General features: G+C 57.5%; 193 protein-coding genes, 2 tRNA genes, 1 other RNA gene and 1 pseudogene (1 of these 197 cut by a window edge). 111 read left to right on the top strand and 86 right to left on the bottom strand.

Going from position 1 to position 230,686, the window contains the following annotated elements; all coding sequences use genetic code 11:
* A protein-coding gene (locus DSL70_RS19155; RefSeq protein ID WP_119309573.1) for a LysR family transcriptional regulator crosses the window boundary here: on the bottom strand, window positions 1-544 show its 5' portion. Its footprint begins 380 nt before the window's first position; the window shows 544 of its 924 coding nt (coding positions 1-544); the start codon lies at window positions 542-544; the stop codon falls past the left edge of the window.
* A gap of 112 nt (window positions 545-656) precedes the next feature.
* Here DSL70_RS19155 and DSL70_RS22785 point away from each other — a divergent pair, with 112 nt between their 5' ends.
* Window positions 657-791, top strand: a complete 135-nt coding sequence (locus tag DSL70_RS22785; RefSeq protein WP_280955362.1) for a hypothetical protein — start codon at window positions 657-659, stop codon at window positions 789-791.
* Between the two features lie 145 nt (window positions 792-936).
* On the opposite strand, the gene DSL70_RS19150 is transcribed toward DSL70_RS22785, so the two are convergent.
* Window positions 937-2,115, bottom strand: coding sequence for a pyridoxal phosphate-dependent aminotransferase (locus DSL70_RS19150; RefSeq protein ID WP_119309572.1), 1,179 nt, complete (start codon window positions 2,113-2,115; stop codon window positions 937-939).
* A 153-nt stretch (window positions 2,116-2,268) separates the two neighbouring features.
* Here DSL70_RS19150 and DSL70_RS19145 point away from each other — a divergent pair, with 153 nt between their 5' ends.
* The 4 genes from DSL70_RS19145 (at window position 2,269) to DSL70_RS19130 (ending at window position 7,373) form a co-directional block, all read left to right on the top strand.
* Window positions 2,269-3,054 carry a creatininase family protein gene (locus DSL70_RS19145; protein ID WP_205563354.1) on the top strand — a complete coding sequence of 262 codons (786 nt, stop codon included), beginning with the start codon at window positions 2,269-2,271 and terminating at the stop codon, window positions 3,052-3,054.
* Window positions 3,055-3,125: 71 nt separating this feature from the next.
* Window positions 3,126-5,381, top strand: a complete 2,256-nt coding sequence (locus DSL70_RS19140; protein ID WP_119309571.1) for a heavy metal translocating P-type ATPase — start codon at window positions 3,126-3,128, stop codon at window positions 5,379-5,381.
* A gap of 154 nt (window positions 5,382-5,535) precedes the next feature.
* A complete protein-coding gene (locus DSL70_RS19135; protein WP_119309570.1) occupies window positions 5,536-6,258 on the top strand; it encodes a DUF1007 family protein in 723 nt (240 codons plus the stop codon).
* Entirely contained in the window at window positions 6,249-7,373 is a 1,125-nt protein-coding gene (locus DSL70_RS19130) for a nickel/cobalt transporter (protein ID WP_205563345.1), read from the top strand. The genes DSL70_RS19135 and DSL70_RS19130 overlap by 10 nt, the downstream gene beginning before the upstream one ends.
* Window positions 7,374-7,415: 42 nt before the next feature.
* On the opposite strand, the gene DSL70_RS19125 is transcribed toward DSL70_RS19130, so the two are convergent.
* Window positions 7,416-8,078: a response regulator transcription factor gene (locus tag DSL70_RS19125; protein ID WP_119309569.1), complete on the bottom strand. Its 663-nt coding sequence runs from the start codon at window positions 8,076-8,078 to the stop codon at window positions 7,416-7,418.
* Between the two features lie 121 nt (window positions 8,079-8,199).
* Entirely contained in the window at window positions 8,200-9,549 is a 1,350-nt protein-coding gene (locus DSL70_RS19120; protein ID WP_162916912.1) for a cache domain-containing protein, read from the bottom strand.
* 226 nt (window positions 9,550-9,775) lie between these two features.
* Between DSL70_RS19120 and DSL70_RS19115 the strand changes: the two genes are divergently transcribed.
* From DSL70_RS19115 to DSL70_RS19105, 3 genes are all read left to right on the top strand, one after another.
* Entirely contained in the window at window positions 9,776-10,864 is a 1,089-nt protein-coding gene (locus DSL70_RS19115; RefSeq protein ID WP_119309567.1) for a TRAP transporter substrate-binding protein, read from the top strand.
* Between the two features lie 242 nt (window positions 10,865-11,106).
* Window positions 11,107-11,643, top strand: coding sequence for a TRAP transporter small permease subunit (locus DSL70_RS19110; protein ID WP_119309566.1), 537 nt, complete (start codon window positions 11,107-11,109; stop codon window positions 11,641-11,643).
* Window positions 11,643-13,229 carry a TRAP transporter large permease gene (locus DSL70_RS19105; protein WP_119309565.1) on the top strand — a complete coding sequence of 529 codons (1,587 nt, stop codon included), beginning with the start codon at window positions 11,643-11,645 and terminating at the stop codon, window positions 13,227-13,229. The genes DSL70_RS19110 and DSL70_RS19105 overlap by 1 nt, the downstream gene beginning before the upstream one ends.
* Window positions 13,230-13,311: 82 nt before the next feature.
* On the opposite strand, the gene arsH is transcribed toward DSL70_RS19105, so the two are convergent.
* The 4 genes from arsH to DSL70_RS19085 are packed head-to-tail and all read right to left on the bottom strand — an operon-like array spanning window position 13,312 to window position 15,573.
* Window positions 13,312-14,061, bottom strand: coding sequence for an arsenical resistance protein ArsH (gene arsH / locus DSL70_RS19100; protein WP_119309564.1), 750 nt, complete (start codon window positions 14,059-14,061; stop codon window positions 13,312-13,314).
* Window positions 14,062-14,066: 5 nt separating this feature from the next.
* Entirely contained in the window at window positions 14,067-14,477 is a 411-nt protein-coding gene (arsC, locus tag DSL70_RS19095; RefSeq protein ID WP_119309563.1) for an arsenate reductase (glutaredoxin), read from the bottom strand.
* Window positions 14,478-14,499: 22 nt separating this feature from the next.
* Window positions 14,500-14,850 carry an ArsR/SmtB family transcription factor gene (locus tag DSL70_RS19090; protein WP_119309562.1) on the bottom strand — a complete coding sequence of 117 codons (351 nt, stop codon included), beginning with the start codon at window positions 14,848-14,850 and terminating at the stop codon, window positions 14,500-14,502.
* A gap of 60 nt (window positions 14,851-14,910) precedes the next feature.
* On the bottom strand, window positions 14,911-15,573 hold the full coding sequence (locus DSL70_RS19085; protein ID WP_162916911.1) for a PleD family two-component system response regulator: 663 nt from the start codon (window positions 15,571-15,573) through the stop codon (window positions 14,911-14,913).
* Between the two features lie 341 nt (window positions 15,574-15,914).
* Here DSL70_RS19085 and DSL70_RS19080 point away from each other — a divergent pair, with 341 nt between their 5' ends.
* Window positions 15,915-16,880 (top strand): SPFH domain-containing protein, encoded by a 966-nt coding sequence (locus DSL70_RS19080; protein ID WP_245418289.1) that lies wholly within the window; start codon window positions 15,915-15,917, stop codon window positions 16,878-16,880.
* A gap of 54 nt (window positions 16,881-16,934) precedes the next feature.
* On the top strand, window positions 16,935-17,387 hold the full coding sequence (locus tag DSL70_RS19075) for an NfeD family protein (protein ID WP_245418286.1): 453 nt from the start codon (window positions 16,935-16,937) through the stop codon (window positions 17,385-17,387).
* 80 nt (window positions 17,388-17,467) lie between these two features.
* On the opposite strand, the gene dmeF is transcribed toward DSL70_RS19075, so the two are convergent.
* The 4 genes from dmeF to DSL70_RS19055 form a co-directional block, all read right to left on the bottom strand.
* Window positions 17,468-18,547: a CDF family Co(II)/Ni(II) efflux transporter DmeF gene (gene dmeF, locus DSL70_RS19070; protein ID WP_119309558.1), complete on the bottom strand. Its 1,080-nt coding sequence runs from the start codon at window positions 18,545-18,547 to the stop codon at window positions 17,468-17,470.
* Window positions 18,548-18,633: 86 nt separating this feature from the next.
* Window positions 18,634-19,485, bottom strand: coding sequence for an OmpA/MotB family protein (locus tag DSL70_RS19065; RefSeq protein WP_119309557.1), 852 nt, complete (start codon window positions 19,483-19,485; stop codon window positions 18,634-18,636).
* A 38-nt stretch (window positions 19,486-19,523) separates the two neighbouring features.
* Window positions 19,524-20,294, bottom strand: coding sequence for a motility protein A (locus DSL70_RS19060; RefSeq protein WP_119309556.1), 771 nt, complete (start codon window positions 20,292-20,294; stop codon window positions 19,524-19,526).
* Between the two features lie 222 nt (window positions 20,295-20,516).
* Complete coding sequence (locus DSL70_RS19055) at window positions 20,517-21,506, bottom strand: KpsF/GutQ family sugar-phosphate isomerase (RefSeq protein ID WP_119309555.1); 990 nt, start codon at window positions 21,504-21,506, stop codon at window positions 20,517-20,519.
* A 336-nt stretch (window positions 21,507-21,842) separates the two neighbouring features.
* Here DSL70_RS19055 and DSL70_RS19050 point away from each other — a divergent pair, with 336 nt between their 5' ends.
* Window positions 21,843-23,186: an outer membrane beta-barrel protein gene (locus DSL70_RS19050; protein WP_162916910.1), complete on the top strand. Its 1,344-nt coding sequence runs from the start codon at window positions 21,843-21,845 to the stop codon at window positions 23,184-23,186.
* Window positions 23,187-23,389: 203 nt separating this feature from the next.
* On the opposite strand, the gene mepK is transcribed toward DSL70_RS19050, so the two are convergent.
* The 3 genes from mepK to DSL70_RS19035 all read right to left on the bottom strand — a co-directional run bounded on the left by mepK (window position 23,390) and on the right by DSL70_RS19035 (window position 29,303).
* A complete protein-coding gene (gene mepK / locus DSL70_RS19045; RefSeq protein ID WP_119309553.1) occupies window positions 23,390-25,426 on the bottom strand; it encodes a peptidoglycan L,D-endopeptidase MepK in 2,037 nt (678 codons plus the stop codon).
* A 381-nt stretch (window positions 25,427-25,807) separates the two neighbouring features.
* Window positions 25,808-27,553, bottom strand: a complete 1,746-nt coding sequence (locus DSL70_RS19040; RefSeq protein WP_162916909.1) for a L,D-transpeptidase family protein — start codon at window positions 27,551-27,553, stop codon at window positions 25,808-25,810.
* A 154-nt stretch (window positions 27,554-27,707) separates the two neighbouring features.
* Window positions 27,708-29,303: a sigma 54-interacting transcriptional regulator gene (locus DSL70_RS19035; RefSeq protein WP_119309595.1), complete on the bottom strand. Its 1,596-nt coding sequence runs from the start codon at window positions 29,301-29,303 to the stop codon at window positions 27,708-27,710.
* Window positions 29,304-29,626: 323 nt separating this feature from the next.
* Here DSL70_RS19035 and DSL70_RS19030 point away from each other — a divergent pair, with 323 nt between their 5' ends.
* Entirely contained in the window at window positions 29,627-31,495 is a 1,869-nt protein-coding gene (locus tag DSL70_RS19030) for a M3 family oligoendopeptidase (protein WP_119309551.1), read from the top strand.
* Between the two features lie 45 nt (window positions 31,496-31,540).
* On the top strand, window positions 31,541-32,962 hold the full coding sequence (locus tag DSL70_RS19025) for an ABC1 kinase family protein (protein ID WP_119309550.1): 1,422 nt from the start codon (window positions 31,541-31,543) through the stop codon (window positions 32,960-32,962).
* Between the two features lie 120 nt (window positions 32,963-33,082).
* On the opposite strand, the gene DSL70_RS19020 is transcribed toward DSL70_RS19025, so the two are convergent.
* Complete coding sequence (locus tag DSL70_RS19020; protein ID WP_119309549.1) at window positions 33,083-35,029, bottom strand: methyl-accepting chemotaxis protein; 1,947 nt, start codon at window positions 35,027-35,029, stop codon at window positions 33,083-33,085.
* Window positions 35,030-35,361: 332 nt separating this feature from the next.
* Here DSL70_RS19020 and DSL70_RS19015 point away from each other — a divergent pair, with 332 nt between their 5' ends.
* Complete coding sequence (locus tag DSL70_RS19015) at window positions 35,362-35,496, top strand: aa3-type cytochrome c oxidase subunit IV (RefSeq protein WP_245418284.1); 135 nt, start codon at window positions 35,362-35,364, stop codon at window positions 35,494-35,496.
* Window positions 35,497-35,667: 171 nt separating this feature from the next.
* On the opposite strand, the gene DSL70_RS19010 is transcribed toward DSL70_RS19015, so the two are convergent.
* The 5 genes from DSL70_RS19010 to DSL70_RS18990 all read right to left on the bottom strand — a co-directional run bounded on the left by DSL70_RS19010 (window position 35,668) and on the right by DSL70_RS18990 (window position 39,427).
* On the bottom strand, window positions 35,668-36,504 hold the full coding sequence (locus tag DSL70_RS19010; protein ID WP_119309547.1) for a tetratricopeptide repeat protein: 837 nt from the start codon (window positions 36,502-36,504) through the stop codon (window positions 35,668-35,670).
* A 378-nt stretch (window positions 36,505-36,882) separates the two neighbouring features.
* Window positions 36,883-37,110: a 30S ribosomal protein S21 gene (rpsU, locus tag DSL70_RS19005; protein WP_090073227.1), complete on the bottom strand. Its 228-nt coding sequence runs from the start codon at window positions 37,108-37,110 to the stop codon at window positions 36,883-36,885.
* 157 nt (window positions 37,111-37,267) lie between these two features.
* The gene (locus tag DSL70_RS19000) at window positions 37,268-38,350 is read right to left on the bottom strand and encodes a 5-(carboxyamino)imidazole ribonucleotide synthase (RefSeq protein WP_119309546.1); all 1,083 of its coding nucleotides are present in this window, start codon (window positions 38,348-38,350) and stop codon (window positions 37,268-37,270) included.
* Window positions 38,351-38,395: 45 nt separating this feature from the next.
* Window positions 38,396-38,896 carry a 5-(carboxyamino)imidazole ribonucleotide mutase gene (purE, locus tag DSL70_RS18995; protein WP_119309545.1) on the bottom strand — a complete coding sequence of 167 codons (501 nt, stop codon included), beginning with the start codon at window positions 38,894-38,896 and terminating at the stop codon, window positions 38,396-38,398.
* A gap of 324 nt (window positions 38,897-39,220) precedes the next feature.
* Window positions 39,221-39,427: a YdcH family protein gene (locus DSL70_RS18990; protein ID WP_119309544.1), complete on the bottom strand. Its 207-nt coding sequence runs from the start codon at window positions 39,425-39,427 to the stop codon at window positions 39,221-39,223.
* 202 nt (window positions 39,428-39,629) lie between these two features.
* On the opposite strand from DSL70_RS18990, the gene DSL70_RS18985 reads away from it, so the two are divergent.
* Entirely contained in the window at window positions 39,630-39,800 is a 171-nt protein-coding gene (locus DSL70_RS18985) for a YdcH family protein (protein WP_119309543.1), read from the top strand.
* A 228-nt stretch (window positions 39,801-40,028) separates the two neighbouring features.
* Here the strand turns inward: DSL70_RS18985 and DSL70_RS18980 are convergent, their stop codons facing one another.
* Window positions 40,029-41,657, bottom strand: a complete 1,629-nt coding sequence (locus DSL70_RS18980; RefSeq protein WP_119309542.1) for an acyl-CoA synthetase — start codon at window positions 41,655-41,657, stop codon at window positions 40,029-40,031.
* A 285-nt stretch (window positions 41,658-41,942) separates the two neighbouring features.
* Entirely contained in the window at window positions 41,943-42,698 is a 756-nt protein-coding gene (locus DSL70_RS18975) for a sulfite exporter TauE/SafE family protein (RefSeq protein ID WP_119309541.1), read from the bottom strand.
* A 184-nt stretch (window positions 42,699-42,882) separates the two neighbouring features.
* Here DSL70_RS18975 and DSL70_RS18970 point away from each other — a divergent pair, with 184 nt between their 5' ends.
* On the top strand, window positions 42,883-44,784 hold the full coding sequence (locus tag DSL70_RS18970) for a propionyl-CoA synthetase (protein WP_119309540.1): 1,902 nt from the start codon (window positions 42,883-42,885) through the stop codon (window positions 44,782-44,784).
* Window positions 44,785-44,878: 94 nt separating this feature from the next.
* Here DSL70_RS18970 and DSL70_RS18965 read toward each other — a convergent pair whose 3' ends face one another.
* The 3 genes from DSL70_RS18965 to DSL70_RS18955 all read right to left on the bottom strand — a co-directional run bounded on the left by DSL70_RS18965 (window position 44,879) and on the right by DSL70_RS18955 (window position 48,603).
* Window positions 44,879-45,598 (bottom strand): DUF1013 domain-containing protein, encoded by a 720-nt coding sequence (locus tag DSL70_RS18965; RefSeq protein WP_119309539.1) that lies wholly within the window; start codon window positions 45,596-45,598, stop codon window positions 44,879-44,881.
* Window positions 45,599-45,774: 176 nt separating this feature from the next.
* Window positions 45,775-47,382 carry a TadE/TadG family type IV pilus assembly protein gene (locus tag DSL70_RS18960; RefSeq protein ID WP_119309538.1) on the bottom strand — a complete coding sequence of 536 codons (1,608 nt, stop codon included), beginning with the start codon at window positions 47,380-47,382 and terminating at the stop codon, window positions 45,775-45,777.
* A 192-nt stretch (window positions 47,383-47,574) separates the two neighbouring features.
* A complete protein-coding gene (locus DSL70_RS18955; RefSeq protein ID WP_245418283.1) occupies window positions 47,575-48,603 on the bottom strand; it encodes an NAD(P)H-quinone oxidoreductase in 1,029 nt (342 codons plus the stop codon).
* Window positions 48,604-49,435: 832 nt separating this feature from the next.
* Here DSL70_RS18955 and rcdA point away from each other — a divergent pair.
* Window positions 49,436-49,984 (top strand): protease adaptor protein RcdA, encoded by a 549-nt coding sequence (gene rcdA / locus DSL70_RS18950; RefSeq protein ID WP_119309537.1) that lies wholly within the window; start codon window positions 49,436-49,438, stop codon window positions 49,982-49,984.
* A gap of 194 nt (window positions 49,985-50,178) precedes the next feature.
* On the opposite strand, the gene rpmE is transcribed toward rcdA, so the two are convergent.
* The gene (rpmE, locus tag DSL70_RS18945; protein WP_119309536.1) at window positions 50,179-50,403 is read right to left on the bottom strand and encodes a 50S ribosomal protein L31; all 225 of its coding nucleotides are present in this window, start codon (window positions 50,401-50,403) and stop codon (window positions 50,179-50,181) included.
* Between the two features lie 330 nt (window positions 50,404-50,733).
* Here rpmE and DSL70_RS18940 point away from each other — a divergent pair, with 330 nt between their 5' ends.
* Window positions 50,734-52,554, top strand: a complete 1,821-nt coding sequence (locus DSL70_RS18940) for an ABC transporter transmembrane domain-containing protein (RefSeq protein WP_119309535.1) — start codon at window positions 50,734-50,736, stop codon at window positions 52,552-52,554.
* On the opposite strand, the gene DSL70_RS18935 is transcribed toward DSL70_RS18940, so the two are convergent.
* The 5 genes from DSL70_RS18935 to DSL70_RS18910 form a co-directional block, all read right to left on the bottom strand.
* Window positions 52,541-53,569 (bottom strand): peptidoglycan -binding protein, encoded by a 1,029-nt coding sequence (locus DSL70_RS18935; RefSeq protein WP_119309534.1) that lies wholly within the window; start codon window positions 53,567-53,569, stop codon window positions 52,541-52,543. The genes DSL70_RS18940 and DSL70_RS18935 overlap by 14 nt on opposite strands.
* A 111-nt stretch (window positions 53,570-53,680) precedes the next feature.
* Window positions 53,681-54,715, bottom strand: a complete 1,035-nt coding sequence (locus DSL70_RS18930) for a flagellar motor protein MotA (RefSeq protein ID WP_119309593.1) — start codon at window positions 54,713-54,715, stop codon at window positions 53,681-53,683.
* Window positions 54,716-54,866: 151 nt separating this feature from the next.
* Entirely contained in the window at window positions 54,867-55,358 is a 492-nt protein-coding gene (locus DSL70_RS18925; RefSeq protein ID WP_245418282.1) for a DUF6691 family protein, read from the bottom strand.
* An 11-nt stretch (window positions 55,359-55,369) separates the two neighbouring features.
* On the bottom strand, window positions 55,370-55,852 hold the full coding sequence (locus DSL70_RS18920; protein WP_245418281.1) for a YeeE/YedE family protein: 483 nt from the start codon (window positions 55,850-55,852) through the stop codon (window positions 55,370-55,372).
* A 295-nt stretch (window positions 55,853-56,147) separates the two neighbouring features.
* On the bottom strand, window positions 56,148-56,933 hold the full coding sequence (locus DSL70_RS18910; RefSeq protein WP_119309532.1) for an inositol monophosphatase family protein: 786 nt from the start codon (window positions 56,931-56,933) through the stop codon (window positions 56,148-56,150).
* Between the two features lie 76 nt (window positions 56,934-57,009).
* On the opposite strand from DSL70_RS18910, the gene DSL70_RS22780 reads away from it, so the two are divergent.
* The gene (locus tag DSL70_RS22780) at window positions 57,010-57,135 is read left to right on the top strand and encodes a hypothetical protein (protein ID WP_280955361.1); all 126 of its coding nucleotides are present in this window, start codon (window positions 57,010-57,012) and stop codon (window positions 57,133-57,135) included.
* Here the strand turns inward: DSL70_RS22780 and efp are convergent.
* The 6 genes from efp to tkt all read right to left on the bottom strand — a co-directional run bounded on the left by efp (window position 57,132) and on the right by tkt (window position 64,772).
* Window positions 57,132-57,695 (bottom strand): elongation factor P, encoded by a 564-nt coding sequence (gene efp / locus DSL70_RS18905; RefSeq protein WP_119309531.1) that lies wholly within the window; start codon window positions 57,693-57,695, stop codon window positions 57,132-57,134. The two genes, DSL70_RS22780 and efp, sit on opposite strands and share 4 nt — an antisense overlap.
* Window positions 57,696-57,936: 241 nt before the next feature.
* Window positions 57,937-59,097, bottom strand: a complete 1,161-nt coding sequence (locus DSL70_RS18900; protein ID WP_119309530.1) for a tetratricopeptide repeat protein — start codon at window positions 59,095-59,097, stop codon at window positions 57,937-57,939.
* Between the two features lie 168 nt (window positions 59,098-59,265).
* On the bottom strand, window positions 59,266-59,904 hold the full coding sequence (locus DSL70_RS18895; protein ID WP_119309529.1) for a thiamine phosphate synthase: 639 nt from the start codon (window positions 59,902-59,904) through the stop codon (window positions 59,266-59,268).
* 163 nt (window positions 59,905-60,067) lie between these two features.
* The gene (locus DSL70_RS18890) at window positions 60,068-61,261 is read right to left on the bottom strand and encodes a phosphoglycerate kinase (protein WP_119309528.1); all 1,194 of its coding nucleotides are present in this window, start codon (window positions 61,259-61,261) and stop codon (window positions 60,068-60,070) included.
* A 286-nt stretch (window positions 61,262-61,547) separates the two neighbouring features.
* Window positions 61,548-62,558 (bottom strand): type I glyceraldehyde-3-phosphate dehydrogenase, encoded by a 1,011-nt coding sequence (gap, locus tag DSL70_RS18885; protein ID WP_119309527.1) that lies wholly within the window; start codon window positions 62,556-62,558, stop codon window positions 61,548-61,550.
* A 228-nt stretch (window positions 62,559-62,786) separates the two neighbouring features.
* Window positions 62,787-64,772 (bottom strand): transketolase, encoded by a 1,986-nt coding sequence (tkt, locus tag DSL70_RS18880; RefSeq protein WP_119309526.1) that lies wholly within the window; start codon window positions 64,770-64,772, stop codon window positions 62,787-62,789.
* 632 nt (window positions 64,773-65,404) lie between these two features.
* On the opposite strand from tkt, the gene DSL70_RS18875 reads away from it, so the two are divergent.
* The 6 genes from DSL70_RS18875 (at window position 65,405) to DSL70_RS18850 (ending at window position 68,688) form a co-directional block, all read left to right on the top strand.
* A complete protein-coding gene (locus tag DSL70_RS18875) occupies window positions 65,405-65,686 on the top strand; it encodes a DUF4164 family protein (protein WP_119309525.1) in 282 nt (93 codons plus the stop codon).
* Window positions 65,687-65,723: 37 nt separating this feature from the next.
* Complete coding sequence (locus DSL70_RS18870) at window positions 65,724-66,083, top strand: cell division protein ZapA (RefSeq protein WP_119309524.1); 360 nt, start codon at window positions 65,724-65,726, stop codon at window positions 66,081-66,083.
* Between the two features lie 50 nt (window positions 66,084-66,133).
* Window positions 66,134-66,294: non-coding RNA, 6S RNA (gene ssrS / locus DSL70_RS18865), on the top strand.
* A 61-nt stretch (window positions 66,295-66,355) separates the two neighbouring features.
* The gene (locus tag DSL70_RS18860) at window positions 66,356-66,949 is read left to right on the top strand and encodes a 5-formyltetrahydrofolate cyclo-ligase (RefSeq protein WP_119309523.1); all 594 of its coding nucleotides are present in this window, start codon (window positions 66,356-66,358) and stop codon (window positions 66,947-66,949) included.
* A 36-nt stretch (window positions 66,950-66,985) separates the two neighbouring features.
* Entirely contained in the window at window positions 66,986-67,813 is an 828-nt protein-coding gene (locus DSL70_RS18855) for a TIGR00282 family metallophosphoesterase (RefSeq protein ID WP_119309522.1), read from the top strand.
* Window positions 67,814-67,938: 125 nt separating this feature from the next.
* Window positions 67,939-68,688, top strand: a complete 750-nt coding sequence (locus DSL70_RS18850; RefSeq protein WP_119309521.1) for a YebC/PmpR family DNA-binding transcriptional regulator — start codon at window positions 67,939-67,941, stop codon at window positions 68,686-68,688.
* A 76-nt stretch (window positions 68,689-68,764) separates the two neighbouring features.
* On the opposite strand, the gene DSL70_RS18845 is transcribed toward DSL70_RS18850, so the two are convergent.
* The gene (locus DSL70_RS18845) at window positions 68,765-69,397 is read right to left on the bottom strand and encodes a LysE family translocator (protein ID WP_119309520.1); all 633 of its coding nucleotides are present in this window, start codon (window positions 69,395-69,397) and stop codon (window positions 68,765-68,767) included.
* Between the two features lie 145 nt (window positions 69,398-69,542).
* On the opposite strand from DSL70_RS18845, the gene ruvC reads away from it, so the two are divergent.
* The 13 genes from ruvC to glmM all read left to right on the top strand — a co-directional run bounded on the left by ruvC (window position 69,543) and on the right by glmM (window position 83,734).
* The gene (gene ruvC / locus DSL70_RS18840) at window positions 69,543-70,043 is read left to right on the top strand and encodes a crossover junction endodeoxyribonuclease RuvC (protein WP_119309591.1); all 501 of its coding nucleotides are present in this window, start codon (window positions 69,543-69,545) and stop codon (window positions 70,041-70,043) included.
* A 22-nt stretch (window positions 70,044-70,065) separates the two neighbouring features.
* Window positions 70,066-70,683 (top strand): Holliday junction branch migration protein RuvA, encoded by a 618-nt coding sequence (gene ruvA, locus DSL70_RS18835; protein WP_119309519.1) that lies wholly within the window; start codon window positions 70,066-70,068, stop codon window positions 70,681-70,683.
* Window positions 70,680-71,732 (top strand): Holliday junction branch migration DNA helicase RuvB, encoded by a 1,053-nt coding sequence (gene ruvB / locus DSL70_RS18830; protein ID WP_119309518.1) that lies wholly within the window; start codon window positions 70,680-70,682, stop codon window positions 71,730-71,732. Before ruvA ends, ruvB begins: the two co-directional genes overlap by 4 nt.
* Window positions 71,725-72,183: a tol-pal system-associated acyl-CoA thioesterase gene (ybgC, locus tag DSL70_RS18825; protein WP_119309590.1), complete on the top strand. Its 459-nt coding sequence runs from the start codon at window positions 71,725-71,727 to the stop codon at window positions 72,181-72,183. The genes ruvB and ybgC overlap by 8 nt, the downstream gene beginning before the upstream one ends.
* Before the next feature lie 326 nt (window positions 72,184-72,509).
* The gene (tolQ, locus tag DSL70_RS18820; RefSeq protein WP_119309517.1) at window positions 72,510-73,220 is read left to right on the top strand and encodes a protein TolQ; all 711 of its coding nucleotides are present in this window, start codon (window positions 72,510-72,512) and stop codon (window positions 73,218-73,220) included.
* A gap of 3 nt (window positions 73,221-73,223) precedes the next feature.
* The gene (gene tolR / locus DSL70_RS18815) at window positions 73,224-73,676 is read left to right on the top strand and encodes a protein TolR (protein WP_119309516.1); all 453 of its coding nucleotides are present in this window, start codon (window positions 73,224-73,226) and stop codon (window positions 73,674-73,676) included.
* A gap of 2 nt (window positions 73,677-73,678) precedes the next feature.
* Window positions 73,679-74,704 carry a cell envelope biogenesis protein TolA gene (locus DSL70_RS18810; protein WP_119309515.1) on the top strand — a complete coding sequence of 342 codons (1,026 nt, stop codon included), beginning with the start codon at window positions 73,679-73,681 and terminating at the stop codon, window positions 74,702-74,704.
* Between the two features lie 155 nt (window positions 74,705-74,859).
* Window positions 74,860-76,170, top strand: coding sequence for a Tol-Pal system beta propeller repeat protein TolB (gene tolB / locus DSL70_RS18805; RefSeq protein ID WP_119309514.1), 1,311 nt, complete (start codon window positions 74,860-74,862; stop codon window positions 76,168-76,170).
* Between the two features lie 402 nt (window positions 76,171-76,572).
* A complete protein-coding gene (pal, locus tag DSL70_RS18800) occupies window positions 76,573-77,052 on the top strand; it encodes a peptidoglycan-associated lipoprotein Pal (protein ID WP_119309513.1) in 480 nt (159 codons plus the stop codon).
* A 355-nt stretch (window positions 77,053-77,407) separates the two neighbouring features.
* Window positions 77,408-78,433 (top strand): tol-pal system protein YbgF, encoded by a 1,026-nt coding sequence (ybgF, locus tag DSL70_RS18795; RefSeq protein ID WP_162916907.1) that lies wholly within the window; start codon window positions 77,408-77,410, stop codon window positions 78,431-78,433.
* The gene (gene tilS, locus DSL70_RS18790; RefSeq protein WP_162916906.1) at window positions 78,420-79,871 is read left to right on the top strand and encodes a tRNA lysidine(34) synthetase TilS; all 1,452 of its coding nucleotides are present in this window, start codon (window positions 78,420-78,422) and stop codon (window positions 79,869-79,871) included. The genes ybgF and tilS overlap by 14 nt, the downstream gene beginning before the upstream one ends.
* A 254-nt stretch (window positions 79,872-80,125) precedes the next feature.
* A complete protein-coding gene (gene ftsH, locus DSL70_RS18785) occupies window positions 80,126-82,054 on the top strand; it encodes an ATP-dependent zinc metalloprotease FtsH (protein ID WP_119309510.1) in 1,929 nt (642 codons plus the stop codon).
* Window positions 82,055-82,384: 330 nt separating this feature from the next.
* Window positions 82,385-83,734, top strand: a complete 1,350-nt coding sequence (glmM, locus tag DSL70_RS18780) for a phosphoglucosamine mutase (RefSeq protein WP_119309589.1) — start codon at window positions 82,385-82,387, stop codon at window positions 83,732-83,734.
* 170 nt (window positions 83,735-83,904) lie between these two features.
* Here the strand turns inward: glmM and DSL70_RS18775 are convergent, their stop codons facing one another.
* The gene (locus DSL70_RS18775; RefSeq protein ID WP_162916905.1) at window positions 83,905-84,819 is read right to left on the bottom strand and encodes a DMT family transporter; all 915 of its coding nucleotides are present in this window, start codon (window positions 84,817-84,819) and stop codon (window positions 83,905-83,907) included.
* A 339-nt stretch (window positions 84,820-85,158) separates the two neighbouring features.
* On the opposite strand from DSL70_RS18775, the gene DSL70_RS18770 reads away from it, so the two are divergent.
* The 5 genes from DSL70_RS18770 (at window position 85,159) to DSL70_RS18750 (ending at window position 92,599) form a co-directional block, all read left to right on the top strand.
* Window positions 85,159-85,920, top strand: coding sequence for an outer membrane protein (locus tag DSL70_RS18770; RefSeq protein ID WP_119309508.1), 762 nt, complete (start codon window positions 85,159-85,161; stop codon window positions 85,918-85,920).
* Window positions 85,921-86,255: 335 nt separating this feature from the next.
* On the top strand, window positions 86,256-87,419 hold the full coding sequence (locus tag DSL70_RS18765) for a phosphoserine transaminase (protein ID WP_119309507.1): 1,164 nt from the start codon (window positions 86,256-86,258) through the stop codon (window positions 87,417-87,419).
* A 144-nt stretch (window positions 87,420-87,563) separates the two neighbouring features.
* Window positions 87,564-89,153 (top strand): phosphoglycerate dehydrogenase, encoded by a 1,590-nt coding sequence (gene serA / locus DSL70_RS18760; protein ID WP_119309506.1) that lies wholly within the window; start codon window positions 87,564-87,566, stop codon window positions 89,151-89,153.
* A 481-nt stretch (window positions 89,154-89,634) separates the two neighbouring features.
* Window positions 89,635-90,930: an adenylosuccinate synthase gene (locus tag DSL70_RS18755; protein WP_119309505.1), complete on the top strand. Its 1,296-nt coding sequence runs from the start codon at window positions 89,635-89,637 to the stop codon at window positions 90,928-90,930.
* Window positions 90,931-91,009: 79 nt separating this feature from the next.
* Complete coding sequence (locus DSL70_RS18750; RefSeq protein ID WP_119309504.1) at window positions 91,010-92,599, top strand: hypothetical protein; 1,590 nt, start codon at window positions 91,010-91,012, stop codon at window positions 92,597-92,599.
* Between the two features lie 179 nt (window positions 92,600-92,778).
* Here the strand turns inward: DSL70_RS18750 and rpoH are convergent, their stop codons facing one another.
* The gene (rpoH, locus tag DSL70_RS18745; protein ID WP_119309503.1) at window positions 92,779-93,669 is read right to left on the bottom strand and encodes an RNA polymerase sigma factor RpoH; all 891 of its coding nucleotides are present in this window, start codon (window positions 93,667-93,669) and stop codon (window positions 92,779-92,781) included.
* A 111-nt stretch (window positions 93,670-93,780) separates the two neighbouring features.
* Window positions 93,781-94,815: an RluA family pseudouridine synthase gene (locus tag DSL70_RS18740; RefSeq protein ID WP_119309502.1), complete on the bottom strand. Its 1,035-nt coding sequence runs from the start codon at window positions 94,813-94,815 to the stop codon at window positions 93,781-93,783.
* Between DSL70_RS18740 and DSL70_RS18735 the strand changes: the two genes are divergently transcribed.
* Together DSL70_RS18735 and DSL70_RS18730 are read left to right on the top strand one after the other, a co-directional pair.
* Window positions 94,814-95,188 (top strand): hypothetical protein, encoded by a 375-nt coding sequence (locus DSL70_RS18735; RefSeq protein WP_119309501.1) that lies wholly within the window; start codon window positions 94,814-94,816, stop codon window positions 95,186-95,188. The two genes, DSL70_RS18740 and DSL70_RS18735, sit on opposite strands and share 2 nt — an antisense overlap.
* A gap of 76 nt (window positions 95,189-95,264) precedes the next feature.
* A tRNA-Glu gene (locus tag DSL70_RS18730) sits at window positions 95,265-95,339 on the top strand.
* A gap of 546 nt (window positions 95,340-95,885) precedes the next feature.
* Here DSL70_RS18730 and DSL70_RS18725 read toward each other — a convergent pair.
* Both DSL70_RS18725 and DSL70_RS18720 read right to left on the bottom strand, forming a co-directional pair.
* Window positions 95,886-96,380 (bottom strand): gluconokinase, encoded by a 495-nt coding sequence (locus DSL70_RS18725; RefSeq protein ID WP_245418280.1) that lies wholly within the window; start codon window positions 96,378-96,380, stop codon window positions 95,886-95,888.
* 22 nt (window positions 96,381-96,402) lie between these two features.
* Entirely contained in the window at window positions 96,403-97,131 is a 729-nt protein-coding gene (locus DSL70_RS18720; RefSeq protein ID WP_245418279.1) for an SDR family oxidoreductase, read from the bottom strand.
* Between the two features lie 297 nt (window positions 97,132-97,428).
* Between DSL70_RS18720 and DSL70_RS18715 the strand changes: the two genes are divergently transcribed.
* Window positions 97,429-98,463 (top strand): L-idonate 5-dehydrogenase, encoded by a 1,035-nt coding sequence (locus DSL70_RS18715; protein WP_119309499.1) that lies wholly within the window; start codon window positions 97,429-97,431, stop codon window positions 98,461-98,463.
* 174 nt (window positions 98,464-98,637) lie between these two features.
* The gene (locus tag DSL70_RS18710; RefSeq protein ID WP_119309498.1) at window positions 98,638-99,675 is read left to right on the top strand and encodes a LacI family DNA-binding transcriptional regulator; all 1,038 of its coding nucleotides are present in this window, start codon (window positions 98,638-98,640) and stop codon (window positions 99,673-99,675) included.
* Window positions 99,676-99,827: 152 nt separating this feature from the next.
* On the opposite strand, the gene DSL70_RS18705 is transcribed toward DSL70_RS18710, so the two are convergent.
* Genes DSL70_RS18705 through dctP form a run of 3 tightly spaced genes read right to left on the bottom strand, consistent with a single transcriptional unit; the run spans window position 99,828 to window position 102,791 of the window.
* Window positions 99,828-101,150, bottom strand: coding sequence for a TRAP transporter large permease (locus DSL70_RS18705; protein WP_119309497.1), 1,323 nt, complete (start codon window positions 101,148-101,150; stop codon window positions 99,828-99,830).
* Window positions 101,150-101,728 (bottom strand): TRAP transporter small permease subunit, encoded by a 579-nt coding sequence (locus DSL70_RS18700; protein WP_205563341.1) that lies wholly within the window; start codon window positions 101,726-101,728, stop codon window positions 101,150-101,152. The genes DSL70_RS18705 and DSL70_RS18700 overlap by 1 nt, the downstream gene beginning before the upstream one ends.
* A gap of 49 nt (window positions 101,729-101,777) precedes the next feature.
* Window positions 101,778-102,791 (bottom strand): TRAP transporter substrate-binding protein DctP, encoded by a 1,014-nt coding sequence (dctP, locus tag DSL70_RS18695; RefSeq protein ID WP_205563340.1) that lies wholly within the window; start codon window positions 102,789-102,791, stop codon window positions 101,778-101,780.
* A gap of 350 nt (window positions 102,792-103,141) precedes the next feature.
* Here dctP and DSL70_RS18690 point away from each other — a divergent pair, with 350 nt between their 5' ends.
* Together DSL70_RS18690 and edd are read left to right on the top strand one after the other, a co-directional pair.
* Window positions 103,142-103,846, top strand: a complete 705-nt coding sequence (locus DSL70_RS18690; protein WP_119309494.1) for a FadR/GntR family transcriptional regulator — start codon at window positions 103,142-103,144, stop codon at window positions 103,844-103,846.
* 346 nt (window positions 103,847-104,192) lie between these two features.
* Window positions 104,193-106,004 carry a phosphogluconate dehydratase gene (gene edd / locus DSL70_RS18685; protein ID WP_119309493.1) on the top strand — a complete coding sequence of 604 codons (1,812 nt, stop codon included), beginning with the start codon at window positions 104,193-104,195 and terminating at the stop codon, window positions 106,002-106,004.
* A 488-nt stretch (window positions 106,005-106,492) separates the two neighbouring features.
* Here the strand turns inward: edd and hpaR are convergent, their stop codons facing one another.
* Complete coding sequence (hpaR, locus tag DSL70_RS18680; RefSeq protein ID WP_119309587.1) at window positions 106,493-106,957, bottom strand: homoprotocatechuate degradation operon regulator HpaR; 465 nt, start codon at window positions 106,955-106,957, stop codon at window positions 106,493-106,495.
* 167 nt (window positions 106,958-107,124) lie between these two features.
* Between hpaR and DSL70_RS18675 the strand changes: the two genes are divergently transcribed.
* The 14 genes from DSL70_RS18675 to DSL70_RS18610 all read left to right on the top strand — a co-directional run bounded on the left by DSL70_RS18675 (window position 107,125) and on the right by DSL70_RS18610 (window position 123,408).
* Entirely contained in the window at window positions 107,125-107,514 is a 390-nt protein-coding gene (locus DSL70_RS18675; RefSeq protein ID WP_119309586.1) for a 5-carboxymethyl-2-hydroxymuconate Delta-isomerase, read from the top strand.
* Window positions 107,515-107,524: 10 nt separating this feature from the next.
* Window positions 107,525-109,033 (top strand): 5-carboxymethyl-2-hydroxymuconate semialdehyde dehydrogenase, encoded by a 1,509-nt coding sequence (hpaE, locus tag DSL70_RS18670; protein WP_119309492.1) that lies wholly within the window; start codon window positions 107,525-107,527, stop codon window positions 109,031-109,033.
* 123 nt (window positions 109,034-109,156) lie between these two features.
* On the top strand, window positions 109,157-110,137 hold the full coding sequence (gene hpaD, locus DSL70_RS18665; RefSeq protein ID WP_119309585.1) for a 3,4-dihydroxyphenylacetate 2,3-dioxygenase: 981 nt from the start codon (window positions 109,157-109,159) through the stop codon (window positions 110,135-110,137).
* 59 nt (window positions 110,138-110,196) lie between these two features.
* The gene (locus tag DSL70_RS18660) at window positions 110,197-111,648 is read left to right on the top strand and encodes an NAD-dependent succinate-semialdehyde dehydrogenase (RefSeq protein WP_119309584.1); all 1,452 of its coding nucleotides are present in this window, start codon (window positions 110,197-110,199) and stop codon (window positions 111,646-111,648) included.
* Between the two features lie 11 nt (window positions 111,649-111,659).
* On the top strand, window positions 111,660-112,538 hold the full coding sequence (locus DSL70_RS18655) for a fumarylacetoacetate hydrolase family protein (protein ID WP_119309491.1): 879 nt from the start codon (window positions 111,660-111,662) through the stop codon (window positions 112,536-112,538).
* A complete protein-coding gene (hpaH, locus tag DSL70_RS18650) occupies window positions 112,532-113,332 on the top strand; it encodes a 2-oxo-hept-4-ene-1,7-dioate hydratase (RefSeq protein WP_119309490.1) in 801 nt (266 codons plus the stop codon). The genes DSL70_RS18655 and hpaH overlap by 7 nt, the downstream gene beginning before the upstream one ends.
* A gap of 10 nt (window positions 113,333-113,342) precedes the next feature.
* Window positions 113,343-114,104, top strand: coding sequence for an aldolase/citrate lyase family protein (locus DSL70_RS18645; protein ID WP_119309489.1), 762 nt, complete (start codon window positions 113,343-113,345; stop codon window positions 114,102-114,104).
* A 165-nt stretch (window positions 114,105-114,269) separates the two neighbouring features.
* A complete protein-coding gene (locus DSL70_RS18640) occupies window positions 114,270-115,295 on the top strand; it encodes a TRAP transporter substrate-binding protein (RefSeq protein WP_205563339.1) in 1,026 nt (341 codons plus the stop codon).
* Complete coding sequence (locus tag DSL70_RS18635) at window positions 115,292-115,792, top strand: TRAP transporter small permease (RefSeq protein WP_119309487.1); 501 nt, start codon at window positions 115,292-115,294, stop codon at window positions 115,790-115,792. Before DSL70_RS18640 ends, DSL70_RS18635 begins: the two co-directional genes overlap by 4 nt.
* 1 nt (window position 115,793) lies before the next feature.
* Window positions 115,794-117,107, top strand: coding sequence for a TRAP transporter large permease (locus DSL70_RS18630; protein WP_119309486.1), 1,314 nt, complete (start codon window positions 115,794-115,796; stop codon window positions 117,105-117,107).
* A gap of 63 nt (window positions 117,108-117,170) precedes the next feature.
* Complete coding sequence (gene hpaD / locus DSL70_RS18625; RefSeq protein WP_119309485.1) at window positions 117,171-118,025, top strand: 3,4-dihydroxyphenylacetate 2,3-dioxygenase; 855 nt, start codon at window positions 117,171-117,173, stop codon at window positions 118,023-118,025.
* A gap of 400 nt (window positions 118,026-118,425) precedes the next feature.
* A complete protein-coding gene (locus DSL70_RS18620; RefSeq protein ID WP_119309484.1) occupies window positions 118,426-120,366 on the top strand; it encodes an FAD-dependent monooxygenase in 1,941 nt (646 codons plus the stop codon).
* A 374-nt stretch (window positions 120,367-120,740) separates the two neighbouring features.
* Window positions 120,741-121,763 carry a TRAP transporter substrate-binding protein gene (locus tag DSL70_RS18615; RefSeq protein WP_119309483.1) on the top strand — a complete coding sequence of 341 codons (1,023 nt, stop codon included), beginning with the start codon at window positions 120,741-120,743 and terminating at the stop codon, window positions 121,761-121,763.
* Between the two features lie 433 nt (window positions 121,764-122,196).
* Window positions 122,197-123,408, top strand: coding sequence for a M20/M25/M40 family metallo-hydrolase (locus DSL70_RS18610; protein WP_119309482.1), 1,212 nt, complete (start codon window positions 122,197-122,199; stop codon window positions 123,406-123,408).
* 93 nt (window positions 123,409-123,501) lie between these two features.
* Here DSL70_RS18610 and DSL70_RS22905 read toward each other — a convergent pair.
* A pseudogene (locus tag DSL70_RS22905) lies at window positions 123,502-123,744 on the bottom strand (FAD-linked oxidase C-terminal domain-containing protein); the annotation flags it as partial.
* 61 nt (window positions 123,745-123,805) lie between these two features.
* The gene (locus DSL70_RS18600) at window positions 123,806-124,297 is read right to left on the bottom strand and encodes a TRAP transporter substrate-binding protein (protein ID WP_162916903.1); all 492 of its coding nucleotides are present in this window, start codon (window positions 124,295-124,297) and stop codon (window positions 123,806-123,808) included.
* Between the two features lie 121 nt (window positions 124,298-124,418).
* Between DSL70_RS18600 and DSL70_RS22330 the strand changes: the two genes are divergently transcribed.
* Together DSL70_RS22330 and DSL70_RS18590 are read left to right on the top strand one after the other, a co-directional pair.
* The gene (locus tag DSL70_RS22330) at window positions 124,419-124,658 is read left to right on the top strand and encodes a cupin domain-containing protein (protein WP_162916902.1); all 240 of its coding nucleotides are present in this window, start codon (window positions 124,419-124,421) and stop codon (window positions 124,656-124,658) included.
* A 3-nt stretch (window positions 124,659-124,661) separates the two neighbouring features.
* Window positions 124,662-125,303: an alpha-hydroxy-acid oxidizing protein gene (locus tag DSL70_RS18590; RefSeq protein ID WP_119309478.1), complete on the top strand. Its 642-nt coding sequence runs from the start codon at window positions 124,662-124,664 to the stop codon at window positions 125,301-125,303.
* A 276-nt stretch (window positions 125,304-125,579) separates the two neighbouring features.
* On the opposite strand, the gene DSL70_RS18585 is transcribed toward DSL70_RS18590, so the two are convergent.
* Window positions 125,580-129,164 (bottom strand): hydantoinase B/oxoprolinase family protein, encoded by a 3,585-nt coding sequence (locus DSL70_RS18585; protein WP_119309477.1) that lies wholly within the window; start codon window positions 129,162-129,164, stop codon window positions 125,580-125,582.
* A gap of 222 nt (window positions 129,165-129,386) precedes the next feature.
* On the opposite strand from DSL70_RS18585, the gene DSL70_RS18580 reads away from it, so the two are divergent.
* The 4 genes from DSL70_RS18580 (at window position 129,387) to ybaK (ending at window position 131,512) form a co-directional block, all read left to right on the top strand.
* Window positions 129,387-129,929: a winged helix DNA-binding protein gene (locus DSL70_RS18580; protein WP_245418278.1), complete on the top strand. Its 543-nt coding sequence runs from the start codon at window positions 129,387-129,389 to the stop codon at window positions 129,927-129,929.
* A gap of 324 nt (window positions 129,930-130,253) precedes the next feature.
* Window positions 130,254-130,329: transfer RNA gene (locus tag DSL70_RS18575), tRNA-Glu, on the top strand.
* A 177-nt stretch (window positions 130,330-130,506) separates the two neighbouring features.
* Window positions 130,507-130,938, top strand: coding sequence for a deoxycytidylate deaminase (locus DSL70_RS18570; RefSeq protein WP_119309476.1), 432 nt, complete (start codon window positions 130,507-130,509; stop codon window positions 130,936-130,938).
* Between the two features lie 100 nt (window positions 130,939-131,038).
* Window positions 131,039-131,512: a Cys-tRNA(Pro) deacylase gene (gene ybaK / locus DSL70_RS18565; protein WP_119309475.1), complete on the top strand. Its 474-nt coding sequence runs from the start codon at window positions 131,039-131,041 to the stop codon at window positions 131,510-131,512.
* Between the two features lie 31 nt (window positions 131,513-131,543).
* Here the strand turns inward: ybaK and DSL70_RS18560 are convergent, their stop codons facing one another.
* Window positions 131,544-131,960 carry a GNAT family N-acetyltransferase gene (locus DSL70_RS18560; protein ID WP_119309474.1) on the bottom strand — a complete coding sequence of 139 codons (417 nt, stop codon included), beginning with the start codon at window positions 131,958-131,960 and terminating at the stop codon, window positions 131,544-131,546.
* A 252-nt stretch (window positions 131,961-132,212) separates the two neighbouring features.
* On the opposite strand from DSL70_RS18560, the gene DSL70_RS18555 reads away from it, so the two are divergent.
* A complete protein-coding gene (locus DSL70_RS18555; RefSeq protein ID WP_162916900.1) occupies window positions 132,213-132,863 on the top strand; it encodes a hypothetical protein in 651 nt (216 codons plus the stop codon).
* A 107-nt stretch (window positions 132,864-132,970) separates the two neighbouring features.
* Here the strand turns inward: DSL70_RS18555 and speB are convergent, their stop codons facing one another.
* The 4 genes from speB to speA form a co-directional block, all read right to left on the bottom strand.
* Window positions 132,971-133,849, bottom strand: a complete 879-nt coding sequence (speB, locus tag DSL70_RS18550) for an agmatinase (protein ID WP_119309472.1) — start codon at window positions 133,847-133,849, stop codon at window positions 132,971-132,973.
* 29 nt (window positions 133,850-133,878) lie between these two features.
* Window positions 133,879-135,072: a carboxynorspermidine decarboxylase gene (nspC, locus tag DSL70_RS18545; protein WP_205563338.1), complete on the bottom strand. Its 1,194-nt coding sequence runs from the start codon at window positions 135,070-135,072 to the stop codon at window positions 133,879-133,881.
* Window positions 135,073-135,158: 86 nt separating this feature from the next.
* The gene (locus DSL70_RS18540; RefSeq protein ID WP_119309471.1) at window positions 135,159-136,364 is read right to left on the bottom strand and encodes a saccharopine dehydrogenase family protein; all 1,206 of its coding nucleotides are present in this window, start codon (window positions 136,362-136,364) and stop codon (window positions 135,159-135,161) included.
* Between the two features lie 247 nt (window positions 136,365-136,611).
* On the bottom strand, window positions 136,612-138,516 hold the full coding sequence (gene speA, locus DSL70_RS18535; RefSeq protein ID WP_119309470.1) for a biosynthetic arginine decarboxylase: 1,905 nt from the start codon (window positions 138,514-138,516) through the stop codon (window positions 136,612-136,614).
* 547 nt (window positions 138,517-139,063) lie between these two features.
* Between speA and ilvD the strand changes: the two genes are divergently transcribed.
* Window positions 139,064-140,917, top strand: a complete 1,854-nt coding sequence (gene ilvD / locus DSL70_RS18530) for a dihydroxy-acid dehydratase (RefSeq protein WP_119309469.1) — start codon at window positions 139,064-139,066, stop codon at window positions 140,915-140,917.
* A gap of 227 nt (window positions 140,918-141,144) precedes the next feature.
* On the top strand, window positions 141,145-142,338 hold the full coding sequence (locus DSL70_RS18525; RefSeq protein WP_119309468.1) for a peptidoglycan-binding domain-containing protein: 1,194 nt from the start codon (window positions 141,145-141,147) through the stop codon (window positions 142,336-142,338).
* A gap of 111 nt (window positions 142,339-142,449) precedes the next feature.
* On the opposite strand, the gene DSL70_RS18520 is transcribed toward DSL70_RS18525, so the two are convergent.
* The 4 genes from DSL70_RS18520 to DSL70_RS18505 form a co-directional block, all read right to left on the bottom strand.
* The gene (locus DSL70_RS18520; RefSeq protein ID WP_119309467.1) at window positions 142,450-144,036 is read right to left on the bottom strand and encodes a peptide chain release factor 3; all 1,587 of its coding nucleotides are present in this window, start codon (window positions 144,034-144,036) and stop codon (window positions 142,450-142,452) included.
* Window positions 144,037-144,198: 162 nt separating this feature from the next.
* Window positions 144,199-146,022 carry an ABC-F family ATP-binding cassette domain-containing protein gene (locus DSL70_RS18515; protein ID WP_119309466.1) on the bottom strand — a complete coding sequence of 608 codons (1,824 nt, stop codon included), beginning with the start codon at window positions 146,020-146,022 and terminating at the stop codon, window positions 144,199-144,201.
* Window positions 146,023-146,180: 158 nt separating this feature from the next.
* Entirely contained in the window at window positions 146,181-147,626 is a 1,446-nt protein-coding gene (locus DSL70_RS18510) for a coiled-coil domain-containing protein (RefSeq protein ID WP_162916899.1), read from the bottom strand.
* A 217-nt stretch (window positions 147,627-147,843) separates the two neighbouring features.
* Window positions 147,844-148,362: a DUF1134 domain-containing protein gene (locus tag DSL70_RS18505; protein WP_245418277.1), complete on the bottom strand. Its 519-nt coding sequence runs from the start codon at window positions 148,360-148,362 to the stop codon at window positions 147,844-147,846.
* Window positions 148,363-148,803: 441 nt separating this feature from the next.
* Between DSL70_RS18505 and DSL70_RS18500 the strand changes: the two genes are divergently transcribed.
* The 7 genes from DSL70_RS18500 to DSL70_RS18470 all read left to right on the top strand — a co-directional run bounded on the left by DSL70_RS18500 (window position 148,804) and on the right by DSL70_RS18470 (window position 156,420).
* On the top strand, window positions 148,804-149,250 hold the full coding sequence (locus DSL70_RS18500) for a YHS domain-containing (seleno)protein (RefSeq protein ID WP_162916898.1): 447 nt from the start codon (window positions 148,804-148,806) through the stop codon (window positions 149,248-149,250).
* A 242-nt stretch (window positions 149,251-149,492) separates the two neighbouring features.
* Window positions 149,493-150,203: a histidine phosphotransferase ChpT gene (chpT, locus tag DSL70_RS18495; RefSeq protein WP_119309462.1), complete on the top strand. Its 711-nt coding sequence runs from the start codon at window positions 149,493-149,495 to the stop codon at window positions 150,201-150,203.
* 260 nt (window positions 150,204-150,463) lie between these two features.
* Window positions 150,464-153,286 carry a hybrid sensor histidine kinase/response regulator gene (locus tag DSL70_RS18490; protein WP_119309461.1) on the top strand — a complete coding sequence of 941 codons (2,823 nt, stop codon included), beginning with the start codon at window positions 150,464-150,466 and terminating at the stop codon, window positions 153,284-153,286.
* On the top strand, window positions 153,283-153,771 hold the full coding sequence (locus tag DSL70_RS18485) for a chemotaxis protein CheW (protein WP_119309460.1): 489 nt from the start codon (window positions 153,283-153,285) through the stop codon (window positions 153,769-153,771). Before DSL70_RS18490 ends, DSL70_RS18485 begins: the two co-directional genes overlap by 4 nt.
* 36 nt (window positions 153,772-153,807) lie before the next feature.
* The gene (locus DSL70_RS18480) at window positions 153,808-154,173 is read left to right on the top strand and encodes a response regulator (RefSeq protein WP_119309459.1); all 366 of its coding nucleotides are present in this window, start codon (window positions 153,808-153,810) and stop codon (window positions 154,171-154,173) included.
* A 43-nt stretch (window positions 154,174-154,216) separates the two neighbouring features.
* The gene (locus DSL70_RS18475; RefSeq protein WP_425359367.1) at window positions 154,217-155,455 is read left to right on the top strand and encodes a protein-glutamate methylesterase/protein-glutamine glutaminase; all 1,239 of its coding nucleotides are present in this window, start codon (window positions 154,217-154,219) and stop codon (window positions 155,453-155,455) included.
* Window positions 155,452-156,420 (top strand): CheR family methyltransferase, encoded by a 969-nt coding sequence (locus DSL70_RS18470; RefSeq protein ID WP_119309457.1) that lies wholly within the window; start codon window positions 155,452-155,454, stop codon window positions 156,418-156,420. The genes DSL70_RS18475 and DSL70_RS18470 overlap by 4 nt, the downstream gene beginning before the upstream one ends.
* A 252-nt stretch (window positions 156,421-156,672) precedes the next feature.
* On the opposite strand, the gene ctrA is transcribed toward DSL70_RS18470, so the two are convergent.
* The gene (gene ctrA, locus DSL70_RS18465; RefSeq protein ID WP_119309456.1) at window positions 156,673-157,374 is read right to left on the bottom strand and encodes a response regulator transcription factor CtrA; all 702 of its coding nucleotides are present in this window, start codon (window positions 157,372-157,374) and stop codon (window positions 156,673-156,675) included.
* A 367-nt stretch (window positions 157,375-157,741) separates the two neighbouring features.
* Here ctrA and fliI point away from each other — a divergent pair, with 367 nt between their 5' ends.
* The 4 genes from fliI to DSL70_RS18445 all read left to right on the top strand — a co-directional run bounded on the left by fliI (window position 157,742) and on the right by DSL70_RS18445 (window position 160,759).
* Window positions 157,742-159,082 (top strand): flagellar protein export ATPase FliI, encoded by a 1,341-nt coding sequence (gene fliI, locus DSL70_RS18460; protein WP_119309455.1) that lies wholly within the window; start codon window positions 157,742-157,744, stop codon window positions 159,080-159,082.
* Between the two features lie 13 nt (window positions 159,083-159,095).
* Window positions 159,096-159,509 carry a flagellar export protein FliJ gene (gene fliJ / locus DSL70_RS18455; RefSeq protein WP_119309454.1) on the top strand — a complete coding sequence of 138 codons (414 nt, stop codon included), beginning with the start codon at window positions 159,096-159,098 and terminating at the stop codon, window positions 159,507-159,509.
* Window positions 159,510-159,722: 213 nt separating this feature from the next.
* Complete coding sequence (hemG, locus tag DSL70_RS18450; protein WP_119309453.1) at window positions 159,723-160,268, top strand: menaquinone-dependent protoporphyrinogen IX dehydrogenase; 546 nt, start codon at window positions 159,723-159,725, stop codon at window positions 160,266-160,268.
* Window positions 160,269-160,324: 56 nt separating this feature from the next.
* Entirely contained in the window at window positions 160,325-160,759 is a 435-nt protein-coding gene (locus DSL70_RS18445; RefSeq protein ID WP_245418275.1) for a paraquat-inducible protein A, read from the top strand.
* Between the two features lie 97 nt (window positions 160,760-160,856).
* On the opposite strand, the gene flhA is transcribed toward DSL70_RS18445, so the two are convergent.
* The 9 genes from flhA to DSL70_RS18400 all read right to left on the bottom strand — a co-directional run bounded on the left by flhA (window position 160,857) and on the right by DSL70_RS18400 (window position 172,577).
* The gene (gene flhA / locus DSL70_RS18440) at window positions 160,857-163,016 is read right to left on the bottom strand and encodes a flagellar biosynthesis protein FlhA (protein ID WP_119309452.1); all 2,160 of its coding nucleotides are present in this window, start codon (window positions 163,014-163,016) and stop codon (window positions 160,857-160,859) included.
* A 78-nt stretch (window positions 163,017-163,094) separates the two neighbouring features.
* Window positions 163,095-164,468, bottom strand: coding sequence for a sigma-54-dependent transcriptional regulator FlbD (flbD, locus tag DSL70_RS18435; protein WP_119309451.1), 1,374 nt, complete (start codon window positions 164,466-164,468; stop codon window positions 163,095-163,097).
* A gap of 14 nt (window positions 164,469-164,482) precedes the next feature.
* Window positions 164,483-164,824 (bottom strand): flagellar motor switch protein FliN, encoded by a 342-nt coding sequence (gene fliN, locus DSL70_RS18430; RefSeq protein ID WP_119309450.1) that lies wholly within the window; start codon window positions 164,822-164,824, stop codon window positions 164,483-164,485.
* Window positions 164,821-165,726: a FliH/SctL family protein gene (locus tag DSL70_RS18425; protein ID WP_119309449.1), complete on the bottom strand. Its 906-nt coding sequence runs from the start codon at window positions 165,724-165,726 to the stop codon at window positions 164,821-164,823. Before DSL70_RS18425 ends, fliN begins: the two co-directional genes overlap by 4 nt.
* Before the next feature lie 111 nt (window positions 165,727-165,837).
* Window positions 165,838-166,875 (bottom strand): flagellar motor switch protein FliG, encoded by a 1,038-nt coding sequence (gene fliG / locus DSL70_RS18420; RefSeq protein ID WP_245418288.1) that lies wholly within the window; start codon window positions 166,873-166,875, stop codon window positions 165,838-165,840.
* 32 nt (window positions 166,876-166,907) lie between these two features.
* Entirely contained in the window at window positions 166,908-168,548 is a 1,641-nt protein-coding gene (gene fliF, locus DSL70_RS18415; RefSeq protein ID WP_119309447.1) for a flagellar basal-body MS-ring/collar protein FliF, read from the bottom strand.
* 359 nt (window positions 168,549-168,907) lie between these two features.
* Entirely contained in the window at window positions 168,908-169,180 is a 273-nt protein-coding gene (gene sciP, locus DSL70_RS18410; protein WP_090073395.1) for a CtrA inhibitor SciP, read from the bottom strand.
* A gap of 336 nt (window positions 169,181-169,516) precedes the next feature.
* A complete protein-coding gene (locus tag DSL70_RS18405; RefSeq protein WP_162916897.1) occupies window positions 169,517-170,188 on the bottom strand; it encodes a flagellar hook assembly protein FlgD in 672 nt (223 codons plus the stop codon).
* 22 nt (window positions 170,189-170,210) lie between these two features.
* Window positions 170,211-172,577, bottom strand: a complete 2,367-nt coding sequence (locus tag DSL70_RS18400) for a flagellar hook-length control protein FliK (protein WP_162916895.1) — start codon at window positions 172,575-172,577, stop codon at window positions 170,211-170,213.
* Window positions 172,578-172,911: 334 nt separating this feature from the next.
* On the opposite strand from DSL70_RS18400, the gene mnmA reads away from it, so the two are divergent.
* A complete protein-coding gene (mnmA, locus tag DSL70_RS18395; RefSeq protein WP_205563336.1) occupies window positions 172,912-174,084 on the top strand; it encodes a tRNA 2-thiouridine(34) synthase MnmA in 1,173 nt (390 codons plus the stop codon).
* Window positions 174,085-174,206: 122 nt separating this feature from the next.
* On the opposite strand, the gene DSL70_RS18390 is transcribed toward mnmA, so the two are convergent.
* Window positions 174,207-175,322 (bottom strand): NADH:flavin oxidoreductase, encoded by a 1,116-nt coding sequence (locus DSL70_RS18390; RefSeq protein WP_119309443.1) that lies wholly within the window; start codon window positions 175,320-175,322, stop codon window positions 174,207-174,209.
* A gap of 145 nt (window positions 175,323-175,467) precedes the next feature.
* Here DSL70_RS18390 and DSL70_RS18385 point away from each other — a divergent pair, with 145 nt between their 5' ends.
* Together DSL70_RS18385 and DSL70_RS18380 are read left to right on the top strand one after the other, a co-directional pair.
* Window positions 175,468-175,830 (top strand): winged helix-turn-helix transcriptional regulator, encoded by a 363-nt coding sequence (locus tag DSL70_RS18385; RefSeq protein WP_119309442.1) that lies wholly within the window; start codon window positions 175,468-175,470, stop codon window positions 175,828-175,830.
* Between the two features lie 405 nt (window positions 175,831-176,235).
* Window positions 176,236-176,775: an RNHCP domain-containing protein gene (locus tag DSL70_RS18380; protein WP_119309441.1), complete on the top strand. Its 540-nt coding sequence runs from the start codon at window positions 176,236-176,238 to the stop codon at window positions 176,773-176,775.
* A 57-nt stretch (window positions 176,776-176,832) separates the two neighbouring features.
* Here DSL70_RS18380 and DSL70_RS18375 read toward each other — a convergent pair whose 3' ends face one another.
* On the bottom strand, window positions 176,833-178,317 hold the full coding sequence (locus tag DSL70_RS18375; protein WP_119309440.1) for a helicase HerA domain-containing protein: 1,485 nt from the start codon (window positions 178,315-178,317) through the stop codon (window positions 176,833-176,835).
* Window positions 178,318-178,505: 188 nt separating this feature from the next.
* Between DSL70_RS18375 and DSL70_RS18370 the strand changes: the two genes are divergently transcribed.
* Window positions 178,506-179,420 carry a DMT family transporter gene (locus DSL70_RS18370; protein ID WP_245418274.1) on the top strand — a complete coding sequence of 305 codons (915 nt, stop codon included), beginning with the start codon at window positions 178,506-178,508 and terminating at the stop codon, window positions 179,418-179,420.
* Here DSL70_RS18370 and DSL70_RS18365 read toward each other — a convergent pair.
* From DSL70_RS18365 to DSL70_RS18340, 6 genes are all read right to left on the bottom strand, one after another.
* Window positions 179,414-181,573, bottom strand: a complete 2,160-nt coding sequence (locus tag DSL70_RS18365; RefSeq protein ID WP_119309438.1) for a 3'-5' exonuclease — start codon at window positions 181,571-181,573, stop codon at window positions 179,414-179,416. The genes DSL70_RS18370 and DSL70_RS18365 overlap by 7 nt on opposite strands.
* Before the next feature lie 9 nt (window positions 181,574-181,582).
* Window positions 181,583-181,948, bottom strand: a complete 366-nt coding sequence (locus tag DSL70_RS18360) for a response regulator transcription factor (protein ID WP_119309437.1) — start codon at window positions 181,946-181,948, stop codon at window positions 181,583-181,585.
* Between the two features lie 109 nt (window positions 181,949-182,057).
* Window positions 182,058-182,579 (bottom strand): hypothetical protein, encoded by a 522-nt coding sequence (locus DSL70_RS18355; RefSeq protein ID WP_119309436.1) that lies wholly within the window; start codon window positions 182,577-182,579, stop codon window positions 182,058-182,060.
* 117 nt (window positions 182,580-182,696) lie between these two features.
* Window positions 182,697-184,550: a DUF294 nucleotidyltransferase-like domain-containing protein gene (locus DSL70_RS18350; RefSeq protein ID WP_119309435.1), complete on the bottom strand. Its 1,854-nt coding sequence runs from the start codon at window positions 184,548-184,550 to the stop codon at window positions 182,697-182,699.
* A gap of 117 nt (window positions 184,551-184,667) precedes the next feature.
* On the bottom strand, window positions 184,668-186,440 hold the full coding sequence (locus tag DSL70_RS18345; protein WP_119309434.1) for a sodium:solute symporter family protein: 1,773 nt from the start codon (window positions 186,438-186,440) through the stop codon (window positions 184,668-184,670).
* 20 nt (window positions 186,441-186,460) lie between these two features.
* Complete coding sequence (locus DSL70_RS18340) at window positions 186,461-186,721, bottom strand: DUF4212 domain-containing protein (protein WP_119309580.1); 261 nt, start codon at window positions 186,719-186,721, stop codon at window positions 186,461-186,463.
* A 523-nt stretch (window positions 186,722-187,244) separates the two neighbouring features.
* Here DSL70_RS18340 and DSL70_RS18335 point away from each other — a divergent pair.
* Window positions 187,245-187,928, top strand: coding sequence for an RluA family pseudouridine synthase (locus tag DSL70_RS18335; RefSeq protein WP_119309433.1), 684 nt, complete (start codon window positions 187,245-187,247; stop codon window positions 187,926-187,928).
* 75 nt (window positions 187,929-188,003) lie between these two features.
* Here the strand turns inward: DSL70_RS18335 and DSL70_RS18330 are convergent, their stop codons facing one another.
* The 3 genes from DSL70_RS18330 to DSL70_RS22775 all read right to left on the bottom strand — a co-directional run bounded on the left by DSL70_RS18330 (window position 188,004) and on the right by DSL70_RS22775 (window position 190,424).
* On the bottom strand, window positions 188,004-188,522 hold the full coding sequence (locus DSL70_RS18330) for a YaiI/YqxD family protein (protein ID WP_245418273.1): 519 nt from the start codon (window positions 188,520-188,522) through the stop codon (window positions 188,004-188,006).
* Window positions 188,519-189,814 carry a glycerate kinase type-2 family protein gene (locus tag DSL70_RS18325; RefSeq protein WP_205563335.1) on the bottom strand — a complete coding sequence of 432 codons (1,296 nt, stop codon included), beginning with the start codon at window positions 189,812-189,814 and terminating at the stop codon, window positions 188,519-188,521. Before DSL70_RS18325 ends, DSL70_RS18330 begins: the two co-directional genes overlap by 4 nt.
* 475 nt (window positions 189,815-190,289) lie before the next feature.
* Window positions 190,290-190,424: a hypothetical protein gene (locus DSL70_RS22775; RefSeq protein WP_280955360.1), complete on the bottom strand. Its 135-nt coding sequence runs from the start codon at window positions 190,422-190,424 to the stop codon at window positions 190,290-190,292.
* Between the two features lie 230 nt (window positions 190,425-190,654).
* On the opposite strand from DSL70_RS22775, the gene DSL70_RS18320 reads away from it, so the two are divergent.
* The 10 genes from DSL70_RS18320 (at window position 190,655) to DSL70_RS18275 (ending at window position 206,022) form a co-directional block, all read left to right on the top strand.
* A complete protein-coding gene (locus tag DSL70_RS18320; RefSeq protein ID WP_119309577.1) occupies window positions 190,655-191,323 on the top strand; it encodes an ImuA family protein in 669 nt (222 codons plus the stop codon).
* The gene (locus tag DSL70_RS18315) at window positions 191,286-192,902 is read left to right on the top strand and encodes a Y-family DNA polymerase (RefSeq protein WP_245418272.1); all 1,617 of its coding nucleotides are present in this window, start codon (window positions 191,286-191,288) and stop codon (window positions 192,900-192,902) included. The genes DSL70_RS18320 and DSL70_RS18315 overlap by 38 nt, the downstream gene beginning before the upstream one ends.
* A 122-nt stretch (window positions 192,903-193,024) precedes the next feature.
* The gene (locus tag DSL70_RS18310; protein ID WP_119309431.1) at window positions 193,025-196,393 is read left to right on the top strand and encodes an error-prone DNA polymerase; all 3,369 of its coding nucleotides are present in this window, start codon (window positions 193,025-193,027) and stop codon (window positions 196,391-196,393) included.
* Between the two features lie 308 nt (window positions 196,394-196,701).
* Window positions 196,702-197,769: a LacI family DNA-binding transcriptional regulator gene (locus DSL70_RS18305; protein ID WP_119309576.1), complete on the top strand. Its 1,068-nt coding sequence runs from the start codon at window positions 196,702-196,704 to the stop codon at window positions 197,767-197,769.
* A gap of 44 nt (window positions 197,770-197,813) precedes the next feature.
* Window positions 197,814-199,178 (top strand): ABC transporter substrate-binding protein, encoded by a 1,365-nt coding sequence (locus tag DSL70_RS18300; RefSeq protein ID WP_119309430.1) that lies wholly within the window; start codon window positions 197,814-197,816, stop codon window positions 199,176-199,178.
* Between the two features lie 67 nt (window positions 199,179-199,245).
* Window positions 199,246-200,535, top strand: a complete 1,290-nt coding sequence (locus DSL70_RS18295) for a carbohydrate ABC transporter permease (protein ID WP_119309429.1) — start codon at window positions 199,246-199,248, stop codon at window positions 200,533-200,535.
* A complete protein-coding gene (locus DSL70_RS18290; RefSeq protein WP_119309428.1) occupies window positions 200,532-201,731 on the top strand; it encodes a carbohydrate ABC transporter permease in 1,200 nt (399 codons plus the stop codon). The genes DSL70_RS18295 and DSL70_RS18290 overlap by 4 nt, the downstream gene beginning before the upstream one ends.
* Before the next feature lie 7 nt (window positions 201,732-201,738).
* Window positions 201,739-202,998, top strand: a complete 1,260-nt coding sequence (locus DSL70_RS18285; protein ID WP_119309427.1) for an MGH1-like glycoside hydrolase domain-containing protein — start codon at window positions 201,739-201,741, stop codon at window positions 202,996-202,998.
* 1 nt (window position 202,999) lies between these two features.
* The gene (locus tag DSL70_RS18280; protein ID WP_119309426.1) at window positions 203,000-204,070 is read left to right on the top strand and encodes an ABC transporter ATP-binding protein; all 1,071 of its coding nucleotides are present in this window, start codon (window positions 203,000-203,002) and stop codon (window positions 204,068-204,070) included.
* 176 nt (window positions 204,071-204,246) lie between these two features.
* Complete coding sequence (locus DSL70_RS18275) at window positions 204,247-206,022, top strand: SLC13 family permease (RefSeq protein WP_119309425.1); 1,776 nt, start codon at window positions 204,247-204,249, stop codon at window positions 206,020-206,022.
* Between the two features lie 76 nt (window positions 206,023-206,098).
* Here DSL70_RS18275 and xylA read toward each other — a convergent pair whose 3' ends face one another.
* The 3 genes from xylA to DSL70_RS18260 all read right to left on the bottom strand — a co-directional run bounded on the left by xylA (window position 206,099) and on the right by DSL70_RS18260 (window position 210,211).
* Complete coding sequence (xylA, locus tag DSL70_RS18270) at window positions 206,099-207,406, bottom strand: xylose isomerase (protein ID WP_119309424.1); 1,308 nt, start codon at window positions 207,404-207,406, stop codon at window positions 206,099-206,101.
* Window positions 207,406-208,854, bottom strand: a complete 1,449-nt coding sequence (xylB, locus tag DSL70_RS18265; RefSeq protein ID WP_119309423.1) for a xylulokinase — start codon at window positions 208,852-208,854, stop codon at window positions 207,406-207,408. Before xylB ends, xylA begins: the two co-directional genes overlap by 1 nt.
* A 211-nt stretch (window positions 208,855-209,065) precedes the next feature.
* The gene (locus tag DSL70_RS18260; RefSeq protein WP_205563334.1) at window positions 209,066-210,211 is read right to left on the bottom strand and encodes an ROK family transcriptional regulator; all 1,146 of its coding nucleotides are present in this window, start codon (window positions 210,209-210,211) and stop codon (window positions 209,066-209,068) included.
* A gap of 755 nt (window positions 210,212-210,966) precedes the next feature.
* On the opposite strand from DSL70_RS18260, the gene DSL70_RS18255 reads away from it, so the two are divergent.
* Window positions 210,967-214,362 (top strand): acyl-[ACP]--phospholipid O-acyltransferase, encoded by a 3,396-nt coding sequence (locus DSL70_RS18255; protein ID WP_119309421.1) that lies wholly within the window; start codon window positions 210,967-210,969, stop codon window positions 214,360-214,362.
* A 205-nt stretch (window positions 214,363-214,567) separates the two neighbouring features.
* Window positions 214,568-215,572 (top strand): aldose epimerase family protein, encoded by a 1,005-nt coding sequence (locus tag DSL70_RS18250; RefSeq protein WP_119309420.1) that lies wholly within the window; start codon window positions 214,568-214,570, stop codon window positions 215,570-215,572.
* Window positions 215,573-215,686: 114 nt separating this feature from the next.
* Here the strand turns inward: DSL70_RS18250 and DSL70_RS18245 are convergent, their stop codons facing one another.
* Window positions 215,687-217,747: a methyl-accepting chemotaxis protein gene (locus tag DSL70_RS18245; RefSeq protein ID WP_119309419.1), complete on the bottom strand. Its 2,061-nt coding sequence runs from the start codon at window positions 217,745-217,747 to the stop codon at window positions 215,687-215,689.
* Window positions 217,748-218,392: 645 nt separating this feature from the next.
* Here DSL70_RS18245 and DSL70_RS18235 point away from each other — a divergent pair.
* Genes DSL70_RS18235 through DSL70_RS18225 form a run of 3 tightly spaced genes read left to right on the top strand, consistent with a single transcriptional unit; the run spans window position 218,393 to window position 220,919 of the window.
* Window positions 218,393-219,172, top strand: a complete 780-nt coding sequence (locus DSL70_RS18235) for a LamB/YcsF family protein (protein ID WP_119309417.1) — start codon at window positions 218,393-218,395, stop codon at window positions 219,170-219,172.
* Window positions 219,172-219,891, top strand: coding sequence for a 5-oxoprolinase subunit B family protein (locus tag DSL70_RS18230; RefSeq protein ID WP_119309416.1), 720 nt, complete (start codon window positions 219,172-219,174; stop codon window positions 219,889-219,891). Before DSL70_RS18235 ends, DSL70_RS18230 begins: the two co-directional genes overlap by 1 nt.
* Window positions 219,891-220,919 carry a 5-oxoprolinase subunit C family protein gene (locus tag DSL70_RS18225; protein WP_119309415.1) on the top strand — a complete coding sequence of 343 codons (1,029 nt, stop codon included), beginning with the start codon at window positions 219,891-219,893 and terminating at the stop codon, window positions 220,917-220,919. Before DSL70_RS18230 ends, DSL70_RS18225 begins: the two co-directional genes overlap by 1 nt.
* A 152-nt stretch (window positions 220,920-221,071) precedes the next feature.
* Here DSL70_RS18225 and DSL70_RS18220 read toward each other — a convergent pair whose 3' ends face one another.
* Complete coding sequence (locus tag DSL70_RS18220) at window positions 221,072-221,773, bottom strand: GntR family transcriptional regulator (RefSeq protein WP_119309414.1); 702 nt, start codon at window positions 221,771-221,773, stop codon at window positions 221,072-221,074.
* A gap of 117 nt (window positions 221,774-221,890) precedes the next feature.
* On the opposite strand from DSL70_RS18220, the gene uxaC reads away from it, so the two are divergent.
* From uxaC to DSL70_RS18180, 8 genes are all read left to right on the top strand, one after another.
* Window positions 221,891-223,291, top strand: coding sequence for a glucuronate isomerase (gene uxaC / locus DSL70_RS18215; protein WP_119309413.1), 1,401 nt, complete (start codon window positions 221,891-221,893; stop codon window positions 223,289-223,291).
* Window positions 223,292-223,320: 29 nt separating this feature from the next.
* The gene (locus tag DSL70_RS18210) at window positions 223,321-224,295 is read left to right on the top strand and encodes a TRAP transporter substrate-binding protein (protein WP_119309412.1); all 975 of its coding nucleotides are present in this window, start codon (window positions 223,321-223,323) and stop codon (window positions 224,293-224,295) included.
* A 56-nt stretch (window positions 224,296-224,351) separates the two neighbouring features.
* A complete protein-coding gene (locus DSL70_RS18205; protein ID WP_162916893.1) occupies window positions 224,352-224,873 on the top strand; it encodes a TRAP transporter small permease in 522 nt (173 codons plus the stop codon).
* Window positions 224,874-224,877: 4 nt separating this feature from the next.
* On the top strand, window positions 224,878-226,158 hold the full coding sequence (locus tag DSL70_RS18200; protein ID WP_119309410.1) for a TRAP transporter large permease: 1,281 nt from the start codon (window positions 224,878-224,880) through the stop codon (window positions 226,156-226,158).
* A gap of 9 nt (window positions 226,159-226,167) precedes the next feature.
* Window positions 226,168-226,485, top strand: a complete 318-nt coding sequence (locus DSL70_RS18195) for a cupin domain-containing protein (RefSeq protein WP_119309409.1) — start codon at window positions 226,168-226,170, stop codon at window positions 226,483-226,485.
* A 122-nt stretch (window positions 226,486-226,607) separates the two neighbouring features.
* Window positions 226,608-227,432, top strand: coding sequence for a 5-dehydro-4-deoxy-D-glucuronate isomerase (gene kduI / locus DSL70_RS18190; RefSeq protein WP_119309408.1), 825 nt, complete (start codon window positions 226,608-226,610; stop codon window positions 227,430-227,432).
* A 350-nt stretch (window positions 227,433-227,782) separates the two neighbouring features.
* Complete coding sequence (uxuA, locus tag DSL70_RS18185) at window positions 227,783-228,967, top strand: mannonate dehydratase (RefSeq protein ID WP_119309407.1); 1,185 nt, start codon at window positions 227,783-227,785, stop codon at window positions 228,965-228,967.
* Window positions 228,964-230,499, top strand: a complete 1,536-nt coding sequence (locus tag DSL70_RS18180; RefSeq protein ID WP_119309406.1) for a UxaA family hydrolase — start codon at window positions 228,964-228,966, stop codon at window positions 230,497-230,499. The genes uxuA and DSL70_RS18180 overlap by 4 nt, the downstream gene beginning before the upstream one ends.
* Window positions 230,500-230,686: the final 187 nt, after the last annotated feature.

The following is a 230,686-nucleotide window of genomic DNA, read 5'->3' as shown; positions in this document are numbered from 1 at the left end:
GCTGATTGCAATATTGTTCAGAGCCAAAGATCCGATAGGTGAGATAGCCGAGCTTGACCGAAATGAGATTGCCCTGCTTGGGCACCCGGTTGCGGATGGCCAGATCGGCTTCCAGACGGGAAATGCTGAGATACTCATCCTGTGACAGGAAGGTGAAATTGATCGGGGGAGCGCCTCGTTCCTGTTCGCTCACCGGAGCCAGCCTGTCGATGTTGCGGGACGCAAGGCGCAGGGACCATGGCCGCACCTCGATGGTCAGCCGCACCGATTCCCGAACCGGATTGGCGGCCTTGGCGCGGCGCTGGACATCGGCGGCCGACAGGGCCATGTGGTTGGCTGCCTCCAGCAGTTGCTCGCCAGCCTCGGTCAACTCGAAACCGGACTGGTTGTGATCAAACAGCCGCAGCCCGAGGCTTTCCTCAAGGCGGGAGATGTGCCGCCCCACGGTCGGCTGGGAGAGGCCGAGGTCAGCAGCCGCTGCGCTCAGGGTTCCCGTCTTGGCGACGCGCAGAAAGGAACGGATGGCATTCCAGTCAAAATCCATCTTGCTTACCTTTCTTATTCATTTTTGAATAACAGGATAGGATATTATCGGATTATTTTTACGGTGCAAGGGTGTAGAAATGCTGCTGTTCCACCAAAGACAGGAGGTTTTCATGCTTGTTTGGATTGGCACGAAGCTCGGGCTTCACTGGTTTGAAAAGGTCCGCCCCGCTGATGAGACATGGAAAGCAGATCGTCTGCCCAGTTGCGAAAACCTGCGCGATCTCATTCGGGGGCTCTATTTCTGATCCAGACGTGAGACGTCCTTTGCTGACCGGGCCATGAATTCACTGTGATGGCCTGATCACTTCAAAATAACTCAGGATATATCTTCTGGCCAAATCGGCAATGCGCGCTGGCGCTCCGGTTTGGCCAGATCTGTTTTCAAGCCCCTTATGGGCGATTGCTTTCAAGGAAATCGCCCATGCGCTCGACGGCCTTCAGAATATTCTCAAGGCTGTTGGCATAGGACAGCCGGATATAGCCTTCGCCATAGACACCGAAATCCGGGCCGCCGATGGTGGCGACGCCAGCCTCTTCCAGAAGCCGCGAGGAAAGCTCCTTGGCCTTGAAACCTGTCCGGGACACGTTGGGGAAAGCGTAGAAGGCGCCCTTCGGCATGACGCAGGAGACATTGGGCAGTTTGTTGAGGGCGACGACGACGGCTTTGCGGCGGGTGTCAAACTCGGCCATCATCGCGTGGGCAGCGTCCTGCGGGCCGGTAATGGCGGCAATCCCGGCGAATTGGGTGGCCGAGTTGACACAGGAATAGGAATTGACCGCCAGCTTGCGGACATGGTCATAGAGGCTTTTCGGCCAGACCGAGAAGCCAAGGCGCCAGCCGGTCATGGCATAGGTCTTGGACCAGCCGTTCAACAGGATCAGCCTGTCTTCCAGTTCCGGATAGGAGGTAAGGCTCTGGTGCTCAAGACCATCGAAGGTCATGCGCGAATAGATCTCGTCGGACATGATGGCGACATCGGGAAAGTTGGCCAGTCCCTTGACCAGCTTGTCGATCTCGCTTTTGGGCGTAACGCCACCGGTCGGGTTGGACGGGCTGTTGACGATGATGAGGCGCGTGTCCCTGGTGATCAGCGACAGCAATTCATCGGCCGAGAAGGCAAAGCCGTTTTTCTCGCGCAGTGGCACCGGAACCGGGCGGGCACCGGTGAATTCGATCATCGAGCGGTAGATGGGAAAGCCCGGATCGGGATAGAGGATATCGACGCCGGGTTTGCCGAATAGCGTGATGGCCATATACATGGTGACCTTGCCGCCGGGCATGATCATGATGCGGTCTGGCGAGATGGTCGCACCGTGCCGCGCCTTGAGGTCAGCAGCGACTACCTCTCTCAATTGAGGGATACCCACTGCCGAGGTGTAGCCATGCTCTCCGGCTTTCAGCGCGGCGATGGCGGCTTCGACAATATGGTCCGGTGTCTTGAAATCCGGCTGTCCGATGCCGAGGTTGATGATATCCTTGCCTTCGCTGGCCAACTGGTTGGCGCGGGCGAGCACGGCAAAGGCGTTTTCGTCGCCAAGGCGGAGGAAATTGTCGACGGGGTGGAGCATGGGTCTCTCCCTGAGGCTGATTTGCTTTCTCTTTGGCATTACGATAGGGGTTGTGTTCGAGGTCGTAAAGTCCGTTGAGACACTGGCATTTGCCGTTTCAAACAGGTAACTTGACGAGCTAGCGATTATGGCTGTTGGCCGGGAGTGTTCAGAATGATCAAGGCTGTCTGGAGCGAGATGGGGCGGGACGATTTCGCCGATCCAAGGCTTGCCGATGCCGTTGCGGTGCTTCCCATTGCTGCGGTCGAGCAGCATGGGCCGCATCTGCCCACCGGAACAGATGCCTTTCTGGCCGAGGGCTATATCGAGGCGGTTCTCAGGCAGAAGCCGGAGGATCTGCCGATCCTCTTTCTCCCCGTGCAACAGGTCGGCTGGTCGGAAGAGCATCTCGATGGCTCCGGCACCCTGACGTCGAACTGGCAGCACCTTCTGCCGCTCTGGATCGACATCTGCCTGTCAGTGAAGCGCAGCGGCATCCGGCGGCTCATCATCATCAACAGCCACGGCGGCAATGTTCCCCTGATGGACATTCTCATGCAGGACCTCAGGGTGCATCACGGCATGATTGCCTCTGCCACCAACTGGTTGCGGCTCGGATATCCCGAAGGCCTGTTTGAGGCCGACGAAATCGCCTATGGCATCCACGGTGGCGACGTCGAGACCTCGATGATGCTGGCGTTGCGGCCTGATCTGGTGAGGATGGACAAGGCTGCCAGCTTTGCATCGCATCAGAAGGACATGGTCGAAAGCAATGTTCACCTGCGCTACTATGGCCGCAAGCCGATGGGCTGGATGGCGACGGACCTCAATGACGAAGGCGTTGTCGGGGCTGCGTCGGGTGCCAATGCACAGAAGGGGCGGCAGTTGATTGACCATATCGCAGAGCAGTTCATCGTCTATGCCCGCGAAGTTGCAAAAGTTGTTCTTCCTGCCTCTTGACCTTCCAGTTGCTGGAAGCCTTATATTTTTCTTGACTTTGGAACTCCTATTAAACACCGGTCAAGATCATCATGTCTGAAACAGCTCTTTCTTCTCCTGGCGGCGCCACGGGCGCGGCTTCCGATTCCGCCCAATCCGTCTTTGTCTTTGATGTCAGCGGTATGCATTGTGCAGCCTGTTCGGCACGCGTTGAGCGTGTTCTGAACGCCAAGCCCGGCGTTGCGGCTCAGGTCAATCTGGCGCTGGAGCGAGCGGATGTGACCGTCAGTGGCGGACAGAGCGCCGATGACATCAAGGCAATGATCGAGAAGACCGGATTTGGAGCCAGCCTGCGGCAGGGGAGCCTCTCCGAGCGGCAGGCTCAGGCCGAGCGGGTGGATGAGGACCGAGCAGAGGAAGAGCGGCATTCCTTCTATCTGTTCCTGTTTTCCGCTGTTCTGACGGTGCCTCTGGTTGCGCCGATGATCACCCACTGGTTCGGCTTTGGCTGGCACATGCCACCTCTGATCCAACTGGCACTGGCGGCCGTGGTGCAGGTGATCGTCGGGGCCCGCTTCTATCGCGGTGCGGCCAAGGCTCTGGCTGGCGGTGCGGCCAACATGGACGTGCTCGTTGCCATGGGCACCAGCGCGGCCTTTCTGTTCTCTCTCTATCAGGTCATCGCCTTGGGCTCCGCTTCGGTCGGGCATCTCTATTTTGAAGCCTCTGCGGCCATTCTGACGCTGATCGTTTTTGGCAAGTGGCTTGAGGGTCGGGCGCGGCGCAGCGCCGCCGATGCTCTCCGGGCGCTGATGGGCTTGCGCCCGCGGGAAGCCCGCCTTGTTGCCGATGGTGGAACCGGTGACCGGATGGTGCCGATCGAGGAGGTCAAGGCCGGAGACCGGGTGCGGGTGCTGCCCGGTGAGGTAGTGCCTGTTGACGGGACGATCCTTGAAGGCCGCAGCGAATTTGATGAAGCCTTGCTGTCTGGCGAAAGCGAACCGGTGCTGCGCGAGGCTGGCGACAAGGTGATCTCCGGCGCGGTCAATGGCGCCGGGTCGGTGGTGCTCGACGTGGTTGCGATGGGTGACGACACTGTTCTTGCCCGGATTATCCGTCTTGTCGATCAGGCCCAGACGGGCAAGGCCAAGATGCAGAATCTGGCAGACCGGATCTCGGCGGTGTTCGTTCCGGTGGTCATCGGTCTGGCGTTGCTGACCTTTGTGGCCTGGCTGGCCCTTGGCGGAAACTTTGAGGCGGCCGTTGTCGCTGCGGTTTCCGTTCTGGTGATTGCCTGCCCGTGTGCCCTTGGCCTGGCGACGCCGACGGCTTTGGTGGCCGGAACCGGCGCGGCGGCAAAAAGCGGTGTGCTGATCCGTGACATCGACGTGCTCGAAGTTGCGGGCAAGGTTACCCATGTGGTGTTTGACAAGACAGGCACCCTGACCGAAGGTAAGCCGAGCCTTGTCAGCCTGCATCAGGTTGAGAGTGCCATGACGGAGGCCGATTTGGTCGGCGCGGTTGCTGCTGTTCAGTCAGGCAGTGAACATCCGCTGGCGAAAGCCTGTGTTGATGCCGCCAGGGAACGGGGCGCGTCCATTCCTGCAGCGCAAGGCGTTACTGCTCATGTGGGCGAGGGCGTCGAGGGCACTGTCGACGGTGCCGCGATGCTCATCGGGACGCGGGCCTTTCTTGAGCGCCACGGGGTGGATCTATCCTCCGCCGGTGATGCTTTCCAGATGATGGAACAGGAAGGACTTTCGGTTTCCGCTGTTGCCAGGGGTGGACAGTTGATGGCGCTGCTCGGCTTCCGCGACGAAGTGCGGGCCGAATCCAAAGCTGCGGTCGCAAGCCTCAAGGCGCGCGGTCTGAAGACGATCCTGCTCTCCGGCGATGCACCTGAAACCGTGCGTCGGGTGGGAGAAATCCTGGGCCTTGATGAAGCCCGGGGTGGGGTTTCGCCCAAGGACAAGCTCGATATGCTCACCGAATTGCAGGGGCAGGGGCATGTCGTTGCCATGGTCGGCGACGGGCTCAACGATGCCCCGGCGTTGGCGCAGGCCGATGTGGGCATTGCCATGGGGTCTGGCACCGATGTAGCCATCGGCGCGGCTGCGATCACCCTTATGCGCATTGACGTGGGGCTGGTCGGGTCGGCATTCGATATCGCCCGGCACACCTATTCCAAGATCTGGCAGAATCTGTTCTGGGCCTTTTTCTACAATGTGATCGGCATCCCGCTGGCGGCGTTCGGGTTGCTCAATCCGGCCATGGCTGGTGCGGCGATGGCCTTCAGCTCGGTGTCGGTGGTCAGCAACGCGCTGTTGCTGCGGCGCTGGAAAGCCTGACGTACATTGTTTTCCAGCCTGAGGGCTGTATGAGAAATTTGAGGGCCTTGCTCCGTTTTGTGTGGGGCAGGGCCCTCAATGTCTTTTGATTGATCAATTTGTCATCTTCCGGCCTCACTCGCTTTCTACTAGGGTGTGAAGCTCGAAGCTGACGGTGCAGGCGGACGCTCTGGCACCGGTCATCCAACTGTTGATCGATGAGGACGCCATCATGCCTTTCCGTTCCATGATAATGCCCGCCATTTTCCTTCTGGCCAGTGGTGCCTATTCATCCGCGCAGGCACATCCGCATGTCTGGGTTTCGGTTCAGAGCGAGCTGGTGATGGATGGCCAGAAGGTCAAGGAAATCAACCATCACTGGACCTTCGATGAAGCCTTCAGTGCCTTTGCCAGTCAGGGGCTCGACGAAAATGACGATGGCAAGCTGTCGCGCGAAGAGCTGCAGCCGCTGGCGCAGGTGAATGTCGAATCTCTGGCTGAATTCGACTATTTTTCCGATCTCTATGAGAAGGGCATGCCACACACAAATGGCACTGTCTTTGGCGAGCCTTACAATTATTGGCTGACGCTTGAGGGCGACAAGCTCGTGCTGCATTTCACCTTGCCGGTGGTTGGTGAGGTCGACACCCACAAGGAAGCGGTGTTGGATGTTTATGATCCCACCTTCTTTGTCGATTTCTCCTTTGCCGACAAGGACCCGGCCAAACTGGTCAATGCTCCGGCCAATTGTCAGGCCCATGTCGAGCGGCCCAAGGGGCTGGATGATGACGTGGCCAGCCAGCTGGCTGCCATTCCTGCCGACCAGCGCGAGATTCCCTCGGATCTGATGCAGTTCACGGTGGCCATGGCCAATCAGGTGTTTCTCAAATGCAATTGACTTTCGGTGCGTTGACGGGCGCAGGCGAAGGGAGCCGTTGTCGCGGACGACCTGCTGTGAGCGTCGTTGTCATTGCCTTGTTGGCGCTCTTCATGTGGTCGGCCGACAGCTCGATCGCGCATGCCACGCCGTCGCCGTTTGGCGTGGCGCTGCCCGATACCACCGGGCCGATGGCCACGGGTGGGCTTTGGGGTGACATCCAGCACTGGATTCTGGCGCGCCAGTCCGAATTCTACATGGCGCTCAAGGACTCGGTGAAGCTCGTGCGCACCAGCCAACCGGCCCTGTTTCTGCTGTTGGGGCTGTCGATGGCCTATGGTTTGTTCCATGCCGCCGGGCCGGGGCACGGCAAGGTCATTCTGACAACCTATCTGTTTGCCAGTGGGGCATCTGCGCGCAAGGGGGCTTTCCTTGCGTTGCTGGCCGCGATGGTTCAGGCGACGGTTGCTGTGCTGCTGATCGGCATTGCCGCTGTGTTGCTCAATCTCACTTCGATGGTCATTACGCAGACCGCGCAACTGCTCGAACTGGCTTCCTATGCGATGTTCGTGGTCCTTGGCGGTTGGCTTCTCTGGCGAGCGCTCAAGGCGTTTCAGCGCGAGTGGCGGCGGGCCGGGGGCGGTTTTGAGGTGCCCAGCCATCATGCCCACGAACATCATGTCCACCACCATCATGACCATGGCCACCACCATCATGATCACGACCATCACGACCATCCTGACCATGAGCATGACGAAGCCTGTGGCTGCAGTCATGAGCATACAGCTTCGCTGGAAACCATCGAAAGCGCAAGAGGCTTTCGGGGCATGGCGCTGGCGGTGATCTCAATGGGGTTGCGCCCCTGTTCGGGAGCCTTGATCGTTCTGGTCTTTGCCCTGTCGCAGAAGGTTTTCTGGGCGGGGGTGCTGTCTGCCTATGCCATGGGGCTTGGCACTGGTTTGACTGTCGCAGCTCTGGCGCTGGTTGCCGTCTATGCGCGGTCCTTCTCGCAGGCGCTGGTGTCGCGTGGCCTGTCCGGGCGTGCCATTGGCTGGTTCGGCGCGGTGGTGCTGTTGCTTGCCGGTCTGGTCGTGCTTTCCTTTGGCGGCGTGCTGCTGCTTGCCAATCTTATCTGATCCGGCGGCTTTCCGATGGGGCTCGCCCTTTTTCGTGAGGGACTAGGGCATCAGGTTGGAGGATCCGGTCTTGTCGACCAGTCCAAGTTCCATGGCGATGTGGGTCAATTGAGCCGCATTGCCGCCGCCAAGCTTCTCTCGCATTCTCTGCCGGTGGCTTTCTACCGTTCTGACGCCAATGCCGAGTTCAGCAGCGATTTCCTTGTTGGCCTTGCCCAATGCAATGCCCTTGAGAACATCGATTTCGCGGTCCGTCAGATTGAACGGATTGGCAGGTTTGCTGCTGGCTGGCTTGAGGGCGTCGACAGAAATATTCTTGGAGAAATAATAGCCGCCCTCGGCAATCGTGTGGATGGCGCTGATCATGTCCGCCGCGCCGATATCCTTGAGCAGGAAGCCAGCTGCCCCCACCTTGACAGCAGCGCGGACATATTCCGGATTGTCATGCATCGACAGGAACAGAATGCGGCTGGCGGGGGCGAGCGTGCGGATCTGTTCGGCAGCTTCCAGCCCGTTACAGTTGGGCATGGAGATATCGAGGATCATAATGTGCGGTTGCAGGGTTCGCGCCATTTCGATTGCTTCAAACCCGTCCTCGGCTTCAGCAACGATTTCAAGATCTTCTTCCAGCTCAAGACGCGCACGGATGCCGTCTCTTACCAGAGCATGATCATCGGCGATAACAATTCGAGTTGTTTCTTTCATTGTTCTTACGCTGTTGAGAGATGCTGCTTGTTCGAGGGCCGAATCCAAACGGCCTTGCGATCGCGGGAGAATAGTGGTGATTTGCAACGATTGGAAGCGACCCGGAATCTATTTTGTCCCGCTATGTCCATTTAAGGTTTATATTCTCCGACTGAGGTATCTTAATCGATAATTTCAAACCTCCCAACTCTCCTTTTTCAAAAGTAAGCGTACCGCCGTGACTTTCGACACGTTCGAACATGTTCCTGAGGCCCAGACCGGACTCTGTTGTCAAGCCGCCTGCCTCGCGGGTGCCGACGCCATTGTCGGCGATGCTCAGGTGTATGGACTTTGGGCCGTTGGGGGGCTCGCAGATTTTCAGCTCGATCTGGACGAGGCTGGCGGAGGCATGGCGGCTGACATTGGTCAGCGCTTCCTGCACCACCCGGAACAGGGCGATTTTGGCTGATTCCGAGAGCAGGTGATCAACCCGCATGGTTGATACCTCTGTCCTGATGGTGGTGCTGTCCTGAAAGTCCTGTCCCAGCTCCCGCACCGCTTCGCTAAGGCCGATATTGGCAAGGGCTGAGGGGTGAAGTGCCTTCGAGAGGCGACGTACATCGGCAATGGACGTGTCGAGGATCGAGAGGCTTTTGCGCAGCAGGGGTTCTGCGACCTCTGGCTTGGCGATCTGGTCAATGGCCAGTTCCAGCCGATGACGGATGCTGACCAACAGCTGGTTGATGCCATCGTGGAGGTCGTTGGAGACGCGCTTTCTTTCCTCTTCCTGTACGTCGATGATGCGCTGGGTGAGGGCCTTTAACTTCTGGTCGGCCAGTTTGTGCTCATTGAAATGCAGGGCAGCAACCGACAGGGCAGTGATGCCGATGACCACCAGCGAGATCATCAGGAATGTCAGCTCGGTGTGACGCGTGATGGTGCGCATGTCTTTCTCAAAAGAACCGATCTGCTTCTGGATATCGTCGATGTAGGTGCCTGTCCCGATCATCCAGCTCCACTGTGGCAGAAAGGTTGCGTAGCCCAGTTTGAGGGTATCCTGCCCGGTTGAAGGCTTGGGCCATTTGAAGGTGTAGAAGCCTCCGCCTTCGATGGCTCTCTTCATCAGTTCCTGAACGAAGAAATGACCCTGTTCGTCCTTTCGGTACCAGAGGTTCTTGCCCTTGAGTTCCGGGCTGGGCGCACTGACGAGATTGGTGCCTGCGCGGTCATAGGCATAGAAGTAGCCATCCTGGCCGTAGGTGAGATTGTTGAGGATCTGCTGTACCGCTTGCTGAGCCTCTGCGGTGCTTCTGCCCGGATGGTCAAATTCGTGGCTGATGGCCGTCATGGCGAGGGAAATATAGTTTTTCAGCTCCTCTCTTCTGGCTGTGAGGATGCGTGTTTCTACGAGCTGAATTTCCTTCGTAATGAGACGATTTGCCTCAATATGGATCATCCAGCCTGTCAGGCCCGAGACCAAAATGATGGGCAAGATAGCAATCAGCAAAATTTTGAGCTTAAATGATAATTTTCCGTTGGCATGTGGGCTGTTTTGTGGTTGTTTCTTGCTCATGTTCCGACCCCGGACTGTTGTCTTGCATAGTGATACAGTATCTGGCTATCCGATGCTACAGCCGCTCGTTTTCGTTTATTCATATTCGAACAAAATTGGCCAAGCAGTCTGAAAAATTAGAAAACAGCTCAAGGAGGAATCCTCTATGGATCGTCGCGATTTCTTGAAAAAAGCCAGCCTCGCGTCTGGCGCCGCAGCAGCAAGCACTCTTGCTGCCCCTGCTTACGCTCAGGGCAAACGTACTTTGAAGATGGTTACCAGCTGGCCGAAAAACTTTCCTGGTCTTGGCACTGGCGCCCAGCGCCTGGCTGACAATCTGACCGCAATGACCGATGGTCGTCTGACCGTGAAGGTTTACAGCGCCGGTGAACTGGTGCCTGCCTTTGAAGCCTATGATGCCGTGATGACGGGGACTGCAGACCTGTACCATGCTTCCGAATATAACTTCGTTGGCAAAAGCAAGTCTCTCGCCTTCTTTACCACCGTGCCGATGGGCATGACCGCTACCGAATTCGACGCCTGGATCCATCATCAGGGCGGACAGGAACTGTGGGACGAACTGGCAGCCAAATTCAATGTCAAATCCTTCCCGGCTGGCAACACGGGCGCCCAGATGGGTGGCTGGTTCAACAAGGAAATCAATACGCTTGATGATATCAAGGGTCTGAAAATGCGTATCCCTGGCATGGGCGGTGAAGTGCTGCGTCGTCTTGGTGCGTCTGCCGTATCCCTGCCGGGTGGCGAAATCTTCCAGGCTCTGCAGTCCGGCGCGATCGACGCGACCGAATTCGTCGGTCCATGGAACGATCTGGCACTTGGCTTCTACAAGACCACCAAATTCTACTACTATCCAGGCTTCCATGAGCCAAGCGGTGGCATTTCCTGTGGCGTCAACCTTGATGTCTACAACAGCTTCTCCAAAGCTGACCAGGCCATCCTGAGAACCGCCTGCATCGCAGAAAACAATATCCTGTCTTCCGAATACAACGCTCGCAACGGTGCTGCGCTTGACCAGCTGGTCAACAAGCATGGCGTTGTGCTGCGGAAATTCCCGGACGAGGTTTTTGTTGCAATCGGCAAGGTCTGCGAAGAAGTCGTTGCAGAGTTCGGTGCAGAAGACGATCTGTCCAAACGCATCTATGAAAGCTATCTCGCTGCACGCAAGAATGTTGGCGACTGGATGCGCATTACCGAGCGTCCGTTCCTCGATGGTCGCGATCGCGTTCTTAGCTAAAATTTGCGAAATGCTTGTTCAGCTCTCCCCAATTCTGGGGAGAGCATCTTTATGCCTGAAATTTGTTCTGGTTTATGCCAGAAAATTCGGGCTCTTACACAAAAGGCAACCGCAGCCGGGTTGATGCGCTCAATCAGGTTGTGTAAGCCATCCAACAAAAGCCTCGACCATCCCGCGGCGAACAAAATGACTTGTTCGCCGATATCGTTGTTTCTGTTTCGGGTCGTGGCAGGAGTTACACAATGCGCGCTCTGGCTGACCTGATCGATCGGGTCAATGTTGCAACAGGCAAGGGTCTTGCCTGGTTCGCTCTTATCGTGGTTCTTATTCAGTTCGTTGTCGTGTTGATGCGCTACATCTTTGGTGTTGGCTCCATTTGGGCTCAGGAACTGATCGTTTACGTCCACGCATTCCTTTTCATGCAGGCGTCCGCCTTTACGCTTTCACGCGATGGCCATGTGCGCGTCGATATCTTCTATCGTGAAGTTCACCCGCGCACCAAGGCCAAGGTCAATATCTTCGGATCGATCGTTCTGCTCATTCCCGTGTGCGTGCTGCTGGTGTTCGTTTCCTGGGACTATGTTTACAACAGCTGGGCCATCCTTGAAGGCAGCGCCGAAACCTCCGGTATTCAGGCCCGCTTCCTGCTCAAGAGCGCCATCATAGTGTTCGCCATCCAGATGGCCCTTCAGGGCTTCGTGATGTTCGTCAGATCCTGGTGCGCCCTGCAGGGAGACGAAGTTGAATTGCAGCGCCTGCAGCAGATGGGAGAGAACTGATGGAAGCGATTGCGCATTCTCTTGACCTGCTGATGTTTGCGGTGGCCTGTGTCGTGCTCATGCTCGGCTTTCCGGTGGCCTTCAGCCTTGCCGGTGTTGCCCTGATCTTCGCCGTGATCGGCTGGTTCTTTGGTGCCTTTGAAATGTCGTTCCTGTCGGCTCTGCCGCAGCGCATTTTCGGCACCATGACCAATGAGACGCTGGTTGCCGTGCCGCTGTTTGTCTTCATGGGTGTTGTTCTCGAACGCTCAAAGGTGGCCGAGGAACTGCTTGACACCATGGGGCGCATGCTCGGATCGGTCAATGGCGGTCTCGGTATTGCCGTGTCCATTGTTGGTGCCCTTCTGGCGGCTTCCACCGGCATCGTCGGTGCGACGGTGGTTACCATGGGGCTTCTGTCCCTGCCCAGCATGCTCAAGCGCGGCTATTCGCCTGAACTGGCCTGTGGCTCGATTGCGGCGGCCGGTACATTGGGACAGATCATTCCGCCGTCCATCGTGCTCGTCATTCTGGGTGACCAGCTATCGAACGCCTACCAAAAGGCACAGCTGGACATGGGCATCTTCTCTCCGGATCCGATTTCGGTGGGCGACCTGTTCGCCGGTGCCCTGATTCCGGGCCTGATGCTCGTCGGCTTCTACATCATCTACCAGATCGTCATTGCAACGGTGAAACCAAGTGTTGCACCTTCCATTCCCGAGGATGAGCGTGAACCGGTTACCGTAACGGAAGTGTTCCATGCCCTGTTGCCGCCGCTTGTTCTGATCCTTGCCGTGCTCGGCTCCATTCTCGGTGGCGTTGCCACACCAACAGAAGCGGCTGCCGTTGGTGCCGTTGGTGCCATTCTATTGGCGGGTTATCGCCTTGATGAGTCTCACGGTCGGACCATTATTGCGGCAGCGATAGCGCTGGTCATTGCACTGATCCTCTCGGAATTCATGGATTTGCGCATTGCACGTGATGACATTCCGACGATCGACATGGCGGCGATCATTCTGGCTGCCATCTGTGTGGTCGTGCTGGGGCTGGGGATCCTCTCGGCTCTCATCCGTACCTATCGCAACGGCATTCTGCGCACGGTCATGGTTGGCACCACGGAAGTGACCACCATGGTGTTCCTCATCCTGATCGGCGCTTCGCTGTTCTCGCTGGTTTTCCGCGGGCTGGGTGGCGAAGAGATGATTCAGGAAGCCCTGTCCGGCATGCCGGGTGGTGCGATTGGTGCCATGCTTGCCGTCATGCTGCTGATGTTCTTCCTCGGCTTCTTCCTCGATTTCCTCGAAATCGTGTTTGTTGTCGTGCCGATGGTTGCTCCGGTGCTGTTGCAGATGGAAATGCCGAATGGCGAGACCATGAGCCCGATCTGGCTCGGTATCATGATGGCAGTGAACCTGCAGACATCGTTCCTGACACCACCGTTCGGTTTTGCGCTGTTCTATCTTCGTGGTGTGGCGCCGGCGTCGGTGCGCACCGGTCAGATTTATCGCGGGATCATTCCTTTTGTGTTCATCCAGATCTTCTCTCTGCTGATCCTCTGGTATTTCCCGGAACTGACCACCTGGTTGCCGCATCTGATCTATCGCTGATCGGCTGCAAGGAAATGAAAAGGCCCGCCAGACTTGTCCGGCGGGCCTTTTCATTTTGGACCTCTGGGCTGACCGTGTCGGCTCAGATCTTTTTGAGATTGACCCGATCAATGAGCTGTTGCCCAGTCTCCACGCGTTCCGAATAGCGGTCGACCAGATAGTCCGAGCGCCTGCGGGTCATCCAGGTGAATTTCATCAGCTCTTCGCAGACATCGATGATGCGGTCGTAATAGGGTGAAGGCTTGATCCGGTCGTCATCGCCGAATTCGGTGAAGGCCTTGGCGATTGAGGACTGGTTGGGGATGGTGATCATCCGCATCCAGCGCCCCAGAATGCGCATCTGGTTGACGGCGTTGAAGCTTTGGGAGCCACCTTCCACCTGCATCAGGGCAAGGGTTTTTCCCTGCGTCGGGCGGACGGCACCGAGCGACAGCGGAATCCAGTCGATCTGCGCCTTCATGATGCCGGTCATGGCACCGTGGCGTTCAGGTGATACCCAGACCATGCCTTCAGCCCAGGCCGACAGGTCTCTGAGTTCCTGAACCTTGGGATGGCTCGGGTCATCATCGTCGGGCAGGGGAAGACCCGACGGATCGAACAGGCGGCATTCCGCGCCAAAGGCGGTGAGAAGTCTTGCAGCTTCCAGCGCCACTAGGCGGGAAAAGGAGCGCTTGCGCAAGGAGCCATAGAGCAGGAGGATGCGCGGCGGGTGGCCATCATCTTCCGGGTGAGCAAGGCCTTGAACGTCAATCGGCAGGAAGGCGTCCGGATGGGCAAGATGGTCTGTTGCATTGAGCGCGATGCCGAAAGGCTTTGGGGTTTCTTCAGTCATGCCGCTCAGCTTTTCCCCGAAGAGGAGACGATCTCGCCATCTTCCTTCTGGAAGAAGCCGATGTCGACGGGCAACAGATCCATGACCTTCTCTGATGGGCGGCAAAGATTGGTGCCCTTGTCGCTGACCACGATGGGACGGTTGATCAGGATGGGGTGCTCCATCATCGCATTGATCAGTTCGTCATCGCTGAGTGCGGGATTGTCGAGCCCCAGTTCCTCGTAAGGGGTGCCATTCTTGCGCAGCAGTTCGCGCGCCGTGATCGGCATGGCCTTGATCAGTGCAACCAGCTCTTCCCTTGATGGCGGGGTCTTGAGATATTCGATGATGGTTGGTTCGATGCCAGCCTTCCTGATCATCTCGAGCGTGTTGCGCGAGGTTCCGCAGGCGGGGTTGTGATAGATCGTGATGGGCATGTCTTGGGCTCGCTATGGCTGCTTATGATTTGGGGATACATTCATTGGTGCAAAGGGCTGCTTGAAGAATTGGCGCGCATTGCTCGTCATCCCCGCCGCAACAATCGCGCAGCAGGAAGTTGATAAGGTCTGCGATGCCGTCCATGTCCGCAAAATAGCGAACCGCCCGACCTTCCCGTTCATTGCGGATGAGGCCGGCCCGCAACAGGATGTTGAGGTTGGTCGACATTGTGTTCTGTCTTATGCCGAGAAGCTGACCCATTTCGCCCGAAAGATGGCCTGTTTTGCCTGCCTTGATCAGCAGGCGGAAAACATCCAGTCGGGTTGGCTGGCTGAGGGCGGCGAATGCTGTGGTTGCGTCTGTTTTATCCATACATCATGAATATTTGATATATTTGGCGCTGTCAAGCGTTCCTGGCGATCTGAAATGAGGTCAGATGAGGAAGTGTTCGTCGTCCGATGTCTGGCCAGCGCTTTCATCCGGACGAGAGGCTTTTTGGCTCTTGCGCTGGAAAATGGCGTCATAGTCATCGAACATGTCGTTATAGATGTCGTCGCCCATGAAATCCTCCTGGCGCGCGCGAGACGGTGTGCTGGCGATGGTCATCAGGGAAACGGGGTCGAGCTCGGGACCAACCATGCGCGAGGACTGGCGCACCAGATTGTCCTCAAGGGTGCGTGCCATGAGGGCGCTTGCCTCCAGACTGTCGGGATCCATCATGGCGGTGATTCTGCGTGTGATGGCCGCAGTGGAGAAGGGCCGGGAAATGACCCAGTGGGCACCATTGGCGATGGCGCTGGTCACCCGGAACCGGGTTGCGTTTTCCATCAGGATGATGAGGCGGGTTGCCTCGGTCAAATAGGACTTGCTGATATCGGGGCGTCCTCGGAACAACTCGGAATAAGCTGCCGTGTCATAATCCAGGAAGAGGAAATTGGGGAAAGTGCGCTTGGCTTCATCGAGCCCGAACTCGAACTTGTCGAATTCGGCAACGCGACTGAAGCCGGATGTGCGCAGGATAGAGCGTAGCAGTTTTCGCTGGAACGTGTTCATATCCACGATCACAGCGGAAGCGTGCTCGATTGACGCTGGCATCTGATGTCCCCAAAGGTTCGTTCTGTGCAGACCCCCATCTGCACTCTCCGTATATTTATCAAGTGCAACTAAAAATCGGTAAACTTTGAAAGATCTACGAGAAATAAATTTCAAAGATGGAATGTGTTTTTGCAATAAATGATCCCTGTCTGGATTTTCAAGGCAGTTTGTCCAAGGCCAATTCTGTTGTCCGGGCTTGTTGAAAATGTACCAATGATAGCAACCTGGTGGCATGATACATATTCTTTCCTGTATCGCTTGTAATTCAGGCGTAAGATACGATCTGCTAAGAATGGATATATCGGGACGGCTTTTTTAGAATCGGAGACAACCCAATGGAAATCATGGGATTTGACATTTTTGTTATCGCCCTGGTGCTTTTGTTCATCCTCATTCTGCTTGCGGGGGTCAAAACCGTACCTCAGGGATACAATTTCACCGTCGAAAGGTTTGGCGCCTACAAGAGAACGCTGAAGCCGGGGCTTTCCCTGATCGTGCCGTTCATCGATCGCATCGGTGCCCGGATGAACATGATGGAGCAGGTGCTGGATGTTCCCAGTCAGGAAGTGATCACCCGTGACAACGCCAGCATCACATCCGATGGCGTTGCCTTCTATCAGGTGATGGATGCCGCAGATGCCGCCTACGAGGTTGCCAATCTGGAACTGGCGCTGCTCAATCTGACCATGACCAACATCCGTACCGTCATGGGGTCGATGGATCTGGACGAGCTATTATCCAATCGCGATGAAATCAACTCGCGCCTGTTGCATGTGGTCGATGCGGCCGCTTCCCCCTGGGGGGTCAAGATTTCCCGTATCGAGATCAAGGACATCAATCCGCCTCGGGATCTGGTGGAATCCATGGGCCGTCAGATGAAGGCCGAGCGTGAGAAACGGGCGTCCATTCTGGAGGCGGAAGGCGCTCGCCAGTCTGCCATTCTCAGGGCCGAGGGTGAAAAGCAGAGCAAGATTCTTCAGGCGGAAGGCGAGCGACAGGCTCAGTTTCTGGCTGCCGAGGCACGGGAACGGGTCGCCACGGCCGATGCGATGGCAACCGAAGTGGTTAGCAAGGCCATTGCCGAGGGGGACATTCAGGCGATCAACTATTTTGTCGCCAGTAAATATGTTGAAACCCTCGGTGAGGTTGTCAAGGCACCGAACCAGAAGGTGGTCATGCTGCCGATCGAAGCCACGTCCATTCTGGGCGCGTTGGGCGGTATCGGCGAGCTGAGCAAACAGGTGTTCGGCAAGGATGGCGGACAGTCTGCCCGGGCCGGGCGTGTGCCAACCATCAAGGATGAATAGTCCTTTCATGACAATGGTTTTGCCATCACGGTTTCAGCAAGCAAGGAGTGAGACATGATACAGCAATGGATGATGATGCTTGGTCCCTGGTTCTGGGTAATTCTGGGCGTTGCTCTGCTTGTTCTGGAAATCATCGCTCCGGGAACCATGTTCCTCTGGTTCGGGGTTGCCGCCCTTGTGGTCGGCGGCCTCTCCTTCTTCATCGCGTTCAGTTGGCAGAGCGCCCTTATCCTGTTCGCGATCCTGTCGTTGATCTCCGTGGTCATCGGCAGGATGATCATGAGCCGCACCGCCAAAAGCGGCACTGACAAGCCGATGCTCAACGAACGGGCCCAGTCGCTTGTCGGCATGGTCTGTCAGATTGATGAGCCGATTATCAATGGTCAGGGGCGTGTCAAGGTGCGCGACAGCTACTGGCGTGTCAGTGGGCCTGATTGTCCGGAAGGGACGCGGGTCAGGGTCGTCGGCGGTGAGGGCACAAGGCTCGACGTGGAATTGGCAGACTAGACGCCTCGCGTGATATTACCCCAAAACGAAAAATCCCCGCAGGCAAAGGCGTGCGGGGATTTTTTCTATAGTGTTTGGGGTCAGGCCGATGTTTTCTGCGGCGGGATGACCATGCAAGGCTCGCCCTTGCAGTGATTGACTTCGATGGTGATGTGGGCAAGCTCGTCGAGCGGTTCGAGCAGCGCCTTGTAGTGGTCCACATCGCGCGGGTAGTGGGTGACCAGCGACACGATGGTGCCATAGCGATTGTCGCCCAGATACCAGACATGAAGATCGGCCACCATATTGTCGGCATGCCCTTCTATGAGGGTTCTGATCTTGCCCGGCAGTGCCTTGTCTTCCACGCGATCCAGCAGGATGCCCCCCGTTTCCCTGAGCAGCAGGAATGACCAGTGGGCGATCAACACGGAGCCGACAAGCCCCATGAGCGCATCTGTCCATGTCCAGCCGAAGAATTTACCCAGCAGCAGTGCAGCGATCGCCAGAATCGAGGTGAGGGCGTCGGCCAGAACATGCAGATAGGCGCCCTTGAGGTTGCGGTCCTGCCCCTTGGCCTTCAGCGCTTCGTCATGGTGGTGATGGGCCGAGGCGTGATCATGGTGATCATGATCGTGGTCGTCATGATCGTGGCTGGGACCGTGGGCATGGTCGTGATGATGATCATCATGGTGATGGTGGGCGTGTCCGGGGCCGTGGTGATGATCGGCACCCAGCAGCCAGACGCTTGCCAGATTGACCAGCAGCCCCAGAAAGGCCACCAGCATCGCTTCATTGAAGGCGATGGCCTGCGGGTTGATCATGCGATCAATGGATTCATAGGCAACGAACAGGGCGACTATGCCCAGAAGAATTGCATTCGTATAGCCCCCGAGAATTTCGACCTTGCCCACCCCGAAGGTGAAGTGCTGATCTTGCGCATGCCTGCGGGCGTAGCGATAGGCGAAGACCGTCAGTCCTAGGGCTCCGGCGTGGGTGGCCATGTGCCAGCCATCGGCCAGAAGGGCCATGGAGTTGAAGAGAATGCCTGCTGAAATCTCCAGCAGCATCATGAAGAAGGTCAACAGGACGACAAAGAACACACGCTTTTCATTGGCGGTGCTGGCCTTGTCATCCAGGAACACATGGTTGTGCTGCCATTGGTCGAGATGATGAATATGCATGGTGCCGGATTGCCAGTCATTTCCAGATTATCGGTATCGGATAATATTTGTATCTAATACTCAGGATAAAAGCAATCCGGACTTCGTCAAGGCTGATAGGTTGGTGGAAGAGGCGGAGCCTCGGACATCAGCAGGATCGATATCCGGCGGTTGGCTGCCAAATAGGGATCGTTGGGAAAGAGCGGTTCGGAATCCGCCTTGCCGACGACGCTGAACACCTGATCGGCGGGCAGGCCATGTTCCATGAGAATGGATCGAACGGCATTGGCGCGGTCAGCAGAAAGCTCCCAACCGGTGTAGCCGGTGTTGACCGGAACATTCGATGCGGTGGTGTGGCCAGTGATCTTGATGCGGTTTGGCATGTTGGCCAGAACGGGCGCCATGGTAACAATCAGCCGGCGCGTGAAGTCGTAGGGAAACTTGGAGCCCTCGGCAAACATCGAGCGGCCATCCTGATCCACCAGCTGGATATTCAGACCATCCTTGTCCTCTTCGATGATGATATGCTTGGAAAGCTCGGCAATCTCGGGCAGCTCCTGCCAGGCCTGACGCAGCGAGGCGGCTGCCGTGGCAAACATGCGCGGCTTCTCGATTTCGGTTTTCTCGATGTCGTGGGTGTTGGCTTCGGGACCCTGCTTGGTGCGCTGGTCGTGGCGCTCTTCCGAATAGTCGGAATCGTTCTCCTGCGGAACGGCCGCAACTTCCTTGATATACTGGCGCACCGGCATGCCTTCGATTTCGATCATGCCCGCCTTGCGCATGACGGGTTTCACGCCAAAAGCATCCTTCATCGAGCCTGCGACTACCTGAAGTTTCTGGTTGTCCTGAATCGAAAAGGAAATGATCAGCACGAAAAAGCAGACGAGCAGGGACATCAGATCGGCAAAGGTCACCAGCCAATCCGGCGCGCCGCCACCCTGTGGTTTTTTCTTGCCCATCTCGTTTCCTTTTTCTCGTCAGATCGGCTGTTGCCGGATCAGGCCGCTTCGTCCTGCAGTTCGTTCCGCACTTTTTCAGGCAGATAGGCGAGCAGCATTTCGCGGATCAGGTTCGGGCTTTTGTTCTCACGGATCTGCATGATGCCGTCGATGATCAGGGTCTGGTTGAGGTCCTCGCCATCAAGCTTGGAATCGAGCTTGTCGACGATGGGGATGCAAATGACGTTGGAGATCAGCGCTCCGTAGAGCGTCGTAAGCAACGCGACAGCCATGGCGGGGCCAATGGCGGAAGGGTCATCCATGGCCGCAAGCATCTGCACAAGGCCGACCAGCGTGCCGATCATGCCGAAGGCGGGGGCTGCGTCGCCGAGTTGCTTGTAGAAGCGTTTGCCCTCCTGCAGGCGCTCGATGTAGAGATCGCGTTCGCGCTCCATGCTTTCACGGATGAAGTTTGGTTCGTAGCCATCGGCGATGAACTGGATGCCTTTGGCCAGCACCGGGTCATCAACTTCGACACCTTCAAGACCAAGCGGGCCGCTCTTGCGTGCCACGTCGGCCAGTTCGGTGATCTTCTCGATGGTGTCGCGGGCATTCTTGGATTTACCGCCGAATGCAACCTTGCCACCGGTTATGATGGCGCCTGCGATGCCGCCGAGAGTGAAACGGATGAGAGTGGCCGACAGACCGCCACCAACCACGATGAGAACAGACGGAATGTCGATGAACTGACCAAGGGTGCCGCCCATCATGATCGCCGTCAAGACGATGCCGAATGCAGCGACCATGCCGAGTAGGGTTGCGATATCCATTCCTGTTTCCTGATCTGCTATAGGACCACGCGGTCCTCTGCCGTTCTTCTTTTCTGGCAGTTTATGGAAACAGCTCTAATGGATTGCTAATGGAACCGTGAAAAAAGCGAGAAACAGGACTAATTTCCATTAAGGTTACCAAAGGGATAACACGGAAATAGGCTGCCCGGTTTTAGCCCATTTCTCAATGGCTTGACCGGGCAGTTCGAGCGTCTTTTTCGGTCAGGCGACGCCGACGCGCAGGAAGTCATGCATATGCAGGAGCCCGATCGGGCGTCGGTTTTCAACAACAAAAATGGACGTGATCGAGGCGCTGTTGAGCATTTCGATCGCCGTTGGAACCAGAATGTCCGGCGACAGGGTTTTCGGATCCTTCGTCATAACCTGATCGACGGACCGGGTGAGCAGGTCGTCGCTGAGATTACGACGCAAGTCACCGTCGGTCACCATCCCGGTCAACAGACCATCTTCATTGAGCACACCGACGCAGCCGAATCCCTTCTGCGACATGATCAGAATGACCTCGCTCATGCGGGTATTGGCCTTGATCAGTGGCAGGGAATCTCCCGTGTGCATGAGATCGCGGACATATTGCAGGCTGGCGCCAAGGCTGCCGCCGGGATGGAAGATCTTGAAGTCATGGGCGGTAAAGCCGTGGCCTTCCAGAAGGGCAATCGACAGGGTGTCTCCCATTGCCAGCTGCAGGATGCAGGAGGTGGTCGGCGCCAGACCGTGCGGGCAGGCTTCCTCTACCTTGGGCAGGCAGAGATGGATATCGGACTGCTTGGCCAGTGTGCTGTTGGCATTGGCCGACATGCCGATGAGCGGCACCTTGAAGCGGCGGGTGTAGGAGATGATGCTGGCCAGCTCTGCCGTCTCGCCGGACCAGGACATGGCCAGAACCACGTCAACATCGCGAATCATGCCAAGGTCACCATGGCTTGCCTCGCCCGGGTGGACGAAGAAGGAAGGGGTGCCGGTCGAGGCCATCGTGGCTGAAATCTTGCGTGCAATGTGGCCACTCTTGCCCATTCCCGTCACAATGACCCGGCCCTTGGCGGCCTGAATGATGGAAATCGCTTTCTCGAATGGTTCTTTCAGGGAACCGTTCAGGGCTTCGCGCAATGCGTTCAGGCCTTCGATTTCGTTGTTTATTGTGTTGTGGGCTGAAGTGATTGGCGAAATGGTGTCGCCAGACAACTGGGTAAACATGAATTGTCCTGATGGTTCGGCAAGGAATGGTGGAGTTCTATACCATAGGATGGCCGATGAAAAGTGAGTCTATGGTTCGGAAACTTCATGAGTTCCGTTTAATTTGGTCCTTTTATGGCGAGGTCCTTGGCAAGGACTTGTTAACCAAATTTCTTTACCATCTGGAAAGGAACGTGGATCGCGCGGGCATTTGGTGCCAGCTCGCGAAGGAATCCGCGCATGCCGCTGGCCGGGCCTTGTGTGGCCTGCTTTTTCTTCAAGGGCACGATGGTACCAGGGCGCTACGGCATGCGGCAGCTTTTATATTCCGGCCTATTCGTTTCAGCATGCCTGCCGATGTCCTATGCCCTTGCTCAGAGTGCCACCACTTCCACCTCCTCGACCGATGTGGCATTGCTTGCGAGCTCATCGCTGACAACCGGCTCAGGCCTGCGCTCCGGGTATGACGCAAACGCGGCTGCTTCTTCCGGTTACGGGGCGACTGGTTTGCCCGGTACCAGAGAGAATGTGGCGGCCGGTACATCGTCCATCGGGCCAAGCGAGGAACAGGGGCGCGTTCAGCAGGGCGGGAGCGCGACGGCAGAAGCCGTTGGCCCTTATGATCCGCTGGGCATGCGTCTTGGTCGGTTTCTGTTCTATCCGTCCCTGACGCTGTGGGGCGAGGCGACCGACAATGTCGATACGACTGCCAACGGCAGGAATGGTGTCGGCGTGTCTCCCGAGATAGCGGCCAAGCTTCAGTCTGACTGGAGCCGTCATTCGCTGACCCTTAACGGCAGTGCAGCGATCAAGGGCTATCAGACGCCGAACCGCAAGCCCGAGAACGATGAGCATCTGAGCGGCGAATTGCGGCTGGACATGGCCGATGACACACAACTGACCATCACCGGGTCCTTTGACCGCAGTCAGGAAGACAAGGGTAGCGTCGAGTTGAACGCCAGCGGCCAGTCCGCGACCTACGAGACCAGCATGAATGGCGGATTGACGCTCGACCACCGGGCGGGACTGGTTGATCTGCAGCTGCGCGGTTCCGTCGGGGCGATGCGCTATGAGGACGAAGAGAGCCGTGATTATGACACCTACCGCGTGGGAACGCGGGTCGGGGTGGCGCTCACCGACCAGATCATGCCGTTTGTTGACGCTGAACTGACGCAGCGGCAATACAAGGATGCCAATCATCGGCAGAATGGGGAAAGCCTGCGCGGGGCGATCGGGATCGAGGTATCCAATCGCGAGAAGCTGTCGGGCGAAGTGTCCGCCGGTGTGATTTCCTGGGACCCGGATCTGGCAGGGCAGTCGGGCGATACGGCCTTCTTTGTCGACGCCAGCCTTGCCTGGTCACCCAATGCGCTGTGGACCATTCGTGGTGGCCTTGAAACCGACCTGACCTCGACCTCGACGGCGGCGCGCAGCGTGGCGACCCATCGGGTCAGCCTGTCGGCTGACTATGCCATTCTGCGCAATCTGGACCTGACCGCCTCTGGAGCGATTGCGCAAGAGACCTATAATGGCATCGGGCGGCACGACTGGGTGTTTGACGCTACGCTCAACGCCACCTATTCCTTCAACCGGAATGTTCAGTTGATCGCCAGCCTTGAGCGGTCACAGCGCGACAGCAATCTGGCCGGTGAGGATACCACGACTCACACCGTGCGCCTTGGACTGCGCCTGCAGCGCTAGTGCGTTAACTGGCAAAACGCTGACCCCGGGTATCTCATTTTTTCTCGAACAAGGTTCTGAGGCTGGATAGCATCCGCCACGGATGATTGCAGCAGCACCTCGGGCGCAGCTTTGCCATCTCAGTTACGGTCAGGCTGGGGATTTCACGGCGATGCCGCGCAGGCTGGCCGAAAGAGCTTCAGCCAGCGGCGAGGTATCTACAATCAGTTGAAATTCCTGACTGCGAGCCGGGCAATGGCCGGGCCTTCGAAATGGGCCGTATCGAGCCTCTGGATAAGCAGCGGGGCAAAGCCCTGATTGATCATGCTGTGCGGCTTGTAGACCAGCCCCTTGAGATTGTTGGGGGCAGGACGGGAAAGCCGCGCAAAGGTGGCCGTGCTGGCCCGTTGCTTCATATGAGCGAAATGGGCCATGCCCGAGGGGCCGTAGGCGAAGGTCAGGCGGGCGAGCTGGTCATAGTCTTCCTGCTCGGCTGTTGCGGCTCTTGCGGGCTTCTGTGCGCGTGGCGCAGGCTGGGCAAGAGAGGGATTGTTGCGCGGCAGGCTGGCCACTTGCCGCTCGGGTGCCGAGGCTGCACCGTTGCCAACTCTCGGGCGAGGTCCATCAGAGGGAAGCGCTGCGAGGAAGGTGTTGCCAGCAGAGGCATAGGCAAAGCGGTTGGGGGTGGCCCCGTCCTGTTTGCCAACCATCTGGGCCAGCATGTCGCCGGTGCTTGCTGGCTGCTTCTGGGCTGGGGTTGCCTGAGCTGGGGCTGCTGCGGTGGCTCCCGTTGCCAGACGTGCGCGCGGCAGGGATGCCATCTGTACAGGCTCTCCGACAGCCGGAGGTGTGTCTATGCCCATGCCGTCATCGGTTGCCCGGGCGAACGGCATGGTTTCAGGGACCGGCTGTACATCTGGCTGACCGTTGGTGCCTGTTGCCATGGCAAGCTGCCGGGCTTCAGCTCCGGTTTCTGCGGTCGCAGAGGCTGGCAGCGGCTTTGTCTCGGCGCTTGCCAGCTGGAAGCGGGCGCCGCCGCCAAGGCTTTCAGGACGGGATCGTGGCAGGGACGCAAAGGCAACGACAGTTGGTGCCTGAACCGGCCCGGCCGCCGGTTCGGCACTGGCGACCGTTTCCGGGGCGACTGCTGCCAGTGTATCCTGCGTTTCCTGCTTGAACGGGATGTTCGATGGGGTGTCTGCCGTTTGCTCGGCCAGTGTGATGGTCGTGCTCTGAACCGTGCGATTGGCCGGAGCCTTCGGCAGGGCGGCAAGGGTCTGCGGCAGGAGCAGGGTTTGCGCTGATGGGCCCTCTTCGATCACCTCGTCGGCTTCGGCTTCCGGATCGCTGTTGCTGTCAGGTTGGGTCGCTGCAAATCGCGGCTGCGGTGGCTCCTTTGGCGTCTGCCGCAAGAGCGTCTGCAGCAAGCTGCCATCCTTCTGCTCCTGGCTTCTGGCAAGGGTTGCAACCTGGGTATTGGTCAGCTTTCTGGCGGGTTCTGCCGGTGCGGCGGAAGCATATTGCGTGAAGCGGCCAACCGATCGCGTCGATCGGGCCATTTCGGCTTTTCGCTGGGCGACCTGTGCCTTGGCGATCTGGTAGCCGGATAAGGGCTTGCCATCGGTGGGCACATGCACGGTCACGCCATCCGGGAACACCTTGGCCAGCTGCTGGCGCGTCATGCGCGGCCAGTGGCGCACGTTGCCGGTGTCGATATGGATGAAGCGGGAGCCGGGATAATAGCCAACGCCGCCTGCCTGCATGCGCAGGCCGACTTCGCGGATTTTGGCCAAGGGCACACCGGGCAGATAGAAGTCCATCGCCTGCCCCATGGTGTGGCGGCTGTTCTTGGCAACGCCGCTGCTCCGGTCGCGCAGCATGCCGTTGGTTGCTGGAGACCGGTAACCCGAGAAGACGGTGATTGGCTCTTTGGCTCCGGTTTTCTGGTAGACTTCCCAGATCAGGTCGAACAGCGCCGGATCCATTTGGGTCTTTTCGTTGCGGCGCCAGTCGCGCAGAAACTGATTGAGCTTGCGCAGGCCGTCAGCATCGAACTTGCCATTGCGCTTGTAGGTGATGGTGGCTGTTTCTTTGGTGTGGGCGTTGGACAGCCTCAGAGAGCGGGAGGAAGCCTGAGCCTGAGCGGTCAGCAGCAACAGGGACACGAACAGCAGCGCAAGGAGCCTCGATAGTCCCTCGCGGAAACGGCGCTGAGGTGATTGGCTGGCCGCGCGTTCGGGCCTGCTACTGGACAGGATCATTCTTTGTCTGGCCACTGGACATCCAATATCTGGCAATATCTGGCAATCTCTGGTCGACCTGGCTCTGCCTTCGGATGGATCATCGTGGGCGGTATCCATGTCGAGAACACTTCAGAAGACGCGCAGCCTTGTCTGAGTGCTGCCTTTGAGAGCGCTCGATTCTTGCTTCTGCCAACAATGGGTTATCCTTAGCAGAAAACAGGCTTCACTTCGACTATATTATGCTTAGCAATTGGTAAACGAAACCGAAATGAAAGCAAATATGGTGTGAAGAGCTTCAGCCTTTGATCAGATTTTCGTCAAATATGAAATGGAAATGCGGCAAAACAAAGCAAAGGCGCAAATAAAATTTGCGCCTTACTTGTCATGTTTAACAAAAACTTAAAGGCCAAGAGCCTGTTTGACCGTCTTGTTGTGGCCGTAGATATCGGGCCGCAACTGCAGGGTACCCGCATCGGACATCCATGTCGTGAAATAGGCCAGATGAACCGGGATCTTCCTGTCGAGATTGACCCGGCGCTCGCTTGAGCCGATCAGCGCCTTGATGCGCTTGGCATCCCATGCCGCCGTCTGCGAGAGCACCACGTCGGCAAATTCCATCGGGTTGTTGACCCGGACACAGCCATGACTGAAAGCGCGGTAGTCGCGGTTGAACAGGCTGCGGGACGGGGTGTCATGCAGATAGACCGCATGCTGGTTGGGGAACATGAACTTGATGTCGCCCAGCGCGTTGTAGTCACCGGGCGTCTGGCGCAGGCGCACCATGTTGGCTTCGACTCGATCCCAATCGAGCTTGGCCGGGTCAATAACCTGGGTCTTGCCCTTGACGCTTGCCAGTACCTGATAGTTCGTGTTCGAGAAGAAGGCAGCCGGGTCGGCCTTGATCTTGGGCAGCAGTTCCTTTGAGGCGATGGAACTGGGGACGTTCCAGTATGGATTGACCACCAGATATTCCATCTCATCGGAGAAGAGAGGGGTCTTGTGGGCCTTCTGACCGACCACGACGCGGGTCTCGTGGATGGTCTTGCCATTCTTGACCACTTCGAGGGTATAGGTCGGAATGTTGACCAGAACATGGAAATCACCCAGATCGCGCGGCAGCCAGCGCCAGCGTTCCATGTTGGCGACAAGATCGGCGACCAGGTCCTTTCGGTTGTCGTTGAGCACGGCAAGGGTGGCGTTGCCGGTGATGCCATCGGCGATCAGCCCGTTATCCGCCTGAAATTTCTCGACAGTCTTGGCAAGGTCCTTGCTGTAAAGGTTCGCTTCGGCTTCATCCTCTACTGCGGGCAGACCGAGCTTGCGACGGATTAGTGGCACACGTTCATCCCGCATGCCGATTTTCAGGCTCTTGCCCTCGGCAACGGGTGGCGTTGTGTCCGTGGTGGAGGCGGCGCGCAAGCGATTGTATTCCGCACGCAGGGCAAGGAAGCCCTTGTGCTGCGGGTTGTAGCTGCGCATCGTCGTAACCGGGTCAGAGGCCTTGGCAATCTGGTCGAGCGCCCCGATGGAATCGGGATAGTGCGGTTTGATTGTCACTTCCTTCTTGGAAAAAATCCGCGGGTCGACACGGCCTGCATAGGCATGGCGGGTATAGCGTGTGATGGCAAGCGACAGGGCAATGTCTGCCTCGGCAATGGTGTCAGCACTGGCCCCTCTGGCCCGGACGATGCCTAGGGAAGGGGTCTTGTAATCGGCAGGGTCCAGTCCGTCGCGGTCGGCCCGCGCCAGATTGAAAATCAACTGCCGGGCACTGGCGGTCCATTTGCCATCTTCGAACCATGCCGGTCTGAAGCTGCGCTCCTGATAGAAGGCCACGAGCGCGGCGTTGTCCCGCTTGGTCAGGAAATCGGCAGACTGCGGGATGCTGTTGACAGCGATCTCGATGGAGTCGGCAATGTCGCGGTCAGCCTGCTGGTCCATCGCACCAAGGGTTACCCGATGCAGATTGTCAAGAACCTTCCGGACACGGAGCTGGTCTTCGATCTGCACTGCCGCCGCATTGGACGCATGCTCCCCGAACAGGACGAGGGATTGGTCTGCCGTCTCTTCGGCAGCTTTGGCCGCGATGGTCGCCGCTGTTGAACAAAGCGTTGCTGCCAACAGAGCTGCAAGGGTCCGTTTCATTATCATTTCCTGCGAGTAAGTGAATCACCAGTGCGAGGCATTTGGAACCAATATACGGGTGATGCAATCATTTTCTCTTCACAATTACGACATGAACATCATCGCATTGTCATGTGTAGCGTTCCTGCAACGATCAGCTCTCTGGCCTTGTCGTCTAGGCGTCTTCGCTATCCGCTTCGATGCCGTATTCCTTCAGCTTGCGATAAAGGGTCGAGCGGCCGATGGCCAGCCGTCGGGCCACATCGGACATGCGGTGGTCATGGTGTTCGAGCGCCCGTTTGATGATTTCTGCTTCCAGTTCGGCCAGCGGGCGGATGTTACCCTGTTCATCCAGCAGGCGCAGGAAGCCCCATGGATCCTGCTGCGGTTTGGCCCCTGCCTGCGGCTGTGGCTGTGATTCAGGGGCCGGTTCAGGCTGCGTCCATTGTGGCGGAGCGGATGTGATCGCCTCGGTGCCGGTGGGGCGTGGCTCATCGGTGAACACCGGCTCGGCGGCCTGTTCGGTGTAGGCGGGCTCGGAGGGGTGAGGCGCACGAGCCTTGACGATGGACGCACTGAAGGCGCTGAGCTGGCTGGCGATCTGGGGGAATTCCTCCACGGTCAGCCGGTCGCTGTCGCTCAGCACCACGGCGCGGAACACGGTGTTTTCCAACTGGCGGATGTTGCCCGGCCAATCATAGCTCTGCAACAGGGTCAGCGCCTCGGGTGTGATGTGCGTCAGATTCTTGCGGCCTTCCTCGGCAGCAAAGCGGGCCAGAAAGTTTCTCGTCAGGGCCGGGATGTCGTCCCGCCGATCGCGCAGGGGCGGCACGCGGATGGGGAAGACATTGAGCCGGTAGTAGAGGTCTTCGCGGAACTTGCCGTCCTTGACGAGCTGGATGAGGTCCTTGTTGGTGGCCGAGATCAGGCGGAAATCGACTTTTACGGGCTTGGAGGCTCCAATCGGGTCGATCTCGCCTTCCTGCAGGGCGCGCAGCAGCTTGACCTGCGTGTCGAGGGGCAGCTCTCCCACTTCATCCAGGAACAATGTGCCGCCGTTGGCCTCGACGAATTTGCCTGTGTGTTTGTCATTGGCGCCGGTGAAGGCGCCCTTCTCGTGCCCGAACAGGATGCTCTCGACGAGGTTTTCCGGAATGGCACCGCAGTTGACCGTAACGAAGGCCTTGCTGGAGCGGTCGGAGGCGTTCTGGATGGCCTTGGCGATCAGTTCCTTGCCGACGCCCGACTCGCCTTCAATGAGAATGGGAATGTGCGACTTGGCGGCGCGCTGGCCCAGATTGATGACCCGGGCCATGGTTTCGCTTGAGGAGATGATGCTCTTGAAGCTGAGGTTGCCGTCTCGCTTGGAGCGGATGCGCGAAATCTCGTCTTCCAGCGCATTGACCTTGAGGGCATTGCGCATGGCGACCTGCAGCCGCTCTGGTGCGACCGGCTTGATGACGAAGTCGAAGGCTCCGGCGCGCATGGCGTTGACAGCGGTGTCAATGCCTGCGTGGGCGGTCTGGACGATGATCGGCGCCTTGATGTCGGTCTTCTGCAAGGCCTGAAGAACGCCCATGCCATCAAGGTTCGGCATGACGAGGTCAAGGATGATCAGATCGAAATGGGTCGCCGGATTGTCCTTGAGAATCGCCAGGGCTTCCTCGCCATTTTCAGCAGAGGCCGCTTGGAAACCACTCTTTTCAACGACTGCTTCGAGCAGTCGCCGCTGTACCGGGTCATCGTCAACAATCAGAATGCGTTCGTTCATCTTGTCCTCAGCCGTGGGGAAACGCTGATTTCCGGCCCATTCGCCGCGATCTGTTTCATTTTGAACCAAGATGACGCCAATGAGTTAAAGGCGCGTTAATTTCACCGCTGCAACCTTCTATTACGAGGGACTTTATTCATGTTTGATTAATTGTTGTTGGCCCGCCTCAGGCCCCCATCACGCAGGGGCTTGTGGTGATTGCGACTTCTTACGATTTAGGTATTTGACCTTGGCCGAGGAATTCCTATCTTAGTGGGGTCGTCAAAGCGACAGCCGGGGCTTTTCCCGGTCATAACAAATTTCTTTTATTGCTGGATGCCCCTATGATCACTGAACGCCTGTTTCGCTCTTCTCTTGATGCCTTTCTTGCCACCTCAGATGCCGCCGCCGCCGACAAGTCGGTCGGAGATCTGCCTGAATGGAACCTTGATGATCTGTACAAGGGGATGACAGATCCGGCCGTCGAGGAGGACTACAAGCTCTGCCGGAGCGATGCGGAGGCCTTTGCTGCCGACTATCAGGGCAAGCTGGCCGCAGGGCTGGAAAAGGGCGGTGATGATCTGGCTGGGGCGCTCAAGCGCTATGAGGCGATGCAAGAGCGGATGGGCAAGCTCATTTCCTTCGCCGGGCTGCTTTACAACGGCAATACGACCGATCCGAAGATCACCAAATTCTATGGTGATGCGCAGGAACGCCTGACGACGATTTCGACCCTGCTGCTGTTTTTCGAGCTTGAGCTCAACTGTGTCGATGATGCGTTGCTCGACAAGGCAATTGCTTCGAGTGAGGCGCTGGCGCACTACAAGCCATGGCTTGATGATTTGCGCATGGAAAAGCCCTATCAGTTGTCCGACGAGCTGGAAAAGCTCTTTTACGAAAAGTCTGTCACCGGTGCGATGGCCTGGAACCGGCTGTTCAACGAGACAATGGCAAGCCTGCGCTTCAGCGTTGAAACCGACGGCGAGAGCAAGGAACTGGCAATCGAGCAGACCTTGAACCTGATGACTGACAGCGATGAGTCCAAGCGCAAGGCTGCCGCTGAAGCGTTGGCCGTGACCTTCAAGAAGAATATCTCCACCTTTGCCCTGATCACCAACACGCTGTCCAAGGACAAGGCCATTTCCGACAACTGGCGCGGTTTTGAAGATGTCGCAGACAGCCGCCATCTTGCCAACCGGGTCGAGCGCGAGGTGGTCGATGCGCTGGTGGCTGCCGTAGAGGATGCCTATCCACGTCTGTCCCATCGTTATTATGCCCTCAAGGCCAAGTGGTTCGGCAAGGACAAGCTTGAGCACTGGGATCGCAATGCGCCGCTGCCGAAGGTTCCGATGCGGACGATCGACTGGCCGGAAGCCAAGACCATCGTGCAGGATGCCTATGCCGGGTTCGCGCCTGAAATGGCCGACATTTCAGAGAAATTCTTTGCCAACGGCTGGATTGATGCCGCCATTCGCGATGGCAAGTCGCCGGGGGCCTTTGCCCATCCGACCGTGCCGAGCGTTCACCCCTATGTGCTGCTCAACTATATGGGCAAGCCGCGCGACGTGATGACCCTTGCCCATGAACTGGGTCACGGGGTGCATCAGGTTCTGGCGGGCAAGCAGGGCGCGCTGATGGCGCCGACGCCGCTGACGCTGGCTGAAACCGCCAGTGTGTTCGGCGAAATGCTGACCTTCCGCTCGCTGCTGGCAAAAACCACGACCACCGAGGAACGTCGCTCGATGCTGGCCAGCAAGGTCGAGGACATGCTCAATACGGTGGTGCGCCAGATTGCCTTCTATCTCTATGAGCGCAAGCTGCACACCGCCCGCAAGGAGGGAGAATTGACCTCCGATGAGATCTGCGACATCTGGATGAGCGTACAAGCAGACAGTTTGGGGCCGTCCATTCGGCTGGGTGAAGGCTATGAGACCTATTGGGCCTATATTCCGCATTTCATCCATTCCCCATTCTATGTCTATGCCTATGCCTTCGGGGATTGCCTGGTCAACTCGCTCTATTCTGTCTATCAGGACAGCAATGAGGGCTTCGCTGAAAAGTATTTCGATATGCTCAAGGCGGGTGGCACCAAGCATCATTCGGAGCTTCTGGCGCCGTTCGGTCTTGATGCCCGTGATCCGGATTTCTGGTCCAGAGGACTGGCGGTGGTCGAAGGCCTGATTGACGAACTGGAATCGTTGGAACAGGCCTGACCCCTTCTCAGCCTCTCCGGGCTCTTGTTGGAGTGTGTATGATTCATGGTTGATGACCCCGTTTTCGATGCCGAGGATGACGACGCTTCCTATGATGACCAGAATCGCTTTGGTCGTCGGCTGAAGCGTTATGCCCGCGTCAATGCTGGCGTGGGCGGCTTTGTGGCCCGCGCTGCCGGGGCACGCCTGTTTGGCGGCAGTTCCAGCGACATCGAGCGGGAAGCGGCAGATCTTGCGCGGGTGCTGGGCACCCTCAAGGGGCCGTTGATGAAGGTGGCGCAGATGATTGCCACTGTTCCCGACGTGGTGCCGCCTGAATATGCCGCCGAACTGGCTCAGCTGCAGTCCGACGCGCCGCCGATGGGGTGGGCCTTTACCAAGCGCCGGATGCGGTCCGAGCTTGGAGCTGGCTGGCGCACGCGGTTTGCCGAGTTCGATCACGAGCCCTCTGCTGCCGCGTCGCTGGGGCAGGTGCACAAGGCGCTGCATTTGGACGGAACCGTGCTGGCCTGCAAACTGCAATATCCAGACATGGAAAGCGCTGTCGAGGCTGACCTCAAGCAGCTCAATATGGTGTTTGCTCTTCATCGCTCCATGCAGTCGGCGGTCGACACGCGGGAAATGGCTGCGGAAATCGCCGAACGGGTGCGCGAGGAACTCGACTATGTGCGCGAAGCCTGGCACATGCGTCTCTATGGCGAGATCTTCCGCGGCAAGGACAGCATCCGTGTTCCCACGCTCTATCAGGATCTCTCGACGCCGCGCCTTCTGACCATGAGCTGGCTTTCTGGCAACAAACTGCTGGACTACAAGAAGCATAGCCAGGAGGTGCGTAACCTGCTGACCGAGCGGCTGTTTCATGCCTGGTGGTATCCCTTCGCCCATTATGGCGTGATCCATGGTGATCCGCATCTGGGTAACTACTCCGCCTTTGAAGAGGGCGGCGAGGTCGGCGGGCTCAACCTGTTCGACTTCGGCTGCATCCGCATCTTCACGCCTAGGTTCGTCAAAGGGGTGGTCGATCTCTACCACGGCCTTGAAAAGGACGACCGGGATCAGATCGTGCATGCCTATGAATGCTGGGGCTTCTCCAATCTCAGTGATGAGCTGATTGACGCGCTCAACCTTTGGGCCCGCTTCATCTACGGCCCTATGCTGGACGACAGGGTTCGCTCCGTTGCTGATGGTGTGAGCCCGGCTGAATATGGCCGCAAGCAAGCCTTCAAGGTGCATCAGGAATTCCGGCGGCTCGGGCCGATCACGGTGCCGCGCGAGTTCGTCTTCATGGACCGGGCGGCGATCGGGCTTGGTGGCGTCTTCCTGCATCTTGGGGCGGAGCTCAATTTCTATCGGCTGTTCAACGAACAGATCGAGGACTTCAGTGAAGAGCGGGTGAGCATTGCGCGCCGGTCGCTACCGGCGGCTCCCCAACAGTTCGATCCGTCCTTCGGCCCTGCAGCCGCCTGAGGTAGGCCGTTTGGTCTGTGCACTCGGTGGATTGTGATAGGGCAAAGCCAGATGCAAAGGCCCCCGCAGAGTTTCGGTTCTGCGGGGGCCTTTTATTTGTCTGATACCTTGCGGGCCTTGCTATGCCGTCAATGACTTGACGAAGCCGTCGACCTCGACGGTGAGGTGACGGGCCTCGGCGAGAAGGTCGCTTGCCGACCGTCTGACATCGCTCGCCACCTGTGTGGACTGCTCGGCAGCCTTGGAGACACCTTCGATATTGTTGGTCACCGAGAAGACACCGTCGGCAGCGCTGTTGACACCATCGGCAATGACGCGGGTTGCGTCGGCCTGCTCGGCGATGCCTGCTGATATCTGTGTGACGATCTCGTCGAGAGCCCGGTTGGTCTGGGCGATGGCATCAATGGCCTCGGCGCTCTGCTCGGTGGCGCTCTGGATGTCGGCGATCTGGGTGCTGATCTCCGTGGTTGCCTTGGCCGTCTGGGTGGCGAGGTTCTTCACCTCGGAGGCCACCACGGCAAAGCCCTTGCCGGATTCGCCTGCCCGGGCAGCTTCAATGGTTGCGTTGAGGGCGAGCAGATTGGTCTGGTCAGCGATCTCCTGAATGAGCACGACAATCGCGCCTATGCGTTCGGCTGCCTCGGTCAGGGCCTTGATCCGGATGATCGTGCTATCCGCGGCGGAAACGGCTTCCCGCGCCTTTTGTGCCGACAGGTCGATCTGGTGGCTGATGGCGCCGATGGACTGGCTGAGGCTTTCGCTCGCGTTGGCGACCGAGCGGACCGAGATGTTCGTTTCCTCAGAAGCCCTGGTTACCGCCGTTGCCTGAACACAGGTTTCTTCCGAGCTTCCCGTGACAACCACAGCGGCGTCTTCCATGGCCTGTGCGCGCTGGATCAGGGTTTCGGAAATGCCGCCAATGACCTTGCGGAAGCGTTCGGCAATCTCGGCTGCTTCTCTGGCCTTGATGTCACGCTCGCGTGCTTCGTGCTGCTTCTGGTTCTGTTCATACTCAGCCTTCTGCACGGCATTGCTCTTGAAGACGACAAGAGCTCTGGCCACTTCGCCGATCTCATCCTTTCTGTCCTCTCCGCTCACCGTGATGTCAAGGTGTCCGGATGCCAGTTCCTTCATTTCGCCAACCGAGCGATGAATGGCCCGAGAAATGCTGCGGCCCAAGTAGATTGCGAGGGCAAGAGCCGACAGGGCAAAGAAGGCGGCAATGGAAGACAGGCGCCAGAGCCTGCTTTCAAATCCGCCAATCCGGATCTGGAGCATGTCATCAAGCTCAACAACTGTTTTCTGCCAGAGGGCATCGGAAGCGGCGACGAAATCTGCTCTTGCCTTGGAGACAAGGGGAACGGATTCTGTCGGGACACCATCGGAATAGTCGAGGCTTTTGTTGGCAAGGGAGAGATACCGGTCGGTGGCGTCTTTCAGGCCAGAAGCAGAGGCAGACAGGGCTGCGCGGCGATCGGTTGTGCCCTGATGCTCATAGATTGTCTCAAGCGAGGCAAAGGTGCCGTCAACGATGTCCTGCAATGCGCCCAGATTGGCGGCGAGCTTACGGCGGTTTTGTTCGCTGTAATCCGCTTCCAGCGCCGTGTTGCTGAGATAGAGCTCGGTTGACAGCTTGAGCAGGCTGGGCAATTTGACCACGATCACATCCATGGCGTAGTAGCTGTCGAGATCGGGGTCGAGAATGAGGTTGGATTCGTTACCGACCCGGGTGATCAGATCGACGGTCGATGCAAGAAGGGCCGTCGGGTCGGAGCCTCTTTCAATATCCGTCGCCAGGTCCGAGGCTTGCTGTTCGGAACTCATCTGTGTTCCGTAAGCCAGCGTTGCTTCCTTCAGGGCTGTCGTTGCAACCTGCTTGTTGTCGGCGATCTTGTGCGTCAGGCCTTCGAGCACTGGCCAGATTGATTTCAAATATTGATCGCCGTCGAATTCCTTCGAAGCAAAGGCAATTTCCTTGTTGCTCTGATTGACGAACATATAGGCCAGCATGATCGTCGGGATCATGAGCAGGGCAACGATAAAGGCAATTTTTGAAGAAATTTTCATTGGGGTTCTCTGAAAGGCAATCCTATCTCTTTGATAAAGACATGCTTTTCAGGGGCAGATTAATTTTGTCCTAACCCTGTTTCGGAGCTGAATCTGCGAAATTGCCTAAAAAATGACCTTGGTAAAATTAACCTAAGTTAAAATACTTATATATTGCGATTTGACTCTATATGTAACGATCACCAAAAACGAGTTTTTGTTGCGTAAGACCAAAAAACGAACAGGGTCGCCAATAAAACAGGCATTCAATATGCGACAATTTTTCAGTGGATAGTAAAATCCCGTATCCTGTGTTAGCCTGCAGAAGTTGCTTGATGAAGAGGAGGATATCAATGGCCAACAAGGAAAACCCTGTGATGGACTATGCGGAACACTATCACACCTACGATCTCTTCACCGGTCTGGTGAAATATGGCGCGATCTCGAGCATTGTCATCGTTGCTCTGATGACGATTTTTCTGCTCTAGGAGTCCCCTGCCTCGGGTGATGCGGTACAGCCATACTGGCCGCGCCGTTGGCGGGCCGTTGTCTGTGTGGGAAAGCGCCGATTGATTTTTCAATTTTGGAAAAGACAGCATTACTGAAGGCGAGTGCCGAAGCGCCTGCCTTCACACCCAGTCATTTGAATTTTGAATTGATCAAGCCCGGTTTCTGAGCTTGCGAGTACGGTTCATGCCGTTGACCGCTGGCTCGTAATTGGGATTGATGAATTTCGCACGGGAGAAGGAATCATAGGCCTTCTCGTAGTCACCGGCTTTTTCAAGTGCGATGCCCTGATTGGCCCAGGCGCGATAGTTCTTGCGATCCATCCTCACTGCGTTGGAGAAGTCTCCGAGTGCACCGCGCATGTCCCCTTGTGCGAGATAGCTGACGCCGCGTGAGTTGAACGCATCCGGGTTGGACGCATCAAGGCTGAGGGCAAAGGTGAAATCTTCAATGGCCTGCGCATGATTGCGCTGCTGCTGGAAGATCAGGCCGCGGTGATAATAGGCACGCGGATCGCGTGTCTTGGCGATGATCGCCTGATTGTAATCCGAAACTGCCTGAGACAGCTGGTTGGCAACCCGGTAGATGTCGCCACGCCCGATCAGCGCGACGTCATAGGTCGGGTCAAGGGCGATCGCCTGATTATAGTCAGCCAGTGCGGCCTGCATGTTGCCCATCTTCTTGTAGATGAGGGCTCGGTTTGCATAGGCCTGATGGAAGTTCGGATTGAGCTGGATGGCGCGGGTGTAGTCCTGCAGGGCAAGATCAAACTGCCCGGACCGGCCATAAGCCGTGCCACGAATGTTATAGGCATTCGGATCGCTCGGGCTCTTGGCAACCACCTGATTGAGAGAGGCGATGTTGTCGGCCGTGCCGGCGTTGCGATCGAAATCGGCACCGCTTTGCATCCCGGCGGTCTGACAGGCTGCGAGTGCAAAACAGAGGCTTGTGACGGCAAGGAACGACTTGGTTTGTTGCTTGCTAATCATATTGAGACCTCATTCAGTGTTCGCAAATCAGACAATTGTCGCTTCAGCTCTGTGTCTCGCAGGCCAGTCTGTCCAAATTGCGGCAGACTTTTCGGAAAATTGTGTCATCGACAAGAAATCAACGACAAATGGCCATTTTTCGAGATATGGGTCGAATGGGCTGAGCCTTGATCATCAAGCCTTGTTCCATTCCAGCAGTCAACACAACAAAACGAGATCAGGCCCCTGCGGGGACCTGATTTCGATTCATCAAACCTGTGACTGGCAAGAATGCACAAGTCAGGCTGAGACAGCTCTGCGGGCGCTCCTGAAGAGGGACGCCTATCCGATGAAGACTGGGTCTATCGCATTGCGCAGAGAAGTCTCCGCGCAAGGATATCAGTGACCACGGCCTTTGGACGGAAGCAAACCTTCGCGCTGAAGGCGTTTGCGAGCCAGCTTGCGTGCGCGACGCACAGCTTCAGCTTTTTCACGGGCCTTCTTCTCGGATGGTTTTTCATAGAAATTCCGCATTTTCATTTCGCGGAATACGCCTTCACGCTGGAGTTTCTTTTTCAGCGCCTTCAAGGCTTGATCAACATTGTTATCGCGGACGAGTACCTGCACGCGTCAATCCCTAAGTTCGTGATGTCTGGATTATTTGAAAAAAAATCGGTCACCGCCTTGGCAGCGCCCGAACTTTGGTCGGCGTTCTACCAGACCCTTGAATGCTTGTCCATAGCAAGTGGTCTGTTTTGAGGAAAAAACACCGAAAAGTCTGGCATTAGCTGCTCTTAATGGGGGTTATGTGGTTGGCATGACCCATTTTGCGACCGTCCCGCGTCTCTGCCTTGCCATAGGAATGGAAAGAGGTTGCGGGGCTGGAAAGCAGCTCCTGGCGCCTTTCGATGTCGTTGCCGATGAGATTGGTCATGACCACGTCGCTGTGGCGAGTCGTATCGCCCAGCGGCCACCCCGCGACGGCGCGGATGTGCTGCTCGAACTGGGACACCAGACAGGCGCTTTCGGTCCAGTGACCGGAGTTGTGAACGCGCGGGGCCATCTCGTTAGCAATCAGACGCTTTTCGAAGGTTTCTGGCAGCAGGAACAGCTCGACGGCGAGAACGCCGACATAATTGAGTTTCTCGGCTACCAGCTCGCCGATCTTGCGTGCTTCGGCAGCGATTCCCTCGCTGATGTCGGCAGGCACCGTGGTGGTGTTGAGGATCTGGTTCTTGTGAACATTCTCGGCGATGTCATAGGAAACAATCTGGCCCTGGGCATTGCGCGCCGCGATCACCGAGATTTCGCGCTCGAAGGGAACGAAGGCTTCAAGAATCGCTGGCTGGGCACCGATGGCCTCGAATGCGCCGTCAAGATCCTCGATCTTTTTAAGGAAGACCTGCCCCTTGCCATCATAGCCGAATCTGCGGGTCTTGAGCAGGCCCGGCAGCCCGACGGCCTCAACGGCTTCCATCAGTTCTTCCTGAGAGGAAACTTCCTTGAAGTTGGCTGTCTGGATGCCGATCGACCGGAAGAAGGTCTTTTCGACGAGACGGTCCTGAGAGGTTCTGAGGACGGTTTCGTCCGGCAGCACCGGCAGGCGCTTCTTGAGGAAGTCGACGGTCGGGGCAGGGATATTCTCGAATTCGTAGGTGACACACTGCACGGCTTCGGCAAAGGCGGTGAGGGCTTCTTCGTCCTCATAGTCGGCGCAGGTATGGAAGGCTGTGACATCAAACGCCGGGCTGTCCGGATCCGGGCAGAAGATATACGTCTTGAGCCCCAGTCTGCTGGCTGCCAGAGCCATCATGCGGCCCAACTGTCCGCCGCCGAGAATGCCGATTGTATCACCTGGGTTGAGCATGTTGTTTGCCTTCCGATTGAACCTGTTGCACCTGACCTCTGGGCCTTACTTGTCTTCGTCGACCGGGGCGAGAGCGATGGAGCCTGTCTGCTCCTGCCGCCATGCATCAAGCCGACTGGCAAGGGCGTCGTCGTGGGTTGCCAGAATGGCCACAGCCATCAGGCCGGCGTTGACGGCTCCGGCGCGGCCAATGGCCAGCGTGCCGACGGGGATGCCAGCGGGCATCTGGACGATGGAGAGAAGGGAATCCTGACCGCTGAGCGCCTTGGACTGCACGGGGACGCCAAGGACGGGCAGGGAGGTCATGGCAGCTGTCATGCCGGGCAGATGCGCAGCACCTCCGGCGCCAGCGATGATGACTTTGAAACCGTTTGCGCGGGCGGATTTTGCGAAATCAGCCATGCGATCGGGCGTCCGGTGTGCGGAAATGATCCTGGCCTCATAGCCGACCCCGAGGGTGTCGAGAATGTCGGCTGCGTTCTTCATGGTCGACCAGTCCGATTGACTGCCCATGATGATGGCGACGGGTTTGTCAGAGTTTGCCATGAAAGGGCCTCCCCAAAGCGATTGCACGGTCTGTTCTGGTGTGCCGCTGGCCGGATCAGGGCTGCATCATCGGCGGGAAATGCCGGATGAGCGAAGGGTTGTCCGGTTGTGCACACTCGAAAGTGTCTGCGTCTGTCTGGATCCGGAACCGGTTCGGGAGATTTGCCCGTGTCTGGCTCAAGCACAGTGGATTATTGACCCATGTGGATCAGAAGTGGCGCAGTATAGACAAATTCATTTGCGGAACAAGTCGAAATATGTGCACAAAAAGCTGTGGAATGATGCTCTGCTGATAGCAGCGCAAGCGCGATCCGCCCTTTGCGATCAGGCGATGATATCGGGGAAAAGTTCGTTCTCCAGGCGCTCGATTTCGTCCTTCAAAAGGAGTTTTTTCTTCTTCATCCGCTGTATGGGCAATGCATTTCCGCCGGGCCGTGCTTCAAGGGCCTGAATGGCCAGATCCAGGTCGCCATGCTCTGTTCTCAGGTGGGTGATCTTGGTGCGGATCTGAGCTTCTTTTTCAGGGGTCATCGTTTCGCGCCGGTTTGATAAAATTCAGTCATTTCAATAAATTAATTGAATAGAAAATGCAAGCGAGACGATATGCTACATCTAAAGATGTAATCAATCGTAAAAATTAATTTTGGCCTATCTGTTTAAAAAATAGAGAGTCGACAGTATGTAATATGTATGACACAATCGAAGTGTCTCAACCGAACCCATGGAGGTGTTAATGTCGTTAGATTCTCGGATCCAAGAATTGCAGCGCAAGCATGATGAATTGGATAAGGAAATTGAGGAAGCTATTGCCCACCCTTCTATTGACGACCTTGAGATAGCGGAGATGAAACGGCGAAAATTGAGTATGAAAGACGAGATCGCGCAGCTCAGGACTGCCAGCTGATCCTGTTGTTCCTCTAGATTGATCAAGCCGCGGACAGTTGCCGCGGCTTTTTTGTTGCCTTGTTGCTTGCTCTTGTTGGAAAATTGCCCACCATGCGCGCATTTGGCGCAGCTTGCCAGCAGTAAGACTTGTCTCCGGGCAGCGCAGAGCGGTTGAATGCTTGCCAAGGCAAGGGAAAGCATCCGGCACGGGCTGTTCTATTTTCCTTCGGTGCAGAGCGCCCGTCTTTTACAGGGTCTTTGCCTTCTTGCGCAGGACATATTTCTTGATTTTGCCCGTTGTTGTCTTGGGCAGCTCTCCAAACACGATCCGTTCCGGCACCTTGTAGTGGGCCAGATGCTCGCGGCACCAGGCGATCAGATCGGCCTCGCTGGCCTCGTGTCCCTCGGTCAGTTCGACAAAGGCGCAGGGGCGTTCCCCCCACTTCCCGTCTGCCATGGCAACGACCGCTGCCGCTTCCACATCGGGATGCTTGTAGAGCGCATCCTCGACCTCGGTGGAGGAAATATTCTCGCCCCCGGAAATGATGATTTCCTTTGAGCGGTCGCGCAGTTCCAGATAGCCGTCCGGATGCATGACTGCCAGATCGCCGGAGTGGAACCAGCCGTCATAAAAGGCCTGGTGGGTAGCGCCTTCATTCTGAAGGTAGCCCTTCATGATGGTGTTGCCCCTGAACATGACCTCGCCGGGGGTTTCGCCATCGGCGGGCACCGGCTGCATCGTGTGTGGCAGCATCACGGCCATGTCTTCAAGAACCGGATACCGTACACCCTGCAGCATCATCCTGTTGGCGCGTTCCGGGGCGGGCAGGGCATCCCAGTCTTCGCTCCATTCGTTGATCACGGACGGGCCGTAGGTCTCTGTCAGGCCATAGACATGGGACAGCCTGAAGCCGAGCGCCTGCATCCCTTCCTGAATCTCTCTTGGTGGAGGGGCGGCGGAGGTGATGAATTGGATCGGTTGTGGCAATGGCCGCTTCTCGGTTTCATCGGCGGCAAGAAGAATGGTCATGACCACCGGCGCACCGCACAGGTGGGTGACCTTCTCCTTCACGATGGCATCGAAGATCTGTCCGGCCCGTACCTGCCTGAGGCAAATGTGGGTGCCCGCGACCAGCGATAGCGCCCACGGGAAGGACCAGCCGTTGCAGTGGAACATGGGCAGGGTCCACAGGTAGACCGGATGTCGCCCGAGCTCGGCGGTCAGGGCGTTGGACATGCCCATCAGATAGGCGCCGCGATGATGATAGACCACGCCCTTTGGGTCGCCTGTCGTGCCGGATGTGTAATTGAGGGCGATAGCGTCCCATTCATCCGGAACGCCCGGCCATTTGAACGCCGGATCGCCTTCGCTCAGCAGGTTCTCATAGTCCAGCTCGCCAATGAAAGGGCCCTCGACAGGGTATTGCGTATCCTGATATTGCACGATGATCGGGTCGATTTCGGCGATCTCGATGGCTGTTCGCAGCACCTCGGCAAATTCTGTGTCGACGATGACGAGCTTTGTGCCTGCATGGTCCAGCTGGAAGGCGATCAGCGCCGCATCAAGCCGGGTGTTGACCGTGTGCAGCACAGCCCCCACCATGGGGACGCCATAGTGGACTTCCAGCATCGGCGGGACATTGGGGAGCATGACGGAGATGACGTCGCCCTGCTCGATACCCCGCGCAGCAAGGGCCGAAGCCAGTTGTCGGCAGCGGCTGAAAAAGTCACGATAGCTCTTTCGCTCTTCGCCGTGCACCCACGCCGTGCGATCGGGATGGACGAGGGCGGCCCGCTCCAGAAACGAGATTGGAGAAAGCGGCACATAGTTGGCTGCAGTCTGGTCAAGATGCGTTGAAAAGCGTTTGCCCGTCATGGCCTCGTTTCTCCTGTTTGCTGGCTCCCTGAGGTCGTTCACTGAAGTCGTTCTCTGAAGTCGCTCTCTGGCAACTATCAAAGCGGAGGAATGCAATAGTTTCAATTGGCCATTGGGATTTGTTGGTAGGCTCCTTGCCCTGCGCCGGTCGCTTGCGTCGCTCAAACCGGCACGATGCCCTGCAGGCCGGGATGGGGGTGAAACGGGCGCAACAGCCCCTCCTGCGCGCCCTCAGGATCAAGGGCGCTATCGGGATCGGGGCGGAGGTGAACGCTCTTAAAAGGCTCAGAAAAGCTTGCTGAAGCTGTCAAGGCACAGCTTGAGGGCAATGAGGAACATCGCCGCATAGGAAATGCGGTAGAAAGCCCCCTGACTGATGCGCTTGATCAGAAAAATACCGATCATCGTGCCGACCGGAGCAAACGGGACGAGCGCGAGAGTGGTCCACAGATTCTGCGTCGAGAACTGGCCGAGGGCGAAATAGGGGATCAGTTTGACCGAGTTTATGGCGGTGAAAAAATAGACCGAGGTCCCGGCAAAGACCAGCGACTTCATGCCCAGCGGCAAGGTGTGGATCTGGTAGGGAGGGCCACCGGCATGGGCAATGAAACTGGTCAGCCCGGTTATCGTGCCCCATACGGCAGCGGAGATCGGCCCTCGGGTGGCAATGGCCCTTTTTCGCAATGTGCGCCATGTGTAGTCGGCGACAAAGGCAAGAGCGGTGAGACCGACAAGAAACTTGATGATCTGCTCGTTGAGATACCCCGCCAGGAGCCAGCCAAGGCCGATGCCGATCAGGGCATAGGGCAGCATGCTTTTGAGGACGCTCCAGTTGGCCTTGCCGCGATAGGCGATGAGGCCGACAAAATCCATGCAGATGAGAATGGGCAGCAGGATGGCTGCGGCCTGAATCGGTGAAATGACGAGGGACAGGATCGGAACCCCGAGCATTGCAAGCGGCGCACAAAAGCCACCTTTGGCAATGCCCACCAGAATGATGGCCGGTATCGCCGCGAAATAGAAGGATGGATCAGTGATCATGGTGGACTGTGTGTGATGGCTTCGGGTTTGTTTTGGTCACTATGCGGTGCAATTGTATCAATTTAGCGCGGGTACATCAAAAAGTCGAACGAAATTAAAGACTAAACCCTTCTTTCGCCGAATAGACCCAACTCTTGGCCGCAGGTAATCATAGGCGAAATGGTTTAACCGCTGGGAGGCGTGAATGGCAGCAGCTTACAAGGAAGTCTATGAGGGATGGAAGAGCAATCCGGAAGAATTTTGGGCTAATGCAGCCAAAAAAATCGACTGGGTGAAGCCTGCAAGCAAGATTTTTGATCCTGATGCTGGGACTTACGGTCGCTGGTTTGCCGGTGCGGAATGCAACACCTGCTACAATGCGGTGGATCGCCACGTTGATGCCGGACACGGGCAGCGTGATGCGCTCATTTATGACAGCCCAATTACCGGGCACAAGGAAACCTACACCTATCTCGATGTCAAGCTGCAGGTGCAGGCGCTGGCGGCGGTGCTGCTGGACAGCGGTGTCGAGAAGGGCGACCGGGTGATCGTCTATATGCCGATGATTCCGCAGGCGGTGTTTGCCATGCTCGCCTGTGCCCGTATCGGCGCGGTGCACTCGGTGGTGTTCGGTGGATTTGCGGCCAACGAGCTGGCCACGCGCCTCAATGATGCCAAGCCCAAGGTGATCATTTCCGCATCCTGCGGTGTCGAGCCCAATCGCATTGTCGCCTACAAGCCACTGCTTGACGAGGCAATCGAGCTGGCAACCCACAAGCCCGAGAAGTGCATCGTGTTCCAGCGCAAGGAACTGGTGTGCGATCTCAAAGCCGGACGCGATATCAACTATCACGCCGCCATTGTCGACGAGATCGAGCGCAAGCGCGTTGTCGACTGTGTGCCGGTGATGGCAACCGACCCGCTGTATATCCTCTACACTTCAGGCACCACCGGCCAGCCCAAGGGTGTTGTGCGCGACAACGGTGGCCACATGGTGGCGCTGCACTGGAGCATGGAGCATCTCTATGGCATCAAGCCCGGAGAGGTCTTCTGGGCCGCGTCCGACGTGGGCTGGGTGGTTGGTCACTCCTACATTGTCTATGCGCCACTGTTGTTCGGTGCAACCACCGTGGTGTTTGAAGGCAAGCCGGTGGGCACACCCGATGCGGGCACCTTCTGGCGGGTGATCAACGAGCACAAGGTTGTTGCACTGTTCACGGCGCCAACCGCTTTCCGTGCCATCAAGAAGGAAGATCCGAACGGCACCTTCATTGGCAAATATGATCTTTCGTCGCTGCGGACCCTGTTCCTTGCCGGTGAACGAGCCGACCCGGACACCGTGAAGTGGGCCGAGGACATGTTGAAGGTTCCTGTCATCGACCACTGGTGGCAGACGGAGACCGGCTGGGCGATTGCCGCCAATCCGGTGGGGATCGAATTGTTGCCGGTGGTGCATGGTTCGCCGACCGTCGCCATGCCCGGCTATGACGTGCAGATCGTCGGGGCGGACGGGCATCCGGTGGCCGCCAACGAGATGGGCAATATCGTGATCAAGCTGCCGCTGGCGCCGGGCAACCTGCCGGGGCTGTGGCAAAATGATGCGCGCTTCAAGTCCAGCTATCTTGAAGAGTTCCCGGGCTACTACCAGACCGGCGATGCGGGCTATATGGACGAGAACGGCTATCTCTATATCATGTCGCGCACCGATGACATCATCAATGTCGCCGGTCACCGTCTGTCAACGGGTGCCATGGAAGAAGTTTTGGCAGGGCATCCCGATGTTGCCGAGTGTGCCGTGATCGGCATTGCGGACAAGCTCAAGGGGCAGTTGCCTGCCGGCTTTGTGGTGTTGAAATCCGGGGTTGACCGGGCACCGATGGAGATCGAAAAGGAGCTGATCAAGCTGGTGCGCGACAAGATCGGCCCAGTGGCGGCCTTCAAGATCGCGGTTACGGTGGATCGCCTGCCCAAGACCCGCTCGGGCAAGATCCTGCGTGGCACCATGCGGGCCATTGCCGACCACGAAGAATACAAGATGCCTGCAACGATCGACGATCCGGCCATCCTCAGTGAAATCGAGGATGCGCTGCGCGAGCATGGTATCTGAGCGGGAATTGATGGCCGTGGGCCTGTAGCAAGAAACAAAAAGGCCGGGTTGAAAAACCCGGCCTTTTTTGATCGGTGGATGCGCCGTCAGGTCATCAATCCTCGTCGTCATCATCCTTGGACGATGACTGGAAGTTGGCGAAGACCGAGGCGGCATCCGGAATGATGTCGTCGTCGTCAATCGGCTTCTGGGTCGGCTTGAAGTTGCCAAACGGATCGGCCGGGGTCGTTGCCAGGGATTCTTCCGGCGACAGCAAGGTCGGATCTTCCTGATACTCCTGCTGAGCGGGAGCGTCGGCGGCGGATTTCTTGACTTCAAAGTCAAGGTCGATCTGCTTGCAGATACCCAGCGTGACGGGATCCATTGGGGTCAACTGTCCCGAATTCCAGTGTGTACGGTTGCGGATGGCCTCAATGGTCGGCTTGGTGGTGCCAACCAGACGAACGATCTGCTGGTCTTTCAATTCGGGATGATTGCGCACCAGCCACAGAATGGCGTTCGGGCGATCCTGCCGCTTGGAAACCGGTGTGTAGCGCGGGCCACGACGTTTTGCCTCGGGCACGGTCACCTTTGGCGGTGCCAGCTTCAGGCGGTATTTCGGGTCTTTCTGTGCCTTCTCGATTTCTTCGCGGGTCAACTGACCGGTCATGACGGGGTCCTGGCCCTTGATACCCTGGGCGGCCTCTCCGTCTGCAATCGCTTTGATTTCCAATGGATGCAATTTGCAGAAAGCAGCAATCTGGTCGAAAGACAACGCAGTGTTATCGACCAGCCAGACTGCGGTTGCTTTCGGCATCAATGGTGCATTCGACATGGTACATCCTCATTGTAGCTTGACCTGGGTTTCTTCCAGATCAGCCTCTCAAGACTCGTTTGAATTGACAGGGAATAGCCGGACTATACTTGCATTGGGCGCAATGCGCAAACAAGAAAACGCCCCATTTGTTGATTTGGGGGCGTTTTTGACTGTTTATGCGCTTGTTCTTTGGCCTATTCCACGAGGCGGAGATTGCTCAGCTCGGATGCAATGCTCTGGAATACCTCGGACAACTCGTTGGCATTGCTGACACTCTTGTACCATTCTTCCTTGCTGGCACAGCTCTTGAGCATGTTGGCCGAGGATACGGACGGATAGCCAAAGAAGATCGTGAAAATCTTGATTTTCCGGCTGCTGTCAGAGATGGCATTCTTGGCGGCCTCGCAGGCTTCAACGGTGCGCTTGTTCATTTCGCCGACAATCGAGGAGGAGCCCGAAATGCGACCGTCATCAGACCAGCCATAGGCATGGTAACTGTCGTTGTAATAGGTGTTGTCACCATCGGTCATGATGATGAGGGCCTTGATATTCTCCTCGTCATCATAGCCTCGGCCCTCGGTGAAGGGGGCTTGTGGCGAGAGCAGGCGCAAGCCCCAGATGGTGCCCATGTGAATGTTGGTGGCACCATTGGCTCGCATGGTCGAGATATGGGTCTTGATGGCGGTGGTGTCGTGGGTCAGAGGCATGATACGCGGCATGTCGCACAAATAATTGGGGCTATAACCGCTGGTGTTGATGGTCTGTTTGTAATAGTAACCAAAGGCATCCTGATCAGCCTTGGTCTGATTTCTGGCAAAGCCGGCACGTGGCAGATAGTAGTCCCAGCTCCAGTAATTGTAATGGTGGTTGTTTTGTTCCCGCCTGTCCGGATGGAAGAAGGGAACGAAATAGCTGTCCGGTCTTGCTGACCCCGGTGTGGTGTCTTCGATGTCAAACGGATGCGGGCGCGCTTCGACGCAGCCAGCCCATTTCACTGCACGGCGGGTATAGGGATCTGTCAATGTGTTGAAGAGATCGAAGCGTTTGGCTTTGGGAGGCAAGTTTTCCTGATGAATGGAAGAAACGCCCTCCTGATCGAGCCATTGGGAGTCTTCAAGGCCTTCTGGCAATCGCACCAACTGGGTAAAGGGCACGATGCCAAAGCTGAGGGCATCGTCGTCCTGCTTTTTCTCGTCCAGAGTTTCAACCAGTTCGGTGGCTGCATCTCTGAGGGCCTGAATTCTGGTCTTGGTTCCCGCAGAGGAGGCCATGGAGCCGGAGTTGTCGAGGACCATGACGACTTCCAGCGTCTTGTTGCCGGCGACAGTCTTGGACACGATGGAGAAATCGGACGACTGGATGTCCGCCAGCTGCATGAAGGTTGTTGGGGTTGAGCCGGATGCCCAGACCTTCAGGGATATGGGGTTTTGCTCGATTTGCACGAGGTCGATTTTGACAGTGCTGCCGCTCGGGCCATTCGCGCCCACATAGGCTTCAATCATGCTGCGGATTTCGCCGTCGGTCAGTTTGCCAACCTGTTTGACAGCGGCCAGCGTTGCCGCATCAAGGGCATCCTGTGCTTCGGAACGGGCAAGCGAGATGCGGGCATAGTCAACCGCAGCACCCAGCATGAGGATGATGGGAATGAGGGCCACGGCAAGGATAATGGCAATTGCTCCGCTTTCATCGTGCAGAAAGGAGCGTTTTTCTGCTTTGGCACCATCGCCGATATGGTCCGGTTGAGCGGCAGAAGGCGACTTGCGTGAGCGAAAGCTTGAAAAGAGATGCGAGACAATGCGCATGGCAGATCCTGTATGGACATCGCAGGATGTCCTTTGGGCAAATAACTTTCCCTATTCAACAGGATTTGCCTTACTAATTCATTTCGCCTCTCCGGGTTTTCACGAGGGCGGCCGCCTTCCTTAATTTGGTGTAAACAAACAATTAAGATGAACTTTGTCTGACCAGAAAAACGAAAAGTGAGGGCAGTGCCCTCACAGTTCCAGCATGATCTTGCCGATGTGATTTGAGCTTTCCATCAGCTCATGCGCTTTTACGGCTTCCTCGAACGGAAAGACTTTGTAGATCTGCGGTTTGATCAGGCCGCAGGAGAGAAGCTGCCAGACTTCCTTTCTCAGATCTGCTGCGATTTCGGCCTTTACCTCGTAGGAGCGGGCGCGCAGGGTTGATCCGGTGTGGATCAGGCGTTTCATCATCAGGCGACGGAAGTCGACTTCGGCAACGCCGCCGTTGAGGAAGGCGATCTGGACGATGCGACCGTCTTCGGCAGCAATGACATAGTTCTTGGAGATATAGTCACCGCCAACCATGTCCAGAATGACATTGACGCCCTTCTTGTTGGTCCAGTTCTTGATCTCGGTAACGAAGTCCTGGGTCTTGTAATTGATGGCGAGGTCGGCGCCCAGATCGAGGCAGGCCTTGCATTTTTCCTCGCTGCCTGCGGTCACTGCAACCTTGGCGCCAAAGGCCTTGCCCAGCTGCACGGCGGTGAGGCCGATGCCTGACGAGCCGCCATGGACCAGCAGTGTTTCCTCGGGGCGCAGCTTGCCGCGCTGGAAGACGTTGTGCCAGACCGTGAAGATGTTTTCCGGTACGCTGGCGGCTTCCGTGAAGCTCCAGTTCTTGGGGATTTCGAGAACACTGCCGGCATGGGCGACGCAATATTCGGCATAGCCACCGCCGGACACCAGAGCCGTTGCCTTGTCGCCAACATTCCAGGTCTTGACGTTGGCACCAACCTTTACGATCTCGCCTGCGACTTCCAGTCCCAGAATGTCCGATGCACCCGGAGGAGGCGGGTAGTTGCCTGCGCGCTGGATGCAATCGGGACGATTGACGCCCGCGGCCTTGACCTTGATCAGCACTTCATCGTCCGAAGGTGTGGGAACAGGGCGCGTGATGATTTGAAGCTTTTCCGGTCCTCCCGGCTCGGGGGCCACGATTGCTCTCATTTCCGTTGCTATCTGCATGATCATACCTGTCTGGCTGGAGTTTTCTGACATTGCGTCATTTCTAGCCGAAAAACCCGGTTAAGGGAATGCGCTCAATGGCTTAATGATATTCTGTCCATCAGTGGGATTGGGTGGTTGGTGGTGAGTTCAAGTATATATAGGTAAATTTTTTGTTGTTCCGTGTAAATTGTAATCAAAATTTTGTATATTTATGTTTAAATTTCGGATGTATTCTGAATATTTAAATTGTTTTTTGGTATTTAACGAAAAATTAATTATTATTTGCGTTAATTAGACTATCCAATATTTTGGATTTCGAGTGGCTCCTGTCACTCTGTTTGACGCCTCCCTGTTAACTCCTGAGAGCCGCTGGTGCGGCTCTTTTTTTGTGCGAGGAGACAGGAGTAAACGAGGCCGGATAGCCCCCCCGTTCTTACGATGCTCGACGGTCGAACCTCTGATGGTGTCTGTCGCGCCAGATGTACCCCGCTGTTAGAGAATTGTTAACCAACTGGATGGTTCCTGCCGTTTCGGAGCGGGAATTCCTTTGCCGAAGCAGGTGGCAATTTGTATCAAAATGGGGCTCTCTTGCATTGGTCATTTTACTGGTTTGGGGCGCTGGTTCGTTCACCTCAACATATTTGCTTCACATGTTTTGGCAAGCCTGCCCGGAAATGTTGGCTCTTGGCCTCCGATTCTGATAATGTCTCGCATTAACCTGACCAATCTGGCGCTTTTTAAGCTGCAGGAGCATCTGTCAATATTGCATTTCGTCAATGGCATGGTTTGTGCTTGTTATTCTCCGAAATGACAATTTGGTGCAATGTCTGTTTGAATTTGACACATCGGACATGGTAGGCATGGCCAGGCATTTGGAGGTCACATGAACGACAAGCGAAAGCATACCCACAGCTCCACCCCGGTATCCTTCGGGGCAAAGCTTGCAGATTCCGATAGTTTCAAGACCCTCTTCAGGGACGGTATGGCGCTGGTTGAAGAAGCTGCCGACTATCTTGATGGAGAAGGGCGCGCCGAGGCGAAGAGTTTGCCACGGGTGGCCTCGCTTGCCTATGCGACCGAATCCATGCGCCTCACAACACGACTGATGCAGATGGCTTCCTGGCTGTTGCTGCAACGGGCTGTCAATGAAGGCGAAATGACGCTGGAACAGGCCGGGCAGGAAAAGAACAAGGTGCGTCTGCATGGGCTGTCTTCCTCCAAGGAGAGCCCAGGGTGGGACGAATTGCCGGTTCGCCTGCGTGACCTCATCGAACAGTCCATGCACATGCAGAAGCGCATCCGTCATCTCGATGAAGTGATCTATTCCAAGCGGGCTACCGATGACAGTCGGGACATCCCCTTGCAGGCCAACCCGGTTGGCGATCAGATAGGCATGATTGCCAACGCCTTTGCGGCAAGGGCCGCCGACTGAGCCTTCAGAGCCATCAAGATAGAAGCGCGAGGGGTGTCATTTTGGCACCCCTTTTGTTTTGCAGGGCACCGTTTTGAACTCAACGGTCTTCTGGCCTGTTGTGGACTTGAGCAGGCACAAAAAGGAGCAGGCACAAAAAAAACCCGATGTCGACGACACCGGGTTTTTGAAACAGCAAGCTGTGGTCGCAGGGCTTAGGCGCCCAGGAAGCCAGCAAACTTATCCTTGAAGCGGGATACGCGACCGCCACGGTCCAGCAGCTGGTTGGTAGAACCAGTCCATGCCGGATGGGAAGTCGGGTCGATATCCAGGTTCAGGGTTTCGCCCTCGGAACCATAGGTGGAGCGGGTCATGAATTCGGTGCCATCGGTCATGACAACTTTGATCATGTGATAGTCAGGATGGAGTTCTTTTTTCATCGTCAGGACGTCCTTAGCGGTCAATCAACCAGTGACAAGGTGAGCCTCGAGCACTTGGTCGATCAAAAGTGGGTTTCGGAATATGCCTGGCTGAAACCGGCCACCATATTCAATGGAACCACAATGAACGAGGCGATTGCCTGTCGGTCACCGGGGTCCAAAAAGCGTGGCTGCGGGCGGGCTAGCCACACAGCCATCAAAATAATTTGCGTCCGTATACCGCAGTGCGTAGAGATATACAAGCCTGTTCCCCATCTTGGGGCGTAAAAAAGCCTATTCGCCTTACGATTTTCTGCATGTCGAGTGCATTTCTCTCACTGGAGCGTCTTTATGGCCGAATCCAATTCTCCCTCCAGGGTCCGTTTTCAACCGCTGTTACGGTTGGCACCCTATGCCTTGAACTATCGGGGGCTGGTTCTGGCGGCGTTCGTCTCGCTGGTCCTTGCCTCGCTGGCGACCCTGTCGCTGCCGATTCTCGTCAGGGGATTCGTTGATCAGGGCATCTCGGGCAACGATGTTGCATCCGTGAACCACTTCACGGGGCTACTCATCGTGGCCGTGGTCCTGTTGGCGCTGATGTCGGCGAGCCGCTACTATTTCGTCATCATCCTGGGGGAGCGCGTGGTCAATGACCTGCGCACGGATGTCTTTGCCAAGCTGACCCTGCTGTCGCCGGAATTCTATGACCGGGTACGCAGCGGCGAGATCGTTTCGCGCCTGACGGCAGATGCCACCCAGATCCGCTCGGCAGTGGGGGCCTCGGCGTCGTTGGCCCTGCGCAACTTCCTGCTGTTCGCCGGGGCCGCGGTGATGATGGTGGTGACCAGTCCGCGCATGTCGCTTCTGGTGCTCGGGGCCATTCCCTTCATCGTGTTGCCGCTGGTCTTTCTGGGACGCTGGGTGCGCCGGAAGCAGCGCTTTGCCCAAGACCGGCTGGCAGACAGCTCGGCCTTTGCGACAGAAGCGATTGGGGCGATGCGGATCCTGCAGGCCTTCACGCAGGAAGAGCGTGCCCGCTCCGTGTTCAGCGGCAGCATCGAGTCCGCTTTCGGCGCCGCGAGGGCCTCGGTGCGGGCCAGAGCCGTGTTGACGGCCTTTGCCTTCTTCGTGATCTTTGCCTCGATCGTCGGTGTGCTGTGGTATGCGGCGCAGGATGTGACGGCCGGGCGGCTCAGCGCCGGGGCTCTCAGCCAGTTCGTGATCTATTCGACCATGGCAGCCGCCGGTCTTGGAGGCATGAGCGAGGTCTGGGGCGAAATTTCGCAAGCCTCCGGTTCTGCCGAACGCCTGTTCGAGCTGCTTGAAGAGCCGGTTTTGGTGAAAAGTGCCGAGCAGGTGTCGCGCCTTGGCAGCGCGACCAGTCTGTCGGTGCAGTTCAGAGATGTGGACTTCCATTATCCGTCCTCCACCCGGAGCCCGGTGCTCACCGCCCTTTCCTTTGCGATCAAGGCTGGCGAGACCGTGGCTATCGTCGGGCCGTCGGGGGCGGGCAAGACGACCGTGTTCCAGCTGCTGATGCGCTTCTATGATCCAGAGAACGGGCAGATCCTGCTCGGCGGGCAACCGGTTGACCTGCTTGCCCTTGCCGAGCTGCGCAAGGCCATTGCACTGGTGCCGCAGGAGCCGGTGATCTTTGCCATGTCAATCGCTGACAATATCGCGATGGGACGGGAAGGGGCGAGCCGGGACGAGGTCATGGCAGCAGCCAAAGCGGCCCATGCTCATGACTTTATCGCAGCGATGTCCGAGGGTTACGACACCATGGTCGGGGAACGCGGCGTGACGCTTTCCGGCGGCCAGCGGCAACGGCTGGCGATTGCCCGGGCCATTCTCAAGGATGCGCCGATTCTGTTGCTTGACGAGGCGACCAGCGCCCTTGATGCCGAGAGCGAGCGCTTTGTGCAGCTGGCGCTGGCCGACCTGATGAAGGGGCGGACGACGATCGTCATCGCCCATCGTCTGGCAACCGTCAAAAAGGCCGACCGGTTGCTGGTGCTGGACAAGGGAGCGCTGGTGGAGCAGGGCAGTCACGAAAGTCTCGTGGCCGAGGGCGGGCTTTATGCGCGGCTGGCCCGGCTACAATTCAGCATGGATGCGCTGGATGATGAGGCCGGGTCCGATGAAGGGTTGCCCCATCCTAGCGCTGGGTGAGCTTGAACTCGATGCGGCGGTTCTTGCGCAGGGCCTCTTCGCTGTCGCCTTCTTCCAGCGGCTGGAATTCGCCGAACCCGGCGGCGACCAGACGCTTGGGCGGCACGCCCTTGGAGATCAGATATTTGACCACCGAAATGGCGCGGGCCGATGACAGCTCCCAGTTGGAAGGGAAGCGGGCGCTGTTGATCGGCCGGTTGTCCGTATGGCCGTCGACGCGCAGCACCCAGTCGATTTCTTCGGGAATGTCCTGAATGAGCTCCATGATGGCGTCTGCCACATGGTCGAGCTCCTGCTCGCCCTCCGCCTTCATGCGATCTTCACCCGATGAGAACAGCACTTCGGACTGGAACACGAAGCGGTCGCCAACCACGCGGATATCGGAGCGCTGCGAGAGGATTTCCCTCAGACGGCCGAAGAAGTCCGAGCGATAGCGAGACAGCTCCTGCACGCGCTGGGCAAGGGCAATGTTGAGGCGCTTGCCGAGGCTGGCAATCTTGGTCTGGCTTTCCTTGTCGCGGGTTTCGGAGGCCTCAAGGGCATCCTCCAGTGCTGCGATCTGGCGGCGCAGAGCGGAGATCTGCTGGTTGAGCAATTCCACCTGCGCGAGGGCTCGCTGGGAAATGGCCTTCTCGCTCTCCAGCTTGCTGGTGAGGCTGGCGATTTGGCCGCCTTGGGTGTCCTGATCGCCTTTCTGGCTTTCGATCTGCAGGGCAAAGCGGTCGCGCGCGGCTTCCGCACTCGACAGGCTCGCCTGCAGGGTCACCAGCGAGCTTTCCATGTCCTGCCCCTTGGCGCGTTCCAGCGCCAGCAGTTCGGTCAGCTCGGCAATTTGGCTGTTGAGCTTGTTGAGGGCCGTGTCCTTGCCCGAGATCTCCTGACTGAGGAAGAACTGGGCCACCATGAAGACTGTGAGCAGAAAGATGAGCACGAGCAACAGGGTTGCCATGGCATCGACAAACCCGGGCCAATAGTCGGCTCTCTGTTCGCTGCGTCGGTTACGGGACAGGCCCATTGTCTTTCCTCACAAATCAAATTGGCATTGAGGGACCGGGAGCCCCTCCGATGAGCTGGCCGATGAGCTGGCCGATGAAGTGGCCCACGAGCTGGTCCTTGAGCCGACGGTCTAGTCTTGTCGGCTCTTGGTGGCAAGGGTCAGGACGCTGTTGAGCTTGACCAGAACCTCCTTGACCTCTTCCTGCTGGGTGGCCTGCTGATCGGCCCATTCGCGCATCAGCTGTTGCTCGGACCTCAGATGCTGCACCAGCCCCTGAATGCCCTCGGCAAGGTTGGCCATGGCGGCTGTGGCGCTGCGGCCGCTGCCGGTCTTGCTGTCGGCGCCTACCTGATCGATCTTGCGCGAGAGCTGGTCAAGAACCGCAACAAGCTGTTCGTTGTCGCCGTTGCCCAGCGCTTCGCCGTAGCTGCTGTCCAGTGCTTCGAAGTTGATGTCGGTCACCGTCGACAGCCAGTCTTCAAGATTGGTGAAGAAGCGGGTTTGAGCCTGACTGGCCTGCAGGTCGAGGAAGCCCAGAACCAGCGAGCCGGAAAGACCGAAAAGGGAGGAAGAAAAGGCCGTGCCCATGCCCTGCAATGGTGCTTCCAGACCCTGCTTGAGGTCTTCAAAGATCACGCCGACATCGCTGGAGGCAACCGAGAGCGAGCTGATGACGTCGCCAACCGAGCTCACGGTCTGCAACAGGCCCCAGAAGGTGCCCAGAAGGCCGAGGAACACCAGAAGGCCGGTGAAATAGCGGGACATGTCGCGGGCTTCGTCGAGGCGCATGCCGACGGATTCCAGAATGGAGCGCATGGTCGAGGTGTTGATCGCCATGCGGCCGACCCGGTCGCCAAGCAGGGTTGCCATGGGCGCCAGCAGGATCGGGGGGCGATCAACCTCAAGGCCGGGGTCGCCGAGGCGGAAATTGTTGACCCATTTGACTTCCCGGAAAAGCCGCACCACCTGCCGCATGGCTAGGAAGATGCCGATCGCCAGCACGAAGAAGATCATGGAGTTCAGGAGCGGGTTGCTCCAGAAGGCCTGCAGGATCTGTCGGTAAAGGATGATGGGAACAAAGGCTGCCGCGCCGATGAAAATGAGCATGCGCCACAAATAGCGTTGTGGGCTTGAAAGCTTGTAAGGATCGAGTTCGCTAGACATCATCCGATTCCGGTTACGCGTAAAGCAAATCAGGGGCTTGAGGATTTGTTAACCACAAGCCCCAGAACTTTGCCCAATTTCGTCCAATAGGAAAAGGGGGCTTGTGGACTATACACGCAATCAGGGGCAGAAAGATGACACTCGCGGGAGGTTATGCCCTGTCCTGTAATTCTCCGGCATCGCCGTTAAGCGGGATTCTGCGCAGGGCTCGGGAGAAGATGTCGAGGGCTTTCGTTTTTTGAATCAGTTGCGCAAGGATGATTCCGGTGACGAGCGCCAGCACGAAAATGTAGCTGGAGAGGTGCCCCAAACCCAGCGCGGGCAGGGAGGCGCCGGGGCAGAAGCCGCCAATACCCCAGCCGATTCCGAAGATGGAAGAGCCGATGACCAGCTTGCGGTCGATCTTGCGGTTGGTCGGCACGTTGAAGTCTGAGGTGAAGACAGGCTTGCGCAGCTTGCGGAAAATGAAGGCGTAACCGGGCACGGCAACGGTCAGAGCCCCAGCCATGACAAAGGCCAGGCTGGGGTCGAAGCTGCCTGCCAGATCGAAGAAATTAAGCACCTTGGCCGGATTGCCCATGCCGGATGTAATGATGCCGAGGCCAAAAATCGCCCCGATCAATCCAACGACGATATAGCGCATGATGGGTGTCCTTATACGATATGGCGGGTCACGAAGACGGTCAGGAAGGCGAAGCTCATGAACATGATCACGGCGACGGCCGACCGGCGCGAAAAGCGGGCAAGGCCGCAGACACCGTGGCCGGATGTGCAGCCGGAGCCGAAGGTCACGCCGATGCCGGTGACGACGCCGCCAACAATGAGTTCCGTGGAGGATATGGGCATCTGGTAGTCAACCTTGGCGATGGCCAGTTGATAGAGGAGGGGAGCGAGTATGGCACCAGCCAGAAAGCTTGCCTTCCAGCGCACGTCGCTGCCGAACGGTGGCAGGATGCCAGCCAGAATGCCGGTCATGCCAGCGATGCGACCCCAGAACAGCATCAACAGAACTGCGGCTAGGCCGATCAGCATGCCGCCAGCATAGGAAACAAGGGGGGTGAATGCGGTCACTTGATGAACTCCACGAAAGGGATGGATGCCCGAACTGGACAGCACCAGACAGGACGGAAGGAGCATACTCTTCTCATACTTTCATATATTCGACTTAAGTCAAATTTGCGAGGGAATTGACAGCTATTTTTTGAATTTCGAATATATGTATATAGAAGGCCGGATTTGGGGGTAAAAATTGCCCCAACTGATGAGCGCAGGAGAATGCTGTTGCGCAGTTTTGCGGCGGGGAACCCGGTCTTTTAGCCCCTTGAAGAGCTGGTTTGCGGCAAAAGCGCTGCGGTGCGACGCGGTGAGCTCAAACAAAAAGGAGATCGCCGGGTGGGCGACCTCCTCAAAACGCTTCAATAAGCCGGTAGGCCTATTTCTTCAGGATCTTTTCCAGACGCATGCGAATCAGCTCGTTGCCTGCGATGACAGAGCCGATTTCCAGCATCTTGTCGCCACCTTCCATATCGGTCACAAAGCCACCGGCTTCACGCACCATCAGAACCCCTGCGGCAATGTCCCAGGCGTTGATGGATTCTTCCCAGAAGCCGTCAAAGCGACCCGATGCCACGTAGGCCATGTCGAGGGCGGCCGAGCCGAGGCGACGGATGCCAGATACTTCGGCCATGACGTTTTCCAGGTGGGCCAGATAAGGCTTGTGCTTGCCGCGACCCAGATGGGGGATGCCGGTGCCGATGACGCAATCATGGATATCATCGCGAGCGGCTACGCGCATGCGGCGGTCGTTGTGGAACGCGCCACGGCCCCGTTCAGCGGTGAAGAGGTCGTCGGTGGCCGGGTTGTAGATCACCCCGGCAATGATGCGGCCTTCATGTTCCAGCGCAATGGAAATGGAGAAAATGGGAATGCCGTGCAGGAAGTTGGTGGTGCCATCCAGCGGGTCGATGATCCAGCGGTGGCTTTTGTCGAGGCCTTCCTCAGCGCCGGATTCTTCCCGCAGGAAGCCGAAGTTCGGACGTGCCCTGCGCAGCTCGTCGGTCAGGGTCTTTTCTGCCTGCAGATCGGCGTTGGTGACAAAATCGCCCGGTCCCTTGCGCGAGACCTGAAGGTTTTCCAATTCACCGAAATCGCGAGCAAGCTTGCGGCCTGCCTTGAGTGCGGCCTGTACCATGACGTTGAGGAGAGCTGAGCGTGCCATTTTCGTTGACGTTCCTAGATAGAGCGGGGCTTGACAAAACGAGCCTTGATATACGGACGGACGCGGACTGCCCCGTATGATCGATGTTGCAAGGGAGCGCCGCAAGGGTAAAACAAGGCGCGTCAACGAAAAAGCCATTCGTCGACGCGCCATGAAACTTGATGAGCCAGACGAACCGGTCGTCCGGGAGCAAAGGGCCTAGTCGGCGCGCTTCACATATTCGATTTCGTTGGTGTCGACGACGATCTTTTCACCGGTAGTGATGAACGGAGGCACCATGCAGCGAACGCCATTTTCAAGCATTGCCGGTTTGTAGGAAGACGACTGGGTCTGGCCCTTGATGGTCGGCTCGGTTTCCGTCACTTCCAGTGTGACCTGATCAGGCAGATCGATGCCGATCGGGCGTTCTTCGTAGAGTTCGACCACAACAGGCATGCCGTCCTGCAGGAACGCAGCGCGCTCGCCGACGAAATCCTTGTTCAGTTCGAGCTGTTCGTAGGATTCAGTATCCATGAAGACAAGGTTCTCGCCTTCTTCATAAAGGAACGTGAAATCCTTCTGCTCCAGACGCACGCGCTCAACGGTTTCCGATGCACGGAAGCGTTCGTTGAGTTTGCGGCCGTCGAGCAGATTCTTCAGCTCAACCTGAGCGAATGCGCCACCCTTGCCGGGTTTCACTGCATTCACCTTGACTGCAGCCCAGATCGTGCCCTGATGTTCGATCACGTTGCCAGGCCGGATTTCGTTACCATTGATTTTCATAACAAGCCATCTTGCTGACAGGACGCGGAACCAAAGGCAGCTGCGATCCTGTAATAATGCCATAGGGTGAAAAGGCCCCGCAGAGGCCAAGCGAACGGTAGCCTTCGGGGCGGGTGCCTTGTAGGACCATATTCAGGGTTCTTTTGCAAGGCTTTTGGCTGATTTTTCGGCGTAAAACTGCCGAAATACCTAAGTTGCCAACCTTTGGACTGCGCGCTGGCAGGAGAAAAAGGAAAAAAACCTACCAGAATGTCCGGCTGCCGAGTTCCTTGATTGCCAGTTGCTTTTCCGCGTCGGGCAGTTCCTTGAAGAATTTTTCAAGCCAGTCGTCTGTCTTGCCTGCCCGTTTGGAGAGCAGATAATATTTGGCGGCATCCACTGGTGCCGGAGGCTCGCCATAGCCACGGGCGAGGATGCGGGCGAGGCGGTTCTGAGCCAGAATGCTGCCCGCATCGGCGGCCTGCTTGATCCAGGCGCGGGCGGCCGCGAAGTCCTGTGCGACGCCCTTGCCCTGAAACAGCATCAGGCCGTATTCCAACTGGGCGTCGAGAAAGCCGTTCTGCGCGGCCTGCTGCATCCAATAGGCTGCCTGATCCACATTCGGGGTCGGGAAATAATCAGACTGATAGAGATTGGCCAGCGTATATTGTGCCTCGGCCACGCCCTGATTGGCAGCCTTGGTCAGCAAGTCCAGCGCCTTGGTGGTATCCTGTTCTACCAGCTGGCCGTGCAGATAGAGAAGGCCCAGATTGAACTGGGCGTTCTTCTGGTTCTGTGCGGCGGCCTTTTCGAACCAGCCGAGCGCCTTCTGCAGGTCCTTGTCGACACCCTGCCCCCGTGCATAGAGCATGCCGAGGCTGAACTGGGCTTCCCGGTCGCCCTGATCTGCGGCGAGAGCAAACCAGTTGGCCGCTTCCTTGAAATCCTGAGGAATGCCGGAGCCGTCCAGATAGAGATTGCCGAGCAGGGTCTGCGAGGGGACATCGCCAAGGCCCGCAAGCTTGGTGGCAAGGGCAAAGGCGGTGAGATAGAAACCGCGCTGATAGGCCGAATAGGCCGACGTCGACTTGAGCACGAAACGCGGCACATCGAATGGATTGGACGGGTCGGTAATGGACGCCGGGGGACTGAGGGTCGGGTCGGTTGTCGCATCCGCATTGTCGTCGGCGGCAGCGTCCGTCTCGGTGTTTTCCGGGCTCGGATTGGAAGAACCGCTTGCAGAGTCTGCTGTCTGCTTCTGGGCCTGCGCCATTGCGGGGGCCGTACCGAGCGGGGCGGCCAGAAGTACGGTCCATGTTACAGCAAGGCAAAGCCCGAGACGCCAGTCTTTGAGCCGATGCCGAAATGGCCTTGCATGCTGCTGCGGGATCGCCACGGGCGTTCTATCGTTGCTTGAAAACATGACCCTGTATTCTGACTTCAGTCTCTGGCATCAATCTTTGGCATTGATTTTCGGGCGTGCCTATGCCCGGTCAATCATGGTTCTCTTGCATGTTCTGGCAAGCAATTCCGGCCATTCTATGGTCGGATTGATGATCCTGCGACAAGAATGCGCGAGGATGCCCTCGCATCACTCGGCGCTTGCTGCGCCTTCTGCCAGAAGCGAGACTGCCTCGCGAATTGCAACCTGAGGGCCAGCTTCATGGTCCCAGATGGCTTCCCTCAGAGCGATGAACTCGATGCCCATTGCGGAAACCTTGGCACACTCGCCAAGATCCATGCCGCCGATGATGACTGCGGGCACTTCGAACAGCGCCGACCACCACTCCGCCATCTCCAGGGACTTCTCGTGAATGGTGTCTGCGGTCGGGGCGTCGAGGCGTCCGAACATGATATAGTCGATGCCACTCTCGCCGATTTCCATGGCTGAATGGCGCTTGTTGCCACCTTCGGCGCCGAGCATGAAGCGGTTCGACAAATCCTCGACGTTGTTCTGGATGTCCGTCAGGTCGCCATCGAGATGCAGGCCGTCGCATTTGGTGCGTCCGGCGACGCGGGAGTCTCCGCGCAGCACAACGGCGATATCGTGCTTCTGGGCCATCGGGGCGATGGTCTGGGCGATTTTCTGCAGCTCGTTATCATTGGCGGTTTCGCAATCGATCAACAGGGCTGCGATTTCGCCTCCATCCATGGCCGCTTGCAATTGGGCCGGGAAAGATTCCAGATCGATGTGCCGCGGGGTGACGAGATAAATCTGGGTTGGCTCCATGATGTGACCTATCGATGATTGGGGGCTTGGTTTGCTTTGCTCTCATATCTCGCAAAAGCGATCCGGTTGCAAGGGCGGGAAACCGGTGGGTAATAAAAAATGCGCCAATCTGCTGATTGGCGCACCTTTTGATGAAGCATGAGGGGACCAGACGGTCCTGCTTTCAGGCCTTGAGGACTTCCACACCCGGAAGAGCCTTGCCTTCCATCCATTCGAGGAATGCACCGCCAGCGGTGGAGATGTAGGAGAAGTCGTCGTAAACGCCAGCATGGTTGAGGGCAGCCACGGTGTCGCCACCACCGGCAACCGAGGTCAGCTTGCCAGCCTTGGTCTTGGCGGCAGCAGCCTTTGCGGCAGCAACGGTTGCTGTGTCGAACGGGGTGATTTCGAAGGCGCCGAGCGGGCCGTTCCAGACAACGGTGTTGGCCTTTTCGATCCAGGCAACAACGGCTTCAACGGATTTCGGTCCAACGTCCAGCATCATGCCGTCGGAAGGAACGCTGTCAACGTCGCAGACTTCGTAAGGCGCGTTGGCTGCGAATTCCTTGGCAACCAGAGCATCGGTCGGCAGAACGATCTCGCAGCCAGCCTTCTCGGCAGCGGCCATGATGCGTTTTGCGGTTTCGGCCAGATCATGCTCGCAAAGGGATTTGCCAACATCCTTGCCCAGAGCGGCCAGGAAGGTGTTTGCCATGCCGCCGCCGATGACCAGACCGTCAACCTTGGTGACAAGGTTTTCGAGAAGGTCGATCTTGGTGGAAACCTTGGCGCCGCCAACAACAGCCAGAACCGGACGGTTCGGGGTGCCCAGTGCGGAATCGAGGGCTTCCAGTTCCTGCTGCATGGTGCGACCGGCAACAGCCGGCATGTGATGGCAGAGGCCTTCGGTGGAAACGTGGGCGCGGTGGGAAACGGAGAATGCGTCAGCAACCAGCAGGTCGCCGTTGGCGCCCAACTGAGCGGCAAATTCCGGATCGTTCTTTTCTTCGCCCTTGTAGAAACGGGTGTTTTCCAGCACCAGAACGTCACCGTTTGCCATGTTGTCGATGGCAGCCTTGGCAACATGGCCGATGCAGTCTTCAGCGAAGCCAACCGGCATGTTGAGGGCCTTGGAAAGCGCCGGAACAACCTGCTTGAGGCTCATGGCCGGGTTCTTTTCGCCCTTGGGGCGGCCGAAGTGCGCGAGGATAATAACCTTGCCGCCCTTTTCGGAAATTTCGGAAAGGGTTGGCACGATGCGATCGATACGGGTGGTATCAGTGACTTCGCCGTCTTTCATCGGAACGTTGAGGTCAACGCGAACGAGTACGCGTTTGCCGCTTACATCAACGTCATCAAGGGTTTTGAAATTTGCCATTGGATGATCCTACAGTCTGGCCGACATCTGTCTGCCGGTTGTGTGTCTGTTCAAAGCCGTCCTGTCTCATCGGGAGAGTCTGGCTTCAGGTCGGATTCTCGACCTCATGCGGCCCGTCGGAGCGTTGCCGGTTGCCGGGGCAGGGCATCGCGTCTCATCCGGGGTCATGAAGTAGAAAAGGCGCTGTTCCCGGAGCAAAACCCGCTTGTCCGGTTTTGTCTCAAAAACAGCGCCTTTGAAGACTTGGCACCCCGCCGGAGTGGTCCGGCAGGGCAGGCCGTCATCATTACTTGATGAGTTTAGCCATGGCGACTGCAGTGTCGCCCATACGGTTGGAGAAGCCCCATTCGTTGTCGTACCAGCTCAGGATACGAACCATGCGGCCGTCCATGACTTTGGTCTGATCCATGTGGAAGACGGAAGAGTGGCTGTCATGGTTGAAGTCAGAGGAAACGTTCGGCAGATCGGTGTAGCCGAGAACGCCTTTGAGCTCGCCGTCTGCTGCTTCGCGGATTGCTGCGTTGATTTCAGCAACAGTGGTGTCTTTCTGAGCGATGAACACCAGGTCGACAACAGATACGTTCGGGGTCGGTACGCGGATTGCAACGCCGTCCAGCTTGCCAGCCAGTTCAGGCAGAACCAGACCAACAGCTTTTGCAGCACCGGTAGAGGTCGGGATCATGGACAGAGCTGCTGCGCGAGCGCGATACAGGTCTTTGTGCATGGTATCGAGGGTAGGCTGGTCACCAGTGTAGGAGTGAATGGTGGTCATGAAGCCTTTTTCGATGCCAACAGCCTTGTTCAGGGCATAAGCAACCGGAGACAGGCAGTTGGTGGTGCAGGAAGCGTTGGAAACAACCAGGTCGTCTGCAGTCAGGGTGTTGTGGTTGACGCCGTAAACGATGGTTTTGTCAGCGCCGTCAGCAGGAGCGGAAACCAGAACGCGTTTTGCACCAGCGGTCAGGTGCATGGAAGCTTTTTCCTTGGCGGTGAAGATACCGGTGCATTCCATAGCAACGTCGATACCCAGTTCGCCCCAAGGCAGTTCTTCAGGGTTGCGGATGGCGGTTACCTTGATCGGGCCACGGCCCACGTCAATGGTGTCGCCGTCAACGGTAACGGTGCCAGGGAATTTGCCATGGACAGAGTCGAAGCGGACCAGGTGAGCATTGGTTTCTACAGGGCCCAGGTCGTTGATTGCAACAACTTCGATGTCGGTACGGCCGGATTCGATGATAGCACGAAGCACGTTACGGCCAATACGACCGAAACCATTGATCGCCACTTTTACAGTCATGACTTTCTCCTGATTTAGCCGGCACTTCATTCTGTCGGGCCGGTCTTGCACTTAGATCAAATTGTTGAACGCGTGATATTAGAGGGTTTACGTCCGCGCCTTGATCGATCTCATTTTAGGTAGACAATATACTTTTGTCGTATGACAATTCAACATCGCTGCCAAGCAAATTGGCAGAAAAAATCGGATTTTCCCTGCCAATTGCAAATGCACGATAAGTGTTTACGCCTATTTTAGGCGTTCGACAACCTTTGCGACAACATTGGCCGAAGTGATGCCGAATTTTTCATAGAGCTCCTGATATGGGCCTGAAGCGCCGAAGCCGTTCATGCCGATGAAGATGCCGTCAGAGCCGATGAAGCGATCCCAGCCCATGCGCAGGGCGGCTTCGATACCGACATTGACCTTGGCTTCACCCAGGATCTCTTTCTTATACTCTTCCGATTGCGCTTCGAAAAGCTCAAAGCACGGAACCGATACAACGCGGGCCAGAATGTCCTGTTCAGCCAGGGCGTCCTTGGCGGCCATTGCAATTTCGACTTCCGAGCCTGATGCGAAGATCGAAACATCGGCATCGCCGTCACAGTCGGAGAGCAGGTAGGCGCCGCGGGCACAGAGGTTTTCTTCCGAATACTCGATGCGATACGGGGTGAGATTCTGGCGCGTAAGCGCCATGGAGCTCGGGTTGCTCTTCGACAAGATGGCGATTTCCCAGCACTCTGCGGTTTCCATCGCGTCAGCCGGGCGGAAGACCAGCATGTTCGGGATGGCGCGCAGGGAGGCGAGGGTTTCAACCGGCTGATGGGTCGGGCCATCTTCGCCAAGGCCGATGGAATCGTGAGTCAGAACGTAGATGACCCGCTGTTCCATGAGGGCGGAAAGGCGCATGGCGCCGCGCATGTAGTCGGCAAAGACGAGGAAGGTACCGCCGTAAGGAATGACACCACCGTGCAGGGCCATGCCGTTCATTGCGGACGCCATGCAGTGTTCACGGATGCCCCAGTTCATGTAACGGCCGGAGAAGTCGTCCGGCGTGACAGAAACGGTTGACGGGGTCTTGGTGTTGTTGGACCCGGTCAGGTCGGCAGAACCGCCAATGGTTTCCGGCACAACTTCGGTGATGACGTTGAGCGCCATTTCGGAAGCCTTGCGGGTTGCCACTTTCTTGGGGTCTGCTGCCAGAGACTTCTTGTATTCGGCCATGGCATCTTCGAAGCCAGCTGGCAGATCGCCGCGCATGCGGCGTTCGAACTCGGCGCGCAGTTCCGGATCGGCAGCTTCAAGGCGCTTCTGCCATTCCTTGTGGGCCTGAGCGGCGTTGAGACCGGCAATGCGCCATGCATCACGGATGTCGGCAGGGATTTCGAACGGAGCGCTGTCCCAGCCAAGCGCTTCACGGGTGGCTGCTATTTCTTCAGCACCGAGCGGAGCGCCATGCACCTTGTTGGTGCCAGCCTTGTTCGGGGCGCCGAAGCCGATGACCGTCTTGCAGGCGATCATGGTCGGCTTGTCGCTCTTCTCTGCTGCCTCGAGGGCGGCTGCAATGGCGGCCTGGTCGTGGCCGTCAACACTCATGGTGTTCCAGTTGCAGGCCTTGAAGCGGGCGTGCTGATCGGTGGAATCGGAGACGCTGACATTGCCGTCGATGGTGATGTTGTTGTCGTCCCAGAGCAGGGTCAACTTGTTGAGCTTGAGGTGACCTGCCAGAGCGATGGCTTCCTGCGAGATGCCTTCCATGAGGCAGCCGTCGCCAGCCAGTACATAGGTGCGATGGTCAACCAGATCGTCGCCGAATTTGGCAGCCAGCAGCTTTTCGGTGATCGCCATGCCGACGGCATTGGCAATGCCCTGACCCAACGGGCCGGTTGTTGTTTCGATGCCGGCGGCATGACCATATTCGGGATGGCCGGCGGTCTTGGCGCCCAGCTGGCGGAAGTTTGCCAGATCCTCGATGGACATGTCCTCGTATCCCAGCAGATGCAGCAGGGAATAGAGCAGCATCGAGCCGTGGCCACCAGACATCACGAAGCGGTCGCGGTCAGCCCATTTCGGGCTGGTCGGGTCGAATCGCATGAATTTGGTGAAAAGTACGGTAGCAACGTCCGCAGCACCCATTGGAAGGCCGGGGTGTCCGGAGTTTGCTTTCTCAACGGCGTCCATTGAAAGAAAGCGGATCGCATGCGCCATGCGGGTCTGTTTATCCATGTTGTTCATGAACTCTGCTTCTGGATGTTGTCCTATGCCATCGACCTGGAAATTGTCTGAAACTGCCCATTGTCGGTTTTAACATTTGAACGCAATCTGGTTAGACAGGAACTGCCTTGCCACTTAGCAAGCCCGGCAGACAGAGGCGTTTTATAAACGCCCTGACATTTATCATCAGGGCTCACAGAGTCAATCCGCCCGAATGGGGCAAATACCCAAAACAGCAGAATCTGCATGATATACGGGCCAAGTTTCATTCCCTGTGGACTTGATCTGTTGACGAACAGGTGCCATTGACGAAGTTCGATTATGTCTCCTAGATTTGGCAGGAATGAAGAATCTTGCGTGATTCAGCGTTCTGATTCTGTCAGCTCATGCATATTTCGTGTTGAAATTTGTCCCTCGGCCTGTTTGTGTGGCCTGCTTGCGCCAGCGATTTTGGTGAGGACGCGCGGCATTTGTGGCACAAGGCCCTTGGGAAAAGCGGAAATCCGGGTATTTCTTGACCAGATTTGACACAGTTCGGTCCAAGTGATGGATCAATGACAGATACTGCCGTTGCATGATGTCTGAGCAGGCCGGGCCGATATGCCGCGCAGAATGGAAATGAAAAGCCGTCTCTTGTGAGATTTGGGGGTTAAATGAGTGATAAGACGCGGGTAGAGATGGCATTGACCAGACTTGATGCGGCGATTGTGGGGCTTTCGCAGTCGATCGACAAGCGGCAGACCAGGGACCTGTCGGTCAAGGCCATGCAGGATGACCTGCAGCGCATGACCCGGGAACGCTCGGATCTGACAGGGTCGCTGGAAAAGGAAAAGGCTCGTGCAGAGAAGCTGGAAGGGGCCAATGAAGAAGTGTCCCGTCGACTGGGCGCTGCAATGGAATCGGTCCGGGCTGTTCTGGACCGGCATGGTGGGTGACAGAATGGGTCAGCCACCGGATTGGCTGGAGTAACACATGGTTCAAGTCAGTGTCAGCATCAATGGACGTGCTTACCGAATGGCCTGCGAGGATGGTCAGGAGGAGCATCTGCTGGCGTTGGCCCGGCGATTTGACGGCATGATTGCCCAGCTCAAGGAAAATTTCGGTGAAATCGGCGACCAGCGGCTGACGGTGATGGCCGGGATCATGGCCATGGATCTTCTGGCGGAGGCCGACGGCAGGGTGAAGCATCTCAATGAAGAGATTTCCGCCCTGCGCGATGCCCGCTCTGCGGTGCTGGAAAAGTCCGAAGGGGATCAGGAGGCGCTGGCCTCGCGGATCGACAAGGCCGCCGAAGAGCTGGAGCGCCTGTCGAAAGTGCTGCTTGAGAGTTGATCTTCAAGAATCGGGCTGGAAATCTCGTTGCTGATCCTTTATATATGGAAAGCTTGCTGCACTTCGCGTTAGATGCAACTTTTCCTCGGGGCCTTAAAGATCCGAATGGGAGCTGGCGCTGATCTGGACCGTGGTCCGTTTCAACTGGCACCCCCCTGTATTACAGGTGTCCCAGGATCTGAAAAGCATCGACGGTCGTTGCGGCTTTCTGTTTGGGAGCGGCGGTCCTTTTCTGGATCTGCCGCTCTTTTACAATTGGCTGGTATCGATCAATGGACGACGTCGCAACACGAACGCTCAAGCAGGAAACAAGGCGCAGCATGCGCGCCCTCAGAAATGCCCTGCCACCTCAGGAGCACGCGGCGGCCAGCGCCGCCATCTGCGACAATCTTCTGCAATTCATGGACTGGAAAGCCCTGCCTGACGGGGCCTGCATCGGTATGTTCTGGCCGGTCAAATCGGAGGTTGACATCACGGCACTCTCCGAGCCCCTGCGGGCGCGTGGCTATCGCCTCGCCTTGCCGGTGACCGTTGGGGCGACCGGCATGATCTTTCGGGTCTGGAACAGGGATGCCGATCTGGTCGATGCCGGATTTGGCACCGTGGGGCCAAAAGCCGACGCAAAAGAGGTTCTTCCTGACTGTCTGTTGATGCCACTGCTGGCCTTTGATTCCCAGTGCAATCGGCTCGGCTATGGTGCCGGTCATTATGACCGCTATATTTCCGAACGCATCATCCTGAACTCCCGCCCCTATCTGGTCGGACTGGCTTTTGCCCTGCAACAACTGGACAAGATACCGGTTGGAGAGTATGACCTTCCGCTAGACGCCATTTTCACGGAAAGAGAAATAATTGTTCCGGCCTGACCACGCGGTTGTGCCGGTTAGATTGAGCGGGAATTCATGCGACTGCTGTTTGTTGGGGATATTGTAGGACGGTCCGGGCGGGCCATCGTCGAAGAAAAATTGCCGGGTCTGATCGAGAAATACCGTCTCGATTTTGTCGTGATCAATGGCGAGAATGCCGCTGGCGGCTTCGGAATTACAGAGACTATCGTACAGGATCTCATTGATGCTGGTGCGGACGTGATCACCACGGGCAATCATGTCTGGGATCAGCGTGATGCCATGGTCTATTGTGAGCGCCAGCCCGCTTTTCTGCGCCCTATCAACTTTCCATCCGGCGTCCCCGGCAAGGGGGCCAATCTCTATCATGCCCGCAACGGTGCATCCGTTCTGGTGATGAATGCCATGGGGCGGGTCTATATGGATGCGCTCGATTGCCCGTTCCATGCGGTGGAGAGAGAGCTGGACGCCTGCCCATTGGGCGATTTCGCCGATGCGATCATTCTCGACTTCCACGCTGAAGCGACCTCGGAGAAGCAGGCCATGGGCTATTTCCTGGATGGTCGGGTCAGCATGGTGGTGGGCACCCACACCCATACGCCAACCGCGGATCACCGCATCCTACCAGCCGGTACAGCCTATCTGTCCGACGCGGGGATGTGCGGCGATTATGACTCCGTGCTGGGCATGGACAAGGAAGAACCGGTACAACGGTTTCTGCGCAAAGTGTCCTCCTCGCGCTTTACGCCAGCGCTTGGCGAGGCCACGCTTTGCGGTTTCGCGGTCGATACCGATGATCGCACCGGGCTTGCGATTGCTGCCGAACCGGTCCGGATCGGTGGCCAATTGTCCCAGCATATCCCGACTTTCTGGGAAAATCGCTGAAATTGATGCAACTAATCGACGTCCGCTCAACAGGTCTCTTGATCTTTGTCGCCTGTTTGTGGCATGACCGGCTGCAAATATTGCGTGGGACGCGCGACGACCAAAATACAGACGGATTGTAGGATATGGCAGGCCATTCAAAATTCAAGAACATCATGTATCGCAAAGGTGCACAGGATGCGAAGCGATCAAAGCTGTTCTCCAAACTTTCCAAGGAAATCACAGTTGCCGCAAAAATGGGTGGCTCTGATGCGGATTCCAACGCTCGTCTGCGTCTGGCCATTCAGAACGCCCGTGGCCAGTCCATGCCGAAGGACAATATCGATCGCGCCATCAAGAAGGCTGAAGCCGGTGATGAAGGCAACTTTGATGAAGTCCGGTATGAAGGTTATGGCCCGGGCGGCACTGCCGTCGTGGTCGAGGCTCTGACCGACAACCGCAACCGCACCGCTTCCAACGTGCGCGCAGCCTTCACCAAGAACGGCGGTTCACTGGGCGAAACCGGCTCTGTCGCCTTCATGTTCGACCGCGTGGGCGAACTGGTCTATCCGGCTGATGCTGGTGAGGCCGACGATGTTCTGGAAGCTGCAATCGAGGCTGGTGCCGACGATGTGGTCAGCGATGAAGACTCGCACACCATCTACACCACCTTCGAAGACATGATCGAAGTTGGCAAGGCGCTGGAAGACGCTCTTGGCAAGGAGCCTGAATCCCAGAAAGCCATCTGGAAGCCGCAGAACGAGATTGATGTCGACGCCGAAAAGGCAGAAAAGATCCTGAAGCTCATCAACGCTCTGGAAGATGATGACGACGTTCAGAACGTCTATTCCAACTTCACCATGAGCGATGAAGTAGCCGCTTCCCTCGAAGGATAATCTTTTGAGGTTTTGAAGACAGTTAAGACCCCGCATGGTTGCCATGCGGGGTTTTTCATTGGCAGGTGCCGCTGGTTCACTGGTTGATCGAGGCTGTCAGGATCTTGATGCTGGCAAAGCCGAACAGCATGGCAAACAGTCCGTCGAGTGTCCGGCGCATCTTGCGATAGCCGGCAACGATCGGCTTGCTGGCGAACAGCACCGCATAGAGATGGCAGATCGCAGCGCTCTGCAGGCCGAGCGCCAGCACGACCGTAGCGAGATCAGCAATGGATGCGTCACGGGGCAGGCCGAGTGCGTAGATCGAGCCGATGAACAGGATGGCTTTCGGGTTGGACAGGTGAATGGCCAATCCCTTGAAATAGGTCTTGCGCAGGGTGAGGCGCTGCTGGGCACTGGCGGCCGGGGCATCCTTGCCTCTTCTGAGAGCCGAACGGGCCGACTTCAGCGCCAGATAAAGAAGGTAGGCCGCGCCGCAATAGCGCAGGATCTCGAACAGCCAGGCGTTGGTGGCCATCACGCCGCCCATGCCGAGGGCTGCGGCGAGCGACCAGAACAGCGAGCCGGAGGTTACGCCAGAGGCCAATGCAAGGCCATGTCTGCGGCCGTTGGCCATCGACGTGCTGGCGATGGCGAGGGTCGCCGGTCCGGGGCTGGCCATGGCAACGAGGGCGGCGCCCATGATGAGAGGCAGGTTGATGTCAGTCATCGGGGAATGGATCCTGAAGTGGTGCCGGTAGATTGGGCGTTGGCGGGAGGGTATCTTCTCATGGATGACGAATTTGTCAAATCCTGTTTGAACCCTTAGTTTGTTCTGGTATTGTTCATATTTCTTCGGTAAGGAAGAAGGCATGATAGAGCATCCTACAAGAATCGTCGGGTTTGACCCGGGCCTGCGCAAGACCGGCTGGGGCGCGATCGATGTGATCAGCAATCGGCTGATTTTCGTCGGGTCGGGCCTGATCACGTCTGACGGCACAAAGGATCTGGCGTCCCGTCTGCTGGAGCTGCACAATGGCGTCATGGGTGTGTTGCAACGCTATGAGCCACAGGAAGTGGCGGTGGAACAGACCTTCGTCAACAAGGACGCGACGGCGACCCTGAAGCTGGGCCATGCCCGCGCGGTTTCGCTGCTGGCGCCGGCGCAGCTTGGGCTGCCGGTTTCCGAATATGCGCCGAACGCGGTCAAGAAGACGGTGGTTGGTGTGGGGCACGCGGACAAGAAGCAGGTTCAGGTGATGGTCAAGATGCTGCTGCCCAAGGCGACCTTCGATAGCGAAGACGCTGCCGATGCGCTTGCCATTGCCATTTGCCATGCCCATCAGCGTGGCCACAAGGCCTACAAGATTGCTTAGTTGAAGATAAGGACGCTGGCCGATGATCGGGAAGCTCAAGGGGTTGATTGATGAATATGCCGATGGCTATGTCATCGTGGATGTCGGTGGTGTCGGTTACGAGGTCTATTGTTCGAACCAGACCTTGCAATCCCTGCCTTCGGTCGGCGAGGCGGCGACTGTGCTCATCGAGACCCATGTGCGGGAAGACCAGATCAAGCTGTTCGGCTTTGCCTCCTCGCTTGAGCGCGACTGGTTCCGGCTGCTGACGACCGTTCAGGGCGTTGGCCAGAAGGTGGCTCTGGCAATCCTTTCTACCCTCAAGATTTCCGAATTGACTTCTGCCATTGCCCTGCAGGACAAGGCGATGGTCGCCCGTACGCCCGGCGTTGGCCCCAAGGTTGCCCAGCGCATTGTCTCGGAGCTGAAGGACAAGACACCGAGCCTTGCCGCAACCGACAAGGCGGTGGCCAACCTGCAGGCCGAGATCGACGCGGTCGGCGCGCCCAAGGCCATGGCCGAGGCGGTATCCGCCCTTACCAACCTTGGCTATGCTCAGGTGCAGGCCAGCGCTGCGGTGGCCACCGTGATCAAACGCGAAGGCGACGGGCTCGGGACGGCGGCGCTCATTCGTCATGCGCTCAAGGAGCTTAGCCAATGATTGGGGATGAAGACCGGCTTGTTTCCGCGGCCATTCGCGAAGAGGATACGGATCGGGCGCTGAGGCCTCAGATGCTGGACGATTTCGTCGGGCAAGCGCAGGCACGCGCCAATCTGGCGATTTTCATCGAGGCGGCGCGAACGCGCAAGGAAGCGCTGGACCATGTGTTGTTTGTCGGCCCTCCGGGGCTTGGCAAGACCACACTGGCGCAGATCGTTTCCCGTGAGCTGGGGGTGAATTTCAAGTCCACTTCGGGGCCAGTGATTGCCAAGGCTGGCGATCTGGCGGCGCTGCTGACCAATCTGGAAGAGAATGACGTCCTGTTCATCGACGAGATCCACCGTCTCAATCCGGCGGTAGAGGAAATTCTCTATCCGGCGATGGAGGATTTCCAGCTCGACCTGATCATCGGCGAAGGCCCGGCGGCGCGCTCGGTGAAGATCGATCTGGCAAAATTCACCCTTGTCGCGGCGACGACACGGCTTGGGCTGCTGACCACGCCATTGCGTGACCGCTTCGGGATTCCGGTGCGGCTCAATTTTTATACTGTGGACGAACTGGAGTATATTGTCACACGTGGGGCCCGCCTGATGGGGGTTTCGATCACCCGTGACGGGGCCGTCGAGATTGCCCGCCGCTCGCGCGGTACCCCCCGCATTGCTGGCAGACTTCTGCGCCGGGTGCGCGATGTGGCCATCGTTCAGGCCGGGGGCGAAATCAGCCGCGAATTGGCCGACCGGGCGCTGCGGATGCTCGAAGTTGACAACGAGGGGCTCGACGCCCTAGACAGACGGTACCTGACCTTGATCGCAACCTCCTTTGGTGGCGGACCGGTTGGAGTAGAGACCATAGCCGCTGCGCTCTCGGAACCACGGGACGCAATTGAAGAAATTATAGAGCCTTACCTGATCCAGCAGGGTTTCATCCAGCGCACCCCGCGCGGACGCCTGCTGGCACCCAAGGCTTTTGCCCATCTTGGGTTGGCTGTGCCTCGGAAAGACACTCCTCCACAAATGGGCCTGTTTGCTGAAGGAATTGATGATGCCTGAGCATCGCAATGAAGGCGACTGGCCAGATCTTGCCGGTCGCCTGACAGACTACGGACACCAGCAGATGATCCGGGTCTATTACGAAGACACTGACTTTTCCGGTATCGTCTATCACGCCTCCTACCTGCGCTTCATTGAGCGGGGCCGGTCGGACTATATCCGGCTGCTTGGCGTCGAGCACAGCATGCTGGACAGTGGCGACGATGGCGAGCGTCTGGCGCTGGCCGTGCGCCACATGGATATCAACTTTCTCCGTTCCGCTCACATTGACGATATTCTCAAGGTGGAGACCCGTGTCAACACCATCAAGGGCGCGCGGATGATCCTCGATCAGCAGATCCTGCGCGGTGAGGAGGTCCTGTTCACCGCCTGTGTTACGGTTGTCGCCATCAACCGCGATGGCAAGCCGCGCCGTCTGCCTGACAAAATGCGCAATATTTTGGCTCCATGAGTGCGAAATTGTTGCAACAGGGCTTTTCCTTTCGGCTCTGTTCACTTTACTTAAACTTTCATTAACCATAATCGTGCCTTGTCAAAGAGTGCGTTCTTTGTGTTTGCACGCCTTTGCCGACCCTAGTTTTGACAAAATCTGCTGACAAATGCTGTCGCTAAGAGTCAATCCGGGGGCCGGCTGGTTGTGTCTGTTTGAAATGGTCCACGGCAAGGACGGCAGCAGATTTCCTGCCGGATATGCTCAAGGCCCCAGTTTTTATGCATTGGTTCGTTTGCAGTCCTCCCGCTGCAGTTAGGACCGTGCGCTAGAAAGGACTAAGTTTCATGCCCAATGAGGTTGTGCAAACAGCCCTGGCCAGTGCCACCGCCGATGTTTCGCTGTGGACCCTGTTCATGCAGGCTCACATCGTGGTCAAGATCGTGATGATTGGCCTCTTGTCTGCGTCGGTCTGGTCGTGGGCGATCATCATCGACAAGAGCCTGCTCTACACGCGCACCAAGCGCCAGATGGACCGGTTTGAGAAGGTGTTCTGGTCTGGTCAGTCCCTTGAGGATCTCTATCAGACACTGTCTGGGCGCCCCAATCACGCCATGGCCGCCCTGTTTGTTGCGGCGATGCGCGAGTGGAAGCGCAGCTTTGAGGGCCATGCCCGCTCGGTTGCCGGTCTGCCGGGGCGTCTTGAGAAGGTGCTGGATGTGACACTTTCACGGGAAGTGGATCGTCTGGAAAAGCGCCTGCTGTTTCTGGCGACCGTCGGTTCTGCCGCTCCCTTCGTCGGCCTGTTCGGTACGGTCTGGGGCATCATGAGTTCGTTTCAGGGCATCGCAGCCTCCAAGAATACGTCTCTGGCCGTTGTGGCACCCGGCATTGCCGAGGCTCTGTTTGCCACGGCGATCGGCCTTGTTGCGGCCATTCCGGCCGTTATCGCCTATAACAAGCTGGCCTCGATTGCTTCCCAGCATGCAATGCGCCTTGAAGGCTTTGCCGATGAGTTCTCTGCGATCCTGTCGCGTCTGATGGACGAAAGGGGCTAGTCTATGGGTATGGGCTCAATGGGAACACCGGGCGGCTCGCGCAGACGTGGTGCGCGCAGGGCCATCCGTCACCGGCCGGTGGCTGAAATCAACGTGACGCCAATGGTCGACGTCATGCTGGTGCTGCTCATCATTTTCATGGTGTCGGCTCCGATGATGACAGTTGGTGTGCCGCTTGATCTGCCCGAGAGTGCGGCCAATCCGCTGTCGAGCCAGACACAGCCTCTGACCCTTTCCATTCGCAAGGACGGCAGCGTCTATCTGCAGGACCAGCCGGTCGAGTTCGACAAACTCGTCGAAACGCTGCTTGGTGTCGCCAAGAATGGCTACGAGGAACGCATTTTCGTACGCGGGGACAAGGATGCTGATTATGGTTCCATCATGCGTGTGATGGGAGCGATGAATCGCGCCGGTTTCAAGAAGATCGGGCTGGTTAGCACCGAGGAGCTTCGTTAACCTTGAAGAATGTCGGACTTGTTGCGTCGAGTGTTGGGCATGTTGCGGTGTTGGCGTGGGCTCTGATCAGCCTGCCGTCGCCGGGTGCCCATGACGTGAGCGATCTCGAGATCCTGCCGATTGAGCTGGTGTCCGTGTCGGATGTGACCGATGTGGTCAAGGGCCAGTCGACGGCCAAGGTCCAGAAGAAGGTGCAGGAAGCAACCCGCAAGGCGCCGCAGCCGGAAGAGAAAAAGCCCGAGCCAGCGCCAAAGGTTGCTCCGAAGCCCAAACAGGCAGAGCCGCAAAAGCAGGCCGAGCCCGAGCAGCCCAAGGCAAAACCGGAGCCAGCACCGAAAGTGGAACCGGCACCGAAGCCTGAGCCGTCACCCAAACCGGAACCTGCTGCCAAACCCGAGCCAGCGCCAAAACCGGAACCGACCCCGAAAGTGGAGCCTGAGAAAAAGGTCGAGCCGCAGCCCGAACCGACGCCGAAGGCAGAGGAAAAGCCGCAGTCCGAGCCAACGCCGGAAGAGCCAAAGGAAGCGGCTCCGAAGCCGGTGGCGGCGTTGCCCAAGATCAAGCCGAAGGCGCCGCCAAAGCCCCAGAAGCCAGCGGAAGAAAAGCGCAAGTTTGACGTCGATTCTCTGAAGGCTCTGGCCAACCAGGCCGATAGTGCCCAGCCGACACAGAGTGGCGAGCAGGATCAGGACGCTTCCTTCGGTTCCAGAAATGGCAGGGAAGCGGCTGCCATGACCCAGAGCGAGCTTGATGCCCTTAGGGCCCAGATTGCGCAATGCTGGTCACCTCCGGTTGGTGCCGCGGATGCGTCACAATTGGCTGTAAAGATAGAGTTCGGCCTTGATCAGCAGGGCAATGTGAACTGGGGGCCGCAGCCGATCGAGTATCCGGCAAACCAGTTCGGCGTTGCCGCTGTTGAAAGCGCCATGCGTGCTGTGCGTCGATGTGCGCCTTACACGCTGCCTGCAGACAAATATGATGCATGGCGTCGTGTCCGGATCAATTTTGATCCAAGTGACATGTTCTAGGACCCATTTGCCGGGAAGACGCAAGCCTTTCCGGCCCAAAGACTATCAGGATGTTCATTCATCAGACAGGCCGTCAGCGGTCTGGACAGGACAGGACAATTTTTGAGATGAAACAGCTTCGACATGCCGGGCCCATCCGGCGCCTCATATGCCATATGACTGTGAAAACCTTCTTGCTGCCATTGCTGGCGGTTGCCATTCTGTCCAGCATGGCCATGGTGCGCCCCAGCTATGCCTTGATCGAAATCGACATCACCCGCGGCAACATCCAGCCGATGCCGATCGCCATCACCGATTTTGATGGCGTGGGGCAGGGCGTGGATATTTCCAAGGTCGTTGAAGCAGACTTGCAACGGTCCGGCTTGTTTTCTCCGCTTGATCGCAACACTTTCCTGCAGAAGAACCTGTCTTCCTCAACGGTTCCGTCCTTTCCCAACTGGACGGTGATCAACGCTCAGGCGCTGGTGACCGGCACGGTAAGTCAGGAAGCTGACGGTCGTCTCAAAGCCGAGTTCCGTCTGTGGGATGTCTATGCCGGCAAACAGATGACGGGGCAGCAGTTCTTCACCTCGCCGCAGAACTGGCGCCGGGTTGCGCACATCATTTCGGACGCCATTTACGAACGGCTGACCGGCGAAAAGGGCTATTTCGATACGCGCATCGTGTTTGTCGATGAGAGCGGCCCGAAGGACGCACGCGTCAAGAAGCTGGCGATCATGGATCAGGATGGTGCCAACGTGCGCTATCTGACCGATGGCCGCGACCTTGTGCTGACGCCGCGCTTCTCTCCCACCAAGCAGGAAGTCACCTACATGGCGCTGGAGAATGGTGAGCCGCGCGCCTATCTGCTCAATATCGAAACCGGCCGCCGCTCTGTCGTGGGCCAGTTCCCCGGCATGAGCTTTTCCTCGCGCTTCTCGCCGGATGGCCAGAGTATTGTTCTGAGCCTGCAGCAGGGGGGCGACGCCAACATCTACCGGATGGATCTGCGCAATGGCAAGATTACCCGTCTGACCAACTCGGCTTCCATCGATACCAGCCCGAGTTTCTCACCGGATGGGCGCTACATCACCTTCGAGAGTGACCGTGGCGGCAGGCAGCAGATCTATGTGATGGGCTCTGATGGGTCCAACGTGCAGCGCATCAGCTTCGGGGATGGCAGCTACTCCACCCCGGTCTGGTCTCCGCGTGGCGACCTCATCGCCTTCACCAAGCAATACAAGGGTGAATTCCAGATTGGCGTGATGCAGACCGATGGCTCGCGTGAACGCACGCTGGTCAGCGGCTTCCACAATGAGGGGCCGACCTGGGCTCCGAACGGCCGTGTGTTGATGTTCTTCTCCGATAGCGGCGGCGCAAACGGCGGTCCGAAGCTCTATTCCATCGACCTGACTGGCCGCAACAAGTTTCAGGTTCCGACGCCAGACTTCGGGTCTGACCCGGCCTGGTCGCCACTGATCGACTGATACGGTCTTAAAACTGGTCCTGTTTTCATCTCCGGGGTGGCCTGACGGTTGCCCCGGAGATTTTTTGTGGCGGTCATGTGCCGGGCGGTTGGCTGAAAACCGGGCGGATGGCCAACTGGCTCGGCCATTGCGGGGCTGGATAGTGGAGCTCAATCGGGGCCGGGGTGCAAAAGAGCGTTGGATTGCTGTGGACGCGCAATTTGCCGAGGCTGCAAAGGGCCCGTTGGCGCGGTTGCGCCTCAGTGTGGCCATGATTTGATTCGATCAGAGGATCAAGTTGATTAAGACAAAATGGTTATTAACAGTTTGGTAACCATGTTTGCGAACGGGCGGTTAACCTAAATTTTTTATTATGGCCGCCGAAGAGTAACGATCTCAGACTAAATCTCGAAGGACAATCAGATGTCAAATCGTGCAAAAACTTCCATTCGTGTTGTGTTCGGCGTCGCCCTGCTGACTGCATTGGCAGCCTGTTCTTCGACGCCAAGCAAATTGGGCGGCGAGGGGTTGAATTCCGCAACCCCCGGCTCGGCTCAGGATTTCGTGGTCAATATCGGCGACCGCGTCTTTTTTGAAACGGACAGTTCCGATCTGAACTATTCCGCTCAGGCAACGCTGGACAAGCAGTCTTCATGGTTGCAGCAGTATCCGAACTATCGCATTGCGATTGAAGGACACGCCGACGAACGCGGCACACGCGAATACAACATTGCTCTTGGGGCACGGCGTGCCAACGCTGTTCGCAACTATCTCGTATCCAAGGGCATTCAGTCCAACCGGATGTCCACCAAGTCCTATGGCAAGGAACGCCCGGTTGCCGTCTGCAACGACATTTCCTGCTGGTCCCAGAACCGCCGCGCGGTTACCACTCTGGCCAACTAGAGGTGGGCTAACCAAGGGCAGCTCAGCGAAGGGCGGAGCACCGCATTTCGCTCAGGGCAGGATCCGGCTGGCCAATGGCAGGTCGAAGCGACTGTATGGAAGGACCGGTTTTCTTGCCGGTCCTTTTTGTTTCGTTGCATGGTGCCACACATTTTCCTATATTCGCAGGCACACTTTATGTGTGTAGCTGACATGTTTGCCTGATGGATGTGGGTGGGCCATGATGGCCGGTGTCCGGACTTCGGATGTTGCGGCCCCGGGCAAGTGTCGGATTCGTCTGATCGGGCTGTTTTGATCGTGGATGCGCTGCGCGGGCTATGGGCAGTGGTTCACATTTGATTTTATGAGGAAATTCATGAACAGGTTTTTGGTTGCCGTCGTGGCTCTGATCGTGAGCGGAAACGGAGCCGCTTTTGCGTCGAGCAACTTTTCACTCAACGGGCTGGCCGACCGGGTCGGAGCGCTGGAAACGCAGGCGTCCAATCATGGGGTTCCCATGCCGCCGATGCCGATTGCTCCGACGGAAAACAGCATGCAGGTGGCCCAGTCGGCTGCCGATCTCGTGGTTCGGGTGGATCGGCTTGAAGAGCAGATGCGCCAGTATAATGGCCAGATCGAGGAACTCAATTTCCGTATTCGCCAGTTGCAGGAGCAACTGCAGCGTTTTCAGGAAGATAGCGAATTCCGTTTCCAGGATCTGGAAGGGGGCAAAAAGCCGCGTCGCCAGTCCAGCAACCAGACCACGCCAAGCCAGACTGCGCCCCAGCAGTTTGACCAGCTTGGCACCCCGCCGCAAAATCTTGGCAGCCTGTCTCAGAACCAGCTATCCCAAAACAGTATGCCTCAGGGCAATGGCGGTGGCGATGCTGGCCTGATTGGTCAGGCTCCCGGCGTCAACGGCTCGGCTCCCATCGACCTGTCGTCAATGCTTGGCGGTGCGGTCAACCCGCCGGTCGATAACGGGTCTTTTGGTCAAGGCCCATCGGGTGGGCTGACCGGCGACCCGAATTCCGACTATGATCTGGCCTATGGCTATATGCTGCAGAGCGACTATGTCGCCGCCGAACAGGCCTTTCAGCAGTTTGTCAGCGTCTATGGTCAGGATCGCCGGGCTCCGGACGGTTTCTACTGGCTGGGCGAAGCCAAGTTTCAGCAGGGCAAATATCGGGATGCCATTCAGGTGTTCCTTGATGCCTATTCCAAATATCCCAACGCCCAGAAGTCGCCAGACATGCTGCTGAGAACCGGTATGGCGCTGCGTCAGATCAACGAGCGCGATGCGGCTTGTGCGACCTATGATGAACTGTTGAAGAAGTTCCCCAATGCTTCTTCTGCCATCCGCCAGAAAGTCCGGGCCGAGATTCAAAGTGCCAAATGCTGAAGATCACTCCGCAGAGGGTGAACCGCTAACCGACGGCGAGTTGGACGCGGCCTTTACGACTGTTTTTTCCTTTCCTGATGACTGCCCGCCGACAGATGCCCGGACGCCCCACGAGAGCGCTCGTCCGGTGCCTGGGCGGTTGTTGCTTGCGGTGTCCGGTGGCGCCGATTCCCTTTCGCTGATGGTGCTGTGCCATGAATGGCTGCAGCGGAACCGGCTTCCCATTCAATTATTCGTGGCCAGCGTTGATCATCGCTTGCGGCCAGAGGCGGCGGACGAATGCGCCTATGTGGCCCGCCTTGCTGCCGAGCGCGGCCTTCCCCACCAGACCCTCGTCTGGGAAGGGGAAAAATCCCATTCCAACGTGCAGGGCCTGGCGCGCGAGGCGCGCTACCGGCTGCTCTCCGACCATGCCCGTTCCATCGACTGTGGCCATATTGCGATTGCCCATCATCAGGATGATCAGGCCGAAACGCTGATCATGCGCCTGCTGCGGGGCAGCGGGGTGACGGGGCTGGCGGCGATGCGACCGGTACAGCCATTCGGGGCGGTGACCCTGTTGCGGCCCTTGTTGGGCTTCCCCAAGGCGCGGCTTGTGGCCAGTCTTGTCGCCCGATCCATCACTTGGGCCGAGGATCCGAGCAACCGCAGTCCGGGCTATCTGCGGACGCGGGTGCGCTCGATGCTGCCGATGTTTGCCGCCGAGGGCTGCGATTCTGCCCGTCTGGCCGCGACGGCGCGCCGTCTGCAACGGGCGGAAGATGCGCTCGACGGCATGGTGCAGGATTTCTACCGGCGTTTTGTTTCGGCAGGGCCAGGCCATTCCCTCTATCTGCCGTTGGCCGATCTGCGGGCCCAGCCGGAGGAAATCCGCCTGCGCTTGTTGCGGGCCATGCTCGGCTTTGTGGCCGGGCCTTCCTATCCGCCGCGGGAAGAGAAGCTGATGGCGCTGGATGAGGCCTTGTGCCAAAAGCCGGAGCAGGGACTTGGTAGCTCGCAAGAAACGGGCCTGCCGGGTAAGCGCACCGTTGGCGGCTGCTGCTTCGAGGCTGTCGGCGGCCTGTTGTGGGTGTATCGCGAGCTGGGAAGGGAGCTTCAGACGCTGCCGCTGTCGGTTGACGAAGAAGTGAACTGGCTGGGGCTTTATCGCGTGAGGATTTCCGGCGATTGTGAGGCGGTTTCCTCAGCGCGGCCCGTGCTGCGGCCACTCGGTGCCGAGGGGCGTCTGTGGCTGGTGAAAGAAGGTCACGGGTTCAGTGCGGAGGCGTTCGGGCTGCCATCTATCCCCAGAGGGGCGCTTGAGGCGCTGCCTTCGGTGTGGTTGGCGGGACAGCCGGTTCATGTCAAGGACTGGACCAATGGTGAACCAATCGAAGGCATCGTGTTGGAATTTGAGGAAAAAGATGCAAAATTCGGGTCAAATGAAACGATAGAGTAAATCTTATTACTATATTAGTGCAGAAAAGGGGGGGACTTGCCTTGGCAAGTTCCCATCGAGACCCTAAATTCATCGAAGAATAATCAAGGGCGCCGGACGGGATTTTACGAAATTCTCTGGCTGCCGCGAAATTCTGGCCTGACGGAGGGTGGTGTGAAAGCTACAAGGCGCTCACTGCGGGCCAGTCAGAAGAGAGAGTAGGGTCGTTTTCTGGAACAGAGCGATCCTCTTTCTGAGGAACCAAGGGATAACATATGAACGCGAATTTCCGCAGTCTGGCTTTGTGGGTCATCATCGGCCTGTTGCTGGTGGCATTGTTCCAGCTGTTTCAAAGCCCGGCGCAACAAGCCAATTCTCAGGAGATTCCATTTTCGCAGTTTGTAACTGATGTGCAGCAGGGTCGTGTCAAGGCTGTCACGATCGTTGGCCAGCAGGTCTCGGGACAAATGTCGGACAGCAGTAGTTTCCAGACTTATCTGCCGCAGAATGACACGACGCTTATCCCGCTGCTGCAAGAAAATGGTGTTTCCATTACTGCCAAACCTCAGACAGAGAGCTTCTCGCTGCTCAATGCTCTGATATCCTGGTTCCCGATGATCCTCATTCTCGCGGTCTGGATCTTCTTCATGCGACAGATGCAGGGCGGCGGCAAGGCCATGGGCTTTGGCAAATCCAAGGCCAAGCTTCTGACCGAGGCGCAGGGCCGCGTCGTGTTTGACGATGTTGCCGGTGTTGATGAAGCCAAGGAAGACCTTCAGGAGATCGTCGAGTTCCTGCGTGATCCGCAGAAATTCCAGCGCCTTGGTGGTCGCATTCCGCGCGGCGTGCTGCTTGTCGGCCCTCCGGGTACCGGTAAGACCCTGCTTGGCAAGGCCATCGCTGGTGAGGCAAACGTCCCGTTCTTCTCGATCTCCGGTTCCGATTTCGTTGAAATGTTCGTCGGTGTGGGCGCCTCCCGTGTGCGCGACATGTTCGAGCAGGCCAAGAAGAACGCCCCTTGCATCATCTTCATCGACGAAATCGATGCGGTGGGTCGCCATCGTGGTGCCGGTCTTGGTGGTGGTAATGACGAGCGCGAACAGACGCTCAACCAGTTGCTGGTCGAGATGGACGGCTTTGAAGCCAACGAGGGCGTGATCCTTGTGGCAGCAACCAACCGTCCGGACGTTCTTGACCCGGCTCTGATGCGTCCGGGTCGTTTCGACCGTCAGATCGTTGTTCCGAACCCGGATATCACTGGTCGTGAAAAGATCCTCAAGGTGCACATGCGCAATGTGCCGTTGGCACCGGATGTGGATCTGAAGACCCTTGCTCGCGGTACGCCGGGCTTCTCGGGTGCCGACCTGATGAACCTCGTCAACGAAGCTGCGCTGCTGGCTGCGCGCCGGGATCGCCGGTTGGTCTCCATGGCCGAGTTCGAGGATGCCAAGGACAAGGTGATGATGGGTGCGGAGCGCCGTACTCTGGTGATGAGCGATGAGGAAAAGAAACTCACCGCCTATCATGAAGCCGGCCACGCTCTTGTTGCGCTGCACATGCCTGCATCAGATCCGATCCACAAGGCCACCATCATTCCGCGCGGTCGTGCGCTGGGCATGGTGATGCGTCTGCCGGAAAAGGATCAGGTGTCGCTGACCCGCGCCAAATGCTACGCCGATCTTGCGGTCGCCATGGGTGGTCGCGTCGCTGAAGAGCTGATCTTCGGCTATGAGAAGGTCACCTCCGGTGCCTCTGGCGATATCCAGATGGCAACGCGCCTTTCCAAGGCCATGGCCACGCAGTTCGGCATGTCCGATCTTCTGGGGCCGCTGCTCTATGCCGAGAATGAGGAAGAGGTCTTCCTTGGCCACTCGGTTGCCAAGCAGCAGAATGTCTCCGATGACACCCAGAAGCTGGTGGACGCAGAGATCAAGCGGTTTGTCGATGAGGGCTACAAGAAGGCCCAGGAAATTCTGACCGAGCACAAGGATCAGCTGGAAATCATCGCGCAGGGACTTCTGGAATATGAAACCCTCAGCGGGCAGGAAATCCGCGACCTTCTGGAAGGTACGCCTCCGATCCGCGAAAGCGATGACGAACCGTCCGCTCCCAAAGGATCGGCCGTGCCGTCCGCAGGCACCATCAAGAAGGGCCCCGAGCCCGAGGCTCCTCAGAGTGGCGCCGAGCCGCATCCCGAGGCCTGATTGATCAAGACAAACAGACAGGAAAGCGCCCCTTCGAGGGCGCTTTTTTGTTGCCTTGTTGCCGGGCTGTTGTGGCATCACGGCGCGCTGGCAGGGTTGGGCAGGATGTAACAACAGGAAACAAAGATTGAATAAGTGAACCTGAATTCCAGCCCGAATTGCCGTATAAAGAAACCGAGGCTGGCGAAGCATTTACGGGACCTTAGAGAGTCCTTCGGTAAAGTCGCTCCGCTACAGGATGTTTATTGAACGGCTGGCACTCCGGGGGCTTCGTGAGCGGAGCGCGTGTGCGGTCGGCCAATTTTTTGCCGCTTGAAAGGTTTGTTGAGACTGATGGCTAAATATTTCGGAACGGACGGTATTCGAGGCTGCGCCAATCGTTTTCCAATGACGCCGGAAATTGCAATGAAGGTCGGTATGGCGACTGGCAAGATTTTCCGGCGGGGGGACTTCCGCCATCGTGTTGTGATCGGGAAGGACACGCGGCTGTCCGGCTACATGCTGGAGCCCGCACTTACCGCCGGGCTGACGGCGATGGGCATGGATGTCTTCCTTCTGGGGCCGGTACCGACGCCGGGTGTTGCCATGTTGACCCGCTCCCTGCGGGCGGATCTTGGCGTGATGATTTCCGCTTCCCACAATCCCTATCAGGACAATGGCATCAAGCTGTTTGGCCCGGACGGCTACAAGCTGTCTGACGAGATCGAGGCGGAGATCGAGGAACTGATCGAAACCGACATGCTGAGCAGTTTGGTGAATCCGGAGCGGCTGGGCCGAACCAAGCGCATCGACAGTGTCTATGACCGCTATATCGAATTTGCCAAGCGCACCATGCCAAAGGATCTGTCGCTGGAAGGGCTTCGCGTGGTTATCGATTGTGCCAACGGGGCGGCCTATCGTGTGGCGCCTGATGCACTGTGGGAGCTGGGTGCCGAAGTGGTCAAGATCGGTGTCGATCCCAATGGCTTCAACATCAATGACAACTGTGGCTCGACCTCAGTCGGAGCGCTGGTTTCCAAGGTGCGGGAAGTTCGCGCCGATATCGGCATCGCGCTCGATGGCGACGCCGACCGGGTGATCATCGTTGATGAGACCGGCACGGTGGTGGACGGCGATCAGCTGATGGCTGTGGTTGCCGAAAGCTGGTTCCGGGAAGGACTGCTGACGGCGCCGGGCATCGTCGCAACCGTGATGTCGAACCTTGGTCTCGAGCGCTATCTCAAGAGCCTCAAGCTTTCGCTGGTACGCACCAAGGTCGGGGACCGCTATGTGGTCGAGCATATGCGCAAGCATCATTACAATGTGGGCGGCGAGCAGTCCGGCCACATCGTGCTGAGCGACTATTCCACCACCGGTGACGGCTTGATTGCTGCCCTGCAGATCCTGGCCGTGGTCGTGAAGATGGGCAAGCCAGTCAGCGAGGTGTGCAACCGGTTCGAGGCCGTTCCGCAATTGCTCAAGAATGTGCGCTTTCAGGAAGGCGCGCCGCTGGAAACCGAGGCGGTCAAAAAGGCGATTGAAGCCGGTGAAAGCAAGCTGGGCAGCAATGGCCGGCTGGTCATCCGCAAATCCGGCACCGAGCCGCTCATTCGCGTGATGGCTGAGGGCGACGACTTTGATCTGGTCGAACAGGTGGTTGATGACATTTGCAGCGAGGTGCGCAAGGTCAGCGCGGCCTAGAGCTTGTCGCGTTCATTTGCATTCACTTGACTTGCTCCATCTATTTGTTTGGGCGCGAATGGACGGGTCTTCAGTTGGACCCGGTGTTCATTGCCGATAGAAGAAAAGCCGCTGCGGTTGTCCGGGCGGCTTTTCTGATTCTGCGATCAGTTTGGTTTAAGCTGCCTTTTTCACGCCTGCTGTTTGCCTGCGCGCCTGCCGGGGCGGCTGCTGATGGCCACGCCTGCGAGGATGATCGCAAAGCCCAGCCAGACAACCCAGGTGAGACTTTCGCCCAGAAACAGGATGCCGCCGAGGGCTGTGGCGATCGGAATCAGATAGTTGCTGGTGGCCAGAAAGGTCGCTGTGGTCTGCGACAGCAATACGAACACCATAAGGGTCGCCAGCGCTGTTGGCACGATGCCCAGATAGATGAGGATCAGCCACAAATGTGCCGGAGCGGCAAGCAGGGTGTCGACCGGTTCCAGCGCCAGTCCAGCGATCAGCAGCAGCAGGGAAGAGGTCGCAACGACAGCGGTTGCCTTGTCCAGATTGTCCGCTGGAGGGATCATGCGCGAGGACACCGTGTTCATGGCGTAACACAGGCTGCAGAAGAAAATTGCCAGTTCACCGAGCAGTTGCAGGGTGTGCTCAGATGAGGACGGAGCATTGTCCGGCTTGATGATCAGCACAAGACCGGCAAAGCCGATGAGAAACCCAAGGGCCTTGCTGCGGGTCATTTTCTCGTCCGGCAGCAGGAAGTGTGCCAGCCCCAGAACCGACAGCGGCACCGTTCCTATGAGGATACCGGCGATGGCCGAGCTGGTATATTGTGATCCCCAGGCCAGAAAGACAAAGGGCACGGCGGAGCTGATGAGGGCCAGCCAGATGACCCATGGGATGTGATGTCGACCCAGCGACCACGGCTTCTTGACGATCAGCACGCGATAGAGGATGAGAGCGACCGCACCCGAGCTTACCCGCGCCGCAGTCAGCCAGATCGGAGTGAGTTCAGTGGCGATGACACGCGTCAGGATGATGGCCGATGCCCAGCAAAGGATGAGAAAGGCCAGAATGAGCCAATGGCGGATGGAATGTGTCTGCATGATTTCCCGGAAATCCGTGACGGTGGGTGCTGCACTGGCTATAGCGGGTTGGGCCCGGCGTTGGCAAGGCATTGCGGCCAAAATGGATGCATAGTGCACCTTTCGTCGCGGCTCTGTGAGGTTGGGCGTCTTGTCGGTTCTTGATGTGGTAATAATTTGTTAAGAATAAAATTTGCAATTTGCATAAATTTATCTATCCCAAATTACCCTTGTCACGTTTTCTTGATGTATTTATGTTTAATAATCGTAGTTAATCCAGTATTAAGAAAATTCTGTGATCTTTTCTCTTGAGTGAAATCTCCAATTCACGTTCAAACCTTTGTGTCGAGAGGAAAAGAGATGAGCAGCCTCAAAAAAAATCTGTTTTTGAGTGTGTTCGGGGCCGCTATGTCAGCTTCTGTTGCTTTTGCAGCGGATTTGCCTGCGCCGCCGGTCATTGAATACGAACCCGAAGCCGTCGTTGAAATCGGCTCTGGATGGTATCTGCGTGGAGACCTTGGTGTTGCCGCCTATGCTGGCGGCAATGGATCCTGGCTTCCTACTGCGGGGAGTGATCCCAAGTTCTATAATGAAAAGATCAATAACGGCTGGTTGGCCGGGATTGGTGCCGGTTATTATTTCACCGACAAGCTTCGCGGTGATATTACCCTCGATTATCATGGCAAGGCAAAATACTCCGGCGATGCGATCTGTACGAACGTCGGCTGCAGCGCCCTTGCTGCTACCACTGAAACGGTCAAGTTCAGCGCCTGGACGCTGATGCTGAATGGTTACTATGACTTCGGTCACTGGAACTCCATCACGCCTTACGTTGGCGCCGGTGCCGGTGTGGCCTATCTCAGAGCGACCGATTACAACAGCTCCGATCCAACCACCCAGATTTTCGGCAACCATGCCAAGTTCAATTTTGCATGGAACGTGATGGCTGGTGCTGCTTTCGATATCAGCGACAGAATGAAACTGGATGCGAACTATCGCCTGATGTCATTCGGTCGCGCCGAAACCGGCCACTCGTCGGATCCGGCCCAGTTAAACCCGGTCAAGTTCAAGGACCTCTATGCGCATGAGTTCCGCGTTGGTCTGCGCTACGACCTGAACTAGATCGAGCTGAGCTGCCTGTCAGTCCCGAGCTCGCCCGCGTCGACATGTTGTTGATCATTGGGGTGGTGTCGGACCAAGACGATGTCTGGCAGTTTGCTGAAAGCTCCTCTCGATGAAGGCGTTCATCTTCTGGTGAACGCCTTTTTCGATTTCGGGATCATTTGGTGAACCATTGCCACTCTTGTGATGCCCTATTGTGCGCCAAAAAGGCAACGGCTGTTGCAATCTGGTGCTCAACGCAGAAAATCCGTTTGACGCCTTCATAAAAGGGGAGTAATCCCGTTTGTGGGACACCTCTCCCCAACGAGAGGCAACTATCTGTGAGGGTAGCTTTCATGAGCGACATGACTACACCGGCCGTGCGGCCGAACAATACCCATTTCTCTTCTGGCCCATGCTCCAAGCGTCCAGGTTGGTCTTTCGACAGCCTGTCTGATGCGCCACTGGGCCGCTCCCACCGCGCAAAACTTGGCAAATCCAAGCTGCAAGAATCCATCGACCTGACGCGCGAAGTGCTCGGCGTTCCCGCCGACTATCGCATTGGCGTCGTGCCTGCATCCGATACAGGCGCTGTCGAAATGGCCCTGTGGTCCCTGCTTGGGGCGCGCGGTACCGATATTCTCGTCTGGGAAAGCTTTGGTGCGGGCTGGGCAACCGACGTTGTCAAGCAGCTCAAGCTGGACGATGTGCGGGTGATGAAGGCCGACTACGGTCAGATCCCCGATCTCGGCGCGGTTGATTTTTCCCGCGACGTTGTCTTCACCTGGAACGGCACCACCTCCGGTGTGCGCGTGCCAAACGGTGACTGGATCGCAGCAGACCGCGAAGGGTTGACCATTTGCGATGCCACCTCTGCTGCCTTTGCCCAGGATCTTGACTGGGAAAAGCTTGATGTTGTCACCTACAGCTGGCAGAAGGTGCTGGGTGGGGAAGCTGCTCACGGCATGCTGATCCTGTCGCCACGCGCTGTCGAGCGTCTCGAGAGCTACACCCCTGCATGGCCGATGCCGAAGATCTTCCGCATGACCAAAGGTGGCAAGCTGATCGAGGGTATCTTCCGCGGTGAAACGATCAACACGCCGTCCATGCTCTGCGTCGAGGACTATATCGACGCGCTCAAATGGGCCAAGGAAATCGGCGGGCTTGACGGTCTGATGAAACGGGCCAACGCCAACCTTGCCACCTTGGAAGCATGGGCCGACCAGTCCGACTGGATCGACTTCCTTGCCAAGGACAAGGCCATCCGCTCCAACACCTCCGTGTGCTTTACCATCAAGGACAAGGATGTTACTGCGCTGGATGCCGATGCTCAGGCCAAGTTTGCCAAGGCTCTGGTTGCTCGCCTTGAAAAGGAAGGCGTCGCCTATGATATTGGCGCCTATCGCGATGCACCGACCGGTCTGCGTATCTGGGCCGGTGCCACGATCGAGACTGCTGATCTCAAGGCCCTGACCCAGTGGCTAGACTGGGCCTTTGCCCAGGAAAAGGCAGATCTCTGATCAGAGCAGGGTCTTTGGTGTCAAAGGCCGAATTGACGGCCCTGCCAGTCAGGGCCGTTGCAAGATCCCGTTATCACATTTTGTTTCATGCAGCCTGCAGCGCCGGGGAGTTGGCGCGCGTTGCAAACCAGTGAGGATAATCCCATGGCTAAAGTGCTTATTTCCGACAGTCTGTCTCCAACCGCTGTTCAGGTCTTCAAGGACAAGGGCGTTGAGGTTGACTACATGCCGGACCTTGGCAAGGACAAGGACAAGCTGATCGAGATCATCGGTCAGTATGACGGTCTGGCCATCCGCTCTGCCACCAAGGCAACCGAAAAGGTGATTGCTGCTGCCGACAATCTCAAGGTCATCGGTCGCGCCGGTATCGGTGTTGACAACGTGGACATCGAGAAGGCCACCCAGCGCGGTATCATCGTGATGAATACGCCGTTCGGCAACTCCATCACCACCGCAGAGCATGCCATCGCCATGATGTTCGCCGTTGCCCGCCAGATTCCGGCTGCCGATGCTTCGACACAGGCTGGTAAATGGGAAAAATCCAAGTTCATGGGTGTCGAGATCACCTCCAAGACCCTTGGCATCATCGGTTGCGGCAATATCGGGGGCATCGTTGCCACCCGTGCTGTCGGTCTCAAGATGAAGGTTCTGGCGTTCGATCCGTTCCTGTCGCCTGAGCGCGCCGTTGAGCTGGGCGTCGAGAAGGTCGAGCTTGACGATCTGTTCAAGCGGGCCGACTTCATTTCCCTGCATACACCGCTTACCGACAAGACCCGCAACATTGTCTCTGCCGAGGCGATCACCAAGATGAAGGACGGTGTACGCATCATCAACTGCGCCCGTGGTGGGCTGGTTGACGAAGAGGCTCTGGCCGAGGCCATCAAGTCCGGCAAGGTCGCTGGCGCCGCCTTTGACGTGTTCACCAATGAACCAGCCAAGGAAAACGTGCTGTTCGGCCTGCCGAATGTGGTCTGCACGCCGCATCTTGGCGCTTCCACGTCGGAAGCACAGGAGAATGTTGCCATTCAGGTGGCCGAGCAGATGGCTGACTATCTGGTCAACGGGGCCGTTTCCAACGCCCTCAATATGCCATCGATCACCGCTGAGGAAGCTCCGCGCCTGACGCCGTTCGTCAAGCTGGCCGATCAGTTGGGCTCCTTTGCCGGTCAGCTGACCGAAAGCGGCCTTAAGGGTATCCGCATCGAGTATGAGGGCGATGTTGCCGAGATGAACACCCGCGCGCTGACCTCTGTCGTACTGGCTGGTGTTCTCAAGCCGCTGTTGCAGACCGTCAACATGGTCTCTGCTCCGGCTGTTGCGCGGGAGCGGGGCGTCACCATCGAGGAAACCCGTCGCGAACAGCAGGGTAACTATGAAAACTACATCCGTTTGACGCTGGTGACCGAACGGCAGGAACGCTCTGTGGCTGGTACGGTGTTCGGCGATTCCAAGCCGCGTATCATCCAGATCAAGGGCATCAACATGGAAGCCGAGCTGGGCGAGAACATGCTCTACATCACCAACAAGGACAAGCCGGGCTTCATCGGTCGTCTTGGCACCTTGCTTGGCAAGGCTGAACTCAACATCGCGACCTTCAATCTGGGCCGCAAGCAGGCTGGCGACGACGCCATCGCCCTGATCGAGATCGATGGTACGATCAGCGACAAGGTGATTGCTGAAATCGAGGCGCTGGAAGGCGTGGTTCAGGCCAAGGCCCTGAAGTTCGCCGTCTAGGTCTATCTCTCGGCTTTTGTGCCTTGCGCACAAGATATCATAAGGGCGTTCCGGATCTGTCGGGTTCGGAGCGCCCTTTTGCTATGGCTTGCTGAGTCCATGTCGTGTGGATTCGCACCGGTTTTGTGGCCCTTGAACGATGATATCCGGGCGCAGGCCGTCCGTTACTGTGCAAATGCAGAAAAAAGCGCAAAAATATGTAGGATCAGTGGTGTTCAAGGCCTTGAAAAGTCGGTTTCCTACTCGCTTCACATCAAAGAATTGTCTATAGTCCAGCTCGCTTGGTGAGGTGGTTTTGGCCCTGTGGTGGCGGGACTCTGTCATCAAGGGGTGTGCCTTGTCAGATAAGGCGCGTTTCCATGGGATTGGGTTGGCCGGTGTGTTTGCCCCGGCCTGATTTCCCGTTATCTCCTAGTCTGCTTTTGTGAAGCAATCGGGCCGATCCCTCTCAAACATAACGTTATTAAAGGAGCTCGCATCGATGGCAAATGTTGTGGTCGTCGGGTCGCAGTGGGGCGACGAGGGAAAAGGCAAGATTGTAGACTGGTTGTCGGAGCGAGCCGATATCGTGGTGCGCTTTCAGGGCGGCCATAACGCTGGCCACACGCTGGTGATCGATGGTGTCAGCTACAAGCTCAGCCTTCTGCCGTCCGGTGTGGTCCGTCCCGGCACCATGGGTGTGATCGGCAACGGCGTTGTGCTCGATCCTCATGCGCTGGTCGCCGAAATCGCTCGTCTGGGCGATCAGGGCGTCAAGGTTTCCCGCGACAATCTGCGCATTGCCGAAAATGCCACCCTCATTCTGTCGCTGCACCGTGAACTCGATGCGATGCGCGAGGAAGCCGCTTCTGCCGGTACCAAGATCGGCACCACCAAGCGCGGCATTGGCCCTGCATATGAAGACAAGGTTGGCCGTCGTGCCGTGCGCGTGATGGATCTTGCCGATCCTGATACGCTGCCTGCGAAGATTGACCGTCTGCTTGCTCACCACAACCCGCTGCGCCGTGGTCTCGGTGTGGAAGAAATCAAGCGTGAAGACATCTTCGAGGAACTGATGAGCGTTGCCGACCAGGTGCTGCCGTTCATGGACCAGAGCTGGCGTCTTCTCGACCAGGCGCGCAAGGCTGGCAAACGGATCCTGTTCGAAGGAGCGCAGGGCGCTCTGCTCGACGTGGATCACGGCACCTATCCGTTCGTGACCTCCTCGCACACCTCTGCCGGTCAGGCAGCTGCCGGTTCTGGCATCGGGCCTTCAGCACTCAACTACGTTCTGGGTATCACCAAGGCCTACACAACGCGTGTTGGCGAAGGGCCGTTCCCGACAGAGCTGTTTGACGAAGTCGGGGCCTTCCTTGGTGAAAAGGGCCATGAATATGGTGTTGTCACCGGTCGTAAACGCCGCTGTGGCTGGTTCGACGCGGTGCTGGTTCGCCAGACCGTTTGCACCTCCGGCATCACCGGTATTGCCCTGACCAAACTGGATGTGCTTGACGGGCTGGAAGAAATCAAGATATGCGTCGGCTATATGCTGGATGGAGAACGAATCGATTATCTGCCTGCTTCGCAGGGGGCTCAGGCTCGGGTGGAACCGATTTATGAGACTCTTGAAGGCTGGTCGGAATCAACGGCGGGCGCTCGTAGCTGGAAGGATCTTCCGGCGCAGGCAGTCAAATATGTCCGTCATGTTGAAGAGTTGATCGGCGCGCCGGTTGCTCTGCTCTCGACCAGTCCGGAACGTGAAGACACGATTCTCGTGCAGGATCCGTATCAAGACTAGCATGGGGTTGCCTATTGTCTTGGTTGGTGCGATCTTTTGTGTTCAGATGGTTCCGGCGGACAAGCAAATGGAATAGGAAATGGCGGACTATTACGCAATTTTGAAGCGGGCTGTAGAGGCGGTGCCGTCCCAATCACGGGAACAGCGCCAGACGATCTACGACAAGGCGCGCAAGGCGCTTTTGACAAAGCTTCAGAATATGGATCCGCCATTGGCCCCAGCCGATATCTCCAAACAGCGCATGGCGCTGGAGGAGGCGATCAGGGCCGTCGAGCGGGATTTGAGCGAGAGCAGCGAAAAGGCTGCCGAACCGGCTCAGGTCTCTGCGGGCTCTGAAGAAACACATGCAGGGCGCGGGCCTGTTCAGGACGCCGCGCCCGCTGCCCGGGCTGAAGCGGTTGTGCCCGCAGTTGCCACACAGGTGGCCCCTGTTGCGCCATCGGCTCCCAAGGAGCGGCCAAAATCCGAGCCGCCGGAGCCGCGGTCGTCTTCCGACAAGGTCGTGCGCCGGGCCGGGCAGGACGTGCTCAAGAATGCCGTGCGTGACGCCAATGCGCTGGGAGAAGCCAGCAAGAAGGCGGTCAACAAGGCGCGGGATGCTGCCGATGCTGTCGGCGATGAGCGCGACAGTGGCGAGGCTGCCCGTATCGAGCCAACGCTTGGCGACGCGGTCGTGTCCCAGTCGAAAACCTACAAGCGCCCCAGTATTGAAGAAGGCGTTTCCGAACGCCCCGGCTATGCATCCGACGATGATGGCGAAGGGGTGACAAAGCCGAAGTTCGGCATGATCGCCATTGTGCTCATTGTGATTGGTGTTCTGGCGGGCAGTGGCTACCTGCTCTATGCCAACAGGGATGCCTTCCTGTCGTCCGGCTCCGAGACAGTAACCACACGGATCGAAACCCAAGCTGGTGCCGATCAGGCTATCGGCAAAACCGAACCCGGCCAGAACGGCACAGCTTCCGACATGGAAGCCAAGTCAGTCAGAACCATTACGGTGGCACCACCCGCAACAGGCGATAGTGCTGCTGCCGATGATGGTGCCGCTGCTGATGCGGCGACGGCTCCGGCTGCCCCTGCTGATACCGCCGCAAATGCCACTGCGGCTGACGATACTGGCGCCAACAACGCCAGTGTTCCGGTGGCCCAGCGGTCTATCCTTTACGAGGAACCAGGCAGCGATGGAGAACCGGGCTCGGCCAGTGGTGGCGAAGTGGTCTGGAAGCTGGAAGGTTCCGGCGATGATGCGGTTGTGCGGATTGATGCAACGATCCCGGATCGGAGCATGAGCTTTGACATTACCATCAAGAAGAATCTGGACGCTGAATTGCCAGCCTCTCACCTCATCGAAATTTCTGCCTCTCGCTCGGATGGGGATCCGACCCGGGCCATTGTCAAGATTCCGGGCCTTATTCTCAAGCCGACGGAACAGAGCCGTGGTGAAGGACTTGTCGGGGCGGCCATCCGCATCGCCGATGATCTGCACTGGGTTGCCCTTACGTCCGGCGAGCGGGAAGAGCGGTATAACCTTGAACTGTTGCACCTTCGCGGCTGGATCGATATTCCCATCCAGTATCAGTCGGGGCGCCGTGCGATCCTGACGCTGGAGAAGGGCGATGCTGGCGACAAGGTGATCTCTGATGCCATCGCGGCCTGGACTGGCCAGTAATGGACAAGTAGTGGCCTGCCTCGACGCGGAAAGCCGATCCCGGCTACCGCGCAAGCCTTGAAGGCGAAGGCAAATTGGACTGTGATACCAAAAAGCCTGCTGCAGGATGTCCTGCGGCAGGCTTTTTAAATGGGATAGTGAGATGGCAAGCGTTGCTTGTCGCTTGGAGAGGGAAGAGATCAGGCGTCTTCGAGCGCTTTTGCAGCGGCGTCCTGAACCTCTTTCTGCACCTTCTCGAAGGCGCGGACCTCGATCTGACGAATGCGTTCGCGGCTGACGTTGAATTCTTCGGACAGCTCTTCAAGGGTTGCCGGCTTTTCTGCCAGACGGCGGGCTTCGAAAATGCGCCGTTCGCGGTCGTTGAGAACATCCAGCGCGTTGGTCAGGAGACCCATGCGGTGATCATATTCTTCCTTGTCGGCCAGAACGGTTTCCTGACTGTCGCTGTCATCCACCAGCCAGTCCTGCCACTGTCCGCTTTCTCCGTCGGCTTTGAGTGGGGCGTTCAGGGAGGCGTCGCCCGACAGGCGACGGTTCATGGAGATGACTTCCTCGTTGCTGACCCCGAGCTTCTCGGCGATATAGTCGACCTGATCGGGTTTGAGGTCGCCGTCTTCCAGCGCCTGAATCTGACCCTTGACCTTGCGCAGGTTGAAAAACAGGCGTTTCTGGTTGGCGGTGGTGCCCATTTTGACGAGGGACCAGGAACGCAGGATATATTCCTGAATGGAGGCGCGAATCCACCACATGGCATAGGTGGCAAGGCGGAAGCCCTTGTCTGCGTCAAAGCGCTTGACGGCCTGCATCAGGCCGACGTTGCCTTCGGAGACGACTTCACTGACGGGAAGACCATAGCCGCGATAGCCCATGGCAATCTTGGCCACCAGACGCAAATGGCTGGTCACCAGTTTGTGGGCGGCATTCTTGTCGCCATAATCGGTGTAACGCTTGGCCAGCATGTATTCTTCCTGCGGCTCAAGCATGGGAAAACGTCGGATTTCGTTAAGATACCGGCTCAATCCTCCTTCCGAGGAGAGCACTGGAACATTACCTGAAGAATCTTTAGCCATATGAATTACTCCTCTTATCCCCCAATGCGGCAGGACGAGTTGCGCAGCCGGGAGGCCTGCGGACATACCCAATATAGACAGAATTACGACAATTACAGGGCCTTAACTCGATTAATTCGACATTTTTTTCAATGCTTTCATTACATTTTGTAAATCTTTCGGCATTTCGCTCAGAAATGTCATGGTTTCACCCGTAATGGGGTGGGCGAAGCCGAGCAGACCGGCGTGCAATGCCTGTCGCTTTCTCTTTTCGATATGGCGTGCCAGCGTGTCCGGCAGTTTGTTGAGTTTGGACTTGAAGCCCTGACCATATTCCGGGTCGCCAATGAGCGGGTGACCGATGTGGGCCATGTGTACACGGATCTGATGGGTGCGCCCCGTTTCCAGACGACATTCGACCAGCGAGGCCAGCACTTCACCTTCCGAGGCGAATTCCTCCAGCACCCGATAATGGGTGATGGCCTGACGGCCGCCATTCTTGAGCACCTTCTGCTTGAGGCGATTGTGCTGGGAGCGGCCGATCTGGGTGTCGATGGTGCCCTTCTTGCTCTTGAGCTGGCCCCAGACGAGAGCCTGATAGGCACGAACCAGCGGCCCGGAGCGTCCGTGGTCGGCAAACTGGTCGCTGAGGCCCTTGTGGGCGGCGTCTGTCTTGGCAACCACCAGCAGTCCCGAGGTTTCCTTGTCCAACCGGTGGACGATGCCGGGGCGCTTGACGCCGCCAATGCCCGAGAGGCTGTCGCCGCAGTGATGGATAAGGGCGTTGACCAGCGTGCCGGTCCAGTTGCCAGCCGCAGGGTGAACGACAAGGCCGGCTGGCTTGTTGATGACAATCAGCTCGTCATCCTCGTAGATGACCTCAAGCGGGATGTCCTCGCCCACTGGCGTCGGATCTTCGGGTGGGGGCAGGGTGAGCGTTATACGATCCCCCACATTGACCCGCTGGTTCGGCTCCAGTATCGTCCGCTCCGGCTGATCCGGGCGGGCAATGGAAACCTGGCCTTCCTTGATCAGGCTTTTGAGGCGGGAGCGGGAGTGGCGGTCTTCCTTTTCAGCAATATAGGCGTCCAGGCGCTTTCCGGCATCGGCTTCATCGACATCGAAAGTCAGGATTTCATTTTCACTAGCAGAAGTAGAGTCAGACATGGTGCAACAAAACAACGACGAACAAATGCCCGGCGATGAGTCCTTTCAGAGCCCGGAAATGCTGGATGTTCAGCGCAAGATACGCATGATGGTCGTCTCTTCCATTCTCATCATGGGTCTTGGCATCTTTTCCATTCTTGGAGTTATTGTTTACAAGAGCGTAGCCAATAATGAAAGTGGCGGAAATGGTCAAGCCAATGTGGTGGCAACGGGCAATCAACTGAAGGCTGGCGAGAGCATCCGCTCGATGCTTGTCGAAAACGGCACGGTTTATCTTCTGGTGGACGGCAATGACATGACATCGCTGATGGTCGTGGACAAGAAATCCGGTGCAGTGACACGTCGGATCGAGTTTATTCCACAGGCCGACTGAATATTCACAGATTCGTCAAATTCGTCTCTTGCGCTTTGAGACAAAGCTTTCTATAAACCGCCTCACCGATTGCTAAGCGCCCTTCGTCTAGCGGTTAGGACGCCGCCCTTTCACGGCGGTAACACGGGTTCGAGTCCCGTAGGGCGTACCAATCCTACCCAAAGCCCTCGCAACTTACTGAGTTGCGAGGGCTTTTGTGTTATCTGGGGGATGGGGATATCCTTTTTACCTCGCCATCTTATCGTCAGCTATTGTATTTGGGGGGGGTGCTTTGAGGGCTTTTCGCGTCCAATGCCGTGCATTTTTTGGGGGGAGCTGGCAATTCTACGGGCGAAAATATTGGGCGGGTCGCATGACGCCTACTCGCCGCCTTCAGTGTTGGTGATGGCATGATCTGCCCTTTAGCAATTGCCAGAGCCTCAAACCCCGATCTTTCCTGTCAGACACGCTTCAGTTCAACGGTATGGCAGAAGCAACAGGCCTGACAAGCATCATGGTTGCCGTAAGGTCTTGCAAAGTCTTGGACATTTTTCGGAAACGGGCTGACGGGCTGAAGCCGCACAATGATGCCCGGGACATAACGGCCAATTCAAAGAATGTCTGGAAAGGTGCGATTCCGGGATCGTTCTGAGGCCGTCGCGTCCGGGAAGGGGAAGCTCGTCCTTCCCGGAAATTTGTTTTGGCGACGATGGCCAGATCAATCACGTGCGTCGAGGGTCAAGGCACGCTCAGTCTCTTCGACGATGTCTGAAACGGTTTGATCGATCGAAACGACAATCGCATTCTCATCGCTTTCGGGCTGTTCCAAAGTCGCCAACTGGCTCTCCAACAGGCTCGGAGGCATGTAGTGATCCTTGCGGGCGGACATGCGCTCAAACAGCAACTCCTTGTTGCCGTGCAAATGGACGAAGAGCACCGGATGATCAATGTGTTCTGACAAATAGCGGCGATAGCTACGTTTCAATGCCGAGCAACCGCACACGCAGCTACCAGACTGGGCTGACTTTTCGTTAATCGCTCTGGAGAGAATTTCAAACCAGGGCCAGCGATCATCATCCTGCAAGGCAATGCCTTTTGACATTTTGTCGACATTGGCCTTGGGGTGATAGTCGTCTGCATCCAGAAATGGCAAATCATGTCTTTGGGCCAGAGCCTCGCCAACCGATGACTTGCCGCATCCACACACGCCCATGACGATTATCACCGGCAGAGCGCTAGACTGAAACTGTGATACCGCCATCGACATAAAGCACGTGTCCATTCACAAAAGATGAGGCTTTGGAGCTAAGGAAGACGCAAGCTCCAACCAGTTCGCTGACATCACCCCAGCGGCCAGCCGGTGTGCGGTTGCTGAGCCAAGCGGTGAAGTCGGCATCAGCGACCAGGGCAGAGGTCAGTTCGGTCTTGAAATAGCCCGGAGCCAACCCATTGATCTGCAAGCCATGACGCGCCCAATCCGTTGCCATTCCCTTTGTCAGGTTGGCAACTGCGCCTTTTGAGCCGGTATAGGGTGCGATCGATGGTCTTGCCAGAGCGGTTTGTACGGAACAGATATTGACGATCTTGCCTGCCTTGCGCGCGATCATGTGTTTACCGACTGCCTTGCTGACATAGAATACAGAGTTCACATTGAGCTTCATCAGAAAATCAAACTTGTCTTCAGGAAAGTCTTCCAGCGGTGCGCGATATTGCATGCCAGCATTATTGACCAGGATGTCGATCGGGCCGACTTCAGCTTCGAAGGTGTCGATCTTCTCGGCAACCAGATTGGCGTCGGTTACGTCAAATGGCAGCTTGTAAACGGTTGCTCCCATATCGGTCAGTTTTTGAGCTGCGTTTTCAAGGCGATCTTCGGCAATATCGTTGAGTATAATTTCTGCACCAGCTTCTGCCAATCCGCAAGCCAGCTGGAAGCCGATGCCCTGCCCGGATCCAGTCACCAATGCACGGTGTCCTTTCAAGCCAAAAAGTTCATCGATATTCACTGATCTTCCCTTTCCTCTTATCGGCCCATGCAGAAAACACTTGCATATTGACCTCCCATTGATAACATTATTGTTATCGATAACATCTACTACTGGTTTGTGGATGTCAAGGTCAATCTAAGTCCATGCTATGTGATATAAAGCTGCATTCATGTCGTTATGTTTGCCGCTCCCTATCACTGATAATGGCAAGGAAAAGACTTTTCTATTTTATTTTCAATGCTCTGATTAACGAAAGAGCAGCAGGAGGAAGAATTGAAAGCAGTTGTTTGCCACGGGCCCAAGGATGTCAGGATCGAAGAGGCCAGCCTGCCTGACATGAGCAGCCGGGAAGTCTTGATCAAAATTGGTGCCGGCGGGATTTGCGGATCAGACCTGCATTACTACAACAATGGCGGTTTTGGAGACGTGCGCATCAAGGAACCCATGATACTTGGCCATGAGGTTGCGGGCACCATTCTGGAAGTTGGTTCTGATGTCACGAATGCGAAGCCGGGCGATTTGGTTGCAATCAGCCCGAGCCGTCCATGTGGGGAGTGTGAGTATTGCCGCAAAGCAATGTACAACCACTGCATGAACATGCGTTTCTATGGTAGCGCCATGCCTTTTCCGCACATTCAGGGCGCCTTTAGCCAGCAGCTTGTTGCCCTCGGATCGCAATGCCACGTTCTTCCCAAAGGCACCAATGTCCATCAGGCTGCTTGTGCCGAGCCATTTTCCGTTGCCTTGCATGCGGTCAGACGCGCTGGCCCGTTGATTGGCAAACGGGTGCTGGTCACCGGTTGTGGCCCCATTGGGGCTCTCGTCGTTGCGGCGGCAAAACTGCATGGTGCGCTGGAGGTGGTGGTAACAGACCTGATTGACGAAGCATTGGCAAAAGCCAAGCAGCTTGGCGCAGATGACACCGTGAATATTGCGGCTCAGCCTGAAAAAATAGCCGCCTATGAGGCAGGCAAGGGGCAGTTTGACGTTGTCATCGAGTGTTCTGGCAGTCAGGCTGCCATGGTCTCGGCCTATCAGATGATCCGTCCGACGGGTGTTCTGGTGCAATTGGGCCTTGGCGGCAATGTCACCATCCCTCAGAACATGATTGTCTCGAAGGAAATAGAGGTGCGCGGCGCATTTCGCTTCCATGAAGAATTTGCCTGGGCTGTTGAATTGATCGGAAGTGGTCGGATTGATCTGACACCAATTCTGACCGGCACTTATCCGATTGACGATGCGGCATCCGCCTTCGAGGTCGCCCGGGATCGCAAGAAATCCATGAAGGTTCAGCTCTCCTTCGCCTAAGGGCCAGATGCTCCCTCTCTGGACAATTCCTCCCGTCGCAGAGAGGGGGCATCAAGGAAAACCGCCTATTTGAATTCGCTTTTTCGCGCTTCCCTATGAAAAGTTCAATCGACACACGTCTCTTCTCACGCTAAGACAATCGGGAGGAAACGAACGGCGAGGCGTGACAAAACAATGGCGATCCGACAAGTCACAATGCAGGATGTGGCCGATGCGGCAGGGGTTTCAAGAATGACCGTCTCGCGCGCTCTGCGAGAGAACAGCGTCGTAAATGCCAAAACCCGAAAACGCATTCTGGATGTCGTTCAGGAGCTGGGCTATGTGCCGGATCAGGCCGCGGGCAGCCTTTCTTCCAGAAAAAGCGGCTTTGTCTCCGTTCTGATCCCTTCGCTGGATAATCCGCATTTTGCACGCACAGTTCAGATCCTCAATGAAGAGTTGAGTGTTGTGGGCATGCAAGTCCTTCTCGGGCACACAGGATATAGTGCGGAGAAGGAGGAAGAGCTGGTGGAATCGTTTCTCAGACGACGTCCGGAAGCCATGTTATTGAGCTGCGACGGGCACACTGAGAAAAGCCGTAGCCTGCTTGAAAAATCGGGCATACCGGTCATTGAGCTTTGGGAAAGGCCACATGAACCAATTCAGCATGTTGTTGGTTTCTCCAACTTCGAAGCCGCCCAGACCCTGACCCGCTCTCTTCTGGATCTTGGATATAGCAAGATTGCCTTTATCGGAGAAACCAGAGCCCTGAGTTCAAGGAATGCTGAGCGGTTTCGTGGCTTTCAATCCGTGCTTGAGCAAGCTGGCTTACCATCCGATCGGCATGTCTATCAGGGTGCCAGACCGTTCAATATTGCTTCTGGGGTGGCCTGTTGCAAGAAGGTCATGGAAGAATTTCCTGACACGGATTGTATTTTTTGCGCATCGGATCCAGCTGCTTTCGGAGTGTTGACCGCTCTGCAGGAGATGGGGCTTTCAGTGCCTGACGATATCGGGGTTGCAGGCTTTGGCGATTTTGATATTGCGCATTATTGCCGACCATCGCTGACCACGATTGGGGTCGATCCGAACTCCTTGGCCAGGAAGGCCAATGAGTTGCTTAAACGTGTGCTCAACATTTCTGCAGATGAGGACAGCACATTGGATGCGCGTGAAATTATCGAGGTTGTACCTTCTCTCAAATTGCGGGGTTCAACGCGTCAGAAAGATTGAGCCGCTTGTCCAAAGCACTGGCACATGATACGGGTAACCGACACGGGGCGACCCGGTTGCATCGAAGCAAAAATGGCCTGAACAGAGATGTTCAGGCCATTTTGCTAGCGGGGTGTCAGGTTCAAAAGACAACTCCGATTGTCGCCATCTGGTCACTTATACATGAATGTGATGGCGCCCGGGAAAGCAATAATAATTGCAATCGTAGCGATCTGCATCAGGATATATGGCCAAACCGATCGGAAGATATCCGTAAGCTCGATACCTTTTGGAGCAACACTTTTGAGATAGAATGCTGCAGGGCCAAAGGGGGGAGACAAGAAAGATACCTGCATGTTGACGCAGAACAGGACGCCGAACCATACCGGGTCATAACCAAGCTGGGTTATGATCGGCACAAAGATTGGCATGGTCAGCATTGCAACGCCGATCCAGTCAAGGAACATGCCCAACACAATCAGGATCAGCATCATGAAAAGAATGACGGTGAGGGGGGCAATATCAAGTGACAGGATCATGTTGGAGACGAATTGGTCACCACCCATCAGGTTATAGATGCCGATCAGCATGGTTGCGCCAATACCAACCCAGATGATCATGCCAACCGTCCGGATCGTGTGCAGCAAAGCCCCGAAGATTATGGAAAATGATAATTCCCGGCGCAGGGCTGCCACAACCAGAACAGCAACCACACCCATACAGGCCGATTCCGTGACAGATGCGATGCCAGCATAAATGGAGCCCAGGATACAGCCTGCGATCAACAGGGGCATCAAGATGTCCTTGGCAATCTTGATCATGTCCGACCGCGTAAGGTTGGACATTTCCTCCTTGCTCATGGCGGGCCCAAAATCAGGACGCACATTGCAAAGAATCAAGGTGTATACAACATACATCCCTGCCAAAATTGCCGTTGCAGGCACTGCCGCCAGAAACAGATTGCCGATCGGGGCGTTTGCGGTCAAACCGTATATGATCAGAACGATTGAAGGAGGCATCATGGTGCCAAGTGCCCCTCCGGCAACGATGGTGCCGATTGCCAGGTTCTTCTGATACCCAAGGCGCAGCATTTGCGGCAAGGCAATCATGCCCAGCAACACGACCTCGCCGCCGATGATGCCGGACATGGAGGCCAAGACAACCGCTACGACCAGACTTTGAACTGCAATGCCACCTTTCAGACGTCCGGCAATAACCCGCATTGCGTTGTAAAGGTCCCGTGCAATGCCGGTTTTGTCCAGCATTGAGGCCATGAGTACAAACATCGGCACAGCAACGAAGGAATAGCCTGTCGTAAAGTCGCTGACCCGGCCTGCAACCATTTGCATGATCTGTGTCGTGTCAAACCAGAGATAGGACACGCCAAGCGCCACGAAACCGGTCATGAAGCCCAGAGGCATGCCCAGCAGGAGCAGAACGATCATACTGACCAGAATCATCAACGTGACCCAGCCGATACCCAAAGACATAAGCATTATGCGTCTCCTTCCTTGGCGTTCATGATTTTATTGAAATTGGCCAGATGACGCAGAGTGTGAAGGACACTCAAAATGCTCAATATGATGCAGGAGACAAAGAAGAAGCCTTTGTTATATGCCGGGAACGGCGTATCCCAGGCGCTGCCTGACGTCTGCAACTTGAGTTCGCCGGAGTAGCTGAAGAAGGCATCTTTGGCATTCAGGTAGGCCCCATACAGCATCATCAGGGTGAAGACGAAAACCAGGAGATGGACGACCATGTCGAAATACCAGCGCGTCTTGGGATTCAGGGCGTCGACCAGAAAGGTCATGGCGATATGGCGATCATCCGCATAGCAATAGACGCCGCCATAAAGCAAACCGATGCTGACAATAAAGGTGGTTGTTTCATGGACCCAGAAAGTGGGTGAATCGAAGACATATCGCATCATGACTTCATAGAAGCCGATGACAACAATCACAAAGAATAGCCAAGTAACGACATATCCAATTCTGATGATGAGCTTATCGATCAACTCGGAAAATTGCGCAAACCTGCTGAGCATGTTTAAACCTGCTTGTGCGCGGCAGATCAATGATCTGCCGCTTGGTTGTTTTGGAAGATATCACAAGGGAAACCCTCAACTATTCACGGCCCGTCGCGACATAGTAGGATTTGAGTGCATCAAGATATGTTGCTCCGATTTTTGACTGGGATGCGATGTCTTCCCAGATTTCGCGAGCAAGTTTGCGTACTTTGGTCCGTTCTTCGGTCGACCATGCAACCGGAGTAGCCCCGTTGGCGACAGCCTTCTTGTAGGCAACCTCATCAGCCATGTGAGGAATCAACAGGGTATCCAGTGCCAGCCCGCGGAAGTAGGCGAGCAAGAATTTCTGATCATTCTCATCAATGGCGTTCCATTGCTTCAGACCCATGAAGATGTGAACGGTTGGCGAAGAGTGAATACCCGGATAGATCGGGAATTTCGCGATATCATTGACACCCTGAGCCTGGTTGTTGGAGAAGGTGGAGAAGTCGGCTGCATCAATGATGCCCTTGTCCAGGGCGGAGTAGATTTCAGATCCTGGAAGGTTAACCGGGGTGGCCCCCATTTTCTCAAACAACTGCTGAACCGGACCAGACGGCGCGCGCACCTTGACACCCTTCCAGTCATCCACTTTTTCAATTTTGATCTTCGAAGGAATGGATTCCGCACCGGTCAGCTGAACACCAATCAGCTTGACGCCCTGCTCCTGAAAAATCTTGTCAACGACCTCGAAACCGCCTCCGGCATAGTAGAATTTCAGGATGTCTTCGTCGCCCGTCCAAGCGCCGAGCGTATCGCCAATCAGGCCAAAGCCTTTATCCACGCCAGAGAAATGCGCGGATGAGAGCATGCCACCCTGAATGATATTGTTGCGAACGGCCATAAGAGAATCGGCCGGTTTGACGACGGCATCAAGTGGCAGCAAATCGATGGTGATACGGCCATTGGAAACGGCCTTGATATTATCAGTCCATTTTTTCTGGACTTCATAGACCTGCTCGCCAGCATAGTTGGCGCTGGTAAATTTGAAATGATAGCTATCGGCAGCCTGAGAAGGGGCAGCAGAAGCAGCCATAATGCCAAAAGCTATGGCGGAAACGAGTTTTTTCATTTAGTCCTCCAAAGATATGAGCGCTGTTTGAAGTCTCCTCTAAACGCCCATTTTTGCACTTTCGTGCTTTCCAAGTTCCAATCTCAGTTTTAAGTATAAAATTGATATTGGAGCGGTTAATTTAAAGTTTCTCCCAATTTCGTAATGTATATATCGAAATATTGTCGATATATACTTGGTATGCTTGGTGGCTATCAAATAGCTTCCACATGAATTCAACCTTTATCCTGTCGTTTTAGTTGACATGGTGATAATCTGGAAGATATTATCAGTTTGTCAAACATGTAGGACATGATAGAGAATTTCACCTCATGTAATTGAATTTTCTCCATTTTTAACAAGACAGGGAGATGAACTTGCTCAACCCAAAGGTCCCGCTTTCCGAAAGTGTAAGCACGACAATTCTTGATTTTATTCGCAAGCATCAACTTAAACCGGGAGATTCTCTTCCAAGTGAAAGCGAGATAGGCGATATGGCTGGCGCTTCCAGAACGGTGGTGCGCGAAGCGCTGCGCTCTTTGGAGGCTCGACGTATCATTGATATGGCGGCTGGGAAAAAGGCCTGTGTTGCAATCCTGGACAATCATGCCCTCGCCAATTTCATCATGAATGGCGTGGCGACCAAGCAGATCAATGTTCCTCAAATTCATGATGTACGTAGAACTGTTGAAACGCGCATTGCTCATCTGGCTGCATTGCTGCGTACCAATGCGCAGGCTCAGGCCATTTCGAAGCATGCAGAAATCATGTGTGACAACTTCAACAAACCGGAAGTCGTCATGAAGCATGACATGGCATTTCATCAAGAACTCGCTCAAGCGACACAAAATCCCGTGTACAGCATTGTCATGGGTTCTCTTTCCGAAGTTCTTACAATGACTTGGCCCATTACATGGCGCTGCAGAACAAGCGATGAAGAGCGTCTTGCCAGCGTGAAGGTGCATATGGAAATTGCCGATGCCATCAAGCAGGGAGACCCTGAGCTTGCGGTGCGCATGATCACCAAGCACTTTGACGAGGATCTTAAACCTCTGGCTCTTAGCGGTATGGTTTGATCTATCGGGGAGGGGGGCTGTAACGAATTTGCAAATTCGTTTGGCAGGTAACACGGTTACAAAGCGCTGCGGAAGCGCTTTGTAACCGTGTTTTTTTGTGCCGCAAAAAGCGCTGGTTTCTGCTGGCAAATGCGTGCGAGCACAATGGGAGGCGCGTGGGCCGGAAATCCCTTGCTCTTCCATCCTTTCTCGCAACATTTCACTTCCCCCCAGACATTGAGCGCCTAAATCATATGACCAGTCTCTCTAAAATCGTGGCTAGCATTTGGAATTTAAATCGCTTGTATGTGCCACAACATTAGTATATGTTACCGATAACATCTATGGTAATTATGAGATTGATGCAATGACATGTCAAGATACTATTTCGCGGGTAACAGATAGAATCCGTGAACGAAGCGAGAGTGGCCGGGCTAAATATCTGGCAAAAATCGACCGCGCCATTGAACAGGGGCCCGGGCGGGCGCATCTGACTTGCGGCAACCTATCGCACGCATTTGCTGCTGCGAACCCGTTGGATAAAGAGGCCCTGGCCACAGCCAAAACGCCTAATCTGGGCATCATCACAGCATATAACGACATGCTTTCGGCCCATCAGCCTTATGAGACCTATCCGGAGCTCATTAGGGAGACGGCCCGCTCGGTCGGGGCTACGGCTCAAGTTGCGGGGGCTGTTCCCGCCATGTGCGATGGTGTGACACAGGGGCAAGCCGGGATGGACCTCTCGCTCTATTCCCGCGAGGTTGTCGCCATGGCTGCGGCTGTGGGGCTTTCTCACAATGTGTTCGACAGTGTGGTTTTTCTGGGTGTTTGCGACAAGATTGTCCCGGGCCTGATCATGGCAGCGGCAGCGTTTGGCCATCTCCCTGCGGTCTTTCTCCCTGCGGGGCCCATGACATCAGGCTTGGCAAATGCCGAGAAGGCTCGGGTGCGGCAGGATTTTGCCAAGGGGATCGTTGGCCGTGAGGAGCTGCTCAAGTCGGAGATGGCGTCCTATCATGCCCCGGGGACTTGCACATTTTATGGAACGGCAAATACCAACCAGATGCTCATGGAGTTCTTGGGGCTGCAAATGTCCGGTTCCAGCTTCGTCAACCCGAACACGGAAATGCGTGCCGCCATCACGAAAGCCTCTGTCGAGCGGGCGTTGCAGATAACAAACAAGGGCGACGAATTCATACCCTTTGCTCGCATTTTCGATGAGAAGGCCCTCGTCAATGGCATCGTCGGGCTCAATGCCACGGGTGGTTCGACCAATCACCTGCTTCATCTTGTTGCCATGGCACGCGTTGCAGGTATCGAACTCACCTGGCAGGATTTTTCCGACATCTCGGCAATCACCCCGCTGCTTGCACGGGTCTATCCCAATGGTCTGGCCGATGTAAACCATTTTCACGCAGCTGGCGGGCTGCCGTGTGTTGTTGGCCAGTTGATCAAGGGCGGCCTTCTCCATGAAGATGTGCAAACCGTCATGGGCGAAGGCATCGAACACTATACAAAGGAGCCTAAGCTCGACGAGCAGGGACGTGTTCGCTGGGGCTGGGACAGCAACGTGCCACTGGACCCCAAAATCATCGCCACGATTGATCAGCCTTTCCAGAAATCAGGTGGAATCAAAACGCTCAAGGGCAACATTGGCGAGGGTGTCATGAAAGTTTCGGCGGTTGCTGCTGAAAGGCATTCCATTGAAGCGCCTGTTGCGGTGTTCCACAATCAGGATGATGTGAAGACGGCATTTCAGAGCGGGGATCTGAACAAGGACGTCATCGTTGTTGTTCGCTATCAAGGCCCCAAAGCAAACGGCATGCCCGAGTTGCACAATCTCACCCCCATGTTGTCCGTGCTGCAGGATAAAGGGTTCAAGGTGGCGTTGCTGACTGATGGGCGCATGTCTGGAGCTTCGGGGAAGGTGCCCGCGGCCATCCATATCTGTCCGGAGGCCTGCGATGGCGGGGCAATTGCCCAGCTTCAAGACGGCGATATCGTGCGTATTGACGCCAATGAAGGCAAGCTGGAAATACTGGATCCAAAAGTCCTGGAGCGGCCGGTAATCACACCAGACCTTGCGGCCAATTATGACGGCATGGGACGGGACCTGTTCTCCAGCTTCAGAAAATCAATCGGCCCTGCCAACAAAGGAGCAATTTCTTCCTTATGAGAGCGCTCGTCAAAGCGGGAAGATTTGAGGTGACGATCGGTGCAAGCCAGCAAACCTGCGGACATTGCTATAACATGGCTTCGAGACGTGGGACGCAACCTGGCGGCCAATCTTGTCGAGCATGGGTATAGCGTTGCTGCTTACGATGCCTTTCCAGAGGTATTGGAAAATGCTCGTGGTGTGTCTGGTGCGAGCCTCGGCTTGCTCGATAGCCTTGGGGGGGCTTATCGTCCCTCTGAAAAAGCCTGCAAGAATTCGAATGATGAGTAAGGCGGAGTGCCGGTGTGGCCGGACACTTCGTCAAAACCTCTCACAAGGGCATTGAATGTGCCCAGACGCGGCTTTTCCCACATGCCATCAACAGATAGAAATCTGTCGCCGTGTCGACTGCCTATGGAATGCAGTGGCGATGTTTCAGGCATCAGTTGAGCGAAGCTGCTATCCCTTTGAAAACGGGGTTATTTGATCGCGCCAATGTCTTGAAATAATCATGATTCCGAACTGAGGGATTCGAGCAGGATTTCGATCTCATCGAGCAGCGTACTAATTCGTTCGCATCCAATCTTGCTTTCGATGTCTTGATAAATCCTGGCGCTTGCCGGCGCCAGCTTCCGGATGAATTGGCGTCCTTCCTCACTCAAACACACCAATGTGCGTCTGCCATCTGCCGTGTCCCTGCTCACTTCCACAAAGCCGCGCGCTTCCAGGGTTCTCATGATGCGGGTAAGCGATGGAGCCAGAATACAGGCCTGTCGCGCCAGAAAGCTCGCGTCGACCGTGCCGACTTCATCCAGCACGCGCATGACCCGCCATTGTTGTTCGGTGACATCATGTTCCGCCAGCAATGGCCTGAAGTAGTCCATCACGGCTTCCCGCGCGCGCAATAGGGCGATTGGCAACGTTCTTTGAGTCTGGCTAAGTTCCAGACCTGCTCGGGACGGTTGTTTTGTCATCTCCCTAAACTCCTTGGGCGTAATCATTTCAGTCGTCGAGAAACATTCAGAAATCGATGCACAATCGCAAATTCCGCGAGTTTGTAACACTAGACTAAAATTGAATAGTGGTCAGATTGACAATAACAGATAAATTTAACATGTTAAGTATTATCTGGGAGGAAATCGTGCCACACCTAAAAATCGAATATTCAGCGGGGCTGGAGAGCCGTGCTGACATGGCGGAGCTATGTCAGGCTGCCTATCAGGCGATGCTAAAAACCGGGATCTTTCCCAAGGCAGGGATACGCGTTCGCGCCTATAAGGCCGACTATGCCATTGTCGCTGACGGACTGCCACAGAATGATTTTGCAGCGTTGACCTTGTCGGTTGGCGCTGGACGCTCGACCGCACAGCTCAAGTCCGCAGGGGATGAGATTTTTGCGGCGGTCAGAGAAGCTCTCGCACAGCCCTTGGCCACGACGCACTTTGCGCTTTCCCTCGAAATCCGTGTCATCAACCCAGACCTGAGCTGGAAAGACACACCTATTCATGCCCGCCTATCAGGCCAGAATTAAAGGACGATCCATGAGCGCTCTTGATGAAAACCTAGCCAAAGCCCAAGGCTATCTTGCCAAATTCCGCGAAACCGGCGTGATGAACCACATCGCCGGGGCCAGTGTGCCAGCGAACTCCGGTGCGACCTTCGAAACCATCTCGCCCGTTGACGGATCCGTGTTGGCGCAGGTTGCCAAGGGGGATGCATCCGACATTGACGCTGCCGTTGCAGCCGCCAAGGCCGCCTTTGCCAGCTGGTCGAAGATGCCGGGCAAGGACCGCAAGGCCATTCTGATCAAGGTAGCGGAAGCCATTGAGGCCAGAGCCGAGGAAGTTGCTTTTACCGAGTGCATGGATACCGGGCAGGCGCTTCGGTTCATGTCGAAGGCTGCTGTGCGTGGCGCTGCGAATTTCCGCTTCTTTGCCGATCAGGCTCCTTCTGCAGAAGATGGCCTGGCGCTGCGCAATCCAAACCAGATGAACGTAACGTCCCGCCGCCCGATCGGGCCGATCGGTGTCATCACGCCATGGAACACGCCGTTCATGCTGTCAACCTGGAAGATCGCCCCGGCTCTGGCTGCAGGCTGCACCGTGGTGCATAAGCCCGCCGAATTCTCGCCCATGACCGCCAAGCTGCTTGTCGAGATCGCGGAAGAGGCAGGTCTGCCAAAAGGCGTGCTCAACCTCGTCAACGGGTTTGGCGACAGTGCCGGCAAGGCGCTTACCGAGCATCCCGACATCAAGGCCATTGCCTTCGTTGGTGAAAGCCGCACCGGGTCGCACATCATGCGTCAGGGGGCCGATACCTTGAAGCGGTTCCATTTCGAACTTGGCGGCAAAAACCCGGTGATCGTGTTTGACGATGCGGATCTTGATCGTGCCGTGAACGCTGCAACCTTCATGATCTATTCGCTGAACGGTGAGCGCTGCACCTCGTCCTCGCGTCTGTTGGTGCAGGAAAGCATCTATGAAGAGTTCACCGCCAAGGTGGCCGAAGTTGCCAAGAGCATCAAGGTCGGTCATCCGCTCGACCCTGAAACGGTCGTTGGCCCGCTCATCCATCCGGTGCATGAGGAAAAGGTGCTGTCCTATTTCGCCAAGGCACGCGAGGAGGGAGCAACCATCGCAGCAGGTGGCCAGAAGGTCGGAGACGCTGGTTGCTATGTCAGTCCAACCCTGTTCACCGGTGCCAACAACGGCATGGCCATTGCTCAGGAAGAGATCTTCGGTCCCGTTCTGACGGCCATTCCCTTCAAGGACGAAGACGAGGCCTTGGCGCTTGCCAACGACGTCCAGTATGGCCTCGCCGCCTATCTCTGGACAAGCGATCTCGACCGCGCCATGCGCATGACGGACAATCTCGAAGCCGGCATGATGTGGGTGAACTCCGAAAACGTACGCCATCTGCCATCCCCGTTCGGGGGCGTCAAGGCCTCGGGCATCGGCCGTGATGGCGGCGACTGGTCGTTCGATTTCTACATGGAAACTGTCAATGTTTGCTTCCCAAGGCAGCATCACAAAGTGCCTCGGCTGGGCTGACCTGCCCGGACCGAGTGCCCTTTGGGGTGGGCAAGCCCGCCCCATCAACCTTCAATCAAGAGCTCCAGCGAGAGCCGCAAACAAGATTTTCGACACCTGATGGTGTCCATGGGAGAGAGAAACATGCCAATTCCAGCACCCAATCTATACCCGCCCTTCAATATTCTGCGCCTTAGCCATGTTGTGTTCGGCGTCAAGGATCTGGCCGCCAGTCGCCGTTTCTATGTCGACATTCTTGGCCTGCAGGTCACCGATGAAACGGATGAGGCCGTCTATCTGCGCGCGCTTGAAGAGCGAGGACATCACTGCCTGGTCCTGAGCAAAGCGGACAAGAGTGAGGTTCAGAGCCTGTCGTTCAAGGTGTTTGCCGAGGAAGAACTCGACAAGGCATTCGCCTGGTTCAAACAGAAGGGCCATCCGGTCGCCTGGGTCGAGCGGGCCTATCAGGGACGCACACTGGCAACCGTCGACAATTTCGGCATGCCGATCGAGTTCTATTTCAAGATGGACCGTCTGGCCCCCATCCACCAGAAATACGAGCTCTACAAGGGTGTGAAGCCGCTGCGCATCGACCACTTCAACTGCTTCTCCTCTTCGGTCGATGACAGCGTGGCATTCTACAATGAACTCGGCTTCAGGGTGACCGAATATACCGAGGACGAAGAAAGCGGCAAGCTGTGGGCTGCCTGGACGCACCGCAAGGGCGGCGTCCATGACATCGCCTTCACCAACGGTCTGGGGCCGCGCCTGCACCATACGGCATTCTGGGTTCCGACGCCGCTCAACATCATCGATCTGTGCGATCTGATGGCGACCACCGGATATGTCGGCAACATCGAGCGCGGACCGGGCCGACACGGCATTTCCAATGCCTTCTTCCTCTACATCCTTGATCCGGACGGGCACCGCATCGAGATCTATTGCTCCGACTATCAGACGGTTGATCCAGACCTTGAGGCCATCAAGTGGGATCTGAAGGATCCGCAGCGCCAGACCCTCTGGGGCGCACCGGCCCCACGCTCCTGGTTCGAGCATGGCTCGCTGTTCGATGGCCTTGAGCCGAAACAGAGCGATCTGGCCGCAAGCCCGATCATCGCCCCGTGAGTTGATGGTTCGGGATGGGCCACATTGGCCCTTCCCGGGCAGTTCGAAACAAGGAAAGTCTGATGCTCAAAGATCCGGAATTGCTCAAACAGGCAGCGCTCGTGGGGAGCCAGTGGATCCCAGCCGATGAGACGGGGATCAAAGTCACCAACCCGGCGACGGGCGAGACCATTGGTCATGTGCCAAGCCTTGGTGCCACTGAGACGGAAGCTGCCATCAAGGCGGCAGATGATGCGCAGAAGCAATGGGCAGCCAGAACGGCCAAGGAACGGTCTGTCATCCTGCGGCGCTGGTACGATCTGATCATCGAGAATGTGGACGATCTGGCTCTGATCCTGACGCTGGAACAGGGCAAACCACTGGCGGAAGCGAAGGGCGAGATCCTCTATGGTGCATCTTTCATCGAATGGTTTGCCGAGGAAGCCCGCAGGGTCTATGGCGATGTGATCCCCGGTCATGCAGCTGACAAGCGGATTGTCGTCATCAAGCAGCCGATTGGGGTCGTTGCGGCGATTACGCCGTGGAACTTCCCCAATGCCATGATCACCCGCAAGGCGGGCCCTGCACTGGCTGTCGGATGTGCCATGGTGCTCAAGCCTGCCGAGCAGACGCCCTTTTCCGCCATTGCGCTGGCCGTTCTGGCGCAGCGTGCGGGGCTTCCTGACGGTTTGCTGTCGGTCATTACCGGGCCTGCGCGGGCCATTGGGGCGGTGATGACCGGCAGTGAAACGGTTCGCAAGCTGACCTTCACCGGCTCGACGCAGGTCGGGGTGGAGCTGATGCGACAGTGCGCACCAACGGTCAAGAAACTGGCGTTGGAGCTTGGGGGCAATGCGCCGTTCATCGTGTTTGATGATGCGGATCTGGATGCTGCTGTCGAAGGAGCGATCATCTCCAAATTCCGCAACAACGGTCAAACCTGCGTCTGCGCCAACCGGATCTATGTCCAGTCCGGCGTCTATGATGCCTTCGCGCAAAAGCTTGGAGCAAAGCTCTCGACCCTGAAGGTCGGCAACGGCCTTGAGCAAGACATAGTCTTCGGGCCGCTGATTGACGACAACGCCATTGCCAAGGTCGAGGAACACATCGCCGATGCCACAAGCAAAGGGGCAAGCGTCATGTGCGGCGGCTCTGTCCATGCGCTGGGTGGGACGTTCTTTGAGCCGACAGTCTTGACCGGTGTCACACAGGATATGGCCATCGCATCCGAGGAAACCTTCGGCCCGGTCGCTCCATTGTTCCGTTTCGAAGAAGACGCAGACGTCGTTGCTATGTCCAACGATACCGAATTCGGTCTGGCGTCCTATTTCTATACCCGCGATCTGGCGCGCGCCTGGAAGGTCGGGGAACAGCTTGAATACGGCATGGTCGGCATCAACACCGGCCTGATCTCGACGGCAGAAGCCCCGTTTGGCGGCATCAAATCCTCCGGCCTCGGCCGGGAAGGCTCCCGCTATGGCATCGAGGAATTCACTGAAATCAAATATCTCTGCTTCGGCGGAATAGCCTGAGGAGGCTGACCATGAAATCCATTCCCGCTCGCGTTGCGGCCTTCCGCGCCAATGGAGCCGATCGCTACGGCCTTGTGACCGACAACGGCATCGTCGATTTGACACCCGAGTTCGGCGCCCGCTTTTCAGGCCTCAAACAGGTGATCGAGGCAGGCGCTCTAGAAGAGATCATCAAGGCCGCCGAGGGGCGTTCTGCGACCTATCGCGAAGAGGATGTCGACTTTCTCATCCCCATCGACAAGCCGGAAAAGCTCATCTGCATCGGTGTCAATTTTCCTGACCGCAATGCCGAATACAAGGATGGCCAAGCCGCACCGTCGAAACCGTCCATGTTCATCCGCTTTCCGCGCAGCTTCACCGGCCATGGCGGCAATCTTGTGCGCCCGCCGGAAAGCCCGCAGCTCGACTATGAAGGCGAAGTCACCATTGTCATTGGCAAGGGTGGACGCCGTATCGCCGAGGCGGATGCCTATGATCACATCGCCGCGCTGACCCTGTGCAACGAGGGGACAATCCGCGACTGGGTGCGCCATGCCAAATTCAATGTCACCCAGGGCAAGAACTGGGACCAGTCCGGCGCCATTGGCCCGTGGCTCGTTCCGTTCCGTACGGCAGACCAGCTCGATGACATCGAACTGGTGACGCGGGTCAATGGCGAGGTGCGTCAGCAGGACCGCACGTCCCGCATGATGTTCAGCTTCCGCTACATCATCGCCTATGTATCGACCTTCTGTACGCTGGTTCCCGGCGATGTCATCGTCTGCGGCACGCCGACGGGAGCCGGAGCACGCTTTGACCCGCCAATCTGGTTGCGGCCGGGGGACGTGGTCGAGGTGGAAGCGGAAGGCATTGGCCTGCTGCGCAATGGCGTGGAGGATGAACAATGCTGAGTACAAACGAGATCCAAACTGCAGCAGCAGACTTGCTGAAGGCGGAGCAAACACGGCAACAGATCGGTCTGCTTTCTGTGCGTCACCCGGACATCACACTGGATGATGCCTATGCGATTCAGGCCGCGCAGATGCCGCACAAGATGGCTCAGGGCAGATCCATCATCGGCTGGAAAATCGGTCTGACATCCAAGGTCATGCAGGATGCCCTCGGGATTTCCACTCCGGACAGCGGTGTCCTTTACGACGACATGGACTTTGCAGACGGGGCCGCCATTCCGGCGACACGCTTCATCCAGCCGCGCATCGAGGCGGAAATCGCCTTCATCATGAAGGCACCGCTGGAAGGCAAGGTCAGCCGCGAGGATGTTCTGGCGGCGACAGAGTATGTTGCACCTGCCCTTGAAATTCTCGACACCCGGATCGCACGGCAGGACGCCAGCACCGGCCAGACCAGAAAGATCTTCGACACGGTCTCCGACAATGCTGCCAATGGTGGCATCGTTTTGGGAAAACAGCGCCATGCGCCAGAGGTGTTTGACCTCAGGTGGGTGGGAGCGATCCTGACCAGGAATGACGAAGTCATCGCCACGGGCCTTGGCGCTGCGGTGCTGAATGATCCGGTCATGGGCATCGTCTGGCTGTCGGAGCGGATGGGGCAATATGGGCAGCGCATCGAGGCGGGGCAGGTCGTTCTGGCCGGGTCGTTCATTGCGCCCATCGAGTGTCCATCCGGCACATATATCCACGCTGATTATGGCAGCTTCGGCCAGGTCACAGTGAACTTTGAGTGAAGGAGACCCCATGCCAGCCCAAATGAATAGCTTCAAGATGCGCCTCAAGAAGGGGGAGACCCAAATCGGCCTCTGGCTCGGCTTGGGCGACCCGTCTGTTGCGGAACTATGCGCAGGAACCGGGTTTGACTGGTTGCTGATTGATGGCGAGCATGGCCCGAACGGCCTGCGTGATACCCTGTCGCAACTCCGCGCCATCGGAGCGCAGACCCAGGCAGTGGTCCGGACGCGCGATGACAATCGGGCCGAGATCAAGCAGATGCTGGACATCGGAGCCCAGACCTTGCTCGTTCCCATGATTGAAAGCGGAAAGCAGGCAGCAGAAGTCGTCCGGTCGGCCAAATACCCGCCGCACGGTGTGCGTGGCGTCGGCGCGGCCCTCGCCCGGGCCTCGTCCTACAACGGGATTTCCGACTATTTGCAGACAGCCAACGATGAAATCTGTGTCTTGCTGCAGGTGGAGAGCAAGGCCGGGCTCGACGCGCTTGATGATATCCTCGCCGTGGATGGCGTCGACGGTGTGTTTGTCGGTCCCGCCGATCTGGCGGCTGACCTTGGATATCTGGGGCGCCCGGGTGCTCCGGAAGTTCAGGCGATTGTCAACGACACCTTGAAGAAGATCCGTTCCGCCGGCAAGGCAGCGGGAATTCTTACGTCAGACCAGACGCTTGCCCAAGGCTACAAGGAACTCGGGGTCGAGTTTCTGGCCATCGGGTCCGACGTGGGCGTTTTGCGCGGCGGGCTGTTGGCCTTGCGCAAGACTTTTGTCTGAATTCGACAAATGTAGGCAATGGAAAGCAGAGTGAACTCTGCTATTATTGTTAACAAGTTAAATAATTCGCGATCGGTGAGCGACGGTGTCCGGAGGAGAGGCCGTAGATCAGACCGGTTGGATCACAAACAGGTCACAGACAGGTCAATGGGGGGAGGAACATCCATGATCATTTCCAGACGCGCATTTCTTGCGAGTGCCATGCTCGCGGTCTCCATGCTTGGGAGTGGAGCCGCAAGCGCAGCCACTGAACTGGTTCTGTCCAGCTGGCTGCCGCCACGGCACCCTCTGGTCATGGACGCCATCAAGCCATGGGCCAAACAGGTGGGTGAGGTTACCCAAGGGCGCGTAACGGTTCGGGTGCTGGCAAAGCCGCTCGGTGCGCCCCCTGCACATTTCGACATGGCCAAGGACGGTGTCGCCGACATCACCTATGGCCTGCACAGCTTCACCAAGGATGACCGCTTCCTGCGTTCCCGTGTTGGCCAGTTTTCCTTCCTCGGGAAAAGCGCGGTCGAGATCTCGAAGAATTTCTGGAGTGTCTACGGTGGTCAACTGGAGGCAGCCAAGGAACATGAAGGCACCAAGCTTCTGGGGCTCTTCACCCATGGCCCGGGCGTGCTGCTCTCCAAGGGCTATCACTTTGACAGCCCGGACAAGTTTCAGGGCTTCAAGCTCAGAACACCGGGCGGCTATCCGGCGGATCTGATGTCCGGCGTGGGGGCAACCACCCTGTTCATGTCATCGGGCGAAGTCTATGAAAAGCTGACCCGTGGTGTGATCGACGGCATCTGCATGGCCATGGATTCCGTCCGTGCCTTCAAACTGGACAAGCATATTACCGATGTGATGACCGTGCCCGGCGGGCTCTACAACACATCTTGGTTTCTGGTGATGAATCAGGCCAAGTGGGACGGGATCTCGGAAGACGACCAGAAGGCGATTATGTCTGTCTCCGGTGAAGCCTTTGCTGAACTGGCTGGCAAGGCCTGGGACGCCGCCGATACCGACGGGCTGGCAACCACCAGGAAAGCCGGTATCGATGTCTATGAGGCTGACGACGCCGTTCTGGCTGAAATCATGGATGTGTCGGCGGGTATAGAGAAGGTCTGGGTCGATGCTGTCGCTGCTCAGGGCTATGATGCCGCCGGAGCGCTTGCCAGCATGCAAACAGCAAAGCCGAACAAATGATGGCCGCACATAAAAAACACCCGAAGCCCCTCAAAGGGCTTCGCTTCATCATCATCCGCGTTCTGCCCGCGATGGCGGCCGCCTTTCTGCTGATGCTGGTTGCAGTGACGGTGATTGACGTCATCGGGCGCTATTTCTTTGAGGCGCCCCTGCCTGGAGCCTTCGAGTTGACACAGATTCTGCTCGCCGATCTGGTGCTCACCGCCTTGCCGATGACGACCTTCAAGGATAGCCACGTGGAAGTGGACCTGCTGAGCCATTTCTGGAGTTCCGAGACCTATCTGCGGATCGGAAAATTCGGTGCCGCGGTAACGGCAGTGGTGTTCTTTGTTCTCAGCTGGAATGTCGGAGCACACGGGCTGAAGCTGATAGAAGACGGCGCGGTTACCAATGACCTGTCGCTGCCGGTATGGCCCGCTGCGGCCCTTGGAGCAATCACCTATCTCGTCAGCGGCCTGATTGTGCTGGTCCCATTGCGCAAACGTCTGGAGTTCTGACATGACCGAACCTTTGATTGCCACGGCTCTGTTGCTTGCGCTGGCGATGTTTCGCGTGCCCATCGCGATTGCGATGATTGTCGTCGGCACAATCGGATTTGCGTTGTTGCGCGGGGTTGAAGCTTCTCTCGTGATGCTGTCGACGACTGCCTTTGACTCCGTCTTCTCCTATTCGCTGTCGGTCATTCCACTGTTCATTTTCATGGGCAACCTGCTCGCCTATTCCGGGGTTGCCTCCGGCCTGTTCTCGGCGACACAACGCCTTGTGCGTCGTCTGCCGGGTGGCTTGGCCATGGCCGCAGTTCTTTCATGCGGCGGCTTCTCTGCGGTATCCGGCTCGTCGCTGGCAACAGCGGCAACGATGTCGAAGGTCGCCATGCCGTCCCTGCGCAAGTTTGGGTACTCCGACAGCCTGTCTTCCGGAGCCATTGCCGCAGGTGGGACACTCGGTATTCTTATTCCGCCGTCGGTCATCCTGATCATCTATGGCATTTTGACAGAAAGTGACATCGGATTGCTGTTTCTGGCGGGGATCGTTCCCGGCCTCATCGGATTGCTGGGCTATGTCATCGCGGTATGGGCGGCTGTCAAACTGAACCCTTCGCTGGCTCCCGAATCCTATGATGTGGATGATCATCCGGTCGAAGGCCTCTATGGTGTGATCCTGTCGGTTGCCCTGTTCGCCTTCATCATGATCGGCATCTATGGCGGCTTCTTCACGCCGATCGAAGCCGCTGGCATGGGCGCAGGCATGGCGCTTGTCATGGTTGTTGTCACCGGTCACGCCAAAGTGCCGGAAGTCTGGCGCGCCCTGATGGACACGGCCGAAAGCACCGCGATGATCTTTCTCGTGATCATCGGTGCCGAAGTCTTCTCGAACTACATCAACCTTGCTGGCCTGCCCGATGAACTGGCCTCCTATGTGGGTTCTCTTGAGGTCAACGCCTGGGTCATCATGGCGGTCATCACCATCGTCTATCTGCTGCTGGGCACCGTGCTGGAGAGCCTGTCGATGATCCTCTTGACCGTTCCCATCTTCTATCCGCTGATGTATCAGCTCGACTTCGGCCTGGAGCTGCTTTCGGACACGGAAAACACCCTCATCTGGTTCGGTATCATCGTGGTTGTCGTGACCGAGATTTCTCTCATCACACCACCGATCGGCATGAATGTCTTCGTGCTCAAGGCGACCTTGCCCGACGTTGCGCTCAAGACAATCTTCAAAGGCATCCTGCCTTTCTGGATTGCCGATATCCTGCGGCTGTTGCTGCTTATCTTTTTCCCGTTCCTTTCCCTCATGCTGGTGGTCGGCTGACAGCAGGCCACCAGCCGGGAGGCAACGGAAACGCGTCCATTCACCATAGAGGGAGGAAAAGCTATGGGTGAAATCGTACTGGCCGCCAAGGTCACACATGTGCCAACCATGGTTATGTCCGAACGGGATGGAAACCTGAAAGGCTGCCGACAGGCCGCCATCGATGGCCACGCCGAAATCGGTCGCCGCGCCCGGGAAGCCGGTGCCGACACCTTTGTTGTGCTCGACACGCATTGGCTGGTTAATGCGGCCTACCACATCAATGCCAACCATCGCTTCAAGGGCATGTTCACGTCGCATGAGTTTCCCCAATTCATCAAGGATCTGCCTTATGAATATGAGGGCAACGCGGCGCTGGGCGACCTGATCGCCGAGACCGCACGAGAAGACGGCGTCTACACCCTCAGCCATCAGGTCGACAGCCTTGATCTTGAATATGGCACACTGGTGCCGATGCGCTACATGAACGCAGATGCCGCGCTGAAGGTCGTCTCCGTTGCTGCGATGTGCACCGTTCACAGTCTCGACAGCTCGCGCAGGTTGGGGCTTGCCATCCGCAAGGCAATCGAAAAATCCGACGCCAAGGTCGCCCTGATCGCCTCGGGTTCGCTCAGCCACCAGATCTGGCCCAACGATATCTATGCCGAGAACAATGGCACCTTCACCATTTCCTCAAAATTCAACGAGGTTGTGGATCGCCGGGTCTTGGAGATGTGGCAGAAAGGCGAGACCGAGCTCTTTCTCGACATGCTGCCCGACTATGCCAAATATTGCGATGGAGAGGGCGATATGCACGATACCATCATGCTGTTCGGTGCGCTTGGCTGGAAGGATTACAAGGGCAAGGGTGAGGTGATCACCGAATATTTCCCTTCATCCGGCACCGGCCAAACCAATGTCGTCTTTTCGCTCGACTGATTGGGCACTCTAAAGAAAAACAGACGTGTTGGCACGGGGTCTCAGGTCATCATGCAAGGGATGACCTGAGCAGAGGGCGTTCCTACCCTCTCGTTCCGGTCAACTATCGCGCAAAGCCGGTATTGCAGTTAAAACGACGTCGGGCCGTTTCTGCATGCCGGTTCACACCCTGAATCTTCATAGTCAGAAAGATCTCGCCTGGGGCTGCAGCGGATGCCGGGGGCTGCTGGTCTTCCTGTCCGCGCGGGTGCTGAATTTTAAAATCAGGTCCTTGGTGTTAACTGAGTGACAGGCGGAAACCCTGCAGCCGAGGCGCATATCCAAAGTTGCATTTCTATTTAATTAACATGTGAAATAATGTCGCAAAAGAGAGATCTGCACTGATCTGGGAGGAGACTTCATGCAATTTCATCTAAATGGCTTCAAACCTGGCAATTATCAAATTCCGGATGCTGCAAGGAAACCATATCCGAACCCTTCGGTTGAAGACCTGCCAGCACAAGTCGATGTCCTGATCGTGGGCACCGGTCCGGCCGGTTTGACCATGGCGCGTCAGATGAGCGAGTTTGCTGACATCACAACTTGTATTGTCGACAAGGAGCCGGGTCCGCTTCTGTTCGGGCGTGCTGATGGTATTTCTTCGCGCACCATGGAAATCATGGAAGCGTTCAACAGCAGCGAAATGGTCGTGAAAGAGACCTATCAGCTGAAGCAAAACACATTTTGGGAACCGGATCCCGAAAACCCGCAAAACATCAAACTGACCCATAAAATTCCTGATGCGAGAGCCGGGCTTTCCGAGTTTACCCATGGGATCGTCAATCAGGCGCGCCTTCATGAGCTCTTGCTGGACGGGATGAAGAATTCGATCACCGCTCTGCACCCTCACTACAGCCGCGAGCTGGTTTCCTTGGAGATTGACGATAGCCTGACACAGGATCTGGACGCTTACCCGATCACGGCCAGGTTCAAGCGGACGGATGCGGATGGCAACGGAGCAGAGGAGGTCGTCAAAGCCCGTTATGTCGTCGGCTGCGATGGGGCGCGGAGCCGCGTGCGCAAGGCTCTGGATATTCCGCTTCAGGGGGAATCTGCCAACAAGGCCTGGGGGGTGATGGACATTCTTCTCAATACAGATTTCCCCTATATCCGCGTGAAGAGTTTCCTCCAGTCCCACGACCACGGGGCCGTAATGACCATTCCGCGGGAAGGCGGATATCTCTGCAGGTTTTATGTGGAGCTGGATCTGCTCGATAAAGACAAGCGTGCGTCAGATGTCAAACTGACGGAGAAAGACCTGATCGCAAAGGCGCAGAAAGTTTTCTGTCCGTACACGCTTGACGTAAAAGAGGTGGCTTGGTGGTCTGTCTATGAAGTGGGGCAGCGCATCGCGGAGCGCTTTGACAACCGGCCGCTTGGCAGCTCGGATGACATCATTCCTCGTGCGTTTGTGGCCGGGGATGCCTGCCACACCCATAGCCCGAAGGGTGGTTGGGGGCTGAACACCTCGCTGCCGGACACCTTCAATCTTGGATGGAAGCTGGCCGCTGTTCTGCAACGTCGCAGTGATCCCAAGCTTTTGAGCACCTACGCTACTGAGCGCCGCAAGGTTGCACAACAGCTGATCGATGCAGATCGTGAGCTGTCGAAGCTGGTCGCCACCCGTCCGGTTGCCGGTGATGCGTCCGATCAAGCCAAGATTGATACCGCCAAGATTGAAGCTTTCATGAAGCGGCAAAGCGGGTTCGTGGCGGGGACGTCGATCGAATACTACCCGTCATATATTTGCACCGGCCAGGAAAATCAGGAATTGGCAACCGGTTTTCACATTGGTCAGCGGTTCCACTCTGCCGAAGCCACGCGTGTGGCTGATGGCCGAAGCCAGCATCTGGGGCATCTGGTGAAGGCGGATGGTCGCTGGCGTCTGTTTGTGTTTGGTGACACGCAATCACCTTTGGAGCTGACTTCGGCCTCTGCCCGTTTGATTGACTTTCTTGCCAATGATGAAAACTCGCCGGTGAAGAAATATACGCCGAAAGGGGCGGATATCGATGCGGCCATCGACACCTATGCGGTCTTCCAGCAACAGGATTTGGCGATGCACGACCTGCAGGATTACCTGTGGCCGGCAAAAGGCAAATACGGGTTGCGGGATTACGAGAAAGTGTTTCAGACCGACCCAGACAAGGACATCTACGAGATGCGCGGCATTGACCGATCCAAGGGCTGTGTCGTGGTGGTCAGGCCGGACCAACATATCGCGACCATCTTGCCTCTTGATGCGCATGAGCAACTCACCGCGCTCTTTGATGCGTTCATGATCGATCAGCGCGGGCAGTAAGTCGCCATATCGGGTGTGCCGATCCCTTCAGATAGGGGGATCGGCATGATATGCCTCGACCTGTTCAGCCGGGGTAGGGGCCTCTGAAGGGGACGTTGAGGTTTCGCAACTCATCGTCACAGACGTCAGTAGAGCCCACACTTGGCGACCGCGCCGTTGAGGGATGGCGTCGCCTGTTTCTCTCTCTCATTCCTTGGTGTTTTTGCAGCTTTGATCGCTTTTCCAAATGCCAACCCTCTCACGCGAAGGTCGAACTTGCCTCCATTAAATTTAACATGTTAAGTATAAATACGTGGGGAGCATGTTGCGTGTGGGCGAGGAGAGGAAACTCGTCAACACAGGGCTTCCCAACTGACAATTTGGGAGGAACAGACATGAACATCTTTAAACGCACTATTCTTGCAGGCGTGGGTTTTGTCGCTACGCTGACAGCGATGCCAGCTTTCGCAGCAACGGAACTTGTCCTGTCAAGCTGGCTACCGCCGCGCCATCAGCTTGTCGAGGGGGCGATCAAGCCTTGGGCAAAGCAGGTCGAAGAGGTCACCGAGGGCCGGGTGACCATCCGCGTGCTGGCCAAACCGCTCGGTGCACCACCTGCGCATTACGACATGGCACGAGATGGCGTCGCCGATATCACCTATGGTCTGCATAGCTTCGTAAACGATGGCCGGTTCCTGCGGTCGCGCGTTGGTCAGTTCTCTTTTCTTGGCAATGATGCCGTGAGCGTGTCGAAGAATTTCTGGACGGTATACACCGAAGACCTCGACGCCGCCGCCGAACACGAAGGTACGCATATCCTTGGTCTTTTCACCCACGGCCCGGGTGCGCTTCTGTCCAAGGACAGGCATTTCAAGGCAGCGAGCGATTTCGCAGGCTTCAAAGTGCGGACACCGGGGGGCTACCCTGCCGACCTGCTGAAGGGTATGGGCGCCACAACGCTGTTCATGTCTTCGGGCGAGGTTTATGAAAAGCTGACGCGCGGCGTGATCGACGGTGTTTGTATGCCGCTGGATTCGCTTCTGGCCTTCAAGCTCGAAAAGCATCTCACTGACGTGATGACCGTCAGCGGCGGGCTTTACAATACCTCCTGGTTCCTTGTCATGAATCAGGCCAAATGGGACGGCATCTCCCCGGAAGATCAGAAGGCAATCATGTCCGTTTCCGGTCTGGCCTTCTCGGAACTGGTCGGCAAGGCATGGGACGAGAAAGATGCGGAGGGCTTTGAAGCGACCGGTAAGGCAGGCATCAATGTTTATCCGGCAGATGGCGCGGTGCTCGACCAACTCCTGTCCGTTGCGGCTCCGCTGGAAAAGGCATGGGTCGAAGAAGTGAGCGCACAGGGATTTGACGCTGCGGGGGCATTGGCCAAGATGCAGACTGCGAAACCTTCCAAGTGATGCATCTGGCTGCGACTCTGGGGCACCAGATAAAGACAAATCACAAGCAACGTTCATAAGGCGCGCGGCGTTCGACCAAAACTGTGATTCAGGTTTTTGGCCGAACGCTTTCAGCGGTCTATCTCTCTCGGCGATGTCTTCTTGAGGGCCCATCAAAGGCCCATCAAGGGCTTGGGTCAACAATCCACGCGTAGAACCAATTCAGATTTTCCGAGCCACTTCCTTCAGGGATGGCGCTCAAAATTCTTGCGTCTGGCTGGCTTGCGATCGGGATTTTATGCATGGAAGGGCGTTTTGTTGAACATCAAGTGTAAAATCGTCGCTTGACAGAGGCGCGGGGTCGAAAATCTTGGAAATGGACGCTTTAATACCGTAGTGAAAGCCGGGGATGCCCGTCACTCGCTGATGAGCTTGATTTGAAAAGAGTAGTGCCATGACCAGGAATGTTACAACCATTCGCGCAAGTGAAAAATTCAACAAGGCAGCCGAAACTCTCGCTTCGGATCACGACCGTTTCGTAAATGATATCATTACTCTGACGGAAATCCCGGCTCCTCCCTTCAAGGAAGAGAGGCGCAGTGAAGCTTATGAGGCGATGTTTAGAGCTCTCGGTCTGGAAGACGTCGCCCGGGACGAAGTCAATAACGTCACCGGTCTGCGCCGTGGAATGGGAAACGGTGCCCTTGTGGTGGTCGCTGCGCATCTTGATACGGTCTTTCCGGAAGGAACCGATGTGACGGTGAAGCGCGAGGGCACAAAGCTGATGGCGCCCGGAATTGGCGATGACACCCGAGGCCTTGCCACTTTGCTCGCTTTCATTCGTGCCCTTGATGCGGCGGGCATCGAAACCGAACAGGATATTCTTTTCGTCGGCAACGTAGGGGAAGAGGGGCTGGGAGATTTGCGCGGAACCCGGCATCTTTTCACTAAAAGCGCCTATAAGGACAAGATCGGTTGCTTTTTCACCTTTGACGGCATCGAGCCGCAGGACCTGACGATAGGTGCTGTCGGGTCATCCCGCTATCGCATCACGTTCAGGGGCCCCGGTGGCCACAGCCTTGGTGCGTTCGGCACAGTCAACCCGGCTTATGCCCTTGGCCATTTCCTCGTTGGAATGTCCAGATTGGAAGCCCCGAGCGATCCTCGCAGCTCCTATTGTGCCAGCGTTTTCAGCGGAGGGACGTCAGTCAACGCCATTCCGGAAGCCGTTTGGGTCGAAATTGACCTGCGATCTGAGGATGCGGATGTTCTGAAGCAGCTAAATGATGATGTTCGCCAATTGATCAGGGATGCCGTTGCCTATGAAAATGGCCGCGGAAACACAGCGTCCGGCGAAATTTCTGCAGATGTCGAGCAGATCGGCAATCGCCCTGCCGGGGCCACAGACAAGAATTCTGATATTGTCAGGGCCTGCTGCGAAGCCTTGACCATTTTGGGCTATCAGCCGGACCTGTCCGCCTCCTCTACGGATGCCAATATCCCGATGTCACTTGGCATTCCGGCTGTCAAGTTCGGTCATGGTGGGTCTGGTGGCAATGCTCATCGCCTTGATGAGTGGATCGACGTGGAGCCGACAGAGAGCGTGCGTGGGCTGACCGCAGGGCTTCTTGCTGTCGTTGCAACTGCTGGGCTTTTCGAAGGTTAGGGGCATTGGGAACCCACCTCGTCTTGTCGACAGGGCAATCACTGCGTCGCTGATCAGGCCTTCTTCCATCGGAGGAACAAGAACCTCTTCCAATTGCTCATTGAGATTGTCCGTCGGGCGCGGCGTGGCGATCTCGATGATCAGCGAATAGGCCGGTACTGCGGAGAGGGGCATGCGAACTTCGGTCATGTTCTGAAGCACGCAGTTGATCTCGCCATCATCAACCTGTTCCAACGCTTCAACATCGGCACCAAACGTTGATCGAACCAAACTGGCCACTTGCAGGGCGGAATTGATATCGTCGAAGCCAAGCCATGCAACGGCCTTGCTGGTCATGCGAGGGGCGAGGCGGAGCACCGCTCCGGTGACGATGCCTAGAGTTCCTTCTGCACCGGCATCAAGCTGAGTGATGTTGCTCTTCCTGCAGGTTGGCCATCAACATCGTATACGGGGCGGTTTCCTGTCCGTCGACCACGCCAGTCTGCAGGGGGCTGTAGAGTTCTGCCCAGGCGATCGGGGTTGGGGAGGCGCCCAGAGACTTGACCATTTCGACGTGGATTGGAATTTGCTGCGTGCGCATTTTCATGCCAACCATGTCGGCCGGGGTCTTGATCATCTTGGTCGAGCTGGAGACGTTGCGGAATGCCGAAGGCAGGTAGGACAGGATGCGAATGCCCGACGCTTCTGCGATCTTGTCAGAGAGGCTCTTGCCGAAGTCGCCGTCGAGAACCTTGCGTGCGATTGCCGTTGACGGGAAGGAATAGGGCAGCTCAAGCACGGAAGCGATTGGTGCATATGACGAGATATGGCCGGCATTCAATCCGCCAACCATCTCGATACTCCAGAAGATTGCCACATGCTTCTCGATGGAGTTGACAGATCTGCTCACGCCGAGCCGATCTGTCTATGCACCGGGCAGACGTGCCGTCAGCCGGAACGGCTTTGGTCGCTCCCACTCGTCCAATTCCTGCGATAACACATTGCTTTGCAGTGAGTTGAAGAACAAGCGGATGATACCGATCCGCACCAGGGTCACCGCTCGCAGTACGGTCGAATACAGGGATTGGCCCAAAAGCGACACGGAGATCTGTCTGTTTGTCCTGTCTGGCACCTGTGTCGTTCTCTCCCGAGATTATGAGCCATTGGTGCTGGAGCCGGGTGACTCAGTCTATTACGATGCCAGCAGCGAGCATTGCTGGACATCCGTTGGAGAAAAAGATGCTGAAGTCATGTGGATTATGAGCGCCTAGCCAATGTCTTTTCTCAGTTATGATGACGCCCGAAAGAGCGCCCGGAGGAAATTGCCGAGGGGATTGTTCGACTATATTGATCGAGGCGTTGGTGAGGAGGCGTCACTCAAGCGGCTGCGTGTGGCCCTTGATGAGGCCGAGATCTCTCCGCGGATCCTTTCCGGCCTGGTAGACCCTGATCTGAGGACGGAACTGTTTGGAAAGCAGCTTTCGGCTCCCTTCATTATTGCCCCCACAGCGATGGCAGGTCTTGTTCATCAGGGCGGGGAAGTCGCACTCGCCAAAGCGGCTCAAAAATATGGAATACCCTTTTGCCTTTCCACCCAATCGCTTAGCAGTGTAGATGAAATTGCTGCTGCTGTGCCCGAGTTGGACATTTGGATGCAGATCTATCTGTGGCAGGATCTGGCCCATTCCGAAAAGATGCTGAAACGGGCATGGGATGCGGGTGTGCGGGTCACCGTCATGGCCGATAGCGGTATACGAAGGGGACTGGATGTTTTGCGCTATCAGGAAAAGGGAGCAAAGGCCGTGATGCTTGGCAGGCTACCGATTTACGCCTTGGCATCGGAGGGCATGACTGGCGTCATCAAGGCTCTTGAAATCTTGGGCGAAGAGCTGTCCGAAGCGCTTCGATACAGATAACAGACCCCCATGATATCGGGTTGATTTAACAGGGCTTTTCTGCCGTGTTGCCTGCGTTGTCTTCTGGCTTTTGAGATAAGGGAGCATCACCATGACGTATTCTGGATTGATGCCTTTGTGAGAGCCAAGCAGTCGTTGGTCCGGGACTGCGCGAGAGGCTTGCGATCAGGGACACACCTTCCGGACAATGGATCAAAAAACGCCCGCCCCGGTCATGTCTGATGACGGGGGCGGGCTTTGCTTTCGCGCGTCAATTGATCGCTCGGCGGGACGGAGCTAAAGAGCGCCCCAGCCGCCTGGCGTTGGGGTGACCACGGTAATGCTCTCTCCGGCATCCAGTATGGTCTGGTCGCAGCCCTTCAGCTCTTCAATCGTACCATCGAGCCTTTTGACCCGGGTGTAGCCCAGCTCTCCATCCTCGCCGCCTTCAAGGCCGCGTGGCTTGACGCTTCTGTGCGAGGAAAGGATGGCGCAATCCATCTTTTTCAGGAAGCGCAAGGTTCGCTCGGTGCCATCACCGGCAGACCATTTGCCCCTGCCACCAGAGCCTTTGCGGATATGGAAATCTTCCAGCAGAACCGGGAAGCGGAATTCCAGAACTTCCGGATCGGTGAGGCGGGAGTTGGTCATATGGGTATGCACACCATCCGTACCATTAAAGCCCGGCCCAGCAGGAGAACCCGAGCAGATGGTCTCATAATACTGGTAGGTCTCATTGCCGAAGGTGAGGTTGTTCATGGTGCCTTGAGAATTGGACATGGCACCCAATGCCGCGAACACCGCATTGGTGACATGCTGCGAGGTCTCGACGTTGCCAGCCACCACGGCAGCGGGATAGCTCGGCCGCAACATGCAGCCTTCCGGCACAATGATGTTGATTGGCTTGAGGCACCCGGCATTCATGGGAATGTCGCCTTCGACCATCACGCGGAAGCAGTAGAGGATCACCGCCCGTGTCACTGGTTCCGGCGCATTGAAATTGTTGGCCTTGACGCCCGTCGTGCCGGTGAAGTCGACCGTTGCTTCCCGTTTCTCCTTGTCGACTGTGATTTTCACGTGAATGACGGAGCCCTGATCCGTATGATATTCGCATTCGGAATCCTTGAGCGCCTCAATGACCCGACGAACGCTTTCCTCGGCATTGTCCTGAACATAGCCCATATAGGCCTCAACCACATCCAGCCCGAAGTTGGCGACCATTTTCCGCACTTCCTGAATGCCCTTTTCGTTGGCGGCGATCTGGGCGGAAAGGTCGGCGATATTCTGGTGCGGGTTTCTGGCCGGGTAGGCGTGATCTGTCAAAAGTTCTCGCAAGGCTTCCTCGCGGAAATGGCCCTGATCGACAATCTTGAAATTGTCAAACAACACGCCTTCTTCGTCCACGGTGGTGGCGAGTGGTGTCATGGAACCAGGGGCGGTGCCGCCGACATCGGCATGGTGTCCGCGCGAAGCGGCCCAGAACAGGATGTTTTCGCCCTTGTCATCGAACACCGGTGTTACAACGGTAATGTCAGGCAAATGGGTGCCGCCATTGTAGGGCGCATTGAGGGCGAAGGCATCGCCGGGTTTGATGTTGCCCTCATTGAGCTTGATGACGGTCTCAACAGATCGGCCCATGGAACCCAGATGCACCGGCATGTGCGGCGCGTTGGCAACCAGAGCGCCCCTGGCGTCAAAGATGGCGCAGGAGAAATCGAGCCGTTCCTTGATATTGACCGAATAGGCGGTTTTTTGCAGGGTCACGCCCATCTGTTCCGCGATTGACATGAACAGATTGTTGAAGACTTCCAGCATGACAGGATCGGCTTGGGTACCGATGGCCTTGTCTCTTTGCAGTGGCACAATGCGGCTGAGGACCACATGGTTCTTGGCATTGAGCCGGGCCTGCCATCCGTCTTCCACGACGATTGTCGCGTGGGATTCCACAATGATCGCCGGGCCATTCACGGCCATACCGGGTTTGAGCGTATCGCGTTTATAAATGCCGGTGTTGTGCCAGTTGCCTTCAGCGTAGATGCGCGTTGCCGCCGCGGCCTCCGGGGTGCCGCTGGCAAGGGTCAGGTCCGGTTCGACAAGGCCCGCCCCGCCGCCGGTGGTTTCCACATCCAGTGTTTCGGCGACGATCGCCTTGTCGGAATAGGCAAAGCCGAACTGGGCCTTGTGCGCCCGTTCAAAGGCAGCTTTCATCTCGGATACGGTGCCGAAATGAATTGGCAAGGTGGTGTCGGAGCCCTCATAGCGCAGATGCACGGTCGTGCGCGTCTGGCGCTTGTCAGCTGGCACGGCCTGTCGTTCCAATTCCTGCTCGGTCTGCTGCGCAAGGCCATCTCTCAGAACTTCAAGGTCTGGAATGAGGCTCTCTTCCAGCCGTTTGACCACGGATTGCTGGCGGTCGGCTCGAATATCGGCGAGCCCCATGCCATAGGCTGAGAGAATGCCCGAGAAGGGATGCAGCACCACGGTCTTCATGCCAAGGCTATCGGCCACGCGACAGCCGGTCTGTCCGCCCGCGCCACCAAAGCAGACGAGGGCATAGGAGGTGACGTCATAGCCGCGTTGAACGGAAATCTTCTTGATGGCATTGGCCATATTTTCGACGGCGATCTTGAGAAAGCCATCTGCGACATCTTCCGGGCTGCGTCCGCCGCCAATGTCTTTTGCCAGAGCAGCAAATTTCTCCCGCACGATGGCATCGTCCAGAGGCTGGTCCTGATTGGGGCCGAAGATCCGGGGGAAGAAATCGGTTGCCAGTTTGCCGGTCATCAGATTGGCATCGGTGACAGTCAGCGGACCGCCACGCCGATAGCAGGCCGGACCGGGATTAGCACCCGCGGAATCGGGACCGACCTGAAACCGTTCGTCCTTGTAATGAAGGATGGAGCCACCACCGGCGGCCACCGTATGGATCATCATCATCGGCGCACGCATGCGAACACCTGCAACCTCTGTTTCGAAGGCGCGTTCATACTCACCATCAAAATGGCAGACATCGGTGGATGTTCCGCCCATGTCGAAGCCGATGATTTTCTCAAAGCCTGCCATGCGGGCGGTCTCGACCGCGCCGACAACCCCACCTGCGGGGCCGGAAAGAATGGCATCCTTGCCCTGAAACAGATTGGCAGCAGTCAATCCACCGGACGACTGCATGAACATCAGGCGCGGCCCGTCGCCCAGTTCCTGCTGCACCTGCTCGACATAGCGGCGCAGAATGGGCGAGAGATAGGCGTCCACAACAGTGGTGTCGCCTCGTCCCACCAGCTTCATCAGCGGGGAAACCTTATGGGAAACCGAGATTTGTGCAAAACCGATCTCACGAGCCAGTTCTTCCAGCAGCAGTTCATGCTGAGGAAAGGCATAGGCATGCATGAGGACGATGGCCACGCTGCGGATACCCGCGTCAAAGGTCGATTGCATGCTGGACCGGGCGCTCTCCATGTCGAGTGGCGTCTCCACCGAACCATCCGCCTTTATGCGTTCTACGATCTCATGGACATCGTGATACAGGAGTTCGGGCTTGATGATTTCCTTGGCAAAGATCTCCGGGCGTGCCTGATAGCCGATTGCGAGGGCATCGCGAAAACCCCGGGTGATGAACAGGGCTGTCGGCTCGCCTTTGCGTTCCAACAGGGCATTGGTGGCAACGGTCGTGCCCATTTTCACCGAATCGATTTTCTCGGAGGGAATCGGTGCTCCGGTTTTCACGCCCAACAGATCGCGGATGCCCTGAATGGCGGCGTCGCGGTAGGCTTCCGGATTTTCCGATAAAAGCTTGTGCGGATGCAAACTGCCGTCTGGCGCCCGACCGACAACGTCTGTGAAGGTGCCGCCCCGATCAATCCAAAAATCCCACTTTTCTGACATTTCAATACCTCTGGTTTATGGCCGACCACTGTTGTTCAGGAAGGAATAAGTGGTCTGTGATTGCTTTATTTTGATAATTTGTCTACATTTTATCGATAAAATCTATATACGGAAGCGTGGTCAGGTCAAGTCATTTGCAAGACCCTGTTGGTTGCTTGATGCAATGCGAACAGCTTTGGTGCAAACTGATGCGATGACCGCAACGGGGCAGGAAGGGAACCCATGAGTATGGATGGCACGAGCATGGATGACACGGAGAAGCAAATCGGCCCTGTTGTTGCGGCCTCGCATTTGGCGTCAGGGCCCATGCCAGCTCTTTCGGAGCTGGAATTTGCGCTCACGATGATTGTCAATGCCTATCATCGCTGGATTGAGCGCTGTATGGCGGCCAGTGGCTCCGAGGGTCTGGGGCCGCTTGATGTCATCGTGCTGCATAGCGTGAACCATCGGGGGCGCGCAAAAACCCTGTCCGATATATGTCTGGTGCTGAATGTGGAAGACACACACACAGTTGCTTATGCATTGAAAAAGCTCGAAAATGCCGGTCTGGTTGCTTCTGGCAAAAGGGGCAAGGAGAAGATTGCCGAAATCACCCCCGCCGGAGAAGCAGCTTGCATTGAATATAAGAGATTGCGCGAAGCTCTGCTGATCAAGCCGTTGAAAGCGCTCGGGCTTGATGAAAGCGAACTGTCGCAGGTGGCCACAACACTGCGCATGGTCTCTGGCAACTATGATCAGGCCGCACGAGCCGCCGCTGCGATGTGAGGTGAACGCCTGTCTTTTTCGAAGCTGCCTAATTCATGTCCCTCAAGTCTCATGTGAGCCTGCTCGCTCATGACGCTTTCCTATCGGTGCAATCGGGAGGAGGCCTGTTCCTGTAAAGTCTGCTGTGTCATGCGGGGCGAAGGTCAGGGAAAAGGGGCCGACACCCGCCTGTCGTTCGTATTGTTGTTTAAATCTCTGGTTTCTCATGCTTTTTCGTTTGAAACACAGAGCGCGCGGGTTTAACGTGCCGGACATCACAAAAGCTTCATAATGTGAGGAGTTGCCAGCCTCTGGCTGTCTCTTTCGCGTTTGGAAGCATCAGAGGCGCCCTTCGTCTAGTGGTCTAGGACGCCGCCCTCTCACGGCGGCAACACGGGTTCGAACCCCGTAGGGCGTACCAAACCTCAGTCCGACAGTTTGTTATCAATGAGTCAGGGCAGGATTGCTCTGCCTTTTTGGGGTATTTTGAGGTGTTTCGGCGAGACTTTGCGGCTTGCCCCCTTGCTTTTCCTTGTCATGCGTCGCAAGTTTTTCTCGTCACTTGCGGATTTTTATTGTTGATTTTCAAGAGGGGCAGATGTCTTCCAGACCCGGTTTCGATGAATGGGTGCTTGAGTGCGCCGATGCCGTTGCCAGACGCAGCCGTGATCCATCCACCAAGGTGGGGTGTGTCATCGTGCGCCCGGACAAGAGCTTTGCCGCTGTCGGCTATAACGGTTTCCCCCGCTCGATGGAGGACCGTGGCGAATGGTGGGACACACGCGAGGAAAAATATGATCGCGTCATCCATGCCGAGATGAACGCCCTAGCCGCCATGAAGGAGCCTGCCAAGGGCTGCATCGTCTATGTCACTCACCCACCCTGCAAGGAATGCACGAAGTTCCTCGCCGCCCATCAGGTCGCCAAAGTCGTCTGGCGTCACAATGACGGCATTCAGGGGCGCTTTGACACAACCCGCAGCGAGGAGATCCTCACTGATTGCGGTATTGAGTTTGAGGTGGTGGGGTAAAGCGCCAGCATGATGCCATGATCTGGTCTCTTGCATCTCCCAGCCTGTCCGCTTAAAACGGATGGCGCATTTGCGCCTTTCATGCATCCAAGGAATTCCCATGTCCGACAGTACGCCCGCAACACTGGCCCTCAAGAAGGGCAAGGTGGACTTTTCGCTTTTGCATTATGAGTATGACCCCGATGCGGATCGGGTCGGGTTGCAGGCGGCCGAGGCGATTGGGGCGGATCCGGCCGAGGTGTTCAAATCCTTGATGATCGAGCTTGATGGCAAGCCTGTTTGCGCGGTGGTGCCGTCCGATTGCGAGGTCAACATGAAGAAGCTGGCCAAGGCCTTTGGCGGCAAACACGCTGCCATGATGCCACCCGTCAATGCCGAGCGGATTACAGGCTACAAGGTGGGCGGCATCAGCCCGCTTGGCCAACGCAAGCGGGTGCCCACGGTGCTGGATGAAAGCGCCATGGACAAGCCGCTCATTCATATCAATGGCGGCCAGCGCGGCTTGCAGATCCGCATCGAGCCAAAGGCGCTCGTCGATTTCATGGGCTGCGTGGTCGCCGATCTGATCCGCTAGACGGGCAGGATCCTCTTGCCACCATAGGCCCTCAGGAAACCCTGTAGGCCATGCCGACGGATTCGGGTGCCGTTTCCTCAAAGCCGAATTGCTCATAGAGCCTGTTGGCCGGAATGTCGGCGATGATGGAGACATAGGCCTTCGACTTCAGGTTCCGGTTCACATAGTCCATCAGGCTTGCCATGATGGCTTTGCCCAAGCCATTGCCCTGATGGGCAGGGTCGACGGCGATGTCGCAAATGACAAACACGCAGCCACCGTCACCGACCAGCCGCCCGATGCCAACCACATCGTCGTCGTGGTAGATGGTCGCGGCAGCGACGGTTCCCTTCAGGCCTGCCTGTGCCGCTTCCTCTGAATAGACAGTAAGACCGGTGATTTCCCTCAGGCGCAGAAAGTCTGCAAGGGGCGGGGTCCGGGTTTCCAGACGATAGCGGTTGGTATCCATTTGACGATTTCCCTGATGGGGTTGGCCGTGACGAAACGGGGTGAACCATCCTGCAACTGGCGGAGCGGACTATGGGCGGTGTAACAAACCGATAGCTTAAGTGAAGGGGCGATTCAAAGCCCGCGATGGAGATGCCCACAATATCGCCACAGATCAAGTGTTGTGATGGGCTCCTAGAGAGGTTTGCTTTCTTCAGAAGCCGAACGATGTTGAGAGGGGTTTGAAACGATGGTTTGCCATATCGGATTTGGAATGAAGCGTTTGAGGGCATGCCGGGCGGTATTTGCGTCCTTGCTTCTGCTGTCTGTTGCACAACCGGTATGGGCGCAATCGACCAAGAAGGACGTTGCGGCACAGACAACGACCGAGACCGGCGCCGTGACGGTGGGCGATGCCCCGCATGAGGCAACGGGCGAGCCGATGGATGAAGACTGGCATGATACGGTCAGTACCCGGGCGTTGCTCAGCGAGCTGACACGGCTGGCAACGGACCTCGAAGCTCAGCGCAAGGACAATGCCAAGCTGGTTGCCAAGGTGGATATGCTTTCCCGGCGCCTTGATGGCATGCAGGCAACCATGCTCAAGGCCGGCTTCGAGCCGTCAGCCACGCAGGACGCAAAGGCCGGTGAGCCACACTCTGCCGCGGTTGATCTGACTGGCACCACAAGCCTGCCGGTACCGGCCTCCTCTCAGGCTTTGCTGCCTCAGGAACAGATTTCGCCGGAAGCGGCAATTTCGGCTTCCAAGGACAAAAGCGTCGTGAAAAGCGAGCCGCTGGCACCGCTTCCCTCGGGTGGGCAGAGCGTGGCGGACGCAGAGCGGCGCAGCCCGAAAGACGGTGGCTACTTCTCGCGTCTGGTCAACAAGAGCGAGAAGATGCTGAGTAATCTGGCGATCTGGTAAACAAAAACGCCTCATCATGTGATGGGGCGTTTTCATATTTCTGGCAGGGCATTGTGACACCGGTTCCGGCTCGTTTCTGATCTGATCCCGTTCCCGGGTTCAGCCGATCAGTGGCCGCTGACAAGGCCCATCAGGCGATAGGTCAGGTTGGCGGCGGTGAAGTCCCAGGCCCACTGGCCTTCGATCGGGGCCAGTTCCACCACATCCATCCCGACACATTTGCGGCCCTTGAGGGCATGGGCAATGAGCTGAAGGCTCTGGTAGTAGCTGAGACCGCCGGGAACCGGGGTGCCGGTTGCTGGCATGATCGACGGGTCGAGGCCGTCGACGTCGAAGGTCACATAGACATGCTCGGGGAAATCTTCCGGCAGATCGACCGCCATCAGCCGTTCCGTAACCAGCTTTTCTGCATCAACGAAAGAAATATGTGCTTCGTTCATGCGGCTTTCGTGTTCCTCGATGCAGAGGGCGCGGATGCCGAACTGCATCAGCGGCAGGCGACGCTCCACCGCGCAGAGATGCATGACCGAGGCATGGGAATGCTTCTGGCCCTGATAGGCGACGCGCAGGTCTGCGTGGGCGTCGATCTGGATGATGCCGACCGGGGCATCAAGGGCGTCCACCACCCCCATGATGGCTCCATAGGAAAGACTGTGCTCGCCGCCCAGGGTCACCGGAATGCGGCCGGCCTTGACACTGGCTGTGGTGCGGGCGCGCAGATCCTTGATGACGGCCTCGATGGGCTGGTCGCAATTGATCACGGGCGACGTATAGATGCCCTTCTTGATCGGGAAGCCCTTGCCGTCATAGCGCTCCAATTCCTGACTGGCTTCCAGCAGCGCCAGCGGGCCTGCCGACGTTCCGGCACCATAGGAGACCGTTTTTTCCAGCGGGCAGGGAATGACTTCAAACAGGGCCTTTTGCGGATTGCTTTCGTCTTCTGTCAATTCCGATTCCAGAAAGGCGGGATAGGTCAGATCAAGCATGGTCTTTGTCCAGGGTTACACGTCTCTTCTCAGGAGAGGCGGTTGCGGAAGTCAGAATAGGAAAACTCGCGGATCACGTCGAGCTTGTCGGTCTCGGAGTCCCAGATGGCGATGGCTGGAAGACGCACCCCATTGAAGGTGTTGGTCTTGACCATGGAATAGTGTGCCTGATCAAGGAAGGCGATGCGCTGCCCGATTTCCGGGGTCTTGCCGAATTTGTAATCGCCGATGACATCGCCTGCCAGACAGGACGGGCCGCCAAGGCGATAGACAAGGCCGGTTTCCGGTTCGTCAAGCAGAGCCGGACGATAGGGAGCCTCGATGACGTCGGGCATGTGGCAGGTTGCCGAAATGTCCATGATGGCAAGGTTTGTGTTGCCGTTATGGGCGACATCAAGCACCTCGCCAACCAGAATGCCAGCGTCCAGCGCCACGGCTTCGCCCGGTTCGAGATAGATCTCGACATCATATTTGGCCTTGATATCCCTGAGGAAGGCCACCAGTTCGTCGCGCTGATAATCTGCGCGGGTGATGTGGTGCCCGCCGCCGAAGTTGAGCCATTTGAGCTTCTTGAGCCAGGGGCCAAGGCGATCTTCCACGGCCTCGAAGGTTCGCTTCAAAGGCGTGAAATCCTGTTCGCACAGGGTATGCATGTGAATGCCGGAGAAGGGCGCAAGGTCCTCTTCGTTGAGCTGGCTGATCGGGGTGCCTAGGCGTGATCCGATGGCGCAGGGGTCATATTTGGCGATATGGCCCTCGGAATGTTCAGGGTTGATCCGAAGCCCGAAATCAGGCGCATGACCCCACTTGCGAGCGGCCTTGATATAGCTTGAAAAGCGCTCGAACTGGGCCGGATTGTTGAAGATGAGATGATCCGACAGCTCGAGGATCTCGGGCATCTCGTCTTCCTTGAAGCCTGCCGAATAGGTGGCCAGCTCGCCGGAGAACTGTTCCCGTGCCAGCTTTGCCTCCCAGAGGCCGGAGGCGCAGGTGCCGTTCAGGTAATTGCCGACCAGATCGCTCAACGCCCAGCAGGAGAAAGCCTTGAGTGCCAGCAGAACCTTGACGTCGGCTTCTTCTCCCACCTTGGCAAGAATGCTCAGATTGCGGCGGATGGCCGCCTTGTCGATCACAAAGCAGGGGGAAGGAACGCGCGAAAGATCAAAGGTCGCGAAAGCGCCGGCATCGCCTGCCTGCGTTTCCATAACTGGCGCATCGGTCATTTCGGTTTTTCTCCATTCGAGAACAGGCCCTTGCGGGCTAAGACAAGTGAGCCCGGCAGGGCCGGGCTCGAAGGATCGATCGGGACCTAGAAGTCGAGCGGCTTGTCCAGGTCGTGCACTTCCCATGGAAGGCCGTGTTTGTTGAGCATATCCATGAACGGATCCGGATCAAGCTGTTCCATGTTGAATACGCCCTTGCCAGACCATTTGCCGGTGAGCATCAGGGCGGCACCGATCATGGCAGGCACACCGGTGGTGTAGGAAATGGCCTGCGAGCCAACTTCGGCATAGCATTCTTCATGGTCGCAGATGTTGTAGACATAGACCGTCTTGGCCTTGCCGTCCTTCTCGCCGGTCATGATGTTGCCGATGCAGGTCTTGCCCTTGGTGGTCTTGCCCAGATCGCCCGGGTTCGGCAGAACAGCCTTGAGGAACTGCAGCGGAATGATTTCCTTGCCTTCATAGATGACCGGGTCGATGCGGGTCATGCCAACATTCTGCAGCACTTCCAGATGCTTGATATAGGCATCGCCGAAGGTCATCCAGAAGCGGGCGCGCTTGATTTCCGGCAGGTGCTTCACAAGGCTTTCCAGCTCCTCGTGATACATCTGGTACATGTTCTTCTCGCCAACGGCCGGGAAATCGAAGACCTGCTTGTTGCCCATGGCCGGGGTGGTGACCCAGTCGCCGTTTTCCCAGTGATGGACCGGAGCAGTGACTTCGCGGATGTTGATTTCCGGGTTGAAGTTGGTGGCGAAATGCTGGCCATGGTCGCCGCCGTTGCAATCGAGAATGTCGAGATACTCGATCGTGTCGAGCAGATGCTTCTTGGCATAGGCGGTGTAGACGTTGGTAACGCCCGGGTCGAAGCCTGAGCCGAGCAGAGCCATCAGGCCCGCTTCCTCGAAGCGCTGCTGATAGGCCCATTGCCAGCTGTATTCGAACTTGGCAACGTCGCGCGGTTCGTAGTTGGCGGTATCCAGATAGTTGACGCCGGATTTCAGGCAGGCGTCCATGATGTTGAGGTCCTGATAGGGCAGGGCCACGTTGACCACGAGGCTGACACCCAGCTTGTCGATGAGGGCAGAGAGCGCATCCACGTCATCGGCATCGACCTCGGCGGTGTTGATGGTAACTCCGGTCCGTTCCTTCACGGAAGCAGCGATCTCGTCGCATTTGAAAATGCGGCGCGAAGCCAGCGTGATGTCACCGAAGATCTCGGAAAGCTGTGCCATTTTATGGATCACAACGGAGCCGACGCCACCTGCGCCGATAACCAGAACCTTGTTCATGTGTTCTTTCCTTCTTCTGAAAGGGCCGAGCGGAATGCCTCTCCGCTCCTGAATAAAGACTGTTGCCTTCCCGGGCGGAAGGCTTGTTCAATAATGCCAATGCCAGATCTGTGCTGGGTTCATGCGGCGGTGTTCGTCTCAAACGAATCCGCTTTCCTGCAGACCATACCAAAGATGATCGGGTGAGGGCACCCATTGCTGGCGAAAGCATGACGCCGGTCTGGAAACCGGCATCATGCTGGTGTCATCAGCTCTGATGTTCGAAATAGGTGTAGCCGTTCATGCTTTCCTTGAAGGCGCTCATGATGGCCTTGCGTTCCTTCACGGTCAGCTTCTTGTCGGAAACCGCTTCCTCCACCATCTGCTTGAAGCTGTTGGAGAGTGCAATCGGATTGTACTCCACATAGCTCAGCACTTCAGAAATGGTGTCCCCTTCCACTTCGTGGATGAGGTTGAAATCGCCGTCCGGCTTGATTTCGATGGTCGCGACGTTGGTGTCGCCAAACAGGTTGTGCAGGTCGCCCAGCGTTTCCTGATAGGCACCGACAAAGAACACGGCCATGCAATAGTGCTCGTCTTCGGCCAGCTTGTGCACCGGGAGAGACTGGGAAATGCCGTCGGCCAACACGAACTGGTCGACCTTGCCATCGCTGTCACAAGTGATGTCGCTGAGGATCGCCCGATGGGTCGGGGTCTCGTTGAGGCGCTGGATCGGAATGATCGGATGCAGCTGATCAATGGCCCATACGTCCGGCAGTGACTGGAACAGCGAGAAGTTGGCGTGATAGATATCGGCAGCCGACTCCAGAGCCGAGAGAACGTCATCCGATACCCATTCGTCGGATTCAGTTGCCTTGCGCATTCTGGCGAGCAGGTTGAGATAGAGTTTCTCTGCCTTGGCCAGATCGCGCAGACCAACCTCGCCGCGTCCAAAGTTGCGGCGTACCTCGTCGCGATAGAAGGTCACGTCGTTGAGACATTCCTGCAGACGGCTTGGGGTCAGATAGCTCTGAACGTCGCGCATGTCGCGGATGGAGCGGTTGTCGTCCTCTGTCACCTCGACCGAGGTGTCTTCCTCGTAGTGGGTGACATCGATGATGTTGAACAGCAGCATCGAGCTGTAGGCAACGGTTGCGCGACCGCTTTCCGTCACGATGGTCGGGTGCTTTTGACCGGCATCATCCATCGTGTTCATCACGGCCTCGACGATGCTGTAGCAATATTCGTCGGTGGAGTAGTTGATGGAGTTTTCGGTCGACTTGTGCTCGCCAGTATAGTCGATACCCAGGCCGCCACCCAGATCGATATAGTTGAGCGGAGCGCCTTCCTTGCGCAATTCGACAAAGAAGCGGCATGCCTCGGCGGCAGACCGGCGCACGTCGAGAATATCCGGAACCTGGCTGCCCAGATGGAAATGCTGCAGCTGCAGGCAGTCCAGATAGCCTTCTTCCTTCAGACGGTCGATCACATGCAGCACGTCCGGCGAGGACAGGCCAAAGGCCGAACGGTCGCCCGAGGAGGAGGCCCAGTTGCCGGTGACGCGGTTGTTGAGCTTGATGCGGATGCCCAGCAGCGGGCGGATCTTCAGCTTCTTGGATTCCTCAAGAACCAGATCAAGCTCGGACTTGCTCTCCAGAACAATGATCGTGTTGAAGCCGAGTTTGCGCGACAGAAGGGCGAGATTGATGAACTCGCTGTCCTTGATGCCATTGCAGATCAACAGCGCGTCCTTGGAAAGGCGCTGGCCAAGGGCGATGATCAGCTCCGGCTTGGAGCCGACTTCGAGCCCGAAATTGTGGGGGGCACCATATTCGACGATCTTCTCGATCACGTGCGCCTGCTGGTTCACCTTGACCGGGAATACGCCGCGATAGCAGGCCTGATACTTCAGTTCCTTGATCGCGTTGGCGAAACTGGTGTTGATGCGGTCGATCTGGCTTTTCAGACTGTTGGCAACGCGCAGAAGAATGGGCGATGCAATGCCGCGTTCTTCCAGCGAATGCAAGATGGACGTCAGGTCGGTCGTTGTCGCCCCTGTGTCGTGTTGCGTGATGAGACCGATGTTGCCGTTTTCCAGCACTTTGAAACGATCATTACCCCAGCGTTCAATGCCATAGATTGCACAAGGAGCTTCTTGTTCCGTGTCGCTCAATCGCCTGTCCTCTTGATGAAAAAACAGCCCGCTTTCGGGCTTCTATCCGTGTCGTGCCAACACTGCACTTGGTTGCCTGCATATGGCCGAAAGCCTAGGGTAGTGCAAGTGAAATTTCGAATATAACACATATCATATTTCACGCGGCTGTACAGTGTTCCCTGTCTATCGGCAAGGCTCGACGCTTCGCGCTGTTCTGTCCGGTATTCATGGCTGTATTAAGGCCCCAAAAACCAAAGGCCACAGAACAGCCTGCGTATGATTATGGGATATTTGAGACCGTTTCATGAAAGTCCCAGGGAGATGTTGGCGCTGATGCTGGACAGTGTGATGATCCCCACAGATCGTTGACGTTTGTCCATTTGTCTTTTCAAATTGTGCGTGAATGATGCAGATTTTGAAAGAAATGCTATTGTCAGCCCTTTCAGGTTTGGTTTAAACAGAAGGCACCCGATTGTACCCGCCTGATGCGCGGTGCAGTGAATTTGCACATGCTGATCCTTTTCATCGACCGATATGTGCCATTTTCCCTCTAAAGGACTTTATAATGCCAGACTATCGTTCCAAGACTTCGACCCATGGCCGCAATATGGCTGGTGCCCGTGCGCTTTGGCGTGCGACCGGCGTCGCAAATGAGGATTTTGGCAAACCGATTATCGCGGTGGTCAACTCCTTCACCCAGTTTGTGCCGGGGCATGTGCATCTGAAGGATCTGGGGCAGATGGTGGCGCGCGAAATCGAGGCCGCCGGTGGCATTGCCAAGGAAATGAACACCATCGCCGTTGATGATGGCATCGCCATGGGCCATGACGGCATGCTCTATTCGCTGCCGTCTCGCGAGATCATTGCCGATTCCGTTGAATATATGGTCAATGCCCACTGCGTTGATGCCATGGTCTGCATCTCCAACTGCGACAAGATCACCCCGGGCATGATGATGGCGGCCATGCGGCTCAACATCCCGGCCGTCTTTGTTTCCGGTGGCCCGATGGAAGCGGGCAAGGTTGAGGGCGTCGACCACAAGCTCGACCTCATCGATGCGATGATCATGGGTGCCGATCCGCAAGTTTCCGATGACGTCGTTCAGAAGGTCGAGGAATTCGCCTGCCCGACCTGCGGTTCCTGCTCGGGCATGTTCACGGCCAACTCGATGAACTGTCTGGCCGAGTCCCTCGGCTTTGCGCTGCCGGGCAACGGCACGATCGTTGCCACCCACGCAGACCGCAAGGAGCTGTTCCTTGAAGCCGGTCGCAAGGCGGTGGAAATGTGCAGACGCTATTACAAGGAAGAGGACGCCAGCGTCCTGCCGCGCAACATTGCCACTTTTGAGGCCTTCGAGAATGCCATGACACTCGATATCGCCATGGGTGGTTCCACCAACACGGTGCTGCATCTGCTGGCCATCGCGCAGGAAGGCGAAGTGGACTTCACGATGGCGGACATCGACCGCCTGTCGCGGATCGTGCCGAACGTCTGCAAGCTGGCGCCGATGACACAGAAATACCACGTTGAGGATTGCAACCGGGCAGGTGGCATCTTTGGCATTCTGGCTGAGCTGGACCGGGCCGGTCTCATCCATCGCGGCTGCAAGACGGTTCATGCCAAGACGCTTGGTGAAGCCATCGATACCTATGATATCATGGGCTCGCCCAGTGCTGCTGTTGAACAGCTCTACAAAGCTGCACCGGGCGGAGTTCGCTCCATCGAGGCTTTCTCGCAGGCCAGCCGCTACAAGGAACTGGACAAGGATCGTGCCACCGGCTGTATCCGCGACAAGGAACATGCCTACAGTCAGGATGGCGGCTTGGCCGTGCTGTTCGGCAATATCGCCCTTGACGGCTGCATCGTGAAGACTGCCGGTGTTGACGAGAGCATTCTGAAATTTTCCGGTCCGGCCCGCATTTTCGAGAGTCAGGAAGCTGCCGTGAAAGGCATCATCGGTGGCAAGATCCAGTCCGGGGACGTGGTCATCATCCGCTACGAAGGGCCGCGCGGTGGCCCGGGCATGCAGGAGATGCTCTATCCGACCTCCTATCTCAAATCCATGGGGCTGGGCAAGGAATGCGCGCTGATCACCGATGGCCGCTTCTCGGGCGGTACCTCGGGTCTGTCGATCGGCCACGTTTCTCCGGAAGCGGCTGCCGGTGGCGCCATTGGCCTCATCGAGGAGGGGGATATCATCGAGATAGATATTCCGAACCGGTCGATGAATGCTGCTGTTACCGATGCCGTGCTGGCAGATCGTCGCGCTGCGATGAATGCCAAGGGGGCGGATGGCTGGAAGCCTGCCGAGAAGCGCGAGCGCATTGTCTCCCGTTCGTTGCAGGCCTACGCCCTGATGGCCACGTCGGCCGACAAGGGTGCTGTTCGCGATCTTACGGGCCTCAAGCGCGACGACTGAGCGCTTCAGATGATCCGGGGCACGTATCCCCGGCCTGGCCGAATGCAAGAAAATCAGGGCCCGCCATGGAAATGGCGGGCTTTTTTGCTATCGGCTTGTTATGCATAAATGCGTGGAAATGCATCTGTACAATAAACCCTATTCTTGTTTCAGACTTTTCGCGCTAAGCTTCCAAAACCAGATTGCGCTTCCGTTTTGGGGGCTATGTCGCTAGCTGGAGATTGACCATGAACAAAAAACTCATTGCCGCTTTGATGCTCGGATTTTCATATGTGAGTGTTGCATCCCCAGCCATGGCTGGCGGGGGAGACGCTGTTGCCGGGGCCATTATCGGGGGAACCCTGGGCCTGATGCTTGGAGGGGCTGCCGCCCATTCTCATCCGGTCCGCCGCCCGCCACCCCCTCCGCGCTACTACCAGACGCCGGAGGAAACCCGCTACAATATGGACATTCAGACCCGCCTCAACTATCTGGGCTATAATGCCGGTGGGGCTGATGGTGTTATGGGCCGTCGCTCGCGCGCCGCGATTTCAGACTTCCAGTATGAGGCCGGTTTCCCGGTGACCGGACGTCTGACCAATGAACAGGTCAGCGTGCTGTTCTCGCCAGAGTTCGAACAGGCCCATTTCAACCCGGTTTCTCCAAATGCACCGTTGTCGAACCCGCCGGCCGCCAACAACACTGTGGCTCCGGTCGATCAGGGTAGTGACAATGCTGCCAGTGCCCCTGCTGACACCATGGCGGACGCGCCGGAGGTTGTCAGCAATGACCCGGCGCCGAGCAGTACATCAACGCCGATCAAGCCTCTGACCGGGGCCAACACGACGCTTTCCTTCAGCAAGGGGGCTCCGGCCTTCTTCGGCATCACGTTGGGGCAGAGCTATGATCACGCCCGCACGATCCTCACGGAAAACGGCTATGCCAATTGCACCGGTACCGGCGAGATCGTGACATGCACCAGCGATCAGGAAGGCGTGTCCAAGCGCTTCAAGCTGGCGCGCAGCATGGATCTTGACGGCCAGCCGATCTACATGATGGACTCCGACACCAAACTGATGGTCGATGTCGAGAAGTCCGTTATCGAAGGCAAGCTGGCGGAATCCTATCCAGAACTGACGGCTGCGCCCAACCGGGTGATCAGCGACAATGCCAATTGTGCTCTGAAAATGGCCAAGATGCCGGATGTGGAGAATTTCCTCGATCGTCTGGAAATCGCCCGCGACAATCCCGATCAGGAACCTTCCGACTGGCTGCGTGGCATGATCGATACCTGCGACATCTTCTACAAGGCGAATGTTGCCGAAATTTCGGGTGGTTATGATGTTCGGGTGGTGATGTTCAAGGGCACCTATGTGCAGCAGGACTTTGCCAATCTGGAAGAGAAGAAGCTGAACAAGGTCAAAAATGCCCTCACGTTCTGAGGCTTGTTGCTCGTTTGATCGCTTGCCAACAGCAGGCTGAGATGAAAAACCCGGCTCCCTTTGGGGCCGGGTTTTTGCTATTCCATCAAGGCTGATCTGCCAGATCCGCGATCAGGCTTCGGCCTGAATCAGCTCGCGGGTCTTCATGAAGGTGATGGCCGGGTGGCGTTCCTTGGTGAAGTCGATTTCCCACTGGCTCTTGGCAAGGAAAACCGGACTGCCTTCGCGGTCATGGACGATGTTGTTGACGTTGGCCGACATGAAGGCCTTCATCTTGACCGGATCGTCGCACTTGACCCAGACGGCCATGTTGTAGGTGATTGGCTCGAAATCGATGTCAACGCCATATTCGGCCTTGGCGCGGGATTTCAACACGTCGAGCTGCAGGATGCCGACGAGGCCGATGATCCAGTTGGAGCCAATGTTGGGCTTGAACACCTGAGTGAGGCCCTCTTCGGCCAGATCCTCAAGCGCGCGGCGCAGCTGTTTGACCTTGGTGCCGTCCGGCAGGCGCACGCGGCGCAACACTTCCGGCGCAAAGGCGGGAAGGCCGGTGAACTGCAGCTGTTCGCCTTCGGTGAAGGTGTCGCCAACGCGAATGGTTCCGTGGTTCGGGATACCGATGACATCGCCCGGTCCGGCCTCGTCTGCGATCTCGCGATCCTGAGCGAAGAACATGATCGGGCTGTGGACCATGACGTCCTTGCCGGTGCGGATCTGGCGCAGCTTCATGCCGCGCTTGAAGTCTCCCGAGCAGATACGCATGAAGGCCACGCGGTCGCGATGGTGGGAATCCATGTTGGCCTGCACTTTGAACACAAAGCCAGAGACCTTCTTCTCGTCCGGGTTCACCGTGCGGGTGGTCGCCGGTGAGGGGCGCGGGGCTGGTGCTATCTCAGCGATGAGGTCGAGCAGGGCGGTCGGGCCGAAGTCCTTGAGCGCCGAACCGAAGATGACCGGCGAGAGATGGCCTTCACGATAGCTGTCCAGATCGAATTCGGAATAGCCGACGCTGGCCAGTTCTACCATCTCCCGGCATTCTTCCAGCAACTGGCCGTCGACCAGTTCGTCAAGCTGTGGATCGTCGATGCCCGAGGTTTCGACAATCCGGTCAAACGCCTCGCCCTTGTGTGCGCCGGTGTAATATTCACCGTTGGTCACGTTGAAGCAGCCATGGAAGGTCGAGCCGGAGCCGATTGGCAGCACCAGCGGGGCGACGTCGAGCGCAAGGGTCTCTTGAATCTCGTCGAGCAGTTCGAATGGATCCTTCGCCTCGCGGTCGCATTTGTTGACCAGCGTGATAATGGGAATGTCCCTGAGGCGGCAGACCTCGAACAGCTTCAGCGTCTGGGCCTCGATACCCTTGGAGGCGTCGATCACCATGATGGCGCTGTCAACGGCGGTCAGCGTGCGATAGGTGTCTTCAGAGAAGTCTTCGTGGCCCGGCGTATCGAGCAGGTTGAAGATCAGATCCTTGTGTTCGAAGGTCATCACCGAGGAGGTGACAGAGATGCCGCGTTCCTGTTCGATCTTCATCCAGTCCGACTTGGCGCGGCGCTTTTCACCGCGCGCCTTGACCTGACCGGCCATGCGGATGGCGCCGCCGAAATAGAGCAGCTTTTCGGTGAGGGTGGTCTTACCGGCGTCGGGGTGTGAGATGATCGCAAAGGTGCGACGAATTTCATGAGATGCAGGCATTGATTTCTTGTCTTTCTTGCCGGACGAGCGGCTGGTTTTCAGGCGATGCTCAGCGCCAGCTCCTGAGGGCGGGCGCGATCAATCGCGAAAGGGATCCGATTTGGGCCGGACCATAGGCGAAAGAGGGTCAAATTTCCATCAAAAAAGCGGCTGGCAGCGAGGCTAGCTCTCGCCGAGCTCTTCCTGCAGGATTTCCAGCTCCAGCCACTTCTCTTCGGCCTTGGCCAGCAGCTCTTCCTGTGCCTCAAGGGCCTTTGCTGCCTTGTTGAAGGTTTCCGGGTCCTTGGTGAAGAGGTCCGGGTCTTCGAGGCGGGCGTGCAGGCGGTCGATCTTGCCCTGAATTTCTTCCATCTTGGCAGGAAGGGTTTCCAGCAGGTGCTTGTCCTTGAAGGTCAGGCCCTTCGTTTGTTTCGGAGCGCTTGGGCGGTCGGATGGGGCGTCGACGGCTTTGCCGGGCTTGTCCTTGCGGCCGGTTTTGCGGGCGGTGACGCCGCTGCCGCGCTGGGCGATCATGTCACTATAGCCACCGGCATATTCGGTCCAGCGACCATCGCCTTCAGCATAGAGGGTGGTGGTGCAGAGCCGGTCGAGGAAGTCACGGTCGTGGCTGACCAGCAGCACGGTGCCGGTATAGTCATTGATGACTTCCTGAAGCAGATCGAGGGTTTCCAGATCGAGGTCGTTGGTCGGCTCGTCAAGCACCAGAAAGTTCGAGGGCTTGGCAAGGGCGCGGGCCAGCATGAGGCGGCCGCGTTCGCCGCCTGACAATACCGAGATCGGACTGCGGGCCTGTTCCGGGCGGAACAGGAAATCCTTCATGTAGCCAACCACATGGCGGTGGCTGTCGCCGACCTGCACCATGTCGCCGCTGTGGGTGGTCAGGGCTTCCTTGAGGGTCCAGTCGGGATTGAGGCTTTCGCGCTTCTGGTCGAGGGTCACCATCTGTAGGTTGGTGCCCAGCACGACCGTTCCGCTGTCGGGCTCGAGGCCTTCGGTCAGCAGGTTAATGAGCGTCGACTTGCCGGCCCCGTTCGGTCCGACGATGCCGATACGGTCACCGCGCAGGATCTCCATCGAGAAATCCTTGACGATGGTCCGGCCATCGAAACTCTTGGAGATGTGTTTTGCCTTGATGACCGACTTGCCGGAGCTTTCGCCCTCGGTGGCGCTCATGCGCACGTCGCCCTGCGGGCGGTTCTGCGCCATCTGCTGCTTCTTCTCGCGCAGGGTGCCCAGTTCGCCGAGGCGGCGGACGTTGCGCTTGCGCCGTGCCGTGACGCCATAGCGGATCCAGTCCTCTTCGGCGAGGATCTTCTGCTTGAGTTTCTGCTCTTCGATGCGCTCCTGTTCGAAAATATCGTCGCGCCAAGCTTCGAAATCGGCAAAGCCCTGTGACGAGCGGCGGGCAGTGCCGCGATCGATCCAGACCACGTTGCGCGTGAGATTTTCAAGGAACCGGCGGTCGTGGCTGATGATCACCTTGGCCGAGCGGATTTGTTTCAGTTCGCTTTCCAGCCATTCGATGGCGGGCAGGTCAAGATGGTTGGTCGGCTCGTCAAGCAGCAGGATATCGGGTTCTGGGGCCAGAACGCGGGCAATCGCGGCGCGGCGGGCTTCGCCACCGGAAATCTCGCGCGGATTTTCCTTGCCGGTCAGTCCCATTTCATCAAGCAGATACTGCGCCCGGTAATGGGCATCGCCCGGTGCCAGCCCTTCCTCGACATAGTCGAGCACGGTGGCAAAAGCCGAAAGGTCCGGTTCCTGCGGTAGATAGCGCAGGGTGGTGCCCGGCTGGAAGAAGCGTTCGCCATGATCCGGTTCAACTAGGGCGGCGGCGATCTTCAGAAGGGTGGATTTGCCCGATCCGTTGCGGCCGACAAGTGCGATGGAATCTCCCTCATGGACGGCCAGTTCGGCTCCGGCCAGCAGGGCCTGACCTCCGATAGCCAGATGAATGTCCTGAAGATGAAGGAGCGGTGGTGCCATGAGAATGCTGTCCAGAGTAGATATGGGAGGGGGCGAGGACGCCCCGTCAATGCGCCTCTGGCTTTAAACAATGCCGAGGCTCTTGGCAAGGGTTGCCGGGTTTGCAGAGCCCGCTTGCCCCGAATTCATGTAGGAAACGCTGTGGTGGCAGAAAAGGGTCAGCGTGAGCTTTTTTCAAGCTCCCGCACCCGATCAGCCAGTGAGAAGACCTGAGACCACGGGTCCTCGCTGGCAGCTGCTGCGGCCTTCTCCGGTTGCCCTTCGGAGCCGTTGGTTGCCTCTTGTGTGGTATCCTTTGGTGCGCTCGCGACAGACTGCTTGACCGCTTCGCTGACTTGAGATGCGCGGATGGCCGGAGCCGGGCCGGTGCCGTTCTCGGGGCTATTGGCAGGCGCATTGACAGGTGAGCCGGTTGTCGGGCCGTCGATCGCCTCGTCGCTATTGCCATTGCCAAGGTCGCTGAATTCGGTGAGGCGGGTGGCGATCAGCTTCATCTCGTCTCTCAGCATTTGCTCATGCGGTGTCAGAGCGGTTGTTTTGCCGCTGTCGTCGTTGCCCTCTGTAGCCTCGTCGCCCTGAGCGTCCTTTTCGTTCTGGGCTTCCTGCTCCTGCAACCGTGCTTCCAGAGCAGACAACTGGCTGGCCAGATCGTCATTGTTGGCGTTGGCCTTGTCGAGGGTAGACTGGAGCTCGCGTTTTTCCTTTTCGAGCCCCTCGATCATGCTGGAGAGGTTTTCTCCATTTTCCAGTTTCTGCTGAGTTTCAAGCTGCATGGCCAGGCTGGCAATCTTTGCTTCTGCTTCCAGTCGACGGGTTTCCGCCTCCGCAAGCAAGGTGTTGCTGTTGTCGCCGGTGGCGAGATTCTGTTTGGTGGCGCGTTCGAGCTGGCGCGACAGATTGGCGATTTCGCTGTCCTTGTCGGCCAGTTGCCCCTGCAATGTGTCGGCCTTTTCCTCAAGGGCGGACAGGCGCTCTCTGGTGCGGTCGAGCTCGGTGTTCTTCTGGCCGAGCAGCGTTTCGGTCTTGCCACGCTCGCCGGTCTGTTCGCTCAGCTGCATGGTGAGGCTTGAAATCTCTTCGCGGAGATTCTCGATGCGGGCCATCTGGGCTGCCAGTTCGACCTTCTGTTCGTCGATGTTGGTTTCCAGATAATAGATATCCTTTTCGAGCTGATCCCGCGTCTCTTCCAGATCGGAGATGGTTTGGCGGGCATCGGCAAGTTGTTGTTCGGATGTCTGCAACAGCCCGGACACGCGGCCGGTCTCGTCTTTCTGGCTGGCCAGCGACCGGGTCAAGCCGTCGATGGTTTCGAGATGGTTGGCGATCTGGGCGTCGCGCGCTTCAATGGTCTTGTTGAGGCGGTCGATCCGGATCGTCTTGTTGGCGAGTTCGTCCTGTCGGCGGTTGGCGATGACTTCCTGCTTGCGCAGATCGATTGCCATCTCGGCGCGGACCTGATCCTTTTCGGCCTGCAACTCGCTATAGCTCATGGGCATCTCGGCCATCATGCGCTTGCGCGTGAGGCGAACAACCCGACGCCAGATCATGGGCACAATCAAGAGCATCAGCAGCAGAGTGACAAACACTCCGAGCATTATGTACATGATGATTGCGATCACGGTGCCTCTAGCCCCTGCCTGCGTGGTCTATGCCCAAAGCTGCCTTTACGCATCATGCCGATGCTTCAGATAGCATAACCCCCCGTGCTCGAACCCGTTTCCGAGCTCGGGGAGTTCAATTTCCTGATTGTTATCAGTCAATCATGGTTTACGGAATAAAAAACACCAGATCGATCTGATTTACGCGCAATTTGCTGGAAGATCAGAACGGGTTCCAGGTCGCTTTGCGAGAAAATTTCAAATATCCGATGTTGACGCCAAGCCTTGCCCCAACGCCGGACCGGATCGGAACAATGTAGTATTTCTGTTCAAGGCTGAGGACTGTCATGCCGAAGCCGCCAATCAGATAGGCCGAGCCGTTGATGCCGACCCAGCGCCGATAGAGATAGTCTACCGTCGGCAGATTGTAGACCAGCATCATCGTGCGGTTGCCGTCACCACCGAAATCCCAGCCGATGGACGGGCCTTGCCAGAAGACCTTGTGAGAGCCCATGTTCTTGGTGAACAGGTCGCCCTCGCCATAGCGGGCACCGGCTACAAAGGCGCCACTGCCTTCCTGTCCGAGGATATAGCCGTTTGGCAGACCGTATTTGGAGACAGCCTTTTCCACCAGCGAGGCGAGGCCTCCCGTGACGGTGCCAAAGAAATTGTGTCCGGCCTGGACGATTTCCGCAGCGGTGTAATGGTTTTCCTGAGCTCGCGCCGTGCTTGAGCCAATCATCAGTGCAGCAATAATGCAGATTGTCCAAAACAGCTCTTTGCCTGCATGTCTAAGATCAAATGATCTGGCCAGATTTGCCATTATGTTTATCCTTGTCATTGAGTAGCCGCTTTTCCACCGACCGAATTTCGTTTGATCGCTATTTTTTACAGTAGTTGCACGACTTGCAAGCGGAATTAGCCAGCTTTTGTTTGCATTGGTCTGTAGATGACACTTTTAATTAACCTTAAGATTAACAGGTTAATCTCTAGTTCAAAATCTGAGCAAAAAAGTGATGAACATGACAATTCGTCCACTGTTGCAGCACTTTTATGACAAAAAGGGTACAATTTGCCGCGCAGCCATACCTTGCGAACCGGGATGAACGGGCTCTGTCACGCTTGCTGGCAGGGGGCGTCTTTCTTGTGCTTTCCGATCTTGCGATTCCCGATGATCGTGTTGATGCTTTCTGCACTGTGGGCGGGTATGAGCCTTGAGGCGCATGCCACTGCGCAATCCCGGCGCGTGGTAACCGACGCCAATACCGGCTTTGCCATCTATGGCTATGATCCGGTTGCCTATTTCACCGAGCATGCCGCCGTTCGCGGCTCCCGCGACCATGAGTATGTCTGGAATGGCGTCTCCTGGCTGTTCTCCTCGCGGGCCAACAAGGCGGTGTTCATGCAGAACCCTGATGTCTATGCGCCGCAATTTGGCGGGCACGGGGCTCTGGCGGTGGCGCGCGGCTATGCTTCCGACGGCAACCCCAATGTCTGGGCCATCTATCGCAACCGTCTCTTCCTGTTCTATTCCTACACGGCGCGGGCCGCATGGACGGAAGCGGTGGATCTGCATGTGGAGCGGGCTGACCAGCAATGGCCTTCTATCGAGAGTTCGCTCTCAAGATAATCGGTCGTGTTTCCTGATGATGTCTGTGTGTGAGTGAAACTGCTTAGTGCTCCTGTGAAACAGACGGATTATGGCGCTTCTGGCCTTGGCAGGCGGGTGGCTAACGGGTAATGCTTCGAAAAGAGCGAAATGGTTTGATTCGTGTTCTATCTAATCTGCTATCCTTTGGGATCCGTTGAGTATCAGGGCCAGTCTGATGTTGAACCGAGCCCAAAGGTAAGCCACTGCTTTTTGAGGGTGCAATGTCTGGTATTGAAACTCTGTCCTCCATGGATTTGGCAGCGCTGCTGTGCAGCCGTGTTTGTCACGACATCATCAGTCCGGTTGGGGCCATCATCAACGGCCTTGAAGTTCTGGAGGAAGACAATGGCGAGGAAATGGAAACCTTCGCCATGGAGCTCATTACCAAGAGCGCCAGCACAGCCTCTGCGAAGCTGCAGTTTGCCCGCCTTGCGTTCGGGGCTGCCGGTTCGGCCGGTGCCGAGATCGACACAGGCGATGCCGAAAGCGTTGCGCGCGGCTATATGAAGTCGGAGAAGGCCGAGATCGAGTGGGAAGGCACCCGCGTTCTGATGCCGAAGAATCTGGTCAAGCTGCTGCTGAACCTCATCATGATCAGCATTACCACCATCCCGCGCGGCGGCACCATCAAGGTCTCCCTTGAGGGCGAAGCCCGATATCCGACCTTCCGGCTGGTGTCCGAAGGCAAGAATGCCCGCATCCCGGCAAGCCTTGACCGGCTGCTGCGCGGTCGCCCGGCCGATGAGCAGGGGTTCACGGCCAATTCCATCCAGCCTTACTACACGGGCCTGCTTGCCCGTGAGGCAAAGATGGATCTGTCCTTCGACTGGGTCGACGATGTCATCACCATCGAAGCCAAGCCGGTGCACATTCCGAACCCGGAAGAAATGATCGGTGTTGCCATTCCGAGCGAGGAAACCGCGGGTGCCTGATGGGTAGGTAAAGTCACTTAGGGTAAATAAGCTCTGTTTTGGATGGATCTGTATTCATCCCATTGGTTTTATTGTCAATAAACCAAGTATTATCATTCATACCAAAGTCGCGAAATATTTATAAACAGATGTGCCGGTAATTGCGTCAAGTTTGAGTGTTTGTGCGCTTTGTTTCAGCTTAAATTAACGCTTTGCCCCGAGACTGGAGAGGAAGAACTGTCTGTTCAGACCGGTTTCCGCCAGAATCAGGGTTTTAGGCCATGGATGATCTTTTACGTGAATTTATCGAGGAAACAAATGAAAGCCTTGACGTCGTAGACGTTGAGCTCGTCAAGTTTGAGCAAGAGCCAAACAATGCTCAGATCCTCGATAATATTTTTCGGCTCGTGCATACTATCAAAGGTACTTGCGGGTTCCTGGGACTCCCAAGGCTCGAAAGCTTGGCGCATGCCGCTGAAACCCTTATGGGAAAATTCAGGGATGGCGCGCCCGTAACCGGGGAGTCCGTGTCGGTCATCCTCATGTCCCTTGACCGGATCAAGGAAATTGTCAGCGAGCTGGAAGCCAACGAGTCGGAGCCTATCGGATCTGATGAGGACCTCATCGATCAGCTGGACCGGTTGTCGGGTATTGGCAAATATGCAGGTCAGGGCACCTCGGTGATGGATCTGGCCGGTGAGGACGATGCTTCAGAGCCCGTGGCGGAGGTTGCTGAGGAAGCGCCCGTTGCTCAAAAGCCCGTGGAAGAGGCAACTCATGAAGTTTATCAGGTTCTAGAGCGGGAGCTGAAGGCTGGCGAAGTATCCCTGGACGAACTGGAACGCGCTTTCCGCGAGGCAGAAGGCCCTGAAGGGTTCGATGTCGCCCAGAGCGCCAAGGAAGCTGCCGAAGCTGCGATTGCCGATGCTGCTGCGCAGAAACGCATGGGCAAGACGCCTGTTACCAAAGCTCCGGCCAAGGCCCCTGTAGCCAAGGCCAAGAAGGAAGAGCCCAAAGCCGAAAAAGAACCAAAATCCGGCGGTGGTGCCCACCAGTCCATCCGTGTGAATGTCGAGACTCTCGAACATCTCATGACCATGGTTTCCGAGCTCGTGCTGACCCGCAACCAGCTGCTCGAAATCGTGCGCCGTCATGAAGACTCCGAGTTCAAGGTGCCGTTGCAGCGCCTTTCGAATGTCACCGTGGAACTGCAGGAAGGGGTCATGAAGACCCGCATGCAGCCGATCGGCAATGCCTGGCAGAAACTGCCGCGCATCGTGCGCGATCTGGCCAATGACCTGCACAAGGAAATCGACCTGATCATGATCGGTCAGGATACCGAACTTGACCGTCAGGTTCTGGAATTGATCAAGGATCCGCTCACCCACATGGTTCGCAACTCTGCCGACCATGGGCTTGAGAATGGTGAAGAACGCGTTGCCATGGGCAAGCCGGCCAAGGGTAGCATCATCCTGTCCGCTTACCATGAAGGTGGCCATATCATCATCGACATCAAGGACGATGGTCGTGGTATCGACACCGAAAAGGTCAAGGCCAAGATCCTCAAGAATGAGCTTGCCACGGAAGCTGAACTCGAGAAGATGTCCGAGCAGCAGATCAACAAGTTCATTTTTGCTGCCGGCTTCTCGACCGCAGAAAAGATTACCAACGTGTCCGGTCGCGGCGTCGGCATGGATGTGGTTCGCAACAACATCGAGCTGATCGGTGGGTCGGTCGACCTCAAGTCCGTTCCGGGCAAGGGTTCAACCTTCTCCATCAAGATCCCGCTGACGCTCGCCATCGTGTCGACCCTGCTGGTCGAGGCATCCGGTGACCGGTTTGCTATCCCGCAGCTCAGCGTTGTCGAACTGGTGCGCGTACAGAACAATTCCGAGCACAAGATCGAGCGGATCAAGGATACTCCGGTCCTGCGCTTGCGCAACAAGCTGCTGCCGCTCATCCATCTGAGCAATCTGCTTGGCATTGACAAGAACGAAGACCATGACATCAGTCTGGATGACAACGGCTTCATCGTCGTCATGCAGGTTGGCGCCCAGAATTTCGGCGTTGTCGTTGACGCGGTGTTCCACACCGAGGAAATCGTGGTCAAGCCGATGGCGACCATGCTGCGTCACCTGTCGATGTTCTCCGGTAACACCATCCTTGGTGATGGCTCCGTGATCATGATCCTCGATCCGAATGGTGTGGCTCAGGCCTTTGGCAGCCATGTTGGCACCGATGTGGAAGCTGGCAAGGAAGAAGCCGAAAAGCAGGCGCTTCCGGAAGAAAAGAACACTGTTTCCCTTCTTATTTTTCGCGCCGGTTCGCCAGAGCCGAAAGCCGTTCCGCTTTCGCTCGTCACACGCCTTGAAGAGTTCGAGATTGAAAAGATCGAGTTCTCCAACGGTCGCGACATGGTCCAGTATCGTGGCAGCCTGATGCCGCTGGTTCAGGTCAACGACTTCGTCCAGCGCCGTACCGAAGGCAGCCAGCCGATGCTGGTCTTCTCCGATGCCGGTCGGTCCATGGGTCTTGTTGTTGACGAGATTGTCGACATCGTCGACGAGCAACTCAATATCGAGGTGTCTTCGGAAGTTCCGGGCGTCCTGGGTACTGCTGTTATCAAGGGCAAGGCAACCGAGATCATCGACGTGGGCCACTATCTGCCGCAGGCCTTCGAGGACTGGTTCCATCGCAAGGAAATGTCGGAAGAGGATCTGCTGGTCAAGAAACTGCTGTTCGTTGACGACTCCAGCTTCTTCCGCAACATGCTCGGCCCGGTTCTGAAGGCTGCCGGTTACGAAGTGACCGTTTGCTCTTCGGGTGCCGAAGCGCTCGCCGTGCTTGAACGTGACCCGAGCTACGAAATCGTCGTGTCGGATATCGAAATGCCCGAGATGAACGGCTTCGAGCTTTGCGAAGCGATTCGTCGTCAGCCGGCTACCCGCGATATTCCGATTATCGCCCTTTCTTCACTGTGCACGCCGGCTGCGATTGAACGTGGCCGTCAGGCCGGGTTTAACGATTATGTTGCCAAGTTCGACCGTCCTGGCCTGATCGCTTCCCTCAAAGAACAACGCATTGAATTGGGAGTAGCAGCATGAGAAACCATCTGGCACCCGAGCAGGAAGACGAAAGCGTCAACGAGACTATCCAGTATGTGACCATCTTCATTTCCGGTCAGCTGTTTGGTCTGCCGATCAACCGTGTGCATGACGTGTTCGTGCCGGAATCCGTGACCCGTGTACCACTGTCACAGGTCGAGATTGCCGGCGTTCTGAACCTGCGTGGCCGCATCGTAACCGCCATCGACATGCGCAAGCGTCTCGGGCTGGAGCCTCTGAAGCAGCAAGGCAACATGATGGCGATCGGCATCGAATTCAAGGAAGAGTCCTATGGCCTCATCATTGATAGTGTCGGTGAAGTTCTTGATTTGAACGAATCGAGCCGTGAGGCCGTTCCAAGCAACCTTGATCATCGCTGGGCTGATGTAGCAGCAGGGGTGCATCGTTTGGAAAAGGAACTCATGGTTATCCTCGATGTAGACCGTGTTCTGGGCGATATGGTCACGACCAGCGTCGCTGCGTAGTGATCGATCCCTTCGGTATCTTTGGAGACGAAGAATATGAAAACCTGTCTGGTTGTTGATGACTCCAGTGTTATCAGGAAGGTTGCCCGTCGCATTCTCGAAGATCTCGATTTCGAGATCTTTGAGGCTGAAGACGGCAAAGAGGCTCTTGAAAGCTGCAAGGCCCAGATGCCTGATGCCGTGTTGCTTGATTGGAACATGCCTGTCATGGACGGGCTGGATTTCCTCATGGAGCTTCGCAAGCTGGAAGGCGGCGCAAACCCGAAGGTTATTTTCTGCACCACGGAAAATGACGTGGCGCACATCGCCAAGGCAATTCGCGCAGGGGCCAACGAATATATCATGAAGCCGTTTGACCGCGATATTGTGGAAGCAAAGCTGCAAGAAGTCGGGTTGATTTAAGTCGGTTTTTCTCTCTCTTGTGTGAGTTGTGAATATGGGTTTGATGTCCGCAGAGGCTGCTATTGCTCGCGCTCCTTCACGGCAGGTGAAGGTTATGGTCGTTGATGACTCGGTTGTTATCAGGGGCTTGATCGGGCGTTGGGTCAACGAAGACCCTGCCCTTGAGCTGGTGGGGTCTCATCGCAACGGACGTCTGGCTGTCGAAGACATTGCCAAGTCCCGGCCCGACATCGTGGTTCTGGATATTGAAATGCCCGACATGGACGGGCTGACGGCGCTGCCGTTGCTGCTGCGGAACTATCCCAAAGCCAAGATCCTGATGGCCTCCACCCTGACCCGGCGCAACGCCGAGATCAGTCTTAGAGCGCTGACCCTTGGGGCGATGGATTATGTTCCCAAGCCGGAATCGAACAGCCAGATCACCACATCCCGCGAGTTCCGCAATGAACTGCTTGCCAAGATCAAGGGACTTGGCGGGGTTGGCGACGAGGGCCCTTCGCAGTTTCGTGCATCCCGCGCAGCTGCAGGCATCGGAACTCGTCCGGGTGCCATGCCGACGTCCCGTATCCAGCAGAGCCGTCAGGCGTTGGCTGCGGATGGTTCGACCGGTCGCGTGGCTGTGGCGCCTGTTGCTGCGGTTTCAGCCGGTACCGTTGCAGGGCCGAACGGAATCACCTTGCGCAAACTGGGATCTGCCCGTCCGCGCGTGCTGCTGATCGGCAGCTCGACCGGCGGTCCACAGGCGCTTGAGAAACTGTTGCAGGAAATCGGCCCGCAAATGCGTTCGGCGCCGATCCTGATCACTCAGCATATGCCTGCCACCTTTACGGCCATTCTCGCCGATCATCTGGCCAGAGCATCCGGCATGCCTGCTGCGGAAGGGCAGGATGGTGAGGTCGTGCAGAACGGGCATATCTATGTTGCTCCTGGCGGCAAACACATGGAACTGGTGAAACAGGCCGGTCAGGCTGTCATCAAGCTGACCGATGGTCCACCGGTGAATTTCTGCAAGCCTGCAGTGGATCCGTTTTTCGAGAGTGCTGCCCAGGTTTATGGAGCCGCCTCTCTGGGCGTGATCCTGACCGGCATGGGGCATGATGGTGCCAATGGTGCCCGGCATATTGTTGATGCGGGGGGAAGCATTATTGCACAGGATGAAGCAAGCAGTGTTGTTTGGGGTATGCCGGGTGCTGCCGCTCAGGCTGGTGTGTGCGCCGCCATCATTCCGCTCAATCAAATAGGCTCCAAAGTTATGCGTATTTTTAGAGGGGAGCGGTCATGACGCCACAGGATTATGCTTTCTTGCAGGGGTTCCTGAAGGAAAAATCGGGTCTGGTGCTCTCGAATGACAAGCAGTATCTGATCGAAAGCCGTCTGATGCCGATCGCCCGCAAGGCCGGTCTGCAGTCGATTGGTGATCTGATCGGCAAGATTCGGGGCTTTGGTGACCGGACCTTGCAGACTGCCGTCGTGGAAGCGATGACGACCAATGAGTCCTTCTTCTTCCGTGACAAGACACCGTTCGAGCATTTCACTGATACGATCATTCCGCATTTGTTGGAAACCCGGAAACGGGGCAGGGTGCGCATCTGGTGTGCTGCTGCGTCTACCGGTCAGGAGCCCTATTCGCTGGCGATGAGCCTCAAGGAGAATGCTTCCAAACTCGGCGGGCTGAGTTTTGAAATTCTGGCAACGGATATTTCCAACGAAGTGCTCGACAAGGCCAAGGCCGGTTTCTACAGCCAGTTTGAAGTGCAGCGCGGCCTGCCGGTTCAGTTGCTGCTGAAATATTTCACCCAGCATGGTGAAATGTGGCAGATTGCGCCGGAAATCCGGGCCATGGTGACCTACAAATATTTCAACTTGCTGGAGAGCTTTGCCTCGCTTGGCCAGTTTGATGTGATTTTCTGTCGCAACGTGCTGATCTATTTCGATCAGGCAACCAAGACCGATATCATGCAGCGGCTGTCCAAGCAGATGCCGGACGATGGCTATCTGTTGCTTGGCGCTGCGGAAACCGTTGTCGGACTGACCACGGCGTTTCAGGCAGTTCCTGGTAAGCGCGGTCTTTATGGCAACGCCCGTGGGGCTGCTGACACCAAAGCTACGCCTTCTATTGCAACGCCAAGGCTCGCTGTGGGGGAGAGTGCTTTTGGCGCTCGCGCTCTAGGGGCCTCCCCGTCGGCTGCCAAGCCTTCCGTTTTTGCGTCTTCGCGTCTGTCAACCATTCCCGGTGGTCGCAAGTAGCGCCAGACAGCGAACTGATAAAGTCAAGAACACGAGAGCCACTCCTCATCGGGGTGGCTTTTCTTTTGATTTCTAGTGGCGCCGGTGGCGCTTGCGGAGTGATGTCCCTGACCGTATTGATTGAGCATTCGAGGGGCAAAAGAAAAAGCCGCCTTGAGTAAGGCGGCTTTTTCTAAAGAGGACGGAATTCTTGCAAAACTGACACTCAGCCCGGCATTTGGCGGCCTTGCCCGGTCAGTCGTCTGTATCTTTTCAGGCGCTTTCTCTCATACCCTCTTCATCAGGCTCGCGCAGAACATAGCCGCGACCCCAGACGGTTTCGATATAGTTGCGGCCGCCAGTGGCCGTTGCTAGCTTTTTGCGCAGCTTGCAGATGAATACGTCGATGATCTTCAATTCCGGTTCATCCATGCCGCCATAGAGATGGTTCAGGAACATCTCCTTGGTCAGGGTCGTGCCCTTGCGCAGGCTCAGAAGCTCGAGCATCTGATATTCCTTGCCCGTCAGGTGGACGCGCTGGCCCTGAACTTCGACAGTCTTGGTGTCGAGGTTGACGGTCAGTTCACCTGTGGAGATCACGGACTGTGCATGCCCCTTGGAGCGACGAACAATCGCATGGATGCGGGCGACCAGCTCATCCTTGTGGAATGGCTTGGTCATGTAGTCATCTGCACCGAAACCAAGACCGCGCACCTTGTCCTCGATACCGGCCAGACCGGAGAGAATCAGGATAGGAGTCTTGACCTTGGATACGCGCAGGGTGCGAAGCACCTCGTAACCGCTCATATCCGGCAGGTTCAGGTCCAGTAGAATTATGTCGTAGTCGTACAGCTTACCAAGGTCAATGCCTTCTTCACCGAGATCGGTTGTGTAGACATTGAAGCTTTCAGACTTGAGCATCAACTCGATGCTCTGTGCTGTGGCGCCGTCGTCCTCAATTAGCAAAACGCGCATGCCAATCCTCTTTGTTTGCCTATTCTGGGCTCGGAGCAATCTGCAGAGTCGCAGCCGACAAGAACCAAATTTTAACCCAGATTCCAAGGCTAGTACATAATGGTTAACAAATACTGATTCCACTATGCAAGTCTTGGGTTGGAACTTCACAAAGAAAAGTGATATCCCATTGAATTCTAGGAAAATTGTTCCCAGTACCTGACGTAAAGTTTCACATTAATAAAAAATATTAAGTGTCACTCCGTATCCGGCAGAGTCAGTTTCGACCTACTAGGAAGAATTTCCCTAGCAAACCCATTGGAGATAATAATTAACCAATCGGGTAAACGAATCATTACCATGGAAAAGAATTATTAAAGGCTTGGCAATGGTACAGGAACTGATCAGCAAACTGGACGACATCACGCCCCGGCACGCATTTGGCCGGGTGGCCTCGATTCAGGGCCATCTGGTGGAGGTGGCTGGGCCGCTCTTTGAAATGAGTGTCGGGTCGATGTTGTCGATTCACGCCGAAGGGCGCGAGCCCATCAAATGCGAGGTGGTCGGGTTTTCCTCTGATCGGGCCTTGTGTCTTCCTTATTCCGATCTGGAAGGGGTGCGGCTGGGCTGTCGGGCTGAATTGCACGGGCCGGTAGCGATCCGGCCAACGAAGGAGTGGCTCGGCCGGATGATCAACGCCTTTGGCGAGCCGATCGATGGCAAGGGGCCGTTGGCGCGTGGTCACGATTCCGTGCATTTGAGAGGTAAGCCTCCAGCGGCGCACAAGCGCATGCGCGTGGGTGGCCCCATGGACCTTGGGGTGAGGGCGCTCAACACCTTCATAACCCTCTGTGAGGGCCAGAGAATGGGTATTTTCGCCGGATCGGGCGTCGGCAAGTCCGTGCTGCTGTCGATGCTGGCGCGGAATGCCAGTTCCGAGGTCAATATCATTGGCCTGATCGGCGAACGTGGACGCGAAGTTCAGGAATTCGTCGAGGATGATCTGGGGGAGGAGGGCCTCAAACGCTCCATCGTCGTGGTCGCCACGTCGGACGAAATGGCCCTGATGCGCCGTCAGGCGGCTTATCTGACGCTGGCTCTCTCCGAGTTCTTCCGCAAGCAGGGCAAGCAGGTTCTGTGCATGATGGATTCTGTCACCCGCTTTGCTCAGGCCCAGCGCGAGATCGGGCTGGCCGCAGGTGAGCCGCCGACTTCCAAGGGTTATACACCCACAGTTTTCGCAGAATTGCCCAAATTGCTGGAAAGAGCGGGACCTGGCGAAAAAAATGAGGGTGCCGTTACCGGACTTTTTACTGTTTTGGTGGAAGGTGATAATCACAATGAGCCTGTAGCGGATGCTGTTCGTGGTATTCTGGATGGACATATCGTTATGGAAAGGGCCATTGCTGAGAGGGGAAGGTACCCGGCGATTAACATTTTGAAATCTGTTTCGCGTACACTTCCCAAGGCTGCCGATCCGGCCTATTGGCCAGATGTGTTGAAGGCTCGGCAATATATGGCGACCTATTCGGATATGGAAGAGTTGATCCGTCTGGGGGCCTATAAACGGGGAAGCGATCCAAATGTGGATTTGGCCATCGCTCTTCATGAACCACTGGAAACCTTCCTGACGCAGAACAAGGGGGAGGCCACCAGCATTGAAGAGGGATATCAGGCCTTGCAATCCATTCTTGGGGCGCGGACCGCTCAGGGCAATTCGGGGCTTTAAGGAGTATTGAGTAATGAAGTCACGTGAGAGTCTTATCCGTCTGAAACGCTTTCAGGTTGATGAAAAGCGCCGTCAGGTTGGTCAGATCGAGTTGATGGTTACCGAGTTCGAGGGCATGATCCGCGATCTTGATGCGCAGATTGCCATCGAGGAAGAGAAGGCGGGCATCAGCGATATCGGTCATTTTGCCTATCCGACCTTTGCGAAGGCGGCCATGCAGCGCAAGGAAAACCTGCAGGTTTCCATCGATGATCTGAATGAACAGCTGGAACGGGCGCAGGATCAGTTGCGCGAAGCTGTGGCTGACATGAAGAAGGTCGAAATGCTGGAAGAACGCGATCATCTGCGCGAACAGGCTGCCCGGGATCAGGCCGAACAGGACGAGCTGGATGATTTCGCCATGATCGGCCATCGACGCGGCCGCTAGGGCTTCCATTGATTTTGAGGACTTCCGAGAGCTGGTCGCCCGACCAGCCTTGTGGTTCGTGTATACTCCTTTTTGCGGATTTGCCCATCGAAGCGATGGCAAATCCGTTGCCTATTTGTGATTATCGAACAAATCGGGCCGCGACCGGTGGCCTCCTGCTGCTTTTTCGAGTAAGGCTGACAAAGCATTGAATTCAAAGGCAGCTGTTTCCCTATGGCCAAGATCGCACTTTTTTTCGTCAGCCACGACGGGCAGACCGAAAAAATCGCCACTACCCTTTCCGGACATTTGCACGCTTTGGGGCAGGAGGTCGCGCTGATCGATCTGACCTGCCATCCCGATCCGTCCAAACTGGCGCCTGAGGTGGATGTCGCAGATTTTGTCATCATGCTGGCTGCCATCCGCTATGGGTATCATCTGAAGCCTGCAGAGCGCTTTTTGAAGCATTTCAAGGACAGGCTACTGGAAAAGCCGCTTGCCATGCTGTCTGTCAATCTGACGGCGCGCAAGCCGCACAAACGGGTCATCGAGAACAGCGTCTATCTGCGCAAATGGGTTGAGCGGCATCCGCTGTCGCCGGTGCTGGTCAGAGCCATTGCCGGAAAGCTGGATTATCCCAGATATCGCGCCTTTGACCGCTTCATGATCCGTCTGATCATGCGGATGACCAAGGGGCCAACCGATCCCACCGTGACGATCGAATTTACGGACTGGGATCAGGTGAAAGAGCTGGCCGAAGAGATCGCTGCGCTTGTATAAGGGTAGGGACTGAGTTTTCGTCGTATCCATCAAGTGCATTTGTCGAGGGCGTGCTGTTGTCTGCCATTCTCCTGCCCATTCTTCTGGCTGTTGCCGCCTTTTCTTTTGGTCTGGGGATCACCCTGCCGCTGGTGTCGCTGGACAAGCTTTTGTTCTTCACGGAGACCCCGTCGCTCAAGACCATCATCATGGGGCTCTGGGAGCAGGGAGAGACGGTGCTGGCGCTGATCATCATCGCCTTTTCGGTGCTGCTGCCCGCTGCCAAGATCCTGCTGTTGCATATTGCTGTCTATCGGGGCAAGAAGTCGCGCTCGCTGGCGCTGCTGTCGGTTGCCAGCAAATGGTCGATGATGGATGTGCTGCTGGTTGCGCTGGTGATCTTCTCGGCCAAGACCAGCGGTCTGGCAACCGCTTCGGCGATGCCGGGAATCTGGTTCTATGCCACTGCGACACTGGCCTCGGTTCTGGCCTCGGTCATGGTGCGGAAATAGCCTTCAAACGGCCCTAATCGTTACTTTTCAGCGCTGTTTGTTAACTGGCCAAACTGCAGAACGCCCGCCTCGGAAGCGGGCATTTTGCACGGGTGTATCAAATTGAGCCAACTGTCTTAAGGCGGACCCGCGTGTGGATCTCATTCTGGCTGAGAACCGTCGTGTGGGCCCGGAACCGCTCAATGATCGAGCGGACATAGGGGCGGATCAGCGGAGAGGTTAACAGCACCGGAATTTCTCCCACCTGAGCGGCGTCTTCATAGCCGTCGCGCACAAGGCCAACGAACTCCTGCAGCTTGCTGGGGGCCATTGCCAATTGCTTTTCGTCGCCCTCGCCAATGAGGGCATTGGAGAATTCCCGTTCCCATTTTGGCGACATGGTCAGGATTGGCAGATAGCCGCCCGGTGCCTGATGGCTGGCGCAGATCTGCAGGGCAAGACGGCGGCGCACGTGTTCGGTCATGGTCTGGATGGAGCGGGTGAAGCCGGAGGCGTCGGCGACGCCTTCCAAAATGGCGGACAGATCGCGAATGGAAATCCGCTCGGCCAGCAGGCTTTGCAGCACACGCTGGATGCCGGAAATGGTGATCTGGTTCGGTACGATGTCGTCGACCAGCTTTTTCTGATCCTTCGGCAGTTCGTCGAGCAGTCCCTGAACAACCGCATAGGAGAGCAGCTCGCCCATGTTGGCCTTGATGATTTCGGTGAGGTGCGTGGAGATCACCGTGGCCGGGTCGACGACCGTCAGGCCGAGGATGGCTGCTTCCTCGCGCAGGGAGCCATCAATCCAGACAGCAGGCAGGCCGAAGGTCGGCTCGGTGGTCTTGATGCCCGGCAGGGTGATGTCGGCGCCGGTCGGGTCCATGGTCATGAACTGGTTCGGATAGACCACGCCGCGCCCGACTTCGACTTCCTTGACCTTCAGAATATAGTCGTTGGCCTGCAGCTGGACGTTGTCCATGATGCGGACGGCGGGCATGATGAAGCCCATCTCGGAGGCGAGCTGGCGGCGCAGCGCCTTGATCTGGTCGGTCAGGGCCTGAGAGGCATTGCCGCTGGCCATGCTGATGAGACCATAGCCAAGTTCGAGGCGCAGTTCGTCCATCTTGAGCACCGCGCTGATCGGCTCTTCCTTGGGCGGGGCGGCCTCGCGCAGCTCCTGCTGTTTCTCTTCAATGACCTTCTGAAGGGCCTGACGCTTGTGCTTCTGGCTGGCCTTGTAGGAGAGATAGCCTGCGCCGACGCCCAGTGTAAGGAACGGGATGAGTGGCATGCCGGGCAGAAAGGCCATGACGACCATGACGGCAGAGGACATGCCCAGTGCTTTCGGATAGCCGGAGAGCTGGTCAACGAGGGCCTTGTCGGCAGAGCCACTGACGCCTGCCTTGGAAACCAGAATGCCGGCGGCGGTCGAAACGATCAGGGCCGGAATCTGGGAGACCAGACCGTCACCAATGGTCAAAAGAGTATAGGACTGGGCTGCATCACCAATCGCCATGTCTTTCTGGGCGACGCCGATGATGATGCCGCCAAGGACGTTGATGAAGGTGATGATGAGACCGGCTATGGCGTCACCGCGCACGAATTTGCTGGCACCGTCCATGGCGCCGAAGAAGGTGCTTTCATCGGCAAGATCCTTGCGGCGCTTCTTGGCCTCTTCCTCATTGATGAGGCCTGCCGACAGGTCGGCGTCGATTGCCATCTGCTTGCCGGGCATGGCGTCGAGGGTGAAACGGGCGGCGACTTCGGCGATACGGCCCGAACCCTTGGTGATAACGACGAAGTTCACCGTGACCAGAATGGCGAAGACGATGACGCCGATGACGAAGTTGCCGCGGGTGACGAAATTGCCGAAGGCTTCAATGACGTTGCCTGCTGCGCCTGGGCCTTCATGGCCATAGGCCAGAATGAGACGGGTCGATGCCAGGTTCAGCGCCAGCCGCAACATGGTCGAGACCAGCAGGATCGTCGGGAAGGACGAAAATTCCAGTGGTGCCCTGATGAACAGCGATGTCATCAGAATGAGCACCGAAAAGATGATGGATATGGCAAGGAACATATCCATGAAAGCCGAAGGCAGCGGCAGGATCATGACCACGAGAATGGTCATCACGCCGATGGCCAGACCAAGGTCGCCCTGTCGCAGGAAGGTGATGAGGTGGCTTAACTGGTCGAGCGGCGACGGTCCCCGGGATCCGGAGGATGCCGGGGAGTCAGAGGCGTTTTCCGCCGGGGCTGTCGCGTTTGCGTCACTCATTGAGCAGGTCCATCACAGGGAGAGCTAATACCGTTTATCTCCTGATTCTTGCCAATTCCAAAGCCGGAGTTTTCTCAATCAACCAGCCTGTCTTGCTTCTCCGGGCATCGGGATCTCAACACCTTCGTCCGAATACTGCTTGAGCTTGTTGCGCAGGGTGCGAATGGAGATGCCCAGAATGTTGGCGGCATGGGTGCGGTTGCCAAGGCAGTGGTCGAGGGTGTCGAGGATAAGATCCTGTTCCACTTCAGCCACGGTGCGACCGACCAGTGTGCGCGTTACGCCTTCGGCTGCGATGACAGCCTGAGCCGCCGGGCCGCTTGCCATGCCGATGATCGTTTCGTCCATGCGGCTGCCGTCCGGCATGCGCAGGGCCTCGGCGCTGATCTCGACGCCGGTTGCCAGAAGCACGGCACGGTGGATGGTGTTTTCCAGTTCACGCACGTTGCCCTGCCATGTGCAGGCATGCAGATGGCGGTAGCAGTCCTGGCTCAGCTTGCGCTGGGGCAGGCCGTTGGCCTGGGCGTATTTGTCGGCGAAATGGGCGGCCAGCAGGTCGATGTCTTGTGGGCGTTCGCGCAGTGGCGGAATCTGCAGGTTGATGACATTGAGGCGGAAGAGCAAATCCTCGCGGAAATTGCCAGAGCGCACTTCATCGGCAAGGTTGCGGTTGGACGTTGCGATGATGCGGATGTCGACCGGCACGGGCTTGGTGCCGCCCACGCGGTCGATCACGCGTTCCTGAATGGCGCGCAGCAGCTTGGCCTGCAACCGGATGTCCATCTCCGAGATTTCATCGAGCAGCAGGGTGCCGCCATTGGCTTCCTCGAACTTGCCGATACGGCGGGCGATGGCGCCAGTGAAGGCGCCCTTTTCGTGGCCGAACAGCTCCGATTCCAGAAGATTCTCCGGAATGGCGGCGCAGTTGACAGAAACGAATGGATGGGAGGCGCGACGGGAATGCTTGTGCAGGTGCTTGGCCAGCACTTCCTTGCCGGTGCCGCTTTCGCCGGTGATCAGAACAGAGGCGTCGCTGGGGGCAATCTGGTTGGCCAGCTGCACCACATTGCTCATTGCCGGGTCACGGTGGATGAGATCACCCTGATCCTTTGAGACGGCTTCCAGAACGGCGGCGATGATTTCCGGATCCGGCGGCAGAGGAATATATTCCTTCGCACCAGCCCGGATGGCGTTGACCGCTGCACGGGCGTCATTCTCCACACCGCAAGCAATGACCGGGATGGTGATGCGCTCGTCCTCGAGGGAGCGGATCAGTCCGGCAATGTCGAGCTTGACGTCGATCATCATCAGGTCGGCGCCGCGCCCGGCCCGCAGGTGGCTGATGGCCATTTGCGCCGTTTCGGCGTGGGAAACCTGAGCACCGCGATCCAGTGCAATCTTGGTTGCCTGGGAAAGCTGGCCATTGAGGGTACCGGTAATAAGGAGGCGCATTTTTCTCTTCCAACCTATTTTTCAGATTTGATGATTTCAGTCATGGTCACGCCCAACTTCTCTTCGACGAGGACAACCTCGCCGCGGGCAACCAGACGGGAATTCACATAAATGTCGACGGCTTCACCGACCTTGCGGTCAAGTTCGAGCACGTTGCCGACATCCAGATCCAGCAACTCGCTAACCGGCATTTTGGCCCGGCCCAGAATGGCAGACACCTGGACCGGAACGTCGAAGACCGCTTCCAGATCGGCTGCATTCTTCTGATTGGAGTCCTCGGAAAAGTCTGCTTCGGCAATCGCTCGGGCATTCTGTTCTTGCAAAGTGAGGCCTTCATTCTTGTCGTTGTCACTCATTGCTCTTCTCTCTCTGCATCAAGGTCGTCTACTGCCATCTCGGAGGCTTCTCCGGTGGGGGAGGGGGCAGCGTCCGAGGCCTGTCCATCTGCGGCTTCATCGGCGCTTGTGGCATGGCCGTCATCGGAAAGGGCTTCGTTGGCCGTGGCTTCATCGTCAGGGCTGGCCTCGGTCATGCCTGCTTCCGGCTGGTCGTCCGTGGTATCCGAGGCTGCCTCAGCTTCCTCGGCTTCTTCCTCTTCGGGATCTTCCGGGTCTTCGGGGACATGCGCGAAATGGTCGGTGAGCAACTGCTCAACCTGACGGATGGCGCTGCGCATGTTGCGACCGATGCCGCCATCGACCCATTCCACCGAGCAGTCGCCAGGCATGATTGCCGGGTCTGGCAGGATGGTCAGGGTCCCGGTGAAGCCGAGCTCGTTCATCTGCTGATCCACGGCAGCCTTGACATCGTCGGCGACCGCATCATTGAGGCGGATCGAGATATGGGGCGTCTTGCGCAGTGGTGCCAGAATCTGGTTGAGCAGGGCCATGATCTCGCCTTTGGGCTCTTGTGCGACCAGCTTTTCGGCAAAGCGCGAGGCGAAGGCGAAGGCCAGATTGCTGGCATCCCTTTCAAGACGCTGCATCAGGGTGCCGACCTCGGTGTAGACCATCGAGATTTGCTCGACGATTTCCTTTTCCAGAGCAACCCGTTGTTCACTGGCCAGCAAGTCCCGCTCGTCGTGCGCCTTTGCCTCGCCTTCGGCAAAGGCAGCAGCCCTTGCTTCAGCCAGCAGGCGCTCGTGCTCGGCAACCGTAATCATCGGTTCGGGCGGAATTTCCTCGATCTGTTCTTCAATGACTGGTTCCGGCGGAGCGGAAAAGTCCAGATCGAAGAGATAGCGAGCTGCCTGTGACATTCTTTTCTGATTCCGGTTTGCCCAATTTTTCCAGGGGCGGTTGTCGTTTCATTCTGTTGTCGCGGCCAACGGAAGGGCTGGCACGACGGGCTGTTCTTGTGTCGGGCCGGTCTAGTAGATCAGCTCGTCGTCGCTGTTGCCCTTGGCGATGAGAATTTCGCCGCGTGCGGCAAGATCCTTGGCCATGTTGACCATGGAGCCCTGTGCCTCGTCGACGTCGCGCAGGCGAACCGGCCCCATGCTTTCCATGTCTTCCTTGAGCATGGCACCAGCACGCTGGGACATGTTGTCGAGGAACAGGGTCCGGATGGTTTCGTTCGCGCCCTTGAGGGCAAGTGCCAGAACGTCTTTCTCGATATTCTGCAGCAGAGCCTGAACACCGCTCGAATCGAGCTTGCTGAGGTCCTCGAAGGTGAACATCAACTGCTTGATCTTCTCGGCCGACTCCCGGTTCTCCTCTTCCAGTGCGGCAAGCAGGCGGGCTTCTGTCTGACGGTCGAAATTGTTGAAGATGTCGGCCATGACCTCGTGGGCATCGCGACGCTGGGTGGTCGACAGGTTCGACATGAATTCGACACGCAGGGTCTGCTCGACCTTTTCCAGCACTTCCTTCTGCACGGCTTCCATGGACAGCATGCGATTGATGACTTCGAGCCCGAAGTCTTCCGGCATGATCGACAGCACCTTGGCTGCGTGGTCGGATTTGATCTTCGAGAGCACAACGGCAACCGTCTGCGGATATTCGTTCTTGAGATAGTTGGCCAGCACGTTCTCCTGAACGTTGGACAGTTTCTCCCACATGTTGCGACCTGCCGGGCCACGGATTTCTTCCATGATCGCGTTGACGCGATCCTGTGGCAGGAAGGACAGTAGCAGGCGTTCGGTGGAATCGAAGTTGCCGGTTACTGCACCCTTGGAGGACAGGCGGGAAACAAACTCGATGATCAGATTGTCAAGCATGTTCGGCGTGATGCCGCCAAGCTTGGACATGGAGATCGAGACCTGCTTGATTTCGATGTCGTCGAGCCGACTCCAGATCGGGCCGCCATGTTCGTCTCCGAGAGCGAGCAGGATGATCGAAGCCTTCTCCGCACCGGACAGCTCGCGTTCCTCATGGGCCTCCGAGACAGACGCATTGGCATTCTTCATGTTGGTCAGGGCGGTTGATGCCATCGGTTTCCTCATGCTGCATCCTGCAGCCAGAGACGGATGATCTTGGCTGCTTCTTCAGGGTTTTCTTTGACCAGATCGCCGACCTTGATCAGGGTGTCTGCCTGCAGGGCGCCCTGCAGCTGTGCCAGCTCAATGGCATGCATGGTCGGATGCTTGGCATCGTCATCACCATGCGGGGCCGGGATCAGTTCCCCGCTCTCGCTCTTGATCATGGCAACGCCATCCGGACCGATGATGATGTCCAGATCATCTTTCTGGTCATCGCCCTTCTCGAACATGCGCTTCATCAGCGGACGGACGACCATGAACAGGACGAGCAGGGTCATGATGAACATGATGCCCAGTTCCGCAAAGCGCATATAGTCATCTTTGGTAAACGCAAACAGTTCATTGCCTGTTTCTTCGAATACTGTCTGCGGTCCTTCGGCAAACTGCAGGTTGATCACTTCAACCTTGTCGCCGCGGGTCTGATCAAAGCCGACTGCGGAACGAACCAGCGTTGCGATCTGTTCCAGCTCTTCGGGGGTTCTGGGGGTGTAGACCAGTTCGCCGTTGGCGTTCTTCTCGTAGGTGCCGTCGACAAGAACAGCCACAGACAGCCGCTCGATGCGACCGCCCTGAATGACTTCTGTCGTGGTCTTGCGCGAGATTTCGTAGTTGACCAGCTCTTCCGTGGTTGCGGAATTTTCCTGCGAACCGGCTGGCTGGTCATTGGCGTTGGCATCAGGCAGCTGATTGCCAACCGTTACGCCGGCATTGCTTTCCTGGTCTTTGCTGTTGGCGTTTTCCGAGCGGGTCTGGGTGGACCGGACAACCTGACCATCCGGATCGTAAAGGTCATTGGTTTCCGTGACCTTGTTGAAGTTCATTTCGGCAGCAACCTCGATGCGGGTCCGACCCTGACCAACAATCGAGGAGACAATTTCGTCAACCTGGTTGCGCAGGCGATTTTCAAGCTGAACCTGCCGTTCTTCCATGTGAGCGGACATGTAGCTTTCGTCATTGCCGCGGCCGGAGGCCAGCAGGCGGCCCCGTTCGTCAACGATGGTCACGTTTTCCGGGTCGAGCCCTTCGACGGCGGAACCGACCAGATGCTGGATGGCCTGAATCTGTGCCGTGTTCAGATTGCCCTGCAGCTTGACGGCAATCGAGGCGGACGGTTGCTTCTGGTCGCGCTTGAAGAGCTCGCTCTTCGGCATGACAAGGTGAACACGGGCCTGACGCACGTTGCGGATGGTGCGGATGGAACGGGACAGTTCGCCTTCCAGCGCGCGCAGATGGTTCACATTCTGAATGAAGCTCGTGGTGCCGAGGGTTTCGGTCTTGTCAAAAATCTCGTAGCCGACATTGCCGCCGGTCGGCAGGCCGCTTTCTGCCAGCTGCATGCGCAGTTTGAGGATGTCCGCTTTCGGTGCCAGAATGACAGCCCCCTCGTCGAGGACTTCATGCTTGATGTTCTGGGCATCGAGCAGCTTGGTGATCTGGATGGAATCCTCGAACGACAGGTCCGTGTAGAGTGGGGAAAGGGTCGGTTCACTCACCCGCATCATGATGAAGGCGAAGAATCCGATCAAAACGGCAGTCACCACCCCCATCGCAGCCAGACGGGCGGGGCCAAGCGTTTTGAAGAAGTCGAATAGTCCGTTCACACCATTAGCCTTGTCGTTTCAGAGATGCACCAAATCACTAGGCAATATTTTCCTAGGAGATGGTTAACAACATGTTAAGGGTTTGGTTAATGAAAGGTTAACAGCCCAATTTGCGTGGTCAAATACCCAACTATTTCCCTAGAAAAAATCAAATAAGAGCATGATTTCCTGTGGGATGTGGGAATTGAAGCCCCTGGCGGGATGCCTGATGATGCGTGATAAGTAGTTGTGCTGATTAGTGATTTGCGGTGCAGGGCGACCCCGTGGAGGGCCTTGGTGCTGGAAATTAAAAAAAGGCCGAGGGCGGACCCTCGACCTTTTCGTTTTGACCTGCAGAAAGGGTTTCTTGCTGCAAATTCCTACCGGTATTGTTGAACCCGCGTTGCTCTCAAACCTGCCAGACCATGCTGATCGATGGAACTCTGCCAGCTAAGGAATTCCTCAACCGTCAAAGTGTATTTCTGACAAGCCTCTTCGAGGCTGAGCAGGCCACCGCGAACGGCAGCAACAACTTCGGCTTTTCGCCTGATAACCCAACGCCTGGTATTGGCAGGTGGGAGATCTGCGACAGTCAAGGGACTCCCATCGGGGCCGATGACATATTTTACTCTAGCACGTATTTGATCGGTCATTGTACTCTCACACTCAACCTGACCTCATCGAAGTCGAGCATAAGGCAATGCCTTTAAAAAAGAGCTAAGCCACTGGATAGATTTTAGTAATAGTTTTTTTCAATATGAAAGGATCTTTGCAAAACGGCAGAAGACTTGCGGCGTCAGCGGAGAAATAAAAAAATCTGCTTCCTTGCAATATGGTTAACGGCCCCGATGGACCGTTAGCAAGTCATGCACTCTGCAATGGTTTTGGGCAATGGTTTTGGGAATTGCTTTCGGGCGTAAGTCTTGAGCAACAGGGGCCGGCGACCCTTGCGAAGGATCGCCGCGATCCCGGCTATGGGCGGTTCATTGTCAGGAGCTTGCCTCGATGCCGACCGACTTGATCTGCGATGTCTGAATGGCCTGACCGTTGACGATCAGCATGGGGACTGCAGACGACAGATCGACATCCGTCACCACACCGACCGTATCCGTGTCGATTTCGATCTCGGAGGTTCCCTCATCATTCTTGGTGTCGAAGGTGATGGTGTAGGTGCCGTTGGGTAGCCGGTTGCCGGAGTTGTCGGTGCCGCTCCAGTTGAAGGTCTGTTCCCCTTCCTTGATGCTGACCTCACTGCGGGAGTAGACAACGTCGCCGTTGGCGTTGCGGATGGAGATGTCGGCAGTGCCTGCCTTGTCCGCCGTGAAGGTGTAGGTCGCTGTGCCGTAGCTGTTCAGATGTCCTTGTGCGCCATCGACCTTGACCGTCGTGCCGACAAAATTGAGAACCCCGAGCGCATTGGACGAGGTCATCATGCTGGCAAGATTCTCCAGCTGTTCGTTGGATTTGATCTGCTGCTCAACGCTGGAAAACTGCACCAGCTGCTGGGTGAACTGACTGGAATCCATGGGGTCCATGGGGTCCTGATGCTGCAGTTGCGTTGTCAACACGGTCAGAAAGGTCTCATAGTTATTGATGAGACTCGTGTTGTCTGTGGATGCGCTTGTAACGGCTTGCGAGGCGATGGATCCGATAGAGGTCATCGTCATGTCTCCAAATGCGAGATCAGATTACAAGGTTCAGACCGCCGGTCGCGACATAGTGTGCGGCATAGCGGGAGGTCTGAGGTGCAGTTATTGTGGTTTCGTCGGACTCGTCGGCCGCCGAGGATTGGTCCGAATAGTCCGGCTCATAGGCGGATTGATCCTGCCCGGCCATCTGCCAGCCCTGATTGCCCTGATCCATCAGGGAGTAGTCAAGGCTCTGGTTCTGCGGGTTGATGCCGCTCTGCTGCAGGCTGCGCTCCAGGAACCGCTGGTCCCGCATCAGCATGTCAAGGGTCTCGGGCCGCTCGACATAGAGGTGGGTGCGGGTGTGGCCATCTGATCCGATGGTCATGCGGACATCGATCTTGCCAAGGTCTGCCGGATCAAGACGGATTTCGAAGCGGGTCTCGCCTTTCCGGGCGAATTTCGTTATTTCCGCTGCGATCGCGTTGGAGTTGGCAAGGCTGATCTGCTGGGCGGTCTGGCCGGTTTGGGCAAGGCCATCCATGCTGGTCAGGCGCACGGTCGAGCTGGCGGTTGCCTGGGTCGAGGAGGTCAGATCAGAGGCGCCGGTGCTGTTGGTGCTGATCGTCGCCTTGTCGTCCACCATCGCCATCATCTTGGAGAAGGCATCACCCTTGGGGGCGTTGCGGGCTGCATTCCTGTGTTCTTCAGGCTTGGCCGCGACGGCATCGCTATCGGCCGTGGCGCTCTGAGTGTCAGACACGCTTTGTGTCCCGGTCGTACCGGATGCAGCGGACTGGCTGGCCTGTGCCGATGGATTGGCCGGTTGCTGCTGCCCGTCAGCGGTCTGGCGACCCTGGGCCTTGGCGATCTGGGCTCCGGCTTCTGCGGTTGATCCGGCCTGAGGCTGCTGTGCCGTGGTGACAGTGGTCTTTGCCGTGTCGCCATCTGCATCCGTGCCTGCATCGGCTTCTGCACTATCTGCCTTGGTTGTGGCAGTAGCCATGACGGTGGCGTCGGCTTTGGCGGCATCCGGATGTGGCTTGTTCTTCTGCCCGTCTACGTTCTGGGTGTCTTCAGATGCATCGGTGTCGGCAACTGCATTGTTGTTGCTGACAGTGGCGGCAGCCGTGTTCGTCGTTTCTTCCGCTGGCTGGCCGGAGGCGATGGCGTCCATTGCGTCGTTTGGCTGCGCGCTGGCTTGCGGAGCCGGTTTGAGCGGGGCTTCCGCAGGGACAGGCCGGGTGGTGTCTGCCTTGGCAGCTTCAGCGGTCTCTGTGGTCACGCCTGCCGCATCGGTGACATCGATATTGGACGGTGCGGCGGAAGCCGGATCTGTTTCCGTTGCGGCTTCAGTCGTTTGAGCTGCTTCAGCATCGCTGGCGCCCGTGGTGGTCGCTGCCGCTGCTTCGCTGTCGTTTCCCTGTGCTGCAGGGCCGTCGGCCCCGTTGGATGTGCTTGTCTGGCTACCGTTTAGAGGCGGCATCACCGGGGGGTGCTGAGCATCATCTGCAGCGCTGGCAGTGTCCTGAACCAGCGGTGGCACGGTAGGCTGAGGGGCGTCAGGCAATGCGGCGGTGTCTACTGCCCCGGCACCTGTTCCAGACGGGGGCGTTACGGCCGGTTCGCCGGCAGGCTGACCTTCGGGGCTGTCCGTGGTGCTGGCAGTCTGCTCGGCACCGTTGCTGGCGTCTGCTCCGTCTTCAAGCGAAGGCATGGGATGAACTGGAGGCATGGCAGGCATCGGCGGGGTCGTGTTGTCGTCCCCGTTCGGGTCGTCTGCTGATGCTTCTTTGGCTTCGTCCGGCGATGCCGCTGCGGCGTCCGGGGCGTCGGAAGCGGTGGCATCCCCTTCACTTGCAGCATCTGTTGCGTCAGCGTCTACCTGAGCGGCAGGGGGCACTGGCGACGTTGGGGGGGTAACCATCTGGTCATCGGGCATCGGCAGGTCGTCCGCTTGCGGCAGGTCTTCAGGCTGAACTGCGGCTACTTGCTGCGCGCCCGTGCTGTCCCCTGCATCCACAACGGGAGCTTCAGGCACTTGTTCGGACGTCTCGGCGTTGGCGGACGTTGTTGCGTCACTTGTCATCTCGGATGCTGAAGCGTCGGGCGCTGCGCTGTCATCTGCTATGGGGGATGGCTCCTCTGACGCTTCGGCGAATGTATCAGCGCGGCCAGCTCTATCGGAGCGGTGGTCGGCCTGACGCTCGCTGCGGGCGGTCTCGGTTCCTCTCACATTGCGGATCTGCTCTGAGTCGGCAGCGTTGCTGCGCTCCGAGCGGGGATCCTGCCTTGCGGTCTCGCTTTTGAGGTGGCTTTCGAAGGAGGTGTGGGTGTCCTGCGCGTTGGAGTTGCTTCTGGCTTGCGTGTCTCCGAAACCGCGCGAGGCGTAGTTCGCCTTGGCGTTTTGTGCGGGACCCATGTTCATAATCGAAGAATACTGAGAAGCCATACCCAACCTCACTACACACTGTTGGGCTTACGTATTCAAGAATTATGCCAAATTGTTTCTGTGTTTTGTGGGGGTGGGAAATGGCAGATTTCTGGCTTTTGGCCCACATTCTGGGTGCTGCCGTCGCCTCCGGGAGGGATAATATTTGCCGTGCCGTGGCAAAAAATGCCGGGTGGAGGCCGCAGTCTTTTCCAGTTTCTCCTTTTCAACAGGCCCAAAGACGCTATATAAGGGCTAAAACTTGTGTCGGCAGCTCAACAAGCAGGACCAGAGCTTGCTGCCGAATGGATAAGAGAAAGATCGATTGATGCTGAACAGTCTCGATTTGCCTGGTCGCCCCGAAGACACCCGTGTTGTTGTTGCCATGTCTGGCGGCGTTGACTCGTCCGTCACTGCAGCGCTCTTGAAACATCAGGGTTATGATGTCATCGGCGTGACCATGCAGCTTTATGATCATGGCAAGGCCATGCACCGCGTTGGTGCCTGCTGCGCCGGTACCGATATTCAGGATGCGCGCCGCGTGGCCGAGCATCTGGGTATTCCGCATTATGTGCTGGATTACGAAAGCCGCTTCAAGGAAGCGGTGATCGACCGGTTCGCCGAAAGCTATCTGGCTGGCGAAACTCCGGTGCCATGTGTGACCTGCAACCAGACGGTCAAGTTCGAGGACCTGCTGGAAGCGGCCAAGGAATTCGGCGCCGACTGCATGGCGACCGGACACTATATTTCATCCAGAATGGTGGGCAACCGGCGGGTTCTGTTCCGTCCGTCCGACGAAGACCGCGACCAGACCTATTTCCTGTTTGCGACCACGCAGGACCAGATCGACTTCCTGCGCTTCCCGCTGGGGGGCATGTCCAAGCCGGAAGCCAGACAGCTGGCCCATGACCTGGGGTTGGTTGTGGCCGACAAGAAGGACAGTCAGGACATATGCTTCGTCCCGACCGGCAAATACACCGATATCATCGAGCGCCTGCATCCGGGTGCTGCCGAGCCGGGCAAGATCGTTCATATTGATGGCACGGTGCTTGGGGATCACAAGGGGATCATCCATTATACTGTCGGTCAGCGTCGCGGTCTGGGCGTTTCCTATGGTGGCGGACCGCTCTATGTGGTCAAGCTCGATCCGAACCAGAAGCATGTGATTGTCGGGCCGCGTGAGGCATTGATCACTCGCCGCTTGAAGTTGCGCGACGTCAACTGGCTCGGGCCTCAGACCATTGCCGAGTTTCCGGCCGAAGGGCTCGAGATCTATGCCAAGGTCCGTTCGACCCGTCCGCCGAAGGAGGCGCTACTGTTTGCGTTGCCCAATGGCGAGTTCGAGGTGGAACTGCTCGATGGCGAAGAAGGCGTGGCGCCAGGGCAGGCCTGTGTCTTCTATGAAGGCCTTGCCAAGGAAGCCCAGCTCTGGGGCGGTGGCTGGATTGACCGCACCGTCACCGAGGTGGCCATTCCGGAGATCGTCGGGGCAGCCTGAACGATAGTGCATCTGTCATAACTGATATTGAAAAGGCCGGTTCGTGGGAACCGGCCTTTTCTTTTGGTCATGATCGGGAGGCCGTTTCCGGGCCTCCCTCATGCATCATGCCTTCTGCCTTATCAGGCGAGCGTCGCCAGATGAGGACGCTCGAAGGAGACGATCCCTTCGATGTGATTGGTGTGTACTTTCGAAGCCCAGCCTGCATCGCTGATCAGGGCGCGGCCAACGGCGATGAGGTCGAATTCATCGCGCTCCATGCGTTTGATCAGCTTGTCGAGGCCGGTCGATGAGGCGTCTTCGCCACCGAAGGACGACAGGAAGTCGGTGCTGAGGCCAACCGAGCCGACGCTGATGGTTGTCTTACCGGTCAGTTTCTTGGCCCAGCCGGCAAAGTTGAGGCCCTCTTCACCGTCCACATCCGGGAATTCCGGTTCCCAGAAGCGACGCTGGGAGCAGTGGAAGACGTCGACACCGGCGTCGGCCAATGCGGTCAGCCAGCTTTCCATTTCGGCCGGGGTCTTGGCCAGCTTGGCAACGTAGTCCTGCTGTTTCCACTGACTGATGCGCAGCACCAGCGGATAATCGGAGCCAACGGCCGCACGGCAGGCCTTGACGACCTCCAGAGCGAAGCGGGAGCGGTCCATCAGGGTGGAGCCCCCCCAGTTGTCGTCGCGCTTGTTGGTGCCTTCCCAGAAGAACTGGTCGATGAGATAGCCATGGGCACCATGCAATTCTGCCAGATCGAACCCAAGTTCTTTGGCGCTTTTGGCCGCCGAGGCAAAGGCGGCGATGGTATCGGCGATATCGGCATCGCTCATCACCTTGCCGCGCGGATTGTCCGGACCGATCAGGCCGGACGGGCTTTCCACGTCCACGCCCGGATCCCAGTCGCCGCTGCGGGTCGAACCTGTGTGCCAGAGCTGTGGTCCCATGGCACCCCCAGCGGCGTGAACGGCGTCAATGACGGCTTTCCAGCCAGCGAGGGCTGCCTCGCCATGGAAAAACGGCACGTTGGGCAGGTTGCGCGATGACGGGCGGTCGATCACTGTGCCCTCGGAGAGAATGAGGCCAACCTCCCCCTCGGCTCGGCGGCGGTAATACTCGGCATTCTTTTCGTTGGGGATGCCATCCGGCGCTTGGTTCCGCGTCATGGGGGCCATGACGATGCGGTTCTTCAGCTCAAGAGAGCCAATTGAGAAGGGGCGAAACAGGCTGCTTGTATCAATATCTGTCATTGTACCATAACTGTCTGAGTGGTTTTGCAAGTCGATGCTGATGAAAACGGGTGATGGAAACCGGGTTTCGTCCATTAGGTATTCACTGTATACCTGGTGTCAATAAGGAACCAATTCGTCACCAGGTTTCCCGGAGGTAACCACAATGCTGAAGAAAAGCCGGTTTTCTGCCAATTGTCCGAGCCGTCTGCTGTTTGCCGACATTGCAGATAAATGGTCTATGATGATCCTGTGTGTACTGGATGACGAGCCTAGGCGGTTCAATGACATCAAGCGTCGGCTTGAGGGCGTATCACAGAAATCCCTGACCCAGGCGTTGCGCAAGCTCGAACGGAACGGCCTGGTGCTGCGCAGGGTGCGCAATTCGTCGCCCATTGCGGTGGAGTATCAACTGACCGAACTTGGCCGCTCCCTGATGAAGCCGCTTTCCGCTCTTTATCAATGGACAAGTTGCAACATGGATGCGGTGAGCGCGGCGCGCTTGGCGTTCGACGCCGAGCGGGCCTGAGGAAATCCCTGTCTCACGCTCAAGGTCTGCCGTCGGCTGATCTGGGGGTATCTGCTGAAACTGGCGGTTGAAATGCGTCTTTTGTGCAACAGGGTGTGCCGCAACTCCAGATGGCGTGGCTCTGGGACTTGCCTTGTTGCGCCTCTGGCCGTATGCAGGCGGCAAACCAATCAGATAAAGGGGTGTTTTTTGTCGAGCCAATTCGTTTCAGAGAGTGTAACCAGCGCCGCACCGGCTTTTACGAAGCTGTTGCGGAACGGTCGTCCTGTGCGTTGATCCGCGGCTCCTAAACCCTGCTGCTGTCAGCCCAGCTCGACCTTGCTGGCAGCGAAATCTCCCGTTTAGCTAAAATTCCGAGATTTTGTTCTGCCCAATCATCTATTCCAAGATGTTTGGCAAGACCTCATGTTTTACGACGAAGGCTCATCCGGGCGGAAACGATTCCGCACCGACAGGCACCCCTATAGCAAGAAAAAGAAACTCAACAACAATCGATGGCAGGCCGCAGACCGGGAGTTTCGATGCGCCCACTGCAAGCAGATGGTTTTTCTGACCTCTGACATGGGTACGGTGCATCGCAATCACTGCCCCCATTGTCTGCACTCGCTGCATGTCGATACCAAGCCGGGCAATCGGGCCTCTTCATGCCGAGCGCGCATGGAGCCGGTCGGGTTGACCATCAAGCGCAACGGCGTTGACAAATATGGCCGGGAGCGGGGCGGGGACATCATGATCGTCCATGCCTGCACCGGCTGTGGCAGCGTCAATATCAACCGCATAGCCGCAGACGACTGCTGTGATGCGCTTCTCATGCTGTTCAAACGCTCTCAAGCCATCAGCTACGAGCAAAGAAACAGGATCGAGGAGGCGGGTATCAGGCTGTTGCATGCGGAACAGGCCGAGCAGCTTCACACGGCCCTGTTTGGCAAGTCCTGGTCGCCATAGACCATGCTGGGCGGCCCGGCGGGCAATCCTGCCGGGCTGCCTTTCTCTTGCGTCCTGTCAGTCCGGATTGCCCGGTTCTGTCTGGACACCGAGGTCCTTGAGGGTGACGATGCGGTTGCCGCGCAGGTCGTTGGCGCAGACCAGATAGCCGCGCTCTTCCATATAGGTCAGCAGGAAGCGGGCGCGGGACGGGGATCGGGTGCCATAGGCCGTGGCCAGCTCGAGATTGGTCGGGCAGGGCTTCTTGCCGAGCGCCGCCTTGGCGAGCAGAAGATAGACCCCGCGCATGTCCTCTGGCAGTTGGTCGGCGATGACACCTGCCTGTTTCCACTGGTCCTCGTCGAGGGTTTCTTCCATCGCGTCGACACCAGCCCGGGCGACGGCGAGCAACTGGCGGAATTCCTGCAGGTCCGGCGTGATCTTGAGGGTTTTCTCGATGCGGCAGCGAACCTGAAAATCCTGATAGAGGACAGACACCGGCTGGTAGGCGGCTTCCGGGTCATCGAGCAGATCGGCAAGGATCTTGTGCAGGATTGCCTCGCGTTCCTCGGCACTGATGCCGGGGTCAAGATCGAGCTGAGGCTCCTTCTCGCCGCCGAATTTCTGGTCAAGGCGCAGATTGGCCAACTGCTGCATAACCTCGGCTGTTGTCTTGGCCGGAGGCGTCAGCGCAGGCCGGGGATCGTCATCGGAGCCGGGCTTGAACAGCAGTTCATCGATGTTGTCATGCTGCACGTCGGGCAGGGGCATGAGCTTGGGGCTCGATGACCGGGCCGAGGTTTCCACCGCGCCGATGGTGACGGTTTCCGAGCGCCGGTAGAGCGCCGGGCCGAGAGCGACGAACTGGCCTCTTTCAAGGTTGCGGAAGGTTTCTGCCTGACGGCGCTCAAGGCCGAGCAGATCAGCGGCGCGGGCCATGTCGATATCAAGAAAGGTGCGGCCCATGAGGAAGTTGGAGGCTTCGGCGGCGACGTTCTTGGCAAGCTTGGCAAGGCGCTGGGTGGCGATGATCCCGGCAAGGCCACGCTTGCGGCCACGGCACATCAGGTTGGTCATGGCACCAAGCGAGGCGCGGCGGGCCTCTTCGCTGACCTCGCCACCGGCCGCCGGGGCAAACAGCTGGGCCTCGTCTACGATCACCAGTGCCGGATACCAATATTGCCGGTCGATGTCGAACAGGCCATTGAGAAAGGCGGCGGCGGCGCGCATCTGGCGGTCCGCATCGAGGCCTTCCAGATTGAGCACGGCAGAAATACGGTGCTGACGCACGCGGGCGGCGATCATCGTCAGGTCCGCTTCGGTGCCGACGGCGTCCACCACCGCGTGACCGTATTTCCCGGCCAGCGTGACGAAGTCGCCTTCCGGATCGATGATCACCTGCTGGACCCACTTGGCGCTCTGCTCAAGCAGGCGGCGCAAAAGATGGGATTTGCCCGAACCGGAGTTGCCCTGAACCAGGAGGCGCGTCGCCAGCAGTTCTTCCAGATCCATATGCGCCGGTTGGCCAAGCTTCATGGTTCCTAGATCGATACTGACTGTCATTGCTGATTCTGTTTCCCGGATGTTGGCCGCTCGTTCCGGCCTGCTCGGCCGGTAAAATCTCAGATTCGGTCTGCCTGCGCAAGAAACGGGTGGGCTCGTTTCGATGGCACCTGATAGATTGACCTGCAAGCTATTACGAGGGTTTTGGGCATATGACAAGGTATAGCAGCCAGCAAACTGGTGCAGCTGTGGCAATTCAACAGACCATGGGCAAGAGGGAATGGGTCCTGCTGATCGTTCTTTCCGTCCTTTGGGGCGGGTCTTTCCTGTTTGTCGGCGTCGCGGTCAGGGAACTGCCGACACTGACCATCGTGTTGGTGCGGGTTGGATTGGCCGCTGTCGTGCTCTGGAGCGTCATTGCTTTCGGGCGCAAGACCCTGCCGCGACAGCCTTCGGTGTGGCTGGCCTTTCTGGGCATGGGGCTCCTCAACAATGTGATCCCCTTCGGGCTCATTGTCTGGGGGCAGCATGCGATTGGTGCGGGGCTAGCTTCCATTCTCAACGCCACCACCCCGATGTTCACGGTGCTGGTGGCCGGTTTACTGCTCGGCGATGAGCGACTGAGCGGGCGCAAGATCATCGGTGTCGCCCTGGGATTTGCCGGAGTTGTCATGATGATCGGCATTGATGCCCTGTCGGGTCTTGGTCGTGAGTTGCTGTCCCAGCTTGCCGTGCTGGGCGCTGCCTTGTCCTATGCCTGCGCCGGGGTCTTTGGGCGGCGTTTCAGAGCCTACGGGGTTGATCCGGTTGTCACCGCTGCCGGTCAGGTTTCCGCCTCCTGTATCATCCTGTTGCCGTTGACCCTGTGGCTGGAGACGCCGTTCAGTCTGCCCTTGCCGTCAACAACAACCCTGGCGGCGCTGGTGGCGCTGGCTCTGCTGTCCACGGCGGTGGCCTATATCCTCTATTTTCATATTCTTGCCAAGGCCGGCGCAACCAATGTGCTGCTGGTCACATTCCTCACCCCGGTGTCGGCCATTCTGCTCGGGACGCTCATTCTTGGCGACCATCTCACCCCGGTTCATCTGGCGGGCATGGTCATGATCGGATTGGGGCTCACGGTGATTGACGGGCGTCTGACCGGTCGTTTCCTGCGTCAATAGCGGGCCTGCTGGCGGCGGATTGCTTCGGCTTTCTTTTCCGCCTCGACGGCGTCGCGCAGGGTCTTGATGCCCGAGGCTTCCAGAAGGTCGATGAGACGCAGCAGCACCTCTGCGGTTGCCAGCGAGTCGCCAAGGGCGGTGTGGCGCATGTCGACAGGAATTTCGATGCCGAACTGCTCGGCGAGGGCGTCAAGCGTGAGGCTGCTGGTCTGGCCCTGCAGGTGGGCGGCCAGCAGCACTGTATCCAGCACCGGATTGGTGAAGCGGACACCGGCTTTGTCCTGCTTGAGGGTCAGGAATTTCATGTCGAAGGCGGCATTGTGGGCCACCAGCACCGCATCGCTGACAAAGGCCTGAAAGCGCGGCAGAACCGTTTCCACCGGGGCCGCGTTGGCCACCATCTCGTTGGTGATGTGGTGGATCTTCGTGGACGCCGGGGGAATGGAGCGACCCGGATTGACGTAGTGGTCGAAGAGCTCGCCATGCATGATGCGGCCATTGACGATGCGCACCCCGGCGATCGAAATGATCTCGTCGCCGCCGGACGGGTCAAGGCCGGTGGTTTCCGTGTCGAACACCACATAGTCCAGATCACGCAGGGGCCGATCCTCCAGTGCGCCGAGATATTCCCGCTCCATCAGATCGAAGTCGTAGAATTCCAGCCGGTCGGGCAGCAACAGGGTCTGCTCGTCCAGAGTCTGGCTTGAATGGTGGTCATGGGGCAGGGAGAGCGGCAGGCGTAGGTGGGCGGTGCCGTCGGGTGCCCGGGCGCTCCAATAGTCGGTCTTGTGGCGATAGAGCACGTCCCGGCTGGTGATGCCTCCCAGATCCGGATCCAGCGGATCGTCGAGCCAGGCGTTGATGCGGGCAACGCTCAACGGCTCGCCGTGCCAATGCAGATCAACATAGATCTTGCGCTCGAACTCTGTGGCCCGCAACTGAAAGGCGCGTTCGCCGGTGGCCTCGGCCACCTTGCGCAGGGCATATTCGATCAGCTCGACAATGGTGATCGAATCGCAATGCAGCCAGACCGGATCGCCAATGAACTCGCAAGTCACCTTGAGGGATTCCGAGCTGTTGCGGCGCAAGACCGAGTTGAACAGCGAGGAGGAATAGACATCGCTCATCGGCCAGGCGCTGGTCAACATGTCATGGGATTGCTGGTCGTAATGCGCGAGCCGTTCGGACAGTCTGGCCGCTTCTCCGGCGATCATCTGTTCCAGGGTCTTTCTCGCGTCGGCTGCAAGGGCATAGCCGCCAGCGAGCATCTCGGATGTGGCCAGCAGATTGGCGGCCGGATGGCGCAGGTCGACCAGCACGGTCTGCAGCAGGCTGTCCCTCTCGACATTGTCCGCCAACTGGCGGGTCATGTCGTCAAAGGTCACGATGAAGCCGGTCGGGGCCTTCGCTGCCTGATCCAGCAGCAGTGTAACCCGCCCCTGCAATGTGTGTTTGCCATCGGCCGTGGCGCAGATGACGAGCTGGCTGAGCCCTTCCTTGTGGTGCCTGTGGCGGCCTTGCTCAAGACGGTGACCGAGGCGCTCGATGGCGTGGCGGAAGGGAGCTGCTGAGACGACCGAAAACAGCGAGCGGCCGAGCCCGAGATCGCCGGATACATGGAGAATCTGCAGCGCCCGCTTGTTGTAGAGCATGATCTTGCTGCCCATGGTGCAGATGAGGACGCCCTGATCGAGATTGCGGATCACGCTTTCCAGCTGTGCCGTCTGTTTGTGGGTCTCCGTTGTGGCTTCGGCGATCCGCCTGTCGGTTTCCTCTCGCGCCTCGGTGAGGGCTCCGGCAATCTCGCGGATGGCCGGATTGAGCAGGCCCAGATATTTGCCGGTTTCGCTGTCGAGCTGACGGGAGGCCCCGGCATGGACGAGCGAGCGGACGTCCTTGACGATCCGCTCGATGGGCTGGGCGACGTTGAGATCGAATTTCTGCCAGACCCAGCCGGTGACAAACAGGATGCCGAAACAGGCGATGCCGCCAAACAGCACCAGATGGGGCGTTGCGGCCGGGCCGATCCGTTGCTCGGCGAAGACAAGGCAGGCGACGACCACGGCACAGGAGGCCAGTCCGATGAGCGCAAAGAAGAGGAAGATGCGAAGTCGCAGGCTCAGGCGTTCAAGTCTGGTCATCGGGTCTGGCATGGGTGTGGTCTACTCCAGCAGATCTTTGACGCAACGCACGACCGCATTCAGCGAGAAGGGTTTGGTCAGCGAACCGTTGGCTCCGACCGCCAGTCCCTTTTCCGCCTCTATCTCGCGGCTGGAGGCGTTCATCATGACGATCTTGACGTCGGCATTGGCTGTGTCCGAACGGATGGTCTGGCAGATGTCATAACCGTCCCTGTCGGGCAGCGAGCTGTCGAGCAGGATGAGGTCCGGATGGTGATGGCAGGCGCAGTCGATGGCATCGTGGCCGGTGCGGGCCGTCTCAACAGCATAGCCCTCGGCGCGCATCAGATGTTCCAGCGCAAAGGCGATGGATGCCTCGTCGTCTACCACCAGAATTGACTTTGTCATGTGGTCTCCTTGACCGTTGCTACCGGGGGACGGTTCTGTCGGGGAGGGTGCTCCCCGGGTCTATGCTATCACACCTGCCCGGCGTCACACGGTCTGTTGTCCTTCTCCTCTATTCCTCGCAGGCGGCTATCAGCAGCGGATCCTGCTTGTCGAGATCGAACCATTTGGCCTTGCCTTGCAGTTCCTCCTGCGTCGGAGGCAGGGTTCCGCTCCAGTCGGCGCGGCGGCTTCCTGTGCAATCAATCAATTGCAGGATGGTGCTGGTCGGGCCATCCTTTTCAGCCTGAAACAGGGTTGCCAGCTTGATGCCGGGCAGGGCGTCATTGGTCTTGATGCTTGTCTTGTCGAGAGCCAGAAAGCGATCAGTCCGCGGGAAAAGGAAGGATAACGGCTGCAACAGGCTGGTGCCCTCACGGGTTTGCAGAACCACCACATCATCGCCAAAATCGGCGGTTGCGCGACTGTACCAGCCATAATCGAGCACGATCTGCAGAAGGATCATGGCAATGCCGGCCGCGACGGGCACAGCGCCTTTGGGCCGTGGGCGATGCAGGATGAACTTGTAGAGAACCATCACAGCCCCCGCCGCACCGATGCCGGCGATGAATGTTCCAAGCAAGACGAATATCATTCGAAGGCTCCTCAGGTTGGCCGTGGCCTTAATTGCGTCCGGGTTCTTGTGACACGGAACGGCTGTCTCTGGTAAGACAGCATTTGGTAGGTCGCCCAATGGCTTAGAGCGAAGGGGCTAGATGTTGACGCCCTGTGCGTGGCCGAGTGCCGACTGCTGGGTCTTGATCATCAGGAAGGCATCCTTGAGATGGTTGCGTTCCAGTTCGCTGAGACTGGCAGGGGCGAGGAAGTTGTCCGGCTTGCTGCCCTCGCGGATCTGGCGGGCCTGATGCTCGAGCCGCATGGTGGCGATAAGGTCGTAGGCGTCGATGAGATCCTGCGCACCGGAATGGCTGATCGTGCCGATGTCTCTGGCCAATGTCAGGCGCTCGCGCGTGTTGGCCGCCGTGATGGCACCCTGCAAGGCGTAGGCGCGGGCTAGATCGACGATTGGCACCACACCATTGAGCTTGAGATCAACCGTGTCCTTGTGCTCGCCTTTGCGGATCAGCGCAAAGCCGCGGAAGAAGCTGAGCGGAGGGGTGTGGTTAAGCGAGTTCGAAATCATGTGCGCACGGAAGATGCTGTTCTTCTTGGCCTTCTCCAGCGTTTCCTGATAGAGGCCCGCAAACAGGCTTTCGTCTCCGACAATCGGCCTGAGGTCGAACATGACGCTGGCAAGCATCTGGGCCATCGGGTCTGGCTTGTCGATCCAGTTGGCGAAATAGCTGCGCCAGACAGGGACCGGCTGGCACCAGCGCGGATTGGTGGCCATCATGTCGCCGGGGCAATAGTAGAATCCGGCGGCATCCAGACCATCGGAGACAAAGCGGGCAAAGCGCTGGAAATAGTCGCCATGTTCAGCTTCGCTGTAGCGCTCATCCAGAATGAGGCAATTGTCCTGATCGGACACGCCGGTCTGTTCCTGCCTTCCTTGCGAACCGCATGCCAGCCATAGATAGGGGATCGGGGCTTTGCCGAGGCGCTCTTCGGCCAGTTGCACCAGACGTCTGGTCAGGCTGTCGGTGACATTGGTGACGATGCGGCCGATGTTGTGGGCGTCAACACCGCTGCCGACCAGCTGGGCCAGCATTTGCGGCACCTTGGCGACGATGGCTGCCAGATTCTCGAAGCTGTCCTGCCGTTGCAGGTCGCGGATCAGGAAGGGAGCGGAGACGGCTTGCCTGTGTACCAGATTGGTGTTGGTGAGAATTCCGACCAGCCGCCCCTTTTCGACCACCGGCAGATGGGTGTGCGTGCGCTCCATCATCGAGAGCAGGGCGTCAAAGCCCAATGCCTCGGGGCCGAGGGTGAAGGGGTTCGGCGTCATGATGTCGCGAACCGGGGTGTCGAGGCTACGACCGGCTGCAACGACCCTGTGCGCCATGTCGCCGGAGGTCAGGATGCCGATCAATCTGTCCTGCTCGGTGTCCTGATTGGTGATCAGCAGGCAGGAGATATTCCTGCTCTTCATCAGCTTGGCCGCGTCGGTGGCGGTCGTGTCCGGGCCAATGGTGATCGGGGCCGGGGTCATCAGCTCGCCGATGGTGATGGAGATGAGGTCGGTGGTGGAATCGGATTGCCCACCGGCGGCGACCTTCTTGGCAAGGGAGCTGTCGAAGAAGGCATGAAAGGAGGGTGACGCGGTGATCAGCTCGTTGAAGCTGGCCTTGGGAATGATGAACAGGCGGCTGTCCCTGCTGGCCACCGCCTTGTTGGGAGCCTTGCCGTCACTGAGCATGGCGCGCTCGCCAAAACAGTTGCCGATCGTCAGGTGCAGCAGCAGATTGCCCTCTGGCGTGAACAGATCGACCTCGCCGGAGCGGATGAGATAGAGGCCGGAGACCTTCTGGCCAACGTCGAGAATGACATCGCCCTGTTTGACATCCAGTGCGATGGTGCTGTCGCCAAGAGTGTCCAGACGGTCCATTTCCAACAGGTCAAACGGGTGCCTGTGGCTTGCGAATTCTGCGAAATCCGACGTGCTCATCAGTTGTTCTCCGGGCTCGGGTGCCAAAAAAATCCCGCCGAGTTGGTCGGCGGGATCTCTCAGAGTGTCTTGTCTCGGGCCGCGAGGACCCCTCGGAGATCCTCGCTGCCGATGATCCTAGTGATCGATGGCAGCGCCAGCCCCTTTCGGGATGCGGATGCTTTCGACCAGGTCCTGAATCTCCTTGGGAGGTTCTGCGGACATTGCGGAGACACCATAGGCAACTGCGAAGTTGATGATCGCACCAACGGTACCGAATGCTTCCGGAGAGATGCCCAGAAGGTGGTTGTCCGGGGTGTTTGGCAGCATTGCGGTACCCGGAATGAAGAACCAGCCCTTGTAGGTGAAGATGTAGAGCAGGGTCGTTGCGATACCGGCGACCATCCCCAGGATTGCGCCCTTGGAGTTTACTCGCTTGGAGAAGATGCCCATCATCAGAGCCGGGAAGATCGAGGAGGCAGCCAGACCGAAGGCCAGAGCCACAACCTGAGCAGCAAAGCCCGGAGGATTGAGGCCGAGATAGGCGGAGATCACGATGGCAACAGCCATGGAGATACGAGCCCACATCAGTTCCTGCTTCTCGGTGATCTGCGGCGTGAAGGTGCCTTTCAGCAAATCATGGGAAACAGCCGAGGAGATGGCCATCAGGAGACCTGCTGCGGTGGAGAGAGCGGCGGCGAGACCACCGGCTGCCACCAGAGCAATCACCCAGTTCGGCAGTTTGGCGATTTCAGGGTTGGCCAGAACCATGATGTCACGGTCGACGGTCAACTCGTTGCCCTTCCAGCCAAATTCTTCGGCTTTCGGTGCAAAGGATGTGGACTTGTCGTTGTAATACTGGATGCGGCCGTCACCGTTCTTGTCTTCGAATTTCAGAAGACCGGTGGTTTCCCAGTTCTTGAACCAGTCAGGGCGGCTTTCATACAGCAGGTTGCCGTCTTCTGCGCCGACTGCGCCGGTCTGGATGGTGTCCATGAGGTTCATGCGGGCCATGGCGCCAACGCCGGGAGCGGTGGTGTAGAGGATCGCGATGAAGACCAGGGACCAGCCCGCCGTCCAGCGTGCGTCGGAAACCTTCGGCACGGTGAAGAAGCGGATGATGACGTGTGGCAGACCAGCGGTACCAATCATCAGGGACATGGTGAACATGAACATGTTGAACGGATTGGACGTGAAGCTGGTGTATTCGGCAAAGCCGAGATCAACCACGATCTGGTCAAGCTTGGTCAGCAGCGGTTCACCTGAAACATGGTTGGAGAACAGGCCGACCTGCGGCAGGATGTTGCCGGTCAGTTCCATGGAGATGAAGATGGCCGGAATGGTGTAGGCAAGGATCAGAACGCAATACTGTGCGATCTGGGTGTAGGTGATGCCCTTCATGCCGCCCTGAACCGCGTAGAGGAACACGATCGCGGTGCCGATCAGCAGACCGGTGGATGCGTCCACTTCGAGGAAGCGGGAGAAGGCAACGCCAACGCCCTTCATCTGGCCGATAACATAGGTGATCGAGCAGATGATAAGGCAGACAACGGCCACGATGCGGGCTGTCGATGAATAGAACCGGTCGCCGATGAATTCTGGCACGGTGAACTTGCCGAACTTGCGCAGATAAGGGGCCAGCAGCATGGCCAGCAGCACGTAACCACCGGTCCAGCCCATCAGATAGGCCGAAGCGCCATAGCCGCTGAAGGAGATGATCCCGGCCATGGAGATGAAGGAGGCTGCGGACATCCAGTCGGCAGCGGTTGCCATGCCGTTGGCGATCGGGTGAACGCCGCGGCCTGCGGCATAGAATTCACCGGTCGAACCGGCGCGTGCCCAGAAGGCAATCCCGATGTAGAGCGCAAAGGACGCGCCTACAACGATGTAGGTAAGAGTTTGAAGATCCATGGTCTAGCTCCTCGCGTTCCTTATTCTTCAACGCCAAATTTTTTGTCGATCGCATTCATGCGGATTGCATAGAAGAAGATGAGTCCCAGAAAGACCCAGATTGATCCCTGCTGGGCAAACCAGAATCCCAGGTCGGACCCGCCGACTGAAATTCCCGAAAGAGCAGGACGAAGAAGCAGACCAAACCCGAAGGAGGCGATGAACCAGATGACAAGGCAAATCGCGATCAGATTCAGGTTGGCTTTCCAATAGGCATGTCCGGATTCGTTATTCTCGGCCATAATTCCCCCCATGGTGCTGAACCGCCTGGCGGTTCATGTTCCATTCTGAAAGGTCTGTCCCTGATGGTTGTGTCTGTTTGGGTGCCGTTCCTCAGCTGCACCGCGACATTTTTTATACCGGTCATGGACAAGACCATGTGAGTTGTAAGATACAGATATGCTGAATACAGCTGTCTGTCCTTGCAGTGATCTAAAATGAGAGACGTTTTCAATTCAATTAATTGTTCGTATAATTCCGTCATCCTTTAGTCTGGCGATGTGTAAGTGAAATTTATACTGAATTTATGGTTTGTTTCTTGCATTTTAACTGGAAGTATTTCTTTAGTTTTATTTGGAGTAAAGTATAATTGCATAGGGTTTCATTTTGCGTTTGCGAAGCCAAAACAGGGGATCTGCTGCGTTGCAATATGGTGATGCGGCAGGCGCTAGGTTGCGGATCTGACTGAGGTTTCCCCACTTTCTGAAACGATCCCGGATCGCCAAGGCGATTGACCTTGCCGCCGGTCTCATGCATATGGAGAGCATGTCTCATCCACCCAGCCTGACCCCGCCTCTTGTCGATTATGCCCCGCCCGTCGAGCCCTATCTCGATGTGCTCTATGAGGATGCGCATTTTGTAATTCTCAACAAGCCATCTGGCCTATTGAGTGTTCCGGGCAAGGCCGATGAGCATTGGGACTGTCTCGAACACCGGGCCAGGCAGCATTTCGGGGATGCGCGAATCGTTCACCGGCTCGACATGGATACCTCAGGAATCATGGTTCTGGCGCGCACGGATGATTGCCATCGCAATCTCGGGCGCCAGTTCGAGAAGCGCAAGGTACAGAAGAGCTATGTGGCGCGGGTCTGGGGCACGATGGTTGGCGATGGGGGAACGGTGGATTTGCCGCTGATCTGCGACTGGCCGAACCGCCCCAAACAGATGGTTTCTTTCGAGCACGGCAGACGGGCCGTGACCGACTGGCAGGTGATCGGGCGGGATGAGGACAGCACGCTGGTGCGGCTATTTCCCCACACGGGTCGGTCACACCAGTTGCGGGTGCACATGCTCAGCCTCGGGCATGTGATCATGGGGGATCGTTTCTATGCCGAGGGTGAGGCACTGGCTGGCGCTGACAGGCTGATGCTGCACGCCGAGACGCTCGGCTTCATCCATCCGGCCAAGGGGGAATGGGTGGATTTCGTCTGCCCCAGCCCTTTCGGCTGAGATCGTCCCGCAATTGATGTGATGCTTTGGCAGGCACGCGCCATGGGTGTTTTTCTGTGCTCTGTGGATGCGCACTCACACCCTCGTCCGTTTGAGACGCTCAAGGATTTCATGCAGACTGGACAGAAAACGTGATCGGTCGGCCTTCGAGAAGGGAGGAGGACCGCCGCCGATGTCGCTGGTCTCGCGCAGATCGGCCATCAGGTTACGCATGGCAACCGCCGAGCCGATGGAGTTTTCCGTAAATGGCTTGCCGGTGGTGCCGATCACGCAGGCGCCCTTGGCAAGGCAGCGCTGTGCAAGCAGGATATCGGCAGTGACGACCACTGCGCGCGGGTGTGCTATGGCGGCGATGTGATCATCGGCCACGTCCGGCCCGTCCTCGACCTTGACGAAACTGATGGGTATTGCCCATTCGTCCCTGCGTGGCATACGCATGAACTGGTTGGCCACCAGCGTGACCGGAACCCCATGGCGCTCGGCCACCTTGTAGACCTCTTCCTTGACGGGGCAGGCATCGGCATCGACGAGGACTTCAACCGGACGATGCTCCGGAATTGCTGTCTGCTCCTTGCTCATTGCATCTTCGTTCATTGGCTCTTGTCCACCAGACAGATCTGGATATCGGCAACATTGGTGCCGGTTGCGCCGATCATCAGATGATCGCCGGACAGCTCCAGTGCCTTGTAGCTGTCGTTGTTGGCCAGCAGTTCCCGTGGCCGTGCGCCGGCCTGACGGATCCGGTAGAGCGTTTCGGCGTCCACCAGACCTCCGGCGCTGTCGGTCGGACCATCGCGTCCGTCGGTGCCGCCCGACAGGAACACCCAGTGGCCGTCAATCGGCTGTTCTTCACTGGCTGCGGCAAAGCGCAGGGCCAGCTCCTGATTGCGCCCGCCCTTGCCGTCGCCTTTCAGTGTAACGGTGGTCTCGCCACCCCAGATACAGGCGGTCTTCTGGCCCTCTGGTGCAGCGCAGGCCGCTTCGAGCAATCGCGGGGCCACCACTTCCACATCGCCTTCCAGCAGATCGTCCAGAATCTTGCCATGCCAACCAAGGGGAAGGGCCTCCAGAACAGCATCCAGACTAAGGCGGTTGGAGCCGATGAGCCGGTTGGTGGTGTTGGAAAAGTCGATTGGCTCTGCCTCATCCGGCGCTTCCAGAACAGCTCTTACCGATGGCGGCAGTTGTTCGACCAGTCCCTTGGCGGCAAACAGCGCCAGAGCATCCCGCTTGCTGCCAAGGGGCGGATTGGTCGGGCCTGAGGCGATGACACTGAGATCGTCACCGACCACATCGGAGAGGATGAAACTGTCCACGGATGCGGGGGCTGCCAGTTGGCTGAGACCGCCGCCCTTCAGTTGTGACAGGCACTGGCGGACCAGATTCATCTCCTGAATGACATAGCCATTGGCGAGCAGCAGCCTGTTGACTGCGGCCTTGTCCTCAAGGGTCAGGCTGGGCAACGGTGCCGGAACCAGTGCCGAGCCGCCTCCGCTGATCAGGACGATGACGCGATCCTGCGGGGTCGTGGTTGCCAGCATATCGATGATTGCCTGCCCTGCGGCAAGGCCGTTTTCATCCGGCACGGGGTGCCCGGCAGCAAAGCATCGGGCGCCTTCAATCTCTGTGGCATTCTCGTAATTGGTGATGACGAGGCATTCATGTGGCGTCTTCTCCGGCAGGGCCCTGAGGCAGGTTTCCGCCATGGCGCCAGCGGCCTTGCCAAGGGCGATGACCAGATAGCGCCCCTCTTGCAGGGGAGATAGCGGATTTTCGCCAAAGGCCTTTTCCAGTGCCAGGCGAGGGTCTGCGGCGGCGACGCCTTCCTCGAACAGGGCGGATGCGAGGTCCCTCAATTGCCTGATTTCGCTTTCTTCACCAGTCACGTCTGCCTCCCGCTGTCGACTGTCTTTTCCATCTTATCCATCGGGGGGCGAGTATAGGGGCAAGGGGACCAAAGGGCCAGCCATTCTGACGGGATTGTCCGTTTGGGCACAGAGGTTAGAGAGCGTGGGGATGGGGGGGGCGGGCGGTCGCCTTCCGGTGGTGAGCCAGGATTACCAGTCCTTAAAGCAGTCCCAAAAAAAGATGCCCTGTCCCAGAGCTATCTGGGACAGGGCATGTTCGCCACTTGGGCGGGGTTCAAACCTCATGCAAATCGGGGAGGAGGCAGCATGAGGCTAGAGGGGGTCCCCGTCGCAAATGACCTCACCTCTTTGCAGAGGCTTCGTTGGCTCACTTACAGGGGACAGTTTACGACTTTCGTCTTATGCGCAAAAGAGGCTTTTTCGCTTGTCAGCCCTGATATTGCTGCATGACTGGGCCTGTTTTTGCGTGAATTATTAGAGGTTTATACGTATTCTAGCCGTCGTGACGGTCGTAGAAGGTCATGGCATCCCATTCGCGCGGGTTCGGGTGGATGCGCGGTTCGGAGCTTGCCAGAGTTTGGAAGAATTTCAGGGCAAATGAAAACGGGTTGCTGCTTTTTTCGGACATGGGCCACTCTCTCGTCATCGTTTGTGGTTTCAGGCGTGGTTTCGGACATTGGCTTTTCTTGGGGCGACTTTGGCGGTTTTCTGCGCTTTTTTGAAGAGACAAGTTTGCGCGGCCTTTATGCTTTATATGCATATCTTCAAATCCAATGATGCAAATTTGTATGAAACAAGGTGGCTGACAAGGAAGTTACCCTATGATATGTTCTCTTTATGTTCTTGTTGGAGGGTGTCATGCAGGATCTTTTGACAGATGTCTTTCCCTTGCGGGGCGGTCGGGCGCATGAGGTGACCGGACAGGGGGCAACGGTGTTTGCCGCCATCATCTGCGGGATTGGCCAGCGCAGCGATCGGCGGCCGGCCATGTGGCTGGTCGAGGACTGGCGGACGGAGGGGCTCAATCCGGATGGTCTGGCGCCTTTCTGCGATCCGCACCATTTGCTGCTGGCGCGGGTGGCTGACCAGAAGACCATGCTGGCATCTGCCGAGGAGGCCTTGCGCTCGGGCGCGCTGTCCACGGTGGTGGCCGAAGTGCCGCGTGAGCTGAGCTTTACGGCGGGGCGTCGTCTGCAGCTTGCGGCCGAGGAGGGCAAGGCAACCGGGATCCTGATGATTGGCGAGGGGATGGGCAACAATGCTGCCGAAAGCCGCTGGCATTGTTCACCGCTTTTCTCCCCGAAATTCCGGCAGGATCAGGTGGTTATGCCCTCGCAGCAGACTTCCGACTCGACTCTTCAGCGCTGGCAGCTTATAAAGAACAAATCAGGAACATTAGGGTGTTGGGATTTGATCTGGGATGCAGAGACGCGTCGTGTCATTGTGGTTTCCGAGGCTGGCGAGCGACCGCATTCTGCGGCGCGCGGTCATGACGACGCCTTTTGCCCTCACGTTGCAGCAGAGTAATGCCGAGCGGCTTTATTGTCTCAATGAGAGCGCCGAGCGGGACGGGCTGCAGCGGGGTATGGGGTTGGCGGATGCCCGGGCCTTGTGCCCGCAGTTGCAGACCATGCCTGCGGACCGAGAGGCGGATGGCCATTTTCTGCAGTTGCTGGCACGCTGGGCCGGTCGCTTCTGCCCTTGGGTGGGGCTGGATGGCGAGGATGGTCTGCTGCTTGATGTGACGGGCTCGACGCATCTGTTTGGCGGTGAACTTGCCTTGCTGGAGACCATCGGGGAGCGTCTGGCGCGGGGCGGCATTGCCGTTCAGCCGGGGCTGGCCGATACGCGCGGAGCGGCCTGGGCGCTCGCCCATTATGGCGGCTGGGGGGGAGATGAGGCGGGGGCGGCGCGCCATGACCAGAGCCCTTCCTGCCCAACTACCCAACAGGTCTCTCATCAGGCCTCCCGTCTAGACACTCGTCTGGCTGCGCCGGGCAAGGCGCTTGCCGCGATTGGCGGGTTTCCCATCGCGGCCCTGCGTCTGGAAGAGAAGGTCTGCACCGGGCTGATGCGGCTTGGCGTACGGACCATCGATGCGCTTCATGCCCTGCCACGGGCCACGGTCACCCGTCGCTTCGGGCTGGAGCCGCTGCTGCGGCTTGATCAGGCGCTGGGGCACCGGGAAGAAGCGATCTCTCCCCTCTCCGAGGCCCCGCACTATGGGGTGCGGATGAGCCTGCCCGAGCCGATCGGTCTGGCCGATGATGTCATGGCCGTGGCGGCCAGGCTGCTGGACCGGCTGTGTGACAAGCTGGACCGGCAGGGCGCAGGGGCGCGGGTGTTGCAACTGACCATGCGGCGGCTCGACATGGAGGCCAGTCAGGTGGAGTTGCGGCTGGCTCGTCCCATGCGGGAAGCTTTGCGCATCCTGCCGCTGTTCGAACGGGGCGTTGGTGAAGTGGATGCCGGGTTTGGCATCGACATGGTGCGGCTGGAAGCAACCGTCGTTGAGCCGATGGCCGATGAGCAGATGGCGAGCGTGGTGCTGAGCCATGGGCGGAGCGACCGCAAGGTCGAGGGCTCCGCCTCGCCTGTCGACCATGCGCTGGATGATCTTGTCTCCCGGCTTGGCAGCCGTATCGGGCTTGAAAATATCCTGCGCTTTGTTCCGGCAGACAGCCACATTCCGGAGCGCAGCTTTTCGCTGCAGCCTGCTGCGTGGACCAAGGCCGTCAAGGCATGGTCCTCTCCAGACGGGCCATTCGAGGGGGGACGGGGGAGCGCGGGGGGCGCTTGCCCTCGTCCTGTGCGCCTGTTTCCTCCCGAACCGATCGTACTGCCCCTGTCGGCGGAGCCGGACCCCGGGCGGCGGGAACCGCCGGCGCATTTTCGCTGGCGGCGGATGCAGCTGTCGGTGGCCTCGGCGCGCGGGCCGGAACGGATCGCACCGGAATGGTGGTGGGAAGACCCCGCGTGGCGGTCTGGTCTGCGCGATTACTGGTGGGTGGAGACCCGTCAGGGCTGGCGGCTGTGGCTGTTTCATACGCCGCAGAACCGGCTTTCCCATCTGTCCAGCTGGTTCGTGCAGGGTGAATTCGCATGACGCAGGATCCGTCTCGCCCAGCAGACTCAGAGGGGGCTGAGGGCTATGGGAGCAGCGCGACGCCACCGGCAAAGGGGCCAACGCCGAATTCAGGGGCCGTTTTGCCAGAGCAACTGGAGGCGATGCGTCCCAGGACCTATGCGGAACTGTGCGTGTCTTCCAATTTCACCTTTCTCACCGGCGCATCGCATCCGGAGGAGCTGGTCATCCGTGCGGTAGAGCTGGGGCTTGACGCCATCGCGATCACGGACCGCAATTCTCTGGCCGGGGTGGTGCGGGCCTATTCGGCGCTCAAGGAACTGAAGCGCCAGTGTGAGGAACAGGCGGACAAGCTGCCTGAAGGCATCCGTCTGCGCTCCAGTCAGCGGATCGATCCTTCCAGTCGCCAGCCGAAGGAGGCGGCAGGGCAGGGAGACCTGGCTCCGTCGCTGGTGGTCAAGCTGCCGCGCCTGATTGTCGGGGCGCGTCTGGTGCTCAGCGACAGTGCGCTCCATTGGCTTGCTCTGCCAACGGACCGGGCGGCCTATCAGCGGCTGACGCGGCTGCTCACCCTTGGCAAGCGGCGGGCCGAGAAGGGGGAGTGCCTGCTGTATTTCGCCGATCTGCTGGCGGCGGGGTCGGGGATGATGCTGATTGCCCTGCCGCAGGCGGGGCTTGCCCACCCGGATGTGGAAGGGCAGATTCGGCAGGCGGTGGCACAGTTTCCCGGTGCCGTGTTTCTGGGGGCTGCTCCCGCTTACAATGGCTCCGATCAGGCCTGGTTTGATGCCTGCGCCAAGCTCGCCTACCGGCTGGCTGCGCCCATGGTGGCCTTGGGCGATGTGCTCATGCATCATGGGCGGCGGCGACAACTGGCCGATGTCCTGACATGCCTGAGGGAGCATATCACCATTGATGCCATCGGCTCGCGGGCGCTGCCCAATGCGGAGCGGCGGCTCAAGGGGGCGGCTGACATGGTGCGGCTTTATCGCCGCCATCCGGCGGCCATCCGGCGGGCATCTGAAATCGCCATGCGCTGCACCTTTGCCCTTGATGAGTTGAGCTATGAATATCCCGACGAGGTGGCGGGCGAGGAAAGCCCGCAGGCGCGACTTGAGCGGCTGACCAACGAGGGGCTTGCCCGGCGCTATCCGCAAGGGGTGCCGGAGAAATCCCGCGGGCTGGCGGACAAGGAACTGGCGTTGGTCGGCAAGCTCGGTTTTGCGGCCTATTTCCTGACGGTGCATGACATCGTGATGTTTGCCCGCAGCAAGGGGATCCTCTGTCAGGGGCGCGGCTCGGCGGCCAACTCCATCCTCTGTTTTGCCCTTGGCATCACCGATGTGGCGCCGGAAACCATCACCATGGTGTTCGAGCGCTTTGTCTCGGAACATCGTGGCGAGCCGCCCGATATCGATGTGGACTTCGAGCACGAGCGGCGTGAAGAGGTGATCCAGCATATCTATGAGCGCTATGGTCGCCACCGCGCCGGGCTGTGCGCCACGGTCATTCATTTCCGCACCCGTTCGGCCATCCGCGAGGTGGGCAAAGTGATGGGGCTGTCGCAAGATGTGACGGCGGCGCTGTCGGGCCAGATCTGGGGCTGGTCGACCGACGGGGTCGATCTCAGGCGCATGAAAGAGCTGGGGCTCGATCCGGCGGATCGGCGGCTGATGCAGACGATTGCCCTCATCGCCGAAATCATCGGTTTCCCGCGTCATCTCTCCCAGCATGTGGGTGGTTTCATCATCACGCGCGGGCGGCTCGATGAATTGTGCCCGATCGAGAATGCGGCGATGGAAGATCGCACGATCATCGAATGGGACAAGGATGATATCGATGCGCTGGGCATTCTCAAGGTGGATATTCTGAGCCTTGGCATGTTGACCTGCATCCGCAAGAGCTTCGATCTGCTCAAGGAGCATGAGGGCATCCGCCACACCATTGGTTCGGTGCCGCAGGAGGACGGGGCGACCTATGACATGCTGTGCGTGGCTGATGCAATAGGGGTGTTCCAGGTGGAAAGCCGGGCGCAGATGAATTTTCTGCCACGGATGCGACCGCGCACCTTCTACGATCTGGTGGTCGAGGTTGCGATTGTCCGGCCTGGCCCCATTCAGGGCGGGATGGTGCATCCCTATATCAACCGGCGGCAGGGGCGCGAGCGGGTCTGGTTTCCTTCAAAGGCGCTGGAAGAGGTGCTGGGCAAGACCCTCGGTGTGCCGCTGTTTCAGGAACAGGCGATGCAGATCGCCGTGGTGGCGGCAGGCTTCAGCCCCGAGGAGGCCGACCGGCTGCGGCGTTCGCTTGCCACCTTCCGCCGGATGGGCACCATTCACAGCTTCAAGGAACGGTTTGTCGAGGGCATGCTGGAGCGCGGCTATGAGCGGGACTTTGCTGATCGCTGCTTCTCCCAGATCGAGGGCTTTGGCGAGTATGGCTTTCCGGAGAGCCATGCGGCAGCCTTTGCCATGCTGGCCTATGTGTCGGCATGGCTCAAGTGCCATCATCCGGCGGTCTTCGCCTGCGCGCTGCTCAACGCCCAGCCGATGGGCTTCTATGCGCCGGCGCAGATCGTGCGTGATGCTCGCGAGCACGGGATCGAAATCCGGCCCATCTGCGTCAACAACAGCGTCTGGGACAACAGGCTGGAGCGGCGGCTGGACGGGGCACTGGCCATCCGGCTCGGTTTCCGTCAGATCAAGGGCTTCTCGGCCGAGGATGCAGACTGGATCGTGGCGGCCCGCGGCAATGGCTATCCGGATCCGCAGAGCCTCTGGCAACGGGCGGGCCTCAGGGGCGGGGCGATGGAACGGCTGGCCGAGGCCGATGCCTTTGTCAGCATGGAGATGGGGCGGCGCGAGGCGCTCTGGCAGGTCAAGGCCTTTGCCGCGCTCAAGCCTCTGCCGCTGTTCAGCGATCCGATTGACGGCGAGTGCATCAACGAGCCTTCGGTGACCCTGCCGCAGATGCATCTGGGCGAGGAGGTGGTGGAGGATTATGTTTCCATGCGCCTGTCGCTGCGCGCCCACCCGATGGAGCTGTTGCGCCCGTCGCTGCCGGAACTGACCACCAATGGCGATCTGATGGCCTCATCGCTCAAGCGCGTGACTGTGTGCGGGCTGGTGATCACCCGCCAGAGGCCCGGCACGGCTTCGGGGGTCATCTTCGTGACGCTGGAGGACGAGACCGGTGTTGCCAATGTCGTTGTCTGGCCCAAGGTCTACCAGCAATTCCGGCGGGCGGTGATTGCCGGGCGGCTGTTGCGTGTGCATGGCACGCTGCAGAAGGAAGGCATTGTGGTGCATCTGATCGCCGAGCGGGTCGAGGATCTGTCACACCGGCTTTCCGAGCTTGGCCATCCGCTCGATGATGCGGTTGGCATCACCAATCCGCAGGCCGATGAAGCGCCGCGCGGCCGTCCGGGCAAGGGGCTGGCGCGGGTTCCTTCCCGGGCCCGTCACCCGCGCGAGCAGGCCAAGAAGCTGTTTCCCAGTCGTGATTTCCACTAGCGCGGACCCGACCTGTCAGGCGCTTTTCCCGTCGGGCAAACACGGTTTTCCCCAAGGTTGCATAGTTTGTGATCACTATTTTGCAGGTGCGAACAGACACGGCCAAACGAGTGTGAGGCAATTGCTAATTTTTTGAGCAGATTGGCAAAATGCCATTGCGCAGGTGCGGTGTCGGAACCTTTTCGTGAAACCGATTTCGGTGTTGTTGTTTCAATGGGATGTCGGAATCAGGATATTGGTCGAAAGGTGAATATACCTTCGGTTGCCGAAACCGGTTTCGGTGAGCAGACTTGCCGCGGGAGGATGCCGTGCAAAAGTCTGAAGACCATGATGGCAAGAGGCGTCAAAGCAGAAAAACGAGGGTTACCATCAAGGAAGTCGCCTATGTTCTGGGCATTTCCAAGAGTACCGTTTCGAGGGCGCTCAATGGCTATGCCGATATCTCTGAGCATACCCGGCTGAAGGTTCAGCGGGCGGCTCAGGATCTGGGCTACAAGCCGATGATCCATGCGCAGGCCATTCGCACCGGGTTGGTGCGGTCGCTCGGTATGGTGCTCAATGCCGACAGCCATGATGGTCACCGACCGTTTCTTGCCGACTTCATCGATGGCATTTCCCGCCGCGCTAGTCAGGACAACTGGACGCTGACGGTGGCGACAGCGTCAAATGCGCAGGAAGTGCTGAACACGATCAGGCGCCTGAGCGACGAGCATGCGGTTGACGGCTTCATCCTGCCGCGCACGCGCATTGTCGATCCCCGTGTCGAATATCTGGTCAAGGCCAATGTGCCCTTCATCATGTTCGGGCGCACCGGCGATGACACCGACTGCGGCTGGTACGACATTGATGCCGAACTGGCCATGGAGCAGGCGGTGCTGCGGCTGGCGGGCATGGGGCACAGGCGCATCGGTTTCATCAACGGCCTTGAGCGCTACATGTATGCCAGGGTGCGTTACGAGGGCTATTGCAGCGGCCTCGACAAGGCCGGGCTTGCCTATGAGGACGCTCTGGTTAGGCGCGATGCCGTAACCCGCAGGGACGGCGCCCGCGAAGGGGCCGAGTTGCTGGACCTGCCCGAGCGGCCAACCGCCATTGTCTGCGCCGTTGATCTGGCAGCGCTCGGTGTCTATCGGGCTGCTGCTGACCGGCGGCTCGAGATTGGCCGCGACCTGTCGATCATTTCTTACGATGGCATTGCTGAGGGAGAATATGCGATCCCGCCACTTACCAGCTTTTTCGTCGACAACCGGGCAGCGGGGGAACATCTCGCTGACCTTCTCATCAGGCGCATCCAGGGGGGCGCGCCCGAAACGCTTCGCCAGCTGGGCGAGGCGCAACTGATCGTCCGGGCATCCGATGGCCCGCCGGTCAATTGATCCGATTGATCTTATTCCATTGTTGCAATTTGGGAGGTTTGACAATGACATTATCTGCAAGCAGCAAACGCCTGACTGGTCTTCTGGTCGGAACCGCGCTTGCCCTTGGCTGTTCCATGGTAACCGCTTCGGCCGAAGGCATCCGCTTCTGGACGACGGAAGAGCAGACCCCGCGTCTGGCTCGCCAGCAGGCCATGGCCAAGGATTTCGAAGCAAAGACCGGCATTGCCGTTGAGGTGATACCGGTGACCGAGAAGGATCTCGGCACCCGCGCAACGGCTGCCTTTGCTGCCGGGGATCTGCCGGACGTCATCTATCACACCCTGCAATATGCCTTGCCATGGGTGGAAGCGGGCATCCTTGACGGTGATGCCGCAACCGAGGTGATCGAGAAACTGGGCAAGGACACCTATGCGCCGGGTGCCCTGTCGATGGCGGCAACCGAGGATGGCTATGCCTCCGTGCCGGTTGACGGCTGGACGCAGATGATCGTCTATCGCAAGGATCTGTTCGACGCCAAGGGCCTTAAGGCTCCTTCCACCTATGCCGATGTGGAAGCGGCCATCAAGGCGCTGCACAATCCGCCGGAAATGTACGGCTTTGTGGCCGCCACCAAGGTGGATGAGAATTTCATGAGCCAGGTGCTGGAGCATGTCTTCCTGGCCAACGGCGTGTCCCCCGTCGACAAGGATGGCTTCAAGCCGCTCGATGTGAAGAAAACCACCGAAGTGCTCGATTTCTACAAGGACATCGTCAAGGCGTCTCCTCCGGGTGAGCTGTTCTGGAAGCAGTCCCGCGAGCTATATTTTGCTGGCAAGGCCGCGATGATCATCTGGTCACCGTTCATTCTGGATGAGCTGGCCGGTCTTCGGGACGATGCCCCGCCGACCATCACCGACGATCCGACCAGCCCGGAACTGGCGTCCAAGACCGGTATCGTCACAAACTTTGCCGGACCGTCCAATCCGGGTGGTGCTGCTTGGGGTGATCTTCGCTATTTCGGCATCACCTCCGATGCGGATATCGAGGCAGCCGAGAAGTTTGTCGAGTATTCGATGAATGAAGGCTACACCCAGACCCTGTCGATCGCGCCGGAAGGAAAGTTCCCGGTTCGTCGTGGTGACGCGGAAAATCCGACCAAGTTCATTGATGCCTGGTCAAAACTGCCGGTCGGTGTGGATCGCAAGAAGCCGCTGGCGGACCTTTATCCCGCCGAAATGATCAAGGAAATCGTCTCCGGTCTTGATGTGGCCCAGCGCTGGGGTGTCAAGGAAGGCCAGCTGGCGCTGGCATCCAAGATGATCAACGCCCAGATTTTCAACCAGATCATGCGCAAATACACCGATGGCGTGATCGGAGCCGAAGAAGCGGTTGCCTCACTCAATGAGGAACTGGCCAAAATCAAATAGGTCAATGATTTGAAATGGTTCGTGCCGGGTGGATTGCTGCCCGGCACGGCAAGTGGAGCCTCTTCTCATGTCGACAACCGAATTTTCCTCCAGTGCTGCAGGCGGAGGGCGGCAAACGCCATCCCCTGTTCCTCCCCCTTCCGGGCCGCTGGCCAGACGGGAGGCACGCCTTGCCTGGGGTCTCCTGACGCCAACCCTGCTCAGCGTTGCGCTTGTCATCATCCTGCCGCTCATCGCGATCTTCTGGATCAGCGCCAAGCCCATCGGTCTCAGTGATCTCAGGCCAACCACGCCGGACGTCTATGAACGCATGCGCGGCAAGGTCACCGCAGCCGGGGACAAGGCAGTCATCGAATATCGCCTAAAGAATTCCTCGCGCGAGAAGCCGATCCGGTCGGTGACCATGACGGATCAGTGGCCTGCGGGCCTTGAAGCCAAAGGGCTGGACGCCCGCTGCACAATTGCAAACGGGATGATTTCCTGCAATCTGGGGGATTGGGAGCCGGGCTATAACGAACGCCTGCGCATTGACGTGGTGGCTGGGTCGGAGTTTGTCGATAGCGGCATCAATATTCGCGACAGCGAGCCGGTCATGCGCGGCGAGGCGAGCTCAGAGTTGTTTAGCCTCAGTTTTACCTGGGACAATTTCCGGTCGGTGTTCGACAGCGGCGAGTTTCTGGAAGTGCTGTGGGTGACACTGTTCTACACCATCGTCGGCACGATCGGAGCGCTGGTTGTCGGGATGCTCGCCGCCCTGATGCTCAACAAGAGTTTCTCCGGGCAGGGCATCCTGCGCGGTCTGTTCCTGTTCCCCTATGTGGCGCCGGTTATCGCGGTGGCCTTCACCTGGGTGACGCTGCTGGATCCTTTCTCGGGCTCCTTCAACGCGCTGCTGGTGCAGATGGGGCTGATCGATACGCCGATCAACTTTTTCGGACAGCGGCCGCTGGCGCTGTTCACAGTGACGGCGTTCGAGATCTGGCGTTATTTCCCGCTGTCCTTCCTGTTCATTCTGGCGCGCATGCAGTCGATTGACAACGACATCTATGAGGCGGCAGACATGGACGGGGCGTCGCCGTTCCAGAAATTCTACTATCTGTCGCTACCGCAGTTGATGGGCATCCTTTCGGTGCTGTTTCTGTTGCGCTTCATCTGGACCTTCAACAAGTTCGACGACATCTTCCTGATGACGGGCGGCAATGCAGGCACGCGCACGCTCACGGTCAATGTCTATGAGCAGGCCTTTGCCATTTCCAACATCGGAGCGGGGGCGGCTGTGGCCGTGGTCATCTTCGGTTGTCTTCTGGCCTTCTCCTTCTTCTTCTTCAAATTCCTTTCAAGGGAGGAAGGGCTATGAAACAGGGATATCTGCTTGCGGGCGTGGTGGGCATCCTCTGGAGCCTTACCATCATTGTCTGCCTGACCATCGTGATGGCCTTTTCCACTGGTCTGCCGGTGCGTCCGGTCTGGTTCGCGTCTGCCCTGCAAGGGGCGGCGATCGGGCTGGTGGCGCTTTATCTGCCAAGCCGGATCCTCGGCCTTCTGATCAGCTTAGCGCTGGTGCTCGGCATCAGCCTGTTGCAGCCGTTCGGCATTGCACTTGGGCAAAACAGCCTTGCGCAGGGGATCGGCGTGCTGATCCTTGGGCTCGGGCTCTATTTTCCGCTGCGTGCCATGGTGCAAGGTCTGCCGGTTGGCAGGCTCACGCGGCATCAGTTCGAGGAAGGCATCGTGCGGTTTCTGACCGGTTTTGGCTATGTCTTCTTCACGGCAATTGTCATCGTGCCATTCTATGTGATGCTGATGACCTCGGTGAAGGGGCAACAGGCGCTGCTGCTCAATCCGCTCGACTTCTCGATTGAATGGGAAAAGGGCTGGGGGCTGTTCCGCTCCTACAAGGAGTTGTTCCTTGAACATCACTTCGGACGCTATCTGGCGACTTCCTTTTTCGTATCGGTTGCGACCGTTCTGGTGACGCTGCTGTTCAGTGTGCCGGGAGCCTATGCAGTGGCGCGGTTGCGCTTCAAGGGGCAGGCGGTGATGTCCCGTTCGATCCTGCTCATCTATATGGTGCCGATGATTGTTCTGGCTCTGCCGATCTATGTGGGCTTTTCGATGTTCGGGCTCAGAAACTCGCTGTTCGGTCTGCTACTGATCTATCCGGTGACGACCATCCCGGTGGCACTCTACATGTTGCAGGGCTACTTCCGTGGCCTGCCCGGCGAGATCGAGGAAGCCGGCCTGATGGATGGCCTTTCGCGGCTCGGGGTGATCTGGAAGATCACATTGCCGTTATCGCTGCCCGCTCTGGCATCGGTTTCGCTTTATGTATTCATGATTGCCTGGAACGAGTTCCTGCTCGCTTTCATGCTGCTGGACGATCCGAGCAAATTCACGCTGACGCGTGGCGTGACCATGCTCAATTCCTCCGAGGTGCCCCGACAGCACCTGATGGCCGGGGCGGTGATTGCCACGCTGCCGATCCTGGTGCTGTTCCTTGGACTTGAGCGTTTCATGACCAAAGGCCTGACCGCAGGCTCTGTTAAAGGATAATTTGACTATGGCTATCTCAGACGACAAGCTGGACCGGCAGGCGCGCCGGATCCTGCGGCAGAATGACCGTGGTGGATACACGGTGCCAACGGCGGGGCTGTATCCCTATCAATGGAACTGGGATTCCTGTTTTGCGGCTTGGGGGTTCTCCTCCTTCGATGTCAAACGGGCCTGGTTCGAGATCCACACGCTGTTCACCGGACAGTGGGACACCGGCATGGTGCCGCATATCATCTTCCACAAACGGGCGGATGGATATTTCCCCGGCCCGGATGTTTGGGGGGTCGACCGGGTGCCGCACACGTCGGGGATTACGCAACCGCCTGTCGCAGCAACGCTCATTCGCTCAATTTATGAGCAGGACAAGCATTATGGCCGCGTTCATATGGATCTGATCTACGGACGCCTTGTCAGCTGGCATCGCTGGTTCATGAAGAACCGGGTCGAGCGGGGCATGGTTGCCATCACCCATCCGTGGGAAAGCGGCCGTGACAATGCGGTCGACTGGGACGGGGCGATGTCGGCGGTGTCCACCGAAGGGGTGGGGGAATACACCCGCCGCGACACCAGCCATGTGGATCCGGCCATGCGGCCCAAGAAGGAAGACTATGACCGCTATCTGAAGATGGTCTATTTCGGCCGTGACTGCGGCTGGGACGAGAAGGTCATTCGCGAGGGGTCGCCCTTCCGTGTTGCCGATGTGGGCATGACCTTCATTTTCCTTCGGGCCTGCCGCGATCTGCTGCAACTGGCGCTCGATCTTGATCACCTGACGCCGGAAATCGAGGGCTGGATCGCCGAACTGGAGGAAGGGGTGAAGAACCACTGGAACCCGGAAGGGTATTACGACAGCATTGATCTGCGGACCGGCAAGTTCGCAGGCTCCCTCAGCTCAGCCTCGTTCCTTTGTTGGTATGCGGGCATGGACAGTGAAATCATGAAGGGGCATCTGGAAGCGATCCTCGCGGACGTGACCTTTGGCGTGCCGTCGCTCGATCCACGAGACGAAAAATTCGATCATCTGCGCTATTGGCGTGGGCCTGTCTGGGGCGTTGTTAACACGTTGATCGGTATCGGGCTTAACGAGCGGGGGCAGACTGCCCTTGCCGACCGGCTGCGCAAGGATACGCGCAAGCTGATCACCGAACATGGATTTTACGAATATTTCAGTGCGGTTGATGGCACCCCGGCCGGAGGCAACCAGTTCAGCTGGACTGCCGCGATCTGGCTGACATGGGCGGGACCGCATGCGAAGGGGAGGTTCTAGCATGGCATCCATTGAACTCAAGGCCGTGGAGAAATGGTTTGGTGAGCTGCAAGTCATCAAGGGCGTTGATCTGGCAATCGAGGAGGGGGAGTTCATCATTTTTGTCGGGCCGTCGGGCTGCGGGAAATCCACCCTGCTCAGAACCATCGCCGGGCTGGAGGAGTGCTCGCGCGGCGAAATCCTGATCGAGGGTAGGAATGTCACTGCCGAGCCGCCCGCCGCCCGTGGCCTTGCCATGGTGTTCCAGTCCTATGCGCTCTATCCGCACATGAATGTGCGCGACAACATGGGCTTCGGCCTCAAGACTGCAGGGACGCCCAAGGCGGAAATAGAGGAAAAGGTCAAAGAGGCGGCAAGGGCCTTGAAGCTTGAGTCCTATCTCGATCGCAAGCCCAAGGAATTGTCCGGCGGGCAGCGGCAGCGCGTGGCCATCGGTCGCTCCATCGTGCGCAATCCCACCGCCTTCATGTTCGACGAGCCACTTTCCAACCTTGATGCGGCGCTCAGGGTGGAAATGCGCTATGAGCTGGCCAAGCTGCACAGGGAGCTGGCCGCGACCATGATCTATGTGACCCACGACCAGGTGGAAGCCATGACGCTGGCCGACCGGATCGTTGTTTTGAGAGATGGCATCATCGAGCAGGTGGGTTCGCCGCGCGACCTCTATGAGCGGCCGGGCAACCTGTTTGTTGCCCAGTTCATCGGCTCACCGAAGATGAATATCATGCCCTGCCGCACCGAAGGGGATGCCTATGTGCTGGAAGGTGGCCGGGGTGGCCCGCAGACACAGCCGGGCGTTGCCAGCCATATCGGCGTGCGGCCGGAAGCGATCACCATCGGGCAAAAGGGGGAAGGACAGTGTGACGGGGTCATTGATATCGTTGAATATCTCGGCTCGGATACGCATCTGCTGGTCGACTGTGGCGGCTTGGGTGCCATCGGTGTTCGGCTGGATGGCGATGCAACCGTCAAACCCGGCGATGCGGTGGGACTGATCTTCAATCCCGGCAAGCTGCATTTCTTCGATGACGCCGGGCTGGCTCTGCCCAGAGGTGGTCCAGAAGCTGCCTAGGGGGTGAGGGGCGGTCTGCACTTTCCTGTTTGTCGTTTCCCGGCGCGGGCGATTGAGTGGCACTTTCCGCTTGCATTGCATTGGCGGGAAGTGCTCAGTTTTTTCCAGCTCTTCTCGTGCCACAGCTCTTCCTGCCTTGACAAGGGCAGGAGGCGGGACTGACAGGACCCTTTCGGATGACCTTTGATCAAGTCATAGTTCTGCTGTTGTTGCTGCTTGTCTTCATTGGCTTCTTCAAGGAATTCTATCCTCCTGAAGTGACCGCCCTTGGCGCGTCCGGCGCCCTGCTGGCGCTGGGCATCATCGACACCAGGGACTTTCTGTCGGTCTTCAGTTCCAGCGCCCCCATTACCATCGCCATGATGTTCATCATCTCTGCAGCGCTGGAGCGGACCGGGGTGCTGTCTTTACTGGGGGATCTGCTCAAGCGACAGGCCAAGGGGTCGCTTCTGCGGGCGCTGCTCATGATGATGATCGGCACCATCATCATTTCGGCTTTCATGAACAACACGCCGGTGGTCATCCTGCTGACGCCGGTGATGATTTCCGTTGCGACCAGCGTCGGGGTCTCGCCGTCGCGGTTTCTGATGCCGCTGTCCTATTCTGCCATTTTCGGTGGCACCCTGACGCTGGTGGGCACGTCGACCAACATCCTGATGAGCGGTATCGCCAAAGAGGCAGGCCAGCCGCCGCTCTCTATGTTCGAGATGACCCTGCCGGGGCTGGTCTTTGCCTTTGTCGGCATGGTCTATATGCTGTTTTTTGGTCGCTACCTCATTCCCGACCGGACGACCCTGTCGGGGCTGCTGGGGCATTCGGCCAAACGGCGGTTCATGGCGCGACTGCTCATCCCCTCCCGCTCACGCTACATCGGCAAGCATGTTGCCGAGCTGCCCTTCAACAAGACCCAGACGGCGGTGGTCGATGTCATTCGCGGCGAGCTGTCCTTGCGCGACGATCTGCGTCAGGTTGAACTGATGGCCGGTGACCGGGTTGTGGTGAAAACCGACACGGGCGAAATTCTTGGGTTGCGGGATGACGGGCAGGTGGCGTTTCAGGATTTCTCCGGTCAGGATCTGGAACCGGTGGCGGTCGGTCAGACGGTGCAGCTGGAAGCCAGCATCGGGCCGACCTCGTCGCTGCTTGGCAAGACGATCAGCTCGCTACGCTTGCGCCGCCGCTATGGGGTCTATCTGATGGCCGTGCATCGGCAGAACGAAAACATTACGGCGGGTGGAGACAGCCTGCGTCTGCAATTTGCCGATACCCTGCTGCTCGAAGGGCCGCCGGATGGCATTCAGCGCCTTGTCGAGGAGGCGGGAGTGGTCAACCTGACGGCGCCGACGACCAAGGCCATTCGTCGCGATAAGGCACCGCTTGCGGTTCTCACCATCCTTGTGGTGATGATCCTTGCGGCCTTTGATGTGATGCCGATTGCCGGGCTTGCGATCATCGGGGCGGTGTTTGTGATGATGACGCGCTGCATCGACCCTGAAGAGGCGTTCGATGCCATCGACTGGCGGATCCTGTTCCTGATCTTTGGCATGCTGGGCATGAGCATGGGGCTGGAACAGACCGGTGCAGCAAGGGTCATTGTCGAGACTGCCGTCGGACTGGTGGGGGACGCCGGACCTTATGTCATTCTGGCTATCGTCTATGTGCTGACGTCGACGCTGACCGAGATGATCAGCAACAACGCTGTGGCGGTGCTCATCGGCCCGATCGTGATCGGACTGGCGCAACAGCTGGGGCTTGATCCCCGGCCTTTCATCATCGCCGTGATGTTTGCCGCCTCGGCGAGCTTTGCCACGCCGATCGGCTATCAGACAAATACCTTCATCTATAGCGCTGGTGGCTATCGCTTCCGGGACTTCCTGCTGGTCGGCCTGCCGCTTAACGTGATGTTTGCTGCCCTGTCCATTGTCGTGATCCCCTTCTTCTTTCCCTTCTGACAGGTGGAAGGAATAAAAAAAAGGGGCGGCATAGCCGCCCCGTTCGTTGTTTTGGGGAGGAGAGGACGATGACTGGTCAAACGAACCGGTTGACCAGATTTTCCAGAATTTCCTGTCTGCCGGAGCGTGGCTGCGGGTTGATGTCTTCGTTGAGGACGCGCTCGGTGATGCTTTCAAGTGATCCCTTTGCGAGCATGTCCTTGTTGACATCCGTTTCCCAATCGGCATAGCGCTCGCTGAGGGCCTTTTCCAGTCCGCCATCTTCCAGCATGGCAGCTGCTGCCTTGAGGCCGCGGGCACAAATGTCCATGCCGCCGATGTGGGCTGCAACCAGATCTTCCGGATCCAGCGACTGACGGCGAACCTTGGCGTCAAAGTTGGTGCCGCCCGTTGTGAAGCCGCCGGACTTCAGGATGTGATAGTAGGCAAGGGCGACTTCCGGCGTGTTGTTGGGGAACTGGTCGGTGTCCCAGCCGGACTGATAGTCGTTGCGGTTCATGTCGATGGAGCCGAGCATGCCGTCGGCTGCGGCAACCGCGATTTCATGCTCGAAGCTGTGACCGGCGAGAATGGCGTGGCCCTGTTCGAGGTTCAGCTTGACTTCGCCTTCCAGCCCGTATTTGCGCAGGAAGCCGATGCAGGTGGCCGCATCGAAGTCATACTGATGCTTGGATGGTTCCTGTGGTTTCGGCTCAACCAGAATGGTGCCCTTGAAGCCGATCTTGTGCTTGTAGTCGACGACCATGTTGAGGAAGCGGCCCATATGGTCCAGCTCTTTCTTCAGGTCGGTGTTGAGCAGGGTTTCATAGCCTTCGCGGCCACCCCAGAGCACATAGTTCTGGCCACCCAGACGGAATGTTGCGTCCATGCAGCTCTTGACGGTCGCAGCGCTGTAGGCATAGACGTCCGGATCCGGGTTGGTGGACGCCCCCGACATGAAGCGGCGGTTGGAGAACATGTTGGCGGTGCCCCAGAGCAGCTTGGTCTCAGAGCTTTCCATCTTCTCTTCGAAATAGTCGACGATCTCGTTGAGGTTGGAAAGGCTCTCGGCGAAATTCCGGCCTTCCGGGCGGACATCGGCGTCATGGAAGCAGAAGAACGGTGCGCCGAGCAGGTCGAACAGTTCAAACGCCACGTCGGCCTTCAGCTTGGCCTTGGCCATTTCATCGCCGAACCAGGGGCGATCAAAGGTGCGTCCGCCGAACGGGTCGCCGCCTTCCCATGCGAAGCTGTGCCAGTAGGCGACGGCAAAGCGCAGATGATCCTTGAGGCTCTTGCCCATCACCATTTCATCGGGATTGTAGTGGTGGAAGGCAAGCGGGTTGTCGCTGTCCGGGCCTTCATATTTGATTTTGGACAGGGAGCCGAAAAAGTCCGTCATGATCAGAGTTCCTTCAGGGATGAGTAGGCGGCTGCGTAACGGGCATAGACAGGTTCAAAGCTGTCTTGCAGGGCCTTGTTTGGATAAAAGCTTTTTTCAATGGCTGGCATCTTGCACAGATCGGAAGGATTGCCCTTCGTTGCTGCTACAAGACCCATGCGTGCGGCGCCGAAGGCTCCGCCGAAATCACCGTCTTCGGGTCGGTCGATCTGCTTGTCCAGAATCGTGGCAAGCAGCGAGAGCCAGTAGTCCGAAGATGAGCCGCCCCCCACGGCGATGAGACGGCTGAGGTTGGTGCCTGCCGCTTCAAGGGCCCTTATGCCGTCCTTGAAAGCGTAGGAAATGCCTTCAAGGACGGCGCGGGTGAGGACAGCCCGGTCATCCGGGTGGGAGAGGCCGATAAAGGCACCGCGAATGCTGGCGTCGTTATGAGGCGTGCGCTCGCCACCTAGATAGGGAAAAAACATCGTCGAGCCCGGAGCTGTGATTTCGTCACCCAGTGCCCGGGTGAGCTCGGCGGCCTTGGAGCCGACCAGATTGGCGTACCAGTTGAGGGCATCGGTGGCTGCCAGAATGACAGCCATGTGGCACCAGTGGTTGGCGGTGGAATGGCAGAAGGTATGCACGGCGCTCTGGGGCAGCGGGCGATAGCTGTCGATGGCAGCATAGATGACGCCGCTGGTGCCCAGCGAGATGAAGGCGTCGCCTTCGCCGACAATGCCCGTGGCGATGGCCGAGGCGGCATTGTCGCCTGCGCCACCGGCAACAATCACGTCAGCGGAAAAGCCCCAGCGTTCAACTAGTTCCTTGCGGATGGTGCCGGTGCTTTCGGTGCTCTCAGCCAAGGCTGGCATGTGGGACAGGTCGAGCCCGGTGGCAGCAAGCAGGTCGGGGGACCATACCCGCTTGCCGACATCCAGCCAGGAGGTTCCGGCGCTGTCGGAATAGTCCGACACATGGTCACCGGTCAGCCAGAGACGGAGATAGTCCTTGGGCAGCAGAACCTTGCGGATTTTATCGAACAGTTCGGGCTTGTTGTTCCGCATCCAGGCAAGCTTTGGTGCCGTAAAGCCGGGGAAGACGATGTTGCCGGTCAGCTCGCGAAAGCCGGGGGTAGCATCGAGCCTTGCGGCTTCGGCGTGGCTGCGGGTGTCGTTCCACAGAATACAGGGGGCAACGGGATTGTCCGTTTCGTCCAGCATGGTGGCGCCGTGCATCTGGCCCGAAAGGCCAATGGCCTTCACCTGCCGGATGGCATCGGGGCGGGACGCGGCGAGTTCGTCAAACGCTGCTGCTGTTGCCAGAATCCAGCTCTGCGGATCCTGTTCGCTCCAGCCCGAAGCCGGTCGCGACACTGTCAGGGACTGGTTGGTCGAGGCGATGATCTGCTGATCTTCAGACATGATCAGCACCTTGACACCAGAGGTGCCCAGGTCGATTCCCAAATACATTTTTTTCCTCCCGCCCACGTGCCCGGTCATGTGAATTGATGATCGGGACTGAAGGGTTGTTTGTTACGGGAGATATTATTTTAGTTGGTAAATTAAATCAAGCCGGGCGTGTTCGAATCCACCGCTAAAGATGAAAGCGTCTTTTTGGGTATGCGCAAGCGGGGGCCGCTGGCGCTCAGGCCGGTGGCTGCAAGCGCTTCTGATGGCAGGGTCAGGTGGCGGTTTCGCTGTTGCCCATCTGGTCGATCGCAAGGCGGACGACTTCTTCCAGAGCATAGGCTGCCGCGCCCTTGGCCCACATCATGTCACCCCATTTGTGAATGCGGATCTCTGGCTCGTGGTGGCCTTTCTGGATGGTCGAGGAGCGAACCATTTCAAAGACATGCTGGGCGTAGAGATAGTCGAACTGCATCTGCTCGCCCGAAAGGATGACCATAGCCGGGTCGAACAGGTTGACCAGATTGGCAAGGCCCATCGAGAACATGCGGCTGGCGCGGTCGAAGATGGAGCGGGCCATCTGGTCGCCAGCTTTCGAGGCGGCAAACAGCTGGATGAGCTTTTCTTCCTCGGTGGTGCCATCTTCCCAGTGTTTGAAGAGATTGGCTTCGCGCAACAGGGCATAATCAGCCACATAGGCCTCCAGACAGCCACGCTGACCGCAGCGACAGAGGGCGCCTTCGGACTGAACCTTGGTGTGACCGAACTCGGCACCAAACCCTTGCGTGCCGCGGAAAACCTGGCCGTTCAGGACGATGCCGAGGCCAACGCCCTGTTCGATGGTGACCACCAGAAAGTCCGGAACATCGCGCCCGAAGCCGAACCAGAGTTCGGCGATAGCAACGGAGTTGGCGTCGTTCTCAACGAACACCGGCATTGGCAGGATCTCTTCCATCAAATGCTTGAGGTTGAATTCCTGATCCTTGAACAGCGGACACCAATCCACAAAGCCTTCTGTGGCCTGAATGGTGCCGGGCAGACCGATGCCGACTGCCGACAGGTCTTCCGGCTTCATGCCTGCTGAGGCCGAAACCTTCTCGATGACTTCGGGAATGATCCTGCACAGGGCGTCGCGGTCGATCGGCGGGCGGGGCATTGGCAGTTGCGCCTTGCCCAGCTGCTTGCCTTCGAGATTGAGGACAACGGCGCTGATGCTGCGACCCGTCAGCTTCATTCCCGCCACGACATGGGATTCGCCGCGCAGTTTCAGGTCCACTCTTGGGCGACCGCGTTTGGACTGGCCGGTGTCTGCGTCGCGCTGCACTTCCTCGATCAGGCCCGTGGCGATCAGCTCTGCCGTGATCGATGTCACCGTCGCCGGGCTCATGCCTGTGGCGTTGGCAATGTCGATTCGGGCCATCTGGAGATTGTTCCTGATGTGAGAAAAAACCAAATGGCGTCCCTGATTTCTCTGTTCCATTATCTGCGACGTCTTTTTGGGAAGATTTCTCATTGTTCTTACTTTGCTGGTTCTGCAGTGGCTTCTTCAGAGGCTTCGACTGGACTTGAGTCACATGGCCTTGACAGTGTCCTGGGGCGGCGTCCTTGGACGGCGTCCTGGCGACGAGATTGGCTTGACGGCGTTTGCGCGGGGGAAGCCAATGTCAGGCTATTTTGTTCAGTCGAAAAAATAATTGGCCTTGTTGTCGGGATAGTGCAAGAGTCTCGCAGGTTTCTGCAAGCGACTTGTTTCTTGTGGTCTGAAAATAACGGCATCCGGCGGCACGCGCCATCTGTTGTTGGCATAAAAACCCCCATTTTTCAGCTCGGGCGGTGGAAAACGGGAATAAAAGGGAGCGAAGGGAATGCGGCTTGTTCCCGTCGCGCTTATCGGGCTTTTGAGACCTGACTGTTCCTATTCCGGCGCTTTTGCCTATCCGGGTTTGCAAATCAACATTTTCTCCATATTGTTGTGTGGATTTTGACAGGGAAGAGCACAAGAAGGCCCCGCGCGTGTTTGCGTTCAATCCGGTTTGGGCTAACGTTTCTCCTCACATCCGTTGCCTCTCTGCGCGCCGCCGATCCGGCTGGCTGCGGCACATGCGGCAACCCTCAAGCCCGGCTGCCTGTCCAGCAAAATGCCGGGCAGAATGATAAAAAGAAAGCTCGCGTGAAATGCGTCGCCATTTGATGATCTCCAAACGGTTTGCTCCTCTGTTCTGGACGCAATTCCTGTCAGCCTTCAACGATAATTTTCTGCGCTATTCGCTGGCTTTCCTCATTCTGCTCCAGTTGCAGGGGGATGAGGCTGCATCTCTGGTCACGCTCGCCGGAGCCATCTTCATGTTGCCGTTTCTCATCCTGTCGGCGCTTGGGGGCGAGCTTGCCGACAAATATGACAAGGGTTGGCTGGCCGAACGCCTGAAGCTGTTTGAAATCGGTGCGGCGCTGGTCGCCGTTGTTGGCATCTTCCTCGCGTCGGTGCCTATTTCGATGCTGGCGCTGTTTCTGTTTGGCGTCATCTCGGCGCTGTTCGGACCGATCAAATATGGCATTCTGCCTGATCTCATGGGACGGCGCGATCTGCCTGCGGCCAACGCCTGGGTTGAGGGAGCGACCTTCATCGCCATTCTCGGCGGCACGATTGCCGCCGGGTTTGTTGCCGAAGACGGGATTGATGCGCGGGTGTTTGCACCGGTGATGCTGGTGTTGTCGATCGGCTGCTGGCTGGTCAGCCGCCAGATTCCGCGCACCGGTTTCCGCAATGCCGATCTGCGGGTGTCCGCCAATATCTTTGCCTCCACGGTGCGGCAAGTGAAGGATCTGCATGCTGACAAGCGCCTGTGGCGTTCGGCGATGTTCATTTCGTGGTTCTGGCTGATGGGGGCGGTGCTGACGGCGCTTGTTCCTAGCTTTGTTGACCAGATCATGGGCGGCAGCCCGCTCGTCGTGACGATCTACATGGTCGATTTTGCGGTCTGCGTTGCCATCGGTTCGGCAGTTGCCGCCTGGCTCTGTTCCGGCCGTGTCGTGCTGCTGCCTGCGCCTTTCGGTGCGGCGCTGATGGCCTTTTTCTGCATGCAGCTCTCCTGGGTGCTGACCCAGATCGAGACGCCCATTGTTGCAGATAATGTGTTTGACTTCTTCACCCACACTGCGGCCATCCGGGTGGCCATTGATTTGGGCGGGCTGGCTATCTCGGGGGCGCTGTTGGTGGTGCCGAGCTTTACGGCGCTGCAGAGCTGGGCGCGGCGCGATCACCGGGCCCGTGTCGTTGCGGCAACTAATATTATCAATGCCGGGTTCATCTTTGCCTCGGGTGTCGCCATCGCCGCCTTTCAGGCGACCGGGCTCAGTGCGTCGCATGTGCTGACGACCCTTGCTGTGGCCAACATTGTCGTCGCCTGGCTGATGGTCCGTTACATGCCGACCAACCCGCTCTGGGATCTGGTCAACATCCTGTTTCGCACCTTCTCGCGGCTGGAGGTCGAAGGGCGGGAGAATCTCGACAAGGCGGGCAAGTCGCCGATTCTGGCCTTCAACCACGTGAGTTTTCTGGACGGGCCATTGGCAATGGCCATCACCGAGGAGGAGCCGATTTTTGCCATTGATGCGAAGACGGCAGAATCCTGGTGGATGCATCCCTTCATGCGTTTCTTCAAGTATCTGGTGCTGGAGCCATCCCAGCCAATTGCGACCGAAGCTGTGGTTGATGCCCTGCAAAGTGGCAACTCCCTTGTGATCTTTCCCGAGGGGCGCGTTTCGGCGACCGGCGGGTTGATGAAGGTCTATGACGTGGCTGCCATGGCGGCCGAGATGACCGGCTCCAAGGTGGTGCCCATTCGTATCGAGGGGCTGGAACGCAGCTATTCGACAGCCATTGAGCCGGGCAATGTTCGCCGCCAGTTCTTTCCCAAGGTGAAGGTGACAATTCTTGAGCCGGTGGAGCTTGATGTGCCGCCGAGTTTCAAGGGGCGCAAGCGCCGCATGGCGGCTGGTGCATCCTTGCAGCGGGTCATGTCTGAGCTGGTTCTGCGTACCACCAATGTGGACATGACGGTGCTGGAGAATGTCATCAAGGTGGCCCATGGCGTGGGGATGCGGCGCGTGACCCTTGAGGATCCGTTTGCTGGCAAGATGACTTACGGTCGCCTGCTGACGGCCGCCCGCGTGCTCGGGGCGCATTTTGCTCGCGATTTTGCCGATGAGGAAAGGATCGGCGTGCTGCTGCCCAACGCCAACGGCACGGCTGCGGTGATCCTTGGTCTGATGTCTGCCGGCAAGGTGCCGGCGATGCTCAATTTCTCGACGGGCGTGGCCAACATGATCTCGTCCTGCCGCACGGCACAGCTCAAGAAGGTGCTGACCTCGCGGTCCTTCATCGAGCAGGGTAAGCTCGAAGAGATGGTCGAGAAGCTCTCAGAGCATGTGGAGATCGTCTGGGTTGATGATCTCAAGGAAAAGACGGGATGGCGGGAGAAGCTGTCGGGGCTGGTCAACCGGTCGCGTCCGCTGGTCAGCCGTCGGGCCGACGACCCCGCCTTCATTCTCTTTACATCCGGATCGGAGGGGTTGCCCAAGGGCGTGGTGCTGACGCATCGGAACCTCTTGGCCAATATTGCGCAGGCCGCCGCCGCGATCGACTTCAACATGGGGGACGTGGCCTTCAATGTGCTGCCGATGTTCCATTGCTTCGGCTTGACGGTCGGCACGATCCTGCCGCTGATCCACGCGATCCCGGTTTATCTCTATCCCTCGCCGCTGCATTACCGGGTTATTCCCGAGCTGGTCTATGGCACCAACGCGACGCTGTTCTTCGGCACAGATACCTTCCTCAACGGCTATGCCCGGACGGCCCATCCGTTCGATTTCCGCAGCGTGCGCTATTGCATTTCCGGAGCCGAGGCTGTCAAGGCTCCGACCCGGGAGCTGTTCATGCAGCGCTTCGGGGTACGGCTGCTCGAAGGTTATGGCGTGACAGAAACCGCGCCGGTGATTGCCGTCAACACGCCCATCTTCAACAAGGTGGGCACCGTCGGCAAGGCCCTGCCCGGAGTGAAGACCAAGCTCGGTCCGGTGCCGGGGCTCAAGGAAGGCGGGCGCCTGCTGATCAAGGGCGACAATGTCATGTCCGGGTATCTGAGCGCGGACAATCCCGGTGAACTCATTCCGCCGCCGGACGGCTGGCACGACACGGGCGACATTGTCACGATCGACGAAGAGGGCTTCATCAAGATCATCGGACGGGCAAAGCGCTTTGCCGATATCGCTGGCGAGAAGGTCTCACTTGCTGCTGTCGAGGTGGTGGCGTTCGATCTGTGGCCGGACTTCCTGTCGGCTGCGGCGCGGCTGCCTGATGCGAAAAAGGGCGAGCGGATCGTTCTGGTCACCAACAATCCGGATGCCGACCTGTCGACATTTGCCCGCTTTGCCAAGGGGCGGGGGGAGGCCGACATTCTGGTTCCCGCCGAGCTGATCATCGGCGAGGTGCCGGTGCTGGCCACCGGCAAGGTCGATCTGGCCTCGGTGCAGAAATGGGTCGAGGAGATCAAGGGCGAAAAGTGCCACTGAGCTTGCTGCAATCACGGGCTCGGGGCTGGAGCCTCGCTGTCTCGCTTCAAAGCGGTGGGAAAAGAGAATGCAATTCCGGTTCATTTTGTTCTGGCGCAATATCCCTGTGGTGAACTCTGATAAGCTTCCGGCGATTTATCCATGGCGCGTTGCCTGAAGCGTTTCAGGACTTTCCAGCGTCTGCTTCTGTTAAAGGAACTCACTTATGTCTGTTGAGCAATTTGGTGTAATGCCTGATGGCACCCCGGTCCAGCGTGCGACCATTTCGGGGGGCGGTCTGACTGCGAAGGTTCTTTCCTATGGCACGGTCCTTCAGGACCTGCGACTTGAAGGCCATGACAAGGCGTTGGTGCTGGGCTTCGACAAGTTCGAGGACTATCTGACCTATGGCTCCCATTTCGGGGCAACGGCAGGGCGCGTGGGCAACCGCATCCGCGATGGCCATCTGGAACTGGACGGCAAGACCTATCAGCTGGACACCAACTTCCTTGGCAAGCACACCCTGCATGGTGGCAAGAAGGGCATGGGCGTTCAGAACTGGGCCTTCGACAGGGTGGAAGACAACGCCGTGCACATGTCCATCACGTTGCCGGATGGCGAAATGGGCTTTCCGGGCAATCTAACCATCAAGATTGTCTATTCGCTGCTCGAAGGCGGTGTGCTGGACATGATGATGACCGCCGAAACCGACGCCACCACCCTGTGCAACCTTGCCCACCACAGCTATTTCAACCTTGATGGCGATCCGACCATTCTGGACCATATGCTGCAGGTGGATGCCGATCACTATCTGGAAATCACTGACGAACTCATCCCGACCGGCAAGCTTTTGCCAGTGGAAGGTACAAGCCTTGATTTCCGCACCACCAAGCGCGTTGGCGACGCCACCAGCGTCAAGGCCGTGGACAACAATTTCTGTCTCAAGGATTCCGGTGGTGCGCTGCGCCGCGTGGCAACCCTTTCCAGTCCGAAATCGGGCATCAGCATGGATGTCGCCACGACCGAGCCGGGCGTTCAGGGGTATGACGGGGTCAACATGAAACCGAACACGCCGAACCTTGATGGGGTCATCAAGGGGCAGTTCGGCGGCTTCTGCCTTGAACCGCAGATCTGGCCGGATGCCATTCACCATCCTAATTTCCCGTCTGCCATCCTGCGGCCGGGCGAAACCTACTCCCAGCACACCCAGTATATTTTCAAAAAGGGCTGAGGCCGGGCCCTGTTTCCTCATGGGCCATGAGGAGCAGTTAAGACGATAATAAAGAACCGTGCGAGAGGAGGCTCTTGCACGGTTTTTCTTTTGGCTGCCTGATGGGAGGTGAGATCAGGCGGCTGCGACCTTTTCGAGGAAGTCGTCGATGATGTCGCGCATGTCGCTTGCCACGGTTGCCACGGTGGCGGACGCGGCTTGAACCGCGTCGGCGGAGCTTCTTGTCTCTTCGGTCGAGGAGGCGACTTCGGAGATATTCTGCACGATTTCTCGCGTGCCTTCCGCAGCCTGCTGGATGTTGACCGAGATCTCGTTGGTCGAGGCATTCTGCTGGTGCACGGCAGCGCTGATCGCCGTGGTGTATTCGCTGATTTCGTTCATCTTGGCAGCGATGGAGCGGATGGCTGCCACGGAATCGCCGGTGGAGGCCTGAATGGTCTGGACGCGGGCGGCGATGTCTTCGGTGGCCTTGCCGGTCTGGGCGGCCAGTTCCTTGACCTCGGCGGCAACAACCGCAAAGCCCCTGCCAGCCTCGCCAGCGCGCGCGGCCTCAATGGTGGCATTGAGCGCCAACAGGTTGGTCTGTTCTGAAATGTCCTTGATGAGGGATACGACCTCGCCGATCTTCTCTGCGGCTGAGGCGAGCCCAGCCACCTTGCGATCGGTTTCCCTTGCCTCATCGGAGGCGGTGACCACCAGATCGTTGGTCCGGGTGACCTGCTGGCCGATTTCGGCAATCGACGACGTCATCTCGGTGCTGGCTGCGGCCATCATCTGGACATTCTCGGCTGAGTGGCTGGAGGCCTGATTGACGGAATGGGCGCGATCGGAGGTGGCCGCAGAGATATGATTAAGCGAGGCGGCAGACTGTTGCATGCGTTCTGCGCTGTTGGAGACCGTGTGCAGCGACTCCTGAATGCGGGTGCGGAAGTCATGCAGCAGGGTGTCGATGGCTTGCTGGCGGTTCCGTTGCTCGGCCAAGTGCCGCTGTGCTTCCTTCTCCAGCTTGTGCCGTTCGATGGCATTTTCCTTGAAAGTACCGATCGCCTTGCTCATGGCGCCAATTTCGTCGGAGCGATGTGCGTCGGTGGCCTCGACGCTGAGATCGTTCTGGGCGAGGCGATGCATTGCCGATGCCAGGCGCTGCAGCGGCGTGGTCAGAAGCTTTCTCAGAGCGATCACCAACAGCAGGATCGTCAGAAGAAAGAAGACAATCTTTGATCCCATGCTCATCAGCGAAGCTTCCTGCCGTGTTTCGGCAATAGCCTGTTTTGAGGCATTGAGCTCGGCGGTGTAGCGGACGGTTTCTGCGGCCACCTTGTCCTTTTCGCTCTGGCTCGCCTGTATGAGCTCTGCGTGTTCCTTTTCGGTCTGCTTGTCCATCTCCTTGATGAGCGCATCGGACTTTTGCAGAAGGGCGATCAGCTCGCTGCTGTCGACGGCCACCTCCAGCACGCCACGGATCGGCTCGCTGGCATCATGGCAGCTTTGGCAGTCCTCGCTATTCTTCAAGATGAAATAGGAGTAGGTGACCGGGATCTCCTTGCCGTCTTCATTCGTCAGTCTGGAATCAAAGCTTTCCTTGTTTGACGCGGTGGAAAGCGCCTTCTCGAAGGTTGCCCGGCGTTCCTGAGGCAATGCGACCGGTGGCTCGAGATTTCTGGAGGCAAAGACCTCGGCATCAACGAAGCTGTTGACTGCCTCGATGGTCACATTGTCCCTGAAGGCAAGATTGCCATCGGTACGCCAGAGATTGATGGCGGCAATCTGCTTGTCCGCCAGCAGGGATTCGATCTGGTCCTGAGCGCTGGAAGCCTCACCGGCCATCATTGCATTGCTGACGAGGGAAGCGACCGAAAGCGAGATGCCCTGTCGTGTGCCTTCAAGATAGGCCTGCTTCTGTTGGCTGGCTGCTGCCAGTTCGCTCTTGGCCTGCGTGTGGCCGAGCGTCTGGGTCTTTTCTCTGGAATCAAGAAGACCACTGAGCAGATGCTCGATTTGGGCATCTTTCTGCTCCACGACGGCGTGCATCTGATCGGTCAGGGCTTCCGTCCGGTCATACATGCGACTGCTGATCGACTGGGTCAGAATCGTATCTGCGACAAAAGCCAATGCAACCAGCGCAAAAACTGCCGCTACAATTTTCGCGCTCAAGGATTTCAGGTGGTTAAACATTCAACTTGTCTCCAGATTGGTCTTCTTTGTTGTTCATTGTCACTCTGGCGTATTGGCGCTCTGGCCATCTTTTGATTGGTGTTCAATTTAAATATTCAATATCTAATTTTGGATTAATTCTATATTTTCCGGTGAAGATGTTATGGAGATGAGTGAATAGTATTTATTATACTAAAGTCGTTTCTATCGGCGTTGTGCTTTTGGTGCCAAATTGTAGTTGGTTGTCCAATAAAATCTCACTATCTTGCAACGTGGATAGAATTTTCTTCTTGAGGCGGATTGCGGCAAAAACAGTCCAAATTCGCAGTTTTGAATGCGTAAAATTTCCGCACTCCATTGAGGGGATTTGATTCATTTCAAATTCATTTTCATCTGACCCATTTTGCTGTGTTACCTCTTCAGGGTTGCTTTGGTGATGTTTTACTTCTTTGGGTGGATATTAGGCCGCAGGGCATGCGGTGGACTTCCTGTTGATGGGAGTAAACTGGCGGGCGAAGGGGCAACGCGCTGCGGTCCGGTGGGGGAGGCGCGCTCGATGCAGGGCATATCCCTCACTATTCCGGCATATTCAGATGCGGGGGGACTGGCTCCGAAGCGACTTTGGTCTATAAGGATGGAAAACCAATCAACGCGAGGTGTTACGGTATGGCTGTAGTCGATCTGAATTCCGACATGGGTGAAAGCTTTGGGGCTTATGAAATTGGCGATGATGCGTCGATGCTGTCCATCGTCAGCTCGGCCAATGTGGCTTGCGGGTTCCACGGCGGCGATGCGCTGGTGATGCATGAAACCCTGCGGTTGGCCAAGGAAAATGGCGTTGGTATTGGTGCGCATCCGGGTTTCAATGATTTGTGGGGTTTCGGTCGCCGCCCGATCCTTGGCGACCGACCGGCGGATATCGAAAAGCAGATGATCTATCAGATCGGTGCGATCCAAGGCATGGCAACCGCGCTCGGCATGCGCGTTGGTCATTTCAAGGCGCATGGCGCACTGAACAACATGGCTGCGGTGGATTTCGATCTGGCGATGGCCACGGTGCGGGCGGTCAAGGCCGTTGATCCCGAGATGATCTATGTTGCTCTGCCGGGCAGCGAGATGGAAAAGGCTGCCGAAAAGCTCGGCCTGCGCGTCGCGCGCGAGATTTTTGCCGACCGGGCGTATGAAGATGATGGCATGCTGGTTTCCCGCAAGAAGCCGGGCGCCATGATCGAGGATGCGGATGAGGCTGCCCGCCGCATGGTGGATTTTGTCACATCGGGCGAAATCGAGAGCATTAATGGCAAGCGGATTCCTGTTGCCATCGATACCATCTGCGTGCATGGCGACAGCCCCAAGGCGGTTTCCACCGCGAGCAAGGTGAAGAAGGCTCTCGAAGAGGCCGGTGTTGCCATCAAGCCGATGGCGCAGACCATGGGAGCCAAATAATGGCCGTTTCGTTTCTGCCGAGCGGTGACAGGGGCCTGACGGTCCAGTTCGGCTTCGATATCGACCGTGGGCTCAGTCGCCAGATCATGGCACTCCGGGCGGCGGTGGATGATGCCGCCATTGCCGGTGTCATCGAGACGGTGCCGACCTACAGGTCTTTGCTGGTGCATTATGATCCGGTCGAGATCCGTCAGGCAGCGCTCATCGAGCGGCTGAAGCCGCTGCTTGCCAATCTCGACGGAGACGACAAGGGGCACGCAACACGGTGGCATCTGCCGATCTGTTTCGAAGGCGACTGTTCCCCTGATCTCGACTTCGTTGCCGATTTCGCCTCTCTGTCGCGAGACGAGGTCAAGACCGTGATGACGGGGACGGAGCATTTTGTCTATATGCTCGGCTTCGCGCCCGGCATGCCCTATATGGGTGATCTGCCCGCCGCGCTCAATATTCCGCGACGCAGCTCTCCGGTGCAGGGCATCCCGAAGGGATCCGTGCTTGTGGCCACCGGCCTCACCGTCATCTATCCGGCGGTCAACCCGTCCGGCTGGCATGTTGTCGGCCGTTGCCCGGTGCCGCTGTTCGATCTTGGCAAGGCTGATCCGGTGCTGCTGTCGCCGGGAGATCGGGTTTGCTTCCGGGAAGTCTCTCTTGCGGACTATGAAGCGATTGCCGAGCGGGTCGAGCAGGGTGATCCTGTTGTGGAAGGGGAGCCGATCTGATGATGCCAGCACTGGAAGTGATTGAACCGGGCCTGATGACGACCATTCAGGACCTCGGACGCTTTGGGCATCAGGCGCAGGGGGTGCCCTCCTCCGGGGCGCTTGATGCGGGCAATCTGCGTCTTGCCAACGCGCTCGTGCATAATGCCGAAGGGCTGGGGGCGCTTGAGATGCGCATCCTCGGGCCAACCTTCAAGGTGACGGCCGGAACGGTGCGCATCGCCCTGACGGGGACAGAGGGTGGGATCGAGATTTCCGGCGGCCCCGTTGCCTTTGTGCCGGCCTATCGGTCGGTGGTGCTCAAGGCGGGGCAAAGCTTTCGCATCGGTCGCATGTCCGATAGTGCGGTCTGTTATCTGGCCGTCGAAGGGGGCTTTGATCTGCCGATGATCTACGGCAGCCAGTCGACCTATGTGTCGGGGCGCTTTGGTGGCTTTGAAGGGCGCACCCTGCAGCGTGGTGACTTGCTGCCGCTGTGTCTGGAAGAGGCTAGCGACAAGCCGGTCGCGCTTTGCTCCGAGCCGCTTCTCTACCAGCAATCCGGTCCGATCCGGGTCGTTCCGGGGCCACAGGATGACTATTTTGATGAAGCGGCGCTCAGGGCTTTCCAGTCGCAGGTTTATCACATCTCTGCCGAATCCAACCGCATGGGGTTGCGTCTGCTCGGGGAGCCGATTGCCCATGCGAAAGGGGCGGATATTAACTCCGACGGCATTGTGACTGGGTCCATTCAGGTGCCCGGCAGCGGCTTGCCGATCATCCTTCTGGCGGATCATCAGACAACGGGCGGCTATCCGAAGATTGCAACCGTTGCCAGCGCCGACCTTGCCCGACTTGGTCGCATGGTGCCCGGAACCCCCTTGCAGTTCCGCATGGTGTCGGTTGAGGAGGCGGAAACCGCTGCGATTGCGCTGGAGACTCACCTGCGGTCACTGATCGAGACGCTGGTCATGCCGTCTGACGAGCAGGAATTGTTAGACCATTTGCTGATGAGCAAGTCACTGATCAGTGGACCAATTGTTGATTAAGGATGACTGATTGTCGCAGTCTGTGGTTGCAAATCCTAAAACTTGCCTCCTTTGACTGCGACTCTTTGGCGCGGCAACTGATATGCCAGTGTTGGAATAAATGGGCGATCCGCCTGTTATGCCAGTGAATGCTGCTGGCTGGCGGATCGCTCCTATTGCTCGTCCGTGGCAAAATAACCCGGATGCTCTTCGCGGATGCGCGGGATGATGAGCAGGATCTCGCCCAGATGCTTGTTGATCTCGGCGGATGCCTGCGCGGTGTTCCTGGATTCAATCGCCGACAGAATGCGCTTGTGAGCGGCAAAGGCCGTGTCGATGGCAAAGGTCAGGGACAGGAAGCGTACCCGGTCCATGTGGGCCTTGTTGTCCTTGATCAACTGCCAGGCGAAATCGACGCCACAGCGATCGCAGATCTCCTTGTGGAACTGATCGTCAAGCGCATGGAACAGTTCAGCATCCCGTGCAACGACCGTTTTCCTTTGTTGTTCAATGAGATCGCGTAGGGCTTCAAGGTCCTCGTTCTGCAGCTTTTCGCAGGCGGTGATCACCGTCTTGGTCTCCAGAGCGCAGCGTATGAAGCGCGCCTGCTCGACGGATTTTTTCGAGATGAGCGAGACCGTCGTGGCGACCTGAGGGCGCATCGACAGAAAACCCAGCTTGGATAGACGATAGAAGGCGTCCCTAACCGGCTGTCGCGAGACACCGAGGGCCTTGGCTACGTCTGCTTCTGAAACCTTGGCCCCAGGTTCAAGCTCAAGTGTCAGGATCTGCCTGTGCAGTTCGTTGAACACCGAGTCTGCGACCGACAGACGGTTGAGTGGGGACAGGACTGTATCAATTGTTGTTCTAGGCATATTTCGCTCCGTGCACCGGATATTACTGGCATATCAGTTTACAGGCAAGGAAAACTGGTATATTAGTTTACCAGTGAGCAGAGATTTCCCCTGAAGGAAACACTGAGGAGGCACATCATGTTGGATCCCGACAGACTTTTTCCCATTGAAGACAAAACTCGTGCGATTGCCCGCTCTCTTTATGAGGGTGTGAAGTCCATGCCGATCGTCAGCCCGCACGGTCACACCGATCCGAGCTGGTTCGCCAAGAACGAGCGATTCCCTAATCCGGCCCAATTGTTCATCACGCCGGACCATTATGTTTTCCGCATGCTGTGCTCTCAGGGGATCCGTCTGGAAGACGTAGGCGTGCCGCGCATCGATGGCGGCTGGACCGAGACGGACGGGCGCAAGATCTGGCGCATCCTTGCCAAGAACACCCATCTGCTGCGGGCGACGCCATCGCGCATGTGGCTTGGCCATGCGTTCGAGGATGTGTTCGGCTGGACCGAATGGCTGAATGAGGACAATGCCGATCGGGCCTATGACCACATCGCCGAATGCCTGGAGAAGCCGGAGTTCCTGCCGCGGGCCCTTTATGAGCGCTTCAATATCGAGGTGCTGGCGACGACGGAATCGCCGCTTGATGACCTCAAATGGCATCGCGCGATCAAGGAAAGCGGCTGGAAAGGGCGCGTGGTAACCGCCTATCGCCCCGATCCTGTGGTTGATCCGCACTACAAGGGTTTCCGGGACAATATAGAGAAATTCGGCGAAATCGCCGGAGTGGATGCGACAACATGGCAGGGGTATCTTGAAGCCCACCGCATTCGTCGTGCATACTTCAAGGAATTCGGAGCAACGTCTTCGGATCATGGTCATTTGACCGCGCGTACGGAAAACATGTCGCAAGAGGATGCGGCAGCGCTTTTCCAGAAAGCTTTGAAGGGAGAGTGCTCGGTCGAGGAAGCCGATGCTTTCCGTGGTCAGATGCTGACCGAAATGGCTCGCATGAGCCTGGAAGATGGTTTGGTGTTGCAGATACACCCAGGTAGTAACCGCAACCATTCCAATCCTGTCTTCGAGAAATTCGGACTGGACAAGGGCTTCGATATCCCGACCCGGACCGACTATGTGCATGCCCTCAAGCCGCTGCTGGATGCGGTTGGCATGGAGAAGGATCTCCGGATCATTCTCTTCACGCTGGATGAGACAAGCTATGCACGTGAGCTGGCGCCGTTGGCTGGCGTCTACCCGGCACTCCGCCTCGGGCCGGCATGGTGGTTCCATGACAGCCCCGAAGGGATGCGCCGGTTCAGGGAGATGACGACAGAAACCGCCGGCTTCTACAACACGGTCGGTTTCAATGACGACACAAGAGCATTCTGTTCAATTCCGGCACGACACGATGTGGCGCGTCGGGTGGACTGTGCATTCCTCGCCACACTGGTTGCAACTGGGCGGCTCGGTGAGGACGAGGCTACTGAGGTCGCTGCTGACCTCACCTATCGGCTTGTGAAGCAGGCCTATCAGCTCTGAGAAGAGCTACTTCATGGAGGAACAAACTAATGCTTAAGACTTTGACCACTGCTTTGGTTGCCAGTGTCGCAATGATCGCTACGGCTTCGGCTTGCGAGATCACCCTCAAGTCTTCCGATACCCATCCCGATGGATATCCGACTGTCGAGGCTGTCAAATACATGGGCGATCTGTTGAAAGAGCGTACTGATGGCCGCATCTGTGTTGAAGTTTTCCATTCTGCTCAGCTGGGGGAGGAAAAAGACACGATTGAGCAGACCAAATTTGGTGTTATCGATCTGAACCGCGTTTCCACCGGTCCGTTCAACAACATCGTTGAAGAAACCAAAGTGGTTTCCTTGCCTTACATCTTCAAGAGCGTTGATCACATGCATCGCGTCGTTGATGGCCCGATCGGCGACGATATCCTGAAGGGCTTCGAGCCGGAAGGCTTCATCGGCCTGACCTATTACGATGGTGGCGCTCGCAGCTTCTACAACAAGGTCAAACCGATCAAGAGCATGGATGACCTGAAGGGCATGAAGATCCGCGTCATGCAGTCCGACATCTTTGTCGACATGATGACCGCTCTTGGCGCAAACGCAACGCCGCTGCCTTATGGCGAGGTCTACTCTTCCATCCAGACCGGCGTGATCGACGGTGCGGAAAACAACTGGCCGTCCTTTGAATCGTCTGGCCACTATGAAGTTGCTGGCAACTACACTCTCGATCAGCATCTGATCGTGCCTGAAGTTCTGGTGATGTCCAAGGTTTCCTGGGACAAGCTGAGCCCGGAAGATCAGGCCCTGGTCAAACAGGCTGCCAAAGACTCCACGCCGAAAATGCGTGAGCTCTGGGCCGCCCGCGAAAAAGTCTCCGAAGAAAAAGTCCGTGCAGCCGGTGTGAACATTATCACCGACATCGACAAGGCTCCCTTCATGGCTGCCATGGATGCCGTTTACGAAAAGCATGTCACCTCTGACAAGCTCAAAGACCTCGTAAAACGCATTCGCGCTACCGACTAATTCTTGTTAGCGGCTCATGGCGCGCTGCGCCATGAGCTGTTCATACGGAGAATAACGTGCAAAACCATCTAAAATCTGTAGCTGGCGTTATGGGCGTCTTGTGCAATCTGGCACTCTGGTTGGCGAGTTTGGGACTGGTCATGATGACCGCCTTCACTGCCGCACAGGTGTTCGTGCGCTATGTTATGAATAGCTCCATCGTCTGGAGTGAACCTGTGTCCATCGTGCTGATGGCATGGTTCATTTTTCTTGGCGCGGCCGTGGGTATCCGGGAAGGCAACCATCTCAGCTTCGATGTGTTGCTGATCTTTGTTCCCGAAACGGTAAAAACCATCTGTTACACGCTATCCGACCTCGTCGTGATCGCATTCGGCTTCGGCATGGTCTGGTATGGCGGCGAGTTGATGAACTCCGGCTGGCACATCAAGATCCCGACGCTGGGTCTCCCCCGTGCGATCGATTACATGCCGCTTGTCATGGGCGGTGTTCTGGTCGTTCTCTTTTCGCTAGAGCGCCTTGCGCGCCGTGCTGCAGGTCTTCCGACTGCTCGCTTCGGCGAAACAACGATTGAGGAGTAGTTGGATGGAAACCTGGATTCTGTTTGGTTCTTTCTCGGTGCTGCTGCTCATCGGCACACCGGTTGCATTCTGTCTCGGCGTCGCGTCCTTTGCGACCATTCTTTACCTCGGCATTCCCCCGGTCGTGGTTTTCCAGCGTCTGACAGCCGGTGTCTCCGTGCTGGCGCTGATGGCAATTCCCTTCTTCATCTTTGCCGGTGAAATCATGGTGCGCGGCGATATTGCGCGAAGGTTGGTGGATCTGGCTGGCGGTATGGTTGGTCACATACGGGGTGGCCTGGGACAGGTCAACATTCTGGCGTCGGTGATGTTCGGCGGTATTTCCGGTTCTGCTGCGGCAGACGCCACGGCTATCGGCGGCATCATGGTGCCGCAGATGAAAAAGCGCGGCTACGACGTTTCCTATGGCGTGAACGTGACTGTTCTTGCGGCTTTGATTGCCCTGATGCTTCCCCCGTCCCACAACCTGATCATCTATTCGATCTCGGCGGGTGGAAAGCTGTCCATCGCCGATCTGTTCACCGCGGGCATCCTGCCGGGTCTGCTGCTGGCACTTGGGCTGATGATCACGGCCTATTTCGTTGCCAAGAAAAAGGGCTACCCGACCGAGCCATTCGCTGGCTGGCGTGCTCTTGGTCGCATGTTCATCAATGCCTTCCCGGGCATCCTGCTGATCGGCATCATCTTTGGCGGCGTCCGGTCCGGTATCTTCACAGCTTCGGAGAGCTCCTGCATCGCTGCAGTCTATGCCGTTCTGGTCACCGTGTTTGCCTATCGGACGATGAATTTCAAGGAATTCGTCGAAACCTGCAAATCGGCCGTTCGCACGACAGCCATGGTTCTGCTCGTGATCGGCTGTGCCGCAGCGTTCGGCTGGCTTCTGGCGTATTTGCGCATTCCTACACAACTGGTCGAGATGCTCAAGAATATCTCGGATAATCCGTTGGTCATCCTGTTGCTGATCAACCTGTTGCTGCTGATGCTCGGTACGTTCATGGACATGTCGCCGTTGATCGTCATCACCACGCCGATCTTCCTGCCGGTTGCGACAGCCTTCGGTGTCGATCCGATCCACTTCGGCGTGATCCTGATCCTCAACCTGGGTATCGGCCTTTGCACGCCGCCAGTGGGTACGGTTCTGTTCGTTGGCTGTGCAGTGGGCAAGATCCCCGTGTGGGACGTCATCCGGACCATCTGGCCATTCTATGGCGCCGCTTTCGTGGTGCTCATGCTGGTGACCTATGTTCCATTTCTTTCTCTCTGGCTGCCAAGCCTGTTTCACTAGGAGAGTTCAATGCATGTAAAGTCGTTTCCCATTGTCGGTGAAGACACGGCTACCCCAAGGCAGGTTCTTGCGGATAGTCCCGAACTGATGGTGGTGGCTTTCACGTTCAAGGAGGAGGGGGCCGAAGGCGCCCTCCACAACCACCCTCATGTCCAGTCGACATTCGTGAAAGAAGGTCGCTTCCGCTTCACGATCGGGGAAGACAGCTTCGAGGTTGGTCCCGGCGACAGCTTCGTCATCCCTTCCAATGCCATTCACGGGTGTGTCTGTCTTGAGCCCGGCATGCTGATCGATTGTTTCACGCCTCGTCGTGACGACTTTCTCTGACCAAGTCTTCCCTCCTGCAAAGCCCGTTTTGCGATGGCACAGAGTGCCGGAGGGCAACCCCTGAGACCGCCAAGGGTCGGCGCTGTCCCGGTGCCGCAGCTTGAAAACAAGGAATATTTGCAATGCTTACAGTGAAAACAGTTCACGCTGTGAATGCAGACCACACAAAGAGCATGGATACCAAGGCTCTGCGTGAGAATTTTCTGTCCGAAGGTCTTTTCGCAGAAGGCGAAATCCGCCTGACCTACACCCATTACGATCGCTTCATTGTTGGCGGTGCCGTGCCAAATGGCGGCTATCTCGTTCTTGATGAAGTCAAGGAGTGCGGCACACCCAGCATTCTGGATCGTCGCGAAATGGGGATCGTCAACATCGGCGCATCGGGTTCTGTTTCCTGCGCCGGCATCGACTATGCTCTTGACCATGGCGATGTGCTCTATCTGCCAAAGGGATCGGGCGCTGTAACCTTTGCCGGTCAGGGTCGTTTCTACATCACCTCTGCTCCGGCTCACAAGGAACTGCCTGCCCGGCTGATCAAGATCGAGAATGCCAAAAGTGTACATATGGGCGCTGCCGAAACCTCCAATGAGCGAACGATCTATCAGTTCATTCATCCGCTGGTGATGGAATCCTGCCAGCTGGTGCTTGGCTACACCAAGCTGCACGCCGGGTCGGTCTGGAACACCATGCCAGCCCATGTGCATGATCGTCGCATGGAAGCCTATTGCTATTTCGACATGGCGCCGCAGACCCGTGTCATGCACTTTATGGGTGAGCCGGACGAGACCCGCCATCTGGTGGTCAAGAACGAGGAAGTGGTTGTCTCCCCGCCGTGGTCCATCCATGCCGGGGCTGGCGTTGGCAGCTACACCTTCATCTGGGCGATGGCCGGTGACAATGTCGACTATACCGACATGGATTTTGTCGCCATGGAAGACCTGCGCTAAGGCGCTTTGGATTGAGGAACGGGGCGGGCCGGATTTCGGCCCGCTTCCTCAAACAGGGAAAGCGGCTACGGGTGGAACTGATGTGCCTGCTTTCCTTGTTTGAGATCTCCAATACCCGCTGATCTTTGGACCTATCCGCCTGAGGATGGTCGAGCGGGTTGGAAATAGAAATTTTTCAGAAGGTTATGCGTCTGCCGCGAGGACCAGGAAGGCGCAGTGTTACAGAAAATCGAGACCGGCTTCTTCCCTGTTCTTGGCGCTACTTTGGCGTCAGGAAGAGCTTGTTGCGGCCTCGATAGGCCCGGCAGCTGCTAGAATGGCTGCGCTTTTGTTCGCTTAAGGAGTGGAACATGAAAGAAGGCTGGCGCTGGTATGGCTCGTTTGATCGCATTTCTCTGTCCGAGATTGCGCAGACCGGGGCGCGGGAAATCGTTACGGCACTTTATGAGATTCCCTACGGTGAAGTCTGGCCTCGAGAAACCATTGCCAAGATGCGCCAGAGCATCGAACTGGCTGGTTTCAATTGGCCGATCGTAGAGAGTCTGCCCATTCACGAGCGGATCAAGAAGGGCGAGGGCGATCTGTCGACGCTTTTCGCCAACTACCGGCAATCCATGGCCAATCTTGCAGCCGAGGGTGTCAAGGTCATCTGCTATAATTTCATGCCGCTTCTGGACTGGACGCGTACTGACCTTCGGGCTCCCGTTGACGGCGGCGGCACATGCTTGCGATTCGATGCTGCGCGCATGGCGGCGCTTGAGGTTTTCATGCTTGAGCGCGAAGGCGCCGAGGCCGACTATTGCGACGATGCGCTCGAGCGGGGTCGGGTCTGGTTCCGGCTGTCCGACGAGGCCAAGCGGGACCGGTTGATGGCTTCGGTCATGGCCGGGTTGCCGGGGGCCTATGATCGCTACAACATCAAACAGCTCAAGGAAGCCCTCAAGGGCTATGAAGGTATCGACCGGGAAACCCTGCGGGCAAACTACAAGCGCTTTCTGGATGAAGTCATTCCCGCTGCCGAAGAGCTTGGCCTCAGTTTTGCCGTGCATCCGGATGACCCGCCACGTGACATTCTCGGGCTGCCGCGCATTGTTTCCACCGAGGAAGACATTGCGTGGGTGCTTTCGGCGCATGAAAGCCGGGCCAACGGGCTGACCCTTTGCTCGGGATCGCTCGGTGCCCATCCGGACAATGACATTCCGGCGATTGCACGGCGTTTTGCCGACAAGATCCATTTTGCCCATCTGCGCAATGTCAGGAAATTTGCCGACGGCTCCTTCGAGGAAGCCACGCATCTGGGAGGCGACACCGATATGGCTCTGCTTGTCGCCACGCTCCTTGATGAAGAAAAGCGGCGTCAGGAAGAAGGCAGAGCCGATGCCGAAATCGTATTCCGGCCTGATCATGGTCACGAAATGCTCGACGATGATCGCCGCGACACCCATCCGGGCTATCCGCTGATCGGGCGGATGCGCGGTTTGGCCGAGCTTCGCGGACTGATGGCTGGTATTCACCATGAAAGGGCCAATGCATGACCTCTACAACACCCATCATTCTCAATCCTGCCGATACCATTGCCATTCTACCGGCCGGCGCCAAGGCCGGCGATGACCCGCTTGGCCTTGGTGCGCCGCTGAAGGGCAATGTTTTTGCCGGGCACAAGATAGCACGCAAGGACCACAAGAAGGGCGAGGAAGTCATCAAGTTCGGTGAAGTGATTGGGCGAGCGACGCAGGACATTATTGCAGGTGAGCATGTGCATTCGCACAATCTGGCATTCTCCGATCATGGTCAGGACTATCAGATCGGCTGTGATCTGGAAAAGGCAACCGCCGCCATCCCGTCGATGGAAGGGCGCGAGTTCATGGGGTTCCGCCGCAAGAATGGTGAAGTCGGTACCCGCAACTATATTGCCCTGCTGGCAACCGTGAACTGTTCGGCAACGGTCATCCGGCATGCAAGCCAGGAGATTCTGGCGTCCGGCGTTCTCGATCAGTATGAGAATGTTGATGGCGTTGTCGGGCTTGCCCATAGCACCGGCTGCGGCATGAGTGGCACCAAGAGCATCGAGGTGCTCGAGCGGACCCTCTGGGGCTATGCGACCCACCCGAATGTCGGGGCAACGATCTTCGTCGGCCTTGGCTGCGAAGTGATGCAGATTGGCCGCATGAAAGATCGCTTTGACGCCGACAAGCAGCAGAATCTTGAACATTTTCACAGCCTCGCCATTCAGGAAGTCGGCGGCACCCGCAAGACCATCGATGCCATCAAGGCCAAGGTGCTGGAGCTGCTGCCCGAGGTGAACAAGGCCTATCGCGAGCCTTGTTCCGCAAGCAAGCTGAAGATCGCGCTGCAGTGCGGCGGCTCTGACGGCTTTTCCGGCATTACCGCCAACCCGGCGCTTGGCAAGACGGCGGACATGCTGGCCGGTCTTGGGGCCAGTGCCATCCTGTCCGAAACGCCAGAGATCTATGGTGCCGAGCAGTTGCTGCTGCGCCGCGCGGCCAGCAAGGAAGTCGGCGACAAGCTGGTATCCCAGATCAAGTGGTGGGAGCATTATGTCGAGGTCAACGAAGGCAGCCTCGATAACAACCCCAGCCCGGGCAACAAGGCAGGTGGTTTGACGACCATTCTGGAAAAATCCCTCGGCGCAACCGCCAAGTCCGGTTCGACGCCGCTGACCGCCGTGTTTGACTATGCCGAGAAGATCGACAAGCCGGGCTTTGTCTATATGGACACCCCGGGCTACGACCCGGCCTGCGCTGCCGGGCAGATTGCCGGTGGGGCGCACATGATCGTCTTTACCACCGGGCGCGGTTCGGCCATCGGCTCCAAGCCATCGCCGACCATCAAGGTGGCCACCAACGACCATCTGTTTGAATCCATGCCGGACGACATGGACATCAACTGCGGCGATGTTCTGTCGAAGGGCATCAGCCTTGAAAACAAGGGCGCCGAGATCCTTGATTACATCATTGAGGTCGCCTCGGGCAAGAAGACCAAATCCGAGCTTCTGGGGCTTGGTGAATATGAATTCGTGCCATGGCAGATCGGCGCGGTGATGTAGACCATCCGTCATCGTGCTTTTTGCCGGGACATACGAACAACTGAGAGAGGAAACTACGCAATGCAACGCGTTAATGAGAGCAATCTTGGCGGGCGGGCCCGTCCGACCGAGCGCATCATCCAGTTTGGTGAAGGCAACTTCCTCAGGGCCTTCATGGACTGGAAGATCGACCGCATGAACGAAGACT

This window comes from Cohaesibacter haloalkalitolerans, assembly GCF_003574655.1.
Classification (GTDB): Bacteria; Pseudomonadota; Alphaproteobacteria; order Rhizobiales; family Cohaesibacteraceae; genus Cohaesibacter; species Cohaesibacter haloalkalitolerans.
This window is presented reverse-complemented; position numbering and strand designations above follow the sequence as displayed.

Coding starts and splice junctions, on each gene's coding strand:
- DSL70_RS18580 (WP_245418278.1), top strand. CDS start 129,387: ATGAGTATGGATGGCACGAGCATGGATGACACGGAGAAGCAAATCGGC.
- DSL70_RS19000 (WP_119309546.1), bottom strand. CDS start 38,350: ATGCTCAACCCAGGTGATACAATCGGCATTCTCGGCGGCGGACAGTTG.
- tolQ (WP_119309517.1), top strand. CDS start 72,510: ATGCCCAATGAGGTTGTGCAAACAGCCCTGGCCAGTGCCACCGCCGAT.
- hpaD (WP_119309485.1), top strand. CDS start 117,171: ATGGGTGAAATCGTACTGGCCGCCAAGGTCACACATGTGCCAACCATG.
- DSL70_RS22780 (WP_280955361.1), top strand. CDS start 57,010: ATGATCGATGTTGCAAGGGAGCGCCGCAAGGGTAAAACAAGGCGCGTC.
- DSL70_RS18285 (WP_119309427.1), top strand. CDS start 201,739: ATGGCTATCTCAGACGACAAGCTGGACCGGCAGGCGCGCCGGATCCTG.
- DSL70_RS18405 (WP_162916897.1), bottom strand. CDS start 170,188: ATGACCTCTATCGGATCCATCGCCTCGCAAGCCGTTACAAGCGCATCC.
- DSL70_RS18970 (WP_119309540.1), top strand. CDS start 42,883: ATGGCAGCAGCTTACAAGGAAGTCTATGAGGGATGGAAGAGCAATCCG.
- DSL70_RS18485 (WP_119309460.1), top strand. CDS start 153,283: ATGAGAAACCATCTGGCACCCGAGCAGGAAGACGAAAGCGTCAACGAG.
- hpaE (WP_119309492.1), top strand. CDS start 107,525: ATGAGCGCTCTTGATGAAAACCTAGCCAAAGCCCAAGGCTATCTTGCC.
- DSL70_RS18775 (WP_162916905.1), bottom strand. CDS start 84,819: ATGCAGACACATTCCATCCGCCATTGGCTCATTCTGGCCTTTCTCATC.
- DSL70_RS18425 (WP_119309449.1), bottom strand. CDS start 165,726: ATGTCACAGGCAGCTCGCTATCTCTTCGATCTGGACTTTTCCGCTCCG.
- ilvD (WP_119309469.1), top strand. CDS start 139,064: ATGCCAGACTATCGTTCCAAGACTTCGACCCATGGCCGCAATATGGCT.
- DSL70_RS18620 (WP_119309484.1), top strand. CDS start 118,426: ATGCAATTTCATCTAAATGGCTTCAAACCTGGCAATTATCAAATTCCG.
- ybaK (WP_119309475.1), top strand. CDS start 131,039: ATGTCCGACAGTACGCCCGCAACACTGGCCCTCAAGAAGGGCAAGGTG.
- DSL70_RS19105 (WP_119309565.1), top strand. CDS start 11,643: ATGGAAGCGATTGCGCATTCTCTTGACCTGCTGATGTTTGCGGTGGCC.
- DSL70_RS18510 (WP_162916899.1), bottom strand. CDS start 147,626: ATGTACATAATGCTCGGAGTGTTTGTCACTCTGCTGCTGATGCTCTTG.
- ftsH (WP_119309510.1), top strand. CDS start 80,126: ATGAACGCGAATTTCCGCAGTCTGGCTTTGTGGGTCATCATCGGCCTG.
- DSL70_RS18585 (WP_119309477.1), bottom strand. CDS start 129,164: ATGTCAGAAAAGTGGGATTTTTGGATTGATCGGGGCGGCACCTTCACA.
- DSL70_RS18235 (WP_119309417.1), top strand. CDS start 218,393: ATGGCTGTAGTCGATCTGAATTCCGACATGGGTGAAAGCTTTGGGGCT.
- DSL70_RS19115 (WP_119309567.1), top strand. CDS start 9,776: ATGGATCGTCGCGATTTCTTGAAAAAAGCCAGCCTCGCGTCTGGCGCC.
- DSL70_RS19075 (WP_245418286.1), top strand. CDS start 16,935: ATGATACAGCAATGGATGATGATGCTTGGTCCCTGGTTCTGGGTAATT.
- DSL70_RS18180 (WP_119309406.1), top strand. CDS start 228,964: ATGACCTCTACAACACCCATCATTCTCAATCCTGCCGATACCATTGCC.
- fliI (WP_119309455.1), top strand. CDS start 157,742: ATGGTACAGGAACTGATCAGCAAACTGGACGACATCACGCCCCGGCAC.
- DSL70_RS18710 (WP_119309498.1), top strand. CDS start 98,638: ATGGCGATCCGACAAGTCACAATGCAGGATGTGGCCGATGCGGCAGGG.
- speB (WP_119309472.1), bottom strand. CDS start 133,849: ATGCTTGATCTGACCTATCCCGCCTTTCTGGAATCGGAATTGACAGAA.
- DSL70_RS18515 (WP_119309466.1), bottom strand. CDS start 146,022: ATGGCACCACCGCTCCTTCATCTTCAGGACATTCATCTGGCTATCGGA.
- DSL70_RS18610 (WP_119309482.1), top strand. CDS start 122,197: ATGACCAGGAATGTTACAACCATTCGCGCAAGTGAAAAATTCAACAAG.
- DSL70_RS18930 (WP_119309593.1), bottom strand. CDS start 54,715: ATGTCTAGCGAACTCGATCCTTACAAGCTTTCAAGCCCACAACGCTAT.
- DSL70_RS18385 (WP_119309442.1), top strand. CDS start 175,468: ATGCTGAAGAAAAGCCGGTTTTCTGCCAATTGTCCGAGCCGTCTGCTG.
- DSL70_RS18895 (WP_119309529.1), bottom strand. CDS start 59,904: ATGGAGCCAACCCAGATTTATCTCGTCACCCCGCGGCACATCGATCTG.
- DSL70_RS18850 (WP_119309521.1), top strand. CDS start 67,939: ATGGCAGGCCATTCAAAATTCAAGAACATCATGTATCGCAAAGGTGCA.
- DSL70_RS18990 (WP_119309544.1), bottom strand. CDS start 39,427: ATGACCCCTGAAAAAGAAGCTCAGATCCGCACCAAGATCACCCACCTG.
- dmeF (WP_119309558.1), bottom strand. CDS start 18,547: ATGCATATTCATCATCTCGACCAATGGCAGCACAACCATGTGTTCCTG.
- DSL70_RS18705 (WP_119309497.1), bottom strand. CDS start 101,150: ATGCTTATGTCTTTGGGTATCGGCTGGGTCACGTTGATGATTCTGGTC.
- chpT (WP_119309462.1), top strand. CDS start 149,493: ATGTCTGGTATTGAAACTCTGTCCTCCATGGATTTGGCAGCGCTGCTG.
- DSL70_RS18320 (WP_119309577.1), top strand. CDS start 190,655: ATGCAGGATCTTTTGACAGATGTCTTTCCCTTGCGGGGCGGTCGGGCG.
- DSL70_RS18295 (WP_119309429.1), top strand. CDS start 199,246: ATGTCGACAACCGAATTTTCCTCCAGTGCTGCAGGCGGAGGGCGGCAA.
- DSL70_RS18960 (WP_119309538.1), bottom strand. CDS start 47,382: ATGCGCATTGTCTCGCATCTCTTTTCAAGCTTTCGCTCACGCAAGTCG.
- hpaH (WP_119309490.1), top strand. CDS start 112,532: ATGCTGAGTACAAACGAGATCCAAACTGCAGCAGCAGACTTGCTGAAG.
- ruvB (WP_119309518.1), top strand. CDS start 70,680: ATGATTGGGGATGAAGACCGGCTTGTTTCCGCGGCCATTCGCGAAGAG.
- fliG (WP_245418288.1), bottom strand. CDS start 166,875: ATGAAGAATGCCAATGCGTCTGTCTCGGAGGCCCATGAGGAACGCGAG.
- kduI (WP_119309408.1), top strand. CDS start 226,608: ATGCTTACAGTGAAAACAGTTCACGCTGTGAATGCAGACCACACAAAG.
- DSL70_RS18380 (WP_119309441.1), top strand. CDS start 176,236: ATGTTTTACGACGAAGGCTCATCCGGGCGGAAACGATTCCGCACCGAC.
- DSL70_RS18860 (WP_119309523.1), top strand. CDS start 66,356: ATGGACGACGTCGCAACACGAACGCTCAAGCAGGAAACAAGGCGCAGC.
- gap (WP_119309527.1), bottom strand. CDS start 62,558: ATGACTGTAAAAGTGGCGATCAATGGTTTCGGTCGTATTGGCCGTAAC.
- DSL70_RS18230 (WP_119309416.1), top strand. CDS start 219,172: ATGGCCGTTTCGTTTCTGCCGAGCGGTGACAGGGGCCTGACGGTCCAG.
- DSL70_RS18645 (WP_119309489.1), top strand. CDS start 113,343: ATGCCAGCCCAAATGAATAGCTTCAAGATGCGCCTCAAGAAGGGGGAG.
- fliJ (WP_119309454.1), top strand. CDS start 159,096: ATGAAGTCACGTGAGAGTCTTATCCGTCTGAAACGCTTTCAGGTTGAT.
- DSL70_RS19065 (WP_119309557.1), bottom strand. CDS start 19,485: ATGGGCAAGAAAAAACCACAGGGTGGCGGCGCGCCGGATTGGCTGGTG.
- rpoH (WP_119309503.1), bottom strand. CDS start 93,669: ATGGCTAAAGATTCTTCAGGTAATGTTCCAGTGCTCTCCTCGGAAGGA.
- DSL70_RS18390 (WP_119309443.1), bottom strand. CDS start 175,322: ATGACAGATATTGATACAAGCAGCCTGTTTCGCCCCTTCTCAATTGGC.
- DSL70_RS18280 (WP_119309426.1), top strand. CDS start 203,000: ATGGCATCCATTGAACTCAAGGCCGTGGAGAAATGGTTTGGTGAGCTG.
- DSL70_RS19085 (WP_162916911.1), bottom strand. CDS start 15,573: ATGCCAGCGTCAATCGAGCACGCTTCCGCTGTGATCGTGGATATGAAC.
- DSL70_RS18355 (WP_119309436.1), bottom strand. CDS start 182,579: ATGATATTCGTCTTGCTTGGAACATTCATCGCCGGCATCGGTGCGGCG.
- DSL70_RS19150 (WP_119309572.1), bottom strand. CDS start 2,115: ATGCTCCACCCCGTCGACAATTTCCTCCGCCTTGGCGACGAAAACGCC.
- arsC (WP_119309563.1), bottom strand. CDS start 14,477: ATGCCCATCACGATCTATCACAACCCCGCCTGCGGAACCTCGCGCAAC.
- tolR (WP_119309516.1), top strand. CDS start 73,224: ATGGGTATGGGCTCAATGGGAACACCGGGCGGCTCGCGCAGACGTGGT.
- hpaD (WP_119309585.1), top strand. CDS start 109,157: ATGCCAATTCCAGCACCCAATCTATACCCGCCCTTCAATATTCTGCGC.
- DSL70_RS18555 (WP_162916900.1), top strand. CDS start 132,213: ATGAAGCGTTTGAGGGCATGCCGGGCGGTATTTGCGTCCTTGCTTCTG.
- DSL70_RS18735 (WP_119309501.1), top strand. CDS start 94,814: ATGGTGCAACAAAACAACGACGAACAAATGCCCGGCGATGAGTCCTTT.
- hpaR (WP_119309587.1), bottom strand. CDS start 106,957: ATGACAAAACAACCGTCCCGAGCAGGTCTGGAACTTAGCCAGACTCAA.
- DSL70_RS18875 (WP_119309525.1), top strand. CDS start 65,405: ATGAGTGATAAGACGCGGGTAGAGATGGCATTGACCAGACTTGATGCG.
- DSL70_RS18740 (WP_119309502.1), bottom strand. CDS start 94,815: ATGTCTGACTCTACTTCTGCTAGTGAAAATGAAATCCTGACTTTCGAT.
- DSL70_RS18375 (WP_119309440.1), bottom strand. CDS start 178,317: ATGACAGTCAGTATCGATCTAGGAACCATGAAGCTTGGCCAACCGGCG.
- DSL70_RS19025 (WP_119309550.1), top strand. CDS start 31,541: ATGGTTGATGACCCCGTTTTCGATGCCGAGGATGACGACGCTTCCTAT.
- DSL70_RS18765 (WP_119309507.1), top strand. CDS start 86,256: ATGAGCGACATGACTACACCGGCCGTGCGGCCGAACAATACCCATTTC.
- DSL70_RS18195 (WP_119309409.1), top strand. CDS start 226,168: ATGCATGTAAAGTCGTTTCCCATTGTCGGTGAAGACACGGCTACCCCA.
- DSL70_RS19010 (WP_119309547.1), bottom strand. CDS start 36,504: ATGATTAGCAAGCAACAAACCAAGTCGTTCCTTGCCGTCACAAGCCTC.
- DSL70_RS19055 (WP_119309555.1), bottom strand. CDS start 21,506: ATGTTTACCCAGTTGTCTGGCGACACCATTTCGCCAATCACTTCAGCC.
- DSL70_RS18290 (WP_119309428.1), top strand. CDS start 200,532: ATGAAACAGGGATATCTGCTTGCGGGCGTGGTGGGCATCCTCTGGAGC.
- arsH (WP_119309564.1), bottom strand. CDS start 14,061: ATGACTGAAGAAACCCCAAAGCCTTTCGGCATCGCGCTCAATGCAACA.
- DSL70_RS18955 (WP_245418283.1), bottom strand. CDS start 48,603: ATGTCAGAAAACTCCAGCCAGACAGGTATGATCATGCAGATAGCAACG.
- efp (WP_119309531.1), bottom strand. CDS start 57,695: ATGAAAATCAATGGTAACGAAATCCGGCCTGGCAACGTGATCGAACAT.
- rcdA (WP_119309537.1), top strand. CDS start 49,436: ATGAACGACAAGCGAAAGCATACCCACAGCTCCACCCCGGTATCCTTC.
- DSL70_RS18255 (WP_119309421.1), top strand. CDS start 210,967: ATGCGTCGCCATTTGATGATCTCCAAACGGTTTGCTCCTCTGTTCTGG.
- DSL70_RS19090 (WP_119309562.1), bottom strand. CDS start 14,850: ATGGATAAAACAGACGCAACCACAGCATTCGCCGCCCTCAGCCAGCCA.
- DSL70_RS22330 (WP_162916902.1), top strand. CDS start 124,419: ATGATACCGATCCGCACCAGGGTCACCGCTCGCAGTACGGTCGAATAC.
- DSL70_RS18330 (WP_245418273.1), bottom strand. CDS start 188,522: ATGAACGAAGATGCAATGAGCAAGGAGCAGACAGCAATTCCGGAGCAT.
- purE (WP_119309545.1), bottom strand. CDS start 38,896: ATGGCAAACTCTGACAAACCCGTCGCCATCATCATGGGCAGTCAATCG.
- DSL70_RS18340 (WP_119309580.1), bottom strand. CDS start 186,721: ATGGCCGAGAATAACGAATCCGGACATGCCTATTGGAAAGCCAACCTG.
- DSL70_RS19130 (WP_205563345.1), top strand. CDS start 6,249: ATGCAATTGACTTTCGGTGCGTTGACGGGCGCAGGCGAAGGGAGCCGT.
- xylB (WP_119309423.1), bottom strand. CDS start 208,854: ATGTATTTGGGAATCGACCTGGGCACCTCTGGTGTCAAGGTGCTGATC.
- DSL70_RS19020 (WP_119309549.1), bottom strand. CDS start 35,029: ATGAAAATTTCTTCAAAAATTGCCTTTATCGTTGCCCTGCTCATGATC.
- edd (WP_119309493.1), top strand. CDS start 104,193: ATGACATGTCAAGATACTATTTCGCGGGTAACAGATAGAATCCGTGAA.
- uxaC (WP_119309413.1), top strand. CDS start 221,891: ATGTTGGATCCCGACAGACTTTTTCCCATTGAAGACAAAACTCGTGCG.
- DSL70_RS18570 (WP_119309476.1), top strand. CDS start 130,507: ATGTCTTCCAGACCCGGTTTCGATGAATGGGTGCTTGAGTGCGCCGAT.
- DSL70_RS18275 (WP_119309425.1), top strand. CDS start 204,247: ATGACCTTTGATCAAGTCATAGTTCTGCTGTTGTTGCTGCTTGTCTTC.
- DSL70_RS19060 (WP_119309556.1), bottom strand. CDS start 20,294: ATGGATATCGCAACCCTACTCGGCATGGTCGCTGCATTCGGCATCGTC.
- DSL70_RS18500 (WP_162916898.1), top strand. CDS start 148,804: ATGCTTTCTGCACTGTGGGCGGGTATGAGCCTTGAGGCGCATGCCACT.
- DSL70_RS19015 (WP_245418284.1), top strand. CDS start 35,362: ATGGCCAACAAGGAAAACCCTGTGATGGACTATGCGGAACACTATCAC.
- DSL70_RS18755 (WP_119309505.1), top strand. CDS start 89,635: ATGGCAAATGTTGTGGTCGTCGGGTCGCAGTGGGGCGACGAGGGAAAA.
- DSL70_RS18315 (WP_245418272.1), top strand. CDS start 191,286: ATGACGACGCCTTTTGCCCTCACGTTGCAGCAGAGTAATGCCGAGCGG.
- ctrA (WP_119309456.1), bottom strand. CDS start 157,374: ATGCGCGTTTTGCTAATTGAGGACGACGGCGCCACAGCACAGAGCATC.
- DSL70_RS18250 (WP_119309420.1), top strand. CDS start 214,568: ATGTCTGTTGAGCAATTTGGTGTAATGCCTGATGGCACCCCGGTCCAG.
- DSL70_RS18225 (WP_119309415.1), top strand. CDS start 219,891: ATGATGCCAGCACTGGAAGTGATTGAACCGGGCCTGATGACGACCATT.
- DSL70_RS19125 (WP_119309569.1), bottom strand. CDS start 8,078: ATGAAAGAAACAACTCGAATTGTTATCGCCGATGATCATGCTCTGGTA.
- ruvA (WP_119309519.1), top strand. CDS start 70,066: ATGATCGGGAAGCTCAAGGGGTTGATTGATGAATATGCCGATGGCTAT.
- DSL70_RS18525 (WP_119309468.1), top strand. CDS start 141,145: ATGAACAAAAAACTCATTGCCGCTTTGATGCTCGGATTTTCATATGTG.
- fliN (WP_119309450.1), bottom strand. CDS start 164,824: ATGAGTGACAACGACAAGAATGAAGGCCTCACTTTGCAAGAACAGAAT.
- DSL70_RS18505 (WP_245418277.1), bottom strand. CDS start 148,362: ATGATTGGCTCAAGCACGGCGCGAGCTCAGGAAAACCATTACACCGCT.
- DSL70_RS18560 (WP_119309474.1), bottom strand. CDS start 131,960: ATGGATACCAACCGCTATCGTCTGGAAACCCGGACCCCGCCCCTTGCA.
- serA (WP_119309506.1), top strand. CDS start 87,564: ATGGCTAAAGTGCTTATTTCCGACAGTCTGTCTCCAACCGCTGTTCAG.
- mepK (WP_119309553.1), bottom strand. CDS start 25,426: ATGATCCTGTCCAGTAGCAGGCCCGAACGCGCGGCCAGCCAATCACCT.
- DSL70_RS19140 (WP_119309571.1), top strand. CDS start 3,126: ATGTCTGAAACAGCTCTTTCTTCTCCTGGCGGCGCCACGGGCGCGGCT.
- DSL70_RS18980 (WP_119309542.1), bottom strand. CDS start 41,657: ATGACGGGCAAACGCTTTTCAACGCATCTTGACCAGACTGCAGCCAAC.
- flbD (WP_119309451.1), bottom strand. CDS start 164,468: ATGCGCCTCCTTATTACCGGTACCCTCAATGGCCAGCTTTCCCAGGCA.
- DSL70_RS18475 (WP_425359367.1), top strand. CDS start 154,217: ATGTCCGCAGAGGCTGCTATTGCTCGCGCTCCTTCACGGCAGGTGAAG.
- DSL70_RS18890 (WP_119309528.1), bottom strand. CDS start 61,261: ATGGCAAATTTCAAAACCCTTGATGACGTTGATGTAAGCGGCAAACGC.
- DSL70_RS18690 (WP_119309494.1), top strand. CDS start 103,142: ATGAACTTGCTCAACCCAAAGGTCCCGCTTTCCGAAAGTGTAAGCACG.
- DSL70_RS18310 (WP_119309431.1), top strand. CDS start 193,025: ATGCGTCCCAGGACCTATGCGGAACTGTGCGTGTCTTCCAATTTCACC.
- DSL70_RS19030 (WP_119309551.1), top strand. CDS start 29,627: ATGATCACTGAACGCCTGTTTCGCTCTTCTCTTGATGCCTTTCTTGCC.
- DSL70_RS18335 (WP_119309433.1), top strand. CDS start 187,245: ATGTCTCATCCACCCAGCCTGACCCCGCCTCTTGTCGATTATGCCCCG.
- DSL70_RS18220 (WP_119309414.1), bottom strand. CDS start 221,773: ATGCCTAGAACAACAATTGATACAGTCCTGTCCCCACTCAACCGTCTG.
- DSL70_RS18365 (WP_119309438.1), bottom strand. CDS start 181,573: ATGCCAGACCCGATGACCAGACTTGAACGCCTGAGCCTGCGACTTCGC.
- tkt (WP_119309526.1), bottom strand. CDS start 64,772: ATGAACAACATGGATAAACAGACCCGCATGGCGCATGCGATCCGCTTT.
- DSL70_RS18640 (WP_205563339.1), top strand. CDS start 114,270: ATGATCATTTCCAGACGCGCATTTCTTGCGAGTGCCATGCTCGCGGTC.
- DSL70_RS19040 (WP_162916909.1), bottom strand. CDS start 27,553: ATGAAACGGACCCTTGCAGCTCTGTTGGCAGCAACGCTTTGTTCAACA.
- DSL70_RS18910 (WP_119309532.1), bottom strand. CDS start 56,933: ATGGCACGCTCAGCTCTCCTCAACGTCATGGTACAGGCCGCACTCAAG.
- DSL70_RS18490 (WP_119309461.1), top strand. CDS start 150,464: ATGGATGATCTTTTACGTGAATTTATCGAGGAAACAAATGAAAGCCTT.
- DSL70_RS18985 (WP_119309543.1), top strand. CDS start 39,630: ATGTCGTTAGATTCTCGGATCCAAGAATTGCAGCGCAAGCATGATGAA.
- DSL70_RS18870 (WP_119309524.1), top strand. CDS start 65,724: ATGGTTCAAGTCAGTGTCAGCATCAATGGACGTGCTTACCGAATGGCC.
- DSL70_RS18770 (WP_119309508.1), top strand. CDS start 85,159: ATGAGCAGCCTCAAAAAAAATCTGTTTTTGAGTGTGTTCGGGGCCGCT.
- DSL70_RS18935 (WP_119309534.1), bottom strand. CDS start 53,569: ATGGGCCTGTCCCGTAACCGACGCAGCGAACAGAGAGCCGACTATTGG.
- DSL70_RS18260 (WP_205563334.1), bottom strand. CDS start 210,211: ATGGCCCGAATCGACATTGCCAACGCCACAGGCATGAGCCCGGCGACG.
- DSL70_RS18345 (WP_119309434.1), bottom strand. CDS start 186,440: ATGGATCTTCAAACTCTTACCTACATCGTTGTAGGCGCGTCCTTTGCG.
- DSL70_RS18470 (WP_119309457.1), top strand. CDS start 155,452: ATGACGCCACAGGATTATGCTTTCTTGCAGGGGTTCCTGAAGGAAAAA.
- sciP (WP_090073395.1), bottom strand. CDS start 169,180: ATGACCGATCAAATACGTGCTAGAGTAAAATATGTCATCGGCCCCGAT.
- pal (WP_119309513.1), top strand. CDS start 76,573: ATGTCAAATCGTGCAAAAACTTCCATTCGTGTTGTGTTCGGCGTCGCC.
- DSL70_RS18855 (WP_119309522.1), top strand. CDS start 66,986: ATGCGACTGCTGTTTGTTGGGGATATTGTAGGACGGTCCGGGCGGGCC.
- DSL70_RS19145 (WP_205563354.1), top strand. CDS start 2,269: ATGATCAAGGCTGTCTGGAGCGAGATGGGGCGGGACGATTTCGCCGAT.
- DSL70_RS18655 (WP_119309491.1), top strand. CDS start 111,660: ATGAAATCCATTCCCGCTCGCGTTGCGGCCTTCCGCGCCAATGGAGCC.
- tolB (WP_119309514.1), top strand. CDS start 74,860: ATGACTGTGAAAACCTTCTTGCTGCCATTGCTGGCGGTTGCCATTCTG.
- hemG (WP_119309453.1), top strand. CDS start 159,723: ATGGCCAAGATCGCACTTTTTTTCGTCAGCCACGACGGGCAGACCGAA.
- DSL70_RS18975 (WP_119309541.1), bottom strand. CDS start 42,698: ATGATCACTGATCCATCCTTCTATTTCGCGGCGATACCGGCCATCATT.
- DSL70_RS18615 (WP_119309483.1), top strand. CDS start 120,741: ATGAACATCTTTAAACGCACTATTCTTGCAGGCGTGGGTTTTGTCGCT.
- DSL70_RS18300 (WP_119309430.1), top strand. CDS start 197,814: ATGACATTATCTGCAAGCAGCAAACGCCTGACTGGTCTTCTGGTCGGA.
- DSL70_RS18360 (WP_119309437.1), bottom strand. CDS start 181,948: ATGACAAAGTCAATTCTGGTGGTAGACGACGAGGCATCCATCGCCTTT.
- DSL70_RS18400 (WP_162916895.1), bottom strand. CDS start 172,577: ATGGGTCCCGCACAAAACGCCAAGGCGAACTACGCCTCGCGCGGTTTC.
- DSL70_RS18350 (WP_119309435.1), bottom strand. CDS start 184,550: ATGAGCACGTCGGATTTCGCAGAATTCGCAAGCCACAGGCACCCGTTT.
- DSL70_RS19050 (WP_162916910.1), top strand. CDS start 21,843: ATGTCCTATGCCCTTGCTCAGAGTGCCACCACTTCCACCTCCTCGACC.
- nspC (WP_205563338.1), bottom strand. CDS start 135,072: ATGACCGATGCGCCAGTTATGGAAACGCAGGCAGGCGATGCCGGCGCT.
- rpmE (WP_119309536.1), bottom strand. CDS start 50,403: ATGAAAAAAGAACTCCATCCTGACTATCACATGATCAAAGTTGTCATG.
- DSL70_RS19035 (WP_119309595.1), bottom strand. CDS start 29,303: ATGAACGAACGCATTCTGATTGTTGACGATGACCCGGTACAGCGGCGA.
- DSL70_RS18750 (WP_119309504.1), top strand. CDS start 91,010: ATGGCGGACTATTACGCAATTTTGAAGCGGGCTGTAGAGGCGGTGCCG.
- DSL70_RS18940 (WP_119309535.1), top strand. CDS start 50,734: ATGGCCGAATCCAATTCTCCCTCCAGGGTCCGTTTTCAACCGCTGTTA.
- DSL70_RS18540 (WP_119309471.1), bottom strand. CDS start 136,364: ATGAACAAGGTTCTGGTTATCGGCGCAGGTGGCGTCGGCTCCGTTGTG.
- ybgF (WP_162916907.1), top strand. CDS start 77,408: ATGAACAGGTTTTTGGTTGCCGTCGTGGCTCTGATCGTGAGCGGAAAC.
- DSL70_RS18210 (WP_119309412.1), top strand. CDS start 223,321: ATGCTTAAGACTTTGACCACTGCTTTGGTTGCCAGTGTCGCAATGATC.
- DSL70_RS18965 (WP_119309539.1), bottom strand. CDS start 45,598: ATGTCGAATGCACCATTGATGCCGAAAGCAACCGCAGTCTGGCTGGTC.
- DSL70_RS18520 (WP_119309467.1), bottom strand. CDS start 144,036: ATGCCTGCATCTCATGAAATTCGTCGCACCTTTGCGATCATCTCACAC.
- DSL70_RS19110 (WP_119309566.1), top strand. CDS start 11,107: ATGCGCGCTCTGGCTGACCTGATCGATCGGGTCAATGTTGCAACAGGC.
- DSL70_RS18920 (WP_245418281.1), bottom strand. CDS start 55,852: ATGCTCCTTCCGTCCTGTCTGGTGCTGTCCAGTTCGGGCATCCATCCC.
- DSL70_RS18900 (WP_119309530.1), bottom strand. CDS start 59,097: ATGTTTTCAAGCAACGATAGAACGCCCGTGGCGATCCCGCAGCAGCAT.
- DSL70_RS18480 (WP_119309459.1), top strand. CDS start 153,808: ATGAAAACCTGTCTGGTTGTTGATGACTCCAGTGTTATCAGGAAGGTT.
- DSL70_RS18725 (WP_245418280.1), bottom strand. CDS start 96,380: ATGGGCGTGTGTGGATGCGGCAAGTCATCGGTTGGCGAGGCTCTGGCC.
- uxuA (WP_119309407.1), top strand. CDS start 227,783: ATGAAAGAAGGCTGGCGCTGGTATGGCTCGTTTGATCGCATTTCTCTG.
- DSL70_RS18845 (WP_119309520.1), bottom strand. CDS start 69,397: ATGACTGACATCAACCTGCCTCTCATCATGGGCGCCGCCCTCGTTGCC.
- flhA (WP_119309452.1), bottom strand. CDS start 163,016: ATGAGTGACGCAAACGCGACAGCCCCGGCGGAAAACGCCTCTGACTCC.
- DSL70_RS22775 (WP_280955360.1), bottom strand. CDS start 190,424: ATGTCCGAAAAAAGCAGCAACCCGTTTTCATTTGCCCTGAAATTCTTC.
- DSL70_RS18245 (WP_119309419.1), bottom strand. CDS start 217,747: ATGTTTAACCACCTGAAATCCTTGAGCGCGAAAATTGTAGCGGCAGTT.
- DSL70_RS22785 (WP_280955362.1), top strand. CDS start 657: ATGCTTGTTTGGATTGGCACGAAGCTCGGGCTTCACTGGTTTGAAAAG.
- DSL70_RS18590 (WP_119309478.1), top strand. CDS start 124,662: ATGTCTTTTCTCAGTTATGATGACGCCCGAAAGAGCGCCCGGAGGAAA.
- DSL70_RS18925 (WP_245418282.1), bottom strand. CDS start 55,358: ATGCGCTATATCGTCGTTGGATTGATCGGGGCGATTTTTGGCCTCGGC.
- DSL70_RS18635 (WP_119309487.1), top strand. CDS start 115,292: ATGATGGCCGCACATAAAAAACACCCGAAGCCCCTCAAAGGGCTTCGC.
- dctP (WP_205563340.1), bottom strand. CDS start 102,791: ATGAAAAAACTCGTTTCCGCCATAGCTTTTGGCATTATGGCTGCTTCT.
- DSL70_RS18630 (WP_119309486.1), top strand. CDS start 115,794: ATGACCGAACCTTTGATTGCCACGGCTCTGTTGCTTGCGCTGGCGATG.
- DSL70_RS18200 (WP_119309410.1), top strand. CDS start 224,878: ATGGAAACCTGGATTCTGTTTGGTTCTTTCTCGGTGCTGCTGCTCATC.
- ybgC (WP_119309590.1), top strand. CDS start 71,725: ATGCCTGAGCATCGCAATGAAGGCGACTGGCCAGATCTTGCCGGTCGC.